Source organism: Myroides sp. TSA_177.3, assembly GCF_052691955.1.
The window spans coordinates 1-200,167 of record NZ_JBQZGD010000006.1; the positions used below are offsets into that span (position 1 = coordinate 1).

Here is a 200,167-nt window from a genome sequence, read left to right on the forward strand (position 1 = left end):
TAAGTCTTTTCTTCTGCTTTTCTATGAACGTCTGCTTGTTTAATGCGGATGCAAAAGTAGCACCTTTTTCACCACTTCCAAACTTTACGCAACCTTTTTTTAAAAGTATTTTCGATAATTGTCGCAACTACCTATTATCATACACGTTACAACTCAAAGTTTTTTTTGACTTTTTCATGGATTAGGATCGTGTGAAGCCGTGATGCTGCTTTTTCGCCTTTTTGTAAGGGGCGTTTTTGAGGAATGCATCAAGCAAAAGAAGGGTTTCTTTTGAAAAAGGTGGTTCGAACATAGGGGCACATTGCCATGTGCCCGTACGGGCGGGGGAAAGATATTTTTGGTTTTGATGCTCTCCTTATATATATAGGTAGGGGCACATGGCCATGTGCACCTCTAAAAAGAAAAGATTCTTCAAAAAATAAAAGCACAAAAAAAGGAGAGCTGTGCTCTCCTTTTTATACAAAAACAAAATAATAATTCTAAAATTCTAAAATCTTAAAATGATGTTGTGATACCAAATGTCAATCCAGCAGCCTCAGTCACGTAACGACATACCCCACCTACGCATAATAGTCCTCCACGTTGTCTACCATAACTTGCTGAAACGCGCGTTGTTCCTTTTGTAAAACTAGCTCCTGCATTATAGTAATGGATACGTGCATCTTTATCGTCATTACCATAATTATACATATCGTTCACAAAAACAGCCCAATTCGCATTGTAAGCAAACTCCAATGTTCCACCTACCCAATTTTTTTTATCTTCTTTTGTCCATAAATGTTGAGCTTCTAAGCGGACTGATTTATCACCCATAAATTGATACGTTGATTCAAACGCCAAAATATTTATCTTATAGCTATCTACTCCTACTTTATCTTCTAAAACTTTAGGACTGTAGTATTGATTTAAAAACATAAAAATAGAAGACCAATCACTAGACCATTTTTTTCGCACTTCAAGACCTAAATCAGAATAACTTTTTTCTCCAAACCCCAGAAACTCACTTTTCGTTCCAGATTTGTCAGATTTTTGAGTATTCTTCACACTAGCCCAATACGCACCATTCACAACAACATTAGTTCCATATTCTCCACCTAACAAACTTCCTTTAGGAAACTCATAATAAAAATCAAATTGTCCACCAATCTCACCTAGCTTACCCTGCATTTCCATATCGAAATTAGGTTGTGCTTGATACACATAAATATTTTGTAAAGAATAGTCATACTGTTTAGTAAGTCCTGGAATATAATTCAAAGTTCCTTTAAAATAATCATTCCCAGCTAAATCTCTTTGAGAATAAAAACTCATATTTTCCATTCTTCTCATATTGACATCAATAGCCATTCCTTTTTTAGCATATCCCGTATTAATCAAGATAGCATTCCCAGCTTGAAGAACTCCAGGTTTAACACGCTGTATCTCTACTAATGCATCTTTATCTTTATAAATATATTCTGCACCAACATAAAAACCTCCTTTTCCAAAATTCATTCTTCCACTAAAACCATTTGTTAACTTATCTAGATCTTTATTGTATAATCTAGTATTTTCAAATCGTCCTAAATAACTAAATCCTGCAGACCACTCAAAATCAGAATTATCTGTCAATCCTGCCAAGTCAACATTAATATCACCTCCTAATATAAACGAATTAGCCAAGTCAAACCCCATTCCAACACGCTGTTTTCCTCCTAACAAAGTTACATCAACATGATCCAAAAAAGAATATTTCGCATTCAATCCCAGAATAGCATTATTAATTCCTAATTGACGATCTTCCCATGAACGAAATAGCAACCCACTTCCAAACTGATCATAAAAATGCCCAGCTGTAATATCCAATCCTAATTCTCTATTATTATATCGTGCATAAAGCGTTCCGATATCAAACCCTTTATAATCTGGAGAATAATTCAATATTGCTTTAGGTTCATAGCCTTCTACTTGAGCTCCAAAGCTCCAATTTTTCCAATCGTAATCAACTTTTAAATAAGAATTCGATCTAAAACGATCTTCCGCCTCTTTTTCGTCGATTTTAATTTTTTTATCATCCACATACCATTGTGAATTATTTTCAAAACCAACACGTACTTGCGCTTTAGCACCTATAAATAGGAATAACCCACAAATTGTAAAAAATATCTTTTTCATTTATTCTATTTAACTAAGGCTTTTACCTCTTTAATCAATTGTTTTTCTACTCCAGGGGTATAACTTGTATGTTTATAAACAATCTTTCCTTTATATACAACGGCTGTAAAAGGTACATTGATTACATTCATTGCTCTTTTTAAATCATGATTTGTATCTAATAGCACAGTATAATCCCATCCTTTTCCATTCACTAATGGTTTTACTCTTTTTACCGATTTTGCATCATCAATAGATACAGCTATTAATTTCACACCCGTTTCTTTTTGCCACTCATCATAAACATCATGTATTGCTGCTAATTCCTTTAAACACGGCCCACACCAAGTTGCCCAAAAACTTACAATAATAGGCTTCTCCTCGCTAGCATAAGAAGAAAAATCAATTTTTTTACCATCCAAATCTGTAAGCGTAACACTAGGTAAATCCTTTTGTTGAGCGCTAACTGCAGAAAAAACAAACAGTAACATAAATGCATAAAACACTTTCATAATTTTTTAGTTTTAGTTGTAAAGTTCAAAAATAAGAAAAAAAACAGATATTTAACTTTTTATTAACCGAAATTTATACATATTTTTACGAAAACAACTTTAACAAATTATTTTATGAAAACAAAAAAAAATTATTTCCTACTTCTAATGCTTACACTAGGAGCAGGTTTATTTACAGCTTCATGTTCTTCAAGTGATGACAATAGTAGTAATGAAGACAATACTCCTCCTCCTCCAGGAAAAAAAGAACTATTTCTTTCTGCGGATGAGACTTCTATTGTTCTAAATACAACTGTTCACTTTATGGCTAAATTTAATGGTGAAGCAATCAAAGACGTTCAGTTTACGGTAAATGAACAAAAGCTAGAAGAAGGTATAAATAGCTATACTTTTACAGAAGTTGGCGATTTTAAAGTGCAAGCTAAGAAATCTACAGGTGAGATCAGTAATACGGTTAACATCTCAGTATTCAAAGATAATGATGAAATTGAAAATGCAACAAAATTCAAACATCGTGTACTTGTTGAAGATTTCACAGGTGCTTGGTGTCAATACTGCCCTCGTGTAGCTTATAAAATTGAACAACTCGAAGCAAATCACCCTGAAGACATTATTGCAATAGCTATTCACAACTCTCAAAGCAGCAATGCAAACAATGGAGGACATGATCCATTCGATTTCTTTAGATCAGAGCGCAATACATTTGAGAGAGAAGTTGGTGTTGGAGGTTATCCATTCGGGATGATTAATAGAAATGACGACTTTGAAGACAACTATGATCAATTTACATCTTATGTTAAAGAATCATCTACAATTGGTATTAAAATAGAGTCAGAAATCTATCAAAATGATGGTATCATTAAAATAGGAATTAAATTTGGTGAACATTATACAAGTGGAGTAAAATATGCTGTATTTATGTTAGAAGATCATCTATTATTTAGACAATCAAATTCAACAAGTTATTATTCACATCTTCAGAGAAATGGTAATTTCTCCTTAGACTTTGAACACAACAATACTTTAGTTGGTATGTTTAATGGATTTAGAGGAACAGAAATTTCATCGTCAATAGCGAAAGAAGGTTCTGAATTTACTAACAACGAAATTTACATGAGACATAAAGCACAAAAAATAGAAAACACAAAAATTGTTGTTATTGTAACAGATATGCAAGGAAAAGTATTAAACGCTGTATCGGCGAAAACAAATACAAAAATGGACTATCAAGTAGTGCGTTAATAAAAACAAAAAAGCCTGACAATTACTTGTCAGGCTTTTTTTGCTCCCCCTCTTGGGCTCGAACCAAGGACCCTCTGATTAACAGTCAGATGCTCTAACCAACTGAGCTAAGGAGGAAGGTATCTTACCTTAAATGCAGTGCAAATATAACATCATTTTTTATTTTTGCAAATACATTCGCTTTATTTTTTATTTACTTGAATATCGCTTTGTAAATATCATTTCCATTTGCAAACAACAGCAACCCTATAAGTATAAAGAAACCAACCATTTGTGCATTTTCCAGGAACTTATCGCTTGGCTTTCTTCCTGTAATCATTTCATATAACAAGAACATTACATGTCCTCCATCTAAAGCTGGAATTGGCAATAAGTTCATTACCCCTAACATGATAGATAAAAGTGCCGTAATATTCCAGAAATACTCCCAACTCCAAACAGAAGGAAAGATATCATAGATTGCTTTGAATCCACCTACTCCTTTATAAGCACCTGTTTCTGGTTTAACAATTTTCTTTAATTGATCAAAGTAACCTCCTACTTTTTCAACCCCTTTTCCTATTCCTACTGTTATAGATTCACCTAATGAATATTTTACCTGACTAATGGTATATAACCCCATTTTTTCAATGGTATCAATAGACAAAACTGGGGCAAAGAAAAGATTTAATTTTCCGTCTTGATCAACTTGTATATCAACCGTCATTTCTTTTCCATCTCTTTCGATTACAGCTGGCACAATCTTGCCTTTATTTTCTGCTAATACAGCTTGTACTTCATCTACAAAAGGTGTATTCACACCGGCAATGCTTTTGATTTGATCTTTCACTTGCAATGCTTTTGCGTTTGTTTGATCTCCTTCTTCATTAAAGGCCACCACTACAAAAGGAACACGTAAAGAAATTAATCCTCCAGCCTTATTTCCTTCACTTATTTGTCCAAGCAAATTAACTGGTAAATCAATATTTTCTTTTACTCCATTGCGTTCAACTTCTACTTGATGTCCCATCATGATAGCGTATCCAACATCATTAAATCGCTCAATTTCCTTTCCATCTACAGCAACAATTTTATCTCCTGTTTTTAATCCTGCTTCTTGTAAGATAGGCGATTGTACCCAAACTCCGTGATCCATATCCTTATTCGAGATATACAAGTCACCATACGCATAAGTCATTCCGATATAGATAATAAAAGCTAAAATGAAATTCACTGTAACTCCACCTAACATAATGATTAAACGTTGCCAAGCGGGTTTTGAACGAAACTCCCAAGGTTGTGGCTCACTTTTCAATTGCTCCGTATCCATACTCTCATCCACCATTCCTGATATTTTCACGTATCCCCCTAAAGGTAACCATCCAATACCATAAACGGTATCACCTATTTTCTTTTTAAACAAAGAAAATTTCACATCAAAGAATAGGTAGAATTTTTCTACGCGAGTTTTAAATAATTTAGCCGGAATAAAATGTCCTAACTCGTGTAAAATAATCAAGAAGGATAAGCTCAATAAGAATTGAGAAAGTTTAATCAATATTTCCATTGTACTAATTTCGTTTCAAATCTGAATAATAAGCAAAAATAAAATTTTAGTTTAACTAACCGCCATTTTTTTATTAAACTATTCTTTTTTAAGCCATCGCTTCTCTTTTTAATCTTCTTTTAGTGGTTTCATCTCACTGTTTATCTCACTTACAGCTTACATTCAGCTGTTACTTATTCTAAATGTTTACTAGGAGATTTACAGCATCTCCTTGTTAAACGTTGTTTTTCTATTCCTTTTAGATCTTTTCATTCTAAGAATTAGGATGAAAAGCAACAAAAAGGCAAATAATAAAAAAGTATTTTCTAACTTTGTTATCTTAAACCATTATTTATAATATGTTACAGATAGCTTTTATTAGAGAGAATCAAGAACAAGTGATTAAAGGCTTGGCGAAAAGAAATCTTGATGTTACGGAAGTGCTAAACGAAGTGCTTGCTTTGGATGAAAAAAGAAGAGCAACACAAGTTGAATTAGACAATGTCTTAGCAGAATCCAACAAGCTATCCAAAAGTATTGGCGAGTTAATGAAGAGTGGAGAAAAAGCTAAAGCAGAACTCATCAAAGAAAAGACATCTAATTTACGTGAGCAAAGTAAGGAATTAACGGAACAGTTAAACCAAGTTTCTACAGCGCTTACGGATCTATTGTATACACTTCCAAATGTACCTACAGCTATTGTTCCTGCAGGAAAAGATGCAGATGACAATATTACGGTTCACCAACATGGAGAAATCCCAACGTTACATGAAGGCGCATTACCTCATTGGGAATTAGCAAAAAAATACGATTTAATTGACTTTGAGTTAGGAAACAAAATCACTGGCGCAGGTTTTCCTGTATATAAAGGTAAAGGGGCTCGTTTACAACGTGCTTTAATCTCTTACTTTTTAGATAAAAATACAGCAGCAGGTTATAAGGAATACCAAGTACCGCATGTAATCAATGAAGCTTCTGGATTTGGAACAGGACAACTACCAGATAAAGAAGGACAGATGTATCATATTGGTGTGGATGATTTATACTTAATTCCAACTGCAGAGGTGCCTATTACGAATATGTTTAGAGATGTGCTTTTACAAGAGAGCGATTTTCCAATCCTTTGTACAGGTTATACACCTTGTTTCCGTAGAGAAGCAGGTTCATATGGTGCACACGTAAGAGGATTAAACCGTTTACATCAATTTGACAAAGTAGAAATCGTACGTATTGAGCATCCTGACAATTCATACCAAGCGTTGGATGGCATGGTAGAACACGTACAAGAATTATTACACGAATTAAAATTACCATACAGAATCTTGAGATTGTGTGGAGGAGACATGGGATTCACTTCTGCATTAACGTATGACTTTGAAGTATTTTCAACGGCACAAGATAGATGGTTGGAGATTAGTTCAGTGTCTAACTTTGAAACGTTTCAAGCAAATCGTTTGAAATTGCGTTTTAAAGATAAGAGCGGAAAAAGCCAATTGGCTCATACATTAAATGGTAGTTCATTAGCATTACCGCGTGTATTAGCTGGTATTTTAGAGAATTATCAAACTCCTGAGGGCATTGTGATACCTGAGGTCTTAAGACCGTACACAGGATTTGATATTATTGATTAATTTTACACGACTCGTATAAGTATATGAAAAGCACCAAATCCTAAAAAGACATTTGGTGCTTTTTTTATCTTTGCATAACTCAAATTCAAACTAGATGATTATTTACAATATCACGATAAACATTCACGAAAGTGTACACGATGAGTGGATGGCATGGACCAAAGAATTTTATATTCCGGGTATCTTAAACACAAAGAAATTTAATAAAGCTCGAATGGTAAAGGTTTTAGTAGACGAGGATATGGGCGGGATTACCTATTCTATTCAATTCGAAACAGCAAGTGCTGATCTATTACAACAATATTACAACGAAGAGCATGATTTATTTGAAATGGAATCGCGCAAGAAGTTTGGCGATATGATGCTTACTTTTAAAACAGAATTAGAGCTTATAAGCGAATACTAAACCGAGAATTAATGGACAAAGTTAGAGCAAAAAAACACCTGGGACAGCACTTTTTAACGGATGAAAATGTTGCGAAGCGAATTGCCGATACGCTTACCTTAGAAGGGTATAACAAGGTATTGGAGATTGGTCCTGGAATGGGTGTATTGACCAAATATATTTTGGAAAAACCCATCGAAACCTTTGTCGTAGAAATCGACACAGAGTCTGTGGATTACTTACACAAGCATTATCCCAAACTTCATGGTCACATTTTTGCACAAGATTTCCTAAAATTCAACATTGTACAAGCTTTCAATCAAGAGCCTTTTACTGTTATCGGAAACTTTCCGTACAACATTTCAAGTCAAATTGTATTTCGCGTTTTAGAACTTCGCGATTTTGTTCCAGAATTTTCAGGAATGTTCCAAAAAGAGGTAGCAGAACGCATCTGCGAAAAGAAAGGGAGTAAAACCTATGGGATCCTCTCTGTGTTGACACAAGCCTTTTATGATACGGAATATTTATTTACCGTATCTGAACATGTGTTCAATCCTCCTCCCAAAGTAAAATCAGGAGTGATGCGCATGCGTAGAAAAGAGAATTACACCCTACCTTGCAATGAAAAACTATTCTTTACTGTAGTAAAGACGGCTTTCAATCAACGTCGAAAAACCTTGAGAAATAGCTTAAAAAGTTTTGGTTTACCAGATGAAATTAGAGAAGAAGCTATTTTCAACATGCGTCCAGAACAATTAGGTGTGGAAGAATTTATTGATCTTACAAAAAAAATAGAAATACATGGAGTTCAAAATCAGTGATGAAACTATTTTACAAATCGAAGACCTTATTGCTACAGGTAGAGAAGCTGAATTACTAGCGTTTCTTAAGGATATCCACGCTGTGGATATAGCAGAAATCATGAATGAACTTCACTCAGAGGAAGCCATTTATATCTTCGATATATTAGATAGTGAAGTTACTGCAGAGATATTACTTAATTTAGATGATGATTTACGAGAAAAGATTTTAAAAAGTCTTTCTCCTAAAGAAATTGCCGAAGAGCTTGATGAACTAGATACCGATGATGCCGCTGATATCATCGCAGAATTATCGGAAAAGAGAAAAGAAGAAGTTCTCTTAGAGCTAGAAGATTTAGAACACGCCAAAGACATTGTCGAATTATTGCGCTATGACGAAGATACGGCAGGAGGATTAATGGCAAAAGAGTTTGTATCGGTCAATGAAAATTGGTCTATATTAACTTGTGTCAAAGAAATGCGCAAACAAGCGGAGCACGTTTCCCGTGTCCATTCAATCTACGTTGTGGATGATGAAGGCCGTTTAAAAGGACGTCTATCACTAAAAGACTTACTAACGTCTTCTACAACGACACACATTAGTGATGTTTATATTCCTAAAGTAGACTATGTCAAAGTAGATACGGAAGATACAGAAGTAGCGCGTATTATGCAGAAATACGATTTAGAAGCTATTCCTGTAGTGGATGAAATGGGGCGATTAGTAGGAAGAATTACAATTGATGATATTGTTGATGTTATTAAAGATGAAGCAGACAAAGATTATCAGTTGGCTGCGGGTATTTCACAAGACGTTGATACCAATGACAGTATCTTAACCTTAACTAAAGCAAGATTACCTTGGTTAATTCTCGCCATGATCGGTGGTTTTGTAGCAGTAAATGTATCGCGAAGCTTTGAAGATGCCATGGAGAGGTTTGGTGTACTTTTCTTTTTCACTCCATTAATTGCCGCTATGGCTGGAAATGTAGGTGTTCAATCTTCTGCCATTATTGTTCAAGGACTTGCAAATAATACAATCTCCGGGTCCATTTGGAAGCGCTTAGGTAAAGAAGTATCCTTAAGTTTATTAAATGGCTTCTTATTGGCTATTTTATTGATGATTGGGAGTCACGTACTACTAGGTGTGGATTATATTATTGGAGTTACAGTATCCATTGCCTTAATCAGCGTAATTATCATTGCTAGTTTGATTGGTACTTTTGTACCCATTCTATTAAATAAGTATGGCGTCGATCCAGCTTTGGCTACGGGTCCTTTTATTACCACAAGTAATGATATTTTCGGTATTTTAATTTATTTTTCCATTGCCAAAGTCATTCTTGGCTTCTAAATTTCACAACATGGAAGCAAAAAAAGTATTACACCTAGATAGTAATCACCCTTTGATGATAGAACAACTCACTCAAATGGGATATACCAATGTAGAAGATTACACATCGAGTAAAGAAACCATAGAAAACACAATACACGAATACGAAGGTATTATTATACGCAGTCGATTTAAAATTGACCAGGCTTTCTTAGAAAAAGCGACACAACTTAAATTTATTGGTCGTGTTGGTGCGGGCTTAGAAAACATTGACTGCGACTTTGCAGTATCGAAAGGAATTGCTTTGATTGCAGCACCAGAAGGCAATCAAACAGCTGTCGGAGAACATGCCTTGGGTATGTTATTGACATTATTCAACAAATTAAACCTTGTTGATCAAGAAGTAAGAGCTGGTATTTGGATTCGCGAAGGCAATAGAGGCCATGAAATTGAAGGAAAAACAGTTGGAATTATTGGATATGGCCATATGGGAAATGCTTTTGCTAAACGTTTACAAGGCTTTAATTGCGAAGTTATTTTTCACGATATCCAGGACAACTTATCCAATCAATATGCCACGCAAGTTTCTTTAGCCACCTTACAACAAAAAGCAGACATCATCAGCTTACATATTCCACAAACACCAGAAACAATTAACCTCATTGATCAATCTTTTATTGAGCAGATGGCTAAACCTTTTTGGTTAATTAATACCGCACGTGGTAAATCTGTACATACTGCTGATTTAGTTGCTGCATTAGAAAATGGAAAAGTACGAGGAGCTGCCTTAGATGTGCTAGAGTATGAAAAATCTTCCTTTGAGCATATGTTTGCTGACGAAACACTACCTCAACCGATGCAATACTTGATTCAATCAGAAAAAGTCTTACTATCCCCTCATATTGCAGGCTGGACCTTTGAGAGTAAAGAGAAACTAGCTCAAGTAATCATCGATAAGATTCGATTAAATTTTAGTTAATCGAAAGTATAACATATAAAAAAAGGTACCTCATGAGGTACCTTTTTTTATATGTTTATTTTTTCTTACCCGCTTGAATCACTACTGTAGCATTTAATGATTCTCCCAAAGCAAATGCTTCTTCAACTATTTCACCATCTAAGGTAACTTTAATCTCCATTTTTGACTCCTTACTACCTCCTAAACCTTGTGCAGTAAAACTTATTTTTTGCTGTTCTGTTTTATGATATATTTTAGACCATGTTGTCTCCTTCAGGTCATCAATGATATCATTTTTTACATTCTTGCCATCATAAACTACTCCCATGATTTTATTAATGGTAGCATCTTCTGTTACCGTAACTGTCACCAAGTATTCTTTTCCTTCTGGAACCACTACTGATGCACTATCATCTGAGCTGCAACTTGAAATTCCAGTACCAAGAACAACAGCCAACAGCATAAATTTTATTTTTCTGAACATATGGTTTATTTTTCATTAAATTTTTTAATGAACTAAAAATTCATTTCTAAATATAAGTCTTTCCCTTTTACTTCTTTCTCTTTCAAGACAATACCATCTTTACCAGTTACTGTAATAGTCAACTTAGAAGATGTACTTGCACCCACACCATTCGCTTCAATACTTACACGTTCAGCAACAGTAAGCGTATACGATCTTTCCCATTGTGTTATTTTCGGCTCTTGCCCTTGTTCCCCTTCTTCATCCTCATCTACTACAGGAGCAGGTTCAATAAATTTTTCTTCCGTTATCTGAACACCATCATAGTAATATGCCGTAATCTGTTCCATTTCAACATCATCGGTAATTTCTATTAACACATTGTATTGTTTCTTATCTAATTTAAGTACAGGATTGCCATCATCTGAACTACATGCAGATAGTCCTAATGCAATAATTGCACAGACTACAATAAACTTAACTTTTCTGAACATCATTTTTACTTTTATTTAACAATTCAAAAATAGGATTTTTTTTGTCTTATTCAAAAGTTTAACTACTCATTTTAAGTACCTGAACGTTAAAGTGTAGGGTAGATAAAATTCCGCAAGTGCCTTTGACAATCAAACCATTCGTTTTTATTTCAACAAAAGTTGAAACTAAATGGCTCCAAGTAAACTTTTACTTAAAAGATAACTTCTCCGTAAAGTGATTTTCCTTTCACTACAAACTCAGCTTCTTTAATAATATTTTGGCTCTTTTTTACACGAATTTGAAGTTTAGATTCTTCATTTTCACTTGAAGCGAATACCATAACAGTAATTTTTTGTTTTACTGTTTTCTTGAAGTCTTTTGTCCATTCTCTTTTACCCTCAAACTTGTCTTTAATGAATGTACTAACTTCTTTTCCTTCAATTGTAGCCACTTCAATACGTTGAAATTCTACATCCCTTGTTCCGGCAACCTCTACCACATACTCCTCATTCGAAACTCGATATCCTGATCCAGATTTTTTAGTGGAGGTGGAACTATCATCAGAACTACAAGCTGAAGCACTTATAGCTATCATTGCGCAAACTAAAAAAAACTTAACTTTTCTGAACATTGTTTTTTACTTTTATTTAACAACTCAAAAGTATACGTTTTTTTGAATTATACAAAAAATACTGAATTTTTTATTTACAAAAACAATTATAATCAACAAAAACAAAAGGATAAGCAATTAAATTATCAAATAAAAACACAAAAAACATATTCCAAAGCAATATGTCTTTTTATTTTCATCAAATCACAAAGTGTTTAGGACGGATTTTCACATTCAAAAGACGAAACTTTAGAGTTAAAAAAAAGGATGTCGTTAAGAGACATCCTTTTTTTTTAAACTTAATTATATTTATTCGCTTCTTCTTGTATTTTTCGTTCAAGTTCTGCTTCAAACTCTTCCATCACAGGCTTTACCGTACTTTCTGGTAAATCGGCAATTTTGATATACATTAATCCATCTATTGCATTATTGAATAAAGGATCCACATTGAATGCAATTACTTTTGCATTTTGCTTGATGTACTTCTTAATCAATACAGGCACTCTCAACTTTGCAGGCTCAACATCTTCGATAATCTTATCAAATTTATTTAAATCTGATTCCGTTTCATTAAAAATCAAATCCTTATCAGCATCTTTTAAGTTTACCTTATATTCCATCTTAGGTGTAACATATTGTGCAATAAAAGGATCAAAATAATGCGAGCGCATGAATTCAATCATCAACGACTTAGAAAAATCAGAAAATTGATTACTGATACTCACCCCTCCGATTAAATACTGATGTTCTGGAAAACGCAAAGTAGTATGCACAATTCCCTTCCAAAGAAGAAACAAAGGCATTGGCTTTTGCTGATATTCTTTGACAATAAACGCGCGTCCCATTTCAATTGATTGAGCCATCATCGGGTAAAGTTCTGATTCAAAACGAAACAATTCGTTCAAATAAAACCCGTTAATCCCATATTTCTTGTAGATCTCTGATCCCAATCCCATGCGATACGCTCCACATATTTGTTCTGCTTCGCTATCCCATAAGAACATGTGATGATAATACTTATCATATTGATCTAAATCTAGCTCATTATTAGTCCCTTCTCCTACTTCGCGAAACGTAACCTCTCGAAGTCGACCAAGCTCTAATAATATTGTTGGAATCAAATCAGATTTACACAAGAACACTTCATAATTTTTGCTTTGCAGCAATCGAAAGTCTTTTTCACGTAAAACTTCTATTTCTTGTTTGATTCTATCTAGGGGTTGTGGAGGGACAATGTCCTTTACCATCTTTGGAAATTTAAAATTAAAAGACGGAACTTTAATCCACTTTTGGGAGTCTTCGTCTTTATAAGCGTTAGATAACAAATACGTTTTAAAACGCAAAAAGTTACCATAATCACTTAAATCATAATGTTCATTTTGTTCCTCAACCGATATTGGACGACCGATGCGAATCTTGATTACGCGATCTTTTTGTGTCAATAGCTCTGAAGGCAACTTCGCTGTACGCAAAGTTGGATTAATCTGCGATAAAAAGTAAAATAATTTACTGTTTTTCGCATGAAAATAAATAGGTACTACAGGTACATTCGCTTTTTTAATCAGCTTAATAGCTCCCTCTTCCCACGGTTTATCAACCACCAATCGATCATCCTTATAAGTAGATACCTCACCCGCAGGGAATATCCCTAGTGGTTTACCATCACTTAAATGTCGTAATGTATCTTTTAACCCCAATACACTTGACTTTACGTCCTTGTTATTCTCAAATGGATTAACAGGCATAATATAAGGTTTCAAAGGCTCAATACGATGCAATAAAAAGTTGGCAATAATCTTAAAATTAGGATCATGCTCCAACATTAATTTTAGAAGTAAAATTCCATCAATTCCACCCAATGGATGATTAGAAATGGTAATATACGGTCCTTTTTTAGGCAATCGTTTTAATTCCTCTGGATCTATTTGAAATTCAATCTGAAACTCTTCTAGAATAGAATTTAAAAACTCTAATTCTTCTAAATGTTTATTTCTATCGTAAATCTTATTTAATGTGGTAACCTTAAGCGTCTTCATAAGCAACCACCCCGTAAAAGTACCCAAGATACCATACTTGTCCACGTTTATCGCCTTCGCTACTTCCTTAGCTGTTACTAACCCCATCAATTTGAAAATTTAAGTAAGACAAATATACTAAAATCTTTAGGTAATCTATTTTATTTTATCATCCTCGACTGCATATCCCTAGCATTGTCAAAGATATTGACCTAAATAACTGATTAAAAAAAAGATATATGCTGTAAAAATTATTTATTCTTCTTTACTATCATCTCATACAAATATTTCATTTTTTATCTTTTTTAACTATAAATACAGTAAAACCCAACCTAAACAATGAACAAGAAGACTGGTTCTATGTTGAACAAGTTTAGAATGCTAATTAAAAATTAAAAACGCAACTCTCCTTTTCTTTTCACGCATCGGAATGTTTATTTTTTCTACTTTTGATTTTCATACAAAAACCAGGCATAATGAAAAAAATTATATCCTATAATGTAAATGGAATTCGTGCAGCAATCAAAAAAGGGCTTTTAGAATGGATGCAAGAAGAGAATGCTGATATCATTTGCTTACAGGAAACCAAAGCGAAAGAAGATCAAGTTCCAACAGATGAAATTACTTTAGCAGGGTATCCTTATCAATACTATTTTTCTGCTCAAAAAGCGGGATATAGTGGTGTAGCTATTTTTTGCAAGGAAAAACCCAACCATATTACGTATGGAACAGGTATTGACTACATGGATTTTGAAGGAAGAAACCTACGTGTAGATTTTGATACATTCTCTGTCATGTCTCTGTACTTACCTTCTGCCTCTAATATTGATCGACTAGATTTCAAATACCAGTACATGGACGATTTCTTTACCTATATTACGGAGCTTAAAAAAGAAATTCCCAACTTAATTATCTGTGGTGATTACAACATCTGTCACAAAGCCATTGATATCCACGATCCAATTCGCAATGCAAAAGTTTCGGGATTCTTACCTGAAGAAAGAGCTTGGGTAGATAAATTTGTTGATCACGGATTTATTGACAGTTTCCGTGTGTTTCATACAGAACCTCATCAATATAGCTGGTGGACGTACCGTGCAAATGCGAGAAACAACAACAAGGGATGGAGAATCGACTACAATATGGTTGCAGAACCGATGAAAGACCGAATTCTAGGGGCTTCTATATTGCAAGAGGTAAAACACTCCGATCATTGCCCTATTGTCGTAGAAATTAAAGCTTAAACTCAACCTAAAATTTATCCTTATGATAAAAAGACTGTCCATCGGTTTATTAACACTAACACTACTATCCTCTTGTGTAACAAGAAGACTCTACAATGAACTTGACCAAGATTATCAAATGACCTTGGATGATAACCAGCGCTTAGCAGACGAGTTAGCTACACTCAATAGTTCCATGAGTGATTTGGAGCAAGCCAAAAAGCAATTGGCCCAACAACTGAAAGACTTACAGCAAGAACGTCAAAATTTAAATGCAGAGATTTCAGCGGCTCAAAACAGATTACAAGACTTACAGCATTCTTATACCAATCTAGAAAAACACAGTGAGGAATCACTACAAGCAGAAGCGGCAAGGCTAGCAAAAGCAAAAGCTGAACTAGATTTAAAATCTAAACGTGTACAAGAGCTTGAAGGTATTTTAGCGGCGAATGACAAACAAATGAAGGCGCTAAAGGATAACTTATCACAAGCCTTAAATGCCTTTGAAGGTAGAGGATTAACCATTGAACAGAAAAATGGTAAAGTATATGTTTCCATGGAAAATAAGCTACTTTTCAAATCGGGTAGTTGGTCTGTCAACGATGAAGGGCGAAATGCAGTAGTAGAATTAGGTAAAGTACTCGCTACAAATCCGGATATTTCTGTCTTGATTGAAGGACATACAGACAATGATAAGGTTTTGGGTAATTTAGGTGATGGAGTTCAAAATAACTGGGATCTATCGACCAAACGCGCATTGGCCATTGTTTCTATTTTAACGGAGAATGCATCAATCGACAAAAAGAATCTTACCGCAGCTGGACGAAGCGAATATGCACCTCTTATGAGCAATAGCACAACCGAAGGCAAAGCTAAAAATAGACGTATTGAGGTCATTCTTACGCCTAACCTAGATAAGATTAATGATATGCTAAACCAATTATAATGGATATTCAAAAAGCTCTATAATTAAATTTATAGAGCTTTTTTTAAAACAACAGCACTTTCTTTTAGTTATTTGCCATAGCCTTAACATAAAAAGCGTTTTTTATTGTTTATCTTGCATAATCACATTCAAACACATCCAAATACAATGTATTTTCTATCCCTTGATCCAAAGGACATCAACGATATTATTAATTTGAGTGATTTAAATATCATTTACAAATGGTTTTTTGATTCCCTCCATTTTTTACAACTAAACGAACAAGAAACTCACGTTGTCACCACAGGTGTACTGCTTTTAGCCTTTTCACTCTGTATGGTTGTGCTCGATTATATCTTAAAAAATATCGTGATTGTCATCGCGAGGAAATATGCTGCAACAAGCAAAACCCAATTAGATGATATCATAATAAACAATAAGGTTCTGCACAATATCACGCATTTGATTCCTGTAACCTTAGCGCGTATTCTATTCCCTATCTTTTTCATCGGGTTTCCCAATGTCATTAGCTTTGTACTCTCACTAACCAATATCTTATTTGTTGTGGTTGTAACTTTGCTTTTGCGTTCTTTGATTCGTTCTAGTAGAGATTATGCCCGAACAAAACCACGATTAGCAGATAAACCCATCGATAGTTATTCTCAGGTATCAAGTATTATTTTATACTTTTTCTCTGCTATCATTATCTTTTCTATTATTACAGGAAAAGACCCCGTTACTTTTCTAGTATCCTTAGGTGCGGCATCTGCTATTCTTATGTTGGTCTTTAAAGATACCATCATGGGGTTTGTGGCGAGTATACAAGTTTCTACCAACGATATGGTTCGCGTAGGAGATTGGATTGAAATGGCCAAATTTGGTGCGGATGGAACGGTATTGGAAATCAACCTAAGTACCGTAAAAGTCCAAAATTTCGATAAGACTATTACGACAATCCCAACCTATTTATTGATTAGTGATTCGTTTAAGAACTATCGCGGCATGCAAAATTCAGGAGGACGCCGAATCAAACGAAGTATTAACATCAAAATGTCGTCGATTCGCTTTTTAGAACCTCATGAAATCAATGAATTAAAAAAGATTCAATTACTTAAACCTTATATAGAGGAAAGACAAAAGGAAATTGATGAATATAATATCAGCACCAATGCTGATCAATCCATGCCTGTGAATGGACGTCGTATGACGAATATTGGTTTATTTAGGGCATACGTATTACGCTATGCACAACAAAATCAAAATATTCACAAAGAATACCATTTAATGGTACGTCATTTACAACCAACAGAACATGGTTTACCTATTGAATTGTATATGTTTACGAATAGTACTGTTTGGGCTTTTTATGAAACTGTCATGGCTGATATCTTTGACCACGTCTTAGCGGCTATCGATTACTTCCATTTAGAGGTATTCGAATTACCTTCTTCTGATGATGTTCGACAGTTCATCGCCAATAGCAATGACCTATCTAAAAACCCACATCAACCATAACAAAGTAGATCCAATAGTTGCAATCACTTTGCTTGCAACTATTGGTCTAACTTATTGATTATTTTCTCTATCTTCTCTTCTGTTGATGTAAGTTTTTTCTTACAAAAAACAATCAACTGAGAAGCGCGTTCTACTTTTTCAGCTAATTCATCTACTGTAACTTCATCGTTTTTTAATGCCGTAAGAATCTGATCTAATTCTGCTGCGGCTTTTTCATATGTAAGTTTTTCCATGCTGTTACTTCTTCTATGCTTGCTAGCGTAATTTTATATTGTTTGTTATATAAGGTCAATTCTAATTCATCTCCTTGCTGTAAGACGGTCTGTTCCGTCACTACCATCCCTTGATGTCGGATTATAGCAAATCCTCTCTTCAATAGATGCTCTATATCATATAAAGACAATAAAGCTGTCGTTTGCGTCAATTGAAGATTCACTCGCGTTAAGGGATGTCGCACTTGAGTCGTTATCATCTCCTGTAAAAGGTGAAGCTGCTGCTGTTCCAAAGCTACTTTTTGTTTCCCCCACAAACTCAATCGTGCAACGTGATCATATAAAACATTGTTTCTCTTCTTTAATAGGGTCGTAGTTTCAACGGCTATGGCTTGTTCCTTCCATCTCAAATCACTCTTAGCTACTTGGGTCAACTGTTTTACCAAATACCCCAAGGCTGTAGATTGTTGCGTTAATTTAGCTTCTTCTTCCATCAAATGAGAAGTACTTAAATTCGTTACTCTTTCCTCTACTTGCTGAAGTGCTGTTTGGTAGTAGGTTACAACTCTTTTTGCATTTTCTCTTATTCCCTGTTCCATCTGCTCTAAGAATACCTGAAACTGAAGTGCTCTTTCAATGATAAAGGCGGCCACGGCACTTGGGGTTTTAAAATAAGTATGGGCAACATAATCAGCCACTGTACTATCTGTTTCATGGCCAATTCCCGTGAAAACGGCTTGAGGCATTTGTGCAATTTGCTCTGCTACACCTATGGCATTAAAGACATCCAAATCAAATTTCGATCCTCCACCTCGAATCAAAACCACAACATCAAATACTCCTTGTGCAACAACCTCCAACTGTTTGATGATATTGGTACTTGCTTCTTCCCCCTGTACCTGTGTATCAAAATATGTCAAGTTAAAAGCAAAATGATAGGGATTCTGTATCAAATGCTGCACAAAATCCTCATATCCCGATGTTCCAATAGAACCTACAACGGCAATATTTTGAAGGACCAACGGATGCGATTGATTCTTATTGAGCTGAAGCAATCCCTTTTGCTGTAATTGCATCAAGGCCATTTGCTTTTTGCGTTCAATCTCTCCTAAACTAAAAGCATAATCTACGTGAATAACATGTAAGGAAAAACCATATACAGGATGGAATATAGCCTCACCATAACATAAGATCTCAGCACCTTCTTTGACAACCTTATCTAATTCTTCCCCTCCATCAATCACGCAGCGTTCCACATTGCGCTGCCAAATCGTAGCTCGACATCGTGCCAAAACCTGATTATCTACCTGCTCCACTAATTCTAAATAGTAGTGTCCGCGACGATCTTTATTCACTTTGAGTACCTCTACTTTAACCCAAAAGTATTTCCCCAGCATAAGTTCATCAAAAACTTGCTGAACGCGATTTAGGATAGCGTGTAGGGTAAATATTTTTCTATTTTCTAACATAAGATACGAAATACGAAAGTACAAAATTAAACGGGTTGATCTTTCTTTTTTGAATTTCATTCACAATGCTCCTTGTACTTGCTCTTTCAAAAAACTACATAGGAAAACTAAACCTCAATTATTTAATTGTCGGAACAAACCTTTATATTTGTCGCTGTATTTTAATATTATTCTGTATGACATCTGTAAAAATTATAAATAAATCTCAGCATGCTTTGCCTCATTATGAAACAACGCAATCTGCTGGAATGGACTTAAGAGCCAATCTTACTGCGCCTATTACATTAAACAGTTTAGAAAGAGCGATTGTACCTACTGGATTATTTATCGAATTACCTGAAGGATATGAAGCGCAAATCAGACCAAGAAGTGGTTTAGCAGCTAAAAAAGGAATTACCTTATTGAATTCACCAGGTACTATTGATGCAGATTATAGAGGAGAGATTGGAATTATTTTAGTCAATCTATCGAAAGAGCCTTTTGTTGTTGAAAATGGAGAGCGCATCGCTCAAATGGTGATTGCAAAATATGAACAAATCCAATGGGAAGATGCAGATGCACTTTCAGAGACCACGCGTGGTGCGGGAGGATTTGGAAGCACAGGAACGAAATAAAAACGAAAAATAAATAAGCTACAAAATGAAAATCATTGTACCTATGGCTGGACGTGGATCGCGTTTACGCCCGCATACCCTTACTACACCCAAACCTTTAATTCCAATTGCAGGAAAGCCAATTGTACATCGATTGGTGGAGGATATTGCCAAGGTTTTAAATGACAAAATTGAAGAAATCGCATTTATTATTCACGAAAGCTTCGGTAAACAAACAGAAAAAGACCTGATTGCTATTGCTGAAAAGTTAGGAGCAAAAGGAACGATTTGTTATCAGAATGAAGCTTTAGGAACGGCACATGCTATTTTGTGTGCGAAAGAAAGTATGTCTGGTCCTATCGTAGTAGCTTATGCTGATACGTTATTCCGTGCAGATTTCAATTTAGACAAAACTGCAGATAGCGTAATCTGGGTGAAACAAGTAGAAGACCCAAGTGCATTTGGTGTGGTTCAACTTAATGACAAAAATGAAATTGTCGATTTTGTGGAAAAACCAGCCACTTTTGTCTCAGACTTAGCGATTATTGGAATCTACTTTTTCAAAAGTGGAGAAACATTGCGCAAAGAATTAGAATTCTTATTGGATAATAACATCATTAAAGGTGGAGAATACCAACTGACAGATGCATTAGAAAATATGAAACAAAAAGGGATGCGTTTTGTTCCAGGACAAGTGGATGAATGGATGGACTGCGGAAACAAAGATGTTACGGTTGATACCAACAATCGCATGTTAACCTTCTTAGAAGCAGAAAACAGCAACTATGTTTCATCATCTGTTCAACTAGAAAACAGTACCATTATCCCTCCTTGTTATATTGGAGATAACGTCGTACTAAAAAATGCAACAATTGGTCCAAATGTATCATTAGGTGATCATTCTAAAGTAGAAAATGCTACGATTAAAAATAGTTTAATTCAAACACACGCTTTTATTGCAAATGCTAATTTGGACAATGCTATGATTGGAAATCACGCCAAATACAACGGAAATCATACCAATATCAGTATTGGTGATTATTCTGTTTTAGACTAAAATACTATTAAATCCGTTTTAAATTTCTTTAAAACGGATTTTTTTTATCTATATTCGATGTACTAAACCATTTAGCTACAAAAACTATGAAAAAGATTGCGTTCCTATGCCTTACAAGTTTATTATTTATCAGCTGTAAAAAAGGAGGAGAAGGGTTTTTATTGCGAGAATCAGATGCAACAAAATCAAAAACGGCATTGGTCATTTTGAATGATCACGCTAAAAATGCACAGAATTTCGAAACCGTTACCCTAAAAGGAACAGCACAGTATAAAACGGAAGAAGAGAACTACAAAATTGGGCTTGAGGTTTTAATTGAAAAAGACAAACAGATCCAACTCAATATCCGCTATTCGGACATCCTCGTTAGTAAAGCATTAATCACACCTGACGGCATCCAATACTATGAAAAATTCCATGAAAATGCTTTTCAAGGTGGATATGATGTTTTAACCAAATTCATAGGTGCTGATGTAAACTTCAACCGCTTTCAAAACCTGTTATTAGGCCAAGTCTTAGACAGTCAAAATAGCGGAGAATATGTGGCTAGTATTGAAGATGGGTTACACAAAGTAAGTTCACCTGAACAAGAAGAACTACAATCTACTTACTTTTTCGAAGATGAAAATACACTTTTGAAAAAAGAAGCGATTACAGAACGCAACTCCAATCGAAAAGTAACTATCTCGTATCCAGGTTATCAAAAAGTAAAAAACTTTATTGTCCCAACAGAAATAAATATTCTAGCGGAAGAAGAAAAAACCATAAATTTGGATATTCGTTACAGAAAAGTTTCGTTTAACGAAGATTTACAAATTAATTATGCAGTTCCTAAGGGGTACAAACTCATTAATTTGTAAAAATTCCGTAATATTGTATGGCTTAAGAAGTACACCGCTATGAAAAAAACCTACTGCTCTATATTGTTCATTTTAATGGCATTGCCTTTGTGTGCTCAACAAAAAGAGACACAAGAACAGTTAGAACGCAGAAAGCAACAGATTGTGATTGAGATCAAGTCTGTACAGCAGTTACTACACAAGGAGCAAACCAAAGAACGCAATATTTTAGCTGAGATTGACGAAATTAACCGTAAAGTCACCCTGAACAGACAGTTAATCAGCAATGTTCGCAAGCAGATTAATATCACCACAAACAATATTGCTAAAAATCAAAAAGAGGCGAATGCTTTAGCTAAAGAATTAGATCAGCTTAAGCAAGATTATGCCAAAACAATTGTAAAAGCGTACAAGAGTAGATCCAATCAGAGCAAAATGATGTTTATTCTCTCTTCTGAAAACTTCTTTCAGGCTTATAAACGCGTACAATATTTAAAGCAATATGCTGATTTCAGAAAACAACAGGGAGAAGAACTGAAAGAAAAAACAATATTGCTTAATGAAGCTTTGGCTAAACTTGAAGTTGAAAAAGAAAAACAACGCAAGCTTTTAGCAGAACAAGAAGCGAACGAAAAGAACTTAAAACAAGATTTAACGGCACAACAAGAACTTGTATCTATTGTGAAGAAGGATCAGAAAAAGTTCAACGAGCAAATCAAGAAAAAACAAGATGAAACCAAAGCAATTGATCGCAAAATACAGCAATTGATTCGCGAGGCCATTGAAGAAGCAAATAGAAAAGCCCGAGAAGCAGCTGCAAAAGCGGGTAAAACCACAACTAAATCAACAGCAACTAGTTCTGCTGCGGCTACTTTTGAACTAACACCAGAAGGAAAATTAGTAGCTGATAATTTCAAAGCCAACCGTGGAAAATTACCATGGCCAGTGGAGAAAGGTTATGTATCTCTACCTTATGGAGATCAGCCACACCCGGTACAAACACACTTAACTGTCCACAACAGTGGAGTGGAGATTACCACAGAATCCAATGCTAAAGCAAGGGCTATTTTTGAAGGAGAAGTATTACAAGTACAAGTTTTATCTGGAGGAAATAAAGCCGTGTTAATTCAGCATGGAGATTATATTACCGTATATCAAAATCTACGTGATGTTACCGTTCAAAAAGGCGATAAAGTAAGTTTAAAGCAAACTATCGGAACAATTAACACAAACAGCGCTGGAAAAACTGTTTTAAAATTCTTACTTTCGCACAACTCCAATATTGATAACCCTCAAAATTGGTTGAGTAGAAGTAACTAAACGCATTTTTATCCTATGAGTAATGCCGTAGCCTTTAATCTTTTACAGTGGGTGAATGAAAATAAAGACCTACTGAAACCACCTGTATCAAATAAGAATCTTTTTGTCGATTCGAAAGATTATATCATTATGGTTGTTGGAGGTCCTAATAATCGCAAAGACTTTCACTACAACGAGAATGAAGAATTTTTCTTTCAATTAGAAGGAACAATCTATATTGATATCCAAGAAGATGGGCAGCGTAAACGTATTACACTTAACCCTGGAGACATCTATCTCCTACCAGCTAAAATGCCTCATGCCCCTATTCGCACAGCTAATTCTGTAGGCTTAGTTGTAGAAACAAAGCGAAAAGAAGCCCATGCAAAAGATGGTTTGATTTGGTATTGTGAAAACTGCAACGAGAAATTACATGAAGTTTATTTCGAATTGACGGACATCGAAACGGATTTCCTTCCTCATTTTAAGCATTTTTACCAATCCGAGGAATTGAGAACCTGCTCGCACTGTAATTGCGTGATGGATGCAGTTCCATAATCTCCCTCAAACAGGCGAAAACACACCGTATTTTTTTGTTTCAAAGCAATCTAAAGCTTCTGACTAACAACCTAATTAGAATTTTACAATTAGCACAAAATAAACGTTGCTTTTATTCCAAATAATTGACAACAACTTAATAATATAGCAAAATGAAGTGTTTTTATTAACACCTCTTAGCTAAAATTATTTTTATATCTTAGCAAAGAACTATCTTATAAACTATAAAAGAAGAATAATGGCAACAACAAATGACCAATTTGGAATTTTGGATGCGATGAAGCATTTAGGACTTGAGGAAGTAAACAATGGTACTTCAACAGGTTTGAACTCATTTTCTAACGGAAGAATTATCGAATCATACTCACCTGTAAATGGTGAATTAATAGGAAAAGTAAAAGCTACAACAGCTGAAGATTACGAAAAAGTAATGCAAACAGCACAAGAGGCTTACGAATCTTGGAAATTAGTTCCTGCACCGAAAAGAGGAGATATCGTTCGTCAAATCGGAGAAGAATTACGCGCCAATAAAGAACACCTTGGAAAACTTGTTTCTTATGAAATGGGTAAAAGTTTACAAGAAGGTTTAGGTGAAGTTCAAGAAATGATTGACATCTGTGATTTCGCAGTAGGATTATCTCGTCAATTATACGGTTTAACTATGCACTCAGAAAGACCAATGCACAGAATGTATGAGCAATGGCATCCAATCGGAATTGTAGGTGTTATTTCTGCTTTCAACTTCCCAGTGGCTGTTTGGAGCTGGAATACAATGATTGCTTGGGTTTGTGGAGACGTTTGTGTATGGAAACCAAGTTCAAAAACACCTTTGTGTGCAGTTGCTTGTCAAAATATTATCGCAAAAGTATTCAAAGCAAACGACATCCAAGAAGGAGTATGTAACTTAGTAGTTGGAAACGAATGTGGAGATTTAATGAACAATGACCACAGAATTCCATTAGTATCTTTCACAGGATCAACTCGTATTGGTCGTCACGTATCAAAAACAGTTGCTGAGCGTTTTGGAAACACTATTTTAGAATTAGGAGGAAACAACGCAATCATCGTTTCTGAGCATGCTGATATCAACATGGTATTAGTTGGAGCAGTATTCGGAGCAGTTGGAACAGCAGGACAACGTTGTACATCAACACGTCGTTTAATTATCCACGAAAGCGTTTATGATAAAACAATCCAAGTACTACAAAGTGCGTATGCACAGTTGAAAATTGGAAACCCATTAGACGCAGCAAATCACGTTGGACCACTAATTGACAAAGGAGCTGTTCAAGATTACTTGAATGCTATTGAAAAAGCAAAACAAGAAGGTGGAAAAATCATCGTTGAAGGTGGTGTTGTAGAAGGAGCAGGATATGAAAGTGGTTGTTATGTAAAACCATGTATCATTGAAGCTAAAAACGAATTTGAAATTGTTCAAGCAGAAACGTTTGCACCAATTTTATACGTAATGAAATACAGCAACATTGAAGAAGCTATTGCAATGCAAAATGGTGTTCCTCAAGGATTATCATCATCAATCTTCACAAACAATATGCGCGAAATGGAATTATTCCTTTCACATGCAGGTTCTGATTGTGGAATTGCTAACGTTAATATCGGTACTTCAGGTGCTGAAATTGGTGGAGCTTTTGGAGGTGAAAAAGAAACAGGTGGAGGACGTGAGTCTGGATCTGATGCTTGGAAAGCTTACATGAGAAGACAAACAAACACAATTAACTACGGAAGTCAACTTCCATTAGCACAAGGTATTAAATTTGATTTTTAATCGAATACAACCATAAAAAAAGACGTCTAATAGACGTCTTTTTTGTTTTTATCTCTTTTTGATTAAAAGCGGTAACCAATCATAACTCCTGCATTGAATTCGATAGCAGAGAAACGATCATTTACTTCACTACTAAAGTTTCGAGCAATATTTGCAAAAGGTTCAATAGCGAAAGAATCTCCCATCGTCCATTTATATCCAACCCCGAGACCTAGAATAAAGCTATTCATATCCGTTTTTACACGCTCTAATCCATCAATTTCTGCATTAAATCTATCTTCTTTAAAGTTACCAAAACGGTACTTGATAAAAGGAGAAACAGAATACCCACTTCCGTTGGCATCATTTTTACCTCCAAAATAGAATTTATAGTTTAAAGCTAAACTCGTTGTATTAAACTTTTGGTCTTTGCTTTTACTTTCGTGATAGTACGAAAAGCGATCCATAAAATGCACATCTAATCCAACAGATTGATTATGGTCAATAAAATGCTCATAACCCAATTCAATTGAAGGCACTGCAATGGCATTAAGAATATTTACCTTAACCTCATTCACAGCTTGTGCTTTGGCGCCTAATATTCCACCGATTAAAAAAGCAGTTGCGATTATTTTTTTCATTTGTTCTAAACTTTGCCTACAAATATATAATTTTTTACCATTATTAATGATTTCTTCCCTCTTCTGTTGGATATAAATCAGCTACAACATCACTTTGCCAGTATTCTTTTGTCTCAATATCCATGGCGCTTATTTTTCCTAAGAAAGCAGCTCCTGTATCTATATTCCAAACATTCGCGAAATTAACTGGTACATCAAAGCCAAAATGTGTTACAGGGGTATGCCCTATATAAATCTCCTCATGAAACTTCAAGCGTTTAGGATATAACGGACTAGATGCATCTAAGTTTGGGTCCATGGCCATCACCATTTCCCATAAGGTACGATCCCAATACAGGTACTCTTCAAAGAACTCTGCTTCTATTCCTCTTGGATTGGTAAATCCAGCATGTACAAACAATCGATTTTTCGCGTCGATATAGTAATTTTGCAAACGCTGAAAAAAAGCTAAATGTCGGGCAAACTGTTCTTCAGGTAGCTGACGATAAGCCAACACAGAAGCATCTCCCCCATTCCTAAACCACTGTGGATTTTCTTGCTTTGTCAGCATCCATTTTACTAAAAGACTCTCGTGGTTTCCTCTTAAAAACACACAAGAATGCGTTTGTTCTAGGGCTAATAAAAATTCAACGACCAAATGGGGCTCACTCCATCCATCTACATAGTCGCCTAAAAAAATCAATTGATCGGTTGGTGTTATTTGGGCTCGTTCAAAAAGTTGTTTCAAACCTTTAAATCCTCCATGTATATCTCCTATAACCAATGTTCTACTCATAACTTTCAGTTTCGTATTTCAGTTTTCGCAAGATACGCATAACTTGCTTAAAGCCTGTAAACAACTGGGGGTCATTGGCGAATTTTAAATAATCTTTAACCTCAATCAGTTCTTCTTTCGCTTGCTCAAAACCATTGAGGTAACACAACATCATATTGTAACACAATTTACTCAGTACGCGTTCTTCCTTATTCGTTAACCGCTCTCCCGTTTTTAATTTTTGAATAACCTTTAAGCTGTTTCTATAAATGTGCTCCAGAATATTCTCATTGTACTTAGGAGGCTCAAAAAGCATCTTACTCTCGAGGGCATAGCTACCGTTGTCGTAAAAATTTAAGCGTACTTCTTCAAAGGGATAATAACTTGTTCCGTCATTTAACCCAAGATTCAAATATTCCGTCAACACAAATGATTCGGTATCATAAAATAAGGTCACCACATCTAAAGAAGAGTAGAACAACTTAATTTGTTCGTTGACAAATTCAATATCCATACGCGAATAGAACGGAATACCGCGAATATTCATCTTCTTTCCGATCCAACAGATCACAAATTGCTCTTTAAATACGCTATAATTAGCGTGAATATCCTTAGAAGATTGCGTCATATAACGCACAACACTCTCCAATACGTGATTTAAATTGTTTTGAGAACTTTTTTCAATGCTCTCTACATGACTTTGATTTCCGTTGTAAACGAGTGCTCCATTGGGTACGGATGTACTCCCAACACGGGAAAAATAAGAGCCGGCTTGAATCTCACCTATAGGCCGTTTGAAAGTGGTCAAATCGGAATTTGGCGCAATGGTTACCAACCCAATCACCTTATCATCAGTAAGATCCGTAAAAGTAACATTGTCATACGTAATACTCGGTGGATTGGCAAAATAGGCATTTACTAGATTTTGAATCTTACTATCATCATAAAAATCTACACCAACTAATTCGTTATTATCGTCGTCTACTCCTACAATGATAAATGAGTTATTTTGAGGATTTGAATTAGATAAGGCACAAATATGTTTTAAAAATTTTGCTTTCCCCGATTTGGTATGTAAATTTAGCTGCCGTTTCTTATCATAGAAACTATTCTCATCATATTGGGCCAATAGATTTTTAATAAGTAATCGCTTATTAATCATAGCAAATTATTTTTTGTTCTTAAATTTATAAAAAGAAACCCATAAATCATGCCCAAATGTTGAACGGCCACTTTAGATTTAACCATCTATTAACAACTTAATAGAGAATATTTTTTGAATTTGCATGAATAATTAAATGAGCGTTATTTTCAGACAAAACTTTTATTATGGAAACACCAGGATCAAATTACGATATTCGAGAATTAAATGAACTTATAGAAAGAGAAAGTGCTTTTATTGATATCTTAACAATGGAAATGAACAAGGCTATTGTTGGACAAAAGCACATGATTGATCGATTGTTAATTGGATTACTAGGACAAGGGCACATCTTACTAGAAGGAGTACCTGGATTAGCAAAAACACTCGCGATTAATACATTATCAAAAGCTGTACACGGTAGCTTCAACAGAATTCAGTTTACGCCAGATTTATTGCCTGCCGACGTAATCGGTACGATGATTTACAACGTAAAAGAAAATGATTTTACGATCCGCAAAGGACCCGTTTTCGCTAACTTTATCTTAGCGGATGAGATTAACCGTGCTCCTGCAAAAGTACAATCTGCTCTTTTAGAGGCGATGCAAGAAAAGCAAGTAACGATTAGTGATACGACTTATCCGTTAGACAAGCCTTTCTTAGTTATGGCAACTCAAAACCCGGTAGAGCAAGAAGGGACTTACCCATTACCGGAAGCGCAAATGGACCGTTTCATGTTGAAAACAGTCATTGACTATCCAAAATTAGAAGAAGAACGCTTAGTTATTCGCCAAAATTTAGCTGGTGAAAAACAAACGATAAATCCAGTAGTAACCTTGGATCAAATCAAACGTGCACAAGAAGCCGTTAAAAAGGTTTACATGGATGAAAAAATTGAAAAGTATATCTTAGATATCATCTTTGCTACGAGATACCCAGAACAATTCAAATTAGAGAAATTAAAACCACTCATTAGTTTTGGAGCATCACCTCGTGGTAGTATCAACTTAGCCACTGCTGCTAAATGTTATGCTTTTATCAAACGAAGAGGATATGTAATTCCAGAAGATGTACGTGCCGTAGTCATCGACGTATTGCGCCACCGTATTGGAGTTACTTATGAAGCAGAAGCAGAAAGTATCACTTCTGTTGATATCATCAATCAAATTGTAAACGAAATAGAAGTGCCATAGTAGTTAAACACTGTGGATTACAACTATTTATTTCACGATTATTCCGCTCATTTAAGGAATAGTTATTTTGAATAATTCTTTTACAATGGAAACCAAAGAGATTTTAAAAAAGGTCAAAAAAATTGAGATCAAAACCAAGCGTTTAAGTGATCATATTTTTTCTGGGGAATACCACACTTCCTTTAAAGGGCGTGGTATGACTTTTTCTGAAGTGCGTCCGTATCAATTTGGCGATGATGTTCGTGCCATTGATTGGAACGTCACTGCACGTTACAATGAGCCTTATATCAAAGTTTTTGAAGAAGAAAGAGAACTTACCTTAATGCTTATGGTAGATATCAGTGCATCTGAAAACTTCGGGTCAACCGATGCATTCAAACAAGATATCATCACAGAAATAGCCGCAACTTTAGCGTTTTCTGCTACGCAAAACAACGATAAGATTGGACTTATTTTATTTTCGGACCAAATTGAATTATTCGTTCCTCCTAAAAAAGGAAAAATGCATGTATTGCGCATTATACGTGAATTGATTGATTTCAAGCCCAAGAGTCAACAAACCGATGTTGCTTTAGCCCTCGCTTACTTATCGAAAGTAATCAAGAAAAAAGCCATTGTTTTTATCCTATCTGACTTTGTTACACCTCCTTATGAAAGCACCTTAAAGATATCAGCTAAAAAGCACGATATCACAGGAATACGTATTTACGATGAGCGAGAAAAAGAACTACCTAATGTAGGGATGATTAATGCTTATGATGCAGAAACAGGACAAGAAATCATAGTCAACACAGGAAGCAAAGAGGTTAGAAATCAATATACCGCCCATTTTTTAAAACAAGAAGATCAGTTCAAGAAGACCTTTCAAAAATGTGGTGCAGGTGTAATCAACATGCGTGTAGATGAGAGTTATGTAAAAAAATTATTAGGGTATTTCAAAGCTAGATAAAATGACACTGAATAGAACAAAATACAATCTTTTAGGCGTACTTATTCTTTTGTTATCATCTCAGTTGATGTTAGCTCAGTTACCTCTTGAAACAAAGGTAGATACCACCAATATTAAAATTGGGGAACCTATAAAATATAGCATTCGCGCTATTACATCTAAAGATAGTAAAGTATTATTTCCCGAATCGGAAACATTAGGACCTTTAGAAATCTTAGATTCCTATCCTGTTGATACGATTAAGAAAGACAACTTCATTGAGTTAATTAAAATCTATGAATTAACGCAATTCGATGAAGGGAATTTTACCATTCCTGAATTACCAGTTATCATTGATGCCAAGTTATTTAAGACAGATTCTATTCGCATCAACGTTCAAAATGTTGCTGTAGATACTTTAAAAACACCTTTATACGATATTAAGTCTATTTCAAAAGCAGGAGCAGCTCCTTCTACGAGCTGGTATTACCTTGCTTTTCTTCTTTTAGCGATCGTAATTGGAGTTGTTATTTACTTTATTATTAAAAAACTACAAGATAAAAATCTTACAGAAGACGATAAGTACAGTACTCCTTTTGAAAAAGCAGTAACCAAGCTTAAGCAATTGGAAGAGAAACAGAATTGGACACGTGGAGATGCAAAACCGTATTATTCTGAGATGACGGATATTGCGCGTGCCTTTATTGAAGATACCTTTGGTATTTCTGCTCGTGAGTTAACCACTTTTGAAACAGTATCTATTTTAAAGAATACGTTACGCGATAAGGATGTCAAAATTGATCCTAAAATTATCAAAGAATTTAAGCGTGTCTTGGATACGGCTGACTTAGTAAAGTTTGCTAAATCACAACCTGCAGATAATGAAATTGTTGCAGATACGTCTAAAACACAGAATATCATTAATGAGATTAACACGGCTTATCCAATCTCTGCTGCTACTCAAACTGAACGCATTCGATTGAGAGAAGAGCGAAAAAGAAAGAGAAAGAGAGTGCGTTTTGGAATTCCAACCGCAATCTCAGCGGTATTAATCTTGTGTATTGGTATTGTTTATGTCATCAATATTACTTCAGAACAGAATCTGAGCTTATTTACGTTCAACTCTTCTAAGCGTCTCCTTCAACAAGAATGGATTAACAGTACATATGGAAGTGGTGTGGGACTAACAGTGAGTACACCAGATGTATTGGTAAGAAAGAATGACCCAACAGTTGGCGATAGTGGAATTGATGGGATAGACAATATACAGCAATTCAAAAGTGGTGAATTAGGTGATCCTATTTACATCACCCTGAGTACAATACAAACAGGTAAAGATTTCAAATACACGGAAGAAGAAATTATCGATCATTCGTTGAAGTTAATCATCAAGAATTACGACGTGGATAATATTGAATTATCTCACGAGAAATTCGAGAATGCTTCGGGCTTAACAGGATTAAAAGCCAAAGGGGATTTCACGTTGAAATTAGACAAAGGAAAAAATCAAAAAATAGCTTTTACCTGTGTATTAACACACGAAAGTAAAACCGTTTTAAATCAAGTATGGGTATTCCACCATACAGAAGATCAATATGCAGATGAGATTACTGAAAAAGTTTTTGATTCGATGCAATACAAACAAGAACAGTAACTATGAGAAACGCAACCTTTTTACATCCTGAATTCTTTTGGTTGTTTCTACTATTACCTCTTGTTATCTTCATTTGGTATAGAAACAGAAAGAGACAAAAGGCAACTATTAAATTCAGTTCGATAGCACCTTTTACAGGACATTCATCGCTTTTAGTTCGCTTATTGCCCCTGTCTATTGTACTAAAAACAGTAGCTCTGAGTGCGCTTATTGTTGCCTTGGCACGACCACAAGTGATTAGTGTAGACCATCAAATACACTCTACACATGGAATTGATATTGTAATGGCGATGGATATTTCCGGGAGTATGTTAGCTCGAGATTTAAAACCCAATCGTTTGGAAGCCTTAAAAGAAGTAGCTGCGGACTTCGTAAGTCAACGTGTAGCGGATCGCATCGGAATTGTGATTTACGCCGCAGAGGCCTATACGAAAACGCCCGTAACTAGTGATAAAACCTTACTTTTAAATTCACTTCGAGATATTAAATACTCGGATGATTTACGAGATGGAACCGCAATTGGTGTGGGATTAACCACCGCTATTAACCGTATAAAAACGAGTCCTGCGAAAAGTAAAATTATCATTTTACTAACGGATGGGGTCAATAATACAGGAACTGTTGATCCTTTAATGGCAACTCAAATTGCCAAAGAGTTCAATATTAAAATTTACACGATTGGAATAGGAACGAACGGATTAGCTGAATCTCCTGTAGGGTATGGTCCTAATGGTGAGTTGCGCTATGAGAAAATTCCTGTTGAACTGGATGAAGAATTGATGAAGACTATTGCCAAAGAAACAGGCGGGCAATATTTTAGAGCAACCAATACACAAAGCCTTAAAAATATATACGACGAAATCAATCAGCTAGAAAAAACAAAAATAGATGAGCAGAAGTATGTCAATACAGAAGAAAAATTCAGATTATTTGCTCTTCTTGCTTTTATCTTATTAGCATTAGATTTTATTCTAAGTAAAACACTTTTTAGAGGATTTATTTAATAGCATTATGTGGGAATTAGATGACAAAAAATATTTTCTTTTATTACTTGCAATAGCAGTTATTGCTTTGCTCGTGCTATGGGAAATACTATGGAAAAAGAAAGTGCAAAAAACGTTTGCAACACCAAAGGCACTGCAAGCGTTAGCTCCAAATAAATCTGCAAATAAATCCATTATCAAAGCGGGGTTATATGTAGCCGCCTTGATTTGTATCATATTTGCACTTGTCAATCCAAAAATTGGGACACGCATTGTTACGGTAAAAAGACAAGGGGTTGATATTGTTTTCACACTTGATGTTTCCAAGAGTATGCTTGCACAAGATATGGCTCCTGATCGTTTGGCGAAGATGAAACAATTGACTTCGCAAATTATCAATAGTCTCGGACCTGATCGTATTGGAATTGTAGGATACGCAGGAAGTGCATTTCCTATGTTGCCAATTACTACCGATCACTATGCAGCCAAGATGTATTTACAATCCATGAATACAGATATGGTTTCTTCTCAAGGAACAGCCTTAGAAGATGCCATCCACGTGGCAAGTAATTACTTTGACAACCCTAGAACAAGTAAGGTGATGATTCTTATTTCAGATGGGGAAGATCACGGAGAGGGTGTAGATTCATCAATCGAAATAGCAAAAGAAAAAAACATCAAGATTATTACTATTGGTGTTGGAACAGAAAAAGGAGGTCCTATTCCTATTAAAACGGCAAAGGGCATTGAATATAAAAGAGATTGGGACAACGAGATTGTTATTACTAAATTGGACCCATCCACGTTGAAACACATTGCAGATGCAACTGGAGGAAAATACTTTTATGGATCAAATACACAAGAAATTGTAGATCTAATCACAAATGAGCTCAACAAAATTGAAAAAACAGATTTCGAATCCCAACAAATAGCTGAATTTCAATCCCAATTTCAGTGGTTTTTAGGATTAGCTTTTTTACTCATTTGTATTGATTTATTCATTCTTGAACGCAAAACGAGTTGGATGAAGAAATTAAATCTCTTCAATGAAAAAGAATAATGCTTATAGTTAGTAGAAAAATGAAACATATATATTTGACCTTTGGATTGGTTCTTTTCGCTTCGCTGTCTGCTTGGGCACAATCAGCAGGTCGCGCTTTAACTGTAGGAAATGAAACCTATGAACACAAGCAATTCACTCAAGCTGAAGCGGCTTATCGTATTGCCTCATCTAAGAGTGACAAAAAGGAAACACCAACCTATAATTTAGGGAATAGTCTTATCCGCCAAAAACAGAATAAAGAGGCGATTTCAGCCTATAACAAAGCGATTAAAGAAGCGACGACTAAAACAGCTAAGCATCAAGCCTATCACAACTTGGGTAATGCTTATATGGCTGAAAAGAACTATAAAGCAGCAGAGCAAGCTTATAAAAATGCCTTGCGCAATAATCCGAAGGATGATGAAACGCGTTATAACTATGCTGTTGCGAAAAAACTAAACGAAGAAAATCCTCAAGACGATCAGAATAAAGACAATCAAGATCAGGACAACCAGGATAATCAACAAAATCAAGACAAAAACCAAGATCAGAACAAAGATCAAAATCAAGATCAGAACCAGGACAAAAATCAGGATGACAACAAGCAGAATGATAAAGGGGACGATCAAAAAGACGACAAGAAAGATCAAGGAGACAATAAAGACGATAAAAACGATAAAGACAACAAGGATAATAAAGATCAAAATAAGGATCAAAAGCCGAATCCACAGCAACAGAAACAGCAGCAAAGCAAAGAGCAGATGGAGCGTATATTAGATGCCGTGAATCGCGATGAACAAGCGGTACAACAACGTTTGATTGACAAGAATAAAAAAGGAGATAAAAAAGGCGAAGCACAAGGGGTATCAACACAACGTAAAAAAGATTGGTAAGCTTTAAATTATGAAAACATTACACCTGTATATTGTATTGGTTTGTGTCCTTTTCACACAATCTTTAGCTGCACAAGCAACTTTTGAGGCGAGTGTAAATAAGGATCAAGTGCCTTTAAATGACGTTATTCAGATTGAATTTACCATGAATAGTGATGGAGATAATTTTCGTTCTCCAAATTTTGAAGGATTTAGTGTTGTTGGTGGACCAAATAGCTCGGTTAGTTATGCTTGGATGAATGGAAAAAAATCGTTTAAAAAATCGTTCTCTTATCTTTTACAACCCAAGAGAAAAGGAAAGATTACCATTGGTAAAGCAAGCATTGTGATGGATGGAGAAACGTATACCACCAATCCCATCACCATTACAGTTACAGATGCTGTTGAACGACAAGATCCTCGTCAACAGATTCATCAAATGCAGCAAGGGTCTTTAGATAAAGTTCACCTAGTTGCTGAAGTTTCAAAGACTAAGCCTTTCATCAATGAGCCCGTTTCCATTGTATACAAATTGTATTTTAATACAACTGTTGGTGGTTACCGCGGTAATCAAATCCCTACATACGATAAATTCTGGACGTATAATATTGAAATGCCACAACGTCCTGAACTAAAACAAGGAAAATACAAAGGGGAAATGTACAATTACGTTGTCTTGAAGCAAGATATTATCATGGCTCAAGAAGTAGGCAAACAAGTTATTAAACCCCTCTCCTTAACCGTTCAAGTTGAAGTACCAACAGGGCGTCGAGATTTCTTTGGCTTTCCGGAATATGGCTTAGTAGAAAAAGAATTCAGTACACAAGCCATTACCATTGATGCCCAAGAGCTACCACAAAAAGACAGACCTGCAAACTTCTCTGGAGGGGTTGGTGATTTCTCCTTCAAAGTAAAACCTTCTACTACGGAGTTAAAAGCGGGTGAGCCTTTATATTTAACTGTTAGTGTTTCTGGAAAGGGAAACCTCAACCTAGTTACGCTTCCTACACCCGTTGCACATTCTGCATTAGAGGTATATGACCCTCAATATTCAGAAAAATTAAACCCTACAGCTGCTGGTTTACAAGGAAACAGAACCAATAAATACACGATAATTCCACAATATAAAGGAGAGTACAACATTGATCCGATGGAATTTTCGTATTTCGATTTGGCATCAAAACAATATAAAACGATTACAACTGATACCCTAAAGATTCATGTTTTAGATGGTCCAATGCTGCCAACAAACAAAGAAGTTACTGGTACAGATCACGCAGATGATCAGGAACTTTTCCAAAAGAACAAAAAGACATTGACCTTTATTGAATCGAAGCAACCAACGTATTGGAATACATCTTTGTTCTATTTCTTATTGCTAGCTCCTCTTGTCATTATGCCATTATTTGTGATTGGAGCTCGATTGAAAGAGGCTAAAGCCAACGATGTTGAAGGAAATAGATTAAAAAGAAACAACCGATTAGCGAAGAAATATTTAGGCGAAGCGAAAAAGAACATGAATAACAAAGCGTTATTTTATGAAGCTTTAGAGCGTTGTTTACACAATTTCTTAAAGGCTAAATTGAATATGGAAACGAGCGAAATGAGCAATGATAATATCACTGAAATTTTGCAAGAGAAATCCATTACGCCAGCCGCTATTGATTCTTTTATGAACCTTAAAAATGCTTGTGAGTGGGCGCGTTATACGCCAACAGATCAAGTAGATATAGTCAAAGATTACGAAACAGCCATTGATGTAATTGATCAATTGGAAAAACAATTTAAATCCTAATGAAAAAACTAACTTTCTATCTTGTTTTTGCCTTGTTGGGGGTATGTAGTTACGCCCAAACTACGGATTGGCAGAAGTCTTTTGACAAAGTGAATGAAACTTTTCAGAAGGAACATTTCAAAGAGGCTATTGAAGGCTATTTGGCTTTGGCAAACATCCATGACAATTCACCGGAATTGTATTTTAATTTGGCTAACGCCTATTTTAAAACCGGAGATTATGTCAATGCGGCTTACTACTATGAAAAGACCTTGAAATTGAATCCCTCCATGCAAGAGGCGAAAACCAATTTGAATTTTACCAAAGAGCATTTAGAAGATGATATTACCATCATTCAGGAATATGAAAAGGCTGATATTGTACATCAATCATTGGGAAAATTATCCATTGATGGATGGGCTATTGTAGCTACACTGTCTAGTATTGCATTACTCTTGTGTTTTATTGTCTATTTTATCAATCACAATAGTACAATCAAGCGTCTCCTATTTGTTGGTATGATTCTTAGTGTTGTTCTTGGTTTAGGAAGTCTATATGCAGCATCTTTTGAAAGCAATTATAAAAGTAATAGTACGGCTGCACTAATATTCGCTGCCAAAACAGACCTCAAAGAAGATGCAAAGACAACCTCAGCAACACTCAAAGAGTTGCACAAAGGAACTAAAGTATTCCTCTTAGAAGAAAAAGGATTATGGATGAAAGTCCGATTAGAAAATCAAGAAATTGGTTGGATTAACAAAGATGTTATTCGCGAAATTTAAATAGATTCAGGCGTAGGTGTTTGCAAAACATCTACGCTTTTTTCAAATAAGTGCTTCACCATTTCAAATAAACTCGGAAAGATATGCTCTGATACAAACAGGTAAATGCTATAACTTTTTGATGAAGCTAACGTTTCTGGGCCGATGATACGGATGCTGTTGTTTATTTGATCCAGTACTGCATACACTAGGCTCATCATCAGAACAACAACTAAAATCTGGAACAAAGCTCCCAACATTCGATTAAAAAAACCTAAAAAAGCCGCTTCAAAGATTTTCGTTGTGATTTGCGCTGCCAATCGCACCGCTAATATGGCCAATACAAATGCAATTACAAAAGACAATACAGGTAAAAAGCTTGATTCCCATCCCCATTTATGTTGAAGAAAATCTTTGACTACATTGGAAAATTTTAAAGCTCCCATCGTACCAATCAACAGGGATAAGAAGGCAACAACGGATACAAAAAAACCGTTTTTAAACCCTTTAAATACACCAAAAGCCAAAGCTAATAAAACCAAAATATCTAGTATCATGCTATCCATAATTTATAATCCCCTAAATTATTATTTTTTCTATAAATCTGCGTCATAAGTAAATTGTATCTTTGTTTCATTCAAACAAACAACAAGATGGCAAGAGATGAACAATTAAAAAAAAGGTGGGACGACGTGGTACAAAAGATATCTACCCGCTTTGGTGACGGGGAAGTCCTCGATCTAGAATCAATCATCTATCTTATTGGTGTTCAAGAACTAGGTAAAATTAAAAAACGATATAAAAAAGACGATAAAGTTAATTTAATGCATATCGCAATATGCCGCCTACTTGAGCCCTACGGATATTATGAATTTGATCATTATGACAATGACGGATGGCCGCATTACAATGTAAAAGAACATTTACCTGCGTTGCGAGCAGGAGAACAAAGTGTTTTAATGAAAGAAGCAATTGTGCATTATTTCTTAGAGCTAAAATATATAGATTAAAACACGGATAAATAAAAATTTAGCATGCTTTAATTTTATGTCTAAATGAAAAGCAGTAAATTTGCCTTTTACTTTACTTAAAATGATAGATAAGATAAAAGAATACATTGGGGAGGCAGAACATTTCCAAACCGATAACAAAGAACAATTAGAAGCTTTTAGAATTAAGTTCCTTTCGAAGAAGGGGATTTTAAATGAATTATTTGCCTACTTTAAAACCGTTCCTAACGATCAGAAAAAGGAATTTGGTCAGGCGATTAATACACTAAAAAGCGCCATTGAAACTAAAGTAAAAACCATTCAAGAGGAAATAGAGTCTAAGAATGTACAAGGATTATATGGCGATTTAACGCGTCCTGGTTATCCTACATCAATCGGATCAAGACACCCTATTTCACTTGTAAAAAATCAAATTGTTGATATTTTTAACAGTATTGGTTTTACTATTTCTGAAGGTCCAGAAATTGAAGACGATTGGCATAACTTCTCTGCCTTGAACTTTCCTGACTATCACCCAGCGCGTGATATGCAAGATTCATTCTTTGTGCAGTCGAATCCACAACATTTATTGCGCACGCATACTTCATCGGTACAAGCGCGCTATATGGAGGATCACAAACCGCCTTTGCGTACAATTTCTCCAGGACGTGTATTCCGAAATGAAGATATTTCGTCTCGTTCTCATTGTATCTTCCATCAAGTAGAAGGATTATACATTGATAAAGACGTGTCTTTTGCTGATTTAAAACAAACTTTACTATACTTTACCAAAGAAATGTTTGGTAAGTCTAAGATTCGCTTACGTCCTTCGTATTTCCCTTTTACTGAGCCAAGTGCTGAAGTAGATATTTACTGGGGATTGAAAACGGAAGTGGATTACAGAATCACAAAAGGAACAGGTTGGTTAGAGATTATGGGATGTGGTATGGTTGATCCAAACGTATTGACCAATTGTAACATTGATGCAAATGAATATAGTGGATTTGCCTTTGGTATGGGAATCGAGCGTATTGCTATGTTATTGTACCAAATCAGCGATATTCGTATGTTCTACGAGAACGATGTTCGCTTCTTAGAGCAATTCAAATCAAACTTCTAATATAGACAAAAGCCCGATACAATTGTATCGGGCTTTTTTTTTGGACTGTCCACGTAATAAACTAAATTCCTTTCCAATCCAAATATCAAACTAACGCTAAAAGTCTTTCTTAAATCCAAACATGAAACCATCCTTAAAGAAATTGCTTCCTTGGTAGGCACGTACATAATCTACACGGAAACCTTTCATGCTTCCAAAACCAATATTAGATAAGCCCACAGTAAATTCTTGATAAGCTTTTGTATCTGATACGATAGCATTGTGATACCCTGCAACAACATTCCATCCTGTCCATTTCAACAGAGGTAGGCGATTCATAATAAATCCTTTGAAATTGTATTCCATATGCATTTCCGCATATGATTTATTGGTACTTAAACTATAGTAAGGCAATAGATTAAACGAACTCATTCGATCATTCTCTATATTTAAATGGGTTTGGTTTCCTGTAAAATGTTTGCGATCCACATACGAAATATCATCTGCATTAAAGAAATGCCCTCCTTTAAGGTTATAAGAAAACGCCCCTTTATTACCCAATGAAATATCTTGAGCAATACCTGCAGTAACCAAATCGTAATTATAACCATTAAGATTCCCATTGAATGCTTTTTCGTACCCCACGTTGATTTTTGGATAACTTGTATTTGGAATATACCAACGATCTTCTGGATAAGAAACATACTTCATACCCAATCGAATCGTAGCACCAAGACGAAATTTATACAAATGATGTAGTTCAATTGGCGCGCTTAGATCATTTAACGGGTTTGTAGGATCATTTGAGGTATACGCTCTACTTCCGGTATAGAAAGAACCATTCGCGTTATTAAACAGCGGTTTTCGTTGCTCATACCCTACTTCTGTAGTCAAAGCCAACGCTTCATCCATAAATTTCCCTTGATATCCTACATAAGCATTTTCATTGTTGTAATACTTGGCAAAGTTTTTTCTGAACAACAACGAGAACAAACTATTGAATTGTTCACTGATGTTATCCTTGTGAAACTGCTCTATTTTTGTACCACCTTTTACATAAAACAAGGATTTATGTACATCATTTAATCGGTGACTTATACTTCCATATGTTCTAAAACGTTCAGAAGCAAAACCATAATTTATATTCAACCCAGCACGTGTATATGATTTTTTATCTTTCCCATAGAAAGTTGCGCCAAAATTGGTTCCCATATAGAATCCTTGAACCGTATTAAATCCAATTTTATCTAGCTCAATTAAACCATTATAATTAAAAGTAAAACGCTCGCTTTTACTTTTATAATTATAACCCGTTAAAGGAGATAAAAATTCAAAGCGATTGTGAGCCATGCGTAGGCTGTCTCTATATTGAGGAGAGTCTTTAATTTCGCGGATGCTATCTTTGAAATGATAATCTTGAACTTCTTCTGTCGTTAATGGATACAAACGGTGATTGACCCAGAAATCATCTTCTTTTTTATTAGCATCTTTCGCAAAAGAAAGCACTTCTTTACCAAAATCAGCTCTCGTAAAATTAGGCGTAAAATTATAGTTATTGAATACACTCAAGAACGTTCCTTGCCCTTTGAATCCAAACAATCCAATCATCATATCCAATGTCTGAGAACGCTTTACCCAAGTTTGGTTGGCTTGATTAAAGAAGAAGTTCTGGCTAATCGTTATTTCATCTATAAAAGGCTGTTGCAAGCTAACACCTGTTACAGTTAAGTCAACTCCATATAGGGCTGCAGAGGTATCCACAATATAGATATCGCCGTAAAATACGGGTTGATTTTTCACTTTAGGCGTAACTTTAATCTTATTGATTACTACCCCATTATCTTTAAAAGTTGCTTCTAGACTATACTTATAAAAAGCAAAGGCTTGCTTCGCAATTGGAGAGACTAATTGAGCATCAAAATCAGCGACTTTCAATTGGTCTTCATAGAAATCATAGAACGATTCATCCGCTGTATTAAAGCTATATCCATTATTGTTTCCACTAATTTTAGAAGCAACAATATGCTCTTTTAACTGGTTGGGTTTTTGGTATTTTAACTCCGATACGGTTTCCGATAAATAAAGAATCCCTTGTCCGAGAGAATCTATTCCAGCGGCCTTATCTCCGTTAATCAACACTTTATCTTGTGCAAATTTGGGAATTTTCAAACTCTTAATCATTCCTTTTGAATAAAAGTCTGCGGCAAAAGTAGCCATCCCTTTTGTATTTTGCGCCTTATTAGCAATAGCTCTGCGAATAATATCATCGGCAGGGTTTTTACCTACTTTGATTACAATATCATCCAGCTGAAATTCTTCTTCTTGTAAGACAATATCCACAGTCAAGGGTTGTCCTTGATACGTTACTTTTTTACGCTCCGTTTTATAGCCTAAAAACTGAAAAACAAGTGTAAAATCTCCCTGATTTTTGGGTTTAATCTCATACACTCCTTTGTCGTTACTTATCGCTCCTTGCTGGGTTTGTTCCAGAATTACTGTAGCATAACTAATTGGTTTTCCTTCTTGATCTACTATCGTTCCCTTTATTTGTGCAAAAGAAACTAGTGATAAAAAGCACAAAAACAAGGTGAATCGTTGTTTCATACTCTATTTTTTTTGGTTGATATAGAATAAGACGCTACTCTACCCTTTCTGTTACATCTTCCCTTCACTTTCTAAATTGATAGTATAAAAAAAACGACTGTTTTACAGTCGTTTAGTATATTAAATCGCATGGTATTTTTGAGGTAATTCGAGGATTTCTTTCTGAAGAAATACTTCTCATCGACTTTATAAGTTTACTAGTTTCTTTTTCTGTTCATTTAGGTCATGCCAAATTCTGGGAACAATAATTGCTTTTAGTATATATACATACAATAGGGTTATTGTAACCAACAAAACGGATAATATCGACATACTCGTTTGGGTTCCAGTACTAGAATCGCGGGGCATAATCAATTGAATTTCAAGAAAAGTAATGATATAATAAGGCCAAACTTCTAAATTAAATAAAACTGAATGCAACAACCATTTCTTCTCTTTTCGTTTTTCTCTTTCTCTTCTAGTCCGATATAATTTCACACATTGAAAAACCATAAATAACAAACCTAAGCCAAGTGAAACATCTTCTACAAGTTGTAAATTTATACCTGATGCATTCCTCGTTGCTACATAAATCAACAAAAACAAAGCAAGAGAAACAATTATTTTAGGCAAGGTAAAAAACTCCTTAAGCAACTTGAAACTTGCTTTATAGTAGACATTACTTAATTTATTAATCTTTTGATCCACGACATCACTAAACCCATAAACACCAAACTTCTTAAATGCAATATGCAACGCTTGCTCAAAAGATAATTGGGTATCCTTGTGCCATTGTGCTTCAATGTCATTCGCTAAATGATCGACCAATTCTAATTCCACATCGTAAAACTCAACATAATGTTGACGTACAAAAATGTGTAATTGTTCGATTTCTTGTAAAGTAATCTTTCTTTCCATACCAATCATTTTATGCAGACTTCCATTTAATTTGATACAATTTTTCTTTTTGGTAATCCAAACGCCAATGTACCATGTAGAATAGCATCACAAATCCGATGAAGAGATAGATATATAAAAACAACTCTCCTATCGATATAAGCTTCATTTGACCGAGCAACGGCATAATAATAAATACACTCTGTACCCATCCGAGTCTTTTAAATTCCACTCTGAGGAAAGTACCCGTTGCGGTGTACAAAGGAATCTCCTTGACTAAACCACGATTGATGATATACAAGATTCCTATCCCTAGATAGAGTGTAAGTAATGCTCCCAATCCCCATAGCATATAAGTATCCAAGTCAGTAAAACGGAAAAAGAAACTAGCGATAATTAAGGTAGTTAATGCTCCAAATAAACAAGCTTTAGCCCCTCGTTTTATTCGTTCTTTGATCCATTGCTGTGCAATAAACTTAGGTATACCTCTAAAGAAGAATTTCGATGGTTTTAATGTAGCATCCCATTTAGCAATGACATGAACGAAGGCTTCTTCATAAGTTTTATCTTGCATTTGTTCTTCTATATCATTGGCCATGTGATCCACTACTTCTGCACGAATATCAATATAATACAAGCGATAGTGTTCCATTAAAAACTGGTCAATATGCTGAATTTGAGATGTTGTTAATCTAGTCATACTTACTACTTCTTTAAATGGACTGAACCTTATGATACTTATTGTGTATTAAAACTTTAGAGACAAAAAAGAGGTTCCAGATTAAAACATTTAACGTCAGTATAAAAATATGATTTGAAGACAAGAAAAAAATTTGTCCAAATCCAGCTCTAAGATTAAACATCGCTAAGGTCAATGTAATAACAGTAACTAGCATCATACCGCCTAGACCGTTCATATAAAAGAGCATTTCATAATTTTTTTGTGTAAAAAATCGCTTTTGAACAACTACCGAAAGTAAAAATCCAATTAGAATAAAGCCGAAACTCAACCATGGACTAACCTGAGACCCTATAGAAGTTTTACTATCCAGATAACAAGTACCGAAAAAGAACAAAATCAAAAAGAAATAACGAGTAGCATCCTTTTTACATAATTGTTTTACAATGAAGGTGGGTACACCTTTATGTCCGATAATTGGTTTCAATTCAAAATGCCATTTTTTTAAGATATGATTCAAAGCGACCTCATACGCAACATCTTCTTGCATTTGTTCTTCTATTTCACAAGCAATATGATCGACTACTTCGTTTCTAAATTCATCATATTTTAAATCATAACGTTGAATTAAGATAGTTTCTATTTCAAGTATTTGGTTGGTTGTTAAGTTTTTCATTTTTCAATTATAGCATTACATAATTTTTATTTTTCTATTTTTTAAATTCTTTAAGCAGTTATACTGGAAATAACAGATGCTAAAAAAATAATAAAGGATAAAAAAGCTTAGTACATGAATCTCGGCAGGGTCATCCCAAAGTAGATCAAAACCAATCCAAAGCACAATACTACTTAGACAAAGCCCAAGCATCATTTGGGTTTGTCTATTAAAAAATTCAATTCGATAATCCTTAATTCCTTTAATTTGGTAATAAACAATTCGATAGCCCACCCAGCTAATAAAAAGCAACAAGAAGTAAAATAGCTCAATTCGAATTTCCCAATATACTAACAAGAGTATAATTGGAATTATACCAAAAAAACTGAGTAACTTTATTTTCCAATCTGTTTGATTAAAATCTTTGGCTAACTGTTGTTGTACAAAATTTGGGATTCCTTTATAAATACCCCAAGTATTCGTTTTCAACTTTGTATCCCATCTAGTGAAAATAGCAGTAAAAGCATTACTATAGCTTTGTCCCTCCTCCATTTCTCTTTCGATATCACAAGCAATATGATCCAATATCTCAGCACGAATTTCTTTATAGCTTATCTGATAAACTTTAATTAATTGATCTTCAATAGCAACTACCTGGGCATCATTTAAACTCATTTTATTTTGGCTATTTTTAATTTTTGATACTTACTATAGGTTCTGAATCGATATAATAAATACGTATTAAGTAAGAAATAATAAATCACTAGTATCTCTAAACTACCTATTCCTATATCCCAAGCAAAATAAAACGCTTGTATTCCAACTAAAGCTGCTCCACTTTGAAGCAACACAACTAGAGATTTACTTTTGAAAAAATCATAGCGATAATCTTGTAATCCTTTTAACTCTTGATAAATTAGAACCACTCCAACAGCATTAATTGCAAACAACGAATACAGAACAAGCTGTAAATCAAAAACTAAATATTTCTCGCTTACGATGAGAATCAAACCGAATAACAAAGCAAAACCCGATAGTTTAATTTCTATTTTTCTATACGTAGCATTTATTTGATCTAAAATAAAGTGAGGAATTCCTTTATAAAACCCCTTTGTATTAGACAGCAACTTTACATTCCACTTTCTAAAAACAAGAATTGTTGCTTCCTCGTAGGGTTCTCCTTGCTCCATTAATTCCTCAATATCACAGGCAATATGATCGAGAAGTTCCAATCTGAATTCCTCGTATGTCAACTCATACTTTTGGCGTAATCTTTCGTCAATAGTTTGAATCTGAAGGGGAGTTAGCTTAATCCTCATTTTTAAATTGTATTAAATAAATGTTAGGTCAACTTTAGATTGACAATATTTTGCATATTTCGAATGAAGTTTTCTAGCTCCTCCATTTTGTTTGTTGTTTCCGTTACCCCACTTTCAGTCAATTTGTAATACTTTCTTACTCTTCCATCTACGCGTTCCATATCTACATCTAAAAAGCCATCTGCTTCTAGCTTATGTAAGGCCGGATAGAGCGCACCTTCTGTTAAATTCATCTCTCCAGCCGTAATTTCTTTTACCTTCTGTGTGATTTCATATCCATACATTCGACCATTTTCAGCCAATAGTTTCATAATAATGGTATTCAAACTTCCTTTATATAATTGTTGCTGCTTCGCCATACATAAGATTATTAGGTATACAAATATAGTGTTTTTTCAATACCTATAACATTTAGGTATAATATTTTTAGTTAAACCGAGAAGTAAAACTTCCTTTTACTCCAAGGGTTTTGTATTTTTGCGAACTTAAACAGAACTAAACGATGTCAAGATTCAACAAATTAACGGTAAAAGAGATTCGTAGAGAAACTCCAAATGCGGTATCTATTGTATTTGATATTCCTGCAGCATTACAATCAGATTATAAGTTTGTTGCTGGGCAATATCTCAACATCAGATATGAACATAATGGCAAAGAAATAAGACGTGCTTATTCGATTTGTTCTACGCCTGAGAGCGGAGAAATTCGCATTGTAGTCAAAAAAGTAGAGCAGGGAGTATTTTCCGTATATGCCAATGATGTGTTGAAAGAAGGAGATCAGTTAGAAGTAGATACCCCTGAAGGGCGTTTCACGTTTACACCAGATGCTGGAGCAACAAATAACTATGCTGCTTTTGCTGCAGGTAGTGGTATTACACCTGTTATGTCAATCTTACAGACTGTTCTAACCGAAGAGCCTAACAGTAAATTTGTGTTAGTTTATGGTAATAAGACAGCGGAGGAGACTATTTTCCATACGCAATTACACCTACTACAAGAAAAATACCCAGAACAGTTGTATGTGCATTTTGTTTATTCGAGAATGAGAGAAAACGACTCTCTTTTTGGACGCATTGACAAAGCCGCTATTAACTTTGTAGTCAATAATAAACATCAAGATAAAACCTTTGCGAGCTATTTCTTATGTGGACCTGAAGCGATGATTGATGTTGTAAGTGAAACCTTACAATCCAAAGGAATAGCAAAAGATCATATTTTATTTGAGATCTTCACGCCAAATACAGATGGAAACAATCCAGTGGAAGTAGGAGGTGGAAGTACAAAAGTAACGGTAATCGTTGATGATGAAGAATCTACTTTTGAAATGCCGAAAAGTCAAGCATTATTAAATGGCGTTTTAGAAGCAGGTATTGACGCTCCATATTCTTGTCAAGGAGGTATTTGTAGCTCTTGTATGTGTAGAGTTACCAAAGGTTCTGCAACGATGAAACGCAATAGTATTCTTACTGATGAAGAAGTTGAAGAAGGCTTAATTTTATCTTGTCAAGCGATTGTTACATCCGATGAAATTCATATTAATTACGATGATATTTAATAAAAAAGGAAGCAATTAGCTTCCTTTTTTATTTTTTAAAATATAAATATACTTTCTCATTAGGATCTTCTCTTTTATAGGTTGACATTCGATCTTCTATACGCAAATATTCTCCCTGAAAACCAATTTCTAGAATTCCTTTAAAAATCCGCTTCTCTAAAATTATAGGTCCCCTATCTTGAATAATTCCATTTCTAATTGTAGTAAATAATTCTCCTTCATTAATTAGGCTAGTTTCGGTAAAAAAACTAGAATTTGTTGTCTCACATCCTAATGCTCCAATTTGATACTTTATATAACCAAAATTTAAATTAGCTAATGTTTTTTCTTCCATGGGACTAAAATATTCCGAAGCACGACAAGATGTTGAACCTGGAATTAACATACTCGTTTTGGCATTTCCAACCTTAATTCCTGCGTAATAAAAAACATTTTTACTAATGTCATCCAAATTCTTTAGTTTAGTATATTCCAAATCAAAAATAGGATCAAACTCATCTTTATTATCGTCCGATTTTGAACAAGAAAAAATTAAAACACTAATTATTAAAACTAAAATTTGTCTATTCTTCTTCATATCTGTTATATTATTATTCATATCTGTTATATTGTTATTCTTAGCAATCAAAACTCCTCCTAATATAATATACACACACTAAATAGAAGAAATTAAAAAACCCTAAATTATGCTTTGACTCAAAATATTCTACAATAAAAATTACACTATTTACTCTTCATTACTCTCCTTATTTTTTAAAATACAAATATACTTTCTCATTAGGATCTTCTCTTTTATAGGTTGACATTCGATCTTCTATACGCAAATATTCTCCCTGAAAACCAATTTCTAGAATTCCTTTGAAACTTCGTTCCTGTAAAACAATTATGATATTAAGCGGATTAGAATCATCGATATACCCATCTCGAATTGTTGTAAATAACTGTCCTTCCTCTACTAAACTCGTTTCAGAAAAAAACGATGAATTTGTTACCTCACACATTATTCCTCCTGTTTTATATTTAATATAGGCAAAATCAAGATTTGGATGCAAAGGATCAAATGCTGGTCCAAAATACTCTGATGCTCGACAAGACATAGAACCAGGAATTACCAAACTCGTTTTTTTATCTCCTACTTTAATCCCTGCATAAAAAAAGGTTTGATTTTTAATTTCTTCAATATCTTTTAATTTAATATATTCTAACTCAAAAACAGGGTCAGAATTATCAGAATTATCATCCCCTTTTGAACAGCTAGTTAACAAGAGGGTACTTAAAACAAGAAAAACATATTTTTTCATTTTATTATTTTATTACGTATTTTGTAAATACTCTTGTTGCACTAACAACATGTTATACAAACTACAATCCTGACTTATATTTATTAGAATATCAAAGAAAGATATCTTAAATTAATCATCATCTGTATGTGTATATCTACTTTTTTATCATTTTAAAATACATATAGACTTTTCCTTCTGGGTCTTTTTTGACATAATTTGAGATTTTATCTTCAATACGCAAATAGCCTCCCTGAAAACCAAATTCAAGTAAGCCTTTAAAAAGCCTTTTCCCATACGGATCTCTTATAGTTGTAAATAAAATTCCTTCTTCATATAATCTATTTTCTTGAAACAAAATGGTCTTATAACGATTACATCCAAACTGGCCTGATTCATGAAAATTATATTCAATTAAACTAAGATTTTCCAAACTATCTTTATGTATATATAAATCATCAAATCTTACACAGGAAGTAGTATTTTCCAATAGCATACTAGCTTTTCGATCTTCAGCTTGAAAACCACGATAAAAATAACTTCCCCTATCAAGTTCGTCAAAACTCTTAATAGGAAAATATTCTAATGAAAAAACATCTGGCTCATCCACTGAATCATCATCACTTTTTGAACAAGAAAATAGCAACAGACACAAAGCAATTAGTAAAGTTTCTTTTATTAACATACAACGCTTGTTTAATTAACATAAATTTAAACAAAAAAACTTAGGAAACAAATCCTAAGTCTTTTTACAATCTATCACAACACTAAACGTACTAGTTTATTCTTCACTTGATCAAACCCAAAGGTTTGATATACGGTATCAAATGCTACCTTTATTTCTTCATTCATCAAATTACCAATGCTTCCCTGATGTGTATGTTCTACTTCCTTCGTAGGTTGATACTGTCCCTCCTCAATGGCTAAGCCAATTGTTTTATACGCTTCTCTAAAAGGTGTTCCATTTAAAACTAACTGGTTTACAACCTCAACACTAAACAAGTAATCATATTTTGAATCAGATAAAATATCTGAATTAATTTCTATGTTTTCTAACATCAATTGAGTCATTTCCAAACATTCCTTCAATGAAGTAAAAGCAGGAAATAGATTCTCTTTCAACAATTGCAAATCCCTGTGATATCCAGCAGGTAGATTTGTTGTCATCAAAGCAATTTCATTGGGTAATGCTTGAATCTTATTACATCTTGAACGAATTAATTCTAAAACATCGGGATTTTTTTTATGTGGCATAATACTCGATCCTGTCGTTAAATGATCCGGAAATCCGATAAACTTATAATTCTGTCCCATGTACAAACAACAATCCATCGCCCATTTCGCCAAAGTAGCAGCAATAGAACTCAATCCTTGAGCCAAAATACGCTCACTTTTTCCTCTTCCCATTTGAGCATAAACCACATTGTAATTCATAGACTGAAATCCCAACAAATCAGTAGTCATTTGTCTATCTAAGGGGAAAGATGACCCATATCCTGCCGCTGAACCTAGTGGATTTTTGTTTACCACTTTCCATGCAGCTAACATGAGTTCCAAATCATCCACTAAACTCTCTGCATAAGCACCAAACCAAAGACCAAAAGAAGAAGGCATGGCGATTTGCAAATGCGTATATCCTGGCATTAATACAGCTTTGTGCTGATTGCTCAAACGTTGAAATGTCTCGAATACGCTTTTTACAAGCTGCACAACCGCTTCAATTTCATGACGAAAGTATAGTTTCAAATCCACCAACACTTGGTCATTTCTCGAACGTCCTGCGTGGATTTTTTTTCCTGCTTCACCAATTCTTCTTGTGAGCAATAACTCGATTTGAGAGTGAATATCCTCTACCTCCTCTTCTATTTGAAATTCACCTTGAATAATTTCTTGGTAAATTACTTTTAATTCATTCTGAATCAGCGCTAACTCTTCCTCTGTTAATAATCCAATATGGTGTAACATTTGGGTATGCGCTAAAGAACCTAGCACATCAAAAGGAGCTAAATTTAGATCTAAGATTCTATCTTGTCCAACCGTAAATGCATCTACTGCTTGATTTACGGTTGTATTTTTTTGCCATAACTTCATTTACTTCACGATTTGGTTTAACATTTCGATATACAGTGAGATTCCTTCTTCGATTTCACTAACATATACAAATTCATCTGCGGTATGCGATCGAGCAGAATCTCCAGGGCCACATTTCAACGAAGGGATAGCTAATAGCGCTTGATCACTTGTCGTTGGCGATCCATAAGTTGTGCGTCCCAATTGAATTCCTGCTTGTACAATTGGATGCTCTTTCGCAATTGAAGAAGGTTTTAAACGAGTAGAACGCGCGTTTACTTCACAATTCACGTGTTCTTTGATAATAGCTAAAACTTCTTCATTTGTATAGGCATCCGTAACGCGAACATCAACAACAAATTCACAAGTTGCTGGTACAACATTGTGTTGTGTTCCCGCCTGAATCAAAGTTACACTCATTTTAATCGGACCAAATTCCTCCGATACTTTCGGAAATTGGTACGTTGTGAACCATTCAACATCGGGCATTGCTTTCAAGATAGCATTGTCTCCCTCATTTCGAGCTGCATGCCCTGAACGTCCATGCGCTACACAATCTACTACCATCAACCCACGTTCTGCTACCGCTAACTGCATTTGCGTAGGCTCTCCAACAATAGCAAAGTCAAGTGCCCCTAATTTTGGAATCACGTACTCTAATCCATCAGTTCCTGATATTTCTTCTTCTGCTGTTGCTGCGATGCAAAAATTATAGTTCAAATGTTCCTGTTCATAGAAATACAAAAAAGTAGCTAGCAACGAAACCAAACATCCACCTGCATCATTGCTTCCAAGTCCATAAAGTTTCCCCTCTATAATTTCAGGTTGAAAAGGATCTCGGGTATAATCTTTATTGGGGCGAACGGTATCATGATGTGAATTCAACAAAATAGTGGGTTTACTCGCATCATAATGCTTATTAAACGCCCAAACATTATGCAAATCACGATGAATAGCGACTTGGTGCTGTAAGAGAAATTGTGCAATGAGTTCTGCTGTTTCCCCTTCTTCTTTACTAAATGATGGCGTTGCAATCAGCTTTTGTAATAATGCTATAGCTTCTATCGTTAGTTCTTTTTTCATTTCTTATTTTGTATTTATTGACTGATGATGGTACCTGCCGTTGGCTTCAAAAGATCTTGAGCCGACTTGATACAAACTTGATGTACCTGTTGCTCAACTGCTGCTAAAGCATTTGCTATTTTAGGTAACATCCCATCCGAAATAACACCTTCATTTTTTAATTGATTAAAATTCGCAGGATGAATTTGAGGAATAACCGAATTCTCATCCTTTCTATCGCGCAATACTCCTTGATGTTCAAAGCAATAAACCAAGTCTACCTGATAGTGTGTTGCTAAGGAAATGGCTAGGTTTGAAGCGATTGTATCTGCATTTGTATTTAACAATTGTCCTTCTTGGTCAGCTGTAATTGCCGAGAATACAGGACAAAGTCCTAATTCGAGGAATTGCCTTAAGCGAGTAATATTGACATCTGGAGGAGTAAAATCGCCCACAAAACCATAATCAATCGGTTCTATGGCGCGTTTATGACTCAGGATGAGTTGTGCATCTGCACCCGATACACCTAAAGCATCACATTGATAATGCTGTAACTGAGCAACAATTTGTTTATTTATAAGTCCTGCATAAACCATAACAGTAACTGGCAACATCGCTTCAGAAGTAATCCTTCTTCCCTCCACCATTTCAGTAGGAATAGCTAATTCACTAGCTAATTTAGTAGCAAGTTTTCCGCCACCATGCACCAAAATTTTAGGCGTATTGATTTGCGCAAAAGCTTGTAAGAAATCGTTCAATGCCTTATCGTCATCTACAATATTTCCGCCAATTTTAATTACTGTTAGTTTTTGCATTCTTATTTATTTTTCAACATTTCTTGTAAAACGGCTTGAGCAGCCCATACTCTATTTCCTGCTTCTTCAATCACAATAGCGTGTTCACTATCCAATACTTCAGCAGCAATAACTAAATCGCGTCTTACGGGTAAACAGTGCATCACTTTGGCTTGATTAGTTTCCTTCAAATGATCTAACGTTAACATCCAAGAAGCATCTGTGCAGGTAATTTGCCCATAGTTCTCATAACTTGACCAATTCTTTACATAGATAAAATCTGCGTCTTGTAAAGCTTCCTTTTGATTCGTCGTTATTGTAGCCCCTTGTGTAAATTCTTCTTTCAAAGCATATCCTTCTGGGTGAGTAATAACAAAATCAAGCAACCCGTCTTTTTCTGCCTGAATCATCCATTCTGCAAATGAATTGGGAACGGCTTGAGGTAGCGCTTTGACATGCGGTGCCCAAGTCAACACCACTTTAGGTTTCTTTTCTTGGGGGATATATTGTTTTTTTACCTCATCATAGTGATAATTTCCTTTTTCAATAATAGTCAAAAGGTCGGTAAAGCTCTGTAACGGATGTCTGGTAGCGCTTTCCAAACTCACCACAGGTTTACCACAATATTGAGCAAACTTTTGAAATAGCTCTTCACTATAATCCTCAGTTGCATCTTGTAAACCTGGAAAAGAGCGCAAGCCTAAAATATCACAGTATTCCCCCATCACAGCAGCTGCCTCTTTGATGTGCTCCGCCGTATTGCCGTCCATGACTACTCCATCTTTTGTTTCTAAAGCCCAGCCATCAGACGTCATATTCATCACCATCACCTGCATGCCCAATTGCATAGCTGCTTTTTGCGTGCTCATTCTCGTTCTCAGACTTGGATTTAAAAACACCAATCCAATTACTTTGTGTTTTCCTAACGCTTCATTTTGAAACGGATTAGCCTTACAAGCTAAAGCGGTCTTCACTGCTTCAGATAAAGAAGGTATATCGTGTACTGAAAAAAATTGTTTCATTGGTTTGTGTTTTTAATACTGTTGTAATCTTTTATTGAACTTCTCTAAAAATAGATCTGCATCTGTTTCGCTCAAGGTCAACGCAGGTAGCAAGCGAATCACATTCGGGCTTGCATTTCCTGTAAAAATGTGATCTTTCAGCAAAAGGTCTTGACGGAAATTTTTTAGTTCAGGTGCAAAATCAATGCCAATCATCAATCCTTTTCCTCTAACTTCTAGTATTTTATCCAGTTTTTTCAATTCTGCCAATAGGTAATCTCCTATTTTTTTAGCGTGAAGTAACAATTGATCTTGCTGCATCACTTCTAAAACGGCTAATGCAGCGGCACAAGCTAAATGATTTCCACCAAATGTTGTTCCCAATTGACCATGCCAAGGTTTGAACACTGAAGCTAAAGCAATAGCTCCAATCGGAAATCCATTCCCCATTCCTTTAGCCATTGTATAGATATCCGCTTGTACTCCTTCATCATTAACTGCATAAAAAGAACCCGTTCTACCATAGCCACACTGGATTTCATCTGCGATAAAAACAGCTCCATATTGTGTCGTTAAGGTTCTAATTTGCTGTAAAAAAGAAGCTGTGGCTACTTGAATTCCTCCAACCCCTTGGATTCCTTCAATAATTACTGCAGCAACTTCATTTCCATAGGTTGCAAATGCACTTGCTAACGCATCCTCATCGTTAAATGGCAAGAAAACAATATTTTCTGTTTCATTCACTGGGGCTACAATCTTTGCATTATCTGTTGCTGCAACGGCCAATGAAGTTCTCCCGTGAAATGCCTTTTCAAAAGCAATAACTTTTTTTCTTCCCGTATGAAAAGAAGCAATTTTCAAGGCATTTTCATTCGCCTCTGCTCCAGAATTACACAAAAACAATTGATAATCTTCTAATCCAGACAACTCTCCTAGCAATGCTGCTACTTGACGTTGTAAGGGAATTTCAATCGAATTGGAGTAAAATCCAATTTGATCTAGCTGCTTTTTTAAACGTTCAACATAATGAGGATGAGTATGTCCGATAGAAATAACGGCATGCCCACCATATAAATCTAAATAAACTTGTCCGTTTTTATCCCAAACATAACTTCCCTGTCCTTTGACAATCTCAATCGGATTCAAAGGATATACATCATATAATTTCATCATAATTTATCTCGTTTAAAAAGCAGATGCTTTAAGGTTTAATCCTGTTTTTTCGTCTAAGCCGAAAAGGAGGTTCATATTTTGAACCGCTTGACCTGAAGCTCCTTTCAGTAGGTTATCCAATGTGCTTGTAATAAGCACATCATTATGGTGTTTTTCAACTGAAATCAGGCATTTATTGGTGTTTATTACTTGTTTAAGATGAATCGCTTCTTCACTAAAATGAGTGAAAGGATGAGATTCATAGTATTGGGTATATATCGTTTGTAATGTTGTTAAGTTCAAGGTGGATTCCAAGATAGCGCTAACAAATATTCCTCTCGCAAAATCACCTCGTTCAGGTATAAACTTGAGGGCCGTCTTCGTCTCAGGTTGCAATTGATGTAGACTTTCTCCTATCTCACCTAAATGTTGATGAGTAAATGCCTTATACACGGATAGATTATTGGCTCTCCAACTAAAATGAGAAGTAGAAGCTAAGCTTTGTCCTGCTCCTGTTGATCCAGTAACTGCCTGTACGTGTACGGTGCTAGGCAAAGCTTGTTGAGCGGCTAAAGGCAATAAAGCCAATTGAATTGCCGTTGCGAAACAACCTGGATTCGCAATATAGCTTGCCTTTTTCAGCTGTTCTCTATTCAATTCAGGCAATCCGTAAACAAAAGGATTATTGTCCTTTTTCAATCTAAAATCCTGACTTAAGTCGATTATTTTAACTGATTTTCCAAATGCATTCTCTTGTAGAAATACGCTAGAATCCCCATGTCCTAAACACAAAAAAACAACATCAATCTCTTGTTGAAGCTCATTGGTAAACATAAGATCCGTATCTCCAAATAGATCCGTATGCACCGCATAAACTGGTTTATTCGCCTGACTAGTAGAATGAATAAAAACCAACTCAACGGCAGGGTGATTCAGCAACAAGCGAAGAAGTTCTCCTCCTGTGTAACCTGCCCCACCAACAATACCTACTTTAATTTTATCCTTATTCATCCTCCTGTTGATTTACTTTATGCCAAATCATTACTTGATTGCCAAATATTTTCGAAAATCCCTTAACGTCTTCTCCCGTCCAAGCATTATTCATCTCTCCATAGCTACCAAATGCATTGGACATGAGGTCATTTTTAGATTCAATTCCCTGTATGATAAAACGGTGGGGATGCAATTCTACCCACACTTTTCCATTCACTGTTTGTTGTGTACTAGACAAAAAAGCTTCTAAATCGCGCATCACAGGGTCATGAAATTGTCCTTCATGAAGGTAATTTCCATAAAATGTACCCAATTGTTCTTTCCAGCTCAATTGCCATTTGGTAAGGGTGTGCTTTTCAAGTGTGTGATGTGCTTTCACTAAAATAATTGGTGCTGCAGCCTCGAAGCCCACTCTCCCTTTAATTCCGATAATGGTATCTCCAACGTGAATATCTCTACCAATACCGAAAGGTTGTGCAAGTTCTTGTAATTGTTGGATGACTTCAGTAGGGGTCATTTGAATACCATTTAAGGCAATCGGTTCTCCGTGCTCAAACACAATTTCAACAACCATTGGGGTTGTTTTGCTCACTGGAGTTGGCCAAGCTTCTTCTGGTAAATATAGATTAGAAGTTAAGGTTTCTTTACCTCCTACTGAAGTTCCCCACAATCCTTTGTTAATAGAATATTTTGCTTTCTCAGCATTTATTTCGACACCATGCTTGGCTAAATAATCAATCTCTTCTTCTCTGCTTAATTTTAAATCGCGAATCGGCGTAATAATGTCTATCGAAGGAATTAAGATATTGAAAATCATATCAAAACGCACCTGATCATTTCCTGCTCCCGTACTACCATGCGCTACAGCAGTAGCCTTGATTTTCTTAGCATAATTCGCAATAGCTGTAGCTTGACAAACACGCTCTGCACTCACAGACAAAGGATAAGTTGCATTTTTTAATACATTTCCAAATATCAAGTATTTTACACAAGCCTGGTAATATGCTTGTGTCTCATCAATTGTTGTATGAGAAGCCACACCCAAACTGTAGGCTTTGGCTTCAATTTCTTTTAACTCCTCGTGGGAAAAACCACCTGTATTTACCACTACTGAGTGTACTTCATATCCCAATTCTTCTTTGAGGTAAATGACACAGAAACTCGTATCTAATCCACCACTAAAAGCTAAAACTATTTTTTTGTTCATCATGTTCCGGTTTAAAAATTTAAAATAGATGTGTTTTCTTTACTGTTTGCTTAATTTTCATTTGCAGTCGCTTCAGTAAAGAGTACTTCTTCTGCATTTCTTTTAATCGTTCTTTGGCTTTTGTTTTTTGGTCTATCTTAGTTCGAAGCTCTTTTTCTTTTTCTACTGGATCCCAAAGCATAGAAGTACACAAACAATTTTTGCGTTCTTTACTCTGCAAAATCGAGAAGTTGATACAACTCTCACAACCTTTCCAAAAAGACTCATCCTGTGTAAGTTCAGAGTAGGGAACGGGTTCATAACCAAGTTCGGAATTGATTTTCATTACAGCTAACCCAGTTGTTAATCCAAAGATTTTTGCTTGAGGATATTGAGTTCTTGAGAGTTCAAAAATTCGCTTTTTAATTGCTTTGGCGAGGCCTTCCTTTCTGAATACGGGATTGACAATCAACCCAGAGTTGGCAACGTATTCACCATGACTCCATGTCTCGATATAACAAAATCCCGCCCAAGTTCCGTCTTGATGTAAAGCAATAACGGCTTTACCTTCCAGCATTTTGTTTGCTACATATTCCGGTTTTCTCCTAGCAATTCCCGTACCACGTGCTTGGGCAGAAAGAGCCATTTCATCGCATATTTGTGCAGCATAACCAACGTGCGTTTCATTCGCTGGTATAACGATAAACTGATTTGAATTCATCTCAAAAACAGATAGTTAGAATTCAACAAAGCCAAAAACAGAACCTGCTAAAACGCATGAATCTCTCTTTCAATCTCGTTGAAATACATTAAAATTTGATAGATTTATTGGTTTGGGAGACCTTGCGATTCCCAAAGAAAAAGAAAGCTTAAAAAATTAAGCCCGTGACCGCGATGACCGCGAAGTAGATAACAAGAAAACAGCAGCAGTAGCAGAAGCTATGCTGTTCATTTTAAAAGTAGTATGTAATACTGTTTTCTTCATTTCTTGTGTATACCCTTATGGGTTGATACAAAGTTTTCTAATAATTAATTTAATATGCAAGCATTTTATAAAAAAATAACATTTAAAAAAACAACCAGCTATAAATCAAATCATTACAAAACAAAAAAAGGCATATCATATCGTAATATAATCAGCCTTTAACAAAGTTATTCTCCTTTTATCCGGATTTTTTTATAGCTAAAAACATAAAAATGCACATAGATAATACCTTTTGTTTCATAACGTATTTCATGATGTGTTTTATCTAGTAATAGCCCAGGATAAGAGTTAGTCGTCTCCCACATTTGATCATTAAACTTGAATGCACTCCATTTATTTTTGGTATTCACCCAAGGACTTAGTACAGCACCATATTCAAAATTCGCATATAACAAATCCATCTTTCTACTTATAGAGAATGATGCATCTTCAAAAAATGAATGATCTGTATTCACTACAACTAAATAATCATACTCATTATAGACTAATTGGAAAGAAACAATCTGGCCTTTTTCTTTATTCTTAATTGTCGATACTAAATTATTCTGAAAATTATACTCATACTCTTGTGTAGTATCTTCTATTAGATCCTGAAATTTAACTAGTAATCCTGTACTATAATTATAATCAAATACACGATGAATAATCATCTTATTTGTGTTTTTTTCATGACCTACAATTTTAATAATATTGCCCTGATGATCATGTTGGTACTGGATATTAATATTGGTTTTATACAGGATTCCTGTAGCTAAATCTTGCTCCATTTTTTTTCTTTCAACAGCTACAACATTCCCTTTATCATTATAATGTAATACATCTTCTGTTTGATATTGAAGACTCATCTTTCCATCATACAGGCGAGGAACAATACCAAAAGAGTGTTCTATTTTATCTATTACAATCCTCTCCTCTCCTTTTGCTTCATTTTGCTCCTCTGAAGAGCAACTTATACATAAGATTGCTAACACACTGCAACTTATACGATAAATAATATTCATACTTCTACATTTTTACAATTACTATGTAGCAAATAACCGTTTATCACCAATAAAAATTACAACAAAAGGTGTTTTTATTCAAGGAGAAAAGAGAAGAGTAACAAAGAAGTATTTTTAAAAAAATGAGGAAAAACAACTAAGATTAAGTTACTTATTTTAAATCTAAGAAGACTTTTTACCTCAGATATTTAAACTATATATTTCTTGCTTTGCATGAAACACCATCCACAATAAAATAAATGTATAAAATTCCCCTTATCTTATCAATAGGTTGGTATTTAAAACCTTGTTTGCGGAGTAAAAGCATTAAAATGATTATTATTTGGCCCTGGTATTTCTTTTTTTTACAAAAAAAAGGACTCTAGTTTTACTATAGTCCTTTTTCTTTTATGCAAAGTTGAATGTTACATCAACCTATTCACTTTTCTTTATATCAAGTGCTGTATTTAGTACGATAATAAACTCTTTACTTCATACCCTTTTAATTTATCACGCCCATGTAAAAAAGATAACTCCATCAAGAAATTGAGTTGTACAATTTCCCCTCCTAAACGCTCTACTAACTTACAAACTGCTTCTGCCGTTCCACCTGTTGCCAGGACATCATCATGAATTAAGACTTTTTCACCTGGTTTTATTGCATCTGCATGCATTTCAAGAATATCTGTTCCATATTCTAGCTGATATTCTTGAGCAATGGTATCAAAGGGTAGTTTTTTAGGTTTTCTAACTGGTACAAAACCAGCACCTAATTCTTTAGCCAACAAAGTAGCAAAGAAAAATCCGCGGCTCTCCATCCCCACTACACGATCTACTTTTTTATCTCCTACTAATGCTAATAATCGCTTAGTTGCTTCTTCCATTGCTTCAGGACTATTTAAAAGCGGTGTAATATCCTTAAAACCTACCCCTTCTTTTGGAAAATCCTGAATGTTTCTAATATAATCTTCAATCTTCATCATGACTAAATTCTTTTATTTCTTTTGTGCTACTTCCAACACTTTCTTACATACATCTGCTGGATCAATTGATCGCATAGCATCTTCATATCCTTCCACCTTTTTATTTCCATACACTGACGTTGGCAATAAAGGATATTGGGTACGATCTGCTGTCATACAATAATCGATAGGTTGATTAAATGGTGCAAAGCCCGCATAAGGATGTGTAGCGCCCCATAAAGTTACGACTTTTACACCTAACATGGCTGCAATATGCGCATTTCCAGAGTCCATCGAAAGCATGACATCTAAGTGCTGTATCAAGTTCATTTCCACCTCCAATTTCACTTTACCTGCCATCACAATCACATTGTCATTGTCGCGTTTTACTTGGTTTAATAAGGCTATTTCCTTTTCTCCTCCTCCAAATAAAAAGATTAAATGATTTTCTTGTTCTGCTAATTCATCTACCACGTTCTGCATCAAATCCAACGGATAAACTTTACTGTCATATTGTGCAAAAGGAGCAATACCAATCCACGTTTTGTGTTGTTCTTTACTGTAAACTTCTAATTCAGGTGCTAACGCCGCCTTTGGCGGAAAATTCGGGTGCTCTAAAGAGACCGAAAATCCTAATTGCTGAAGGGTCGCACAATGGTTTTCAACCATCGTTTGTACGGGTTTAAATATCTTATTTTCAGCACGAGTTAATGCTTTTTTAGTCGCTCTACCTTTGTCTAATGCTGCTGTTGGAACACCTGAAAACTTAAATAATGTACGAACAATTTGTGCGCGTAATACATTGTGGAAATCCGCAAAATAATCAGGTTTTAATCTTTTAATATCTTGATATAAACGAATCAAGCCCAAAAATCCTTTGTGTTTCTTCTTCACATCCACAGGAAAAAAATCCACGCGGTCAATGCCCTTAAAAAAAGGTTTGAAAAAAGGTCGTGAAACTACCGTTACACGTAAAGCAGGGTGTTGTTCGATTAACGCTCGAATTACAGGCACTGTCATCGCTACGTCTCCCATAGCGGATAATCTGAAAATGACGATGTGTTTTAAACCTTTCACTAAAATATGATTTATCTTAAACAAGAAAAGCGTGATTATCCACGCTTTAGCAAACAAAAGTAATTTTTTTTACCGATACAAAAAAATGATATTTTTTTCCGGCTCTTTTTCTATTCTAGTACTAGTTTTCTCCCATTAAAAAAGGCATATCGTATTCACCATATGCCTTTGCTGTTCTTTATTTTTTATTTTGATATAACACCGGGTTTAATTCCTCGTCGTTATACATTTTCATTTGCTTGTATACTTTCATGTATTTATCTCCAGCAGCGATATCTTGTAATAAATCGTCAATTGCCGTAGATAAATCTTGTTTTTGTTCCAACAAAACATCTAATTTTTCTTGACATTTTGCTCTGTGTTCTGCTGTAGCTTCAGGTCTTGTAGCTTCCTCACGCATGTGGTAAATCTTCAACGCTAAGATTGAATAACGGTCAATTGCCCAAGCCGGACTTTCTGAATTAATTTTAGCATTTGGTTTTACTTGTACATCTTTATACTTATTCAAAAAGTAACTATCAATATACTCTACCATATCCGTTCTCTCTTGATTGGATGCGTCAATTCTTCTTTTTAAAGCCAATGCTGCAACAGGATCAATTTGTGGATCACGAATAATATCTTCAAAATGCCACTGAACGGTATCAATCCAATTTTTTAAATACAATAAATGTTTAATATCTTCCTTTGGATAAGGATTGCTAATTGGCTGATCTACATTGTCGTATTTATGATAATCGCGAATACTCTCTTCGAATATCGGAAATGCTAATTCTGAAAACATATGAATAATTTTATTTACAAATATAGTTTTAATACTTTTATGGTACTAATTATACCGTTATGAAAATTCACTATATTTCAGAGGAGAATAGCATTTTAAATCATTTCTTAGCTCAACTTCGCGATGTTACGATTCAGAAAGACAGCATGCGCTTTCGTAAAAACATTGAACGTATTGGAGAAATAATGGCGTACGAATTGAGTAAAACGCTACCATATAAAGCTGTTGCTGTTCAAACGCCTCTAGGAATAAAACACACTACTTGTATTGAGGACAATGTTGTTCTTTGTTCAATCCTCCGTGCAGGATTAGCCTTACACACTGGTTTTATGAACTTCTTTGACGATGCTGAAAATGGATTCGTTTCTGCTTACCGTCGTCATGGAAAACATGGAGAAGCAGGTCAAATTTTGGTTGAATACCAGGCAGCACCTTCTTTTCAGGACAAGATTCTAATTTTAATTGACCCGATGTTAGCTACAGGCCAGTCGTTAGTGGCTGTTATTCAAAAATTAATGACAGAAGAACAACCGAAAGAATTGCATATTGCTGTGGTTATTGCAGCACCAGAAGGTATTGAATACCTAGAACAGCAATTACCTGCAAATGTGCATTTATGGGTAGCAACATTAGATGAGAAGCTAGATGATCACAACTACATCGTTCCCGGTTTAGGAGATGCTGGTGATTTGGCTTATGGTCAAAAACTATAAGATAAACAATTGCATCAGGTAGAAAAATAACCCAATAAAGAAAATACTGTAAACATTGGCTTCTTTTCGCCAACGTTGCGGAATACTTTCAATATAATTAGCGCCTAAAATAGCTAAAGGAAAGAAAGTAAATAGCAGTAACCCATTGGATTTTTCTGCCGAAACAACATAAATAACAGCACCTATAAGAAATGACAAAATGATTTTCTTGTAGGTGTTTTGCATATTATACGGTTTGCTTTTTATGGCTAATGCTTGAGAAACCGCATACAGCAAAGCAATAGAAACAAACACAGCTAAGGCAATATTTTGAAAAACGTTGTCAAAATACATAAAGTCAAAGCTAATTTGCACGCGTTCTGTCCACCAATCGATGAAATGTACTTCTTGGATTAATAAGTAAAGACTTAAGAAAATAGAAGCTCCTAAGAAAGATACGAGTGGAATGATCCAGTTTCTATAGTCCTTTGCTCCAAAAAAAGCAATGGCATAAAATAGAAGGATGAAATATAAAATACTCCAAAAGTGAAATAAACTAGCAAAACAAATCCACAAAGAAGCGTCTAATAACTTTTCCTTAGACTGTTTTAAAGAGTGTAACGAAAAAATACGGCGCAAAGCCAAGAGAATAAAATAACTTGCAACAATAACCCTTACATTCTCAAAAGAGGTAGGAAAAATAAACAAAAAGCTCGTAAAAATAAGCGGTACATAAGCAGAATCGTCTACCAATCTATTTCTCGAAACAATAAATTGAGATATATACATCATCAGCAATAACAGCACTAAAACACCTCCTCTTTTGATGATTTCGAATGTTGTCCATTCAATGCTAAAATCTAAACCAATAAATAAACCATAGCCTGTCACGATTAAAAGCGTAAGCATGATATAGTTAATCGGTCTAGTTTTGCTAAAAATACTTGCTAACATGTATATATTTTATATTTTTGTAGTACTATTTGTTTCTTTGGGTATTTTGTATTCTTACTAAATATTATAAAATGCAAATAATATTATCTAATTTAAAAATAAAGGACAATGACTTCATTTTTTAATGGTTTAGGATTCTTGTTTGAAAAGGTGCTTTTCATCCCAATGGATATCTTTGCAAAACTAGAACTTAAGAACTGGTGGACTGCAAACATCATTACTTGGATTTTCATCCTAATTACTTGCTACTTCTTCGTATTTTGGTTAAAAAAATTACAATTATTTAAATCAAACAACGAAGATACACAAGATACGACAGCCCACTCATTTCTAAAGTAATCAACTATCTTAAAGATCGAATCCGATATCTTTACGATAATAAATCTTATCAAAATTTAGTTTATCTATATTTTGATAAGATTTTTTTAATGCCTCATCGTAGTTATTTCCATAAGAAGTAACAGCAAGTACACGTCCTCCATTGGTCACAATTGCATCCTCTTTTAAGGCTGTTCCTGCATGGAAAACAATAGAATCTTCTACTTGTTCAATACCTGTAATTACTTTTCCTTTTTCATAATCTTCTGGATATCCTCCTGATACAAGCATAACAGTCGTTGCGCTACGTGCATCTAATTCAATAGTCATGGTATCCAATTCCTCTTTTGCGATAGCTTGGAACAAGGCTACTAAATCTGATTTCACTCTTGGCATAACAACCTCTGTTTCAGGATCCCCCATACGAACATTATATTCAATAACAAATGGATCTTCCCCTACTTTGATGATTCCTATAAAAATAAATCCTTTATAATCTAATTGATCTTTTTTGATTCCTTCTACGGTTGGAATAACAATGCGATCTTCTATTTTTTTCAAGAATTCAGCTGTTGCAAATGGCACTGGAGAAACAGCTCCCATACCTCCTGTATTCAATCCCTTATCTCCTTCACCAATACGCTTGTAGTCTTTAGCCGTTGGAAGTAATTGATATGATTTTCCGTCTGTTAATACAAAACAGCTTAATTCAATTCCCGATAAAAATTCTTCGATTACTACTTTTGAACTTGCATCACCGAATTTAGCATCCACTAACATGTTTTCTAACTCCGCTTTAGCCTCATTCAAATCTTCTAAGATTACAACTCCTTTACCAGCCGCTAAACCATCTGCTTTTAAAACATAAGGGGCCTTAAGGGTTTCTAGGAATTGTTTTCCTTCTTCTACTGTATCTTTTGTAAAACTTTGATACGCAGCAGTAGGAATTTGGTGTCGAATTAAAAATTCTTTTGCAAAATCTTTACTTCCTTCTAATTGTGCAGCCTCTTTTGAAGGACCAATTACAGGAATATGTTGAATTGCTTCATCCTGTTTAAAGAAATCTACAATTCCCTTTACTAAAGGATCTTCTGGCCCAACCACTACCATATCGATATGATGCGTTAAAACCACTTGTTTTACCGCTTCGAAATCATTGGGATTGATAGCAATATTCTGAGCAATTTGAGCTGTTCCTGCATTTCCAGGAGCTACAAATACAGCTTCACACTGTGGACTTTGCAACATCTTCCATGTAAGAGCATGTTCACGCCCACCTGAACCTAATAATAAAATTTTCATCACTTGTGTTGTTTGTTATTATGGTTCAAAAATAATTATAAAAAAATGAATAAAGAAAAAGTTCCTAAGAATAAGAAGGACAACTTTATAAAAAGCAATTAGTATGCTTTTTCTTCACCTGCAAAAACATTGTACACAGTTAAGTAAATAATCTTTAAATCCAAGAGGATAGACCAGTTTTCTAAGTAAAATAAGTCGTATTTAAAGCGATTAATAATATCCCTATCATTTTCTATTTCACCACGATAACCATGAGTTTGAGCCATTCCTGTAATCCCAGGTTTAACCAAATGTCTCAACATAAATCGGCTGACGCGCTTTGAATACATCTTGGTGTGGACAACCATATGTGGACGAGGTCCAACAATAGACATATCGCCAAAGAATACATTGATAAACTGTGGAAACTCATCCAAGCTCGATTTGCGCAAAAAAGCACCAATTTTAGTAATGCGTTGATCATTTCGCGTTGCTTGTTGTTTATCGCTATCGTCATTAATACGCATCGATCTAAACTTATAGCACCAAAATTCCTCATCGTTTAATCCTGTGCGCTTTTGTTTGAAAAAAACAGGTCCTTTAGATTCTCTTTTAATCAAGATAGCAACTAAAGGAACCAACCAAGACAAGACAAATACAATTACAAACAAAGAGAAAACGAGATCAAATAAGCGTTTAATCAACTTGTTATATGGTTTATCTAACGGAATGATTCGTCTCGGTACTACGGGGATTAAATCGTAGTATTCAATGGTTAAATTGTTATTTAAGATATCCTTTTGTGTGGGTACATAACGCACCGTTATCATGCTATTATCTGCAAATTCGAGAATCTCCAAAAAATTCTTCTCTTTCGTAAATGAAAACTGTATAAAAAGTTCATCAACTAGGTTGTTTGATAAATATTCCTTTAAATCTTCTAAGCTTTCATCCTCTAAATTATAAAAGTGATTATTAATGCGATACCCTAAGTCTGTTCGCTTTAATAGCACTGATTTTAAGTTGCTAACTTCTCGACCATTCCCCAATAACACAATATTCCTAAAGTTACCACCTAAGAATTTTCTAATGTATTTCAGCAAAAAGAAAATAGTAAACTTGATGGTACAAATAATGACGAAAATAGAAATTCCATAACCGATTAGATCTCTTATTTCTGCAAATCGATCAAAAATCCCATTGTACGAGGCAACTAATATAAACTGAAAGAAAAATTGTTTGAACACTTTCTCGGCTACACGAACCGTCTTCGTATGTCGGAAAACATCGTAATATCCACTTAATCCAGCGGCCACCAACCAACCAATTGACAGTATAATATGAAACAAATAATGCTGCTCAGTAAATGTGGAGAACCACACCTGAGCCATAACATTGATCGTAATTAAATCAATACATGCGGTTAATGGGCGTATTAAATAAGAATACCTACCTGCTTTTTTACTCATTAATAAATGTAGTTTGAAAAATCTTTATGTTCTTCTCGTTCTAAATCAGCGGCTGTAAAAGCCTTAAAATAATCTAATGTATGTTGCATGCCTTCTGCTCTACTAATCTTAGGCGTCCATCCTAAAAGTGTTTTAGCCTTGGTAATATCAGGACAACGTTGTAAAGGGTCATTTATTGGCAATTCTTTATAAATTATTTTTTGTTCACTATTGGTTAAGCGAATAATCTCTTTGGCAAAATCTAAAATCTTAATTTCATCAGGATTACCTATATTCACAGGTAAATGATAGTCTGACAACAACAGACGGTAAATTCCTTCCACTTGATCATCAACATAACAAAAAGAACGCGTTTGACTTCCGTCTCCAAAAACGGTTAAATCTTCTCCTCTTAAAGCTTGTCCTATGAATGCAGGAATTACCCTTCCATCATTGAGTCGCATACGAGGCCCATATGTATTAAAAATACGCACAATGCGAGTCTCTAATCCATGAAAAGTATGATATGCCATCGTTATTGACTCTTGAAAGCGTTTTGCTTCATCATAAACACCTCGTGGACCGATACTATTGACATTGCCATAATATTCTTCTGTTTGTGGATGAACCAAAGGATCCCCATATACTTCAGATGTTGATGCAATTAAAATACGTGCATTTTTTACACGTGCTAATCCCAATAAATTATGAGTTCCTAAAGAACCTACTTTTAGCGTTTGAATTGGAATCTTTAAGTAATCAATAGGGCTTGCTGGCGAAGCGAAATGAAGAATATAGTCTAATTGTCCAGGAACATGAACAAACTTAGTTATATCATGATGGTAGAACTCAAAATGTGCTTCTGCAAATAAGTGTTCAATATTTCTCAAATCACCCGTAATCAAATTATCCATACCAATGACATGAAATCCTTCTGCGAGGAAACGATCACATAAATGAGATCCCAAAAAACCAGCTGCTCCTGTTATTAAAATACGTTTCATTCTATTTTTATTTCCTAACAAAGTTAAAGAACTTTCTCTATTCTCAGAATTGTTAGGTATTGATTTTACAAATCTTGAATAAATAAGCTAAATTTGCTTTTATAAATTTAGATTTCGAATGAAAATTATCCATATTGTAGAATCGTTTGGCGGAGGAGTATATTCATATTTTAAAGATTTGGCTATTTTTTTTAGTCAACACTCTGATATTGAAACCTATATCATCTACAGTAATAAAAGAAAAGAAATTACACAAGATCAAATTGACCAAGATTTTCCTTCTTCTATCCACCTGATACCACTTGAAATGGAAAGGGAATTAAAACCAATACAGGATCTTCGTTCTACTTTTGCCTTAAGAAAAACAATAAAACAGCTAAGGCCTGATATTATTCATCTACATTCATCTAAAGCAGGCGTCATAGGTAGGTGGGCAAGTTCCATGCCAAATTACAAGAGAAAAGTATTTTATACGCCCCATGGTTATTCTTTTTTGCGTCAGGACATCTCACCAGTAAAGCAAAAAATATTTTACACCATTGAGAAATTAACTCAACTGATCTTTGGCGGAACAACCATTGCTTGTGGAGATACAGAATACAAGCTAGCACAGCGAATAGGTACTTCTCTTTTAGTTCGAAATGGAATTGATTTAACGCATTTAAACCAACATTATATAGCGAACAAAAATACTTCTAATCAATTAACGATTGGAACAATTGGGCGAATCTCCTACCAAAAAAATCCTAAACTATTTAATGAAGTTGCTTTACTATTTCCACAACACCAATTCCTATGGATTGGAGATGGAGAACTTCGCGATCAACTCACTGCGCCAAATATCACAATATCAGGATGGTTTACCAATAATACAGCTGTGTTTCCTTATTTAAATCAACTAGACATTTATATGCAAACTTCGCTTTGGGAGGGTCTTCCTATTGCTGTACTGGAGGCAATGGCGTTTAGAAAACCTATTTTAGCGACTGATGTTATTGGCAATAATGATATTGTTGAGACAAATCTCAATGGTTTTTTGTTTACTCAAGCTACTGATTTGTGCCCAATTCTAAAACAGTTGGAAAATCCCGAATATAGGATTGCTTTAGGTGAAAAAGCATTTTCAAATTGCCAAGAGAAATTCAATAAGGACAAAAATTTCAACGAATTACTTGCAATCTATCGATCCTAAGGGAGTGATTCTATTTTCTTATTTTCATTGTAGATAAACAAGATTAGAGTTAATACAAATCCGAATAAATACACCCCTAGTTGTCTATTAAATAAATTCTCTACAAAGCAAAAATTGAACAAAGACAACAACATCGCCATAGGAATAAAATAGCGTTTCACTTTTACGGCTAATACACCAAATAAAAGAAGTAAAAGACTAATACCTCCAATACCTGTTAGTACGTAATATTCAAGAAATTGATTATGTGTATTAAACAATGCCTCTAAAAAATAATCCCGCATGGGATTGTCCTTCGTTTTATCTTCATAACAATCTGCTAATTGACGATCTATTATCTCTACTTTTCCCAATCCATAAAGTGGGTGAAATGACGATTCTTGCGTAAAAGACCAGGCACATTTCCAAATTAAAACACGAGGTTCTTTCTTCTCTAATCGAGAAGCTAAATGGTCTAGAGAGGTAAATGAGTCCATTTCAAAACGCTCTTTCAATGTTGAAGTATAAGTAAACAATACAAAAACAGAAATTCCTACAATTAGTAAACCGAGCATTTTTTTCCATCCATTTGCTTTCATATAAAACACAAAATACAAGAGTGTTAAAAGAAACAAAGAAACAACCTGTATTCTATTGCCAATAAACACTAGATAGGTAAAGAAAAACACAATTAAAAATAAATAACATACCTTATATTTCTTTTGTACTTGAGAAAGATAAAGACTAATGAGTATACCGATATTCAGCATAAACCCTAAATAAGGACGAGCTACCACCAACATAATATCGATATGACCTCCACTATTAATCGTAAAATAATCCGTTGTTAAATAATAGGTTAAGATATTATACCCCCCCTTAAATATCAATAAAACTAGACAAATTAAATAAATATAGAGTATTTTTAGCATGTCTTCAACCCAAAGCAAAATAATAGCCGAACCTAATAAAAGAGGTAAAAGACCAAATCGTTTTTCGTGTAAGTCTTGAAAAAATGCCCCGTGAATAAGCTGAAAACTAATCAATGCTAGCAAAACAACATAGATTTTCTTATTCCCATTCAGATGATAGTAAACTTGTGCTTTATTGTATTTAAAAGTACACAAGAAAAACACTAAAACACCAACCAAAGCTAGGTTTACAATTTTAAAACCAAACACTAGAAAAACGATATAAGCAACTAGGAATATATTCCCTATAACCATTCTTATTTTTTCATTCATGCTCACCTATTTTGAGGTATTACTTCACAAAAACCGTGCCTTATTTCTTTAAATTATATAACGTAGAAAGCAAAAATCTTCGTAAGAATTTTAAATTTGAAAAAGTGCAGAAAAAAATATATTCTGAAAAATTGAGCAATTTTTTATGATACAAATATCTAAAATTAGACAATTCTCCTTTTTGCATTTTATAGATATTCCCTGATAAACCCGAATCTCCAAAATCTCTCTTATTGGAAATACTGCATGATAAATTTTCACTAATACAAACGCCATACCCACCTAGGCTTAGTACATCAAAAAAGAAACGGTAATCTTCTGAGTGTTTTTGATGCACATTAAAACGAACCTCTCCTAACTGTTTTTTTTGAACCATCGAAGAGGAAGTCAAAAAATAGTTTTTAAAACCTAGTTTAATAAAGTTAATCTTCACAACATGGTCAAGTGATAAAACAGGTTCAAACGTTCCCTTTTCTCCGCCAATAACTAAGGCATCAGGATACATATGGAGCACTTCAACTTGTTTCAATAGTTTATCCTTATGCCATACATCATCTGAATCAAGAAAAGCAATCCAATTTCCTGTTGAAAAATTAATCCCTTCATTTCGCGCAACGGAGGGCCCTTGATTGGTTTGTGTTAGTACTGTTATTTTTGTCTGCTCACTCTGATAATAATCTTTTATTTCATATAATCGATTCAAGGTTTGATCACTTGATCCATCATTAATCAAAATTACCTCATAGGCTGGATAGCTTTGAATAAAAACACTTTCAACACACACTTGGATAGTATCATTACAATTATAACAAGGAATTACTACGGATATACTTATCTTACTCATGTTCCAATTTATTTGTTATCAATATTAATAAAAAAGCATAGCTAATCCAGAAGCTGTACAACATATAGTCATCATTTTGTCCCCAATTGACAAGTAACCCAACCAAAGTTATAAGCAACGTTTGAGCAAAGATACGATAGGTACCAACAGTACTTAGCACTAAGGAATAGTTTTCTTTGACACAAGTCCATAAAAACCAAATAAACAACAAAAAACCGATTAGTCCAGTTTCTGCCAATAACTTTGTATATAGATTAAAAGCAGGTGGATACATACGATCTGCTTCATTCAAATACATTTCTGTAAATTCATAGTTATCCCTTATTGCCCATGCTGGATAATACTTCATTTTACTATACGTTTCTTGGCCAAGTCCTACACCATAAATAGGTGAATCACAAAAGACTTCTAGCGAGGCCACTTGCATTCCGATTCTACTCTTATTAGAAATACTAGTCCCTACCAATTGTTCTACACTTGTTTGTTTGATACGATCTATTAATGTATTTCCTTTAATCGCCACAAACAACAAGAGTAAAACCCCTACTACCTGCATAACAAAAACTATATTTTTCTTTACAAAGATACGACAGGGCTTAAAGAGCAATAAAATAACGATTATTTGAGGTAGAATAGAGATTAAAGCAGATCGTGCTCCACTGAAATAAACCAAGAACAACACCATTGCAAAGGGAAGAAAACGCCATTTACTTTGATGAGTTAAGATGTAGCTAAACATCCATCCATGAACAAAAATGAGATAGGTCCCCAAAGCAGGAACCTCATAGGAAACTGAATTCAATCTCATCGAACTATAAAACAAATGTCCACGGACAAAAGGCAAATAATCCAATAGATAAAACAAAGGCTCTAATTGAAATAAGTGAAACCTCAAAATTAACATTTGAAGAATTCCATAGCCAAATACAAAGAGAAATGACCAAAATATTACTTTTCTCGTTACAATAAAAATCCGTTCTGTGTCTATTCCTTTAAAAACATTAAGTACTAAAACTACAAGTCCCACTCCAGCAAACACTAGCAAAAAAATATTAAAAGCAAACATGTACAATCCTGATTTCTGCTTGTAAAAATGTTGTAAAACATCTTCGAGATTCAAGAGCAGTGTCAAAAAACAGAAAGCTAGAAATACAAGAAAAATCTGATAGGATTTTGTTGGGATGGGGAGTGTTATTTTCTTTTTATTAAACAAAAAACCTGCCCCCATAAGAATTAACGTGGGTATCCAGAAATATGTACTTGCCACTGTTTTAAAGATACTCATAAATTCATACCCTTTAATACTATTAAATGGCAGAAAAAACAAACCCAAAAAAAATAATACTATATATACTTTACGCAGATCCATTGCTACTTAATTTAATTTTTTTATTAGCTGAAGGAGCTTCATTTGGTCAGCAATTGCCAAAAGAGTTATCACGCCTTTAACTAGCGTTATTCTATTATGTAGTATACACCAAGCTATGATTTGCTCAAATTTGGAACGCTGTTGTACATAATATTCATCTAAATGCCTCACAGCATACATAACAACAGGGTTATGCATAATTTGCTCTATAAACGCATTTCTTTCATCCGAAGTCATCTTTGCCTTTGATACCCTGAAAAGTAAGAAACAAATGCTGTAAATTAATCGGGAAGACTTAAAACTAAGTATTTGCTCTTCACTAAATTCCAAAGCAAAAGTTTTTTTATACTCCAAATTGAATTTGTAGATGAGTTTATCCAGAGAATTACTACCAATAAAGTCTCTTGTCACGCTTATTTTATTCTCTAAGTAATAATAACCTGCATAAGCAATCTGAATCAAAGCCTGCATCCTAGTATACACCTTCAGATTAAACATCCCATCTTCTTCTAACGCTAGATTTTCATCAAAAAAAATCTCTTTGTCTAATAAAAAACTTCTGCGATAAATCTTGTTTACAACAGAAAGTAAATCCAAATTCTCTACAGTTAAATAACGAGCTAAGACTTCTTTTTTAAAATCATCTTGGCTATAAATTCGATTGAATTCCAAAAGAGAATCCTTCTGTACAAAGTTACCTTCTTTTTCAATAAGTAGCCCACTGAGCACTACATCAACCCCATCAGATACTCGATACATTTGTTCATAGAGGTCCTCTTTTACCTCATCATCTGCATCCACAAAACCAATATATGTTCCTTTTGCGGCTTTAATTCCTATATTCCGAGCAGAACTCACTCCTCCATTTTGCTTTGTTATTACACGCAATCTTGGATTTTCTAGCGCTGTTAGTAATGTTAATGTGTGATCGGTAGACCCATCATCTACAACGATAACTTCTATATCCGTTAAACTTTGTTTAAGAATGGATTTCACCGTTCGTTCAATAGTCGCTGCTCCATTGTAAACAGGTACTATAATACTTATTTTAAATGTCCTCATGATATTCTTAAAAAAGGTTTAGCATAAAACCACATACCTAATGCCAATAACGATTGCGCAATAGCACTCGCAATAGCCGTACCAATAAATCCAAACTTATACGTTAGACCTACACATAATACTACACTTGCAATAGAGGTGTAAAAAAAGACTTTAAAAAAAAGGTTCTCTTTATTATTGGTTAACAAAATGAGTTTTCCAAACAATTGATCTAAAAAAGACAAAAGAGGGAAAACAATCATAATACGGAAAACTAGTACACTTTCCTCCGTTTGAGTACCGAACAGTATCTGGAAAATCCACGGAGAAAGAACAAAGAGAACAAGCACCCCCAACAGGTTCATAGCCACACCATAGCGCGCCAGTTTTTTGATCTGTTGAATGGCTTTATTTTTATTTTCTAACATCAATTTCGAAACATAAGGATAAAATGCATTGATAATTGGAGCTTGTAGGTTTGATATAGCTCGAATCACTTTTTCTGCTGTGGCATAATACCCTACGGCCGTATCATTCAATAAGAATCCAACAATCAATACGTTGGCATTGGCAATCAAAGCAATCTGAAATTCAGATAAAAATAAATACTTCGCTTTGCTTAATTGTTCTTTTACTTGTTTAAACGAACAAAAAGAAAAGCGAATATTGAACTTTGATTTAACCACCCAAAGGGATGCCAAACCACTGAATAAAAAACCTAACGAAGTGAATAATGGCGCATAGAAATAATCACTTTCTTGCTTGACGACCAAAAAAATCAACAGTGTACATGCAGTTTTAAATACAACATTCAAATACGTAATATATTTCATTTGCTGCAAGCCTTGAAAGAGCCAAACAGGAAACAATGCTTGTCCGATTACCATGATATAAGTAAACAAGTAAACCAATAAATCAGCTTTAAACTTGGGAATCAATATAACAACACCCACAAAAACGAGGGTACTAAGGCCAAGTAAAAACAATTTGGTTGTAAAAACCTGATTAAAAATATATTGTACAGTCTTAGAATCCTTAGAGGCAATAGAGACATCTCTTGTTGAAATTGTATTAAATCCATACTCCACAACAAGCTGAAAAAAAGTGACAAAAGCTAAAGCAAAACTAATTAATCCAAATTTTTCAACCCCTACAACTCGAAGCAAATATGGAATTGTTAAAAAGGGCAATACGATATTTAAGACCTGTAATACAGCTAAGGATAAAAAATTACCGACTAGTACTCTAAAATTCTGTTCTTTAAAAAACGATTTAATCCTTTCCATAATAAAAATTCGCTTACCCTAACACACTATATTTTGGTCTTTTAGCCTTAGTTAAATAGTCTTCTGACTTGATTCGATTTACTTTAATTTTAATTCCTTCCTCTTCAAAAATGGCAATGGCAAAATCATACCATGAACCACATTGCTTTCCGCGATAATGATACAGTCCAAACTTTTCCTTTTTGAGGATAAGTTCTAGAATGAAGCACACAACGTCTGTTGCATGTGTAGGGCATCCTATTTGATCATCTACAACGTTTATTTCTATCTTTGTTTTAGCTAAATTCAGCATGGTATTCCGAAAATTATGCCCAAATTCTGAATACACCCAAGAAGTGCGAACAATATAATGTTTAACTAATAAAGCTTGAATATATTGTTCACCTTTTAATTTTGATGCACCATATACGTTAATTGGATTCGGGGTATCTTCAATAGTATAGGGAGTATTTTTCGCTCCATCAAAAACAAAATCCGAAGAGATATGGATCAATGTTCCATCATATTGCAAACATACTTCCGCTAAATTTTTACACCCCTCTGCATTTACAAGAAAAGCTAATGCTTCTTCTTCTTCCGCTCGTTCCACATTGGTATAAGCAGCTAAATTGCAACAATAATCTGGCTTATAAATTTCAAATGCAGCAATGATGTTTTCCTTTTTAGAGATGTCTAGTTCCTTACTTGATAAAAAAATAAAATGAACATCAGTATACTGATGAGCAATTGATTGAAGCGCTTGCCCCATCTGACCTGATGCCCCTGTAACAAGAATCTTTATCATAGTGGTTGTGTTTCTAAAAAAGAAGGTAATAAAAGGTCTTTATCTGAAATAAGGTACTCTTGATTTACATCAGTCCATAAGATATCCAAAGTAGGATCATTATACAAAATCCCCCCTTCAGCTTCCTTGTTATAATAATTATCACATTTATAAGCAAAAATTGCCCTTTCACTAAGTACTAAAAAACCGTGAGCAAAACCTCTAGGAACAAACAACTGTTCTTGTTCAACATCATTTAATATCATCTTAAAATGATGCCCATAAGTTGGCGAATTCTCCCTTAAATCTACAACAACATCGAGAATCTCTCCTTGAATAACGCGAACTAATTTAGCTTGTTGATGAATACCTCGCTGAAAGTGTAACCCGCGCAAAGTTCCTTTTGCCGAAAAAGATTGATTATCTTGAATAAAGTTAATTTTTAATCCACTTTTCTTCTCAAATACCGCTTGATTAAAGCTTTCAAAAAAATACCCTCGACTGTCTGTAAAAACCTGAGGTTTTACAATCAAACATCCAGGTAATTCGGTAGATCTTACCTCCATCTTATTCGTTATTTTTAGTGTACTTTCTATTGATCGTAACAATCCATTGTCCCAAGAAAAACAAAACCAATCCAACGAGGGGAAATTGAATTTTCTTACGAGGTACCACCTCAGAATTATAACGCATATTCTCCTCTAACACATCCATTTTGTTTATTTCATATGCTTCATAGAGCACAGAAGAGGTTTGCAATTGTGTCATTTTTATGGTTACTAATTCCTCTTCTAATGTTTTTTTAGCTTTGATTACTTCAATTAAATCGGTAGCTGATATTCCCTCTTTTTCAAATAGTTTACTTAACTTACTAAGATCTTGATTAATTTCAGTTATACGATTCTCTAAAAACGCTTGATGTAAAGTTTGCATTTTCGAAAAATGATCAATCTTCTCCATCCTCTTGGTTAAATCTTCTGAAAATGATTTAAAATCAAATCCTTCCTTAGCCAAAACAACTAATTGATAGTAGTGAAAATGGGGCAACAAAAAATCCTGTTCTACTTTTTCTCCTCCTGTTTTGGATGTAGTACTAGAAGTACCGGTTTCTGGTTGTGATTCTTCCTTTCTATTAGCAATAGTGGGCAAAAAGTCAGCAATCTCTATATCAAGTAATCCCGCCTTTTTCCACTTTTCATCATGAAGGTAAAAAGCAATCCATTCATCTACTAGCGGCATTGAATTGTAATTAAATGATATTGCAATCTGTCTTTTTGTTGGTCTATCACCATTGCTTTTTACAACAGAAATAGACGGTTCCTCTTCTCCTTGCTTTTTGTCTAAATAATAGCCAACACCTCCTGTAAGAGCGACAATTAATACAATATAAATACTATTCTTTTTTAAATACTTCATTGATTTAAAAATATTGTGTTCCACCAAAAATTTCAAATCCATGAGACCTAATTCACTATCGTGTTTATTATTATTTTTCATCCTACTAGCTTGATTTATTTCATTATAAACTCATCAAACGGACCATATCTATACCAAGGGATAGCCCAATTAAAAAAACACGCTATAGTTATAGCGTGTTTCATCTTTACGCTTGCAATTATTTTATTTTAAAAATCTGCTCTAATATTTTTATTGTAATTAGATACGTTGGTTTTACTCCTGTCGTTCCGAGTCCTCCAGAAGCCAATGTACTTCCTGTTTCTAATGGATTATCCGAAGCATAGTATGCATATCTCACTTTTACCTCTGGATTAATGCTTTTGCGTATTTTAGAAGCCGATTGAATTGCTTTTTGATAATGAGCACCTTCCATCTCTAATCCAATTACTCCCCATGTAGAATCATGGAAAAACTTCAATAGATCTTTATTTTGTAAAGACGTTCCCAATACCGTAACCATGGTTCCTCCAACAACTGGAATTCCATGATTTTCAAACATATCCACGGTCAATTCATTATCAAAAGGATAGTTATCCCCTGTTCCTTCGTTAATATGAGCGAATGGAATCATGATATCCCCTTTTCCTCCTTCTAAAATTCCTGCTTTACCCATAATGGATACAGATTCTACATTGACGCGGATTTGTTTTTTATATGGTTTTAACAATTCGTCAATCGTTTCATACGCTTGTTCTCCAAAAGCATAATCCATCACAATAATAACAGGCGATTCGCCCTCAAAAGAAGCTCCTTTGAAATTCGTTTGTTCAAACTTAATCTTCGCTGTGTCAAAAATTTGAACGTCGATATTTGTACCTGACTCATCCGATAAAAAGACCATTCCTTCTCTCTCTGCACGTTCTCTCACTAGGTTGCGCAAAGCTTTATTTTCGGGCTTACTCAATTCTTCATAAATCTCCACTTCTTCCGAAACTTCAATTTCCCCTTGCATCACATAAGGTGCAAAAATAGAATTCATCACACTGTGCATATTTGCACTGATAATGTGAATCGGACGTTCTAACAATCCTTTTTCTACCAATACCTCCTTGATGCGGTTAGACCAGATTTCACCGTAAATATGGTGCCCTAATCGCTCGCGTAACAAAGGACTGAACGTAATTGTTCGCTTATTGTTATCCACTTCCTCTTCAATAGCCAATTTCCCTAACCAATAAATCACATCTAAGAAGCGATCTGGGTTTTCTGGAATTGCAAACTTCTCATATACCGACAATACCTCAGCAAATGAGCGTCCTAACACATTGGCCAAATGAGATATCGTCACTTCTTTGTGTTCTAACTCGAGCAGTTCTGTTTGTTTTGCAGCTGATTCAATTTTTTTCCAATCACGCGTTACTCTTCCTTCTTCATCAATTAAAACTCTATTTTTAATTTTATGCGATTCGATGAAGATAAACGTCAGGTGCGTTAAAACATCATAGATATCTGAACGTCCTCTGGTAATTTCGATATTCATTTGCTCCTCGTCAATACGGTAGCAGTTTCTTCTTCTTTTTGGAGGCACAATCGCTTGAAAATGAGAAAAAGAATAGCCTTCATCCGACGTTAAATTGATGTATCTACACTCTTCAATCCCAATAGGTAGTCGTTCAATCACATACAACAATCCGTCTAATTCTACCTTTTCCTCCGCAATTGTACCATAAATTTCTGGACGCAATTCAAGTAAAGCCTCTCTCAATGTATCTCCAGATACTCCCATTGGTTTATAAAACCCGCGGTTAAATAAATGGCGCATTGTAATATAAATACGCTCAATCGCAGCTGAAGAAACTTGTGCTCTTGTTCTTGAAATATTTTTAATCTCTCTCATAGTCTTCCATTTTTATTTCCTAATTATTCTATTTTTAATTGATCAGCAATGGTTCTATCATTGCTCAATCGCGGCAATTTATTTTGCCCTCCCAGCTTGCCAATACTTTTCATATACGCTTGGAAGCCGTCTTTTTCTACAGATCGAATAACCAATGTACGCAATACCTTGCCTACAATTAAGTCATCATAGTATACATTTTGTTTGCGCAATACATCATCAATTCGCAACGCAAATGCTTCCATATCCTCTGGTGCTTGACCAAATTCAATAAACCACTCGTGATAAGGCAATCCATCTGTGGGTGTAATTTGAGGGGCTACAGTAAATTCATTCACTTGTACTCCTGTTCCCTCCATCGCTTGTTGCAAAGCTGTTTCTACTTCTTTGCCAATCACATGTTCGCCAAAAGCAGAGATAAAGTGTTTGATACGTCCTGAAACAACAATACGGTGAGGTTTTAAGCTTACAAATTGAACCGTATCACCAATGTTATACCCCCATAATCCGGCATTCGTTGAGATAATCAATACATAGTTAACTCCTAGTTCAACTTCTCCAATGGTATAGCGTCTTGGATTAGCTTCAAAGAATTCTTCCACTTTGATAAACTCATAAAAGATTCCTGCATTCAACAGCAGCAGCAATCCTTTTTCACGTTGAGAATCTTGGTAGGCAAAGAAACCTTCTGAAGCTGGGAATAACTCAATAGAAGGAACTTTCCTTCCAATGAGCTGTTCAAATTTAGCACGATAAGGCTCATAATTAACTCCTCCGTAAATAAATAAATTGAACTTTTTAAAGATTTCACCTACCCCTTTGCCTTCTCTTGCTTTCAAACGCTCAAAATACATTTGTACCCAGCTTGGAATTCCAGAAATCACCGTCATGTTTTCATGAACCGTTTCTTCTACGATGGCATCTACTTTGGTTTCCCAATCCTCAATGCAATTCGTTTCCCAACTTGGCAATCTATTCTTTTGTAAATATGCAGGAACGTAATGGGCAACGATACCCGATAAACGCCCTAAGTTAATTCCGTTCTTCTGTTCTAAAATGGGGCTTCCCTGTAAAAAGATCATTTTGCCATCCACAAAATCAGCAATACCCGTTTCATGAACATACGCCAAAATAGCATTTCGCGCTGCTTCAATATGGTAAGGCATGGATTCTTTAGTCAAGGGAATATACTTCGCTCCCGAAGTAGTGCCTGAAGTTTTCGCGAAGTACAGTGGTTTGCCTTTCCACAATACATCTTCCTCTCCTTTCACTACGCGATCCACATAGGGTTTTAAGCCTTCATAATCGCGCACAGGCACCTGCTGAGCAAACATTTTAGCATCCATAATAGCCGTAAAATTGTGATCCTGACCAAAAGCGGTATGCTTTGCTTGTTCAACTAAATCCGCTAAAACCTTTGCTTGGGTTTCTACTGGATTTTTGAGCCATTTTTGTGTTTTCTTGTGAATAATCGAAGCAAATATCTTCGCTCCAAAAGATTTTATAGACATAATTTTTATTCTAAATCAATAAATAATGTAGGATCTAACGGGTAATTGTCTTTCCACAATTCGAAATGTAGATACGGTTGACTCATTTTCGATTTCACCTCTTCCTGATTATACAATCCCAACACATCCCCTGCTTGTACCGTTTCATAAACACTTTTCGTTAGAGAGGACAAATGCTTGTACACGGAGCTTACTCCTTCTTCATGTAGCACAATAACCGTATATCCATCCTTGATGGTCCAATCAACAAAAATAACCGTTCCCTTAGCAACAGATTTGACCATAGCATTCTTAGCTGCAGTGAAATCAAGACCAAAGTGGGTCGATTTTGGATCGTATTTACGGACAATCGTTCCCTCAATTGGTGCAAAAAGAACCGTACTTACTCTAGCTTCCGCATTGGTAAAGATGTTGTACTTATCCTCTAAGCGCACATATTCACGTAATTCCAAGTCTTTTTCGCTCGGTTGAGTATGTTCAATCGCATGAAGGGGAGTATCTGTTTTCATCAATGAGTCGACACTAGCCGATGTAATTTCAATATCACCTAGTAAAACGCGTTGTACCGCCGCGACATAATGTTCATTTTTCTTTATCTCCGATTCGAGAGAATCTACTTTCAACGCCAAATCCACAGCCTTTTGCTTGAGTTCCGCAGAAGAATATCCTGGGATATATTCTTTTAAAGGCGTTGCAAGCAATAAGATGACATTGGAAACGAGTAATAAAAAAACCATGGTCGTCGTAGCACCAACCACATTCAAGAGATTTAACTTGAACGAACTCACATCTTCAAATGTTCGATCGTTTACTACTACTACCCTATATTTATCTAGAAGTCTTTTCTTCCACTTTTTCCATTGAAGTCCTTTCTTAGACATAAATCATCTGTTTTCTACACAAATATAAACATTAAAAAAGTTGACTTCTTCTCTTTTTTGCTTTTATTCACATATTAAATAGATCATAATGTTAATATTATTGGTCAAAAAGTTAAATAATCGAATCGACCAATAAACAGAACCGGTTTTTCTTCCTATATTTGTTTTTATTAAAATCTTCAAACAAATTAATATGAACTCATTACATATTTTTTTAGGAATGGTTGGGCCATGGCAAATTGTAATTATTGTTGCCTTAATCCTATTGTTATTTGGTGGTAAGAAAATTCCTGAATTGATGAAAGGATTAGGAACAGGAATCAAAGAATTCAAGGATGCTACTAAGGATGAAAATGCTCAACAGACATCTAAGAAAGAAACGACAAAAGAAGACACTTCTAAAACAGAATAATTCATTAGAATCTCGATATTTACATGCGCTATGCCATCGGTATTAGCGCATTTTTTATTTGTACAAACAAAAAAGCACCCGTTAAAAACAATATTTAACGGGCGCCTCACTTATAAAACATAATAAAAACACTACTTAACTTATATCTTCTCTTTTTTATGACTAAAAAGATTTTTCTTTTTCCTATCAAATAGAGTTACAAATACTATGCCAAGTTATGTTTTTCGTTGTATTCTTATAAAATCATGGATAATTGGATGCGTTTTTTCGCTTGATCCACCTCTACGATCTTCACTTGTACGTGTTGGTGCAGTTTTACTACCTCATTGACATCCGACACGAAACCTTCCTTTAGTTGTGAAATATGAACCAGACCACTTTCTTTGATTCCAACGTCTACGAAACAACCAAAGTTGGTAATGTTGTTGACGATACCTGGTAATACCTGTCCTATTTTCAAATCGGACATTTGTTTTACGGAAGGATCAAATTCAAATACTTTTGCCGCTTTACGCGGATCTAGTCCTGGTTTTTCCAATTCTTTGACAATATCTGTTAGCGTCAAAATACCAATATCTGCAGTTTCATATTGCTTAACATCAATTTGTTGAATAGTTGCTGGATTAGAAATCAATTGATCCACTGTTATTTTTAAATCCTTCGCCATTTTCTGTACAATAGGATAAGCTTCTGGGTGTACAGCCGAGTCATCCAAAGGGTTTTCTGCATTTTTAATGCGGATAAACGCCGCTGCTTGTTGGTACGCTTTTTCGCCTAAACGCGGTACTTTTTTCAAGGCTGCACGGGAAGTAAATGCTCCATGTTCTGCTCGATATTGCACAATATTCTCTGCCATTTTCTCTCCAATACCAGACACGTAACTCAACAGGGATTTACTCGCTGTATTGATGTTGATTCCCACCTTATTTACACACTTCATGACCACAGTATCCAGTTCACTTTTTAACAAAGTTTGATCTACGTCGTGTTGATACTGTCCTACACCAATGGATTTAGGGTCAATCTTTACTAATTCAGCCAAAGGATCAGCTAATCGTCGGCCAATAGAAACCGAACCTCTTACGGTAACGTCGTAATTGGGAAATTCTTCTCTCGCTATCTTAGATGCAGAATACACCGATGCCCCTGCTTCATTAACTACAAATACTTGTACGGGTTTATCAAAAGCTATTTTCTTGATAAAAAATTCCGTTTCTCTTGAAGCCGTTCCATTTCCAATGGCAATCGCCTCAATGCGATACGAATTCACCATTGATCGCACTTTTTTCATGGCTATCACACTGTCTTTTTGTGGAGGATGCGGATAAATGGTTTCATTGTATAACAAATTGCCATTTTCATCTAAACAAACAATTTTACACCCTGTTTTATATCCTGGATCAATCGCTAAGATGCGCTTTTCTCCTAATGGTGAAGCTAACAACAATTGAGCTAAATTATCCGAGAATACAGCAATAGAATTGGCATCCGCTTTGGCTTTGGCTTCTCCTAACACTTCATTAGACAAAGCTGGTTCTAATAAACGCTTATAACTATCTGCAACAGCTTTTTGTAGATGTGATGCCGCATCATTCTTCCCTTTAATAATCGTTTGTTCGATGAATTGTATTGCATCTTCCTTGTCAACGGCAATATTCATGCGAATGTAGCCTTCTTTTTCTGCGCGCAACACCGCTAATAGTCGATGTGCAGGCATTTTATATAAAGGTTCTGACCACTCAAAATATTGTTCAAATTTTTGAGCACCTTCTTCTTCCGCTTTTGCTTTGACTACCTTGGTCGTTACAACAGCTTCACGCTGAAACTTTCTTCTCAATGCTTTGCGGATAAACAAATGCTCATTGATCCACTCTGCAATAATATCACAAGCCCCTTGTATGGCTTTTTCTACGTCTTCTACTTCCTTCGTAATATATTTTCTTGCAATAGATTCAATATCTGTTGCATTTTGTGCCATGATTACTTTAGCCAAAGGTTCTAATCCTAAAGCTCTAGCGGTATCCGCCTTAGTTTTACGCGTTTTTTTATACGGTAAGTACAAATCTTCAATTTCAACTAAATCAAAGCTTTGTTCAATTTTATTGCGCAATTCATCTGTCAATTTTCCTTGCTCTTCAATAGAGGCTAAAATAGATTCTTTGCGCTTTACAATTCCCACGTATAAATCGCGGTACTTGGCAATCTTTTCAATAGCAACTTCATCTAAATTTCCAGTTCTATCTTTTCTATAACGAGCAATAAAAGGAATGGTACAGGCTTCATCTAACAAGGCTAAGGTATTTTCAATGCTCTTTGTAGAAGCATCCAAGGCTTGTTGAATAAAATGAATCAACGTCATAATATATTATTTTAAGAATAGCTAAAATACTACCTTTGCGCCAATAAATAAATGAGATGAAGTTTTTATTCTTTTACATTTTTGCGATCAACTATATTACGTACTCTATGTTCAAGATAGACAAGGAGCGGGCGCAAAAGCAGAAGAATAGGATTTCAGAAAAAAACCTACTGACGCTATGCTTCTTAGGCGGCAGTGTAGGAGGGTGGCTTGCAATGCGCCACCTGCGCCATAAAAATGCCAAGCAAAGCTTTAAATTGAAGTTTTATGCGGTATTTATTATACAAGTTGTTTTGTTTTTTGCCTTGTTTAAAAGATAAAAGCAAAAATAGGAGGGAAGACAAAAAAAGGCATTTACTTGCGTAAATACCTTTTCGTTATCTTTTAGATGCTCTACTAAACCTTTCATCAGTAGAAATATGAGCTTGTATTTTCAACAAAAAACCACCTGTTTCTTCTGCGAACTTTTCTGCTCGCATTGCTTGAGAACTATGTGCCCTAGGTTTCATACTATTAGCAATATATGCCCTTTTATTGGGTATCTCAGAAAGAAATTCAAACTGCATAAAATAATCAATCGTGGTTTTTAATTGCTCTGTCGCTTCATTAATCCATTTACGTGCCTCATTATCATTTCTGCTTTTTAATTCAACAAAAGCTACACTATCCTCGTACTTCAATAAGCCATCACATTGTTTTGATGTTCTACCATCAGCCAAATCAGGTATTAAATTACAATGATCAATAGGGAAGAACAAAACTTCTTCCTGGTGTACATTATGGACTGTCGCGATCCAAGCACTCCCGTTTCCTTCAGCTAAATAAGCTACTTCATTATTATTTTCATCATCACACAAACCAAAGATTGCATTTGATGATTCACAACGTATCTCAAAATCGTCAAAACTATTCATTGCGCTCCTTATTTTCAATCTCCAACAAATCCATAAATAGCTCATTAAATTCTTCCAATTCACTATTTAACCAGTTCTCATCAGAGGGCATCCCATTATACGTTTTTAAACGTGAAATGCTTCCATCTTTTTCACTCAATTCATATACCGTCACATCCTCTCCAATTAATAAAGACTTCGCTGGAACTATCTCAAAAACTTTTGGTAATCTATTATCTCCCTCTTTAAATAACTTTGCAACTTGTTGTGCCTTTACAGCCAAGGTTAGATAGTTAATTAAATAAGGGCTATGCGTGGTTATAACTAATTTATTTTTGGGTAAATCATTGGCAAACTCCACTAAACTATTGACTATTTTGCGTTGAGAGGTAGGGTATAGGTTTTGCTCTGGTTCTTCTACTATATTGAAAAAATAAGAATAGATATATTTTTTTAAAATTTTACTTTTTACTTTATCTAGTCGTTCCAGAAAAGACACATCCATGATTTTACGTACTAGAACTTCATTTATATTTACTTCATCATTGTTTTCACTGGAAACAATTTCTTTTTTAATCGCCTCATTTAATTCCTTTTCTAATTTCATTTTCTCATTTAAACTAAAATAATCACTATTTAAAAAGAAATTCAAATCTCTCTCACCTTGTACTTCTTTCACTAACTTAGAAAGATAAGAAGAGACGATATACAATGGCACTAATGCTTGAAAGCCACTAGATGCGCTAGACAATTTTAGCTTATAATTCTCCTCTTTGATATATGATTTTTGTGTAAAACTGTCATACTCAAATGCTACATTATTGATTGGTAGCACACTCTCTCTTTCTACTTTGTCAACCGCTTTAAAAAACTCATCTGCAAAAGTATATAGAGTACGAGGTAATCCTGTTAAGGTTCGGATATTATCTACTGCACTAATGATATTTCTATCAGAAGGTACATACATAATTTTAGGACTATCAAACAATCCTTCATCTTTTAAAGATATTGTAATTTTATTTTCATTCAAATAAAAATGTAATGCCTCCCCTTGATACTCAATCTCCGTATAGATTCCATTTTTATCAATAAGATAATCCGCTATATTTTGATATTCTAAACGCGCTTTAAAATCTGCTATACTATAATCATTTTTTGAGACTTCTCCTTTGACAATAGCCTTTTCCAACCAAGAAAACGTTGAAATTAACTTGGCAATTGTACTTTTTCCAGAACCTTGATTACCAATAAAAACAGTAACCTTTGTTACCTCAATCCATCCATCTCCTTCCGTTAAACCTCCTCGAATGGGACCAAAATTTTTTACTTTTATTCGTGCCATAGCTTTCTAAAATAACGTTCTTGTAACAAATATACTACTTCTCTATTTTATTCTACTATACATTCTGAGGTTAGACCTTCCTTTTAAACTATAAAAAAAGGCATTTACTTGCGTAAATACCTTTTCGTTATCTTGTATACTTATTCTATACTTAAGAACAAGCTATTTTATTCACTCGATTAGCATGACGACCGCCTTCAAATGCGGTATTCAAAAACGTTTCCACCATTGCTACAGCTTGTTCGATAGAAGTAAAACGAGCAGGAATACTAATCACATTAGCATCATTGTGTAAACGCGCTAATTCTGCAATTTCTTTTGTCCAACACAAGGCACAACGTACCCCTTGGTGTTTATTGGCTGACATTGCAATTCCATTTCCACTACCACAAATAACAATACCGAAATCTACGGTTCCATTTTCCACTGCTGTGGCTACTTGATGTCCAAAATCAGGATAGTCCACAGAATCGAAACTATCTGTTCCATAATTCGTTACTTCATATCCTTTGCCTTGTAAAAAGTCAACAATGGCCTTTTTATAAGCTGGCCCTGCGTGATCATTTCCGATTGCTATTTTCATGTTTTCGTTGTGTATGTGTTCATGGACAAAGGTAAAACTTTTGCCTTTTATAATCCTAATTCTTCAACAGCTATTTGACGCATTTCCACCTTTCTAACTTTACCTGAAATGGTCATCGGAAAAGAGGAAACAAACTTCCAATATTTCGGAATGCGGTAATGTGCAATTTTCTGATCACAAAATTCACGCATACTCTCAGCAGTTGCTGTTTTATTTTCTTTCAGAATAACCCAAGCCATTACTTCTTCGCCATATTTCTCGCTAGGTACACCGATTACTTGTACATCAGCTACATCGGGATGTGTGTATAAGAAGTCTTCAATCCACTTCGGAGAAATATTCTCTCCACCGCGAATAATCAAATCTTTGATACGCCCTGTAATTGCAATAAACCCTTCATCATCCATCGTAGCTAAATCTCCCGTATGCATCCATCTATTTTCGTCGAGTACTTCCGCAGTTAGGGTACGGTTATTCCAATATTTCAACATGACAGAATACCCACGTGTACACAATTCACCCGCTTCCCCTCGTGGAACAATACCTCCTGTTTCTGGATCAATAATTTTGATTTCCAAGTGATCTTGAACCGTTCCCACCGTACTTACTTGCTTTTTGATATCAATACCAATGTGGGTTTGCGTCGATACTGGTGATGTTTCTGTCATTCCATAACAAATACTGATCTCATCCATATTCATTTCCGTTTTTACTCGTTTCATCACGTGTTCTGGACATAGTGAACCCGCCATAACACCCGTACGCAAAGTCGAAAGGTTGTATTTTTTAAAATCGGGTAACTGTAATTCAGCAATAAACATAGTAGGTACCCCATACAGTGAGGTACATTTTTCGCGTTCTACTACTTCAAGTGTTTTAGCCGGATCAAAGCTATCGTTGGGAATGACGATGGTTGCGCCATGAGAGGTACAACAGAGGTTGCCAATTACCATCCCAAAACAGTGGTAAAAAGGCACTGGAATACACACGCGGTCTGCCGCCGTATACTTCAATCGAATTCCGATGAAATAACCGTTATTTAAGATGTTGTGATGCGTTAACGTCACACCTTTTGGAAACCCAGTCGTTCCGGAAGTATATTGAATATTCACTGCCTCTCCAAATTGTATAGAAGCTTCAATTTCATTAAAAACGGCTGCATCGACCTCATTTCCTTTGGATACAAATAAGTCCCATTCTTCCCCTAAGAAGACCACTTCTTTCAAAGAAGGGCAATCTTCACGTACCATCGAAATCATTTTTCGATAATCACTCGCTCTATAAGATTCTGCAGAGATAATCGCCTTGATTTCAGATTGATTCACGGCAAATTCTAACTCATGCGCACGATACGCAGGATTTAGATTGACTAATATTACGCCCACACGCGCTGTAGCATATTGCAACAACACCCATTCATAGCAATTTGGTGCCCAAATTCCCACGCGATCGCCTTTCTCAATTTGCAAAGCCAAGAGGGCTTTTGCTACTTGTGCGGTTTGTTGATGAAACTCGCGGTACGTGGCTCTATAATTTTGATGCGCACTAACTAAAGCTTCATTATCGGGATATAATTCCGTTATTTTTCTCAAATTCTCGCCAATTGTTTCCCCTAATAATGGAATACTAGAAGCACCATGTACGTAAGATATTGCTTTCATTGTTTGTTTTAGTTTTTTACTGGTTGGTTTTTCTAAAGTACAAAAAAAAGTAGAGGTTTGCTACTTCGTCCTAATGCTTATACGCTAAAATACTTACTTTGTTTGTGCTGTATCGCTAAACGAAGGCCAATCACTGCTCCGTAGAAAGAAGGAGAATTCTAGGAGATTCATTGGACTATACTTGGAGATTCATTGGAGTATGCTTCGACAAAACACGGTTCTACCCAAGTAAACTCCAAGCATACTCCAAGGAATGTCGAACAAAACCCAATTCAGAACAGTTCGACACACGAACAAGAATGATGTGTGTTTCTAATTTAGGAAAAAGGTGTGATTCATTCCCTTATTTCAAATGCATTTTAAGAGAAAAAAGAAATAAATGCGGGCTAAATGAGAAAAAAGAAATACTTTTGACCTCAGTTTTCCAAGTGAATTACACTTTTTAAGGAATTTGACGAGAAAAAAACCATTGAAAAGACTTAGACCTCAACTGATTTTTCTTGAATCCTTTACCAAAAAATGAAAAACTATATTTTGATATAGTGAAGATTAGCACACTTTTTAGCCCAAGTAATTCACAATAATAACACAAAAAACAGACTTTTGTTCCTTAGAATAAAGAGTATTTCGTACATTTAAACAACTTTCCATAGCCAATAGGCTGGGAAAAAAACTCAAAAAATGGCAAAAAAAATTAAACATAAAAAGAAAAAACAATTTGATTTTTCGAATAAGATTTTAAAATTTTTAGGAAAAAATCCTTCAAAATCTTATAACTATAAACAAGTGGCTGCCCAATTAGAAGTAGTAGATACCCAAGGCAGAAATGAAATTATTAAAGAACTTAAATTCTTACTTTCCAAAACCCTAATTGAAGAAGTTGAACTAGGGAAATATCGCTTTGTACCTAAAGCAAATTACGTGGAAGGTCATATTGATATGACAAGTAAAAAAACTGCGTATTTAGTTAGTGAGGAGTTAGAAGAAGATGTATTCATCCCAACGAACAATCTAAATAAAGCATTGGATGGCGATTTAGTTAAGGCTTATATCTACAACAAGCGAAAAGGAAGAAAACCAGAAGGAGAAGTTGTGGAAGTTTTAGAACGCCACCGCACGCAATTTGTTGGAGTTATTGATATCCAGAAAAACTTTGCTTTTGTTACTACGGCAGATCCAAAAATGTATACGGATATCTTTATCCCAAAAGACAAGTTTTTAGGTGCACAACCAGGAGATGTTGTTTTGGTTGATTTAGAAGATTGGCCGGAAAAAGCAGACAGTCCGTTTGGTAAAGTAGTCAAAGTATTAGGAAAGCAAGGGGAACACAATACAGAAATCCACGCTATTCTAGCAGAATATGGATTACCTAATGAATTTCCGAAAGAAGTAGAAGAGTTTGCCAACAAACTAGACACTTCTATTCAAGAAGAAGAAGTAGCGAAACGCCGTGATATGCGTGAGGTATTAACCTTTACCATTGACCCGAAAGACGCGAAAGACTTTGATGATGCCTTGTCTTTCCAAACGTTAGAAAACGGAAACTATGAAATTGGAGTACACATTGCAGACGTATCACACTACGTACGTGAAGGTACAATCTTAGACGATGAAGCCTTTCACCGTGCTACTTCTGTGTATTTAGTGGATCGTACGGTTCCAATGTTGCCGGAAGTATTATCGAATTTCGCATGTTCACTTCGACCACATGAAGATAAATATACTTTCTCAGCAGTGTTTGAGATGAATGCAAAAGGCGAGCTTGTCAATTCTTGGTTTGGTCGTACGGTAACACATTCTGATCAACGTATGGCCTATGAAGAGGCACAATACATCATCGAAACACAAGATCGCACCGTTCCAGAATCAATTTCAATTACTGGAGAAGTGCAGGAAATCAGTGAAGAAGTGGCACATGCAGTACTAACGCTGAATAAATTGGCGCATATTTTACGTCAAAAAAGAATGAAAGCAGGGGCTATATCGTTCGATAAGGTAGAAGTAAAATTCAACTTAAACAGCGAGAGCGAACCTGTAGGTGTTTTCTTTAAGGAAGCGAAAGACGCCAATCACTTGATTGAAGAATTCATGTTATTAGCTAACCGCAAGGTGTCTGAATTCATAGGTAAACAAAAGAAAACGTTTGTTTATCGTATTCACGATGAACCCGATCAAGATAAATTATTCGGTTTACAAGCGATAATTTCAAGATTTGGGCACTCGTTAAACTTTAAATCTCGAGATACAATTTCTAAATCGTTAAATGAGCTATTGAAAAACGTCCAAGGGAAAAAGGAACAAAACTTGGTTGATACGTTAGCGATTCGAAGTATGAGTAAAGCGAGTTATTCGACTCAAAATATTGGACACTACGGTTTAGCATTCGATTACTATTCACACTTTACATCGCCAATTCGTCGTTATCCAGACGTGATGGCTCATCGTTTATTGGAATTTTACCTACATGGTGGGAATTCAGTAAATGCGGAAGAGTATGAAACGAAATGTAAGCACTGTTCAGCGATGGAGAATCTAGCAGCCAATGCAGAGCGCGATAGCATCAAATACATGCAGGTTAAATACATGCAAGATCAAAAAGACAAAGCGTTCACTGGAGTTATCTCAGGCGTTACCGAATGGGGAATTTACGTGGAAATCATTGAAAATAAATGTGAAGGAATGGTGCGTATACGCGAGATCAAGGAAGATTATTATGTATACGATGAAAAACAATATGCATTAATTGGTCAAGCGACACACAATATTCTCCAATTGGGTGATACTGTTGTTGTTTCGGTTAAAAATGCAGATTTAGTAAAAAAACAATTAGACTTTAATTACATACAAAAACTAAGCTAAGATGAAGAAAATTGCTTTATTATTTGTTGCACTTTGTGGAACTATCGGTTTTGCACAAGAAGTAAAAGAAGTAGGGGAGTTTAAGCGCGTAAATGCTTTTGACAAGATTGAGCTAACCTTAATTCCCGCGAAAGAAACAAAGATGGAGGTTTCTGGAAGTAATACAGAAGAAGTCACTTTTGTAAACAAAAATGGAAATCTGAAAATTAAAATGAATTTTGCTAACAGTTTCCAAGGAGGGAACACCCAGGTGAAATTGTATTATAAAGAGTTGGAGGAAATCATTGCAGAAGAAGGCGCTAGTATTGAGAGTAAAGAGGTCGTAAAAGCGACAAACTTAACGATTCACAGCAAAACGGGTGCTTCTGTAGCCTTAAAAGTGGAAGCTGAAAAATTAACGGTGAGAAGTTATACAGGGGGTACAATTAGCCTAACTGGAAAGACGAATACACAAGATATTTTAGCTAATGCTGGAGCTACGGTCTACAATGAGAAATTAAAAAGTAACCAAACTACTGTAACCGTAAATGCTGGTGGTATTGCCAAAGTAAACGCAACGGATTTCGTAGATGCTAAGACTAGAGCAGGAGGAGAAATTATCATCTTCGGCAAGCCTAAAAAAATAAATGAAAAGGTGGTAATGGGCGGTAGCATTAAGAAAGAGAACTAAAAGTATTTATTTTTTTACTGCGCTAATGTCATAAAAAGCCGTACCTTGCAATAGGTAATTAACATAGGTGCCAATATATCAAGTATATTGGCATTTTTAATTGTGGTAAATGATCGATGATTTAATTACAGGTGTTACCTTAGGTTTCTTCCTAAGTTTCATGATTGGGCCTGTTTTTTTTATTCTTATTGAAACAAGTATAACAAGGGGAATTCGAGCAGCTCTTGCTTTTGACATGGGCGTAATTCTCGCCGATGCTTTGTTCTTCACCATCGCTTTTTTTAGTAGTTTTCGCTTAATCAATTCCATCAAAGATGATCCTGCTTTATTTATTTTTGGCGGATTATTGATGTTGACGTATGGGATTATTTCCTTTGTTAAGCTCAAGAAAGTGCAAGTACACACCATTCAAATTGCACCGCCTAACCTAAAAAGAGAATACCTCAACTTATTTGTTAAAGGGTTCTTGTTGAACTTTATCAACGTAGGGGTTTTAGGCTTTTGGCTGGCAATTATCATCACGTTAGGCCCTCAGATGGATATGGATACCGAACGTATGTTTATCTTCTTTTTATTCGCTATTAGTGCCTATTTTATCACGGATATATTCAAAATATTATTGGCAAAGCAATTGAGAAAGAAACTAACCGCTGAAAACATCCTCAAAGTGAAGAAAATCAGCAGTATTCTACTGATCATTTTTGGCTTTGTTATCATGATTAAAGCCTTTATTCCAACATCAGCTAAAGAATTAAACCTACCTCTCCCAAAAATAGAACGAAAATAATAGAGATAAAAAAAGGAAGCCATTGGCTTCCTTTTTTGTTGTGTACTTATTTAACAATCTATTTTTCAATCAACAAACGAAAGCGATTCCCCAAAATTGATGAAAACAAAAAAGCCCTAACTTTCGTTAGAGCTTTTAGTAAGTCGTCCTGTCGGGACAATTTTCGAACCATTTTCTAGAAGATTTGAGGAAATTGATCTCAGAAGATGATTATTTCAGTTTTTAAAATTTATTTTTTGAACAAAGTATACATCTTCCAATGCTATCTAAAAAAATAGCTGCATTAATTTGCAGCTATATAAAATTTGTCTTTAAAGATGATTCAACATCCAATAGTCTATTTTTTTGAACTCTTGGAAGGCTTCAGACTTGGGGTATTCCCGGGAGTACTTTTGTTATCCCGTTGTCGACGATCCGGCTTTCCTGTTGAATCTGCAATTCTTTTTGGACCTGGTTTTAATGCCATAATTCACCTCCTTTATTTAAGTTATTACATAATACCGAATTTAATAAAATATAAGATTTTAAACAAGCATTGTATTTTATTAAAATACTTATATCAGAGTGAGTTGTCCCATCCATAAAGAATTTATTTCCTATATATTTTCCATTAATAAAGGAAGCTACAGAATATACTCCAATCTCGCTAACAATTTCCGTGGTAATAGCCTATTTAAGTATTTACCAAATTAAATTAGTCACACTATAGCCTTACTTTGGAACTTAAAAGGTAAGGCTATAGTGTGACATATTTTTTTTATCTATTTTTTCATCGATTGACTTTTAATTGAGCTTAAAGCCTTGCTTATCTGCTTCTGTAGCCAGGTCAATAACATTATGAATTAAGAATGCCTCAATCAAAGAAAATGCATAGTCCCGATCAAGGGGCAACATATCTAGTTTTAAAACTTCGTCAATGTATTGATCAGGATTCCATAACTTACGTACCAATTCGGGATGTGTAGGCTCTATTGTTTCCAATATATTCTCAAATTTTTTGTTTGCTATTTCAATAAACTCTTTACGATCTGATTCCGATAACGGTAACGCAGAAATTTGCACAGAAATTTTGTTCTTCTTGGGTTTAATTATATGTTTTTCATTTGAGAGCTTTTTATTTCTAACCAAACGGTAGTCGTAGCCATCACTTTGATGTCCATCTACTTCATCAAAGACTGCTTTGAAAATGTCCAGTTTAGACTCGTCATCAAATAAAAAACCTTTTTCATGTTCTTCGCCCGAGATATAAATATCCCACTCTATAACACTTATCTTGTGCATGTTGTCAAATAATAATTTTGATAATTCTTGAGCCGAGGGAGAAGCTTTCAGCATCTCGGTCCATCTTGTAAATCCCGCCAACTTTGCAATGTAGTGCTGCGCATTCATTAGGCTGAAATTATCCTCATCGATATCATAATCGAGAATTAGCACATCTACGTCGAAAAACTTTGGCGCATATTCATACAAATTGCGACCATAATTAGGATCAAAATAACTTTTTTGGGTTTTAAAATCTTTGTAAAGATTTTTTGCTTGGAGTTTGAAGTACTCAATAGTTTTCATAATACATTCCTTTTGTACCAGCTTTACTATCCTGAATTTTTGCGTTCGTAATCTTGTTTGGATAATAAGCAGGTCGGTTTGCATTATTAAACTATTGGCTGATGAAATCTTTGCACGAACGAGCGAGCTTGCCAACAAGCATATGCAATTTTAGTAATAAAATCTAAAGTTACCAAACTTATTGTAGAAGCTTAGTATTATAAACTGATTAACTATATCTTTATATTCTAATATTAACTTGGTTAAGATGTACATCAACAGTATAAGAATTGAGGGATTTCGGAATTTCAAGGACAGTCAAATTGAATTCAATGAAGGTGTGAATATTATTATTGGACATAATAACGCTGGAAAAACAAATCTCTTAAGAGCATTGTCGCTTATTTTAGACAATAAAACTTCAAGAAAATTAGAGATTGATGATTTTAATAAAAACATCCCCATTTCTGATTTACGCGCCCAACCCCCAAAAGTTACTATAACGCTATCAATTTCAGAAAGTCAGAATGAGGATCTCACAGCGGATGATTTGGTAACGGTGTCACCATGGTTGACAAAATTGGAATCTCCATATAATGCAATGCTAACATACGTTTTCTTTTTACCCGAATCAGAGCACACCGAATATTTGGAAGCTTTAGCGGGTGAAACAGATATGAAGACGGCATGGTTAAAAATCAAGCATGACTTTCTCAGGAAATATGTACATAAGATTTATGGAGGAAATCCCGCACTCCAAAGTCAAGCGGAATCAGAAAATCTACAAAAATTCGATTATCAATTTTTGCATGCAATAAGAGATGTTGAAAGAGATATGTTAACCGGTAGAACTTCCTTGCTACGTGAAGTAATAGATTTCTTTATGGATTTTCAGATAAAAAATGATGTCTCAAAGGATAAAGCTACCAAACACTCCGAAATAATAGCTCATAAGCGCACGTTCTCTACTGATGCATTAAATCTGATAACCCAACTTCAGAACAGGATGAAAGAGGGGCGTGACCATATAATGAAATATGCAGATGAAACTGGAGCGGCATTCGATGGCGCAAAACCTGGCTTTGACGGACAGATATCTGAAATTGAAATGTACTCCGCTTTAAAATTGATAATAACTCATACGACAGGCATCGAGATACCTGCAACCCATAATGGATTAGGCTATAACAATCTGATTTACATGTCCCTTTTGTTAGCCAAAATGCAGGTGGATACCAATGGTGATTATCTTGGAAGCAACGCCAAAGTATTTCCGGTATTGGTAATTGAGGAACCTGAAGCACATCTACATCCATCATTACAATATAAACTGTTGCGATTTCTTCATTCAACAGAAACTCAGAATGCAAGACAGATTTTTATAACCAGCCATTCCACAAACATAACCGCTGCCGTATCGCTTGATCAGATCATTTGTCTAAGTGGTGATGCGGGAGGGAAAGTAAACATAGGTTATCCGGGGAAGGTATTTACGAATGATGTAGCAGGAAATAATTCCAAAGCCTATGTTCAACGTTTTTTAGATGCGACGCGCTCTGATATGCTTTTTGCAAGGAATATTATATTGGTTGAAGGAATTGCCGAACAAATTTTGATACCTACGTTAGGTCGATACATCGGTAAAAATATAGAGGACACACACACCGTCGTAATCAATGTAGGAGGAAGATATTTTGATCATTTTCTTAAATTATTTGATTCGAATAATGCCCATACAATCCATAAAACTGTAGCGTGTATTACTGATCAAGATCCCTCCAGAAAAAAATTAGGCATTAACGAAAAGCATAAAAAATGCTATCCCTTTGAACTTAATCAAGATAATGCAAATTACGAATACAAGATATCCGGAGATCCACCGATTGCGCAATATGCGACCCATCCTAATATTCGTTTTTTCTCTCAGGATGCTGTTTTTGGAAAGACCTTAGAATACGAGCTGATGTTTTCAAATCCTTCATGTGAAATGCTTATAACAGATAGCGTTTCAAATCAGACAGAATTGACAGCAATATCAACACATATTGCCAAAGGTGAGAAGGTTGCTGACGTCGTAACAGCGAGTACCATGCACAAAAGCGATGAAAATACTCGTATTACAGATTCTCTATTAAATTGTAATGCCGCCGGATGGGACGAACCTACTAAAATGAAAGCGCTACTGGCAGCAAGGTATTTGAACAGTTTGTCCAAAGGGGGAAATGCGTTAGAAATTGCCGCTAAATTAGAAGATAACCTGCAAAGCCAAACTCCTATTTCATTTGTTGTTCCAACCTATCTTAAAGATGCAATAATTTGGTCATGTCAGTAGTTATAGATTCAAATAGTATATTACAGAATATTGAAGAGCATTTCAAAGTATTTGCTGGGCCCGGCGCAGGAAAAACACAGTTTCTCGTAAATCATATAAAAAATATTCTGAATAACAGTAACAGATTAAAAATTCAGAGAAAAATTGCTTGTATAACCTATACCAATATTGCCACTGAGACAATTCTTAAAAGAGTCGGCGATCATGGTGGAAGACTGGAAATAAGCACTATACATAGTTTCTTATATACGCATCTTATTAAACCATATATCCACATAATTGCCCATGATTATGATTTAGATGCGACGAACCTAAATGGACACGATGAAATTGTTTTGAGCGGATATCAGACTATACAGGATTGGAAAGTAAAGACTGGTCAACTACGTTTGCGAGATGATGAAAAGATTGTTGAAACATGGCAGAGCCTGAAATGGAAATTTGACACAGCAAATCCAGAGCATTTAATTATAAGACCTCCATATCCTGTACAATACTTCAGTAATGATGGTTATCTGGAATATAAAAAAATGTTGTGGTCTAAGGGACTTCTGCACCATGATGATGTACTTTTTTTTAGCTACGAGCTGGTTAGAAAAAAACCATTCATATTAAAAGTGTTAAGGGCAAAATTTCCATATTTCTTGGTAGATGAATTTCAGGATACCAGTCCAATTCAAATTGCACTTCTGAAATTGATAGGTGTTGACGAAACCATTATTGGTGTTGTCGGTGATGAAATTCAGTCGATATATTCTTTTTTAGGTGCCGTTCCTGGTCAGCTGAATAGTTTTTCATTACCAAACATAGCAGAATATGAGATCTTGGGAAATTGGAGAAGCACCAATCAAATAGTTGGACTACTAAATACGATCAGGCCAAACTTAACTCAACAACCTTTAAGGAATATATCCGGTTCAACTCCAACTATTATTGTCGGCGACAAACTTAGTGCCCTATCTACTATTGCCAATAGATATCCAGATCTTGAGGTATTCTCGTTATGTAGAGAGAATACAACTGCTAATGCTTTACAGAAGGGCCTAGGTATTAACGTTCACAACGATCTTCTACAACAATTAAAATCTGCTGATAGTTCATCTGATAGGCGTCGAATAATTTCCGATTCGATCAAAGCGATCGAATATGCAAGACTTGGATATTTTAAAGATGCTCTTAAGACACTAGGACGATCGTTCAACAGAAATAAAACATTGGACAATCAGAAACAGACTTTAGAGGCTTTAAAAAAGCTGCTTAATAACTACGATAGCTTTGCCAACGATAATTTATCAGGTTTAGTAAATTTTGTTAGGACTAACATTAAAACAGTTTCGGCGCTCAGGTCAGGAGGCGCTTTCAATTTCTACTCATCAACACCTTACACACATGCTGCCATAGCAGTGAAAAACCTATATGAAACGGGTACCTGTAGGACAATTCACAAATCCAAGGGAGATGAATTCGAATGTGTGCTTGTTGTTCTGGAAGCAAGGCGAGGTAGCGCTTTCAATGAGAATACAGTATTATCATTTTTATTAAATCCCAATTTACTTTCAAATGAAGAGCATCGGGTAAATTACGTCGCTCTTAGTAGAGCCCAAAATCATTTATACATATCTACTCCCACTTTGTCTGCAGCAAATGAAACATCTTTAAGAGCTTTAGGTATTGAGGTAGAGCGACTTACATAACTAAAGAATATATTAAAAATTGATTACAAAAAGGAGAGTATTAAATTTCGCCTTCCTTTTGAGAGCCTGCTTTACATCATCCAACTCCCACTCCACCTGCTTTATGGGAGTACTATAGAACACTTAATTTAGCTCTTAACGTTTTTTGGCAATATAGAATAATTAAAAATCTATAAATTAAATTTCTCAAAATCAATCTGCTCATTTGAAATAATAAATCGTTCTATTGCGTTATATACATTTTTAAACTCTTCGATGTTTCTTAATGCAAGTGAATTGCTACAGCATACGTCTGCATCACGAAATCTTAAATTAATTGAATATGGCTTGTTCAATATTCCAATATCTAACATTTTTTTCCCTCTGATGGTCATTATGTCAGCGAGCATATTAGGGAGTTCTGATGTATGAGATTTTATTTCACTATTACCACCTGCATTATCAAATCCATTTATGTTCTCATAATACCATTTAAACTCTAGAAGTTTCATTGCTTTATCCACATCAATCAAAGCATCGTTTGATAAATCTTTAGACAACCAAAAAATACGCGAGGATAAATCAATTGGAAAGATTAAATTATTCAGTTCAGATGTAATTTGATATGTTGGAGGAGGCATGTCAGTACGAATATTATCCAATAATTCGTCTCTATCTTCTTCACGAACGTCTAACATTTGTAAGCCTAATACTTTGAGTTTTGATTCTATATAACTTATACTTTTGTCATCTACATCAGGAGGAATACCCCAGAGCAGCGTATCATCATTGTATTGAATAGCAACCCATTCGTGATTTATTATTCTACGAACCCTCATCATCAAATGACTATCAATCCCCTTTACTGCTTTAAAAGAATACGTTTTATATTTTTCTAACTGTGCCAAATGGACTATTTGCTGTTCATAAACATAATAAGGGTTTATAGGTTGATCAAATAACTGTATTACCTGAATTCCAGCAGTTTTGTCAATAAATATTGAATCTTCATCCTCATCATTTGATTTCAAGTTGAAGTAGGTAGGATGCAGTGAGATGTAATCGATCTCAGAGGTTATTTCATTACTAATTTTTACGAATGTTTCTGCCGCATTTAGAGTTATTTGACGAGTTTCACCCAGATCATGAAGAAAAATAAAACTTTTAGCCTGACTAGCGACTAAGTGCCACCAGCTATTTTCGGCTACCGATTGTAATGTGTCTTGTAATAAAAATCGGACAATAAGCGGTATGATTTCGTTAGGTGAATACTTTGCATTTTGAGATATAATCACCTCTATACTAATACAATATTGTGGGGTATTAATAAATTCACCAGCTTTATTCCTAACAGAATAGTTTATATTAAGTTTTGAGGGAATTAAAAACCATTTTTCTATACAGAATTCAGTCTCATCTTTTAATTTACCAAAGTACTTTCCATCGCTTGATTCATGTATTTTTTTTAAAGCAACTAATTGATCTAGGATAGAATCGAAACAGTTACTGCTATTAGAACTTTCATCTATTGGCATATTTTGAACAGACAGCTCAAATTTAAAATTTCTAAGCCCATGTGTTTGCCCTAAATTTCCAAACCATTTATTAAGAATATCCGAATTGTTTTTGATTTTATCCCATATCTTATTATCATTCCAATATTCAACAACAAGAGGATCCGATGCTTCCGGCCAACCCCTTAGATACTCTTTGTCTGTTACATATTTTTTTGCTTGAGGTGTTAAATCTGTATTTGTTACAAAAATAGCATGCTTACAGTTTTTCCGAAGACAAGCGGAAACAATACGATCAAGTTCATCACCTGAGTAATGAGAATTAATATTTATACTGTGTTTACACTGTATCAAACATCGATGACCATCCGGAGTCATTGTTAAGATGTCCTGCTTCTCATCACCAGGTCCATCTGTAATATCTATGATGGTATGTTTTTCAATTTTGACTAATATATCCTTTATAAATTCAGGAAATTTATCGAAGCCTATTTGACTAAGGAATTCAAATATAGATTCTTTTTTGGGACTAGTAATAATGAAGTCTTTATCGTCAGGAATAGTATGATAAAATTGTTGTGTCATGCCTCCAACAATGCGTGTCTTCTTTGCCATATAAATTGATTTTAAGATTCTTGTTACAGTTTTTGAGTTTCCTGAAAATATGTTTGTAAATGGTCAACGAACGTATTAAAGTCAAGAGCTTCTTTCCAAGCACTTCTATTTACATATACAGAATAATGCTCATCATCTAAAAAGGTTCCTACTTCCCCTGACTTATATTGGTTTATTGCAATTAAACTGTCTTCAATTCCGTTTACCTTATTTTCAACTAGGCATCCTATATTGATCACAAATTTCGCATTATTAATAAAATATTCTTTCGTCACTTCTGTGTCAGATTGCTCTCTTGCTAACACACACAACGCGTAATTTTTCTGATTATCTCTAGCCGTCCGTCCTTGTAATCCAGACATTTTTATACTCTCTTTGAACTGAACGGTGCTCTTAATTTCAAGTAAATAGGGATCGATTTTTTCAAAATGAATTTCGAAATCATATCCTCGGTCAGGATTCTCTATATCGTATACGGAAACATCTTTCATTGCTTCAACAAAGGCTAATTCTGCAGCATCACCAACATTTTTTCGCCATTGAGTATCTTTTGCTTCCCTTTCGATCTCAGCGGCAACATCAATTAATTTAGAAGTTCCACCTGCCATATGGGATGCTTTGATTAATTGCCCTAATTCTTCGGAGTTCATATTAAGATTTACTAAGGCCTCAATCTCTTCAATTGGCTTTTGTAACTTATGAATCGCCATTACCATCTTACTTACTTCCGGGCCAAAAGCCTTTACATATAATATTGGACGATGTCTGCTAAAATGAGGGAACAAACTGCTTGCCTCCTCCTCTTTGGTAGAAAACCAATCATTCAATTTATGAAATAGGCCATTGAATTGTCCATTGGGTTCGACTCTTTTTTCGATATCAGAACTTGAAAACAAATTATCCAATTCATCAGTTACAATTTTTATGGTCTTCCATGGTAATTTTTCATTTTTAATTTCTTTCGCTATCAAAAAAGATTGAGCATCTCCTTTTCCTGTATATTGTGTATATAATTCTTTAAAAAGAGTATCAAAAAACGCTTCTTTATCTTCGCGATAAATACCATTCTCTAATTTTCTAAATACTCCATTTTGCATAGGTATAACCGCATATTTTCGGATAAGCTCTTCATAATCTTGATTTCTGAATAAAACCTCAAAGAAACTATTTAACCATTCATAAGCAGAGGCATCATCTGCCTGAAAATATGTGTCGCAAAAAATTCTGAAGTCCTTAGTTTTTTCAATTGACCAACATATGTATTTTATAGTAGCCAGTTCTGCGGACCCAAAATTAAAGTCTGTCATATCATATACGATCCCTTTATCCGATACCATTTCAGGGAGAAGTTGTCTGGCTAAAAGATGCCACTTGTCTCTTTCCTTAGCAGTACTGTCGTTGAATAAGCATATCAGTTTAAAAACCGCATTGTATTCATTTTGCTTGTCATCAGAAGGAGTTAAATCTCCAATTGTTTTATTGACAATATTGTAAAAGGCTTTGGTATCAAAAGCGTCTATACCATCACGATGGGTTATATCATTTTCTAAAAGTTGTCGTAAAACGGGGATGCCTAATTGGGTACCGACAGATTTTATTTCTGGATTTAAAGGAGGATCGATGCGAATCTCCTGCTTTTTGCTTAAAGTTCCTCCTTGGTTTGGATATAAATTATGGGTTTCTCCTAACCCTGACTTTCCAATCTTAGATAAAAAGCGAATTAAATCATTTAACCAACTTGCAGTATTTTCATTTTCCTCTAACCTCAAAGGTTGCAACCCATTTTCTTTATTTATTTCTTCAACTAAATATTCCGGTGAAGAAATAAGACTATTTCCCCAATGAAAACCTTCCTGAGTGATAATCCGTTGCCAATCCCTAAAATCATCTTTTGTTGGAAATTGATTGTGGAAGTATTTTACCGCTATTTTGTAAAATGATAGGTTTGTTTCTTCATCTTCGTAGAGATTCGGAAACTTAGCATTATTTATGGCGATAGTGTCTCCTGAAGCGGTTTTTAGTAATGGATAACCCAGAAAAAACTCCCGAAGTGGTTTCTGTATCTGTTCAATAAACCATTCAGAGGATGTATATTCTGTTTTTTCGATCGGTAAACCACATTCTGCCAATAGAAACATTTTTTCAATCGAACAAGTCTGTAATAGCTTGAAAAAGTTGATAACTGTATTTTTCAAGCTAACAAACGTTATTCTATTCTGGTCAGCAGTTAAATCGGGTTTGTTTTCATTGTCTTTCAGTGTTCTTACCCCATCTCGCTCTTCGGAAGGAATAAAATCTGAAGATTGGACAAAAAACGGTATATGCCATTGTTCTGTTCCTATCAAAGGAAATTCCCTGTATAATCTCGCTTGTTTATCTATTGGTTCAATTAGCCAGCTTATTTCATCTTTTTTTACAACAGGAATGGCAATGGTAATATTATTTTCAGTATAGTGTAACAGCCCATTTTCATCCTCCTCAATAACAGTTGAGTCTGTTGTTAACTTAGAAAAAAATAAACCGGAAATAATTGGCGTGCTTTCAGTAAGAGAGTAAATCTTATTCTCACCTTTTTGATCGTCGATTACTCGTACTGAATTGATTACTGGGTTTATTAACAAAGTAAAAGGGAGATTTTTTTTCAACTCATCCAGGCTATCTTCAGCAAGTTGATAAGTTTCATCCTCTAATTCGTACTCATATTTTGTTAGGGGTCTGGTTTCAAATTTCTGAGGAGACTTCTCATAAAATGAATTAATTGTAACAAATACATTATCCAATTCCCTTTGTAATCCTTCCAAAGTTTCTGATGTTCTATCCACGCATATAGAAAATTCTCGGTCACCTAATTCATTTCTCAATATTCCTGAAACATTTACTTTTCTGTTGAGCGCATGAGTTGTCACAAAGCCAGTTCCAAATTTTCCTGTATTCCCATTTTCATTATTATATGATTTGGTAGATGTTCGCCTTACTAAGGCCAATAAATCCTTTAATGCGAATGGTGAACCATCGTGCGAAAATGTCAATTTATTATTAGATAAATGGAAAGTAATATTCACTTTTTGGGGATTTTCAATATCACTAATGGACACAGAGTCTTTTGCGTTTTGTATTAATTCCCAAACCCATCTCCTCTTTCTTTCATTTGGTGTGGTGATCAGTCTTTCCAGATCTTGAAGAATTGCTCTCGCTTCACTTTCTTTTCTCTGTTCCTCAAGTGCTATATCAACAGGACTTTTATCTTTATTTAGAGTTTCCATTATTATCTGACTATTTTAATTTTTTATTTCTATTCGCTTGTCATTACAAAGAAGTTATTCCCTGTCTTTTTTAATAGTAAATCAGTTGCTCCAAGTAATTTCAAGTGCTCTGTCTCTTTTTCAATAGCCTTTTTAGAAATACCCGGTTGCACAACATAAATATTGAATTCAAGTTCACAATATCCTGATGTTATCATATTTAATAAGGTGTTCATTTCTTCATCTCCACCAATTTCGTATCTACTTGTTTTTCCCTGGTTAATCCGTGAATTTTGACGTCTAACCATATGTTGCAGAAGTTCATAAGTGGTATGTCTCCAATGAAAGCTTCTTTGTGCTTGACCACAAACCTCATATAGATCCTTTAAGCGACCTCCACTCTGTGATTTTGAAGAAAACTTACAATGGTACAAGTCTATTTTTATTCTGCTGTCGCCACCATCCCAAAATTTTATCGCTATGATATCACTCGCTTCATTGGCATCATCGTCGTCAAATATTATTTTATAATCAGTATTAGATTTTAGCTTTTCAATAATATGGTATTGAATTGAGTCTGTTCTCTTTTCCTGTTTTTGCGATTCTTTCCGAATGTTCGTACCTGTCCATTCTAAAGCAAATATTTTGGAAGTATCGAAAAGGCTGATTTTTCCTTTAAAAGGAAAGAAGATATTATTATACATTTTGGAATTGTCATGGAACCAAGTCACCGGAGGAAAATCATAAAATAATTCAGCTATATCTATTTCGTTTCCTTTATAAGTAATTGTAAAAGGTATACTACTCATCAATTCGTATTTATAACCACGTCCAATCGTAGAATCCAATACTAGTTTATAGTCAATGGCATTCTGATTCGACTCAATCGAGAATTCAACATAATCACGGCCATAAGAGTTCAATTTGACATTAAAATCAACCACGGGAATACCTCTGTGCAAGGTCATAGAGGTATAAGCATATAATTCTTCGTTCCATTTCATGGCTACAGGAACTTTATTTGCAGGGAGTTCTGTAATCAATTCTGGTTTCTGAATGAATTTAAAAATGTCTTGTGTATCGATAGAATCATCTAAGAGCTTGTTGCCAAGACTATCACACCATTGGCAGAAATCGGGAATACTTTTCACCAATTTAGTCCAAACTCTACCTTTGGAGGAGCAACCAATTGTGACCTTATCTCCGTTCTCATAGCCGACTCCGAAAAGATTTGAACTGGATTTAGTATCCTTGTCCAATTCATCCAGACCACTCACTATAGAATTCCCTGCATACATAGTGAAACTGATGGGACCATCTAAAGTAGACTTTAAACCTAAATTAAATAGCTCTAATTGAAATACTCCATCCAGACATTTATAAATATCAGCCTCATTAAACAAACTTTTATTGGGTCCTACAATGGCTTCGGCAAGTTTATCATGTGTTGTTCCATTGTTTGTGCTGTTTATATAGAGTAGTTTCTGTTCTTCGTTCAAGTATATTATATAGAGATCATATTGACAGTTTAGCAAATCTTCTATTTTCCCCCATTTTACAGGATCAACTTTTTTTGCAACAATAACGAGTAGATTTTTTTCTTCATGTTCTACTGATACTGTTTCATATTTTTCATCATTGAAACAAGATGTATAATTCTGTGGCTCGCATTCGATCTCATCATCAAATAACCTGAAGATAACTGTACTCATTGCAGGCGTTATATTTCGCAATGGAATTTTTGCGGGGATCTCAGCATCTGAAAAATTCTGAAAAAAGTCTTGTTCTTCTTTCACTGAGCCTATTATATCCTCATTCGCCATACTAATGATTTTATCCCAGTCTGAATCTTTTTGATATAATGTTTTTAAAGTCCCCTTTAGTTCAGGATCTGCGATATTGGCTACTATAGATGCATTGCCCAATTTTAATATTGATTCGCGCGTAAACCTTCCAAAGAACTGAAATGAGGTTGTGATGTTTTTATGTAAATCGTGTAATGCACAAATTTTTAATTGAGGCAGGTCAAATCCTTCCCCAAGCATATCTACACATACAATTATTTTATGCTTTCCCGCGATAATGTCTTCTAATATTTTCTTGCGGATAGTCTGCTTAATACCGCTATGAATAAATACAGGGTTGTACTTCTGATATGGTTTGTAGATTTTTTCAAACACCTCTTCGGCTTTAGACATTGTATCAACCCTTGCCATTAGGATATGGTCGTATTTTTCTTCTATATCTTTTTCCAAAATAGAAATTGCCTTCTCTGCAATAAGCTGGTCAGATTTCAGTGGGTTAAATTCAAGAATAGGATGAAAAACAATTTGTTTATAGTAATTGTCTCTTTGAGCGAGTGAGAGGGGATAATCGTAAATTACCTTGCCTTGTAAGCGTTTCTTATCATTTCTAAATGGAGTCGCCGTAAATAGTAAAATAGGTTTATTAAAAGTTTCAAATTGTACTTTAATGTTATTCCACTCTTTTGCCTGACTATGGTGTGCTTCATCCATAATTAAAAGATTGCACCAATTAAGGAATGCCCCCTTTATTTTCGTATCACCACTCAGTATCCCTGTAATTATTTGCGGAGTGGAAATAATTACATTTGATTCAAACAAAGTATTTGCATCGTCTATGCTTTTTATACCCGTTTTTAGGAAACCTACAATAGGGTTTTTGGCAGAAGAGGAAACAATCTGAAACCTTTTATCTTTGAGAACACCCAGAGATTTGAATTTATTGAAAATTTGGGTTCTCAATGAGGCCGAAGGAACGATTACCAATAAGCCCTGACACTTTTCTGCTATAGTTAAACATAGCATTGTTTCAGTCTTACCTGTTCCAGTAGGCATTACAACTACAGCAGGTTTGGTTGAAATACTCCAATGTGAGAGGATGGAATGTAATGCGCCGATTTGTGGAGGTCTAAGTCCAAATTGAGTAATATTACCAGTTTCATCTTTGACTTCCTTTTTGTAATTAAATTTCCCTTCCCAAGTCTGAAGGATATTTTTGTAATCAGGAAGTTTTATATACTCTGCTTTCTTTTTACATTTCGAAAGAATTGCAATGGTCAGTTTTTCATACTCTTCAAGCAATGTGAATACAGCATCATAATTTTGTGGGATCTGGCTTTTAATTGTTGAGATAAAATACTTTGAACCATTTTCGGAAAGAAATTCATATCCTGAAAACGTACTTCCATTAAATTTCCTTATAATGCCTTGTTCAACTCCAATATAATATTCTTTTTTATTGCCGTTGATACTTTTTATATATGTACAATTGAAAGTAATTTCAATTTTTTCCTCCGGAAATAGGCTGTTCATCATGACTTAAATTTAACATATTTACAAGTCAGATATCAACTATTATATTTTTCCTATGACCTTATGGGTTTATATTCTTCAATCGATCTAAATATACAGACTTTCAACAACTTGTATTACCTACAAATATATTAAAAAAAGAAATTGAGTAATTACGGAAAACCGTATTTACACAATAATTTCAAGAGTTTAATTGCATAATTAATTTTCCATTAATACGCTCACGTTATTATTAGAAAATTATGTCAACAGCAATTATTTACATCCGTGTCAGCACAGACGAACAAGCACAAAAAGGATACTCTCAGCGTAGCCAAGAAGAAAAATTAAATAAATATTGTAGAGACAATCATATTGAAATTGTCCAGACCGTATTTGAAGACCATTCAGCTAAAAACTTCGAACGGCCGGCTTGGATTACCATGATAAAACAATTTAATATTGACAGGACTGCAAGACCAAACCTTATTCTATTTACACGTTGGGATCGATTTAGCAGGAATACAGCAAATGCATATTATACAATAACCCAACTTCAAAAGCTTGGAATTGAACCCCAAGCTACAGATCAACCTTTGGATATGTCGGTACCTGAAAACAAAGTATTATTAGCAATGTATATCGTCACAGCAGAAGTAGAGAATGACCGAAGATCTTTAAACATTAAGCAAGGCATACACAAAGCCAAAAAGGAAGGAAGATATATGGGGCGAGCACCTATAGGTTATCTCAATATACCGTTACCAGACGGAACAAAAACAATAATTCCCCATGAGCCAGAGGCAACATTGATCAAAAAGGCATTTCGAGACTTCGATGAAAATATATCAGTTCGTTCTTACCACAAAACCGTTCTTAAAAGTGGGTTAAAATGTAGTTTAAATGCATTCTTCAATATACTTCAAAATCCAGTCTACTGTGGTAAAATAAGAGTTCCATCTTTAAATGGAAAAACTATAGTAGAGGTTCAAGGAATCCATAAGCCTTTAATTTCGATAGAACTTTTTGATGAAGTACAATCAAGAATTAAACGACGTAACAAAAAATACATTAAACAAAGTGCGAATAGTGAGCTTATGTTTAGAGGAATACTCAGTTGTCCTCTTTGTTCAAAAAAAATATCAGGAAGTGGTTCAAAGGGAAGGTCTAAAACGTACTTTTATTATCATTGCTCTTCTTCTTGTGGTTATCGAGTAAGGGCAGATCAAGTAAATGAAAACTTATTATCAGCGATTCGTTTGCTAAAACCAAATTTGGAATATACTCCAATTTTCGAAGATCTTATCAGAAAGATTTATAGCAAATTGTATGAACAAAAATCTATTGATAAAACCAATATCAATAGATCATTACATAAAATGATAGAACGAGTTGCTAATGCAAGGGAACTTTTAGTAAAAGGTACAATTGACGAAGAAGATTACCATTCAATAAAATCAGACTGCGAAAATAGAATTGGCATCTTAGGCACACAACTCAATGATGCTTATAAACTTGATGTACAGCAGAAGCAGAGTTTAAAAAAGCTTACGAAATGTTTCTTAAAACCCGCTCTTATTTTTCGTGGTACAGACAATTCCATAGAATTAAAAGTTGCTTCGTTGTTCTTGAATAAAGATTTTGTATATAGCGATGCCGACTTTACAAGTCACTTGAAAGATGAGGTTCGGATCGTTTATGTATCTCAGTACTCTAATACAAAAGAGAATTTTGAAGAAGCAGAGGTCATTAAAAACATTAGCAAAGAACAACAAGAGATAATCTCGAATATTATAGAAATTGAACTGATCAAAGGGAATAAAATATCAACTCAAAATGCCACCAAGGTTTTATCCTTCCTGTTAAAACTTGCAGAAATTTGTATTTCTATCAAAATCAAGATCGGTTGAAAAAAAGAAAATATTTAAAAATGTGGACATGGTTCGAATCCTTTCAACATATTCCCATATTCTTGCCTTTTGACTCAAAATAAGCTCAAAAATATTGATATGGTGATTCTTTAATTAAAGGGAATTTTTACAGGAAGCCTTGCTATAGTAATAAAAAAGAGATTAAAATGAAAAATGGCACCATTTGTCTTCCAATGGCACCATTTATCGTTTTAGTCGGGGTGGCAGGATTCGAACCTGCGACCTCCTGGTCCCAAACCAGGCGCGATGACCGGGCTACGCTACACCCCGCTTTCGGTATCGTGAGTGCAAATATACGGCAAAAATTCAATCTGTCAATAGTTTCAACTACTTTTTTTACATAAAATTTATTTTTTATTGTAAGTCGCTAAGAATTAGACAGAAAAGAAGAACAAGAAAGAAATAGGCTACATAATTACTTGACTTGTTATCTACCAATACATCCTTAAAAAAAAAGTAATCCTTATTCAGAGTCATTCAAACTGTTAATATTAATGTTTTTTATCCATAATTAAATATCTTTGTACAAAATTATTATAAAATAACATGGAAAGAAAATTATTAACTCTTAGCTTCATCATTATTTGTGTTTCGAATATGTTTGCACAAGTAGGAATAAATACCAATTCTCCTACGTCTTCTTTAGACATATCTTATTCAGGAGATAATATTGTTCCCGATGGAATTCAAGTACCTCGTCTAACATTAAAAGACTTAACAAACAAAAATGTTTCGGTTTATACGAATGATCAATTAAGTACTATTATCTATATATCAGATATTACTGAAGGTGACAATTTAGGTTCTAGAGTTAATATTACCAAAGTAGGGTATTATTATTTTGATGGTGTTAATTGGGCTTCTCTAGATAAAGACACCAATATCTTTAATAGTAATGGAACTATTCTAGCTAACCGAGAGATAAAATTAGACGGCAAAGCATTGTCTTTTGTTGCTAATGGAACTAATGGAAATGGAATGAATATAGATGGTGAAACAGGAAACATTGGCATAGGAAAAACACCTTCTGCTACAGAAAGGTTAGTGATAAGTGGAGGACAAAATCCATTAAAACTAGAAGGGGTTAATCAAGGTAATGCTAGTTCAGATAAAATTTTAGCTATTGATGCTGATGGAATTGTGAAAGAAATGGGGACTGGTACAGAGCTACTATCAAAACTATCTGTTCCTACACCTGCTGTATTTAAACTAGCTGATAATCATATTCAAAATTTTCTATCCTCAGCTGTTGCTGGAGTTGGTCAGCTAATTCCCATGAAATTAATAAAAAGTGAAATTAAGGGGCTTGTCTACAATGAAGCGGAAGCAACCATAACAATACCTCCTGGTACCTATCAAATGACAATAACCTATGAAGCAACACACGATGCAACTGATTGTACGATAAGTTCCTATTTTTTTGATTTCCCTGGAGAGAATGGTTTAGTTACGGGAAGCAACCGTGTGCGTATTCACTCAACAGCAAGTCATGTACAGGGGTATCGCTCAAGTCATGGAGGAAGTATTTCTTATATAGGCACTATACATTCTACTGCTAAAATACCAATCAAATTAGGAAGAGGTCAGAGTGGAAATTGTGAGGGACCTGGCATGGAATTATATAAAAATTCAACGCAATTTTTAGTTTACCGTTTAGGAGATTAAGCCCTGAATTCTTGTTTTCAGCTTTTGAAATTATTTTGCCTAGCAGCATAATTTTAAAATACAAAAACAACTGATTATCAATAAAATGTCACATAAATCTATTGTTACACAAAAACGCAATAGCTATATTTCAATTTTGATTCTTTAGCTCTTATTGATAATCTATTATTTTTACGAACAGTTATAATGCTATATAAAAAAGATCAGCTTGGGTTAACCCAAGCTGATCTTTTTTATGTATACTCAATTCTAGAAGTCAAAGCACACATAGAATATCATTCAAGCTATGTATCGAATTGCTGTTCTTTACTCGGGTGGAATTTCCCTCCTTGATACTTTAAGACAGTATTTCTTAAAAGCCCTAAACGAAAAAAGGATAGCGAAAGCTATCCTTTTTCTGAGGCATCGAGCGGATTCGAACCGCTGTAGACGGTTTTGCAGACCGCTTCCTAGCCACTCGGACACGATGCCGTATCCATTAATTGGATGCAAACTTACTACTATTTTTTAAATTTAAAAACCTATTTAGTGAGTTTTTTGCCTCCAATGCAATGAAAACTATCTAACTCCTTGCATTTCAACAGTTACGTATTCTACATCTCCGCCAATTGGTGGGTTAATTTTTGAAACAGCCACGGTTACTTTGTCTACGAGCTTTATTTCTAACAGTACGCGGTCAATAATACGTTGTACAACTGTTTCTAATAGATTCGAACGCTTGTCCATTTCTTCTTTGACAATTTGGTTCAACTGCACATAGTCAACCGCATATACCAACTGATCTGTTGCTGCAGCATCTCTAAAATTCCCTGCAGCGGTTACATCTACACGGTATTCTGATCCGATTTTTGCTTCTTCTGGCATACAGCCGTGGAACGAAAATGTTCTGATATTGTTGAGTCTAATAATCCCCATGATATCTTTCTTTATAGTTTAAAAGCTAAAATTACGACTATTTTTAGTTAGATATCCTCTTTTGTCTGGGTAAAATACGTCAAACTTCTATAGTTTTTTGATACCTTTGTAGTTATAATATTTATATCCATGTCAACAAAAGAGAAATCATTAAATTTTATTGAGCAAATCATTGAAGAAGATTTAAAAAATGGTTTGCCAACAGAAAAACTACATTTCCGTTTTCCGCCTGAGCCTAATGGTTATTTACACGTAGGTCATGCGAGTTCTATTTGTTTAAACTTTGGATTGGGATTAAAGTACAATGCGCCAGTGAACTTGCGTTTTGACGATACGAATCCCTCAAAAGAAGAACAGGAATTTGTTGACGCAATCAAATACGATGTAGAGTGGCTAGGATATCAATGGGCAAATGAAGTTTATGCCTCGGATTATTTCCAGCAATTATACGATTGGGCAGTACGCATGATCCAAGAAGGGAAGGCTTATGTAGATAGTCAGACTTCAGAGGAGATGGCCCAACAGAAAGGAACACCAACAGTACCAGGGGTAAATAGCCCTTATAGAGATAGAAGTGTAGAAGAGAACCTTGATTTATTCGAGCGAATGAAAAAAGGGGAATTTGCAGAAGGAACCCATATTTTACGTGCTAAGATTGATATGGCACATACCAATATGTTAATGCGCGATCCTATTATGTACCGCATCATCAATAAAGCACACCACCGCACACAAAACGATTGGTGTATTTATCCGATGTACGACTGGGCACATGGAGAAAGTGATTACTTAGAAAGCATTTCACATTCCTTCTGTACGCTTGAGTTTTTACCTCACAGAGAATTATATGATTGGTTCTTAGATCAGGTGGTAGAGGAGGAGAATATCCGTCCAAAACAACGTGAATTTGCACGTAGAAACTTATCTCATACAGTTGTAAGTAAACGCAAGTTAGCAAAACTAGTTGCTGAAGGTCATGTAACAGGATGGGATGATCCTAGAATGTCTACGATTTCGGGTTTAAGAAGAAGAGGATATACACCAGCTTCAATCCGCAACTATGCTGATACAATCGGAATTGCAAAACGCGATAACTTAATTGATGTTTCATTGTTGGAATTCTGTGTTCGCGAGGATTTAAACAAAATCGCTCCACGTGTGATGGCGGTTCTAGATCCAGTGAAACTAGTTATTACGAACTATCCTGAAGGGCAAGAAGAGTGGTTAGATGCAGAAAACAACCCAGAAGAAGAAGTAATGACATTCAGAACGGTTCCTTTCTCAAGAGAATTATACATCGAGAGAGAAGACTTTAAAGAAGAAGCAAATAGCAAATTCTTCCGTTTAACGTTAGGAAAAGAAGTACGTCTTAAGAATGCTTATATCATCAAAGGAGAAAGCGTAATCAAGGATGAAGAGGGTAATATCACGGAGATTCACGTAACCTATGATCCAGACAGTAAAAGTGGAAGTGGAACAGAGGCGAGCAAACGAAAAGTAAAAGGAACGATTCACTGGGTTTCTATTCCACATGCAGTAGAAGCAGAGATTCGCATATACGATCGTTTGTTTATCAATGAAAATCCAGATGGCAATAAAGAAGTGGACTTCTTAGAATTCATCAATCCGAATTCGCTATCGGTTATCAAAGGGTATTTAGAACCTAGTTTACAAGAAGCAAAAGAAGGAGATAAATTCCAATTCCAACGCATGGGATACTTCTGTGTAGACAAAGACAGTACAGCAGATCAGCTTGTATTTAACAAAACTGTAGGGCTTAGAGATACTTGGGCTAAATTAGATCAGAACTAATATTTTTTAGTAATAAAACTTAAAAAAGGTGTTTTTAACGTTATATTAACGGGTAAAAGCACCTTTTTTTATTAACTTTATGAGATAACCATAAAATTTAATTATTATGTCAGATCGTTTAGGTAGTACATTAGCAGCTTTAGTAGCTGGAGCAGCAATAGGAGTAGGTATTGGAATACTGTTCGCTCCTGATGAAGGAAAGAAAACGAGAAAAAAAATTAGAAGATCGTTTGATGAGTCGAAAGACGAACTTTCTCACAAAATTGATGATTTAAAAAAACAAGTGCGCAGTGTTGTCGATCGCAAATCAAATAGCATCGAAGATGGTATTGAGGATTTCATCAATTCAGCTGGTAAAAAAAGAGATGAGGTAATTTCTGCTTTAGAGCATAAATTAGCTGAGCTTAAAAAGCAAGGAAAAGAATTGGCAGAAAGCGCAAAAAAATAATCCGTTTATAACAACTGAAGCATGGCATTCCAAGAAATCAAAAACAACATTAACGAAATAAAAGAGCATTCGGAGCAATACCTCAATACGAGTATGGACTATTTCCGTTTGTGGGGACTTAAGATTACGGCAAAAACTGCAATCATTTTCATGACTGTATTTGCGGTAGGTGTCTTTTTTCTACTTTCGCTATTCTTTGTCTCTTTATTTGCAGCAATCGCCATTGGCGAGCAAGTGGAGAGTAAATCGCTTGGTTTCCTCTACGTTGGATTATTTTATTTATTAATTAGCATTGTTGTCTTTACTTTTCGAAAATATATTGTCGATAGACCCCTAATTAAAAAGCTTTCAGAGGCTATTTTTAATGAGTAAGACCGTAAATATTACACTACTATGAGAAAGAGTTATTCCTCCTTTGAGCAAATTAATCAAGATTTACAGATTTTACGTATTGAAAGGGAGATCCATTATCAGAAAATTAATTTGGCTTTTGACGAATTGAAAGAAGATGTGGCGCCACAAAATCTAATTAAAAACACATTGGGTTCGGCTGGATCGTTATTGCGAAACTCTGGTGGTATACAGACCTTACTTGTAACGTCTATTTTGAAGTATTTCATTCGAAAGTTTAGAAAATAAAACAGCTAATCACACTGATAGCATTCAGGTTATCCTATAGAAAAGGTAATAGGAGTAGATTTTTTGTATGATACAGAAAATTCGCTCTTATTACCTTTTTCATTTTTATTTCACTTCAGGGCTACTTGCTTTCTGCTGTCCTAGCATATATTGAATTCTTTCCTCCTCGTTTAAAGGCTTCTTTTGCTGTTTTCCTTGTGCATCATAACAGCTATATGCTATTGTTTCTTCTTGAACCACTTCAATTCGCTCTATCTGTTTCATTTGTTTTGGAACCACTGCACCAAACCAATCTTCATCTGCTTCAGATTCCCAAAGGACGCCATATAAAACCGTTCCTACAGGATACGAAGGATGTTCAGGTGATTGAGAAAAATTAAAAGCAGTCGGATTTCCATAAACAACCAACATGCTTTGGTCCTGTGGATATAGACAACAAGTAAGCACTTGAAGCGACTGTGGGTTTTCTGGTAGATCCCCAAATGGATAAAACACAAGTGGTTCTTTCAACTCTAAGGATGCTTTTGAGGTACAACTCAATGCAACCATCCCGATAATTCCCCCAATAATTATTTTTATGCTTATCTGTTTCATTCGTTTTCTATTTTAAATCAAAAGGTTTGGTAAAGACATAATCTCTTTCTTTTTGCGGTTTATGGCAATTCATGCATTCCACTACAAAAGCCTTGGTTTCACCATACGGTTTTAACTGAGGTCCTTTCCATCTTGCCCAGCCCCAACCTGCAGTATACTTGTATTTGTGAGTATCTTTAAACATAAATTCAACCTGTACAAATTCTCCCATTGCAATACTTCCATCCTCATTTACTTGCTGTTTCCAAGCGGCTTTCGCTAAAATGGTACCCTCTGGCCAAGGATTTATCTTCTGATTGCGGATGGCCTCTACTGCCTTTTCATTACCATAAATAATCCGAATCGTTCCATTATCAAAGCGATCTGACATACTGATTACAGTCCAGTTTCGATAATCAGTGGGATATGCGATTCGATTTACAGTAGATTGAATCTCTCCTACCTTTTGGTTTTCTTCCTCTCTGTTTAGTTCCTCTTCCTGCAACGTCTTCTTTTGATTTGTTTTCGTTGGTACAGGTGTTGTTCTACGAAGTAAATAGTCTTTTAAAAGCTTAATTTCTTGCTCTGTTACTTTTATTTCTGGATGAATCCACTGATAAGAAGATAATGGCATCTCTTTTGCTAGTATCTTATTTACGGAATAAAAAAGCTTTGCATTTTGTTGATTGGTATCCAATTCTTCCCATTTTGAAAAATCCATGGCTTGTTTCCCTTTTATAATGTGCCCATAGACGACATTTTTAAAAGGAAATATTTTGTCATACCATCTCAAGGTCGTTTGAGATGAATGGCAATCAAAGCAAGATTTTTGTAAAATATCTTGAATTTCTTTTGGTACTCCACTCAACGTATCTATTGGTTTATATGGAGGTTCATCTGGCCCCATGATATATAATAATCCCAGTAGAAATACAGCGAAGAAAAGGATTACATAGTTCTCTTTCATCTGATTTTTCGATTTACATTATACAAGCAAAACTAGTATCGGCTCTATAGTTCTGAAACAAAAAATAGCTGAATGAGCATTAATCGTAATTAAAGTGGAATAGTAGGCTTTGAAATAAAGCGCAGAAAAAATAGCAATAAATTAAAAACAAATAAAAAAGTTTCATCTCTTTAAAAAAATGACAAAAAATAAAGCATATACTCTTATTTTTTTGGTACTTACTACCTCAACTATACTAAGCAGTATTGGGTTGTTCTATTATTTTTATACCCACGCTCAAGAAGCGCTTATCGAACAAAAAAATCAATCGGGGCAGCGAGAAATACGTGAAATCGGAATTTTATTGGAGCAGCAGCTACAGCTTGGTCTATCGCCAGCTACAGTACAGCAACATCTACAACAAAGTATTCTCAATACAGATTCGCAGGGGGAGTTTGTTTGCCTATATACTAATGAGGGCATTGAACTATGCCACCCAGATCTTACTAAGGTAGGCACCAAAGTAAACAGAGAAAATTCTATTTTTTTTAAAAACGCAGTACAGCATCATTTTCTATCCATTTTAGAAGAAGGTAAATTAACCCAAGGGATTCGTACCTTTGATCCTCAAAGCCATCGCGATTCTGAAATTTTACATATTTACCCTGTAAAAGGTACAAATTGGTTGTTAGCTAGCCATATTAACATCAAAGTACTTCAAACGGAATTAAATTACTTATTTCAAAAATTATTACTAGCAACTGTTCTTACAGGATTAATGCTGATAGGAAGTTGTTTTTGGTTCATCCTCTTGATTTACAAAAAGAGAGAAACAGCAATTGATGTTCATCTCTCTGATTTGCATGATACCATTTTTCGTTTAAACGTTATGAATCAACTCTTGCAACAAAAGCAATATCAAGTAGGAGACATTAGCAGTGAGGAGGAACCAGGTAAAAAACGGCTGATTGCCTATCAAAAAGATAAAATAATCACTATTGACACGTCCGACATTATTTTTATAACGCTACAGCACGGAATTGTTTCTGTTCGCACCACACACAATAAAACCTATACCTTGAATCAAACCTTAGAAGAATTGATGCAAGGATTAGATCCGAAGCGATTTTATAGAGCCAATCGACAGTATATTTTACCTATTACCTCTATTGAGAATATTTGGATTTATGGTCGGAATCAGTTAAAAATCGAAACGGTGCACAAAAGCATTGATCCCATTATCATCAGCAAAAATAAAGCGGCTGATTTTAAAAGATGGCTAGATCAATAACTACTAATTTTATTTTACTGACTATCCCATAAAAAAACAAGCTTGAGCAATTTATTTGCTCAAGCTTGTCTCGTTGATTCTATGTATTGAATCTATGATCTACAATAAAGCCTTTATAGGCCTTTTCTTTCTCTTTACTACACTTATACTATACTTAGTGCTATTCGTGTGCATTATCTTTCTTAGAAGGCTTAGATGGTGCTACAGCATTCATTTCAGATACTTTTGCGCTCGCAGCAAAAGAAGTCACCATATTTGTCAGCATATCACTCGCTGCAGTAGGTGAATTTGGCAATAGGATTAAGTTTGATCTTGAATCTGCTCCAACTGCTTGTAGTGTATCGTAGTGTTGAGTTACCACAATCAGGGCAGAAGCCTCTTGAGAGTTGATTCCCACTTTATTCAATACATCCACACTTTCTACCAATCCTTGAGCAATCTCGCGGCGTTGATCTGCAATTCCTTGTCCTTGTAAGCGTTTCGATTCAGCTTCAGCCTTTGCTTTCGCTACGATTCGAATTCTACTTGCTTCTGCTTCGTATTCCGCTGCTACTTTTTCACGATCGGCAGCATTGATTCGGTTCATTGCATTTTTCACTTGAATATCTGGATCAATATCTGTAATCAACGTATTGATGATATCGTAGCCATAAGTTGTCATCGCTTCGTTTAATTCGCGTTTAACGGCTATTGCAATATTGTCTTTTCTTTCAAAAACATCGTCTAAGATTAACTTCGGTACTTCTGCACGAACTACGTCAAATACATAAGACGTAATTTGATCATGCGGGTATTCTAATTTATAAAACGCATCGTAAACGCGATCTGCAATAACTTTAAATTGAACAGCTACTTTCAGTTTAACGAAAACGTTGTCTTTTGTTTTTGTTTCGATCATTACATCCAATTGCTGGATACGCAAATTTACTACGCCTGAAATACGATCAACCACTGGTATTTTCAACTGTAACCCCGAATGACGAATACTTTTAAACTTACCAAAACGCTCAACAATTGCAGAAGATTGTTGCTTTACCGTAAAGAAACTCAGGAACAAGATAATCAATACGGGTACAAGAAATATAAAATACATAACAAAATTTATTTATTCGAACGTTAAAATACAAAAAAATCTCCATTGCTGGAGATTTTCATGCTTATTTCTTCAATTCTAATTGTACATCTGTCAAAGCTAACAATGCAGGAGGAATACTACCTGCTAAATCCGGTACTAAAATTGGAATTAGAGCTTCGAATTGATTTCCTTTCGCTTTAATCACCAATTTTGTCGCTGTGTTTTCTACTACATCGACGATCATAGACTGACCGAATAACGTCATGGTCAAGACATTTCCACTAATCGACCAATTCGCTCCCGTTGTCTTTAAATCACAGTTGTCCTCGTGATAGTCAAATTTAACCGTTTGATTACTGTTAAAGATCAAGGTATCATCTTCACAATTTTCCTTTTTAGGGTACGCCATATCTGCTACTGTTGAACCCAAAGCATCTACTTTAACGTGCACCGGAATCCATGTACCTACGATAGGTCTTTCATCTACTGCTTCGGCAACCGTAATTTTCACGCGGTTACTGTCTACAAAACCTTGTTTTTTAGCTATCACGTAATATTCCCCTTCTTGGGTAAATGTATATGGAGAAGTAATTTTAGTATCCTCTATAAACAACTCTGCATCTGTGATTGTTTCCTCTCCTTCTGTTACAGCAAAACTGATATCTTCTCCTGCGGTAATGCTCGTTTTATTTGCTTCTAATTTCAATACTCTAGCAATACCTACTTCAGAAACGATAATCGTAATTTCATTACTCTTGTTATAGCCGTCTTTTTTAGCTACTACTTTATACGTTCCTGCTTTGTCAAAAGTATACGGATTCGCCGCTGCTTTTCCATCAACCTCAATTTTAGCACCTTCTATTACCTCTGTACCCACAGTCACAACGAAAGCTACTTCTTCATTTACAGTTACATCCGTACCATTAACAGAAGCTAAAACTAACGTTTTTAATTGTTGTTGTTCTGAGCTGTTATCATCACTGCTACAAGATACAGTCCCTGTCATTACTAGAGCTAACAATGAAAGGGTTAAAACTATTTTTTTCATAAAATCATTTTTAGTTAACCCTCAAATATACAACTTATTATAATTATAATTTAAAAATAAATTAACGTAAAAATATTATTTATTTAACAAAATTAAAATGAACAAATAAAAGTCCTCTTTCGCTTGCTTCTATATCTTCTAATTCAGGTAAGTAGGGCTTTAAATCTTCCTCTACACTTTGTAGTGGAATAGAGACCTGAAGTTTCCCCTCAGCTTTATCTAGGAGTATACTTTTGAATTCGCGTTTATCTTCTAATATCACACCCAGTTCCTCTAATTTATGGTACCACTTGAAGTTGATGGTCTTGCCTGTACCTTGTGCAAGGAACGTTTTGAACTGTCCTGTATAATCTTGATTTAACGTGAGGATATCTTGAGTACCTGCCGGTTGTAAAAGCTCGTATTTTTTTTCAAGTAGTACTGGCCCCAACAGCGGTTTAACCTCAATCGATTCAGGCTTCCATTCACCAATAAGGTGTTTTTGGATGAATTTCGTCCACTCTTTTTCTGCACGCTCTGCTGTATTATCCTCTTCCTTGGAACACGCAGTACCAAACAAGAGTATCACAGTCAAAATAGCCATCAATTTTTTCATTCCGTATTGATTTATGCCCTTAAAATTACGCATTATTTTTAACAAAAAAAGAGAGCTAACGATGTAGCTCTCTTTCTTTTTATATTGTTGCAATTGCTTGCTTGATTCGCTTTAGCGTTTCTTCTTTTCCGATTAATTCAATGATTTGAAATAAGTCTGGTCCTTTCAATTCTCCAACCACACATACGCGTAGCGGTTGCATTACTTTCCCTATTCCGATACCTTGTTCATTGATCCAATCTTTTACTTCTTTTTCAATCGCTGTTGATTCAAAGCTAGTTATTCCCTCAATTACTTGAGCCACTTGCTGCATCAATCCAGCTGTATCTTCTTTCCAGTTCTTTAAGGCTTTTGGATCATACGCTGCTGGTGCTTGGAAAAAGAAATCGCTCAATTCAAAGAAATCAGAAACAAACGTTGCACGTTCTTTGATTAAAGCTACTACTTGTTCTACATAGGCATCTGTTGCTTCAATTCCCTTTTCTTTTAAGATTACTTGGAACGATTGCGCTAGATCTGCGTCTTTTTGCTGTTTTAAATAGTGCTGGTTGAACCATTTGTTCTTTTCTGGATCAAACTTCGCCCCTGCTTTATGCACGCGTCCTAAGTCAAATTTTGCTACTAACTCTTCTAAAGAGAAAATTTCCTGATCTGTACCATCATTCCACCCCAACAAAGCTAAAAAGTTAAGCACCGTTTCTGGATAGAATCCTTTTTCGCGATACCCTGATGATTTCTCACCAGAAATAGGATCTTGCCAATCCAATGGAAATACAGGGAATCCCAATTTATCTCCATCGCGCTTAGACAATTTTCCGTTTCCTACTGGTTTTAAGATTAATGGCAAGTGTGCAAATTTAGGAGCTTCCCATCCGAATGCTTTGTATAGCAATTCATGTAATGGAAGAGAAGGCAACCATTCTTCTCCGCGAATCACGTGTGACGTTTCCATTAAATGGTCATCCACGATATTCGCTAAGTGATAGGTTGGCATACCATCACTCTTAAATAATACTTTATCGTCTAATAAATTTGTTTCAAACTTAATATCACCGCGAATAAGATCATTCAACAACAAAGTTTCACCTACTGGTGTCTTGAAGCGAATTACATAAGGTACATCTGAAGCAATTAATTGGCCTACTTCTTCTTTTGACAAGTTTAAAGACGTTTTTAATTGTTCTCTGTTGCTGTGATTATAGATAAACGTTTGCCCAGCTTCTTCTGCTTTTTTGCGCAATTCGTCTAATTCTTCTGCTGTATCAAACGCATAATACGCCCATCCTGTTTGAATCAACTGGTCTGCGTATTGCTGGTATAAGGCTTTGCGTTCACTTTGTCTGTAAGGTCCAAACTTTTCGTTTTTTCCCATCGTTTCATCAGGAGAAATACCCAACCATTCCAATGCTTCTAAAATATAGGCTTCTGCTCCAGGAACAAATCTATTTTGATCTGTATCCTCGATTCTCACATAGAAAACACCGTTATTCTGTTTAGCAAATAAATAATTAAATAATGCTGTTCTAACACCACCAATGTGTAAAGGTCCTGTAGGACTAGGTGCAAAACGCACGCGAACTTGATTAGCCATTTTGATTCATTATATTTTTACAAAGATACTACAACTATCGTTTTTTATAAAGTTGTAATGCCTTTAAAATCATTTATAAAATTTAAAACTTTCTTTTTGAGTTTTACTGTACACGCTTATCAATAAACGTGATGGGTTTTCTGCTTAATGCATTAAAAACAATGGGCTGTAAAACTTCCATTTCTTCAAATACTACTTGTGGAGTTACCCTTAATTTAGCGCGAAATGTATCTTTAATCTGCTTCATATATTCGTCTGAAGTATCGGTACTCACCAGTCGAATGACAATTTCATCCGTTCCAATGTCGTTGGTTTTCACCTCTACTAAGTGCATCTGAATGGACTTGAAGGCATTGAGCATATCGTGAATTGCGGGTGGATAAAACGTGGTTCCTTTGTATTTAATCATGTGTTTTTTGCGCCCTTCCACTGGCCCTAAGCGATAGGAATTACGACCACAGGAGCAAGGTGTAGTGTGTTTTCGCACCATATCACCTGTTTTAAACCGCACCAAAGGGATCCCTTCGACCCCCAGTGTTGTAATAACTAACTCACCTAATTCTCCTTCTTGAACAGGAATATTAGCCTCATCTAAAATTTCGGTAATAATCAATTCTGGAATCACATGCCCCCCTTGATGCAAATGACATTCTGTAAAAGCGGCTCCCATCTCTGTTGAGGCATAGGTAGAGAATAGCTCCAACGGCCATTTCTCTAAAATTCGATTAGCTAGAATACTGGGTTGTAAATCTGCTGTACGCAGTGCCTCTCCAATACATATTACGCCTTGTACACTGCTGTTTTTATAATCAATGCCTACTTTTTCTGCATAATCAATGAGTTTCAGTAGGAAAGAAGGGACTCCAATCAAGTATTTCGGTTGGTATTTAAGAATAGAATCCCACTGCAATTGCGGAATTCCAGCTCCAACACGAATAACGCCAGCCCCCAATTTACGCAAACCTAAAAAATAAGCTAATCCTGCCATAAATCGGCGATCAATGGTTGTCATGAGTTGCACCGTATCTCCTTTTTGAACACCTGCAATGGTAAAAGAAGTGGCTTCGTTAAAAGCCAATCGATCTAAATCTTTATCGGTTAGTCCAAAAGTTACAGGATCTCCTAATGTGCCTGATGTCGTGGCATAATCTATAATTTGAGTTTTGTCCACACAAAAGAAATCATCGTTATTTCTCTGCAAATCGTCTTTGGTAATTAACGGTAATAAGGGAAGATCTTCCAAGGTTTGGATGGCTGAAAGATCAACTTGTTGCTCTTGGTACAATTGCTTATAAAAAGGCGAATGTTGGCTGACATAACGCAACACTTCTCTGAGTTTTTGCTCTTGAAAATGTTTTATCTCATCAACTGATTGATTCATTACTGACGAATTTAGTTCCATTTTCTATTTATTTTTTTGAGGTATTTCTTTATTTCTTTTTCGGCATTCACCGTTGTCACTTCTTTGGTCAAGGCTTGTTCAAAAGCTTCTTTGGCCAATTGATATTCTTTTTGGTTGTAGTAATATACACCTGCGCGATAATAAACCAACCAGTACTCAGGATTCAATTGCTGATACGCTTTAAGCGTCGCTGCCTCTATTTTTTCATTATGCTTTATCTGCTGCTCTATCACGCGATTTTCTTTTCTGAATGCTTCATAATCTGCATACGCCTTGGTATGTATAAAAGGATCCTCAGCAATCGTTAGGCTATCAATAGCGTACGAATGCACTTCTTCAAAGGTATTCGAAAAAACAGTATTGAGGTCATAAGCTACGAACTCTCCCAATTGATAAGGATTTGAAGATACCCAAACGAGGCGTTTTTCAGGTTGAAAAATAATACCGTGATGGGCAAGGAGTTGGTTTAGGGCTTTCTCGTTCCCATATCCTAATGCTTTGTTGGCTAATCCTTCCGTATTACGCAGTAAATGTGCCATCTTTAACGGAGACAATTGGTGTTCCTCGTCCACAATTTCCTTTATTTTTTCCCAGCGGTATTGCGAATGACTTTCTTCAATTTGTTTGAGGTTGCGCTTATCTTTGGCAAAAGCTTCGCTTTGGAAGTGATTGGAACAGATTATCGAGGATACATTAGGCATATCATACACGCCAAAATTTTTAGGTGCTATTTCAATAATAACGGCTTTTTGATCGTGGGCACTCCCCACTAAAATCGATTCAGAAACGAAAACTTCTTTCTTTTTAGCAATGGCAATTGCTTCTTCAATTGTTGCGGCATATTGCAGAATTTCACGTGCTACAACAGAAATTGGTGTTTTTGCTTTTAGTGGTATAGCCGATTTCCCAGCATTTAACGTCACGGTTAAACCTTCTTGATTCATACCTGAGACAACCCCTGTCATGCCGCCCCAAGTTACAGACATAAACGCATGTCCTTGATTGGGTTTGACAAAAGCGATAATTTTATTTTCTGCGAATTCATCTCCTGCATAAAAATCAAAATTACGTCCAATAAGCAATCCTCCATCTTCCGAATGCTCTCCCCAAACAGCCAAAGAAGAACAGCCTACAAGAGCTAGATCTTGAAACGCATGTCCAATATCGTGTGCACCGTGCAAATACAGGTTTCGATGATAGGCATCCCCTAGATAAGCAAAGCGATCACTGGCATATTGAGATACGCCGTAAATTTCAGTTTTAAACTCTTCTGGGATATAGCGATACAGATGTCTGTTGTAAAATTTAAGCATTTTAACCAACATCTTTTGTTTGAAAGCAGAAGGTACAAATTCCTCTACTTTAGCAAAAAAAACGGTTTCTTGCTTTTGATATAGTTTTTGTGTCAAGGCACCGGTTTGCAATCCAATTTGATAGGGATCTCCTTGTACATACAGCTCCCATAGTTTTTGTCTATTTTGATAAAGATACGCTTGTGTTGTAATTTTCAATGTATCGGTATCATAAGACAATCGAGGCACAATTGTGTCGTATTTTTCAATAGGCGGAAAGTCTTTGAGTCCTTTTTTAATTCCACAATTCGCAACCAATACAGCCAGTAGAATTAACCCGATTATTCTATGTGTGTATTGCATCATCTCAATATTGATTTAATTTTTGCATTAAAATATCCCTATCAATCATTTCCATACAGGTTACATAGGCACCGATTGTTACCCCCATAATTCCGTGCATTCGCACATTTTGTCCACTGAAGAACAAGTTGCCTATTTTGGAGCGCGGTGAAATAAACGTTTTCATTGGGCTATTCGCATCCTTAATGAATCCATACATATTTCCCTTTTCTGATCCGATAAAATCGCGATAGGTTAGTGGAGTTGAGGTATATATTCCTTGGATAGCCTCACGAATTCCGGGGTATATTTTTTCGAGCTTTTGAATAATCAATTCTGCTTTTTCTGCTTTAAATTGCTCATACGATTCCTCTCGTTGTTTCAACGCTTTGATGGTGGATACATTATGGGTTTGTTCCCAAGGTTCTACTTCGGAAAAATCCATATAAGTCATTGCCGTCATGCTATCAGCGAACCTTTGTTCTGTCTTATTTGCATTCATCAAAGCCACAACTAAATTGGGCCAATTTGCCTTGCATTTTCCATTGGTATCCCAAATATCAGCTGTACTGTTATAATGGTAAATATTGTTGTTATAATAAGGGAATTGGTCTTTTTTAAAAACAATATACAGGGAAAAAACAGATGTTACTTCTTCCAAGCTCATGATGCGCTTGACAAAAGGTTTCGAAAAATGATTAGGCCCCACCATTCTAATGGTTTGTTTCAAATTGATATTGGAGATGAATTGTTCTCCTATAAAAACTTTGCCTTCTTTGGTTTTACAACTCGTAATTCGCTCTCCATCAAATTCAAAATCTACCACTTCTGTATTTTTATAAACCTCACCACCATATTGTTTTAATTCGGCAATGAGTAATTTACTAATTTGACTCCCGCCATTGATACAACGCCATGCACTTTGAATATACGAATTCACAGTCAACGCATGGACATAGAGTGGTGTTTTTTCTTTGTTGGCTACGTAGAGAAAATTAGACCCCACTAGTACCGCTTTTAAGCGTTCATTGGTTGTAATTTCATTTAGGAAATCATCTAATTTATAGGATACAATTTGATCGTTATAGCCAGTTCCTTGCTCTAAATTATACATGGGAAAACTATTGCAAATCGCTTGGATTTTCTCAATGTATTGACGCAAAGCTGGTTCTTCCTCTGGAAAATGAACCAATAATTGCTGTACAAAGTTTTCATATCCTTGTCCGTGAGGATACTGAATCATGTCGTCGCCAAAAGAAATCAAATCATACCCGTTGAGGTCCATTTGCTTCAATTTTAGCTTATCCATGATACCCAAGTAAGAAAAGTACTTGTATAAATTCTGTCCTTTCTCTAATCCTCCAATATAGTGTACGCCCGTATCGAAAATGGATTTCTCTCTTGAAAAAGTCTGTAGATTACCTCCATATTGGTTGTTTTTTTCCAATACGCATACTTTCTTGCCTTCTTTGGCAAGAATAACTGCAGAGGCCAATCCGCCAATTCCACTTCCAATAATGACTACATCATATTTATTTTCCATCGTGTACCTTATTCCAAACGACAACGTAGTTGTCTTCCGTTATTTTTGTAAATCCTTCATATGCTTCTAGCAGCACTCCTGCTTTTTTCAGTACAATGATAGTCTGATAATGCGTAATAAAATCAGTGGTTAACGCGGTGTTTGCACTACTCAGTAAGAGTGTATCACATTTACTTTGTACATCTAAAGTATCCCCGTAGTGGATCTTCCTTTTCTTAACAATATAAAGTGTATTGGCTACCTCGCGGTGTTCTTTATCTGCAATATAGCTGTATATTTTTCGCTTGCTTTGTTGCAAGGTCAGGAGCATATTCAATTGTCCATAATCATCCGCAATATGATGAATACCTCCTTCTGAAGGCAAGTGTTGATTTACTTCAAAGTAGAATTTACGGTATTCTTTATAATCCGCTTTGACTGCTTTCACTACATAAGGAAACTTATATAGATACGCCCAGAATACTTTTTTCTTAAAGTAGTCTACATCTTCTAGTTCTGTTCTTATTTGGGCAAATTCAGCTTTAAAATGCTTACTAATGGCTTTTGTTCGCTGTGCATAGGTAGTACCAAATGAAGCATCATTATGCGAAATTCGCTTGCCAACAGTGGCTATAATATGCCCATCGTAGATGATATAATCCCCTTTGGGTATAGTTTCTGAATTACCGTGAATATAAACCGGTACAACATCTAATTGCAGGGTTTCGGCTAAGAAAAAAGCACCTTTATGGAAGCGTTGCACCGCATTGGAATGCGAACGGGTACCTTCTGGAAAAATCATTAAAGAAAAGCCCATTTCTACTCTTTTCTTTAGGTGATCAATGCTGTTATCTACACCTTCAGAAACGCGATAAAAACCTGCGGACTGAATAGCCTTTCCGAAGATAGGGGATTTATACACCCAATCGTTGACAAGATATACTACATTAGGATAAACCATCCCCATCACTAACGAATCTAAAAAAGAGGTGTGATTGGCAATTATAATTGCTGGTTTTTCAAAGGTTTCCTTATGTGGGTTTCGCACTTTTTTACGCACAAGAGCATTCAAATACAAAACAGAGGTCATATACCAATGCATTCCCTTGCTGAACATACGCAATTTGGTTCGTTCTTTACCAGGGGCTACTAGTAGAAATACTTTAGACAGCATCGAATACAAAAATCCAAATACTCCAAAGTATAGGAAAGACACCATGCTGTGTAACAACAAACGCAACGTAATTGGCGAATTGCCTCTCTGTTGTCTGTTGACAAAACATATTTTAAACAGACGCGGATAAATGACAAAGGCATTGATTGCTGCAACACTCATTCCGATAATGGAAACAAAAGAAATTGATTTCAATGCAGGATGTTTTGCAAATACCAATGTTCCAACGGCTAATAAAGTAGTCAATACGGCTAAAATAATAGAAGCACGATAGGTTGGCATACTTTCTTCTCCTGTGGTATATTCTTTCTGCAGGGCATTGGTAATGAAAATAGTAAAATCAACACCTTGTCCAAAAATAATGGTACACACGATGGTACTAAAAATATTGAATTCAATATGGAATAACCCCATCAATCCCGCTGTGATTAAACCCGTAACGACAATGGGAATCATAGAGACAATAACCAATTCAATTCTTCTAAAGAACAGCCATAAGATAGCAAATACTGCTAAAAAGGAATAATTGACTAAGTCATTAAAATCGTTGACAATATTCCCTAAAAATGTTTCATTCATTTCTTTTCGATCAATCACAATAAAATGATCAGAAGAAGGAAATTGTTCCATGAAAGCTTGTCTGTGTTCTTCTGGTAATTTGACTACCGTGCTGAGGGTATAATGTCCATTTTTCTCGATTAAAAACTCATCTATAATCTGTGGATTTAAGTCGGAATAGTCTTTAATTCCAATGGGTTCAAACTTGTTATTCAACAAGGCAAAAAAGGGCTGATATGCTGTTTCGTTAAAACCGTATTTTGCTCCTTCGTATTTGAATTGTTCAATGAATTGGTTGGCCTTCTTTTTTGACCAGAAATGCTCCCATTGGGCAATTTTGGCACGTTGTTGTTGGGTTGATAATACAAAATCACCCAAAGAACTAAAGTGTAAAATCTCTCCTTTCGCTTTGGCTTGTTCCAATTGCTTCGCCAATGCTACATTTTGCTCCACGACTTGTTCGATATCCTCTCCAAAACACGTTAAATACAGTGATTTTGAGCCACTGTCAACCGTTGATTCTAGTTTTTGTTCCGCTTGTTTTAATTCTTCTGGGAAGTAATTCAACGAAGACAAATCGCTATTAAATTTGACGTTTTTAAACGTAAATAGACTGATAAGTATGATCAATCCACATAGCCCAAGCAATACTTTGCTTTGATCAAAAGGAAAGTGAGCTATTGTATCTAAAAGAGAACTTGACTGATTGAGTCTGTCTTTCGCTGAAGGTTTATATAAGTGCGGAATCAATAAAAGTGAGATGATTCCAGCTCCCATTACCGTAATGGATGCAAAAACACCTAAATCTCTCAATGCTTCAGAGTGTACAAAAACCAAGCATAAGAAGGCAATAGCTGTTGTAGAGGCACTCATCATAATAGGATTTGTAATTTCTTGATATAGCACTTTAATATCATTGCAATGTTTGTAATGCGTCATGATATGCAGGGCATAGTCAATAGTAATTCCAATTAATATCGCACCAATACTCAAGGAAATAGCCGAGATAGCATCTGTCATAAAATACAAAAAGAACAAGGCAACTAGCGCGCTAATAAAAGTGGGAATAAAGAGAATAACAGGAATTGTTATTCGTCTATAAAAAGCAATGAGCAAAAGCATCAAAACAGTGATGGAGATTGCTACAGTTTGCTGAATATCGCTTTTAATTTGCGTTGCATTGGCAACGGCTACAAAAGAAGCACCAAAATAATCTATCGTAACTTGCTCTTGTTTGTAGTTAAATTCTTCTTTTATTCCGTTTAAAAAGGCTATAAAATCGGTATTGTGTGCGGTATCACTCCCACTGTAAACGGGATCAATAAACAACAACAATTTATCCTCTTCTTTGTTGAATAAAAAACCATCGATTAATTGAAACCCATCACCAATATTTAGTTTTTGCAATTTCTTTAAGGCGATAAAACCTATGCCAAAAGGGTCCTTTTGAATGAATTGCTTGGCGACTAAACTCGTTGGTGAAACTAAGGTTTTATAGTTTGCTTCTACGGTTTGAGCAACACTGTCTAGCTGTATTTTTTGTTCTAATTCTTGATAATCCGCTTCATCTAGAAATAAAGGCAAATTTTGGTAGACAAAAGCAATGGTTTCATTGATATTTTCATCCTCTATTTTACCTTGAATATGTTTAATATAGGCTTCTTTTGTTGCTAAAGTGTCAAACAAATGGGATGCTAATTCAACCATATCATCAGTTGTACCTCCTTTTTGTTTTTCAATGATGACGGTAATCTTATCCGAGAAGCGCAATTGTTCCAATACTTTTGCAGTTACATTGGACTTCTCGCTTTTGGGTAATATACGCGTAATATCTTCTTCAAATTTAATATTCCATGCTCCAAAGGCCATACAGCTGATAAACAGCACAACGCTGATGAAAAATAATAGTTTATTTTTCTCCCCCCATTGATATATTTTATAAAACCAATTTGCCATTTTTAATTTTTCTGTTTTTGAGCGATTGAGATTAAAAAGAAACTGATGGATCCCAAACAAAAGCTAGTCATCACAGCGAGTGCAAAGCTACCTAAAATATATTGCCATAAATGCTCTGATATGGCCGCAAAGCTGTATTCGCTTATCAAAATATGCTGACTGCCATGCGGAACCATGTAATAGCCTAATTGCAGCGAGGCATAGACAATAAGGGGAATCATTGGAGGTATACTGACATTGGAGAAAGCAAACGCTAAAACCTTATTCAATCGAAACGTAATCGCTAAAAATATCGCGAGGAAAGAGTGTAATCCCCAAAGTGGAGATAACCCTATAAAGGTCCCCAATCCAATCGACAACGCTTTGACTGAAGCCGTATCATTACTTCCTAGAATATCTTCTGTTATAAAGGCTTTAAAGCTTTTTTTTTTGAAGCTACGGAGAAAGTTTCTAGGGATGATGTACAGCAACGTAATACAAACCAATAGGGTATTTAGAATACTGATTCGAGTAAAATCTTTGAAAGGTCTAAAGTGAGACACTCGTTCACTGCTGTCGTATAAAACTTGTACGGGTACATTTTTTACCTCAACATCATTCCAAGCTGCTCGAACAATTACTTCTATTTCAAATTCAAACTTGCGCGTGTAATACTTTTTCGCCAACTTATTTAAAGGATACAAACGATATCCTGATTGTGTATCTGAAAGAGATATTCCCGTCTCAAACCAAAACCAAAAGTTAGAAAATTTATTGCCGAAACTACTTTTTTTAGGAACACCATCTTGATTCATATTTCTTGAACCAATCAACAATAATTCTTTATTTTTTGATTCTTCTAGCGCATCAACAAAAACAGGAATATCAGAAGGGTAGTGTTGCCCATCAGAATCAATAGTAATCGCATAAGAGTATCCTAAGGCTTGTGCTTGTGCAAATCCTATTCGCAAGGCATTTCCTTTTCCACGGTTTTCAGGGAGGTGAATAAGCGTAATTTGGTGCTGATATGCATCTAAAATAAGAGCTGTTTCAGCTGTAGAACCATCATTGACAACAATAACATCAGTTGTATACGCTAACACGCCATCTAAAACACGTTGTAACGTTTTATGGTTATTATAAGTGGGGATTAAGATGCAAATACCCCATTCTTTTAGCTTAGTCGTATAGGTTGCAAGATTTTGTGTTGTCATCGTTGTGCTTGTTAAAGCAATTTATTCCGGTCATCAGCAGTAAAGGCTTTCGATTGTTCAGCATAGGATTTAATCCACTTTTTCAATGCTGTTGTTTGTTGGCTGTACTGCTTGATAAGCATATTTTTATCACTGTCAATATTCTTGTAATATCCTACAATTTTGGGTGTATTCTCTTGGATAATTAAGCGAACCAATCGAAATTCAACATTTGCAGGTTCTTTTTCGATCGCTGCTTCAATCAGTAAAGCGCCTTCCTTTACCAAATCCTTTTTTACTTTGATTTTCTTTTCAAATTTAGCCAAAGTAACCAAGGCAGCTCCTTTATAAAGTGTAGCTGATTCATCTGTTGTCTTAATCGTCAATGCTTTTTCATAAAAAGCTTGTGCTTGTTCAGCAGACAGACTCGCTTGCTGAAAACTCTTACTTAAATCAGTTGTTGAAACTTGAAAAAAGCTAATAAAACTGACGAACCAAATCAAAGCTACCTTCATATTTTATCTATTTTTGAGTGTATACACTGCTCATTTTGAGCGCTATTGTATCTTGAAAGCTAATACTGCTTTTCACCTTTATCAGGTCTTCTTTTTCTTCTACTGAGAAATTCACTACCAAAGTATGATCTACTTGTGGATTAATCAGCGTCATGAATTTCACATTTGATACTTGTTGCATGAAAAGCGTTTTGCTCGTTATTTCTTCCACCAATTCTTTGATAATCTGTATCATACAGACTCCAGGCATTACTGGATTATCTGGAAAATGTCCTTCAAACACAGCATGATCTTTATTCAACTCAATATTAGCTTGATATCCAGTTTCTACATTTTGAATTGAAAGTACACGATAAAAATCCTTTATCAACATAAAATATCAGATTGCATTTTTAATTTCACAAAACTAATTAAAAAATACATATAGTTATGGAAAAACCGTTCGTATTGATGTAAATGGTTTTAACATTACAATATGCAAACAAAAAACTCTCTATCAATTAAGAAAGAGAGTCCTATTTTTAGCCTTTTGTTTAGAAGGTAAATGTCAATCCAATTTGGAAACTTGAGTTAAAACTGTCGTTATCGTACCAATAGTTGTCCCAGAAGTATTCATCTTTATCTACCACGCGAATAACACCTTGTCTCCATCTTGCTTCTACACCCAGTTGTTCTGTAAGTTGATACCCCACTCCTAAATTCAGCGTTAAATCGCCATAAAAGTCTGTTTTACTTCTTCCTTGTGTCATGATTGCCAATCCTGGACCAACATGAACATTGAATTTATTAAAACGGAATTTATTAATTACGTTGATATCTATGTAAGCCAAGTTTACATCTTCTGATTGTGCATAGTTATTTTCATTATGCCAACTGTTATTCCAACTAGAATTCCTAATGTATTCTAAATTGGCATTTTTAGCCCCTTGCATGGTATAATTCAACTCCGGTTGTAGCGTATAAAACTTCGCTATGTGAATTGGAAATTGTAAACCCACATAAAAACCTGCTTTATAATCAGCATCCGCATTGGAGATAGTTGATAAACTTAATCCACCTCTAATTCCAGGGGTAAATTTTTTTTGTGCATAAGAACTAGCTGTAATCCCAACAGCTAGACAAGAAATGAATAGTAATTTTTTAATCATAATTTATAGGTTATTTCGTTTTATTAATAAGGGAAGGTAATTATATTCCTACCTTTAAAAGGTAAAAGTCGCACCAACTTGAAAAGTTGAGTTTAAAACATCATCTCCTTGTCTTTTATAATAATTATTTTGGTTCCAATATCCATAATCATCTACAATAGAAAGTAACCCTGTTCTCCATCTTGCTTCTATTTCTAATCGCTCTGTAACTTTATACCCAGCTCCAAAATTGAGGGTTAAATCAACATTTGCATCTGTATATTTACTTCCTTCCAATAAAAAGGCTAAACCAGGACCAATATGTAAATTGAATTTTTTAAATCGAAATTTATTGATAACATTCACATCAATATACGACAAATCCACTGTAGTCGTTCCAGCACTCTTCGTATGAGAATTACTCCAAGAAAATGTTTCACCACCATAGAAATTTGCATTTTTTGCTCCTTGCCGTGTGTAGTTTAATTCGGGTTGTAGAGAATAAAACGAAGACAAGTGAATCGGAAGTTGTACTCCAATATAAAAATCCGCTTTATAATCTGATTCAATACTCGTCAACGTGGATAAACTAATCCCACCTCTAACTCCAGGTGTAAACCATTTTCTCTTTTGTGCATAAGAACTAAAAGTAATCCCTACAGCTAGACAAGAAATGAATAGTAATTTTTTAATCATACGTTATATATTAGTTTTCTAATGGTGTTAGCTGAATTTCTAAAGGGAAGTTTTCGTGTTTTATTTCCAATACTTCTCCTTCTTTTGTTGCATAGCTAAATACAATTTTTGGTTTTCTGGCATTTGCCGCAATTACGGTTGTAACATCTTCTTGTTGATTGACTACCACAAAGGTTTTTTTCTTTTTGTATGTTCCGCTATAAACTGTTGTATTGTCTTGTGTTGCTTTAGCCTTCAATGCATAGGTATCTTCCACTAAATAGCTAAAATCTTTAGCTAAAAAATTGAGAATTATCTTTTTATCTAGATCTGGCATTACATAATTAATGGCATAAGGCTTGTCTTTGTAAATCGAGAAATCGAAGAGGGTATTTCCGAAATCAGAAGTCAAAACAACACGGTGTACTTGTTCATCCATGCGCTTGACCACTAATAATCCGCTCACTTCTTTTTTGAAGATTTGAATATGAGCGCGAAAGATGTGTTCTTCACCAATGGTAGCAAAATAGTTATTGACTACTGTATACGTGCCTTTTGTGTAGTCTTCTTTATTTGCAACAGGACCATGGTAGCTCTTACAAGAAGACAACAAAACAACAACTAAACTAGTTAGTAAAAGCCTTTTCATCTAATTTGCTATTTATTTTTTTATTGCTGAATATAATACGGGTATAATCTGCTGATGGTTCAATCAATTTCACCTCTGAAACGGTGTTCTGTCCTTCGTCAAAATACAGAACAATCTCACTGATGTATTGGGCAATTTCCTTACTTAGCGGAACTAATTTAGCAATACGTCTGTTTTTATTCTTAAAATACGTAATGGTAAATTCCTTTTCATCAAACATATTGCCGCTGATACTTCCAACAATCAGGGTGTTGATTTTGGCAAACTTTTTATTGTTTCCAATATCTATTTTATTCTTTTTCCCTTGATCGTTAATGGTTATTTTATTATCTGCAAAGGCAATGCTATAAGCGAAAGGGCTGGTGTATTTCCAAAGTAATTTATTGGGAATACTCAATTGCATTTGTCCTTTCGATTCAATTTCTTTGGACATGAAACTCATGTTTTTGTACTGTACAAAATCGGTCGAAAGGGTTTTTATATCTTTAGTCGTGCTGACAACTTCCTTTTTGAATGTGCTTTTTTCATCACTTGTCATGGCTTTTTCTTGGCTAAACCCTGTAAGAGTTGTTCCCAGTAATAAAGCGGTAAAGATTAATTTTTTCATTGTTTTCCTTCGTTTAAGAACTCTACTAAATTAACTATTTTATACTTCTCTTGCCGCAATTGTTTTAAAAGTCTTGCTAAGGCCTTTACTGATCGCTCACTTGTATCGTGTAGGAGTACAATCGTTTGTTTGTCTATTCGCTTGTAAATGCGGTTATAGATTGCTTTTTCATCCTCAATCACAGTATCTAGTGAACGATTACTCCAACCAATCACCCGATGTTTGGTTTGACAAAGTGCTTTTGCAATATGTGGATTGGTAATTCCAAAAGGTGGTCGATAAAAAGGCGTTTGGATGTGGAGAAACTCCTGCATCACGGCATCGCATTTTTGTATTTCTTCTTTGACTTTTGCTGTGGATAGAAATCCCATGGTATTGGGATGTGAATAGCTGTGATTGCCAATTGTGTGCCCTTCGGCAAGGATTCGTTGTGCAATAGCTGGATGTTGTTCGATTTGTTTACCAATACAAAAAAAAGTGGCTTTCGCTTGATATTGCTGCAACAAATCCAATACTTCCAATGTATGTAGCGTAGGCCCATCATCAAAGGTGAGGGCAATAGTTTTGGGTTGAGGATTTGGGCTTTTAAAGACTACGGGAATAAAGAATCCCAAACGGATATCAAAAACACCCCAACTAAATAACCCGATAAAAAATAGCAGTCCTGGTAGCAACCACACAAGAGATAGGCTATTATTTACTATCAAATAAAGCGCTACAACTATGTATACAACGGTTAGACCAAGGACTATTTTTCTCAACATCTTTTCAGCAATATAAAACTGTAATCTTTGTTCTGAAATTGATTGTAAAGGAGAATATAATGGATTCCCTCTTCTTTTTTCATTCGCTCAGCAGCTAACAATAAGCCAAAAGACGAAGCTGTATGATGGTGCCCTACATATTCTTTATACGTTACAATTTCCTCTTGATTCCATGTGTTATATACCTCATCGAAGTAATGTTGATCTACAGGTAAATCACAACTTCCAACAAAGACAAGATCGATATCTTTAGCAGTCAGGCTATTTTGTTTCAAAAAGTCCGCTAAACTGGTTTCTGTTTTTGTATTGCTGATGTGTATATCAACCAATTCAGCATAACTCGTTGCGGTCTTTTGTTGATCCAATACAACAAAAGTAGCTCCTTCGCCTGTATTAATTCCCTTTTCAAAAACTGTATCAGCCGTATTGACTAATTCAGCCGCTTGCTGATTGAGTATGGTTGTTTTTCCTACTTCATCAATACCGCCTATTAACGCATTGTCTACTTCTTCTGCTTTAATTTGCAAGAATCCATCGAGTAATGCTGATTCAAAGGAACTGTTTTGATGAACATAGGTAAAATTATATCCTTTACACCCTAAATGCAGAGCAATTTGCCCGCCAACAGTATTATGTGTAGATTGAATGAAAGACGTAGGGGTCAAATAACTTTCGTTATTTTCTAATAACAATTCTAAGAATTTCTCTGAATCCACTAAACATCCTAAACCCGTTCCAGTAATAATAGCTTGTGGAACGTCAACCTGGGCTTCTTCTAAAGCAAAATGAGCCGTATAAATTCCCATTTTCACTCCTTTTGCCATTCTTCTTACCATAGCAGGAGCAATCAAATCTTTATACGAAGGTTGATGAGCTTCATTTGCCCCTTGCTCAATTTTTTTGAGTGATTCAACAGTAAAATTACGGGTTTGTTCTTGGATTGAAATAGAGGATACCCCATTGATATATACCTTTTTCATCTGTTATGCTTTAGTAAAAATAATCGTTGAACAATTTCCTCCAAATCCAAAAGAATTAGACATAACTGCCTGAATTGGTTTATGTAATGTTTCTTTTTGTGGTACAAGCGTTAACTCTTCCATGGGTGTGGAATGGTTCAAATTAGCAAAGACCACATTGTGTTGTAGGGATAAAATACTGTAAACCGCTTCAATAGCACCTGCTGCTGCTAATGTATGTCCTGTAAAAGGTTTAGTAGAGCTAAATACAGGAGCTTGAGATCCAAAAATACGCTGAATCGCTCTTCCTTCTGATAAATCATTATTTGGTGTTGCTGTTCCATGTGCATTGATGTAGTCAATATCTTGTTTTTCCAGATTTGCCATTGTCAGTGCTTTTTGCATGGCTAAAAACGCTCCTTCACCATCCTCCGAAGAAGCCGTTTGATGGTAAGCATCGTTGGCATTCCCGTACCCAGCAACCACACCTAAAATCGCTTGATTTCGCGCAAGGGCAATATCTTCTCGTTCTAAAACGAGATAAGCTGCTGCTTCACCTAAATTCAAGCCTTTTCGATGTTGATCAAAAGGTGTATTATCTGTATCAGATAGAATCATTAAGGTATTAAAACCATTTACGGTAAACTTGGATAAAGCATCCGTTCCGCCTACAATCACGCGATCTAATTTTCCAGCTTTAATCATACGACAGCCCATCATCAAGGCATTCGCTGCAGAAGAACAAGCTGTACTGATTGTTGAAACATAGCCTTGTAATCCTAAGTAATCAGCTATTTTCTCTGTTGAATCTCCAGCTTCTTGACTGGATACGTATTTTCGAACTGCAGCATCGGTTTGGAAGGATTGATAATATTGTTCAATAAAATCCATTCCACCCACCGAAGTAGAAGATATTAATCCTGTACGAACAGCATTAATATCTTGTATATCGGCTTGCTCTACCGCTTGTTTTGCTGCGTAAACACCTAACAAAGCCGTTCTCGTATAGTTATTGTCTTCGGGTATATGTAGTCGTTGAATCAATTCTTTTGTAGTGCTTTTGACTTCACCTACTTTGATATTGTCTTTGTGAATGGAATCAAACAACGTTAAAGTCCCTACACCTACTTGATGCGAGAGTAAAGCACGATAATTTTCTTCAACGGTTTGACCAATTGCAGAAATGATTCCCATACCCGTAATGACTATACGATTTTGCATATTTATTTTGTTCTATTTGCTGAAATATACGCTGCCATTGTTTCAATCGATTGAAAAATAGCTCTTCCTTCTTTCGGATCACTTAATTTGATTCCGTAGTCTTTGTCCATCAATACGATTAATTCTAATGCATCAATCGAATCCAATCCTAATCCGTCTCCAAATAGTGGATCTGTATCTTGAATATCGTTGATTTCGATGTCTTCAAGATTTAAAACGTCAATAATTTTCGTTTTTAATTCTGTTTTTAAATTTTCCATTTCAGTTAAAATAAATGCTTAATACTTTCTATTGTATGAGGTACTTGTCCTTGTTTTTCAACAGTGTACAAGACCAATTGATATTCTCCATTTAAATAATCAACCCAACCGCATACTGCTTTTGCTGCGCGCTTCGTTTGCAGGGCATAGGTTGCATAGTTATGCATCATTGCCGTATCGTAGGTTGGTGACATAAAAAAGGCATTTTCCCCTTGTAAGCGGTGTCTAATGCTTATTTCCGCCAAGCAAATATTCGCTAAGGTATAAACGAATACAGCTGGACTAGGGTAACAGGCTTCTGGATCAGCAATGGATGCGCTGTGTTTTAAATCTGTATCCAAGCTCGAAGTTGAATTACTCAAAAAGAGCGCAGTATCATAGGAAGGTTGTTCCATAGCTGCTGATTTCAACACCATTTCTGCACCAATAAAAGCCAATTTACTCAACATATCCATTTTAAAAAACTTAGGATATTCCATTGTTTTTTCTTTGTATATGCGCTTTAAGAATAGGGCTAAATCCGCAGACTCCTCTACTTGTGCCGTAAAAATGACTTCGCCATTTACGACTACTTTTCCCGCCTTAATTGTGCAATAATCTGTGATATAAAAAGTTTCTTCCTTCATCTTCTACCTACTTTTTACTGAGTATTAATGCTGTATTTGATCCTCCAAACCCCGATGCCGTTTTCAAGGCTATTTGCAAAGGTTGACTTTCTTTTTCAGTCGTGATATTCACGGTTCTTGACACGCCTAATTGCTCAAATCCCTTGGATACAATTAATTCATTGTGTCTCATACTTTGCATGAGCATCACCACTTCTAACAACCCAGCAGCGCCTAAAGTATGACCAAAATATCCCTTTTGACTATGGATGGGTTTATGCGCTAATCCCAAACGGTCAAAAGCAATAGCTTCCATTTCATCATTATAGGCCGTAGCCGTACCATGTGCACAAATACAGTCGATTTGATCTACAGTGACTTGTGCTTCATTTAGAGCTTGTTGTATGCTTAAAAATAACCCTTCTCCTGTACGGGAAGGTCCAGAGATGTGATTCGCATCTGCAATAGACGCTTCACCCATGATTTCAAATGATTCGCCTTTTACCGCTGTTGTGCTGAGGTAAACGGCTGCGGTTGCTTCGCCAAGAGTTACTCCTTTTCGATGTGCATCAAAGGGTTTACAAGGTTCCTCACTCATTGCTTGAAAGCTAGTAAAGCCTGAAACAACAAAAGGTGTTAATTCATCTCCTGCCAAAACATAAGCATCATCGAATTGTTCCATCTGAATTAGTCGTTTGGCAACAGCAATGGCTAAAATACCCGAAACACATGCATTACAAACGACAATCGGTTGGGAAGTAAATCCAAAAAAATCAGCAACACGTTGTGTTGCTAGATTGATATCCGCTTCTTCCAATTCTCCTTCTGCTAAAGCAGCAATATTTCCTTTTGTTGTAGAAACAATCAAAGCGGTTTTAGCTGTAATCGCTTCTTGATGTAGGATCGGTTTTAGTGTACTGATTAACAAGCGTTCAAAACGGGTAAATGCCGTTATATCTCCACCAAAGGTTTCTTCTTGTTCGGCAATCCATGCATCGGCAATTTGCCCTGCATAAAAATCAGTCATAACCCCTAATCGGTCAATTTTTCTAATTCCTGATTGCTGTTGTTGTATTGCTTTCCAATTTTGACTTTGACCAAATCCAATTGAACTGAAACACTCTGCTTTATTGATATAAACCTTTCTCATGCCTCTGTCAATCCTAATTTAGCTTTCCATTCTTCATAGAAAGGCGGTATTGCTAACGACAAGTTATTAGCTTGATCTAGGAAAACTTGTGTTGTTTCCCCTGTACAAACCACTTGGTCTTGTTCGTTTAAAATCTTAAATCTAAATATAATTTTTGCAGCAGGACTTGCTACATAGGTGGCTTGAATACGAATAACATCTCCGTATTTCAATGTTAGTTTATGCGCACAAGAAGAGGCTACAATTGGCGTTACATACCCCGCTTGTAACATATCTAAATAGGAAATGCCATATTTTCTGCCAAAGGCTTCTCTTGCATCTTCAAAATACACTAAATAGTTACCATGCCAGACAATTCCAAGAGCATCTGTTTCGTTGAATCGAACTCTAGTTTCTACCTCAACGGTAAGTTCGGAAACTTCTTTATAAAGATCTTTTTTTCTTATCATAAAACAACGCTATTGAGATCATTACTAAAGCAAACAAAAGTAGCAAAATAATCTCATTTCTAATTTCCCATAAACTGCCTTGTCTAAGCAAAAGGGTATAGTACCCTTCCAATCCCCAATTCATCGGTGATATTTTAGCAATATACTGCATGAGGGTAGGCATCGCAAAAGTTGGTACCCAAACGCCACTCACAGCTGCTAGGATAACAACAAAAGTTGCCCCAAAAGGAGAGGATTGTTCTTGTGTTCGAGCGATTGTCCCAAAAACAACCCCCAATGAGATGGCAGATAAACCAATACACAAGGTCAATACACTTAGATTAAACAATTGACTACCAATTGTAAAAGGTAACAAACCTAAGGAAGGAAAAACAAATTTTCCCACCCCTAAAATCAAATAAAATTGCAACAAGCAAATCACGAGATACGTTATAATTTTGCCTGTCCAAAGTATGCCCATACCAGTTGGAACGGTATACAATCTCACTTTAGTTCCTTGATTTTTTTCTTTGACTAAGTTCATAGCAAAAGGCACAATAATGAAGAAAATAGCAAATAAAGACCAAGCGGGTACATTGTGTTGTACTGCATTCGGTTTTACTTCATTATGTAAATCAAGGGGAGATATTTCTTTAAAAGCAAAAAGTGCTTCTTGTTTCAATAATGTACTGTTACTGTCTAAGTCTAATTGGGAAGCAAAGGCTCCATAGATAAACTTATTTTCAGTTTGTGTTACTATCCGATCAATGGCTGCTTTTATGCCTTCTTTATATGCAATTTGCAAAGCTGGATCAAAATATAAGACCACTTCTTTTTGCTTAAATAACGGTTTTTCTTTCGGTTGTTCCACAGCATCACCTAATTGGAGTACTTCTTCTACATTCGCCGTAATATAGCTTTGAATCTCTTGTGTCAACTGTTTTGGAATCACAATGGCTAATTGGTAATCGCCTTTTAAAACAGCATTTGCTGCTCGTTCTTCCGTCAAGGGTTCTCCATGTAAGCTGGTGATTATTTCAAAGCTTCCCAATGCATGAACCTCATCAAAGATTGCTTGAGAAACTTCGTCTTTATCTTGATCAATAACCAATAATTTCAATCGTTGATTGGTTATATTTTCATACGTATTATTTTGAATTAAAGTCACTACAATGACCAAAAACACAGGCATAATGAATAGAACCGCTAAACCACCTAAATCTCTAGCTAACAGTTTCACCTCTTTGCGGATTGTCATGAGTAATTTATACATTGTCCTTCAAATTTATACCGGTTAACTGCAAAAACGCTTCTTCTAAATTTGCCGTTTGCGTTTGTGCCATCAAAGCTTCACTTGTTCCCAACGCAAATACTTTTCCTGTATTGATAATGGCAATAGACGTACACAACTCCTGTACTTCATGCAAATGATGAGAGGTATAGATAATTGTTGTTCCCTTGGCATTGAGTTCTTTCAAAAAGGAAACAATCAACAAGCGAGATTGTAAATCAACCCCAACAGTTGGTTCGTCTAAGAAAAGAATAGCAGGTTCATGTAAAATACCAGCAATGAGATTTACTCGTCTTTTCATTCCACCTGAAAAGGTGTCAATTTTTTTATGTGCAAAAGCTTCTAAACCTAAATAGGCTAAATAGTATTGAACTTTTTGTTTGAGTTCTTTTCCTTTTAACCCATACATACTCCCTAAGAACATTAAATTTTCATGCGCGGAAAGGGTAGGATAGAGGGCATATTCTTGTGGAACAACCCCAATAATACGCTTGATTTCTTTTTCGTTTTGTTGGTAGGTTTTTCCTTCAATTTGCAACAAACCCGAAGTAGGCTTTATCAATCCATACAGCATGGATAATAATGTTGTTTTACCCGCTCCATTTGGGCCTAATACACCAATAAAATCCCCTTTGTGAATTTGCAAGGAAACATCTTCAATAGAAAAGAAATCCGCTCCTTTATATTGTTTGTATAATCGTTGTATGTCAATGACAATGTCTTTCATTACAAGGCTTTTTTGAGCTTTTTAAAGAATTGTTCTTCTCTATCTGCTAAAACTTGAAGTTCTTTCGATAAACTAACGTACACATCATCCCCGTTTTTGCGCTTTTTATACACACGGGCCGCATTTACGGCAAAATCTCTCCATGCATCGCCTATGGATGTCATTTCAGTTGCAAACTCGTTTAAAACGGGCTTATTGATCTTTTTAGCCGCTTCTTGAAGAAAAGCTGCATAGATAAAACGGAACCCACCGCCACCTGTTCCAATTTCCTCTTGCATACGCACCATTTGTGCTAAAAAGTGATTGGCTTTAGGTACACCGTGTTTTTTGGGCCATTTCACAATAGCTTTGGCAACCATACGCATACCGCGTACACCAACAATAGGCACAGGAGCAAGCATATCATTACACGTTTTTTTAATAGCTTTGACAATGGCTTTTTCCCAATCCAATTGTTGAGGAATGGCAATAGGGTAATAAATCTGACCTTTGGGTGCAAAAGCTCCTTGAGCAAATCGCACTTTTTCCAGTTCACTAGGCGTTAATTCTGTGGTTGTAGCCATGACAGGGTCACTCACCAAAAAGTTAGCCTCATTTTTGCCATAAACAACAAGATTATGCGCATTAAAATGAAAGCGATATTCTTCGGGAAAATAGGGTAGGTGATAAACACCTACTTGCAGACCACAAGGAATTCCCTGTGCAATCTTTGCTTCGAGTTCGCGTTGTGCTTTTTGTTTATCGTTGAATTTTATGCGTTTTATTTTTAATCCCAAACGCTTTGCTAAACGATTAAAAATTAATCCAGGCATTGGTCTATAACTAATGGCTGGGGCATGATTTACTTTGATAAAGGGCAAGTAAACAAAAAACAAACCTGACCCAATGCCAAAAGCCATGGGTTCACTGATTTGAATACCTTGGTTACTTAATAAATTTGAAGCTACGCCATTTTCACAATGGGCAGACTGTTTGTGTACAAAATCTATCTTCATCTTATTTGCCGCTAAATGCTTTTAATTCCGCTACGGAAATATCAAAGGCATCAGCATATTTTTGTAGTACTTTCGTACTTAATTTTTTAAAAACATGAGGTTTGAAGTGTCGCTTTACGCGCCATCTCCAAAGCGAAACATAAGCACTTAACGTAGGTAAATCCATGCGATTTACTTCCATAAAGTACACGATAGGACTAACTAAACCATCTGCTACTTGTGCTTTAGCTTCTTGTACGCGGGCATTGATTCCCTCTAACGTTGCTTCTTGCACGATAGTTTTGGTCTCCCAACCTGAGCTAAGCGCCGTGACATATTCTCCTTTTTCGTTTACGGCATAACACAATTCTTGAATGTCATTATTCTGTAAACTACTTTTATCTTGTGGTACTTCAGACTCTTTCATAACTATTGTTTTTGTAAGAAAAGGTTGACCTCTGCTCTCAATAAAGTTTGGGTCTCTATGCGAGTAATCACCTCAATCAAGCAAATTGAAAAATCATCTCCATCCATACGAGAAATTAGCTTGCCTTCGGTAAAAAGAACATCGTTAACTTGGGGTAATCCCAAGATTTCGACTTTTTTCATGGCACTAATAAATCCCAGTACGTTGACATTTAAACGTTCTTGGTGATTCTCATCAAAAAAGAACGTTTGCCCGACAATTGCAGAACAGGTTTGAGCTGCATTTTCCATTAATCCAGCTTCACAAAGTCTCTTATTTTCTACAAAAATATTGTCTTCTGTCACTCTAAATCGGGTAGCAACACTATCGGCATTGATTGCTGTAATTATATCTACCATCAGCATTGGAGCGCGATGTGGCAAATAATTTTGTATTTCAATTACTTTAGTATTGACCATAAGAAATTAAGATTGTGCCAGAACTGTTTTCATTTGTCCTGTTGCTATTACGATATCATTACAAGTTGTAGTCAATTCTACCAGGGTAACCCCCATAAACTCGTGTAAAATTTGAGCTCTTGTGATGAGTTGATCTCCCACTTTAGGCAATTGAGTAATTTCTATCTTTTTTATCGATCCAATATAGCCTGTTGGTGCAGCTTTATCTTTTAAATAATAAGCATAACCTGTATGCAACGCTACCGCCTGTGCCATATGCTCAATAATACCTGGTTCTTGCATGTATTCATTGGCCACACAAAGGTTATCCTTTTGAATAGACAAACCTGCTTCAATAAAATCATCTCCAAATTGATATAACGCATCAACCATAACAATAGGTGCACGTTGAGGAATTAAAGTTCCCACCAATTCTTTTGCTATCAATTCTTTTTTTTGCATAACTAAACTACTTTTAAATAGGCGTACGCATACGAAAATCGCCCACTTTCAGGAACAGACAATAAAATGCGGTCTCCTGATTTTAACTGACCTGAATTCATCAATTCTTCAAACATCAAATAGATGGAAGCAGAACCCACATTTCCTACGTGTTTTAGATTCATAAACCATTTGTCTTTGGTAATTTCAATTCCCGCTTCGGCAAATTTGGTATATAAACCATCCACAAAGTAATGAGAAGATACATGAGGTAAAAAATAATCAATATCATCTACTGTGATCTTGTTTTTTTCCAAGGTAGCTTTCATACTTTCAACCCCTTTATCTAAAATATTTTCGTTTAATATTTTGACGTCTTGTTTCAAAGAGAATACAGATTCCGTTAGCCATTCCTGTGCTGCATAATCACTCCATGGCTTAATACTTCCATCTGCTAATTTATCTCCACCAGCATACATGCAAGCTTCTAATTCAAAAGCATACGAATAATAATCCATCCACAAGATCTCAACAGATCTTTCTCCTCTTGGTTGATTTTCCAATAAGAAAGCTCCACATCCATCGGACAGCATCCAACGTAAAAAGTCCTTTTTAAACGCAATAATAGGAGTTTCCTCTAAGCATTTTAAATTCGCTACTTCCTCTTCAAACTTCTCAGATTTCATCCAAGTTGATACGCGTTCAGAACCCGTACAAACTGCATTTGCTGCTGTATCTGCTTTGATTGATAAAAATCCAAATTTCAAGGCGTTCATTCCTGAACAACACACACCAGAGGAAGAATTCAATTCTAACGACTTCGTTTTCATTAATCCGTGTACCATAGCTGCGTGTGACGGCAATAAACTATCGGGTGTTGAAGTTCCACAGGATAGTACTTCAATTTGGGATAATGCAAAATGAGAATCACATAAAGCTTGAATGGCTTCAAACGTCAATTGCGCATTTGTATGTGTTATTTTTCCTTGTTTTGTCAGCGCGTAATATCGCGTCTGAATTCCGTTATTTCTCAACACAATTCGACGTGCTTTAGACGCTTGTTGATCTATTTTTCCCAATACTTCTTCCATTTCATCATTGGAAACAGGTGAATTGGGTAAAAATTTTGCGGCTCTGGTTATAAAAACTCTTCCCATAACGTTTACTTTATTCCTTGAAAATACACTTTATCGCGTTGGATTTTCTTGTATTTCAAAGGATACAAAAGGATATGAATTAAATGTACAATTGGTGAAATCAACCAAATAGCAATGAATAAATACACATTGAAACACTTTAATAAAAAAGGTCTTCGTTGTGGGCTACTTTTCAAAATCAATGAAGACCAAATCCCAAATAGTCGATTGGCTTTTCGATCCATTGACACCAAAAAATGGCGTACTTCTACTGCATCTTGTTGAATTAACTCTTCTTGTAATCCTTGATAATTAGTACTATATAAATATTTTCTTATTGTATCGCCAAATCGCTTACTTGCCAAAATTTCTTCTGGTGTAATACCTGGCTTTGGTAATATTCCATAAACCTTGCGTTGTTTTCCGGAGAACATCCAGTCAACAATCGTAATTACGCTTACTAAATTAATATTTCTATCCACAAGTGCAATATTGCCAACCAATATACCGGATACGGCTTGAATTTGCTTTTTCAATTTTTCTTGTGCCATGATCCACATGTTTCGACTTCCACTAACTGTTACCACAGGTGTATGGGCTAGCAGTTGTTTTGCATAATCGCTTTTCATGAAAGAATTAATAGGGATAGAAGGCGTTAAATACCATACTTGGTAACCAAGTATAACTAAATCGTATGTAGCAGTTAAAGTAGCCTCAGAAGGCGCTATAAGGGGTTGTTCTATTTGTTTGAACGATTCTGGAAAGGCATCAAAGAAAGCTGCTTTCTTCCAAGGAAAAGCATATGGCTTCTCCATTTCAATATCATACCACGTTACATCAATAGCTTCATCCTGAACGAGAGGACTCACCAATTGATCTAATACCCGCTTTAACTGTCCGGATTGACTATAGTAAATAACTAATACACGCTTCATCGTCTTTTATTTAGTTTGGGATGGTTTTTCCCAAAAGTCGTAATAATTGAACCATTGTAAGGGATATTTTTTTACTATTTGCTCTACGCTAGAACAATACGATTGGAGCAGGTGTTGCGCATCGCGGTGTTTGACTTCTGCCCGTCGAGTATATAAATGATAGTGTAAATTTTGCTCTTTCATTACATATACATAGGCAACAGGCACTTTCATACGCGATGCTATACTGAAGGGACCAGCAGGAAATACAGCTGATTCACCTAAAAATTCTTCCTGTAAGGTTTTACTGCCAGGGAAAAATCGATCCCCAGTAAAACAAATGATTTCATTATTTGACAAACAAGTATTAATCTCAAAAATATGAGACATATCCTCTCTCACAATAATAAAATTCAAATTCGTTTTAATCGAAATTTGATCGAAATACGCTTTGATAAACGTGTGTTCGCGATCCGTTGTGACCAAATTAATTTGGCAATCAAAATCAATATCAGCAAAGAAATATTCAGCAACTTCAAAATTACCTACATGGGCGCTAATTAAAATAGCACCTTTTTTTTCCGCTAGTAATTCTTTTAGAATTTCAATACCGTCAAAATCATAGGTAAATCGATTTCGCAATCCGATAGAAATTGCTGTTTTATCAATTAGTACCTGACCAAATCTAAAATAGCTGGCATACATCATGACTATCGATTTCAATACTGAAAATCGATGTCTACGATGAAGATAATAATAAAGGGCTTTATTAGACTTCCAAGCGGTACTAAAATAGTAAAAAGCTACAAATATCAGAACACTATAAGCCGTTCTAATACCGAGCTTTTTTATACATAAAACGAAAATTTTATACCCGAGTAAATTACCTTTAGATTTTCCTTGCCATTGAGCCATTGGTCATCTTACTTTTGTGTAATCTTGCGTTCAATTAAATCATAGAAATCTTGAAAAGTAACAATAGTTGTAAAATCAGCTTCGACTAATTTAACGCCGAAATTTGATTCAATTAACACCACCAAATCAACATAATCTAAACTATCTAAATTTAAGCTTTCTCTTAAATTATTTTCAGCTTCAATTACCTCTTGATCTACTTCAAACTCCTCAACTAAAATTTGATTAATTTTTTCAAAAATCTCTTTATTATCCATGTATCAACTATATTTTTTTAACTATAAGGGCAGAATTTGTACCCCCAAATCCGAAAGAATTGGACAAATATATATCAAATTTTTTATCTAACGTTTTTTTAACAATATTAAGTCTATTGGAGTCTTCGTCTCCGACTTCAAAGTTTTTATTTGGACTAATAAAATCAGCATTCATCATCAAGGTCGAATAAACCACTTCACTTGCCCCCGCCATCCAGCATTCGTGTCCTGTTAAGGACTTCGTTGAGGTAACTTGTGGCATACTATCCTTGAATACCTCATAAATAGCTTTGGCTTCATTAGCATCCCCTAATGGGGTAGAAGTTGCATGCGCATTGATATAGCCTACTTCATCCACAGCAATACCAGCATTTTCAATAGCTCTACGCATTGCAGTAGCTGGACCAACTACATTTGGTGTTGAAATATGCCCTCCATTAGACGAAAAGCCATATCCAATTACTTCTGCAATAATAGGTGCTCCACGCTCCATGGCAGACTCATAGCTCTCTAAAATCAACGTTGCACCTCCACCACTAGGAACCAGTCCATTTCTATTGGCATCAAAAGGGCGAGAAGCTTGAGCAGGATCTACTCCTTCTTCGGCAAATACACCTAATCCATCAAAACTGGCCATTGCAAAAGGATTGATTTCCTGTGCCCCGCCACATATAACAATATCTTGCATCCCGCTTTTAATCATAGCAAATCCTAAACCTACGGCATGAGATCCACTTGCACAAGCGGCACTAATTGTCATATTAACTCCTCTTAATTTGAAAATGGTCGATAAATTCATCGTTACTGTAGAATTCATCGACTTAAAGATCGCACCAGAACCAATTAAAGCGGTATCTTTTTTATCTCTAAAGATATCCGTTGCTTCAATTACGGCTTTAGAGACGCTATCATTACCATATAAAATTCCGACTTCGCGTTGTTCTAAAAAGTCCATACTGATTTGTGCATTCTTCAAAGCTTCCATCGTAGCCACATAAGCATACTCTGTTTCTTCTCCAACAGAAAGCCTCTGTCTGCGATTTAAATCTGCTTTTAAATCAGGACGGGGTACCATACCAGTAAAAGCAGAACGAAACCCCATTTCATGTCGTTGTTCATCGTATATGATTCCAGATTTTCCTTCATACAATGATGTTTTTACCTCGTCGAGATTCAATCCTAAACAAGAGTAAATGCCCATTCCTGTAATAACAACTCTTCTTTCCATCAAGCGTACTTATGAATAAATTCCACCATTGATATTAATCACTTCACCTGTAATATAGCCTGCTTTATCCGAAGTTAAAAAACCTACTAAATCTGCTACTTCTTCTGTTTTACCAAATCGATTCGCAGGAATTAATTTCACTAATTCTGCTGCATCTAAATTGGCAGTCATATCGGTCTCAATAAACCCAGGTGCAACTGCATTTACTGTAATATTTCGCTTCGCAACTTCTTGTGCTAGTGCTTTTGTCGCACCAACAATGGCAGCCTTTGCTGCTGAATAATTGGTTTGTCCTGGTGTTCCCTTCATTCCTGAAACAGATACCATATTGACAATGCGTCCATATCTATTTCTCAACATCTTTTGAATGAAAAACTGTGTCACATTATAAAAGCCATTTAGACTCGTTTGAATAACTGTATTCCAATCTTCATAAGACATCCACATAAACAATCCATCTCGTGTAACTCCAGCGTTATTTATAACAACTTCTACTATAGCTGTTGGATTATTTTCAACCCACTTCGATAAAACCTCCGTTACCTCTTCATTTTTACTTACATCAAATCGAAGTATCTCTCCAGTTGCTCCTAATTGTTCAACTTCACGCAACGTTTCCAACGCTTTTTCTTCGTTAGATTGATAATTAATCAAAATGTGATAGTTCTTTTCTTGTGCTAAACGCAAGCAAATCGCTTTACCAATTCCTCTAGACCCACCAGTTACAATCGCGGTTTTCATTCGTTCTATTTTAATTATATAATTCTACATTTTTATACCATTTGCCTGTAAATAGATTTCCATTTACATCCAAAAAGCCCCATTTTTTATTGTATTTGACGCGGATTAATCCCTCGTAAAATCCTTTGTTCTTTGCTTGAGGTGCGAATAAATGCGCATTAATTTTATATTGCGCAGGAATTACAATTTTTCCTGTTCTATCAATAAAGCCCCATTCTTGTAATTTTACTCCTGCCAAACCATCTTCAGTAAAAGATAAAGCATTTTCAAAGGTAAATGCTATTTTTTGTGCTCCTTTTTCATCTATATACCCCCAATATCCATTTTGTCGTGCAGCTATCATTCCTTCATTCAATGGACCTAAATTATCGTACTTCAAGGGAAGAACAACTTCTCCTTTATCATTAATGATTCCAAACTTTTTTCCTTGTTTGACAATAATGAAATCTGGGTTTGTACTATTGATAACATCATCAACAAAAGGAATAGCTACTAATGTTCCTTCCTTCCATAAAAATAGCTGACCTTCTTGTTTTACCCACGTTAATCCATTTTCATATTTACCTACGCTTTGATAGATAGGCGCAATGATTTCTTTTCCTTGATAATCGATGATTCCCCATCTTTTATCTAGCGCTACTGACGTATAATCCGTAGTAAATCGTTTGATTACATCGTATTTTGGGGTTAAAACAATCGTTCCTTGACTATCAATCAAGCCTACTTTTTTCTCTACTCTATAGATAGATGCTCCTTTGTAAAAACGATACTGTCTTGCATCAATTGTCGGATCTAAGCTTAATCTTTTTCCTTTTTTATCAATATAGAACCAGTCTTTATCAACTTTCACTAAAGCCAAACCTGAATTAAAATCCTTTGCTTCATCAAAGGTCGGTTTAACCACCCAATTACCTTGGCGGTCAATATATCCCCATAAAGCACCATCACTAACACAAGCTAAATCCTCCGCAAAAGAATTGGCTCCAACATATTTTGGAGCAATGGCATATTCACCCTCCTTATTCAAATAACCAAAGAGTTTATTCTCTCTGACTAAGGCTAATTCTTGAGCTTGTACTAGACCAGTACCCAAAAGCAGCAATAAAACAAGATAAATACGCACCATAATATTAAGATTTTAAGTATTCTTTAATCTGCTGTAAGTACGGATATAAGGCTTGATCATCTGAAAATTCAGGGATAATCTGACGAATGTCCGTATACCATTTTTTGGTTGTTTCAGAAACCTTATCCTTATAAGCTAAAGCATCAATGGCTTGTACTAAAGTTAATATTTCAATAGCCATAACCTCAAAACTATTCTCAATTAACTTATCACACAAGACCGCTGCATTCGTTCCCATACTCACAATATCTTGATTATCATTGTTATTTGGGATACTGTGAATGTACATCGACGTAGCTAATGCTTGACATTCTGCAGTAGTAGAAGTAGCTGTAAATTGCGCTCCTTGCATACCAAAGTTAAATCCTAATTTTCCAAGATTTACAAAAGGCGGCAATAATTCATTAATTTTAGCATTTAGCAAATAATTCAATTGGCGTTCTGCTAACATCGTCAAACGTGTAACCACCAATTTTAATTTATCCATTTCCAACGAAATATAATCGCCATGGAAATTTCCACCGTGATATACCTGCTGACTCTTAACGTCAATGACTGGATTATCATTGGCTGAATTCATTTCATTTTCAAGAACTTTTCCAACTTCTTGAATGGTATCATATATAGGACCTAAAATTTGAGGAATACAACGAATAGAGTAATACTCCTGTACTTTATCTTTGAAGATTTCTTCTTGATTTGTACCATTATATAGGTGTTCCTCTCTTTTTTTAATCAACTGACTATCTTGTAAATTTTGGCGCATCTGCTGGGCAATATGTTGTTGTCCTTTGTGCAATTTAGCCTCATTTAATTCAGCAGATAAGTGATCGTCATAAGCAGCTACTAGTTCATTGATGGCACAAGCTATTTTCACCGACCAATCCAATAAAATATGAGCTTTGTTCCAATTTAAAATACCAATACCCGTCATGACTGAAGTACCATTCATTAGAGAAATTCCCTCGCGGATACTGATGCGCATTGGAGTTACCTTTTCAAGTTCAAATACTTCCTTTGTACTTCTGCGTTCCCCTTTGTAAAAAACTTCTCCTTCTCCTATTAATACCAAAGCTAAATGAGCCAATTGAACCAAATCTCCACTTGCTCCAACTCCACCATGTGCGAAAATTAGAGGCGTAATTTCTTTATTCAATAACGTTCTCATTAACTCAATAACCTCCAAATTAATTCCAGAATAACCTAAAGAAAGCGAATTCAAACGCGCTAAAATTGCAGCTCGAACTTGCTCAACGCTCAATGGATTTCCAATTCCAGAAGAGTGGCTTCGAATTAAATTATATTGTAGTGCAACACATTCTTCATCTTTAATACGATATTGGGCCATAGGACCAAATCCTGTATTTACACCGTAGATTACTTTATTTTTCGCATAATCTTTTAAAAAGTTAAAACTTTCATCTACTCGCTCTTTTAGTGCTGGAGCTAATACTAATTCTTGTTCAGCCTTTAGATATTCTACGAAATTTTCTAAAGATAAGAAACCATTCAACGTGTTCATTAACTTGGTATATTAGTTATATTTGTATCATAATTTTATGCTCATTCATTTTGTGCATAAAACTGAGGCAAATTTAATACTATTAACATAATAAATAGCAAACAATGTCAATTGAAAATGTCGATGTTCTAATAATTGGAGCAGGTCCATCTGGAAGTGTTGCAGGCAGTTACTTACACAAAATGGGGGTAAATGTTAAAATTGTAGAAAAAACAAAGTTTCCTAGAATTGTTGTAGGGGAAAGCTTAATTCCTCGCGTTATGGATCATTTTGAAGCTGCAGATTTGCTACCTGCATTAAATACCTACAATTTTCAACCAAAACCTGGGGCGCGATTTATTCGAGGAAAAGAAATCTGTATTTTTGACTTTAGCGATAAATTTTCTACAGGTTGGGACTGGACTTGGCAAATTCCACGTGCTGATTTTGACAAAGCTATTACAGATGAAATGCAGCGCAAAGGCATCGATATTCAATTTGAAACAGAAGTAACCCAAGTGGAATTTGAAGGGACAGATTCAATAACGACCATTCAAAACATAGACGGAAAAGAATCTCAGATTCGCGCTAAATTTCTAATTGACGCTAGCGGATATGGGCGTGTTTTACCGCGTATGCTTCACTTAGATGCAGCCTCAAAATTAAGTCCACACTCTGCCATTTTCAGTCATATTATAGATGAACGAAGACCTGATGGAGTGGAAGGAACGCAAATTTCTTTTGATATATTAGAAACCAAAGTATGGCTTTGGGTCATTCCTTTTTCAAATGGAAAAACAAGTGTGGGAATTGTAGGACCTACAGATTATATTGAAAAATTAGGCGATACATCAACAGAGGCATTGCAAAATGCCATTAACTTATCTGATTTTTATATCAATCGCTTTGGTGGATTGCCTTTCGATTTCGAGCCTAAAAAGCTATCGAATTACTCTACTAGTGTATCTAAAATGTTTGGTGAAGGTTATGTATTAACTGGAAATAGTACAGAATTTTTAGATCCTGTTTTCTCATCTGGCGTTTGTTTTGCGACTGAATCAGGCATGCTTGCAGCTAAATTAGCGATTCGAACACTACAGGGAGAAGCGGTAGATTGGCAAACTGAATATGCCGATTATATGAATGAAGGAATTGACGTTTTCACCACGTATATTCAAGAATGGTATACTGGAAACTTACAAGAATTATTCTTCCACCAACCTGAAAATGCCGATGTAAAACGCAAAATTTGTTCTGTTTTGGCCGGTTATGTTTGGGATAAATCCAATCCATTTGTCTTAAAACACAACAGTGTTATTCGCAATATGGCCCACTTAATTAAGATGGAAAAAGGCATTTAATTGCCTATTACAATACTATATTATAGCAAAGCCTTATCTGATTGATAAGGCTTTTTTTTATTTTTTCTTCGGTCAAATTAGATCTAATTCATGTCTTTCAATCAACTTGAGGCGTCCGATTATTATGATCTATAAACACTAAATATAGTCTTATACCTTCTCCTATTTTTACCCTTTTCTCCTAAGTATAAAATCAAAATAGTAGTCTAATACAACATGATTTTATAGTATTTTTTCCTCTTTTAAAAGAACTTATTTTCTCAAAAAACAAGCACATTTTTAAAAAAAATACAACCTATACTCCTTCTTTATAAGTACTAAAAATAGCCTTTATTTTTCTGTTTTTTCATTGACAAAAAGCACTTTTTACCCCCTTACTTTTACCCCAATTAATCGAAATAATTGCGCTTAAAATTTCATATTTGATGCCCAAAAAACACGACTATAAGCACCTAATTTTTCTGTTTTTATTTTCTTATTCCAGGTGTTTTTTACTGTTATCAAGCGAAAAAATACCATCCTGTTCCCTAGAGGAGCTAAAATCCTAAAAGTGAAAATATATTAATAAATAGCTGATTTACAATGTACTAACACTTATCAACAGGGTTCTTTTTTAAAGAGGCTAATTCGCTGATTATGAAGGAAAACTAAATGAACAGTTTTTGTTGATAAGTATGGAAAGAATAGAATAAGTATTTTTTGTTTAGTTGAAATAAATTACAATACAGCATGAAATAGGAACTATGCAAATTTATTTTTTAGATTCTATTAGCTAGATATCCATACTCAATTCACCACTTATCAACAGAAATACACACCCTAAGTTATATTAAACAGGCTGTTGATAACGGTTATTAACCGTGTTAATAAGATAGCTATTGAGCTATATTAAAGCGATTTAAGAAATGATAACCTGTTAATAAGTTTTTATAAGTCAAATCTGCAAATTCTGGCTTAAAAGTTATTGTACATATTAACAAACAATATAATAGAGAAGATTTTTTTAAATTTTTAAAAAGATTTTAATTCTATTATTTATAGTGTTGATAACGTTGATAAGTCTGAATTTTTCTTCTTTGTTATTTTTGAGTGTTGAATTGCCTTTTTTGTGGTTTTTGAAGGAGTAATTTTTTTTTGCTCGCCCTGAGCTTTGCGTATAATTTTTTTCCTGTCCTGGAGATTGAAATATGAAAAATAGAAAGAAGATTTTTTTGTGTTTTTATTTTTTCAAATGCGTTGTAGTTTGCTTAAAAATAATTGTCTTTCCTATGGCTGGAAATATTGAAAATGTAGAGGGATTTTTAAATTGATGGAATAGAAAATTTCGTCCTGTATTTTGTGTATACATTTACATCCAATACTTGGAATTAAATACTAAAAATAGAAGCGGTTTATTTTTGGAATGTTTTTCTTTTTTTCGTTTGATTTATTTTTTGGAGGGCTTGTATTTTGATTAGAAATTTTCTTCTGAGTATTTGGTTGAAATACTAAAAGTAAAAGCAGTCGAATTTATTTAGTCATCTTATTTTTTGCTTTTGATTTATTTTTTTGAGGTCTTGTATTTCGCTTATATATTTTCTTTTCGAACTTGGGTTGAAATACTAAAAGTAGAAGCAGTCAAATTTTGTTATCTATCTTCTTGTTCTTTTTTGTTTGTTTTATTGAACGCTTGTATTTCGCTTATTTATTTTTTTCTTGGACTTGGGGTGAAATACTAAAAGTAGAAGCGGTCAAATTTGTTTAGGCCTCTTGTTTTTTGCTTTTGATTTATTTTTTTGATGGTTTGTATTTTGCTTATACTTTTTCTTCTTTATCTTCGGTTGAAATACGCGAATTAGAAAGAGAACATTTTCTAATTCGGATCTACAGCACTTTTTGAATATTTTTTGTAGTTCTTGTATTTTGCTTATTTATTTTTTTCTTTGACTTCATTCCAAATAATGAAAATAGGAGAGGAGCTGTTTTAGAATTTATATTTGTTGTAGCCTTTTGGTTTTTATTGATCTTTTGTAATTGACGTATAAAATTTTTTCTTGAAGGTTGATTGAAATATTGAAAGCATAGCGAGAAGTTTTTTTATTCTACTGCTCTCGTTTTTCGATTTGTTTTTTTTTACCCGCTTGTATTTTGCGTATATTTTTTTTACTGAGACTTGACACAGAATATTAAAATTGTGACTGAAACCTTAGTGAAAATTTGTTCGTAATTTCAAAACCCTTTTTCTTCCTACTGGGGTTTATTGTTGTATCTTTGAAAGATACTTTTTAAAAGAAACGCCTGTATTTTGTGTATATGAAAATCGGAATTACTTTTTTCTTTTTACGCAAACTACAAGACGTTGTTTGTTCTAATTTCTTGGTTTAAGGCTTAGCATTTTAGAACCCAGGAAATCTTTACGGTTTTTTAGCCGTTTAGTAGTGTTTAAGTTCTTATAGAACCAAATAGGGGTAAAGGGATGCTATTTTTTTTAAAATCGCTCTTTCTATTTAGGAATGTTTTTAGATTTCAGTGTATTACTGTTTTGATTTTCATCGTACCTTTGCCTGATATTTAGATTTTTATATGATAACTTTTAATTACGAACTAGATTTTTCACTCCATCAAGAGGAACAATATGAAGCGTGGATTGAGTCCATTATTGCTTCGGAAGGTTTTTTAACGGGGGAAATCAACTATATTTTTTGTACAGATGAATACTTGCATGATATCAATGTTAAGTATTTGGATCACGACACACTTACTGATATAATTAGTTTCGATTACACTGAAAATCAGGTAGTTGGAGGTGATATTTTTATTAGTATTGAGCGTGTAAAAGATAATGCTGCTGATTTTGAGGTAGCATTTGATGTTGAATTGCTTCGCGTTATGGCGCATGGTGTACTTCATTATTGTGGGTATAAAGATAAAGGGGAAGAAGACGAAGCTTTAATGCGTCAAAAAGAAGAAGAAAAGATGAAAATGTTCCACGTGGAACAATAATTGACTAGATTTTTTAAGAATGAGTATTTTTCAAGATATATATGATGTAATTGTTGTTGGTGGTGGACATGCCGGTTCCGAGGCAGCAGCAGCAGCAGCGAATATGGGATCAAAAACCCTTTTGATCACCATGAGCTTGCAGAATATCGCTCAGATGTCTTGTAATCCTGCCATGGGTGGAATTGCTAAAGGACAAATCGTACGTGAAATCGACGCATTGGGTGGATATTCAGGAATCGTGTCTGATCAGACAGCGATTCAATTTAAAATGCTGAATAAATCCAAAGGGCCAGCGATGTGGTCGCCACGTGTGCAATCAGATCGTATGCGTTTTTCTGAAACTTGGCGCTTAATGTTAGAGGGGACTCCGAACTTGGATTTTTACCAAGATATGGTAAAATCGTTGTTGGTGAATAACCATAAAATTGAAGGTGTCGTGACAAGTTTAGGCTTAACCATCAAAGCGAAGACTGTAATTTTGACGAATGGAACTTTCCTAAATGGGTTAATTCATATCGGTGAAAAGCAATTTGGAGGGGGTAGAGCAGGAGAAGGAGCCGCTTTTGGTATTACAGAAGATTTAGTAAAACTTGGTTTTACAGCAGGACGTATGAAGACAGGAACGCCTCCACGTGTGGATGGACGCTCGTTAGATTATTCAAAAATGGAAGTTCAAGGCGGTGATGTGAACCCTTCGAAGTTCTCTTATATGGATGTTACATCGCCTTTAAAACAACAAAGAGACTGTTTTATGACGTATACTTCTGGAGAGGTTCACGATCTACTTCGTGAAGGTTTTGACCGTTCTCCGATGTTTACAGGACGTATAAAAAGTCTTGGCCCACGTTATTGTCCTTCGATTGAAGACAAGATAAATCGCTTTGCTGATAAAGAAAGACATCAGATTTTTGTGGAGCCAGAAGGATGGAATACATGCGAAATTTACGTGAATGGATTCTCTACTTCGCTTCCTGAAGATATCCAATTTAAGGCACTACGTGCAGTAGCAGGTTTTGAAAATGCGAAGATATTTAGACCAGGTTATGCTATCGAATATGACTATTTTCCACCTACACAATTGAAGCATACATTAGAAACAAAATTGGTGGATGGATTGTATTTTGCTGGTCAAATTAACGGTACAACTGGATACGAAGAAGCAGCTTCTCAAGGGTTGATGGCAGGTATAAATGCACACTTAAAAGTGCACGAAAAAGAGCCTTTAATCTTGAGAAGAGATGAAGCTTATATCGGAGTTTTGATTGATGATTTGATTACAAAAGGGACAGAAGAGCCTTATCGTATGTTTACTTCTCGAGCAGAATATCGTACTTTATTGCGTCAAGATAATGCCGATTTCCGATTGACACCGATGTCGTTTTCGATTGGTTTAGCTTCAGAAGAGCGCATGAGAAGAATGGAATATAAGCGTGAAGAGTCGGAAAAATTCGTTGAGTTTTTCAAAGAAACAAGCGTCAAAAAAGAAGAGGCAAACCCAATTTTAGAAGCGAAGGGATCCTCTTTAATGAGTCAACCGGATAAGATGTTTAAGGTATTTTCGCGTCCACAAATTGAATTAGAGGATATCCTTAAATTCAAAAAAGTGGAGGAGTATATTGCTGAAACAGGTATCGATCAGGAGGTAATTGAGCAGGCAGAAATCCAAGTTAAATATTCTGGATACATTGAAAAGGAAAAGAATAATGCGGACAAATTAACCCGTTTAGAGGACGTTAAAATACCAGAGAATTTTGATTATGATAAGATCGTTTCGCTGTCGTTTGAGTCCCGTGAGAAGTTCAAAAAGATTCGTCCAATAACGATCTCTCAAGCCTCACGTATAAGTGGAGTAACCCCGACAGACATATCAATTCTATTGATCCATATGGGGAGATAAGAAATAGAGTAAAGGATTAGATAAGGATTGTTCCACGTGGAACAATCCTTATTTTTTTGTTTAGTAGTATCAAATTAACCCCCATCTTTACAATCAATTACAGCGTTAGTTAAAGTAAAGAATCAAGTGAGAAAGTATTGTTATTCGCCTTCTAGGCTAGAAAAAGCCACATCTGTTATTAGGGTCTATCAAGAGATTTGAAAATTGAAAAATGATCCCGTAAGGGCGAATGGCAATTCGCCTCTTGATCTGAAAAATAAAATTTATTGGATGCAGTTTAGTTGAAGATTTGAAATTGAAAAACGACCCTGTAAGGGCAAAATTGTAATTCGCCCTTGATCTAAAAAATAAAATTTAAGAATGAAATTTAGCAGCAGATTTGAAATTGAAAAATGACCTCGTAAGAGCAAATTTCAATTCGCCTCTTGATCTGAAAAATAAAATTTAGGAATGAAATTTAGTAGCAGATTTAAAATTGAAAAATGACCTCGTAAGAGCAAATTGCAATTCGCCTCTTGATTTGAAAAATAAAATTCAAGGATGAAATTTAGCAGCAGATTTGAAATTGAAAAATGATCTCGTAAGGGCAAATTGTAATTTGCCCCTTGAGTTGAAAAATGAAATTTGTTGATGAATTTTTGCTGTAGATTTAAAATTGAAAAATGATCTCGTAAGGGCAAATTGTAATTCGCCCCTTGAGTTGAAAAATGAAATTTGTTGATGAAATTTTATTACCAATTTAAAATTGAAAAATGATCTCGTAAGGGCAAATTGTAATTTGCCCCTCGATCTGAAAAATGAAATTTGTTGATGAATTTTTGCTGTAGATTTAAAATTGAAAAATGATCCCGTAAGGGCAAATTGTAATTCGCCCCTTGAGTTGAAAAATAAAATTTATTGAAAGAAATTAGATCAAATATTAATTCGAAAAAGAAGGTGCTTGTGTAGTAATAAATTTTAAATTTGAAAAGTCGATGGCCGAGGATTTAAAAAAATTATTGACGCAGATAATCGAAAAATTGGAATTAGTTTGGATGAAATGAAAGACATGAATTTTACAAAAGACGAAAAATTTTTAGCGGTAAAAGATTACACCGTTTCTCAAGAAATATTTTCCTTATACTATAATCGTGCATATGATTTGTTGCTAACAGATCCGATTCCATCAAAAGAGATTTTAGGCAATTATTATCAAAGTGAAAATTATATTTCGCATACCGATGGAAAGCGAAATTTATTTGAACGTTTATATCAAGGAGTAAAAAAAATTGCTTTACGCAAAAAAGTAGATTTATTATTTAAACAAAATAATACAGTTGGATCACTTTTAGATATTGGATGTGGTACAGGAGATTTTTTGGTCGAAGCAAAAAAAAGAGGGTGGACGACAACAGGATTTGAACCCAATGATAAAGCAAGCGAATTAGCTACTAAAAAAGGAATAACAATCGCAAAACAATTGAGTGACCTGCCTGATCATTCTTTCGATGTGATTACCCTTTGGCATGTGTTAGAACATATCCCTAATTTAGAGGAGCAAATTATAGCGTTACGTCGTTTATTGAAACCAGAGGGCAAATTGATTTTAGCTGTTCCCAATTACAAATCATACGATGCGTTGTATTATAAAGAGTACTGGGCTGCTTTTGATGTACCTCGTCATATTTGGCATTTTTCACAAAAATCAATTGCTACTATTTTTTCGCAGTTTGATTTTAAAGTGGATGAATTACAACCCATGCTTTTTGATAGCTTTTATGTTTCCCTTTTATCTGAAGAATATAAAAATGGAAAGAAGAATTGGATCAAAGCATTTTTTGTTGGATTGCGTTCCAATGTAGAAGCAAGAAATTCGATGGAATATTCCTCTTTAATTTATTGTTTGTCAAAAACAGCATAGTTCCTTCACTTTTGGAGAAAAAAGTATAAAAAGGACTGATAAAAACTATTTTAAAGCGTTTTAAGACACTTTTTACCTAAGGGGTAAGTGTATATATAAAGAAAAAAAGATAATGGATGTATTTGAAGCTAAGAAATCCTGTTTTAATAGGTTTTATTTATGTAACTTGATTTGTATATAAGTATTATTTATTGTTAGATATAAATTGAAATAATGTAGTAAACATTAAAAGTTTTTTTAATTTTACATGTTTTTAAAAAAATCAAAAATGAAAAAAGGTATTTTCGTATTAGGATTAGCGGGATTGTTAGTTTCTTGTAACAACAATGCAAACACTGCTGCTACAACAGAATTTAAAACTGCGTATATTGATTCTTCTAAATTAATGACAGAATATCAAGAGGTAAAAGATATTGAATCAAAATACAAAATAAAATCTGAAGAGAAAGGGAAAGCTTTCGAAGGAGAAATTGCACAATTTCAACGTGAGGTTCAAAGCTTCCAAACCAATGCTGCTGAAAAAGGTCAAGCATGGGCTCAACAAAAAGGTGGTGAGTTACAACGTAGAGAGCAACAGTTACAAGTTAAGCAACAAACTATTTTCCAAGAGTTACAAGCTGAAAGTACAAAAGAGATGGATTCTATCGTGAAGAAAGTAAAATCTCACATTGCTGACTATGCAAAGAAAAAGAACTTAGATTATGTATTTAATACAGAAGAGGCTTCTACTGTGATTTACGGTAAAGACGAGTATAATATCACAGAAGATATTATCAAAGAATTAAATGCAAAATACCAAGGTTCAGCAGCAGCTAGTACAGTAGATGGTAAAAAAGAAGCGACTCCTGCAGTAAAAGAAGAAAAATAATTATAGTTAATTACATATAGTATTCAAATAGTCCTAAGTATTCTTGGGACTATTTTTATTTTTAAACCAATTTTAGTTTTATCTTACCTCAAAAAATGGAAAATTTTTCTAGAGAAGCCACGTATGTTTTACAGTTTATCAACGAGACCAAACAGTCCATTTTTTTAACTGGAAAAGCGGGGACAGGTAAAACCACGTTGTTGAAAGAGATTGTCAATAGCACTCATAAAAATACCGTTATTGTTGCACCTACCGGCATTGCAGCGTTGAATGCAGGTGGTGTTACCATCCATTCTTTTTTCCATTTTCCGTTGGCTGCATTTATTCCAGATGCTGTTAATCCGCCAATTTTTAGTGAATATGTCAAGTTTGAAAATCGCGTTTCAATTAAGAAGCATTTTCGAATGAGCAATATGCGTCGATCTCTTTTTCTCAATTTAGAATTGCTTATTGTCGATGAAGTGAGTATGTTACGTGCAGATGTGTTAGATGCGATGGATTTTATGCTGCAGACTATTCGACGAAACAATAAGCCTTTTGGAGGTGTTCAGCTGTTGTTTATTGGAGATTTACTACAATTACCTCCAGTGGTAAAAAACGAAGAATGGGAAGTTTTACGTCGTTATTACGAAGGATCTTACTTTTTTCATTCCAATGTTATTCAAGGTAATCCACCGTTGTATATCGAATTGGATAAAGTATATCGTCAATCCGATGATGCGTTTATTCAAATTTTGAATAACCTGAGAAATAATACCATCACACCAGCTAATTTACAAGTGCTTAATCAATATGTTAATCCAACTTTTGATCAGCAAAAAACAGCAGGATATATTACATTAACAACCCATAATGCTAAAGCAGATACGATTAATTCAGATTCGCTAGAGGCATTAGAAGCAAAACCCTATACTTTTCAAGCCGAAGTTGTAGGTGAATTTCCAACGAATATTTATCCCATTGAAAATCAGTTGCAATTGAAAGTAGGAGCACAAGTTATTTTTATAAAAAATGATTTGTCCTTTGAGAAGAAGTATTACAATGGCAAGATGGGGATTGTTCAAAAATTGAGTCCAAGTGAAATTTACGTCAAGTTTCCGGAGGAGAATCAAGTGATAGAAGTAGAGCGTTATGAATGGCAAAACATTCGCTACAAAGTCAATCCGAATACAAAAGAAATCGAAGAAGAACTTTTGGGAACCTTCACCCATTACCCTTTAAAATTGGCCTGGGCGATTACCGTGCACAAAAGTCAGGGATTAACCTTCGAAAAAGCGATTTTAGACGTTTCTAAGGTGTTTTTGCCAGGGCAGGCTTATGTTGCCTTATCTCGATTGAAATCGCTGCAAGGATTGGTTCTTTTGACACCTATTCAGATGAATGGACTAAAGAACGACTACGATGTCATGCAATACGCCAAAAACAAGGCCGATAAAGAAACATTAGAAGAAGAAATACACAAGCAGACTTTGCTTTTCTTAGAAGAGCGACTGCAAGAAGCTTTTTCTTGGAAGGGATTGAGTCAAAATTGGCGCAATCACTTGTATTCGTATAATGACGAAGCCGAGCGAAGCAAGAAGAGCGAATTTAAGAGTTGGACGTTGAAAATTGTTCAAACCCTTGAAGAATTAGTTGTGCTAGCGGATAAATTTATCATCCAATTAAAGCGCCTTTTTCTGGAACCCACAGTGGATATTAATTTTGTAAAAGAACGAGTAGATAAAGCTTATGCCTATTTTTTCCCAACTTTAGACCACGTGGTGTTTGAATTGTTATTTACCATGGCTCAAGTGAGAGGTAAAAGACAAATGAAAACGTTTTTTACGGAATTAGAAGCTTTAGAAGATCAAACAATTAAAGCTGTTTTAGATGTAAAAAAAGCCAAACAAATTGTTGATTTGGTAATCAAAAAGGAGCGTCTAACCAAAGAGAATTTAAGAAGTTTAGAGGTAGGGGAGTATCGAATTAATCACCTTACCCATATTGCTTCTCTTTTACGTACAAGTCGTTTGGATCTACAGGATGATTATGATTTAATTGAAGACTTAAAGACCAAAGACAAGGAAAAGAAAGAAAAAAAGAAAAGTACTTTTGCTATTACGTATGAGTTGTGGATGGATGGATTACGTGTTGATGCTATTGCACAAGAGCGCAAGTTAACACCAACAACTATTTTTTCGCATTTAGCTAAATTGATTTCGGATGGTAAGATTCAATTGAATGAAGTGCTAGATCAAGACAAAATAGAGCGATTACAGCAAGTATTTACCGCACATGAAGGCAAACCTCTTGCGGAAATAAAAAATGCTTCAAATAACGAATTTACTTGGGAAGAATTAAAATTATACCAACGTACAATACCAGATAGCGAAACAGAGTAGTTTCGCTATTTTTTGTGGATTAAACGCGTTAATTTGATAGATAAGTCAGTGAAAATCATTTTGCTGTTTCCGTTGCGCTCAATGTGGTACATCGCTTGAGATAGCTCTTCAAAAATCTCATCAATATTGGCTCCATTGACAAAAGGAGCAAAATTTTCTAACTTAAATTTATCTACTGACGTTTGATAATATACTAGATTAGGTGACTGATAATTGTATAAAAGCGCTTGCCTAAATAGTTCAATGCAAAATTCTAAAAACTGCTTTTGTTGCTCTCTTCCTAAGGTTGCTAAATCTTCGCTCCACTCAATTAAGTCCTTAATTACCGCGGCGTTGCCTTTTGCTCGAAAAGCAGCACGTACCCAAGTAACGAATTTTTGTTCAAAATCAGCAGAGTCAGCAGCATTGGAAACCAACTGTAAAGCTTTGTTGTAGTTACCTTGTGCTTGACGTGAAAGTAATGCAGCTTGTTGTGCATCACAATGCTGATTAGCTACAAGTGCTTGTTCTATTTCAACGCTGTTTAGGGCGTTAAAACGCAATAATTGACAACGCGATAAAATCGTTTGAAGAATGGACTGCTCATTTTCGGCAATCAAAATAAAAATAGTTTTGGCAGGCGGTTCTTCCAGAATCTTTAAAATCTTATTGGAAGCCTCTGTATTGAGTTTATCAGCCATCCAAATAATCATAATTTTATATCCTCCTTCATAGGATTTTAAAGCTAGTTTTTTCAGAATTTCACCCGCTTCATCTACACCAATTTGCCCTTGTTTATTTTGAATATCAATGTGGTTATACCAATCAAAAAGACTGCCATAAGGGTTTGCTTTTAGAAACGTTCTCCACTGTTCTGCAAATTTATCACTTGTTGGATGTTTGGTTACCTCACTTGTAGTAGCTACAGGATAAACAAAGTGTAAATCAGGGTGCATTAAGGCATTGAATTTGATGTTACAACTTTCGTTTCCACCGGTGTTTTCACCTCCCGTATTTTTACAAAGTAAATACTGTGCATAGGCAATTGCCATAGCTAATGTTCCTGTTCCTTCTTGTCCAATAAACAATTGAGCATGAGGAATTCGACCTGTGCTAGCACTTTGAAGTAAGTGATTCTTGATGTGGTTTTGACCAACGATTTCTGAAAATAACATAATGCAAATATAAACGATTTCTTTGGGTATGAGTAAGTCAAAAAAAAGAAAACTTTACGAGTATTTACTGGGTACTATGCTAACTTGATTTGGATTAGGTTTGAATTAAGTGGGGATGAAGTTAGAGAAAAAGCCCATTTTTTGAGGTTGATTCAAAGAAGAGTGGGAGGTGATTCGAACAAAGTAGTTTCTTTCGGTAGAAAATATTCCATAATTGATGCATAAAAAAAGGAAAGGGTATAGAATAATCAAAAATAAACGTCCATTGGATTTTAAAAAGATTTATATTTGCGTTAATCAGAACATATTTTAGAAAAATACAATTATGAAAACAATTGATAATGTGAATTTTAAAAATAAAAAAGTATTAATTCGCGTTGATTTTAATGTACCTTTAAATGAGGCCTTTGAAGTAACAGATACCAATCGTATCGAAGCTGCAAAACCGACAATTGAAAAGGTAGTAAACGATGGAGGAGTGGCTATATTAGTTTCTCATTTAGGTCGTCCAAAAGGAGAAAAAAATGATGCCTTTTCCCTGCGCCATATTGTTGCAAAAACAGAAGAGGTACTAGGTGCTAAAGTTACATTTGTTGCTGATTGTATTGGTGAAACAGTAAAAACTGCGGTAGAGCATAGTCAACCTGGAGACATTATTTTATTAGAAAACTTGCGTTTTTACGCGGAAGAAGAAAAAGGAGATGAGCAATTTGCAGCTGCATTAGCTTCAATTGCTGATTTCTATATTAATGATGCTTTTGGTACTGCACACCGTGCACATGCTTCTACAACGATTGTAGCTAAATTTTTCCCGAACGATAAGTGTTTTGGCTATTTATTAGCTAAAGAAATTGAAAGTATTGACAAGGTTTTGAATAGTTCTGAAAAACCAGTTACTGCTATTTTAGGTGGTTCAAAAGTTTCTTCTAAAATTACCATTATCGAAAATATCTTAGATAAAGTAGATCATATGATTATTGGAGGAGGAATGGCCTTTACTTTCGTTAAAGCCTTAGGTGGAAGTATTGGAAATTCACTTTGTGAAGATGATAAATTAGAATTGGCAATGCGCATTATGGAACAAGCGAAAGCGAAAAATGTTCAAATTCACTTGCCAATTGACGTAGTAGCTGCGGATGCATTTGCTGCAGATGCAAATACGCAAATCGTGGATGTTAATGCAATTCCAGCTGGATGGCAAGGACTAGATGTAGGTCCTGAGACATTAGCTAGCTTGAAAAAAGTGATTTTAGATTCAAAAATCATTCTTTGGAATGGACCGTTAGGGGTATTTGAGATGGATAAATTTGCCAATGGAACCATTGAACTAGGAAACTTCATTGCTGAAGCTACTAAAAATGGAACATTCTCTTTAGTAGGAGGTGGAGATTCTGTTGCAGCGGTTAAGCAATTTGGTTTAGCTCCAAAAATGAGTTATGTATCGACTGGAGGAGGAGCTATGTTAGAAATGTTAGAAGGACAAATATTGCCTGGTATCAAAGCAATACAAGAATAATATCTTAGGGTATAGCTACGGGATGTGGCTATACCCTATTTTCAAAATATAAAATTATGAATTACAAAGGAGTAGCGTTATCCCTCTTTAGCCTATTATCTTTTACGTTAAGTGCACAAGAACAAACAGAAGGAATTGAATTAAGAAGTAAAGAATTAGATCCACAAGTGTATTTGGATTCGATTAAAGCAAGTTTTGTTAATCATTCTACTAGCGAACGCATCGAGAAGCTTTGGCTAGATGAATTGATCAATCAAGATTTGTTTGATGAGATGAGCGAAGACTTGACAAGCGATGAATTCTTTAATGATGAAGACGGTGAATGGGATGGATTAACAACGGCAGTCTTAAAAGAAAGATTGGCGTTGATGAATGAAAAAACACCCTTTAATGTGGAGTATAATGAATCTTTAGAACGCCTAATTAAATCGTTTTTAAAGAAAAGAAAGAAGTCATTTGAGCGTCTATTAGGACTTTCAGAGTACTATTTCCCCATGTTTGAGGAACAATTAGCTAAGAATAATATTCCATTGGAAGTTAAGTATTTAGCTATTGTAGAATCTGCTTTAAATCCAAAAGCAGTTTCTCATATGGGAGCTACGGGTTTATGGCAATTTATGTATGCTACTGGTAAACAGTATAATTTAGAAGTTTCTTCGTTTAAAGATGATCGCATCGATCCTTTAAAATCTTCAGAAGCAGCAGCTAAATTCTTAGGCGATTTATACAAGATTTTTGGCGATTGGGATTTGGTATTGGCTTCTTATAATGCCGGACCAGGTAACGTATCTAAAGCAATTCGCCGTTCAAATGGTTTGACGAATTACTGGAATATTCGACCAAATTTACCACGTGAAACACAAAATTATCTGCCTGCTTTTTATGCAACCATGTATATTTTTGAATATGCCAAAGAACATGGAATAAAAGCTAATGCTAATATCCCAATGAAATTAGTTCAAACGGATACAGTAGCAGTAAAACGCATGATGAGTTTTGATCAAATTTCAAAGTTATTAGATGTTAGTCAGGAAGAATTAGAGTTCTTGAATCCGACATATAAACTGAAAGTGGTTCCTTATTCTTCTAGTGAATTGCATTTTTTGCGTTTGCCTTTAGATAAAGCTGGAATGTTAGTTTCAAATGAAGAAAAAATTTACGCTTATGTAGATTTTGAGGAGGATCGCAAAGAAAAACCAAATTATGATATTGCCATTGCGCAAACTTCTGGAGTTCGCAATAAATATCACACCATTAGAAAAGGTGAAAGTGTGGGCGTTATCGCTAAAAAATACGGATTATCTATCGTTGAATTAAAGCGTTTAAATAACATGAAAACGAATGTTATTTATCCGGGTAAAAAGTTGGTGGTAGGTAAATCTACGGTTGCACAAGCATCTACTAGTGGCTATTATGTGGTTAAAAAAGGTGATTCACTTTATTCAATCAGTAAAAATTTACCTGGTGTAACTATTTCGAAATTAAAAGCGCTGAATAATATGAGCGATAATTCGATGTTGCAACCTGGTATGAAGTTGAGAATTAATTAAGTCATTTATTGAAACAGATCTTATTTTATATTAGTTGTTTTGTGTTTTGCATGGGCTGTAAAAATCCCATGCAAAAAGAGGACGTGCGAACTCCTTCACAAGGACAAATAAATCAAGTTTTGTTAGTTATGGACGACGATTTGTGGTTGAGTGATGTAGGAGATACGATTCGCAATTATCTAGCGGCAGGAATCGATGGCATTATTCCCGCAGAACCTCGATTTGATTTAGATCAGCAGTCTCCAGGTATTTTCGGCAATACAGCAAAAAATAGAAAGAATATTGTGTACGTTTCTATACGTGAAAAGAAAACTAATTTTGAATTGATTGTGGATCAATATGCACAACCTCAGAGTTACTTTTTAATTGAAGGAACGGATAACAAGAGTATTATTGCTACCTTTTTGAAATATAAAGATTCAATTATCGACCGATTTCACCAACAAGAAATTGTCGATATTCAACAGCGTATCAAAGAAGGATCATTATATGAAACGGTGCTGTTACACGATAGATATCATATCGATATCGACTTACCTGCTTCGTATAAACGAGTTTTAGTCGATGATAATTTTGTCTGGTATAAAAAGGAAATAGCCTCAGGAAATAGCAACATTTTGGTATATAGTTTACCCTTTGAAGTGGTTAAGCCTTATACAAATCAAAGAGAGTTTGTACTAGATATGGATTATTTGAGAGATTCGATTGTAGGAAAGTACATTCACTCTTCAGAACCAGAAACCTTTATGAATATGAGTGTGGACTTTGAGCCCTTTCATAAAATCATTCAACCTAAAGGTTTGGAAGTTACAGAAATAAAAGGGACGTGGGATATGGAGAATAGCTTTATGAGTGGTCCTTATCTCACCTATATCGTCAAAAAAGAAGGGTATTATCTTATAATAGAAGGATTTACGTATAATCCCTCCATGAGTAAGCGCAATGTGATGCTGGAATTGGAAGCTATTATGGGAACATTAAAAATAGTTCAATAAAAAAAGCCGAGATATTTCTCGGCTTTTTTTATATTATATAAATTAAATAGGGCGATTTAAGCCTTTTAAATAATCACAAATCACATTGAGCTGTTTGTAAATAGAAAGTCGATTAAATCGCTTGATTATCACTTTCTGTAGGGGTTGTTTGTTGTTGTTTGATAAACTTTTCAAATAACCCTTTCATCTTGTGCTCTACTTCTTGGTAATTTAAACGATCCTTGGTTTGATAAAAGAGCATCATCGCAAACTTCTTATCCATCTGATCAACGAGAAGGTGTTTGTTTTTGCGGTAGGTTTCTCGAAGTAAACGCTTGTAATAATTGCGGTCAACTGCCTTTTTAAAATAGCGTTTGGATACAGATACGCCCGTTTGAAATTGCGGAACTCCCTCTTCATCCACTTCAATATACACCAAGCGAAGGGGATATTTACTAACAGATTTACCTGTTATAAATAATTCATCTATAAGCCTTTTTGCTTTTAGTTTTTCTTCCCTTGGATAAGTTTCGTTTTGTTTTGTCATAGGTTGTGCAAAGGTAGAAAAGGAAAACGATATGTATAAAAAAAGTCCTAGAATATTTCTAGGACCTTCTTTTGTTTGGTATCAAACAACGCTTTAATTGTTGTGGTACACGTTGTTTTCTTGGTTGACATCAGCCATAAACTGACTAGGATCGATTAAAATAGTTTTAATCGTGCTTTTTGGTTTATTGATGATGAATTTATATTCTGGTTGTGCCCAACCCCAACCTTCTAAAATAGTGCGCTCATATTCTACATACTGATTGGGTTTATTCCAATGCATTGAAGTATATGGCACATAGAATGTTTCCATTGAACCATCTTGGTAGGTTACTAAGATATCCAAAGGCATACCTGCACGTCCAATGCGTTTTAAAGTAACTAAGGATTGATTTTTCTGAATTTCCTCTACAAACAACACTGCATAATCAACAGTATTTGTTGTCATCGTCCAATCTGTCATATACCAATCCAAATTTGCCCCTGTTAAACGCTCTGCTGTGCGCTTGAAGTCATTTGGTGTTGGATGAGTAAACTTATAGTCACGGTAAAACTCTTGAAGGGTTTTCATCATATTATCCCAACCAATGATATAAGCCAATTGAGTCAAGAAAATAGAACCACGACTATACGCTGATATCGAATATGCTCTATTCGTTAAGTAATGATCAGAATGCGTCGTTAAAGGCTCTTGAATATTACGGGCTATCATGTTGTAATAGCTTTTGTACGTTGAAGCAAAAGGATTATCATCTTCTAAATCCTTTTTTGGAAGGATTTGCAACATCGCTAAATCTGAGATAAAGGTAGTAAATCCTTCATCCATCCATTCGTGTTTCGTTTCATTCGTAGCCAAGGTATGTTGAAACCAGCTATGTGCAAGTTCGTGTGCTGTTACCCCCACTAAACTTGGAAAATTGCGTTCTCCAGTAATTAACGTACACATTGAGTATTCCATACCACCGTCACCCCCTTGAATTACGGAATATTGTGAATACGGATATTCTCCTACATTCTTGTTGAAAAAATCCATCAACTGAGCCGTAACAGGTTGTAAATTCTTCCAATTCTCAAGAATTGCTGGATTATTCTTGTATAAGAAATGTAATTTTACACCATTTGGGCCATCGTAAATATCGTGGATGTAATTAGGATCTGCTGCCCAAGTAAAATCCAATACATTCTCAGCTTTAAAATGCCAAGTCAATGTTTTGCCTTTAGTCGTTGGTACAGTTACTCCAGCATCTTGGTATCCATGTCCGATTTCATTGTTATTTTGCAAGATTCCCGTTCCTCCAACTGTATAGTCTTTATCCAGGGTAATTTTTACATCATAATCGCTCCAAACACTGTGAAATTCTCTTCCTAAATACTGTTCCGTATGCCAGCCTTCGAAGTCGTATTCCGCTAATTTAGGGAACCATTGTGCCATAGATAAGGCAACACCTTCTTTGCTATTGCGTCCAGCACGACGAACCATTTGTGGAACTTGACCATCGAAAGTTAAATCTAATACAGTCGTTTGGTGAGGAGGTAAAGGCGTGTTTAACGTCACTTCTAATACCGTTCCAACTACTTTACTTTCAATTGGGGAACCATCTTGCGCTAGTTTTTTTACTTTCACAAAACCAATCTCATTCTCTTTGAGTTTATTGATTCTGCTTTCTGATATTTTTCTACCGCGGATTTCCTTTGTATCCACCATACGGGGATCTGGATCTGGAATACTCATTAACAAAGCATCCATATCGCTATTCGGTTGAAACGCATTGAAGTATAGGTGGTAAAAAATTTTGCGTAACGTATCAGGCGAATTATTGGTATACGCTACCGATTGTGTTCCTGTATACGTGAATTTTTTGACATCCATCTTAACATCCATGCTATAATCAGCATGTTGTTGCCAATACCCCGGATTAGGGTTCTGTTGTGCGTCAGCCTGATGAATAAAAGGCAAACAAAATAAGAAAGCTACAACTAATTTTTTCATATCGCTATTTAAATTAAAACTCCACAACAAAGAATAGCTAAGTTGTGGAGTATAGGATCATTTTTCTTTACAAATAGAAAAGATTATTTTTTTGCCTTAGCTAATTTTTCAGCTAAAAGTAAGGCATTGTATGCATTAACAAATTTTCCTGAAGTAGAAATTGAATTGAAGTTTCTCACTTCTCTTTTCTCTCCAACAATTACATTAATATTTACAGCTACACCTGAATCCATGATAATTTTTTTCACTTCAGCAGCTGTAAATTGTGGGTAGTAAGCTCTTAGTAAAGCAGCAACTCCAGCAACATTTGGCGATGCCATTGACGTTCCTTGTAAGTACTCATATGTATTGTGTGGTGTTGTAGCGTAGATTTTTACTCCAGGAGCAAAAACGTCTACGTCATAGTGTCCGTAGTTTGAGAACGTAGCCACCATATTTTCACCGAATTTTGGATTTAAAGCACCAACAACTAAGAAGTTGCTTGCTACTTCTGGACCCATTTTTACGTTGTCATTTGGATAGCGTTCTACACCACCTTCGATGTTTAAATCCATTGCATCATTTCCTGCTGCAACAACGATTAATACATCTTTAGATTCTGCATATTGAATTGCATCACGTACCCATTGGCTATTTTCTTCAAAGTATTTTCCGAAACTTCCATTGATTACTTTTGCACCATTATCTGCTGCATAGCGAATCGCTAATGCGATGTCTTTATCGTACTCATCTCCATCTGGAACTGCACGTAAAGCCATAATTTCAGCAACTTCTGAAGCAACACCATCTCCTCCTAAATTATTGTTTCTCGTTTGAGCAATAATTCCAGAAACGTGTGTTCCGTGTTTTGCCTCATCGCGATCTGGACCAATTACATCATTGTCTCCATATACGCGATCATTGATATTGCTATGGTCATCACCAACAAGTTCACGACCATTGTAATCTACGTTTAAGTGGTATTTTAATTTGCTATCTCCGTAGTTTTTGTATGTTTCTAACCAAGAAAGCTCACGACCATTGTTTAGAATGTTTGAAATTACTTTTTTAGAGTGCGTGATTTCTTCTGAAGCATCATCTCCAATTGCATTTAAATCTTCAATCGTATAGTCTTTCTTCCCTAAGAATGTAGCTAATCTTTCGTTAGCGCGCATTAACATGTCTGCTCTAACTTGGATTTCTTTCGCCTCTTGGATTTCTTTTGCAAGCTCTTTTACCGCTCTTTTGTATTGTTCTGATCCATCGTCTCCTCTTCGCACTACACGTACCATTTCTACATTTTCGTGTACTGATTTACCTAAGAAGTTCCATCCATGGATATCATCGATGTATCCATTTTTGTCATCGTCAATATTATTTCCAGCGATTTCTTTTGGATTAGTCCAAACTTGATCTTTCAAATCATCGTGATCAATTTCAATTCCAGAGTCAATAACTCCCACAACTACTTTTTTAGGAAGTGGTTTTCCTTTTAAAAGTTCTTCATATGCGCGATCAACTGACATTCCAGGTACAGTATCTCTTAAGATGTCTAAATGACTCCATCTTTTCAATTGTTCTTCTGGTAATGCACTCGTTCTTGTAGGTAATTGATCTACATCTGAAATTGGTTTTTGAATGATCGCTTTTGAGCCTCCACAGCTAGCTAAAGCAAATGCTAAGGCTGCAGAAAGATAAATTGGTTTAATCAAACGCATTGTTTTTGTTTTTTAATTTCGTTTAAGACCGATAAAAATAGTATATAATTGATTGAAAACGTTCGGCTTAACATTAAATTAAGATATCAGAAGCGTGAAGTATTTCATTTAATCGTACTCCTTTTTCGGTATGTTGTACTGTAATTATCTCGTTATGTGCATCATGTTCTAAGAATAACAGCCAATTTTCATCTGCTGCCATTTTTAAAAATTTTTCTTTTTCACTAAGCGTTAACAACGGACGCGTATCATAACCCATGACATATGGCAAGGGAATATGACCAGCTGTTGGTAATAAGTCGGCCGTAAAAGCTAACTTACGTCCTTTGTAATTTAAAATGGGAATCATTTGCTTATCGGTATGTCCATCTGCAAAAAAGATAGAAAAACCTAAATCAGTCTCTAACACTAAATCAGAATCGTTTCTTTCAATAAAATGAAGGGCACCACTTTCTTTAATGGGCAGAATATTTTCAGGTAAAAAAGACGCTTTTTCTCTTGGATTGGGTTGAGTGGCCCAATTCCAATGTTCTTCATTAGACCAATAACGCGCGTTTTTAAAGGCATTGACATAGCCTGTGCGAGTTGCATTCCAATTTACTGCTCCGCCAACGTGATCAAAATGCAAATGGGTTAAAAATACATCCGTAATATCATCAGGATGAAAACCGTGTTTTGCCAATGACTTTTCAAGTGTGTGATCTCCCCAAAGCGAATAATAACCAAAAAATTTATCTGATTGTTTGGTTCCCATTCCGGTGTCAATTAAAATTAATCGCTGGCCGTCTTCAATGAGTAATAAACGGGCACCTAAATCGATTTGATTATTTGAATCTGCAGGATTTGTTTTATTCCAAAGGGCTTTGGGTACTACGCCAAACATAGCTCCACCGTCTAGTTTAAAATTGCCACTTTCAATTTGATATAATTTCATGTCGTTTTCACTTTAACGCTAATAAGTGCAAAGTACTACATTTATGGAAAATATGGGCTGTTTTTGATGAACATCCTATCGATGTCTTTTTTTATTCGGTCTAAAAAATGTGAAAAGCGTATTTTTGCAGGTGAAATAAATGGCGTTTTTATCTGAAATAGGTCTAGTCATGTGCAAGAGAAAAGAAATACAAATAGAGAGAAAATGCGTTTCTTGGATTTGTTCAATCCTTTCTTTTATTTGTGTCTTGTTTATCCAAAATTAGATGCGAAATTTGTAACGAAAGCTTTTTAAATAGAAAAAGAATTTATTTGGACTATTAAACGGATTTTGATTTGGTAGTAAATTAGCTAATCTACTGCTTAATAAGTAATTAAAAATGGTTTACAACAATAGATTTTATTGATTTTAGTATTAAAACTTCTAATCGTTATAAATATGTTAGTTAGTGTTAGAAACCATTTTTTTATAATACCTTTGTCAATCGGTATAGAATTAATCTATTTTAAGTAACAACGTATGATAAAAGTTTCAGATATAGCAAGTAAACGCGTAGCTCTTTTGATGGAAGATGAAGGTTTTGATTCTACAAAAGATTACGTTCGCGTAGGGGTAGAAAGCGGAGGATGTTCCGGCTTATCGTACCAATTGAAATTTGACCACGGAACCACTGAAGACGACAAAGTTTTCGAAGATAATGGGGTTAAAATTGCTGTTGATAAAAAAAGCTTTTTGTATTTAGTAGGAACAACTCTTGAGTATTCAGGAGGGTTAAACGGAAAAGGTTTCTATTTTAACAACCCGAACGCAAGTAGAACTTGCGGATGTGGAGAAAGTTTTTCTTTATAGTACAGAAAGGGAGGATTAAGTTCTTCCCTTTTAACAAAGTAAAGTCTAATGTAGAAGCAGGTAATAATTGCTTTTAAGTACCAATATATGAGCAAGTATACAGAAGAAGATTTAAAAAAAGAATTAGAAGGTAAGGAGTATGAGTATGGATTCTATACAGATATAGAATCTGAAACATTCCCGATTGGATTGAATGAAGACATCATCAGAGCGATTTCTGCAAAGAAAGAAGAACCTGAATGGATGACAAACTGGAGATTAGAGTCTTTCCGTATCTGGAAAGAAATGACGGAACCGGAATGGGCCAACGTACACTATGAAAAACCAGATTTTCAAGCCATATCTTACTATTCAGCACCAAAAAGTAAAGACAAATACACAAGTTTAGATGAAGTGGATCCAGAATTATTGGAGACCTTCAATAAATTAGGTATCTCTATTGATGAGCAAAAACGTTTGTCTGGAGTTGCTATGGATATTGTAATGGATTCCGTTTCAGTCGCTACAACGTTTAAATCAACGTTAGCAGAAAAAGGAATTATATTCTGTTCTATTTCAGAAGCGATTAGAGAATATCCTGAATTAGTAAAACAATATTTAGGAACAGTAGTGCCACAAACAGATAACTTCTATGCGGCATTAAATTCAGCTGTTTTCTCTGATGGGTCATTCTGTTATATTCCAAAAGGCGTTCGTTGTCCGATGGAATTATCAACGTATTTCCGTATTAATCAAGCAGGAACAGGTCAGTTTGAGCGTACATTAGTTATTGCAGATGAAGGAAGTTATGTTTCTTATTTAGAAGGATGTACAGCGCCATCTCGTGATGAAAATCAATTGCACGCTGCTGTTGTTGAGTTAATTGCTTTGGATAATGCTGAAATTAAATATTCTACAGTACAAAACTGGTATCCTGGTGATAAAGAAGGAAAAGGTGGAGTTTTCAACTTCGTAACTAAACGAGGATTGTGCGAAACAAACGCTAAGATTTCTTGGACACAAGTAGAAACAGGATCAGCAGTAACTTGGAAGTATCCTTCTTGTATCTTGAAAGGAGATAATTCAGTTGGAGAGTTTTACTCTGTAGCGGTTACAAATAATTTCCAACAAGCGGATACCGGTACAAAAATGATTCACTTAGGTAAGAATACGAAATCGACGATTATATCGAAAGGTATTTCAGCTGGTAAATCTCAAAATAGTTATAGAGGTTTAGTACAAGTAGGCCCGCGTGCTGAAAATGCTAGAAACTTCTCTCAATGTGATTCGTTGTTAATGGGTAACGAATGTGGAGCTCATACCTTCCCTTACATTGAAGCGAGAAACTCAACGGCTCAAATTGAGCATGAGGCGACAACAAGTAAAATTGGGGAAGACCAAATTTTCTATTGCAACCAACGTGGAATTTCAACAGAGAAAGCTATTGCTTTGATTGTTAATGGTTTCTCTAAAGAGGTGTTGAATAAACTACCAATGGAATTTGCGGTTGAAGCACAAAAATTATTAGAGATTTCATTAGAAGGAAGTGTGGGGTAATCCACATCGCTTTAATGGAGGCATTCGTATCATTACAAATTTAAAATAACAAACAGTTTATGTTACAGATAAAAAACCTACACGCAAGTGTTGAAAATAAAGAAATATTAAAAGGAATTAATTTAGAAGTAAAAGCGGGTGAAGTTCACGCGATTATGGGACCTAATGGTGCTGGTAAAAGTACATTATCTTCTGTGATTGCTGGAAATGAGGCTTTTGAAGTAACGGAAGGTGAAATGTTATTGGATGGTGAAGAGTTAGGGGAATTAGCTCCTGAAGAAAGAGCACACAAAGGGGTGTTTTTATCTTTTCAATATCCGGTGGAAATTCCTGGAGTTTCCGTGACTAATTTCATTAAAACAGCAATTAATGAGGCAAGAAAAGCAAAAGGACAAGAAGAGATGCCTGCCAATGAAATGCTGAAACAAATCAAAGAAAAAGCTGAATTACTAGAAATCGATAGAAAATTCTTATCTCGTTCATTAAATGAAGGTTTCTCAGGTGGTGAGAAAAAGAGAAATGAGATTTTCCAAATGGCTATGTTAGAGCCAAAAATTGCAATCTTAGATGAAACGGATTCAGGATTAGATATCGATGCATTGCGTATCGTTGCTAATGGAGTAAATAAATTAAAAAGCGAGGATAATGCTGTAATCTTAATTACGCACTACCAACGTTTATTAGACTATATCGTTCCTGATTTTGTACACGTTTTACACGATGGTAAAATTGTAAAAACAGGAGGAAAAGAATTAGCCTTAGAATTAGAAGAAAAAGGATACGACTGGATCAAAGAATCGCTATAATCAAAGCGATTTAATAGAACAGGACACAGTCATTTTAATCTAATAGGTAAATAAGGAATATGGAACTTAAAGATAAATTAATAACGTCTTTTGTTGCTTTTGAACAACAATTGAGTGGAGAGCACGATACGCTACACAATATTCGTTTAGAAGGACTCAAGACATTTGAAGATAAGGGATTCCCTACAAAAAAAGAGGAAGCGTGGAAATACACGTCTTTAAATTCAATTTTAAAGCAAGATTTTTGTGTGGTTCCTAAGAAAGAAGTAGCGGTTGATTACAAAGATGTAAAACAATACTTTTTAAGTGATTCGGATACGTATAAATTGGTATTTATCAATGGAGTATTCAGCTCTCACTTATCGTCTACTACACATGATGGATTAGACGTATGTTTAATGTCTTCTGCTTTGAATAAACCAAAGTACAAGATGTTAATTGATACGTATTACAATACAATAACAGACAAGGAAGATAGCTTAAGTGCTTTGAATGCTGCTTATGCAGTAGAAGGAGCTTTTGTCAATATTCCAAAGAGTAAAGTGGTTTCTAAACCAATCGAGATTGTATACTTGTCAACAGCAGGAGAACAAGCCTTATTGGTTCAACCACGTAACTTGATTATCGTTGGTGAAAATGCACACGTTCAAATCTTAGAACGTCATCAAAGTTTAGATGAGTGCAGCATCTTCACAAACTCTGTAACGGAAATTTTTAGTCACAAACGCGCTATCGTTGATTTCTATAAGTTGCAAAACGATTTAGATACAGGTACGTTAATTGACAATACTTTTATCAAACAAAAACAAGAGAGTAGAGTATCTGTTCACACGTTTTCTTTTGGTGGAAAATTAACGCGTAATAACCTGAATTTCTATCAAGACGGAGAGCGTATTGATAGTACAATGAAAGGAATTACGTTAATCGGAGGAAAACAACACGTGGATCACTATACTTTAGTTTCTCACGATAGTCCAAACTGTGAAAGCCACCAAAACTACAAAGGATTGTATGATGACAATTCAGTAGGGGTATTCAACGGTAAGATTTACGTAGATAAAATCGCACAAAAAACTGATGGTTTCCAACAAAGTAACAACATCTTGTTGAGCGATAAAGCACAAGTGTATACGAAACCACAGTTGGAGATTTTTGCTGATGACGTACGTTGTTCACATGGATGTACAATTGGTCAATTAGATGAAGATGCCATGTTTTATATGCGTCAGCGCGGTATTCCTCAAAAAGAAGCAAAAGCGTTGTTGATGTATGCCTTTACAGATGAAGTAATGGAATCAGTAAAAATTCCAGAACTTAAAGGAAAGGTTGCTAAAGTGATTGCCTCAAAATTAGGGGTATCAATGGGATTTGATATTTAATATATTTTATTCGTTATAAATAAAAAGGGTACTTAACCAAGGTGTTAAGTGCCCTTTTTTATTTTTAGGCGTTTTAAGCGCTTATTTTTTTATTATTCGACATAAGTGCGGCTAAGTAGTGAAATGACTTAAAAATAGTCTGATACATCGTTTTTGAGGAGGTTTGCAAGTGAGTCTAATAATGTGAGTAGGACGAATAAGCAAAAAGCCTCAAAAAAATTCTTTTTGAGGCTTTTATATTTATTTTTTGATTAAGATTCACAACTGCTACAGTTCACCAAGTTTGTTACCATTTCTTTCGAAACACTTTGACTTCTTTGGTAGTATAGCGTTTTTACTCCTAATTCCCACGCTTCAATCATCAAGCGGTTTACATCTTTAATTGGCAGAGAAGAAGGAATGTTTAAATTCAAACTTTGTGCTTGATCCACATATTTTTGTCTGATGGCAGCTTGTTGAATAATTTCCAATTGACTGATTTCTTTAAATGTTTTGAAAACAGCTTTCTCTTCTTCTGTTAATCCTTCTAATTGTTGAACACTTCCTCCAGAAAGCATGATGTTTCTCCAAGTCTCTTCATTGTCCATCCCTTTAGACTCTAATAAAGTCGTTAGGTATTTATTTTTACGCATGAAGTTTCCTTTTGATAAACCTGCTTTGTAGTAATTACTACTGAAAGGTTCAATTCCAGGAGATGTTTGTCCTAAAATAGCAGAAGATGATGTTGTTGGCGCAATAGCCATTGTTGTTGTATTTCTTCTTCCGTATCCTTTTAAGATTTCAGGCTCTCCGTAAATACGAGCTAATTCTTGAGAAGCTTTATCTGCTTTTGCACTGATATCTTCAAAAATTTTGTTCGTCAACATTTTAGCTTCTAATCCTTCGAATGGAATCATGTTCTTTTGTAAGTATGAATGCCATCCTAAAACTCCTAAACCTAAAGCTCTGTGTCTTTTTGCAAAGCGGTTTGCTGAAGCTAAGTAGTAGTTTCCTTCTGTTTTTTCGATGAATTCTTGTAATACTGCATCCAAGAAGAAAATCGCTAATTTTACAGCTTCTGTATCTTTCCACTCATCGTATAACTCTAAGTTCATAGAAGATAAACAACAGATGAATGATTCATCATCAGAAGAAGGTAACATAATTTCTGAACAAAGATTACTTGCGTTGATACGCATATTTAAATCTTTGTATACTTGTGGTTTGTTGCTATTTACGTTGTCAGAGAAGAATAAGTAAGGCATTCCTTTTTGCTGTCTGCTTTCAAGTACTTTTGCCCATAATTGTCTTTTTTCTTTATCTCCATCAATCATTTCTTTCATCCAATAGTCAGGAATACTTACGCCATAGAATAAGTTTTGAATTGGATTTCCGATGTTTTTAATGTTTAAGAACTCATCACAATCTGGGTGATCAATATCCAAATAAGCCGCAAATGCACCACGTCTTACTCCCCCTTGTGAAATCGTATCCATAGCTGTGTCAAAAAGCTTCATAAAGCTTACCGCACCACTACTTTTACCATTATCTGTAACTGCGCTCCCTCTTTCGCGTAAGCCTCCGAAATAGCCTGAAGTACCTCCACCAATTTTGGTTTGCATAATAACTTCCCCTAATTTGTGCGTAATCCCTTCAATACTATCCGGAATATTTACGTTGAAACAAGAAATCGGTAAACCGCGTTCTGTTCCCATATTTGCCCAAATCGGTGAACTTAAACTCATCCATCCACGTTCAATCATCTCTTGAAAAGACTCTTTCAATTCTGGTTTAAACAAGCGCTTTGCAGCTGCCGTTGTAATACGGTCAATAGCTCCTTCAACCGTTTCTCCTTTCAACAAATAACCTCTGTTTAGGATCTGCTCACTCTCTGAGTTTTTCCACCACAGTTTTTCTTGTAGGTTATCGTTCTCTTTTACTTCTAGTGGTAATGCGAAATTGTTCATAGTAATTTTGTGCAATTATAAGGGGTTAATTAGAATAAATCTTCAGCGGTTATACTCTTGTCGTGTTTCGTATAATCTACTGGTCTTTTTGCAAAGAAATCGTCTAAACTGTTAGCGAAAACTTCTTCTTCAAACCACGCCATCGGTTTATATTGCTCTTGCGTGATATTGTACACTTTTTTCAATCCGATTTTCAACATACTTTCATCCACTCTAAATTTCATGAAGTTTAGTAAGTCATGTTTATTAACCGTTTCAATCGTACCTGTTTCAAAAATCCAATCTAGGATTTTAGCCTCAATATCAATTGATGTTTTTACAACATCATTCACATGGTTAATTAATTCTTCATCAAAGAAATCTGGGTATTCCTCACGGATAATATTGATGATATAGATTCCTGCATTTGCGTGAATTTGCTCGTCAACAGAAGTCCAAGCAATAATGTTACTTACGTTTTTCATTAATCCTTTGAATCTTGTGAAAGATAGGATAATGGCAAATTGACTAAATAACGATACATTTTCAATTAGTAACGAAAATAAAATTAACGATACTACATATTTCTTGCGATCCGTGCTATTATTTGAATTTTCTAAAACAGAAGATAAATATTCCACACGTTCTTTGATTACTGGAATCGTTAACAACGCCTCAAATTCGTCATTGTAACCCAATACATCCAATAAACGAGAATAAGCTTCTGAGTGTCTAAATTCACATTCTGCGAAAGTAGCACCTAAACCATTAAATTCTGGTTTTGGAAAGTGACCAAATAAATTTCCCCAAAACGTTTTTACTGCTACTTCTATTTGAGCAATAGCTAATAAACTATGTTTGATTGCCAATTGTTCCTCTTTTGTCAAGTGAGAATGGAAATCTTGTGTATCTGCTGTGAAATCTACTTCACTATGCACCCAAAATGATTTGTTGATAGCTTCTGTAAATTGGTAGATACCTGGGTATTCGAATGGTTTATAGTTAACTCTTTTATCAAAAATAGACATAGCAATATATTTTTAAATTAATAACAGACGTAGTTTTTGCAAAGGCAGTAAACACTGGACGCTTCAGTCAAAAATGTTACTTGGTTTTTGCATAACTCACTTGGTTTTATACTCTTACAACTAAGGGTTAAATCAAAAGTGAACAGTGCTAAGTTACTATTTAGATGCTATGATGTCAACTTTATTTTAGATTAAGTTATCAAATATTGTTAATAACTTTTATACCCCTGATTCTGCCTTGGCTTTGGCGTGATTCTACCCGTGTTTGGAAGTTTTGAGTAGATTTATATTCAAATTTTTTGATATAGAAATCAAGTTTTTTTAACGGTAGAAGAGGAAAAAATAACGGTAGAGGGCAAAAAAAAGTGCATCTATTCTTGGTGAATAAATGCACTTGAGTATACTTGTATTTTGGTTTAGTTTAATTGAGCAACAATAGATCTCCAAGTTTCCAATTCTGGAATTCCAGGTTTTCTTTTTCCAAAGAACTGAACGATGATTTCACCCATTTCATTGAATACCTCAACTGCAGTAACAATACCATCTTCTGTTGGTTTGCGTACCACCCAAGTTTGAGCTACTTTATCCATGTCCAAGTGCATGTTAAAGTCTGGATCTAAAACATTGTACCAGTTTTGGTGCCACATCGTTTTATTTACTTCTCCTGTGTGGATTTGGATGTTTCCTCTATTTCCTACAAACACCATAATTGGCGTTTTTTCTGCAGAAGCTTGCTCTAATAATGTGATAATCGCATCTTTAGAGATTTGTTTTGCATAGAATTCACTTGGCGCTAAACGCAACGCTTGAGTTCTTGTAACGTTGTATTTCTTAAGTAAGCTGAAGAAGTTGTGCGTATCTTTTAAGCTTTCCCATTCTTGTCTGAATGCTTCAACATCTACCTCTTCGTCTAAACGCTCATCTAAATTTTGGATGTAAGGCTCTGTTTTATCATTAAACTCCTGAACGTCCGCTTTGTATTTAGCAACTAAAGCATCAAAAGCATCCGCATTGCTGATTGAAGTTAAGTAAATTTTGTGGATAGCTTCTCCATCTTTACCAAAGAACTGTAAGCTTTTACGCACAATATTTCCTGTTTCTTCTACTACAGCGAATACATATTTCCAATGCGATAAGAAGATACGTAAATCGATATCTGGGTTTACGAATAAACCAGCATGAGGATTAGAAAAATCAGGATTACTGTAAATTCCTTTACGCTCGTGTACACATTCGTCATTGCGTGTTAAAGCCATAACTTTACCTAACGATTCGATTTCGCTTAAAATAGCTACTATTTCAGGACGAAGTAAAGTAGCTGTCTCTCCTAAAGTAGTCGCTAGTAATTCCATTTCGCTAGCATTTAATTCTGCAGCGGCATTTCGTATACGCAAACGTGGGTTTTCTTCTTTTAATTGTGCCCAACGTTCTTTTAAAGCTAATATTTCAGTATTCATTTTTAATGTTTTTTATACTCCAAAGATGATTAATGGAGCGTTATTAACTGGGTTTTTTGTTACAATACACGGAAATTTATAAACCTGAGAAATCGTCTCTTGGGTTAATACCTTTTCAGGAGTATCGTAAAGTACCTTTTCTCCTTTGTTGAGTAAAAGGATGCGATCAGCATATTGCGCAGCAATATTTAAATCGTGAATAACAACAATGGCTGTATTTCCTTGTCTCGTAAATTCTTTGATCAGATCAAGAATTTTATGTTGATGTAAAACATCTAAATTATTCAGCGGCTCATCCAAAAACAACAATTTATTTTCTATTGGATTGTTGAGTTGAGATAAGACACGTGCTAAATGTACGCGTTGCTTTTCTCCTCCTGACAAGTGATTGTATTCCCTGTGTTGAAGCGGACATACATCAATACACTCCATGCTGTGCTGGATTGCTTTTTTGTCCTCTTCAGAAGGGGTGTGTTCAAAATAGGGGTATCGCCCCATCATCACTACATCTTCAACTTGTAGGGGAATATCAGTGTTAAATGATTGAGAGAATTTAGCTTTGTGTTTAGGCAATGTCTTTTTGCACCATTTCGGATACTCACATTCTTTCAATAAGATGCGATTACCAGGTTGATGTAACTCATCAGCAAGTAAACTTAAAAAGGTTGATTTACCTGCACCATTAGGTCCCAATACAGCAATAAATTCCCCGTTCTGACAACTAAAATCGATGTTGTTGATCAGAAAGGTATCTTTTGCTTTAAAACTAACTTGAAGTGCTTCAATCATAATTACATTGATTTTTTGAATTTAATTAAAATAGCAATGAAAACAGGAGCTCCCATAATTGCAGTCAAGATTCCAATAGGAACTTCAGTTGGCGGAACTAATGTTCGACTTACTCCATCTGCCAGTAGCAGTAAAATACCTCCTGCTAGGAAAGAAAGAGGAAGAATAAAGTAATAGTTCGACTTGAAGATTAACCGCAAGATGTAGGGTACTACTAAGCCAACAAAACCGATTGTTCCTGTAAAAGCAACAATGGTACCTACCATTAGGGCTGAAAACAGAATAATTCTTTTCTTGATGCGCTCTACTGTTATACCCAGATGATTGGCGTCTTGTTCACCTAACATCATGGCATTTAATGCTTTGCCTAAGTTAAGTAAATAAAATAAAGAAACCCCAATAACAACTGCTAAAATCGCTATTTTCGTCCACGTTGCACCAGCTAAACTACCTAAAGTCCAGAAGGTTAAGTTTCTCAATTCTTCATCATTGGAAACAAAAGTCAACAACCCTGTTATAGAGCCTGAAAGTGCTGTAATAGCAACCCCAGATAATAATAAGATGCTGATGTTGGTTTTGCCATTTACTGTGGACATTTTATAGACAAAACTCATCGTGAGAATAGCTCCAATAAAGCTCATGATACTCAAAAGCGAATAGTGGAGAAATTCAGGGATAAACGGTTTGATAAAGGCGCCTAAAACGATGGTTATGGAAGCAAAAAGTACCGAACCAGAAGTAATTCCTATTAAATCTGGCGATGCCAAGGGATTTTTGAACATCCCTTGTAACGCAGTACCCGATAACGCTAAACCACCACCCGCTAAAACGGCCATAATAATACGAGGCAATCGCACATGTGTAATGACATATTGATCACTTGAATTTACTTTTTCGGGATGAAAAAGCAAATTAATTATGGTGTTTAGGCTACTATCCTCAAAGTTGTAAACTCCTAAAAAAATAGACACGGCTGCCATACCCACTAATACAATACTCAAGGTGCCTAGATAAAAAGAGAGTCTTTTTTGCATGTTATTTCCCTTATTCTGATAACAATTGATTTAATTGTGTAACTGCAGTTCCAACTCTAGGAGTGAATCCCGTTAATAACAAACCATCCATTGCGATTATTTTTTTGTTTTTTCCAGCGTTTGTGCGGTTTAAACTTTCAATTTTTAAAACACCATCAACACCACCCATGCTTTGTAATCCTGTGTCAAACATCAAGATATAGTCTGGGTTGCTGTTTAATAAAGCTTCTGGAGTAAGGGGTTTGAAATCGTCAAATCCTGTTACTGCATTTTGTCCTCCTGCTAATTCAATGATGTTTTGCATCGGCGTTTTATCCCCAGCAACAAATAAGTTACCAGCACCTCTTGCATAAATGAAAAGAACTTTTGGTTTAGTTTCAAAGGTTTTTAACTGCGCTTGATCTTGGTCAATCTTAGCCAATAACCCCTCATAGTCTTTCACGTTTAAAGAAGCTGCAATGTCTTTAATTAACGTTTTTGTTCCTTCAATTGAAAAATCTTGATCAATGATAACTAATTTGATGTTTGCATCTTCTAATTGCTTTTTCAAATTCTCATTTAAATCCTTCTTAGCAACGTAAACAAGGGTTGGTTTTAACGCCATTAAAGCTTCAATATTGATTTTATTTACGTGCTCTAATTGGGTAGCTGTAGTATTCATATCCGCTGGATAGGTACTTGTAACATCAACTCCTACGATATTATTTCGTTGACCTAAATCAACTAAAGTTTCTGTAATTGCTCCATTTAAGGAAACAATACGTTCGTTCGAAGTAGCTACTTCTGTGGTAGTTGTCTCAACAGCTTTCTCTTCTTTGCTGTTTTTACACGCAACAACTGATAATGCGAGTAGGACTAAAAGGGCAGTTCTTTTCATACAGGATTCTTATTTTAATTAAATCTGAATAGAGGCAAAAATAGGACTTTTTCAAATCAAACAAAATATATTAAGATTAATTTTAAATAATAGATAGTGTGAGGGATACAAGGCAATTATGTTAAAAAAAAGGAAACGCAAATAGAAGGAAATAGTTGCGCTTTCCTAGAAACTAAAAAAGAAGAAGATGGGCTTCCTCGCGTTTTGTCAATATCATAATAATGAGAGCGAAAAAGATGTTTTTTTTGCAGTATCTTTGGGGTATAAAAAAAATAACGATGAAAAAGGTTTTATTTACTCTAGCTGTGGCATTTTTAGGAATGGCATCAGCACAAGCTCAATTAGGGAAATTGAGTGGAAAAAAAATTGATGCACTGACAACAGCGGTTTCTGCTTTTACAGTGTCTGATGAAGAAATTCAGCAATCTGCTAGAGAAGCAGTGAAATGGATGGATGAAAACAATCAGGTTTGTGAGTTAAATTCGAAACAAAAAGACATGCGTGAGTACGCGGAGCGTTTGGATCGTATCTTTAAACCATATAAAAATTACGATGGTTTAGATTTAAACTACAAAGTGTACTACGTAACCGATATCAATGCGTTTGCATGTGCAGATGGTAGTGTTCGCGTGTTTTCTTCTTTAATGGATATTATGACAGATGATGAATTATTAGCGATTATCGGTCATGAGATTGGACATGTGAAGTTAGGGCATACGAAAAAAGCGTATGAGCAAATTTTACTCGCAGAAGCAGCAACTAAATATGTAGGTTCTACAAAAGGAACAGCTGCAGATATCATGAATTCTAATTTAGGAGGAATGGCAGAACAATTTATGGGTGCTAGTTTCTCTAGAAAACAAGAATCGGATTCCGATGATTATTCGTACAAATTCTTAGTAGCACATAAAAAAGATCCACAAGCATTAGCAGATGGATTCCAAAAATTTGCTGATATGGAGAAAGAATACGGAACAGATAAATCGATTGTATCTAAAATGTCTTCTAGCCATCCAGATAGTGAAAAACGTGTAAAACGCGTAGAAGAAAAAATTAAAAAAGACGCAAAAAAATAGTCTTTGACGAAATAAAAAAGCAAAGGGGCTGTCTCTCATAAAAAAAGAGTAAGCCCCTTTTTTTATTTTTTGCATTTTGCTTGAAAAGGATTCCTTAGGATGGAGATGTGAAAATAGTATTAAAATGTAAATTCCTTATTTCTACTATTTAAAGTATTTCGCCGTAGAGTTTTTATTAATCTCGATTTAGAAGTAAAGGGTATAGGGTGTTTTGGCAAATAATACGCCTAATTTTTAAAAAATAAGTCATTGTATTGCGAATAGATTGTTTTCTGCAAACCGATGGGATTCACTATCTTTGTCTATATTTTTGATTAAAAAAGACAGGTTATGTTAGATATAAAAGCAGTTAGAGATGATTTTCCGATCCTGAAACAACAGGTAAACGGGAAGCCTTTAGTATATTTTGATAATGCTGCTACAGCTCAAAAACCGAAAGTGGTAGAAGAAGCGATCAAAACGTATTACGAAACTATTAATGCAAATATCCACCGTGGAGTACATACGTTAAGTCAATTGGCTACAGATGCGTATGAAGAATCGAGAAAAAAAGTACAACATCATATCCATGCAAAAGAAGATCATGAGATCATCTTTACACCAGGAACAACCTTCGGAATTAATTTAGTTGCTAATGGTTTTGGTGCATTATTAAAAGCAGGAGATGAAATATTGATTTCGGCTTTAGAACACCATTCTAATATTGTGCCTTGGCAATTTGCATGTGAACGCTCTGGTGCGACATTAAAAGTAATCCCAATGAACCAAAAAGGGGAGTTGATTATGGAGGCCTATGATGCGTTATTATCGCCAAATACCAAAGTGGTTGCTGTCTCTCATATCTCAAATGCTTTAGGAACGATTAATCCCATCAAGGAGATGATTGCGAAAGCACATGCTGTGGGAGCTGCTGTTTTAATTGATGGAGCACAAGCAACACCGCATATTAAACCGGATGTACAGGATTTAGATTGTGATTTCTACGTGTTCTCGGGCCATAAAATATGTGGACCAACAGGAACAGGAGTACTATACGGAAAAGAAGCTTGGTTGAATAAATTACCTCCATACCAAGGAGGAGGGGAGATGATTAAAACCGTGACGTTTGAAAAAACAACCTATGCGTGTTTGCCTCATAAATTTGAAGCTGGAACTCCAAATATTGCTGGAGGAATTGTTTTAGGATATGCATTGGATTATTTAAATCAATTGGGATTTGATAACATACAAGCCTATGAGCATGAACTTTTAACGTATGGAACACAGCGTTTGTTAGAAATTGAAGGATTGCATATTGTAGGAACAGCCGAAAATAAAACATCGGTGATTTCATTTAATATTGAAGGATTACATCCGTATGATGTGGGGGTAATTGTGGATAAGCTTGGAGTTGCAGTTCGTACTGGGCATCACTGTACACAGCCTATCATGGATTTCTTCGGTATTCCAGGAACGATTAGAGCATCATTTAGTTTTTACAATACAAAAGAAGAAATTGACATTTTAGTGGAAGCAGTGCGCAAAGCCCAACAAATGCTTTCCTAATCCAACATAGAAATTAGTAGAATATGACTATAAGAGAAGCACAAGAAGAAATAATGGACGAATTCTCCATGTTTGAGGATTGGATGCAACGCTATGAGTACATCATCGAATTGGGAAAATCACTTCCTATAATTGATGCCAAGTATCAAGTAGAGGAAAATTTAATCAAAGGTTGCCAATCTCAAGTGTGGTTACACGCCGAAAACAGAAACGGAAATGTTGTGTTTACTGCGAATAGCGATGCTATTTTAACCAAGGGAATTATCGCCATTTTAATTCGTGTTTTTTCCAATCAAAAACCAGTGGATATCGTAGAAGCAGATTTGTCTTTTATCGACGAAATTGGTTTGAAAGAACATTTATCGCCAACACGTGCCAACGGATTAGTTTCGATGATTAAGCAAATCCGCATGTATGCTTTGGCTTTTCAAGCCCAATAATTTTAATTCAAAGAAAGAGTTTTAGTATGGAAGAAATAGACGTACAACAATTAGGAGAAAATATCGTAAGAATATTAAAAACAATTTACGATCCAGAAATTCCAGTAGATATTTACGAATTAGGGTTGATTTATGACGTATTTGTCAATGAAACCCATGACGTTAAAATCTTGATGACTTTAACATCACCGAACTGTCCAGTAGCAGAAACGCTACCAATGGAAGTAGAGGAGAAGGTTAAGTCTATAGATAATGTGAACAATGTTGAGATTGAGTTGACTTTTGAGCCAGCTTGGTCTAAAGACTTGATGAGTGAAGAAGCACAATTAGAGTTGGGATTATTATAATATGGAAGGAGAAATTGTAAATAAAGTTGCCAATAGTGCATTGAAAGTCTTTGATTTGGAGGATATGTATCCAACTAACCCAAGGATGGAAGTGGATATTGCTCAGTGGTTATATGAAGGCTTTGTTTTACGAGAGAAAGACTTCAGAGCGGCTCTAAAAGAGATTGATTGGTCAATCTATCAAGATGCTTACGTTGGTTTATATTGCTCAACAGATGCCATATTACCAGGTTGGGCGTATATGCTTTTAACGAGTTATTTACAACCAGTTGCAAAACGCGTTTTCTTGGGAGATAAACACCATTTAGAAAATTCGATTTACCAAGAGTTGTTATTTGCGATAGATTACAGCCAATATCAGGACCTGCCTGTGATTATCAAGGGTTGCTCAAAGAAAGAGATTCCAGAGGAAGCATACGTTCTAGCAACACAATTGATGATGAATACAGCGCGATCAGTCATGTTTGGTGAAGCTTGTTCAGCTGTACCCGTTTACAAACGTTTAGCAAAAAAGTAATTTTTTTTTGTCTTTTCCGCAGTTTATTGTTATTTTCGTGTTAAAATAACAGTATTATGAAAAAATTTTTGCTTAGCATTGCTGCTGTGTTTATGTTGTATTCCGCACAAGCTCAGGAAGCTGAAGGTACTGAAGTGCAAAAAAATTGGACTTCAAAAGGGAATTTTGCTCTTATTGCAAATCAGTCTAGTTTTTCAAATTGGCAAGCAGGTGGGGACAATAACCTTGCTGGAAATGTAAACTTGAATTACGATTTGAATTACAAGAAAGACGATTGGACTTGGGACAACAAGTTTCAAGTTAGTTATGGTCTAACGAAGTTAAAAGGGGAAAAAGAAAAGAAAACGGATGACCGTTTAGAAATTACCTCTTTACTTGGTAAGCAAATGACAAACAAGTGGTATTATTCATTATTCATGAACTTTAAAACACAGATGGATTCTGGTTGGGATAAAGACGGGAATAAGAATACACACTTTATGTCACCAGCTTATTTACAAATAGGACCTGGTTTATTGTGGAAACACGATGACAACCTAAAAGTAAATATTGCGCCAGCAACTTCTCGTTTTATCATGGTTCACAAGCATTTTACTGAATTTGGTGATGCTTTTGGGGTGGAACAAGGTAAAACAATGGAGTACCAACTGGGTATGGCAGTTAATGGATACTACAAATTTAACCCAATGGAAAATGTTTCTATTGAGAACATCTTAAACCTGTATTCTAACTATTTAGAAAAACCAGAAAATGTTGTATTAGATTATCAATTGAATGTTGTTTTGAAAGTGAACAAGTATTTATCTACAAACTTGACTTTCCAAGCAATTTACGATGATAAAGCATACCAAGGTTTCCAGTTAAGAGAAATGATTGGTTTAGGAGTAAACTATACGTTTTAATTGTAGAATGTACAAGAATAATAAAAAAGGGACTGTCTTTTCGAGACAGTCCCTTTTTTATTATTCAAAAAAATTATTGGACATATAAGGTGAATTGTAAGCTTTTATACCACATGTATCAAATAGTGGGGACAAATCTTCATTTGCTTCCAGGAATATTTGTTTTTATTAATTTTATGATAAATAAAATAAAATTTCAAGTGTATTGAAATAAATGTGTTTGTTTTTGTTGTTTTTTGTATAAATTGACGTTTGTTTTTAACTGAAAATAACCAATTATGAAGAAAAATTTATTACTTTTATTTTTGTTGCTCTGCTCTGGTGGAAGTTACGCGCAGATGATTAATGATTTTGAGCAAGGCCCAGCTTCTATTTCGTTGAACGCTGCAGTATACCGAAATCAGAATAGCAGTGTGTTTAATGTCGTTCAATGTAATATCGGTGTTACTTTTGGCAGTATTTTTACTCCACCTAGCCTCTTGAATAATACCGCTGCAAAAGCATCCATTATGACTGCAATTAATGAGCCTATTTTAAACAGTTATGGTATTGCTTATCCTTGTGTAGGTCCAAATGGCGGTAAGTTTTCCCTTCGTTTAAACAATCAAGGCGGAGGACAAGACATCACCTCTTACACCCAAACTTTCAGACCTACATCTAAATACCTCAGTTTTGATTATTTGGCTGTTTTAAATTCGCCTCATATTACACAGGATGATGTACAACCCTTTTTTACGGTCCGTTTATTAGACGTAAATAATAATATTATATCTTCCGTTCCTTTTTGTGCCAAAGCCTCATTAAATGATTTGATTTTGACGAAAGTGAACAATCAACTTTTTTATACGGAAGATTTTTATTGCCAAACGATTGTAATTCCAGAAGAATATGTGAACAGAGAAGATATCAAAGTTCAGTTTGTGATTGCAGATTGTGGATTAGGTGGCGATGTAGGAGTGGTGTATTTAGATAACATCCGAATGGGAGATCCTTGTAAAGAATCTCAATTTGGATTTATTGACTTGAATCCAAATGATAATATTTGCAACCCAGAAAAAGTAGAGATTACAGGAACTTACAATGCCCCACGTGGTACTACCTACACGAGCTCAAACGTAAAGATACTAGATAATAATGGTAATCCCGTTCTTATTAATCCTTCAAACATCGGTTTAAATCATTTTAGCGGAGGAACATTCAGTTATTCGATAACATTTCCTACTCCACTCCCTATAGGTGGATATGAGGTAAAAGTAGAGGCTACCTTTACTAATACCATTGGGTATACCTACCTGTTAGAAGCTGAATCTACAAATGCAGGCGTAGATATTAGTTTTACTCATCCAGGTCGACTAAATTTAGATATTCAGCATGATGAATATACTGGAATTGGAGGTCCTAATGGTTATTTAAAATGGGATGATGTTGGAGGTCCTTATACTATTGAATTTGTTTATGATGGGTACTGTTCTAAAAACACGTATATTAAAGGATTAGTTACTGGACAGATTTATAGTATTCAAGTTAATGAACCTTATATGACAGGCAGAACTTTATTTATAATGACAGAAACCCTTGGTGCTAAGCTTATACGATTGAGAGTAAAAGCACCTTGTACGGAGTGGAGTACTTGGTGTTGCATCTACACTTATAGTTGGGAAGAGGGTCAATATAAACCTTATGATCCTAATGACCCATTTAATCATTGTCTAGATAAAATCGACGTAAATCGTCTTGATCCATCTCAAAACTTCGTAGTGTATCCAAACCCAGTAAGTGGTACTATTTCCATACGAAATACGACGGCTACACAATTTACGGTTTATGATTTAGGCCAACGAGTGGTGAAACAAGTAGAAGTAAAAGCGAAGCAAGACGAAATTAAAATGGACCTGTCTGATTTGAAAAAAGGCATGTATATTTTAAAAACCAATCAAGGAGAAGAAGTGAAAATTGTGAAAGACTAATAAAAAAGGGTTGTCTTCAATAGACAACCCTTTTGCTATTACAATAAGTAAATCTGTTGTTGCGCTGCTTGGGCTCGAACTGCTGTAGGCCATAAACTAACTTGGACTTCGCCAATGTGTTTCTTGCGCAATAAAAACATACAAAGTCGCGATTGACCAATTCCACCACCAATGCTCAAAGGAACTTGATCCTGTATGACCAATTGGTGATACAACAAGTTCATTCTACTACTGGTTTGAGTGAGTGCTAATTGGTGTAGCAAAGTGGCCTGATCCACGCGTATTCCCATCGAGCTCAATTCAACAGCTTGCTCTAAAACGGGATGCCAAACGAGCAAATCACCATTCAATCCTCGGTATCCATCTTCTGTAGCCGTACTCCAATCATCGTAATCAGAAGCTCGACTATCGTGAGCAACCCCATCGGATAATGGATGGCCTACACCCACAATGAAAACAGCTTTGTGTTCTTTGACGATGGCTTGTTCTCTTTCTTTTGGACTTAATGTCGGGTAGAGTTGCAAGAGTTGTTCTGCCTGGATAAAGGAAATCGCTTCGGGAAGTATAGGCTCAATCTGAAGCTCTTGCCAGACCGTAGCTTCAGTTTCCCTTAGCGCTTGGTAAATATGGCGTACAATGGCTTTTAAATAGCTTAAACAACGGTTGTGTGGTGCTATTCTCAATTCCCAATCCCATTGATCTACATAAATAGAGTGAATAGGACTGTAATCTTCATCGGCACGGATGGCACGCATATCCGTTAGAATCCCCTCATAAAGCGGTAATTCAAGCTCTTGCAAGCGAATTCTTTTCCATTTGGCTAAAGAGTGTACAATTACAGCATTAGTAGATAAAAATTTTACAGGAAAAGAAACTGCTTTTTCAACACCATTTAAGTCATCATTTATTCCTGTCCCCTCATTGACAAGCATAGGAGATGAAATGGGATACAAATTTAGTGCTTCGCTTAGTTTTGCAGCAAAGGTTTGTTTAATTAAGGCAATGGATTTCTCGGTCTGTAAAATTTCTTTTTTACGCATAATGGTACCTGTTAAATGTTATAAATAAAAAAAGGCCCCTCGAATGAGGAGCCTTTAAACGTTGAATAAATAATATAAATATTAGCCTATTCTCAATCCATAGAAATTCCCCTTCGAAGTGCAGATGCAATTCAAATTTGAAGAGAAATTAGTATTAGTTAAGATTGATATAAGCATAACGAATTGGCGTTTGATTAAACGGAAGAATAAAAGTACTACATTTTATCTTTGCTGTACTCTAAAATAAAAGTTAAATTTTATCTTCTTCATTTTCAATTAAATGATCGAAATCAGGATACAAGAAATTGTTGTAAGGGAATCGAGTGATGTGAATTTGACGAACGGTCTCATATACTTTTTTTCTAAATTCCTCAAAGTTTTCCTTGTTGGTCGCTGAGATGAAAATGGCATTATCTACACCTACTTTGTTCATCCATGTTTTCTTCCATTCCTCAATTGAATAGTGACGAGAGGTGCGTTCTGTCATTAAATCATCTTCTGCAATCACTTCTGGATGGTAGGCATCAATTTTATTAAATACCATGATGGTTGGTTTATCATCACTTTTGATGTCTTTTAGAATATCATTGACTGAGGCAATGTGATCTTCGAAATCATGGTGAGAGATATCTACTACATGCAGGAGTAAATCCGCTTCTCTAACCTCATCTAACGTACTTTTAAACGACTCAACTAATTGCGTTGGAAGTTTGCGAATAAATCCAACAGTATCAGAAAGAAGGAAAGGCAAATTGCCAATAACAATTTTTCGAACGGTGGTATCTAAAGTCGCAAATAGTTTATTCTCAACGAAAACTTCACTTTTTCCAATGGCATTCATTAACGTCGATTTACCCACGTTGGTGTACCCAACAAGTGCCACGCGAACCATAGCTCCACGATTACTACGTTGAGAAGCCATTTGCTTGTCAATTACTTTTAATTTTTCACGCAACAAGGTAATTCTATCGCGAACAATACGTCTATCTGTCTCAATTTCTGTCTCTCCAGGACCACGCATTCCAATACCTCCACGCTGTCTTTCCAAGTGGGTCCACATTCCTGATAAACGAGGAAGTAAATATTGAAATTGAGCGAGTTCTACTTGTGTTCTCGCATAGGAAGTCTGTGCGCGTTGAGCGAAAATGTCTAAAATTAAGTTGGTTCGGTCTAAGACCTTACAGTCGAGTATTCTAGTAATGTTTTTTTGTTGACCAGGTGAAAGTTCATCATCAAATATTACCGTGTGAATATCGTGTTCGACAATATACGATTTGATCTCCTCCATTTTCCCCGTTCCCAAGAAAGTCTTCGCATTGGGCTGATCTAATTTTTGACTAAAACGCTTGTGTACTTCTCCACCTGCTGTAATAGTTAAAAACTCTAACTCATCCAAGTACTCATTCAACTTCGCTTCATCTTGATCTCTATTGATAATACCTACAATAACAGATCTTTCAAAATTTATTTCGTCTCTTTCAATCATATAACTATTGTCTATGTAGACAAAATTAGTAAAAAAATATGGGTTGATGGTTTTTGTCCGGTAAGAGTTTGTGATTTGAATGCGTGAAAGCTTTTAGAAATACAACGGCAACAAGGATTTTGTAGTTAAACAAAACGACTGGAAAAATTAAGAAATGTTAATAAAACAGAGACTTTCGCTTGAATATTTCGTTTTTGAATATGATGAAAATTATTTTATATTTATAATGAATTGCTATATTCTATTTTTTTTATTTAAAATAAGGTGATAATATGATTTATATTAATTTACGTTTTGTTAATATTAATATAAAAAAAATTATATATTTGACAGTAACTAACCTAAAACGAATACACATGAAAAGAATTACAGTGCTTTTCTTTTTCTTGCTGAGTGTTTATTTCAGCTACGGACAAGAAATAACGATTGGCACAGGTAGCATTGCTCAAGAGTATCCTTTGTCAAATTATTACGGTTATCAACGTTCAGCAGCATTATATACTGCAGCTGAAATTAATCAAACCGGTTTTATTAATAAATTAGCTTGGGATATTGGAAAGCTGGGTGATAGTAGACCTGTGAAAATATATTTAAAAGTAGTAGATACAGCCGCTTTAACTGCTGCTGATTGGGCAACGTTGACAACGGGAGCTACTTTAGTATACAATGGGAATTTTACTCCTAAAGGTTCTACGGGCTATCGTACAATTAATTTGGATCGCAGTTTTAACTACCAAGATAGAACTAAAAATGTCTTGGTGTTAGTAGAAACGAATACAGGAGGTGCTGGAATAGATGAAACAGAAGGATTACTAATCAAGGCATCCGAAAGTACAAATAAACACTTGACACTTAGAGTAGATAATACCAGTGCATCAGGTAATTTGTCTTTTGTTTCAAGTAGACCAAATATTAAAATGATGTTTGGTCCTGAAATAACATGTTATGGTATTCATGCTTCAATTACCAGAGTAGAATCAAATAGCGTTAGTTTTTCTATTATACCACAAACAACAACGACATCTTTCACTTATGAAGTACGAACATCTGGTAATCCAGGTTCAGGTGCAACAGGCTTAGCAAAATCGGAAACGATTACCACTAGAGCAACGGATCCTTTTATTGTAAATGTAACGGGATTAAATGGATTTACAGATTATGTGTTATATATTCGTGCTAATTGTGCAAATAATCAACATTCTTTATATGATGAAGGCATTTCTTTTTCCACAGCTTTTAATGAAGATTTTGAAGGAAATACGAATTTTACTTTTGTTAATGATACAAATAATAAGTGGTATGTTGGTAATGCTGTAAATAATGGTGGAACAAAAGCACTTTATATAAGTGAAGATGGAGGGCAAAACAATACATACAATAATGTTGGTGTTCAAGTTTCACATGCATTTATGAATGTTGCTATCCCTGAAGGTGCAGAAGATTTAGAAGTTAGCTTTGATTGGCGTTGTATTGGGCAACCTGGATTAAAAGATTACTTAAGAGTATGGTTAGTTCCGGCAACTTATACACCAACGGTTCGATCACAAATTACAGCTAACGCAAATAGAAAACAAATTGGAAGAAGTCAGTATTATGACAATGCCGTTTTCTTGAATGAGAGAACCTATGTTCATGTTGCTCCATTTGCAGGGCAAACGATGCGTATTGTTTTTGAATGGAAACAGGATTCTAGCGACGGGGAGAATCCTCCTGCTGCGATTGATAATTTAAAAATTAAGTCTTACTTCTGTAAAAAAGTTGAAAGTAGTACGATTCGAATATCTGATATTACTTCAACAAAAGGAAAAGTTACTTGGGCTGCTTCAGGTGCGGAACTTTATGAAGTAGCTTTAACAGAACAGCCTAGCATTTTTCTAGAAAGATTACCTTCACCTCTTACGGATAATTTAGGAAGATTAAATCCCATATCTACAAGTAGTACAACCTATAGTTTTACTAATTTAAATCCTGGAACACAGTATTTAGTATGGGTACGCGCAAAATGTGGACAAAACAATTGGAGTGCTTGGGAAGGGCCAAAAATATTGGCTACTGATATGAAAGTTACTAATTTACCGTATAGTGAAGATTTTGAAGGGACCACTAATTTTGAATTTAAGAAAAATGATTCAAAAAATAAATGGTTTATCGGATCAGCAGCGAATAACGGTGGTACGAAAGCGTTGTATATTAGTGAAAATTACGGGGGAACAAATACATATGATGTAACAGGAACTCAGGTTTCTCACGTATATAAGGATTTTAATGTTCCAGAAGGAACAAAAGAAATGAATGTTCGATTTGATTGGCGCTGTCTCGGACAAATAATCTCATCTGATTACTTTAGAGTATGGGCGGTACCTCAAAACTTCGTTCCTACAGAAGGAATTCAAATTGATGCACCTGATCCTCTGACAAATAGAATTTTAGTAGGAAAAGCGTATTATAATGGACAAGAAAAATTTATACCAAATGTGTCTGTTTTTAATGCTACTGCATTTGCAGGAGGTGTTGTACGCTTAGTATTTGAATGGCGTCAGGATAGTAGTCTAGGAAACCAACCAGCAGCGGCAATTGATAATTTAGCAGTTGAAGCAAAAGTGTGTGTTGCTCCAGCAAACTTTAGAGTTGTAGAAACATTTGGAACATCAGTTATGCTTACTTGGGATAGAATACCAAGACAAAATAAATTCGAGATTTATTATAGTGAGACGTATGCATATCCTAGTGATGAAATAGAAGAGGGGCAGAGTATTATTACTACTCAAAGACCTTATAAGTTGGAGGAATTAGATCCAATGAAAGACTATTATATTTGGATTAGAACAATTTGTTCAGATGATAGTAAAAGTACTTGGATTCCTTTAAAAGTTAATACAGGTCAATTACCTGCTACGTTTCCTTATAGTGAGAATTTTGAGGGCAAGGATGAATGGGAAAATAATGCTCCTAAGGAAGAGGGCAAAGATACTCCTAAGAAAGGTGTAAATAGATGGATTGTCGGTTCGGCTGTAAACAATGGCGGGGCCAAATCATTGTATATTACTCAAGATGAGGGGGTGACTAATTCATATAATGTTACTGGGTCGTTGGTTACACATGCTTATCGTGATATTAGAATTCCAAGAGGAACGGGCGAAACAGATATTAGTTTTGATTGGCGTTGTATGGGAGATGGTACAAATATTAAACGTGATTATTTTAAAGTTTGGTTAGTTCCTAGAACCTATGTTCCTATACTTGGAATGCCAATTACTACAGAAGTAAATCGCATGCAAGTAGGAGGTTCTTTTAATCAGGAAGGAAACTTTATTACGTTTACTGCTGTAGATATTGATATCAGTAGATTTCAAGAAACCACAATGCGATTAGTCTTTGAATGGATACAAGATAGTAGTGGTGGAACTCAACCTCCAGCTGCAATTGATAACATAAAAATGGTAAAGGGCTCTTGTCCGGGGGTTAGAAATCTTCAATCAGAACCTATCGCAGGGGCAACTCCTCAAAGTTCATTGTTAACTTGGGATGTTTATGGACTTGAAACACAATGGGAGGTATTTATAATTGGTTTAGATGATACAACAGTGCCAGGTGTTGGAACACAAGGTATTATTGTAAATGAACCTAAGTATACTTATATAGATCCAGATCCAACGAATACAGAAGACCGTTTTTATAAATTTTTTGTACGTCCATTATGTGATGTAACGAACAAAAGGCAATGGTCTAAACCAGGTGTTATCTCCTTTATTCCACCTCCAGGGTGTGCGAAAGTAGAGGCAGAGATTGAATTTTCAGAAATTGAAGGCTTGGAAAAAAATGAAGATGGTGATTATGTAATTTGTGAGAAAGGAACGTTTAACTTTGAATTAGGTGCGTCGTATTATAATATTTTACAGACAAGTAAATACAAAGTAGAGTCAATTGATTATCGTCCACCTTTCCCATTCAAAGGAGGAGATGCAATTGAGCTTACAGTAGATGATAGATGGTCGGATGTTATTGATCTTGGTTTTGATTTCTGTTTTTATGGGAATAGCTACGATAAAATATTAATTAATACAAATGGAACGATTAGTTTCAGTATTAAAGACGTTGTGCCAGGTGGTCGTTATACACCAAATGGAGGAGCAGCTACTGGAGGAGCAGCATATAATGCAGTGTCCCCTATTCCGAGTGATCCAGGAAGATCGAATCTGTCACATGGGCCTAACGTGAATGCTATTATGGGAGTATTTCAAGATACAGATCCTGATATTGTGTTTGGTCGATCTCCTCTAAGCCGTTCAATCAATTATCAGATTATTGGTAAAGCCCCTTGTAGAACATTGGTCTTTAATGTATATCAATTAGGAATGTTCAGCTGTGGATATGATCGAAACGATATAGAAGGAAGTACCCAGACTTCTCAGATTGTAATGTACGAAGGAACCAATATCATTGAGGTTTATGTAAAAAATAGGAATGCGGATTGTAATAGTTGGAATGGAAATGCTATTATTGGAATCCAAAATGCTGATGGTACGCAAGGAATAGCGCCTCCAGGGCGTAATACAGGTCGTTGGGCAGCTCAAAGAGAGGCTTGGCGTTTTACTCCAGATGGTTTATCAACGGCAGAATTCTCATGGGAAAAAGATGGAGAGTTCTTCTCTTCAGAACGAAAAGTTAGCATTGATGTAGATAAAACAGTAAAATATACTGCTAAGGCTAGGTATGAAATTTGTGGGGAAGAAACTGTTTTAAGCAAGGATTTTGTATTTCTAAAAGAGGACTTCGTAGTAGGTAAGGTGAAAGACTTGATTGATTGTGCAAGAAAACCAGGAGAGGACAATATTTTTGATTTGACAGATGCTTACCCAGGTATTTTAGGTGATCTTAATATAGAACGATATGATATAAAGTTCTACGAAACTGAGGAAGAGCGGGATGCTGAGATAAACCCAATGAATCATAAGATTAAATACAATGGTTCAAAGAAAACTATTTATGTTAGAATGACGAATAAAATCACAGAATGTGTGGAGTTCGGTTCATTTAATATTGGGGTGGCAAAACCTTTCGAGGTGACAACTTCAGAAGATAAAACGGTTTGTGGGTCTTATCTTTTCCCAGAATTAGCGGAAGGAGAAGCGTATTATACGAAACCATATGGAGAGGGAACCAAGTATGAAGGAGGTGCTACCTTTGATAAGATAGGTACTCATGATATCTTTATTTATAAAGAGAGCGATAAAACGGTTTATAAGAATGTTATTAAGAATACAAAAACTGAAGCTAATGACCCTAAAGAAGTTGAAATAGAAGAAGAAACGTATAGATGTTTTGGTCAATCACAATTTGTATTAGAGATTGTGGCACATCCTGTTGCAGATCAAATAGCAGATATGGTATTGAAATGTGAGGTTTACCCATTACCTGCCTTATCTGAGCATAACAAATATTATACGTTGCCAAATGGAGAAGGTGAAGAATTACCAGCAGGAACAATCATCTATGAACCAAAAACCATTTATATTTTAGCTACATATGAAGGTAAAAAAGGAGCTGTTTGTGTGGATCAAAGTAGTTTTACTGTCGATTTTGAAGAATGTGCAATTCCGAAGGGAATTTCACCAAATGGCGATGGAATAAATGATTCCTTTGATTTGAGTGAACACGGAGTTTCAAAAATCCAGATCTTTAACCGAAATGGAATGGAAGTGTATTCCCAAGGGTTATATCATAGTGAATGGAAAGGACAAGATAAATCGGGTAATAAATTACCATCAGGAACCTATTTTTATATCATTGTTGCCAACGGTGAGATGAAATCAGGTTGGGTACAACTTAATTATTAATATAAATAACAACTGTGTGTGGAAAACACACAGTTGTTCCAAAAAAAATTAAACCGTATATGAAGAAAATATATTTAACATTAGGAGTACTGAGTTTGCTTAGTTGCCTTGAAGTGAAAGCCCAACAGAACCCACAATACACGCAGTATATGTATAACATGAGTGTTGTGAACCCGGCTTATGCAGGATCAAAGGATGCTGTATCTATGGGAGCTTTGTACCGTAAACAATGGGCTGGTTTTGATGGAGCACCCGAAACAGGAACTTTTTTCAT

At 35.1% G+C, this 200,167-nt stretch carries 176 protein-coding genes and 3 tRNA genes; 65 read left to right on the forward strand and 114 right to left on the reverse strand.

Annotation, left to right across the window (positions count from 1 at the left end):
* Window positions 1-495: 495 nt before the first annotated feature.
* Both ACUTSE_RS07595 and ACUTSE_RS07600 read right to left on the reverse strand, forming a co-directional pair.
* The gene (locus tag ACUTSE_RS07595; RefSeq protein ID WP_445639768.1) at window positions 496-2,154 is read right to left on the reverse strand and encodes a DUF6029 family protein; all 1,659 of its coding nucleotides are present in this window, start codon (window positions 2,152-2,154) and stop codon (window positions 496-498) included.
* A gap of 5 nt (window positions 2,155-2,159) precedes the next feature.
* Complete coding sequence (locus ACUTSE_RS07600) at window positions 2,160-2,645, reverse strand: TlpA family protein disulfide reductase (RefSeq protein ID WP_445639769.1); 486 nt, start codon at window positions 2,643-2,645, stop codon at window positions 2,160-2,162.
* A 114-nt stretch (window positions 2,646-2,759) separates the two neighbouring features.
* Between ACUTSE_RS07600 and ACUTSE_RS07605 the strand changes: the two genes are divergently transcribed.
* Window positions 2,760-3,887, forward strand: coding sequence for an Omp28-related outer membrane protein (locus tag ACUTSE_RS07605; protein ID WP_445639770.1), 1,128 nt, complete (start codon window positions 2,760-2,762; stop codon window positions 3,885-3,887).
* A gap of 43 nt (window positions 3,888-3,930) precedes the next feature.
* Here the strand turns inward: ACUTSE_RS07605 and ACUTSE_RS07610 are convergent.
* Both ACUTSE_RS07610 and rseP read right to left on the reverse strand, forming a co-directional pair.
* Window positions 3,931-4,004 (reverse strand) — tRNA-Asn (locus ACUTSE_RS07610).
* Between the two features lie 76 nt (window positions 4,005-4,080).
* Window positions 4,081-5,433 (reverse strand): RIP metalloprotease RseP, encoded by a 1,353-nt coding sequence (gene rseP / locus ACUTSE_RS07615; protein WP_445639771.1) that lies wholly within the window; start codon window positions 5,431-5,433, stop codon window positions 4,081-4,083.
* A 338-nt stretch (window positions 5,434-5,771) separates the two neighbouring features.
* Here rseP and serS point away from each other — a divergent pair, with 338 nt between their 5' ends.
* From serS to ACUTSE_RS07640, 5 genes are all read left to right on the forward strand, one after another.
* Entirely contained in the window at window positions 5,772-7,043 is a 1,272-nt protein-coding gene (serS, locus tag ACUTSE_RS07620; protein WP_445639772.1) for a serine--tRNA ligase, read from the forward strand.
* Between the two features lie 94 nt (window positions 7,044-7,137).
* Window positions 7,138-7,449, forward strand: a complete 312-nt coding sequence (locus ACUTSE_RS07625) for a DUF4286 family protein (protein ID WP_002988281.1) — start codon at window positions 7,138-7,140, stop codon at window positions 7,447-7,449.
* Window positions 7,450-7,460: 11 nt separating this feature from the next.
* Window positions 7,461-8,249 carry a 16S rRNA (adenine(1518)-N(6)/adenine(1519)-N(6))-dimethyltransferase RsmA gene (rsmA, locus tag ACUTSE_RS07630; RefSeq protein WP_445639773.1) on the forward strand — a complete coding sequence of 263 codons (789 nt, stop codon included), beginning with the start codon at window positions 7,461-7,463 and terminating at the stop codon, window positions 8,247-8,249.
* Complete coding sequence (gene mgtE / locus ACUTSE_RS07635) at window positions 8,230-9,582, forward strand: magnesium transporter (RefSeq protein WP_445639774.1); 1,353 nt, start codon at window positions 8,230-8,232, stop codon at window positions 9,580-9,582. The genes rsmA and mgtE overlap by 20 nt, the downstream gene beginning before the upstream one ends.
* Window positions 9,583-9,592: 10 nt before the next feature.
* The gene (locus tag ACUTSE_RS07640) at window positions 9,593-10,540 is read left to right on the forward strand and encodes a 2-hydroxyacid dehydrogenase (RefSeq protein WP_445639775.1); all 948 of its coding nucleotides are present in this window, start codon (window positions 9,593-9,595) and stop codon (window positions 10,538-10,540) included.
* Between the two features lie 55 nt (window positions 10,541-10,595).
* On the opposite strand, the gene ACUTSE_RS07645 is transcribed toward ACUTSE_RS07640, so the two are convergent.
* From ACUTSE_RS07645 to ACUTSE_RS07660, 4 genes are all read right to left on the reverse strand, one after another.
* Window positions 10,596-11,003 (reverse strand): hypothetical protein, encoded by a 408-nt coding sequence (locus ACUTSE_RS07645; protein ID WP_445639776.1) that lies wholly within the window; start codon window positions 11,001-11,003, stop codon window positions 10,596-10,598.
* Between the two features lie 32 nt (window positions 11,004-11,035).
* Window positions 11,036-11,479, reverse strand: a complete 444-nt coding sequence (locus ACUTSE_RS07650) for a hypothetical protein (protein ID WP_445639777.1) — start codon at window positions 11,477-11,479, stop codon at window positions 11,036-11,038.
* Between the two features lie 188 nt (window positions 11,480-11,667).
* Window positions 11,668-12,051, reverse strand: coding sequence for a hypothetical protein (locus tag ACUTSE_RS07655; protein WP_445639778.1), 384 nt, complete (start codon window positions 12,049-12,051; stop codon window positions 11,668-11,670).
* A 314-nt stretch (window positions 12,052-12,365) separates the two neighbouring features.
* Window positions 12,366-14,189 carry a GNAT family N-acyltransferase gene (locus tag ACUTSE_RS07660; protein ID WP_002988300.1) on the reverse strand — a complete coding sequence of 608 codons (1,824 nt, stop codon included), beginning with the start codon at window positions 14,187-14,189 and terminating at the stop codon, window positions 12,366-12,368.
* Between the two features lie 368 nt (window positions 14,190-14,557).
* Here ACUTSE_RS07660 and ACUTSE_RS07665 point away from each other — a divergent pair, with 368 nt between their 5' ends.
* From ACUTSE_RS07665 to ACUTSE_RS07675, 3 genes are all read left to right on the forward strand, one after another.
* A complete protein-coding gene (locus ACUTSE_RS07665; RefSeq protein ID WP_002988301.1) occupies window positions 14,558-15,325 on the forward strand; it encodes an exodeoxyribonuclease III in 768 nt (255 codons plus the stop codon).
* A gap of 22 nt (window positions 15,326-15,347) precedes the next feature.
* Complete coding sequence (locus ACUTSE_RS07670) at window positions 15,348-16,250, forward strand: OmpA family protein (RefSeq protein ID WP_445639779.1); 903 nt, start codon at window positions 15,348-15,350, stop codon at window positions 16,248-16,250.
* Window positions 16,251-16,397: 147 nt separating this feature from the next.
* On the forward strand, window positions 16,398-17,744 hold the full coding sequence (locus ACUTSE_RS07675) for a mechanosensitive ion channel family protein (protein ID WP_445639780.1): 1,347 nt from the start codon (window positions 16,398-16,400) through the stop codon (window positions 17,742-17,744).
* A 38-nt stretch (window positions 17,745-17,782) separates the two neighbouring features.
* Here ACUTSE_RS07675 and xseB read toward each other — a convergent pair whose 3' ends face one another.
* Window positions 17,783-17,977, reverse strand: coding sequence for an exodeoxyribonuclease VII small subunit (gene xseB, locus ACUTSE_RS07680; RefSeq protein WP_002988310.1), 195 nt, complete (start codon window positions 17,975-17,977; stop codon window positions 17,783-17,785).
* Window positions 17,938-19,425 (reverse strand): exodeoxyribonuclease VII large subunit, encoded by a 1,488-nt coding sequence (xseA, locus tag ACUTSE_RS07685; RefSeq protein ID WP_445639781.1) that lies wholly within the window; start codon window positions 19,423-19,425, stop codon window positions 17,938-17,940. Before xseA ends, xseB begins: the two co-directional genes overlap by 40 nt.
* A 176-nt stretch (window positions 19,426-19,601) precedes the next feature.
* Here xseA and dut point away from each other — a divergent pair, with 176 nt between their 5' ends.
* The 6 genes from dut (at window position 19,602) to amaB (ending at window position 25,557) form a co-directional block, all read left to right on the forward strand.
* A complete protein-coding gene (gene dut, locus ACUTSE_RS07690; RefSeq protein ID WP_445639782.1) occupies window positions 19,602-20,039 on the forward strand; it encodes a dUTP diphosphatase in 438 nt (145 codons plus the stop codon).
* 25 nt (window positions 20,040-20,064) lie between these two features.
* Window positions 20,065-21,075: a sugar phosphate nucleotidyltransferase gene (locus ACUTSE_RS07695; RefSeq protein ID WP_002988318.1), complete on the forward strand. Its 1,011-nt coding sequence runs from the start codon at window positions 20,065-20,067 to the stop codon at window positions 21,073-21,075.
* Window positions 21,076-21,161: 86 nt separating this feature from the next.
* A complete protein-coding gene (locus ACUTSE_RS07700; RefSeq protein ID WP_002988321.1) occupies window positions 21,162-21,935 on the forward strand; it encodes a DUF4292 domain-containing protein in 774 nt (257 codons plus the stop codon).
* A gap of 39 nt (window positions 21,936-21,974) precedes the next feature.
* Entirely contained in the window at window positions 21,975-23,234 is a 1,260-nt protein-coding gene (locus ACUTSE_RS07705) for a murein hydrolase activator EnvC family protein (protein WP_002988325.1), read from the forward strand.
* Between the two features lie 15 nt (window positions 23,235-23,249).
* Complete coding sequence (locus ACUTSE_RS07710; protein WP_445639783.1) at window positions 23,250-23,771, forward strand: 3-hydroxyanthranilate 3,4-dioxygenase; 522 nt, start codon at window positions 23,250-23,252, stop codon at window positions 23,769-23,771.
* 238 nt (window positions 23,772-24,009) lie between these two features.
* Window positions 24,010-25,557 carry an L-piperidine-6-carboxylate dehydrogenase gene (gene amaB, locus ACUTSE_RS07715; protein ID WP_445639784.1) on the forward strand — a complete coding sequence of 516 codons (1,548 nt, stop codon included), beginning with the start codon at window positions 24,010-24,012 and terminating at the stop codon, window positions 25,555-25,557.
* Window positions 25,558-25,619: 62 nt separating this feature from the next.
* On the opposite strand, the gene ACUTSE_RS07720 is transcribed toward amaB, so the two are convergent.
* The 3 genes from ACUTSE_RS07720 to ACUTSE_RS07730 are packed head-to-tail and all read right to left on the reverse strand — an operon-like array spanning window position 25,620 to window position 28,093.
* Window positions 25,620-26,177: a DUF3575 domain-containing protein gene (locus tag ACUTSE_RS07720; protein ID WP_445639785.1), complete on the reverse strand. Its 558-nt coding sequence runs from the start codon at window positions 26,175-26,177 to the stop codon at window positions 25,620-25,622.
* 43 nt (window positions 26,178-26,220) lie between these two features.
* Window positions 26,221-26,952: a metallophosphoesterase family protein gene (locus ACUTSE_RS07725; RefSeq protein ID WP_445639786.1), complete on the reverse strand. Its 732-nt coding sequence runs from the start codon at window positions 26,950-26,952 to the stop codon at window positions 26,221-26,223.
* A complete protein-coding gene (locus tag ACUTSE_RS07730) occupies window positions 26,945-28,093 on the reverse strand; it encodes a DUF5929 domain-containing protein (protein WP_445639787.1) in 1,149 nt (382 codons plus the stop codon). Before ACUTSE_RS07730 ends, ACUTSE_RS07725 begins: the two co-directional genes overlap by 8 nt.
* A 167-nt stretch (window positions 28,094-28,260) precedes the next feature.
* Here ACUTSE_RS07730 and ACUTSE_RS07735 point away from each other — a divergent pair, with 167 nt between their 5' ends.
* From ACUTSE_RS07735 to ACUTSE_RS07770, 8 genes are all read left to right on the forward strand, one after another.
* Complete coding sequence (locus ACUTSE_RS07735; RefSeq protein ID WP_002988342.1) at window positions 28,261-29,265, forward strand: AAA family ATPase; 1,005 nt, start codon at window positions 28,261-28,263, stop codon at window positions 29,263-29,265.
* An 85-nt stretch (window positions 29,266-29,350) separates the two neighbouring features.
* On the forward strand, window positions 29,351-30,214 hold the full coding sequence (locus ACUTSE_RS07740; protein WP_002988345.1) for a DUF58 domain-containing protein: 864 nt from the start codon (window positions 29,351-29,353) through the stop codon (window positions 30,212-30,214).
* 1 nt (window position 30,215) lies between these two features.
* Complete coding sequence (locus ACUTSE_RS07745) at window positions 30,216-31,847, forward strand: BatD family protein (RefSeq protein WP_445639788.1); 1,632 nt, start codon at window positions 30,216-30,218, stop codon at window positions 31,845-31,847.
* Between the two features lie 2 nt (window positions 31,848-31,849).
* Complete coding sequence (locus ACUTSE_RS07750; protein ID WP_002988351.1) at window positions 31,850-32,851, forward strand: vWA domain-containing protein; 1,002 nt, start codon at window positions 31,850-31,852, stop codon at window positions 32,849-32,851.
* 7 nt (window positions 32,852-32,858) lie between these two features.
* Entirely contained in the window at window positions 32,859-33,890 is a 1,032-nt protein-coding gene (locus tag ACUTSE_RS07755) for a vWA domain-containing protein (RefSeq protein ID WP_002988353.1), read from the forward strand.
* Between the two features lie 20 nt (window positions 33,891-33,910).
* Window positions 33,911-34,765 (forward strand): tetratricopeptide repeat protein, encoded by an 855-nt coding sequence (locus ACUTSE_RS07760; RefSeq protein ID WP_445639789.1) that lies wholly within the window; start codon window positions 33,911-33,913, stop codon window positions 34,763-34,765.
* Between the two features lie 10 nt (window positions 34,766-34,775).
* The gene (locus ACUTSE_RS07765; RefSeq protein ID WP_445639790.1) at window positions 34,776-36,539 is read left to right on the forward strand and encodes a BatD family protein; all 1,764 of its coding nucleotides are present in this window, start codon (window positions 34,776-34,778) and stop codon (window positions 36,537-36,539) included.
* Window positions 36,539-37,300 (forward strand): tetratricopeptide repeat protein, encoded by a 762-nt coding sequence (locus ACUTSE_RS07770; RefSeq protein WP_445639791.1) that lies wholly within the window; start codon window positions 36,539-36,541, stop codon window positions 37,298-37,300. The genes ACUTSE_RS07765 and ACUTSE_RS07770 overlap by 1 nt, the downstream gene beginning before the upstream one ends.
* On the opposite strand, the gene ACUTSE_RS07775 is transcribed toward ACUTSE_RS07770, so the two are convergent.
* Window positions 37,297-37,836: a CvpA family protein gene (locus ACUTSE_RS07775; protein WP_002988363.1), complete on the reverse strand. Its 540-nt coding sequence runs from the start codon at window positions 37,834-37,836 to the stop codon at window positions 37,297-37,299. The two genes, ACUTSE_RS07770 and ACUTSE_RS07775, sit on opposite strands and share 4 nt — an antisense overlap.
* A gap of 96 nt (window positions 37,837-37,932) precedes the next feature.
* Here ACUTSE_RS07775 and ACUTSE_RS07780 point away from each other — a divergent pair, with 96 nt between their 5' ends.
* Entirely contained in the window at window positions 37,933-38,289 is a 357-nt protein-coding gene (locus ACUTSE_RS07780) for a hypothetical protein (protein ID WP_002988365.1), read from the forward strand.
* An 82-nt stretch (window positions 38,290-38,371) separates the two neighbouring features.
* Window positions 38,372-39,388, forward strand: a complete 1,017-nt coding sequence (gene pheS, locus ACUTSE_RS07785; RefSeq protein WP_036462794.1) for a phenylalanine--tRNA ligase subunit alpha — start codon at window positions 38,372-38,374, stop codon at window positions 39,386-39,388.
* 96 nt (window positions 39,389-39,484) lie between these two features.
* Here pheS and ACUTSE_RS07790 read toward each other — a convergent pair whose 3' ends face one another.
* The 7 genes from ACUTSE_RS07790 to ACUTSE_RS07820 form a co-directional block, all read right to left on the reverse strand.
* Entirely contained in the window at window positions 39,485-41,971 is a 2,487-nt protein-coding gene (locus tag ACUTSE_RS07790) for a DUF5686 and carboxypeptidase regulatory-like domain-containing protein (RefSeq protein WP_445639792.1), read from the reverse strand.
* 186 nt (window positions 41,972-42,157) lie between these two features.
* Complete coding sequence (locus ACUTSE_RS07795) at window positions 42,158-42,868, reverse strand: hypothetical protein (protein ID WP_445639793.1); 711 nt, start codon at window positions 42,866-42,868, stop codon at window positions 42,158-42,160.
* A gap of 10 nt (window positions 42,869-42,878) precedes the next feature.
* On the reverse strand, window positions 42,879-43,547 hold the full coding sequence (locus tag ACUTSE_RS07800; protein WP_445639794.1) for a hypothetical protein: 669 nt from the start codon (window positions 43,545-43,547) through the stop codon (window positions 42,879-42,881).
* 13 nt (window positions 43,548-43,560) lie between these two features.
* On the reverse strand, window positions 43,561-44,202 hold the full coding sequence (locus tag ACUTSE_RS07805; RefSeq protein WP_445639795.1) for a hypothetical protein: 642 nt from the start codon (window positions 44,200-44,202) through the stop codon (window positions 43,561-43,563).
* Window positions 44,203-44,217: 15 nt separating this feature from the next.
* A complete protein-coding gene (locus tag ACUTSE_RS07810; RefSeq protein ID WP_445639796.1) occupies window positions 44,218-44,856 on the reverse strand; it encodes a hypothetical protein in 639 nt (212 codons plus the stop codon).
* On the reverse strand, window positions 44,853-45,500 hold the full coding sequence (locus ACUTSE_RS07815; protein ID WP_445639797.1) for a hypothetical protein: 648 nt from the start codon (window positions 45,498-45,500) through the stop codon (window positions 44,853-44,855). The genes ACUTSE_RS07810 and ACUTSE_RS07815 overlap by 4 nt, the downstream gene beginning before the upstream one ends.
* Window positions 45,501-45,523: 23 nt before the next feature.
* The gene (locus tag ACUTSE_RS07820) at window positions 45,524-45,859 is read right to left on the reverse strand and encodes a PadR family transcriptional regulator (protein ID WP_115092021.1); all 336 of its coding nucleotides are present in this window, start codon (window positions 45,857-45,859) and stop codon (window positions 45,524-45,526) included.
* Window positions 45,860-46,002: 143 nt separating this feature from the next.
* Between ACUTSE_RS07820 and ACUTSE_RS07825 the strand changes: the two genes are divergently transcribed.
* Window positions 46,003-47,055 (forward strand): ferredoxin--NADP reductase, encoded by a 1,053-nt coding sequence (locus ACUTSE_RS07825; protein ID WP_002988383.1) that lies wholly within the window; start codon window positions 46,003-46,005, stop codon window positions 47,053-47,055.
* A gap of 28 nt (window positions 47,056-47,083) precedes the next feature.
* Here the strand turns inward: ACUTSE_RS07825 and ACUTSE_RS07830 are convergent, their stop codons facing one another.
* The 15 genes from ACUTSE_RS07830 to ACUTSE_RS07900 all read right to left on the reverse strand — a co-directional run bounded on the left by ACUTSE_RS07830 (window position 47,084) and on the right by ACUTSE_RS07900 (window position 61,381).
* Window positions 47,084-47,653, reverse strand: coding sequence for a hypothetical protein (locus ACUTSE_RS07830; protein WP_445639798.1), 570 nt, complete (start codon window positions 47,651-47,653; stop codon window positions 47,084-47,086).
* A 148-nt stretch (window positions 47,654-47,801) separates the two neighbouring features.
* Window positions 47,802-48,356, reverse strand: coding sequence for a hypothetical protein (locus tag ACUTSE_RS07835; protein WP_445639799.1), 555 nt, complete (start codon window positions 48,354-48,356; stop codon window positions 47,802-47,804).
* Window positions 48,357-48,492: 136 nt separating this feature from the next.
* The gene (locus tag ACUTSE_RS07840) at window positions 48,493-49,020 is read right to left on the reverse strand and encodes a hypothetical protein (RefSeq protein WP_445639800.1); all 528 of its coding nucleotides are present in this window, start codon (window positions 49,018-49,020) and stop codon (window positions 48,493-48,495) included.
* Window positions 49,021-49,094: 74 nt separating this feature from the next.
* Window positions 49,095-50,426 carry an argininosuccinate lyase gene (argH, locus tag ACUTSE_RS07845; RefSeq protein ID WP_445639801.1) on the reverse strand — a complete coding sequence of 444 codons (1,332 nt, stop codon included), beginning with the start codon at window positions 50,424-50,426 and terminating at the stop codon, window positions 49,095-49,097.
* Complete coding sequence (locus ACUTSE_RS07850) at window positions 50,427-51,488, reverse strand: M20 family metallo-hydrolase (protein ID WP_445639802.1); 1,062 nt, start codon at window positions 51,486-51,488, stop codon at window positions 50,427-50,429.
* 14 nt (window positions 51,489-51,502) lie between these two features.
* Window positions 51,503-52,282, reverse strand: coding sequence for an acetylglutamate kinase (gene argB, locus ACUTSE_RS07855; RefSeq protein ID WP_445639803.1), 780 nt, complete (start codon window positions 52,280-52,282; stop codon window positions 51,503-51,505).
* 2 nt (window positions 52,283-52,284) lie between these two features.
* The gene (locus tag ACUTSE_RS07860; RefSeq protein WP_445639804.1) at window positions 52,285-53,283 is read right to left on the reverse strand and encodes an acetylornithine carbamoyltransferase; all 999 of its coding nucleotides are present in this window, start codon (window positions 53,281-53,283) and stop codon (window positions 52,285-52,287) included.
* Window positions 53,284-53,295: 12 nt separating this feature from the next.
* Complete coding sequence (locus ACUTSE_RS07865) at window positions 53,296-54,435, reverse strand: aspartate aminotransferase family protein (protein ID WP_445639805.1); 1,140 nt, start codon at window positions 54,433-54,435, stop codon at window positions 53,296-53,298.
* Between the two features lie 12 nt (window positions 54,436-54,447).
* Entirely contained in the window at window positions 54,448-55,425 is a 978-nt protein-coding gene (argC, locus tag ACUTSE_RS07870) for an N-acetyl-gamma-glutamyl-phosphate reductase (RefSeq protein WP_445639806.1), read from the reverse strand.
* Complete coding sequence (gene argG / locus ACUTSE_RS07875) at window positions 55,418-56,617, reverse strand: argininosuccinate synthase (protein ID WP_445639807.1); 1,200 nt, start codon at window positions 56,615-56,617, stop codon at window positions 55,418-55,420. The genes argC and argG overlap by 8 nt, the downstream gene beginning before the upstream one ends.
* A 16-nt stretch (window positions 56,618-56,633) precedes the next feature.
* Complete coding sequence (locus ACUTSE_RS07880; RefSeq protein WP_445639808.1) at window positions 56,634-57,314, reverse strand: GNAT family N-acetyltransferase; 681 nt, start codon at window positions 57,312-57,314, stop codon at window positions 56,634-56,636.
* Window positions 57,315-57,745: 431 nt separating this feature from the next.
* Window positions 57,746-58,549 carry a hypothetical protein gene (locus tag ACUTSE_RS07885; protein WP_445639809.1) on the reverse strand — a complete coding sequence of 268 codons (804 nt, stop codon included), beginning with the start codon at window positions 58,547-58,549 and terminating at the stop codon, window positions 57,746-57,748.
* Window positions 58,550-59,025: 476 nt separating this feature from the next.
* Window positions 59,026-59,538 (reverse strand): adenine phosphoribosyltransferase, encoded by a 513-nt coding sequence (locus ACUTSE_RS07890; protein ID WP_259189275.1) that lies wholly within the window; start codon window positions 59,536-59,538, stop codon window positions 59,026-59,028.
* A 15-nt stretch (window positions 59,539-59,553) separates the two neighbouring features.
* The gene (locus ACUTSE_RS07895; protein ID WP_445639810.1) at window positions 59,554-60,597 is read right to left on the reverse strand and encodes a glycosyltransferase family 9 protein; all 1,044 of its coding nucleotides are present in this window, start codon (window positions 60,595-60,597) and stop codon (window positions 59,554-59,556) included.
* A 178-nt stretch (window positions 60,598-60,775) separates the two neighbouring features.
* Entirely contained in the window at window positions 60,776-61,381 is a 606-nt protein-coding gene (locus ACUTSE_RS07900) for a DUF4254 domain-containing protein (RefSeq protein ID WP_259189217.1), read from the reverse strand.
* A 59-nt stretch (window positions 61,382-61,440) separates the two neighbouring features.
* On the opposite strand from ACUTSE_RS07900, the gene upp reads away from it, so the two are divergent.
* Window positions 61,441-62,094, forward strand: coding sequence for a uracil phosphoribosyltransferase (gene upp / locus ACUTSE_RS07905; RefSeq protein WP_002988433.1), 654 nt, complete (start codon window positions 61,441-61,443; stop codon window positions 62,092-62,094).
* On the opposite strand, the gene ACUTSE_RS07910 is transcribed toward upp, so the two are convergent.
* Window positions 62,089-63,027 carry a DUF6427 family protein gene (locus tag ACUTSE_RS07910; protein WP_445639811.1) on the reverse strand — a complete coding sequence of 313 codons (939 nt, stop codon included), beginning with the start codon at window positions 63,025-63,027 and terminating at the stop codon, window positions 62,089-62,091. The two genes, upp and ACUTSE_RS07910, sit on opposite strands and share 6 nt — an antisense overlap.
* Window positions 63,028-63,135: 108 nt before the next feature.
* On the opposite strand from ACUTSE_RS07910, the gene ACUTSE_RS07915 reads away from it, so the two are divergent.
* Entirely contained in the window at window positions 63,136-63,366 is a 231-nt protein-coding gene (locus ACUTSE_RS07915; RefSeq protein WP_060874404.1) for a DUF6341 family protein, read from the forward strand.
* Window positions 63,367-63,375: 9 nt separating this feature from the next.
* Here the strand turns inward: ACUTSE_RS07915 and purD are convergent, their stop codons facing one another.
* From purD to ACUTSE_RS07930, 3 genes are all read right to left on the reverse strand, one after another.
* Window positions 63,376-64,647: a phosphoribosylamine--glycine ligase gene (purD, locus tag ACUTSE_RS07920; RefSeq protein ID WP_445639812.1), complete on the reverse strand. Its 1,272-nt coding sequence runs from the start codon at window positions 64,645-64,647 to the stop codon at window positions 63,376-63,378.
* Between the two features lie 98 nt (window positions 64,648-64,745).
* Complete coding sequence (locus ACUTSE_RS07925) at window positions 64,746-66,095, reverse strand: exopolysaccharide biosynthesis polyprenyl glycosylphosphotransferase (RefSeq protein WP_445639813.1); 1,350 nt, start codon at window positions 66,093-66,095, stop codon at window positions 64,746-64,748.
* A complete protein-coding gene (locus tag ACUTSE_RS07930) occupies window positions 66,095-67,078 on the reverse strand; it encodes a UDP-glucuronic acid decarboxylase family protein (RefSeq protein ID WP_353100035.1) in 984 nt (327 codons plus the stop codon). The genes ACUTSE_RS07925 and ACUTSE_RS07930 overlap by 1 nt, the downstream gene beginning before the upstream one ends.
* 118 nt (window positions 67,079-67,196) lie before the next feature.
* On the opposite strand from ACUTSE_RS07930, the gene ACUTSE_RS07935 reads away from it, so the two are divergent.
* The gene (locus ACUTSE_RS07935; RefSeq protein ID WP_445639814.1) at window positions 67,197-68,270 is read left to right on the forward strand and encodes a glycosyltransferase; all 1,074 of its coding nucleotides are present in this window, start codon (window positions 67,197-67,199) and stop codon (window positions 68,268-68,270) included.
* On the opposite strand, the gene ACUTSE_RS07940 is transcribed toward ACUTSE_RS07935, so the two are convergent.
* From ACUTSE_RS07940 to ACUTSE_RS07990, 11 genes are all read right to left on the reverse strand, one after another.
* Window positions 68,267-69,493, reverse strand: coding sequence for an O-antigen ligase family protein (locus ACUTSE_RS07940; protein ID WP_445639815.1), 1,227 nt, complete (start codon window positions 69,491-69,493; stop codon window positions 68,267-68,269). The genes ACUTSE_RS07935 and ACUTSE_RS07940 overlap by 4 nt on opposite strands.
* Window positions 69,494-69,533: 40 nt before the next feature.
* Window positions 69,534-70,337, reverse strand: a complete 804-nt coding sequence (locus ACUTSE_RS07945; RefSeq protein ID WP_445639816.1) for a glycosyltransferase family 2 protein — start codon at window positions 70,335-70,337, stop codon at window positions 69,534-69,536.
* Entirely contained in the window at window positions 70,330-71,232 is a 903-nt protein-coding gene (locus ACUTSE_RS07950) for an O-antigen ligase family protein (RefSeq protein ID WP_445639817.1), read from the reverse strand. Before ACUTSE_RS07950 ends, ACUTSE_RS07945 begins: the two co-directional genes overlap by 8 nt.
* Before the next feature lie 480 nt (window positions 71,233-71,712).
* Window positions 71,713-72,768, reverse strand: coding sequence for a glycosyltransferase family 2 protein (locus ACUTSE_RS07955; protein WP_445639818.1), 1,056 nt, complete (start codon window positions 72,766-72,768; stop codon window positions 71,713-71,715).
* Window positions 72,765-74,033, reverse strand: coding sequence for a flippase (locus ACUTSE_RS07960; protein ID WP_445639819.1), 1,269 nt, complete (start codon window positions 74,031-74,033; stop codon window positions 72,765-72,767). The genes ACUTSE_RS07955 and ACUTSE_RS07960 overlap by 4 nt, the downstream gene beginning before the upstream one ends.
* 13 nt (window positions 74,034-74,046) lie before the next feature.
* Window positions 74,047-74,817 carry a dTDP-4-dehydrorhamnose reductase gene (gene rfbD, locus ACUTSE_RS07965; protein ID WP_445639820.1) on the reverse strand — a complete coding sequence of 257 codons (771 nt, stop codon included), beginning with the start codon at window positions 74,815-74,817 and terminating at the stop codon, window positions 74,047-74,049.
* Entirely contained in the window at window positions 74,814-75,362 is a 549-nt protein-coding gene (rfbC, locus tag ACUTSE_RS07970; protein ID WP_445639821.1) for a dTDP-4-dehydrorhamnose 3,5-epimerase, read from the reverse strand. Before rfbC ends, rfbD begins: the two co-directional genes overlap by 4 nt.
* 1 nt (window position 75,363) lies before the next feature.
* Complete coding sequence (locus ACUTSE_RS07975; protein ID WP_445639822.1) at window positions 75,364-76,293, reverse strand: hypothetical protein; 930 nt, start codon at window positions 76,291-76,293, stop codon at window positions 75,364-75,366.
* Window positions 76,294-76,411: 118 nt separating this feature from the next.
* Entirely contained in the window at window positions 76,412-78,091 is a 1,680-nt protein-coding gene (locus ACUTSE_RS07980; protein WP_445639823.1) for a DUF6909 family protein, read from the reverse strand.
* A 23-nt stretch (window positions 78,092-78,114) separates the two neighbouring features.
* The gene (locus tag ACUTSE_RS07985; RefSeq protein WP_445639824.1) at window positions 78,115-79,602 is read right to left on the reverse strand and encodes a GH3 auxin-responsive promoter family protein; all 1,488 of its coding nucleotides are present in this window, start codon (window positions 79,600-79,602) and stop codon (window positions 78,115-78,117) included.
* A gap of 5 nt (window positions 79,603-79,607) precedes the next feature.
* Window positions 79,608-80,483: a murein hydrolase activator EnvC family protein gene (locus tag ACUTSE_RS07990; RefSeq protein ID WP_002988480.1), complete on the reverse strand. Its 876-nt coding sequence runs from the start codon at window positions 80,481-80,483 to the stop codon at window positions 79,608-79,610.
* Between the two features lie 193 nt (window positions 80,484-80,676).
* Between ACUTSE_RS07990 and ACUTSE_RS07995 the strand changes: the two genes are divergently transcribed.
* Entirely contained in the window at window positions 80,677-80,895 is a 219-nt protein-coding gene (locus ACUTSE_RS07995; protein WP_002988481.1) for a Sec-independent protein translocase subunit TatA/TatB, read from the forward strand.
* A 235-nt stretch (window positions 80,896-81,130) separates the two neighbouring features.
* Here ACUTSE_RS07995 and ACUTSE_RS08000 read toward each other — a convergent pair whose 3' ends face one another.
* On the reverse strand, window positions 81,131-83,254 hold the full coding sequence (locus ACUTSE_RS08000) for a Tex family protein (protein ID WP_445639825.1): 2,124 nt from the start codon (window positions 83,252-83,254) through the stop codon (window positions 81,131-81,133).
* 56 nt (window positions 83,255-83,310) lie between these two features.
* On the opposite strand from ACUTSE_RS08000, the gene ACUTSE_RS08005 reads away from it, so the two are divergent.
* Complete coding sequence (locus tag ACUTSE_RS08005) at window positions 83,311-83,574, forward strand: DUF1294 domain-containing protein (protein WP_445639826.1); 264 nt, start codon at window positions 83,311-83,313, stop codon at window positions 83,572-83,574.
* Window positions 83,575-83,631: 57 nt separating this feature from the next.
* Here ACUTSE_RS08005 and ACUTSE_RS08010 read toward each other — a convergent pair whose 3' ends face one another.
* The 4 genes from ACUTSE_RS08010 to ACUTSE_RS08025 all read right to left on the reverse strand — a co-directional run bounded on the left by ACUTSE_RS08010 (window position 83,632) and on the right by ACUTSE_RS08025 (window position 87,733).
* On the reverse strand, window positions 83,632-84,168 hold the full coding sequence (locus ACUTSE_RS08010) for a hypothetical protein (protein WP_445639827.1): 537 nt from the start codon (window positions 84,166-84,168) through the stop codon (window positions 83,632-83,634).
* Window positions 84,161-85,489 carry an AAA family ATPase gene (locus ACUTSE_RS08015; protein ID WP_445639828.1) on the reverse strand — a complete coding sequence of 443 codons (1,329 nt, stop codon included), beginning with the start codon at window positions 85,487-85,489 and terminating at the stop codon, window positions 84,161-84,163. Before ACUTSE_RS08015 ends, ACUTSE_RS08010 begins: the two co-directional genes overlap by 8 nt.
* 151 nt (window positions 85,490-85,640) lie before the next feature.
* Window positions 85,641-86,072 carry a ribose 5-phosphate isomerase B gene (rpiB, locus tag ACUTSE_RS08020; protein WP_445639829.1) on the reverse strand — a complete coding sequence of 144 codons (432 nt, stop codon included), beginning with the start codon at window positions 86,070-86,072 and terminating at the stop codon, window positions 85,641-85,643.
* Window positions 86,073-86,119: 47 nt separating this feature from the next.
* On the reverse strand, window positions 86,120-87,733 hold the full coding sequence (locus ACUTSE_RS08025) for an AMP-binding protein (protein ID WP_445639830.1): 1,614 nt from the start codon (window positions 87,731-87,733) through the stop codon (window positions 86,120-86,122).
* A gap of 681 nt (window positions 87,734-88,414) precedes the next feature.
* Here ACUTSE_RS08025 and rnr point away from each other — a divergent pair.
* From rnr to ACUTSE_RS08040, 3 genes are all read left to right on the forward strand, one after another.
* The gene (gene rnr, locus ACUTSE_RS08030) at window positions 88,415-90,592 is read left to right on the forward strand and encodes a ribonuclease R (RefSeq protein WP_445639831.1); all 2,178 of its coding nucleotides are present in this window, start codon (window positions 88,415-88,417) and stop codon (window positions 90,590-90,592) included.
* Between the two features lies 1 nt (window position 90,593).
* Entirely contained in the window at window positions 90,594-91,262 is a 669-nt protein-coding gene (locus tag ACUTSE_RS08035) for a head GIN domain-containing protein (RefSeq protein ID WP_445639832.1), read from the forward strand.
* A 109-nt stretch (window positions 91,263-91,371) separates the two neighbouring features.
* The gene (locus ACUTSE_RS08040; protein WP_115092062.1) at window positions 91,372-92,049 is read left to right on the forward strand and encodes a LysE family translocator; all 678 of its coding nucleotides are present in this window, start codon (window positions 91,372-91,374) and stop codon (window positions 92,047-92,049) included.
* Between the two features lie 783 nt (window positions 92,050-92,832).
* Here ACUTSE_RS08040 and ACUTSE_RS08045 read toward each other — a convergent pair.
* Window positions 92,833-93,615: a hypothetical protein gene (locus ACUTSE_RS08045; protein WP_445639833.1), complete on the reverse strand. Its 783-nt coding sequence runs from the start codon at window positions 93,613-93,615 to the stop codon at window positions 92,833-92,835.
* Window positions 93,616-93,862: 247 nt separating this feature from the next.
* On the opposite strand from ACUTSE_RS08045, the gene ACUTSE_RS08050 reads away from it, so the two are divergent.
* Window positions 93,863-95,926, forward strand: a complete 2,064-nt coding sequence (locus ACUTSE_RS08050) for an ATP-dependent nuclease (RefSeq protein ID WP_445639834.1) — start codon at window positions 93,863-93,865, stop codon at window positions 95,924-95,926.
* Window positions 95,917-97,620, forward strand: a complete 1,704-nt coding sequence (locus tag ACUTSE_RS08055) for a UvrD-helicase domain-containing protein (protein ID WP_445639835.1) — start codon at window positions 95,917-95,919, stop codon at window positions 97,618-97,620. The genes ACUTSE_RS08050 and ACUTSE_RS08055 overlap by 10 nt, the downstream gene beginning before the upstream one ends.
* 170 nt (window positions 97,621-97,790) lie before the next feature.
* On the opposite strand, the gene ACUTSE_RS08060 is transcribed toward ACUTSE_RS08055, so the two are convergent.
* Genes ACUTSE_RS08060 through ACUTSE_RS08070 form a run of 3 tightly spaced genes read right to left on the reverse strand, consistent with a single transcriptional unit; the run spans window position 97,791 to window position 106,308 of the window.
* A complete protein-coding gene (locus tag ACUTSE_RS08060) occupies window positions 97,791-99,728 on the reverse strand; it encodes a restriction endonuclease (RefSeq protein ID WP_445639836.1) in 1,938 nt (645 codons plus the stop codon).
* A 23-nt stretch (window positions 99,729-99,751) separates the two neighbouring features.
* Window positions 99,752-102,991: a sacsin N-terminal ATP-binding-like domain-containing protein gene (locus ACUTSE_RS08065; RefSeq protein ID WP_445639837.1), complete on the reverse strand. Its 3,240-nt coding sequence runs from the start codon at window positions 102,989-102,991 to the stop codon at window positions 99,752-99,754.
* 29 nt (window positions 102,992-103,020) lie between these two features.
* On the reverse strand, window positions 103,021-106,308 hold the full coding sequence (locus ACUTSE_RS08070) for a DEAD/DEAH box helicase (protein ID WP_445639838.1): 3,288 nt from the start codon (window positions 106,306-106,308) through the stop codon (window positions 103,021-103,023).
* A gap of 239 nt (window positions 106,309-106,547) precedes the next feature.
* Here ACUTSE_RS08070 and ACUTSE_RS08075 point away from each other — a divergent pair, with 239 nt between their 5' ends.
* Window positions 106,548-108,194 carry a recombinase family protein gene (locus tag ACUTSE_RS08075; RefSeq protein WP_445639839.1) on the forward strand — a complete coding sequence of 549 codons (1,647 nt, stop codon included), beginning with the start codon at window positions 106,548-106,550 and terminating at the stop codon, window positions 108,192-108,194.
* A 216-nt stretch (window positions 108,195-108,410) separates the two neighbouring features.
* Here ACUTSE_RS08075 and ACUTSE_RS08080 read toward each other — a convergent pair.
* Window positions 108,411-108,485, reverse strand: a tRNA-Pro gene (locus ACUTSE_RS08080).
* Between the two features lie 276 nt (window positions 108,486-108,761).
* On the opposite strand from ACUTSE_RS08080, the gene ACUTSE_RS08085 reads away from it, so the two are divergent.
* Window positions 108,762-109,880, forward strand: coding sequence for a hypothetical protein (locus tag ACUTSE_RS08085; RefSeq protein WP_445639840.1), 1,119 nt, complete (start codon window positions 108,762-108,764; stop codon window positions 109,878-109,880).
* A 400-nt stretch (window positions 109,881-110,280) separates the two neighbouring features.
* On the opposite strand, the gene ACUTSE_RS08090 is transcribed toward ACUTSE_RS08085, so the two are convergent.
* Together ACUTSE_RS08090 and folB are read right to left on the reverse strand one after the other, a co-directional pair.
* A tRNA-Cys gene (locus ACUTSE_RS08090) sits at window positions 110,281-110,351 on the reverse strand.
* An 87-nt stretch (window positions 110,352-110,438) separates the two neighbouring features.
* Entirely contained in the window at window positions 110,439-110,795 is a 357-nt protein-coding gene (gene folB / locus ACUTSE_RS08095) for a dihydroneopterin aldolase (protein ID WP_445639841.1), read from the reverse strand.
* 129 nt (window positions 110,796-110,924) lie between these two features.
* Between folB and ACUTSE_RS08100 the strand changes: the two genes are divergently transcribed.
* The 4 genes from ACUTSE_RS08100 (at window position 110,925) to ACUTSE_RS08115 (ending at window position 113,694) form a co-directional block, all read left to right on the forward strand.
* Complete coding sequence (locus tag ACUTSE_RS08100) at window positions 110,925-112,607, forward strand: glutamine--tRNA ligase/YqeY domain fusion protein (protein ID WP_445639842.1); 1,683 nt, start codon at window positions 110,925-110,927, stop codon at window positions 112,605-112,607.
* 106 nt (window positions 112,608-112,713) lie between these two features.
* Window positions 112,714-113,055 carry a YtxH domain-containing protein gene (locus ACUTSE_RS08105; RefSeq protein WP_002988509.1) on the forward strand — a complete coding sequence of 114 codons (342 nt, stop codon included), beginning with the start codon at window positions 112,714-112,716 and terminating at the stop codon, window positions 113,053-113,055.
* Window positions 113,056-113,076: 21 nt separating this feature from the next.
* Entirely contained in the window at window positions 113,077-113,427 is a 351-nt protein-coding gene (locus tag ACUTSE_RS08110; protein WP_002988511.1) for a hypothetical protein, read from the forward strand.
* 21 nt (window positions 113,428-113,448) lie between these two features.
* A complete protein-coding gene (locus ACUTSE_RS08115; protein ID WP_002988515.1) occupies window positions 113,449-113,694 on the forward strand; it encodes a DUF6327 family protein in 246 nt (81 codons plus the stop codon).
* A 105-nt stretch (window positions 113,695-113,799) separates the two neighbouring features.
* Here ACUTSE_RS08115 and ACUTSE_RS08120 read toward each other — a convergent pair whose 3' ends face one another.
* Window positions 113,800-114,288 (reverse strand): hypothetical protein, encoded by a 489-nt coding sequence (locus tag ACUTSE_RS08120; RefSeq protein ID WP_445639843.1) that lies wholly within the window; start codon window positions 114,286-114,288, stop codon window positions 113,800-113,802.
* Window positions 114,289-114,295: 7 nt separating this feature from the next.
* Window positions 114,296-115,234, reverse strand: coding sequence for a cytochrome P460 family protein (locus ACUTSE_RS08125; protein WP_445639844.1), 939 nt, complete (start codon window positions 115,232-115,234; stop codon window positions 114,296-114,298).
* Between the two features lie 178 nt (window positions 115,235-115,412).
* Between ACUTSE_RS08125 and ACUTSE_RS08130 the strand changes: the two genes are divergently transcribed.
* Window positions 115,413-116,504, forward strand: a complete 1,092-nt coding sequence (locus tag ACUTSE_RS08130; protein ID WP_445639845.1) for a LytTR family transcriptional regulator DNA-binding domain-containing protein — start codon at window positions 115,413-115,415, stop codon at window positions 116,502-116,504.
* Window positions 116,505-116,664: 160 nt separating this feature from the next.
* Here the strand turns inward: ACUTSE_RS08130 and ACUTSE_RS08135 are convergent, their stop codons facing one another.
* The 36 genes from ACUTSE_RS08135 to ACUTSE_RS08310 form a co-directional block, all read right to left on the reverse strand.
* Window positions 116,665-117,597, reverse strand: coding sequence for an SPFH domain-containing protein (locus ACUTSE_RS08135; protein ID WP_445639846.1), 933 nt, complete (start codon window positions 117,595-117,597; stop codon window positions 116,665-116,667).
* Window positions 117,598-117,661: 64 nt separating this feature from the next.
* The gene (locus ACUTSE_RS08140) at window positions 117,662-118,627 is read right to left on the reverse strand and encodes a lipocalin family protein (RefSeq protein WP_445639847.1); all 966 of its coding nucleotides are present in this window, start codon (window positions 118,625-118,627) and stop codon (window positions 117,662-117,664) included.
* 79 nt (window positions 118,628-118,706) lie between these two features.
* Complete coding sequence (locus ACUTSE_RS08145; protein WP_445639848.1) at window positions 118,707-119,255, reverse strand: hypothetical protein; 549 nt, start codon at window positions 119,253-119,255, stop codon at window positions 118,707-118,709.
* A gap of 46 nt (window positions 119,256-119,301) precedes the next feature.
* A complete protein-coding gene (gltX, locus tag ACUTSE_RS08150) occupies window positions 119,302-120,813 on the reverse strand; it encodes a glutamate--tRNA ligase (RefSeq protein ID WP_445639849.1) in 1,512 nt (503 codons plus the stop codon).
* 103 nt (window positions 120,814-120,916) lie between these two features.
* The gene (locus ACUTSE_RS08155; RefSeq protein WP_445639850.1) at window positions 120,917-122,215 is read right to left on the reverse strand and encodes a phenylacetate--CoA ligase family protein; all 1,299 of its coding nucleotides are present in this window, start codon (window positions 122,213-122,215) and stop codon (window positions 120,917-120,919) included.
* A complete protein-coding gene (locus ACUTSE_RS08160; RefSeq protein WP_445639893.1) occupies window positions 122,206-123,870 on the reverse strand; it encodes a C45 family autoproteolytic acyltransferase/hydolase in 1,665 nt (554 codons plus the stop codon). Before ACUTSE_RS08160 ends, ACUTSE_RS08155 begins: the two co-directional genes overlap by 10 nt.
* A gap of 4 nt (window positions 123,871-123,874) precedes the next feature.
* On the reverse strand, window positions 123,875-125,392 hold the full coding sequence (locus ACUTSE_RS08165; RefSeq protein WP_445639851.1) for a phytoene desaturase family protein: 1,518 nt from the start codon (window positions 125,390-125,392) through the stop codon (window positions 123,875-123,877).
* A complete protein-coding gene (locus ACUTSE_RS08170; RefSeq protein ID WP_445639852.1) occupies window positions 125,382-129,059 on the reverse strand; it encodes a 1-acyl-sn-glycerol-3-phosphate acyltransferase in 3,678 nt (1,225 codons plus the stop codon). The genes ACUTSE_RS08165 and ACUTSE_RS08170 overlap by 11 nt, the downstream gene beginning before the upstream one ends.
* Before the next feature lie 2 nt (window positions 129,060-129,061).
* Window positions 129,062-130,252, reverse strand: a complete 1,191-nt coding sequence (locus ACUTSE_RS08175; RefSeq protein ID WP_445639853.1) for a DUF2062 domain-containing protein — start codon at window positions 130,250-130,252, stop codon at window positions 129,062-129,064.
* Between the two features lie 11 nt (window positions 130,253-130,263).
* On the reverse strand, window positions 130,264-130,746 hold the full coding sequence (locus ACUTSE_RS08180; protein ID WP_002988573.1) for a hypothetical protein: 483 nt from the start codon (window positions 130,744-130,746) through the stop codon (window positions 130,264-130,266).
* A 7-nt stretch (window positions 130,747-130,753) separates the two neighbouring features.
* A complete protein-coding gene (locus ACUTSE_RS08185; protein WP_002988575.1) occupies window positions 130,754-131,119 on the reverse strand; it encodes a 3-hydroxyacyl-ACP dehydratase in 366 nt (121 codons plus the stop codon).
* A gap of 160 nt (window positions 131,120-131,279) precedes the next feature.
* Window positions 131,280-131,894, reverse strand: a complete 615-nt coding sequence (locus tag ACUTSE_RS08190) for an outer membrane beta-barrel protein (RefSeq protein WP_445639854.1) — start codon at window positions 131,892-131,894, stop codon at window positions 131,280-131,282.
* Between the two features lie 54 nt (window positions 131,895-131,948).
* Window positions 131,949-132,569: an outer membrane beta-barrel protein gene (locus ACUTSE_RS08195; RefSeq protein ID WP_445639855.1), complete on the reverse strand. Its 621-nt coding sequence runs from the start codon at window positions 132,567-132,569 to the stop codon at window positions 131,949-131,951.
* Between the two features lie 10 nt (window positions 132,570-132,579).
* A complete protein-coding gene (locus ACUTSE_RS08200; RefSeq protein WP_445639856.1) occupies window positions 132,580-133,197 on the reverse strand; it encodes a hypothetical protein in 618 nt (205 codons plus the stop codon).
* Window positions 133,175-133,804 carry an outer membrane lipoprotein carrier protein LolA gene (locus tag ACUTSE_RS08205; protein WP_445639857.1) on the reverse strand — a complete coding sequence of 210 codons (630 nt, stop codon included), beginning with the start codon at window positions 133,802-133,804 and terminating at the stop codon, window positions 133,175-133,177. The genes ACUTSE_RS08200 and ACUTSE_RS08205 overlap by 23 nt, the downstream gene beginning before the upstream one ends.
* Window positions 133,801-134,568: a polysaccharide deacetylase family protein gene (locus ACUTSE_RS08210; protein WP_445639858.1), complete on the reverse strand. Its 768-nt coding sequence runs from the start codon at window positions 134,566-134,568 to the stop codon at window positions 133,801-133,803. Before ACUTSE_RS08210 ends, ACUTSE_RS08205 begins: the two co-directional genes overlap by 4 nt.
* Window positions 134,562-135,548: a beta-ketoacyl synthase N-terminal-like domain-containing protein gene (locus tag ACUTSE_RS08215; protein WP_445639859.1), complete on the reverse strand. Its 987-nt coding sequence runs from the start codon at window positions 135,546-135,548 to the stop codon at window positions 134,562-134,564. Before ACUTSE_RS08215 ends, ACUTSE_RS08210 begins: the two co-directional genes overlap by 7 nt.
* Before the next feature lie 3 nt (window positions 135,549-135,551).
* Entirely contained in the window at window positions 135,552-136,748 is a 1,197-nt protein-coding gene (locus tag ACUTSE_RS08220) for a beta-ketoacyl-[acyl-carrier-protein] synthase family protein (RefSeq protein WP_445639860.1), read from the reverse strand.
* Window positions 136,749-136,750: 2 nt separating this feature from the next.
* On the reverse strand, window positions 136,751-137,008 hold the full coding sequence (locus ACUTSE_RS08225; RefSeq protein ID WP_002988585.1) for a phosphopantetheine-binding protein: 258 nt from the start codon (window positions 137,006-137,008) through the stop codon (window positions 136,751-136,753).
* 5 nt (window positions 137,009-137,013) lie between these two features.
* On the reverse strand, window positions 137,014-137,634 hold the full coding sequence (locus ACUTSE_RS08230) for a 3-oxoacyl-ACP synthase (RefSeq protein ID WP_445639861.1): 621 nt from the start codon (window positions 137,632-137,634) through the stop codon (window positions 137,014-137,016).
* Window positions 137,635-137,641: 7 nt separating this feature from the next.
* Entirely contained in the window at window positions 137,642-138,763 is a 1,122-nt protein-coding gene (locus ACUTSE_RS08235) for a beta-ketoacyl-[acyl-carrier-protein] synthase family protein (protein ID WP_445639862.1), read from the reverse strand.
* On the reverse strand, window positions 138,760-139,212 hold the full coding sequence (locus ACUTSE_RS08240; protein WP_002988595.1) for an acyl-CoA thioesterase: 453 nt from the start codon (window positions 139,210-139,212) through the stop codon (window positions 138,760-138,762). The genes ACUTSE_RS08235 and ACUTSE_RS08240 overlap by 4 nt, the downstream gene beginning before the upstream one ends.
* Window positions 139,187-140,464 (reverse strand): ABC transporter permease, encoded by a 1,278-nt coding sequence (locus ACUTSE_RS08245; RefSeq protein WP_445639863.1) that lies wholly within the window; start codon window positions 140,462-140,464, stop codon window positions 139,187-139,189. The genes ACUTSE_RS08240 and ACUTSE_RS08245 overlap by 26 nt, the downstream gene beginning before the upstream one ends.
* Complete coding sequence (locus ACUTSE_RS08250; RefSeq protein WP_002988598.1) at window positions 140,457-141,209, reverse strand: ABC transporter ATP-binding protein; 753 nt, start codon at window positions 141,207-141,209, stop codon at window positions 140,457-140,459. Before ACUTSE_RS08250 ends, ACUTSE_RS08245 begins: the two co-directional genes overlap by 8 nt.
* Window positions 141,209-142,204: a BtrH N-terminal domain-containing protein gene (locus ACUTSE_RS08255; protein WP_445639864.1), complete on the reverse strand. Its 996-nt coding sequence runs from the start codon at window positions 142,202-142,204 to the stop codon at window positions 141,209-141,211. The genes ACUTSE_RS08250 and ACUTSE_RS08255 overlap by 1 nt, the downstream gene beginning before the upstream one ends.
* Before the next feature lies 1 nt (window position 142,205).
* On the reverse strand, window positions 142,206-142,610 hold the full coding sequence (locus tag ACUTSE_RS08260; RefSeq protein ID WP_445639865.1) for a hypothetical protein: 405 nt from the start codon (window positions 142,608-142,610) through the stop codon (window positions 142,206-142,208).
* A gap of 2 nt (window positions 142,611-142,612) precedes the next feature.
* Window positions 142,613-143,068 (reverse strand): ABC transporter permease, encoded by a 456-nt coding sequence (locus ACUTSE_RS08265; RefSeq protein WP_445639866.1) that lies wholly within the window; start codon window positions 143,066-143,068, stop codon window positions 142,613-142,615.
* A 6-nt stretch (window positions 143,069-143,074) separates the two neighbouring features.
* Window positions 143,075-143,509 (reverse strand): hypothetical protein, encoded by a 435-nt coding sequence (locus ACUTSE_RS08270; protein ID WP_115092090.1) that lies wholly within the window; start codon window positions 143,507-143,509, stop codon window positions 143,075-143,077.
* A 2-nt stretch (window positions 143,510-143,511) separates the two neighbouring features.
* Window positions 143,512-144,645, reverse strand: a complete 1,134-nt coding sequence (locus tag ACUTSE_RS08275) for a beta-ketoacyl-ACP synthase III (protein ID WP_445639867.1) — start codon at window positions 144,643-144,645, stop codon at window positions 143,512-143,514.
* Window positions 144,646-144,650: 5 nt separating this feature from the next.
* Window positions 144,651-145,559 carry a flavodoxin gene (locus ACUTSE_RS08280; RefSeq protein ID WP_445639868.1) on the reverse strand — a complete coding sequence of 303 codons (909 nt, stop codon included), beginning with the start codon at window positions 145,557-145,559 and terminating at the stop codon, window positions 144,651-144,653.
* Between the two features lie 6 nt (window positions 145,560-145,565).
* On the reverse strand, window positions 145,566-146,453 hold the full coding sequence (locus tag ACUTSE_RS08285; protein WP_445639869.1) for an LpxL/LpxP family acyltransferase: 888 nt from the start codon (window positions 146,451-146,453) through the stop codon (window positions 145,566-145,568).
* Between the two features lie 8 nt (window positions 146,454-146,461).
* Window positions 146,462-146,710, reverse strand: a complete 249-nt coding sequence (locus ACUTSE_RS08290; RefSeq protein ID WP_445639870.1) for an acyl carrier protein — start codon at window positions 146,708-146,710, stop codon at window positions 146,462-146,464.
* A gap of 7 nt (window positions 146,711-146,717) precedes the next feature.
* The gene (locus ACUTSE_RS08295; protein ID WP_259189272.1) at window positions 146,718-147,938 is read right to left on the reverse strand and encodes a beta-ketoacyl-[acyl-carrier-protein] synthase family protein; all 1,221 of its coding nucleotides are present in this window, start codon (window positions 147,936-147,938) and stop codon (window positions 146,718-146,720) included.
* A 9-nt stretch (window positions 147,939-147,947) separates the two neighbouring features.
* The gene (gene fabG, locus ACUTSE_RS08300) at window positions 147,948-148,679 is read right to left on the reverse strand and encodes a 3-oxoacyl-ACP reductase FabG (protein WP_002988630.1); all 732 of its coding nucleotides are present in this window, start codon (window positions 148,677-148,679) and stop codon (window positions 147,948-147,950) included.
* Window positions 148,680-148,689: 10 nt separating this feature from the next.
* The gene (locus tag ACUTSE_RS08305; RefSeq protein WP_445639871.1) at window positions 148,690-149,805 is read right to left on the reverse strand and encodes a WG repeat-containing protein; all 1,116 of its coding nucleotides are present in this window, start codon (window positions 149,803-149,805) and stop codon (window positions 148,690-148,692) included.
* Window positions 149,806-149,809: 4 nt separating this feature from the next.
* Window positions 149,810-151,327 carry an HAL/PAL/TAL family ammonia-lyase gene (locus ACUTSE_RS08310; protein ID WP_002988636.1) on the reverse strand — a complete coding sequence of 506 codons (1,518 nt, stop codon included), beginning with the start codon at window positions 151,325-151,327 and terminating at the stop codon, window positions 149,810-149,812.
* A 104-nt stretch (window positions 151,328-151,431) separates the two neighbouring features.
* Here ACUTSE_RS08310 and ACUTSE_RS08315 point away from each other — a divergent pair, with 104 nt between their 5' ends.
* From ACUTSE_RS08315 to ACUTSE_RS08340, 6 genes are all read left to right on the forward strand, one after another.
* The gene (locus ACUTSE_RS08315; RefSeq protein WP_002988637.1) at window positions 151,432-152,667 is read left to right on the forward strand and encodes an NAD(P)/FAD-dependent oxidoreductase; all 1,236 of its coding nucleotides are present in this window, start codon (window positions 151,432-151,434) and stop codon (window positions 152,665-152,667) included.
* Between the two features lie 2,562 nt (window positions 152,668-155,229).
* Window positions 155,230-155,649 carry an rRNA maturation RNase YbeY gene (gene ybeY, locus ACUTSE_RS08320; RefSeq protein WP_445639872.1) on the forward strand — a complete coding sequence of 140 codons (420 nt, stop codon included), beginning with the start codon at window positions 155,230-155,232 and terminating at the stop codon, window positions 155,647-155,649.
* 19 nt (window positions 155,650-155,668) lie between these two features.
* Window positions 155,669-157,546 carry a tRNA uridine-5-carboxymethylaminomethyl(34) synthesis enzyme MnmG gene (mnmG, locus tag ACUTSE_RS08325; RefSeq protein WP_002988643.1) on the forward strand — a complete coding sequence of 626 codons (1,878 nt, stop codon included), beginning with the start codon at window positions 155,669-155,671 and terminating at the stop codon, window positions 157,544-157,546.
* A 1,048-nt stretch (window positions 157,547-158,594) separates the two neighbouring features.
* Window positions 158,595-159,446, forward strand: a complete 852-nt coding sequence (locus ACUTSE_RS08330; protein WP_445639873.1) for a class I SAM-dependent methyltransferase — start codon at window positions 158,595-158,597, stop codon at window positions 159,444-159,446.
* A 268-nt stretch (window positions 159,447-159,714) separates the two neighbouring features.
* A complete protein-coding gene (locus ACUTSE_RS08335; RefSeq protein ID WP_002988652.1) occupies window positions 159,715-160,314 on the forward strand; it encodes an OmpH family outer membrane protein in 600 nt (199 codons plus the stop codon).
* Between the two features lie 95 nt (window positions 160,315-160,409).
* Window positions 160,410-162,695 (forward strand): helix-turn-helix domain-containing protein, encoded by a 2,286-nt coding sequence (locus tag ACUTSE_RS08340; protein WP_445639874.1) that lies wholly within the window; start codon window positions 160,410-160,412, stop codon window positions 162,693-162,695.
* 5 nt (window positions 162,696-162,700) lie between these two features.
* Here the strand turns inward: ACUTSE_RS08340 and ACUTSE_RS08345 are convergent, their stop codons facing one another.
* On the reverse strand, window positions 162,701-163,849 hold the full coding sequence (locus ACUTSE_RS08345; RefSeq protein ID WP_445639875.1) for a DNA polymerase III subunit: 1,149 nt from the start codon (window positions 163,847-163,849) through the stop codon (window positions 162,701-162,703).
* A gap of 325 nt (window positions 163,850-164,174) precedes the next feature.
* Here ACUTSE_RS08345 and ACUTSE_RS08350 point away from each other — a divergent pair, with 325 nt between their 5' ends.
* From ACUTSE_RS08350 to ACUTSE_RS08360, 3 genes are all read left to right on the forward strand, one after another.
* The gene (locus ACUTSE_RS08350; RefSeq protein ID WP_445639876.1) at window positions 164,175-165,365 is read left to right on the forward strand and encodes a phosphoglycerate kinase; all 1,191 of its coding nucleotides are present in this window, start codon (window positions 164,175-164,177) and stop codon (window positions 165,363-165,365) included.
* A gap of 56 nt (window positions 165,366-165,421) precedes the next feature.
* Window positions 165,422-166,915, forward strand: a complete 1,494-nt coding sequence (locus ACUTSE_RS08355) for a transglycosylase SLT domain-containing protein (protein ID WP_445639877.1) — start codon at window positions 165,422-165,424, stop codon at window positions 166,913-166,915.
* Window positions 166,916-166,983: 68 nt separating this feature from the next.
* A complete protein-coding gene (locus ACUTSE_RS08360; RefSeq protein ID WP_445639878.1) occupies window positions 166,984-167,910 on the forward strand; it encodes a DUF4837 family protein in 927 nt (308 codons plus the stop codon).
* Window positions 167,911-168,022: 112 nt separating this feature from the next.
* On the opposite strand, the gene rnpA is transcribed toward ACUTSE_RS08360, so the two are convergent.
* The 4 genes from rnpA to ACUTSE_RS08380 form a co-directional block, all read right to left on the reverse strand.
* On the reverse strand, window positions 168,023-168,436 hold the full coding sequence (gene rnpA / locus ACUTSE_RS08365; protein WP_445639879.1) for a ribonuclease P protein component: 414 nt from the start codon (window positions 168,434-168,436) through the stop codon (window positions 168,023-168,025).
* A 93-nt stretch (window positions 168,437-168,529) separates the two neighbouring features.
* Entirely contained in the window at window positions 168,530-170,425 is a 1,896-nt protein-coding gene (locus ACUTSE_RS08370; RefSeq protein WP_445639880.1) for a M1 family metallopeptidase, read from the reverse strand.
* Window positions 170,426-170,508: 83 nt separating this feature from the next.
* A complete protein-coding gene (locus tag ACUTSE_RS08375) occupies window positions 170,509-172,122 on the reverse strand; it encodes a S8 family peptidase (protein WP_445639881.1) in 1,614 nt (537 codons plus the stop codon).
* Between the two features lie 73 nt (window positions 172,123-172,195).
* Complete coding sequence (locus ACUTSE_RS08380; RefSeq protein WP_445639882.1) at window positions 172,196-173,056, reverse strand: MBL fold metallo-hydrolase; 861 nt, start codon at window positions 173,054-173,056, stop codon at window positions 172,196-172,198.
* 519 nt (window positions 173,057-173,575) lie between these two features.
* Here ACUTSE_RS08380 and ACUTSE_RS08385 point away from each other — a divergent pair.
* The 4 genes from ACUTSE_RS08385 (at window position 173,576) to sufD (ending at window position 177,626) form a co-directional block, all read left to right on the forward strand.
* Window positions 173,576-173,905 (forward strand): HesB/IscA family protein, encoded by a 330-nt coding sequence (locus ACUTSE_RS08385; RefSeq protein ID WP_002988683.1) that lies wholly within the window; start codon window positions 173,576-173,578, stop codon window positions 173,903-173,905.
* 87 nt (window positions 173,906-173,992) lie between these two features.
* Window positions 173,993-175,441 (forward strand): Fe-S cluster assembly protein SufB, encoded by a 1,449-nt coding sequence (gene sufB, locus ACUTSE_RS08390; protein ID WP_002988686.1) that lies wholly within the window; start codon window positions 173,993-173,995, stop codon window positions 175,439-175,441.
* Window positions 175,442-175,500: 59 nt separating this feature from the next.
* Window positions 175,501-176,247: a Fe-S cluster assembly ATPase SufC gene (gene sufC, locus ACUTSE_RS08395; RefSeq protein ID WP_002988689.1), complete on the forward strand. Its 747-nt coding sequence runs from the start codon at window positions 175,501-175,503 to the stop codon at window positions 176,245-176,247.
* A 59-nt stretch (window positions 176,248-176,306) separates the two neighbouring features.
* Complete coding sequence (gene sufD, locus ACUTSE_RS08400) at window positions 176,307-177,626, forward strand: Fe-S cluster assembly protein SufD (RefSeq protein ID WP_445639883.1); 1,320 nt, start codon at window positions 176,307-176,309, stop codon at window positions 177,624-177,626.
* 251 nt (window positions 177,627-177,877) lie between these two features.
* On the opposite strand, the gene ACUTSE_RS08405 is transcribed toward sufD, so the two are convergent.
* From ACUTSE_RS08405 to ACUTSE_RS08430, 6 genes are all read right to left on the reverse strand, one after another.
* Window positions 177,878-179,572, reverse strand: coding sequence for a ribonucleoside-diphosphate reductase subunit alpha (locus ACUTSE_RS08405; RefSeq protein ID WP_060875310.1), 1,695 nt, complete (start codon window positions 179,570-179,572; stop codon window positions 177,878-177,880).
* A 29-nt stretch (window positions 179,573-179,601) separates the two neighbouring features.
* On the reverse strand, window positions 179,602-180,579 hold the full coding sequence (locus ACUTSE_RS08410; protein ID WP_002988760.1) for a ribonucleotide-diphosphate reductase subunit beta: 978 nt from the start codon (window positions 180,577-180,579) through the stop codon (window positions 179,602-179,604).
* 416 nt (window positions 180,580-180,995) lie between these two features.
* Window positions 180,996-182,036 carry a hemin-degrading factor gene (locus tag ACUTSE_RS08415; protein ID WP_445639884.1) on the reverse strand — a complete coding sequence of 347 codons (1,041 nt, stop codon included), beginning with the start codon at window positions 182,034-182,036 and terminating at the stop codon, window positions 180,996-180,998.
* Window positions 182,037-182,048: 12 nt separating this feature from the next.
* Window positions 182,049-182,825 (reverse strand): heme ABC transporter ATP-binding protein, encoded by a 777-nt coding sequence (locus ACUTSE_RS08420; protein ID WP_002988764.1) that lies wholly within the window; start codon window positions 182,823-182,825, stop codon window positions 182,049-182,051.
* Window positions 182,826-182,827: 2 nt separating this feature from the next.
* Window positions 182,828-183,859: a FecCD family ABC transporter permease gene (locus tag ACUTSE_RS08425; RefSeq protein ID WP_002988767.1), complete on the reverse strand. Its 1,032-nt coding sequence runs from the start codon at window positions 183,857-183,859 to the stop codon at window positions 182,828-182,830.
* Window positions 183,860-183,869: 10 nt separating this feature from the next.
* Window positions 183,870-184,736, reverse strand: coding sequence for a heme/hemin ABC transporter substrate-binding protein (locus tag ACUTSE_RS08430; protein ID WP_445639885.1), 867 nt, complete (start codon window positions 184,734-184,736; stop codon window positions 183,870-183,872).
* A 278-nt stretch (window positions 184,737-185,014) separates the two neighbouring features.
* Here ACUTSE_RS08430 and ACUTSE_RS08435 point away from each other — a divergent pair, with 278 nt between their 5' ends.
* From ACUTSE_RS08435 to ACUTSE_RS08465, 7 genes are all read left to right on the forward strand, one after another.
* Window positions 185,015-185,812, forward strand: coding sequence for a M48 family metallopeptidase (locus ACUTSE_RS08435; RefSeq protein WP_445639886.1), 798 nt, complete (start codon window positions 185,015-185,017; stop codon window positions 185,810-185,812).
* A gap of 330 nt (window positions 185,813-186,142) precedes the next feature.
* Window positions 186,143-187,357, forward strand: a complete 1,215-nt coding sequence (locus ACUTSE_RS08440; RefSeq protein ID WP_115092115.1) for an aminotransferase class V-fold PLP-dependent enzyme — start codon at window positions 186,143-186,145, stop codon at window positions 187,355-187,357.
* A 23-nt stretch (window positions 187,358-187,380) separates the two neighbouring features.
* A complete protein-coding gene (locus ACUTSE_RS08445; protein ID WP_002988777.1) occupies window positions 187,381-187,797 on the forward strand; it encodes a SufE family protein in 417 nt (138 codons plus the stop codon).
* Between the two features lie 26 nt (window positions 187,798-187,823).
* Entirely contained in the window at window positions 187,824-188,144 is a 321-nt protein-coding gene (locus tag ACUTSE_RS08450; RefSeq protein ID WP_002988779.1) for an iron-sulfur cluster assembly protein, read from the forward strand.
* 1 nt (window position 188,145) lies between these two features.
* Window positions 188,146-188,661 (forward strand): DUF2480 family protein, encoded by a 516-nt coding sequence (locus ACUTSE_RS08455; protein WP_002988783.1) that lies wholly within the window; start codon window positions 188,146-188,148, stop codon window positions 188,659-188,661.
* Between the two features lie 56 nt (window positions 188,662-188,717).
* A complete protein-coding gene (locus tag ACUTSE_RS08460; protein ID WP_445639887.1) occupies window positions 188,718-189,563 on the forward strand; it encodes a DUF3078 domain-containing protein in 846 nt (281 codons plus the stop codon).
* A 278-nt stretch (window positions 189,564-189,841) separates the two neighbouring features.
* Window positions 189,842-191,530, forward strand: coding sequence for a T9SS type A sorting domain-containing protein (locus ACUTSE_RS08465; protein WP_445639888.1), 1,689 nt, complete (start codon window positions 189,842-189,844; stop codon window positions 191,528-191,530).
* A gap of 38 nt (window positions 191,531-191,568) precedes the next feature.
* On the opposite strand, the gene asnA is transcribed toward ACUTSE_RS08465, so the two are convergent.
* Both asnA and hflX read right to left on the reverse strand, forming a co-directional pair.
* The gene (gene asnA / locus ACUTSE_RS08470; RefSeq protein ID WP_445639889.1) at window positions 191,569-192,570 is read right to left on the reverse strand and encodes an aspartate--ammonia ligase; all 1,002 of its coding nucleotides are present in this window, start codon (window positions 192,568-192,570) and stop codon (window positions 191,569-191,571) included.
* Between the two features lie 250 nt (window positions 192,571-192,820).
* Window positions 192,821-194,056 (reverse strand): GTPase HflX, encoded by a 1,236-nt coding sequence (hflX, locus tag ACUTSE_RS08475; RefSeq protein WP_445639890.1) that lies wholly within the window; start codon window positions 194,054-194,056, stop codon window positions 192,821-192,823.
* Between the two features lie 356 nt (window positions 194,057-194,412).
* Here hflX and ACUTSE_RS08480 point away from each other — a divergent pair, with 356 nt between their 5' ends.
* Window positions 194,413-199,893, forward strand: coding sequence for a T9SS type B sorting domain-containing protein (locus ACUTSE_RS08480; RefSeq protein WP_445639891.1), 5,481 nt, complete (start codon window positions 194,413-194,415; stop codon window positions 199,891-199,893).
* Window positions 199,894-199,952: 59 nt separating this feature from the next.
* A partial coding sequence (locus ACUTSE_RS08485; RefSeq protein ID WP_445639892.1) for a type IX secretion system membrane protein PorP/SprF occupies window positions 199,953-200,167 on the forward strand: 215 nt, incomplete at its 3' end.

Coding starts and splice junctions, on each gene's coding strand:
- ACUTSE_RS07595 (WP_445639768.1), bottom strand. CDS start 2,154: ATGAAAAAGATATTTTTTACAATTTGTGGGTTATTCCTATTTATAGGT.
- ACUTSE_RS07600 (WP_445639769.1), bottom strand. CDS start 2,645: ATGAAAGTGTTTTATGCATTTATGTTACTGTTTGTTTTTTCTGCAGTT.
- ACUTSE_RS07605 (WP_445639770.1), top strand. CDS start 2,760: ATGAAAACAAAAAAAAATTATTTCCTACTTCTAATGCTTACACTAGGA.
- rseP (WP_445639771.1), bottom strand. CDS start 5,433: ATGGAAATATTGATTAAACTTTCTCAATTCTTATTGAGCTTATCCTTC.
- serS (WP_445639772.1), top strand. CDS start 5,772: ATGTTACAGATAGCTTTTATTAGAGAGAATCAAGAACAAGTGATTAAA.
- ACUTSE_RS07625 (WP_002988281.1), top strand. CDS start 7,138: ATGATTATTTACAATATCACGATAAACATTCACGAAAGTGTACACGAT.
- rsmA (WP_445639773.1), top strand. CDS start 7,461: ATGGACAAAGTTAGAGCAAAAAAACACCTGGGACAGCACTTTTTAACG.
- mgtE (WP_445639774.1), top strand. CDS start 8,230: ATGGAGTTCAAAATCAGTGATGAAACTATTTTACAAATCGAAGACCTT.
- ACUTSE_RS07640 (WP_445639775.1), top strand. CDS start 9,593: ATGGAAGCAAAAAAAGTATTACACCTAGATAGTAATCACCCTTTGATG.
- ACUTSE_RS07645 (WP_445639776.1), bottom strand. CDS start 11,003: ATGTTCAGAAAAATAAAATTTATGCTGTTGGCTGTTGTTCTTGGTACT.
- ACUTSE_RS07650 (WP_445639777.1), bottom strand. CDS start 11,479: ATGATGTTCAGAAAAGTTAAGTTTATTGTAGTCTGTGCAATTATTGCA.
- ACUTSE_RS07655 (WP_445639778.1), bottom strand. CDS start 12,051: ATGATAGCTATAAGTGCTTCAGCTTGTAGTTCTGATGATAGTTCCACC.
- ACUTSE_RS07660 (WP_002988300.1), bottom strand. CDS start 14,189: ATGGGGTTAGTAACAGCTAAGGAAGTAGCGAAGGCGATAAACGTGGAC.
- ACUTSE_RS07665 (WP_002988301.1), top strand. CDS start 14,558: ATGAAAAAAATTATATCCTATAATGTAAATGGAATTCGTGCAGCAATC.
- ACUTSE_RS07670 (WP_445639779.1), top strand. CDS start 15,348: ATGATAAAAAGACTGTCCATCGGTTTATTAACACTAACACTACTATCC.
- ACUTSE_RS07675 (WP_445639780.1), top strand. CDS start 16,398: ATGTATTTTCTATCCCTTGATCCAAAGGACATCAACGATATTATTAAT.
- xseB (WP_002988310.1), bottom strand. CDS start 17,977: ATGGAAAAACTTACATATGAAAAAGCCGCAGCAGAATTAGATCAGATT.
- xseA (WP_445639781.1), bottom strand. CDS start 19,425: ATGTTAGAAAATAGAAAAATATTTACCCTACACGCTATCCTAAATCGC.
- dut (WP_445639782.1), top strand. CDS start 19,602: ATGACATCTGTAAAAATTATAAATAAATCTCAGCATGCTTTGCCTCAT.
- ACUTSE_RS07695 (WP_002988318.1), top strand. CDS start 20,065: ATGAAAATCATTGTACCTATGGCTGGACGTGGATCGCGTTTACGCCCG.
- ACUTSE_RS07700 (WP_002988321.1), top strand. CDS start 21,162: ATGAAAAAGATTGCGTTCCTATGCCTTACAAGTTTATTATTTATCAGC.
- ACUTSE_RS07705 (WP_002988325.1), top strand. CDS start 21,975: ATGAAAAAAACCTACTGCTCTATATTGTTCATTTTAATGGCATTGCCT.
- ACUTSE_RS07710 (WP_445639783.1), top strand. CDS start 23,250: ATGAGTAATGCCGTAGCCTTTAATCTTTTACAGTGGGTGAATGAAAAT.
- amaB (WP_445639784.1), top strand. CDS start 24,010: ATGGCAACAACAAATGACCAATTTGGAATTTTGGATGCGATGAAGCAT.
- ACUTSE_RS07720 (WP_445639785.1), bottom strand. CDS start 26,177: ATGAAAAAAATAATCGCAACTGCTTTTTTAATCGGTGGAATATTAGGC.
- ACUTSE_RS07725 (WP_445639786.1), bottom strand. CDS start 26,952: ATGAGTAGAACATTGGTTATAGGAGATATACATGGAGGATTTAAAGGT.
- ACUTSE_RS07730 (WP_445639787.1), bottom strand. CDS start 28,093: ATGATTAATAAGCGATTACTTATTAAAAATCTATTGGCCCAATATGAT.
- ACUTSE_RS07735 (WP_002988342.1), top strand. CDS start 28,261: ATGGAAACACCAGGATCAAATTACGATATTCGAGAATTAAATGAACTT.
- ACUTSE_RS07740 (WP_002988345.1), top strand. CDS start 29,351: ATGGAAACCAAAGAGATTTTAAAAAAGGTCAAAAAAATTGAGATCAAA.
- ACUTSE_RS07745 (WP_445639788.1), top strand. CDS start 30,216: ATGACACTGAATAGAACAAAATACAATCTTTTAGGCGTACTTATTCTT.
- ACUTSE_RS07750 (WP_002988351.1), top strand. CDS start 31,850: ATGAGAAACGCAACCTTTTTACATCCTGAATTCTTTTGGTTGTTTCTA.
- ACUTSE_RS07755 (WP_002988353.1), top strand. CDS start 32,859: ATGTGGGAATTAGATGACAAAAAATATTTTCTTTTATTACTTGCAATA.
- ACUTSE_RS07760 (WP_445639789.1), top strand. CDS start 33,911: ATGAAACATATATATTTGACCTTTGGATTGGTTCTTTTCGCTTCGCTG.
- ACUTSE_RS07765 (WP_445639790.1), top strand. CDS start 34,776: ATGAAAACATTACACCTGTATATTGTATTGGTTTGTGTCCTTTTCACA.
- ACUTSE_RS07770 (WP_445639791.1), top strand. CDS start 36,539: ATGAAAAAACTAACTTTCTATCTTGTTTTTGCCTTGTTGGGGGTATGT.
- ACUTSE_RS07775 (WP_002988363.1), bottom strand. CDS start 37,836: ATGATACTAGATATTTTGGTTTTATTAGCTTTGGCTTTTGGTGTATTT.
- ACUTSE_RS07780 (WP_002988365.1), top strand. CDS start 37,933: ATGGCAAGAGATGAACAATTAAAAAAAAGGTGGGACGACGTGGTACAA.
- pheS (WP_036462794.1), top strand. CDS start 38,372: ATGATAGATAAGATAAAAGAATACATTGGGGAGGCAGAACATTTCCAA.
- ACUTSE_RS07790 (WP_445639792.1), bottom strand. CDS start 41,971: ATGAAACAACGATTCACCTTGTTTTTGTGCTTTTTATCACTAGTTTCT.
- ACUTSE_RS07795 (WP_445639793.1), bottom strand. CDS start 42,868: ATGGAAAGAAAGATTACTTTACAAGAAATCGAACAATTACACATTTTT.
- ACUTSE_RS07800 (WP_445639794.1), bottom strand. CDS start 43,547: ATGACTAGATTAACAACATCTCAAATTCAGCATATTGACCAGTTTTTA.
- ACUTSE_RS07805 (WP_445639795.1), bottom strand. CDS start 44,202: ATGAAAAACTTAACAACCAACCAAATACTTGAAATAGAAACTATCTTA.
- ACUTSE_RS07810 (WP_445639796.1), bottom strand. CDS start 44,856: ATGAGTTTAAATGATGCCCAGGTAGTTGCTATTGAAGATCAATTAATT.
- ACUTSE_RS07815 (WP_445639797.1), bottom strand. CDS start 45,500: ATGAGGATTAAGCTAACTCCCCTTCAGATTCAAACTATTGACGAAAGA.
- ACUTSE_RS07820 (WP_115092021.1), bottom strand. CDS start 45,859: ATGGCGAAGCAGCAACAATTATATAAAGGAAGTTTGAATACCATTATT.
- ACUTSE_RS07825 (WP_002988383.1), top strand. CDS start 46,003: ATGTCAAGATTCAACAAATTAACGGTAAAAGAGATTCGTAGAGAAACT.
- ACUTSE_RS07830 (WP_445639798.1), bottom strand. CDS start 47,653: ATGAATAATAATATAACAGATATGAAGAAGAATAGACAAATTTTAGTT.
- ACUTSE_RS07835 (WP_445639799.1), bottom strand. CDS start 48,356: ATGAAAAAATATGTTTTTCTTGTTTTAAGTACCCTCTTGTTAACTAGC.
- ACUTSE_RS07840 (WP_445639800.1), bottom strand. CDS start 49,020: ATGTTAATAAAAGAAACTTTACTAATTGCTTTGTGTCTGTTGCTATTT.
- argH (WP_445639801.1), bottom strand. CDS start 50,426: ATGAAGTTATGGCAAAAAAATACAACCGTAAATCAAGCAGTAGATGCA.
- ACUTSE_RS07850 (WP_445639802.1), bottom strand. CDS start 51,488: ATGAAAAAAGAACTAACGATAGAAGCTATAGCATTATTACAAAAGCTG.
- argB (WP_445639803.1), bottom strand. CDS start 52,282: ATGCAAAAACTAACAGTAATTAAAATTGGCGGAAATATTGTAGATGAC.
- ACUTSE_RS07860 (WP_445639804.1), bottom strand. CDS start 53,283: ATGAAACAATTTTTTTCAGTACACGATATACCTTCTTTATCTGAAGCA.
- ACUTSE_RS07865 (WP_445639805.1), bottom strand. CDS start 54,435: ATGATGAAATTATATGATGTATATCCTTTGAATCCGATTGAGATTGTC.
- argC (WP_445639806.1), bottom strand. CDS start 55,425: ATGAATAAGGATAAAATTAAAGTAGGTATTGTTGGTGGGGCAGGTTAC.
- argG (WP_445639807.1), bottom strand. CDS start 56,617: ATGATGAACAAAAAAATAGTTTTAGCTTTTAGTGGTGGATTAGATACG.
- ACUTSE_RS07880 (WP_445639808.1), bottom strand. CDS start 57,314: ATGAATTCAAATCAGTTTATCGTTATACCAGCGAATGAAACGCACGTT.
- ACUTSE_RS07890 (WP_259189275.1), bottom strand. CDS start 59,538: ATGAAGATTGAAGATTATATTAGAAACATTCAGGATTTTCCAAAAGAA.
- ACUTSE_RS07900 (WP_259189217.1), bottom strand. CDS start 61,381: ATGTTTTCAGAATTAGCATTTCCGATATTCGAAGAGAGTATTCGCGAT.
- upp (WP_002988433.1), top strand. CDS start 61,441: ATGAAAATTCACTATATTTCAGAGGAGAATAGCATTTTAAATCATTTC.
- ACUTSE_RS07910 (WP_445639811.1), bottom strand. CDS start 63,027: ATGTTAGCAAGTATTTTTAGCAAAACTAGACCGATTAACTATATCATG.
- ACUTSE_RS07915 (WP_060874404.1), top strand. CDS start 63,136: ATGACTTCATTTTTTAATGGTTTAGGATTCTTGTTTGAAAAGGTGCTT.
- purD (WP_445639812.1), bottom strand. CDS start 64,647: ATGAAAATTTTATTATTAGGTTCAGGTGGGCGTGAACATGCTCTTACA.
- ACUTSE_RS07925 (WP_445639813.1), bottom strand. CDS start 66,095: ATGAGTAAAAAAGCAGGTAGGTATTCTTATTTAATACGCCCATTAACC.
- ACUTSE_RS07930 (WP_353100035.1), bottom strand. CDS start 67,078: ATGAAACGTATTTTAATAACAGGAGCAGCTGGTTTTTTGGGATCTCAT.
- ACUTSE_RS07935 (WP_445639814.1), top strand. CDS start 67,197: ATGAAAATTATCCATATTGTAGAATCGTTTGGCGGAGGAGTATATTCA.
- ACUTSE_RS07940 (WP_445639815.1), bottom strand. CDS start 69,493: ATGAATGAAAAAATAAGAATGGTTATAGGGAATATATTCCTAGTTGCT.
- ACUTSE_RS07945 (WP_445639816.1), bottom strand. CDS start 70,337: ATGAGTAAGATAAGTATATCCGTAGTAATTCCTTGTTATAATTGTAAT.
- ACUTSE_RS07955 (WP_445639818.1), bottom strand. CDS start 72,768: ATGAGGACATTTAAAATAAGTATTATAGTACCTGTTTACAATGGAGCA.
- ACUTSE_RS07960 (WP_445639819.1), bottom strand. CDS start 74,033: ATGGAAAGGATTAAATCGTTTTTTAAAGAACAGAATTTTAGAGTACTA.
- rfbD (WP_445639820.1), bottom strand. CDS start 74,817: ATGATAAAGATTCTTGTTACAGGGGCATCAGGTCAGATGGGGCAAGCG.
- rfbC (WP_445639821.1), bottom strand. CDS start 75,362: ATGGAGGTAAGATCTACCGAATTACCTGGATGTTTGATTGTAAAACCT.
- ACUTSE_RS07975 (WP_445639822.1), bottom strand. CDS start 76,293: ATGAAAAATAATAATAAACACGATAGTGAATTAGGTCTCATGGATTTG.
- ACUTSE_RS07980 (WP_445639823.1), bottom strand. CDS start 78,091: ATGAGAGAGATTAAAAATATTTCAAGAACAAGAGCACAAGTTTCTTCA.
- ACUTSE_RS07985 (WP_445639824.1), bottom strand. CDS start 79,602: ATGTCTATAAAATCTTTTGGAGCGAAGATATTTGCTTCGATTATTCAC.
- ACUTSE_RS07990 (WP_002988480.1), bottom strand. CDS start 80,483: ATGTCTAAGAAAGGACTTCAATGGAAAAAGTGGAAGAAAAGACTTCTA.
- ACUTSE_RS07995 (WP_002988481.1), top strand. CDS start 80,677: ATGAACTCATTACATATTTTTTTAGGAATGGTTGGGCCATGGCAAATT.
- ACUTSE_RS08000 (WP_445639825.1), bottom strand. CDS start 83,254: ATGACGTTGATTCATTTTATTCAACAAGCCTTGGATGCTTCTACAAAG.
- ACUTSE_RS08005 (WP_445639826.1), top strand. CDS start 83,311: ATGAAGTTTTTATTCTTTTACATTTTTGCGATCAACTATATTACGTAC.
- ACUTSE_RS08010 (WP_445639827.1), bottom strand. CDS start 84,168: ATGAATAGTTTTGACGATTTTGAGATACGTTGTGAATCATCAAATGCA.
- ACUTSE_RS08015 (WP_445639828.1), bottom strand. CDS start 85,489: ATGGCACGAATAAAAGTAAAAAATTTTGGTCCCATTCGAGGAGGTTTA.
- rpiB (WP_445639829.1), bottom strand. CDS start 86,072: ATGAAAATAGCAATCGGAAATGATCACGCAGGGCCAGCTTATAAAAAG.
- ACUTSE_RS08025 (WP_445639830.1), bottom strand. CDS start 87,733: ATGAAAGCAATATCTTACGTACATGGTGCTTCTAGTATTCCATTATTA.
- rnr (WP_445639831.1), top strand. CDS start 88,415: ATGGCAAAAAAAATTAAACATAAAAAGAAAAAACAATTTGATTTTTCG.
- ACUTSE_RS08035 (WP_445639832.1), top strand. CDS start 90,594: ATGAAGAAAATTGCTTTATTATTTGTTGCACTTTGTGGAACTATCGGT.
- ACUTSE_RS08040 (WP_115092062.1), top strand. CDS start 91,372: ATGATCGATGATTTAATTACAGGTGTTACCTTAGGTTTCTTCCTAAGT.
- ACUTSE_RS08045 (WP_445639833.1), bottom strand. CDS start 93,615: ATGAAAACTATTGAGTACTTCAAACTCCAAGCAAAAAATCTTTACAAA.
- ACUTSE_RS08050 (WP_445639834.1), top strand. CDS start 93,863: ATGTACATCAACAGTATAAGAATTGAGGGATTTCGGAATTTCAAGGAC.
- ACUTSE_RS08055 (WP_445639835.1), top strand. CDS start 95,917: ATGTCAGTAGTTATAGATTCAAATAGTATATTACAGAATATTGAAGAG.
- ACUTSE_RS08060 (WP_445639836.1), bottom strand. CDS start 99,728: ATGGCAAAGAAGACACGCATTGTTGGAGGCATGACACAACAATTTTAT.
- ACUTSE_RS08065 (WP_445639837.1), bottom strand. CDS start 102,991: ATGGAAACTCTAAATAAAGATAAAAGTCCTGTTGATATAGCACTTGAG.
- ACUTSE_RS08070 (WP_445639838.1), bottom strand. CDS start 106,308: ATGATGAACAGCCTATTTCCGGAGGAAAAAATTGAAATTACTTTCAAT.
- ACUTSE_RS08075 (WP_445639839.1), top strand. CDS start 106,548: ATGTCAACAGCAATTATTTACATCCGTGTCAGCACAGACGAACAAGCA.
- ACUTSE_RS08085 (WP_445639840.1), top strand. CDS start 108,762: ATGGAAAGAAAATTATTAACTCTTAGCTTCATCATTATTTGTGTTTCG.
- folB (WP_445639841.1), bottom strand. CDS start 110,795: ATGGGGATTATTAGACTCAACAATATCAGAACATTTTCGTTCCACGGC.
- ACUTSE_RS08100 (WP_445639842.1), top strand. CDS start 110,925: ATGTCAACAAAAGAGAAATCATTAAATTTTATTGAGCAAATCATTGAA.
- ACUTSE_RS08105 (WP_002988509.1), top strand. CDS start 112,714: ATGTCAGATCGTTTAGGTAGTACATTAGCAGCTTTAGTAGCTGGAGCA.
- ACUTSE_RS08110 (WP_002988511.1), top strand. CDS start 113,077: ATGGCATTCCAAGAAATCAAAAACAACATTAACGAAATAAAAGAGCAT.
- ACUTSE_RS08115 (WP_002988515.1), top strand. CDS start 113,449: ATGAGAAAGAGTTATTCCTCCTTTGAGCAAATTAATCAAGATTTACAG.
- ACUTSE_RS08120 (WP_445639843.1), bottom strand. CDS start 114,288: ATGAAACAGATAAGCATAAAAATAATTATTGGGGGAATTATCGGGATG.
- ACUTSE_RS08125 (WP_445639844.1), bottom strand. CDS start 115,234: ATGAAAGAGAACTATGTAATCCTTTTCTTCGCTGTATTTCTACTGGGA.
- ACUTSE_RS08130 (WP_445639845.1), top strand. CDS start 115,413: ATGACAAAAAATAAAGCATATACTCTTATTTTTTTGGTACTTACTACC.
- ACUTSE_RS08135 (WP_445639846.1), bottom strand. CDS start 117,597: ATGTATTTTATATTTCTTGTACCCGTATTGATTATCTTGTTCCTGAGT.
- ACUTSE_RS08140 (WP_445639847.1), bottom strand. CDS start 118,627: ATGAAAAAAATAGTTTTAACCCTTTCATTGTTAGCTCTAGTAATGACA.
- ACUTSE_RS08145 (WP_445639848.1), bottom strand. CDS start 119,255: ATGCGTAATTTTAAGGGCATAAATCAATACGGAATGAAAAAATTGATG.
- gltX (WP_445639849.1), bottom strand. CDS start 120,813: ATGGCTAATCAAGTTCGCGTGCGTTTTGCACCTAGTCCTACAGGACCT.
- ACUTSE_RS08155 (WP_445639850.1), bottom strand. CDS start 122,215: ATGGAACTAAATTCGTCAGTAATGAATCAATCAGTTGATGAGATAAAA.
- ACUTSE_RS08160 (WP_445639893.1), bottom strand. CDS start 123,870: ATGCAATACACACATAGAATAATCGGGTTAATTCTACTGGCTGTATTG.
- ACUTSE_RS08165 (WP_445639851.1), bottom strand. CDS start 125,392: ATGGAAAATAAATATGATGTAGTCATTATTGGAAGTGGAATTGGCGGA.
- ACUTSE_RS08170 (WP_445639852.1), bottom strand. CDS start 129,059: ATGGCAAATTGGTTTTATAAAATATATCAATGGGGGGAGAAAAATAAA.
- ACUTSE_RS08175 (WP_445639853.1), bottom strand. CDS start 130,252: ATGACAACACAAAATCTTGCAACCTATACGACTAAGCTAAAAGAATGG.
- ACUTSE_RS08180 (WP_002988573.1), bottom strand. CDS start 130,746: ATGAAGGTAGCTTTGATTTGGTTCGTCAGTTTTATTAGCTTTTTTCAA.
- ACUTSE_RS08185 (WP_002988575.1), bottom strand. CDS start 131,119: ATGTTGATAAAGGATTTTTATCGTGTACTTTCAATTCAAAATGTAGAA.
- ACUTSE_RS08190 (WP_445639854.1), bottom strand. CDS start 131,894: ATGATTAAAAAATTACTATTCATTTCTTGTCTAGCTGTTGGGATTACA.
- ACUTSE_RS08195 (WP_445639855.1), bottom strand. CDS start 132,569: ATGATTAAAAAATTACTATTCATTTCTTGTCTAGCTGTAGGGATTACT.
- ACUTSE_RS08200 (WP_445639856.1), bottom strand. CDS start 133,197: ATGAAAAGGCTTTTACTAACTAGTTTAGTTGTTGTTTTGTTGTCTTCT.
- ACUTSE_RS08205 (WP_445639857.1), bottom strand. CDS start 133,804: ATGAAAAAATTAATCTTTACCGCTTTATTACTGGGAACAACTCTTACA.
- ACUTSE_RS08210 (WP_445639858.1), bottom strand. CDS start 134,568: ATGTTGAGAAAAATAGTCCTTGGTCTAACCGTTGTATACATAGTTGTA.
- ACUTSE_RS08215 (WP_445639859.1), bottom strand. CDS start 135,548: ATGAAAAAGGTATATATCAATGGGGTATCCTCTATTTCAATCCAAGAA.
- ACUTSE_RS08220 (WP_445639860.1), bottom strand. CDS start 136,748: ATGCAAAATCGTATAGTCATTACGGGTATGGGAATCATTTCTGCAATT.
- ACUTSE_RS08225 (WP_002988585.1), bottom strand. CDS start 137,008: ATGGAAAATTTAAAAACAGAATTAAAAACGAAAATTATTGACGTTTTA.
- ACUTSE_RS08230 (WP_445639861.1), bottom strand. CDS start 137,634: ATGAAGGAAGAAACTTTTTATATCACAGATTATTGCACAATTAAGGCG.
- ACUTSE_RS08235 (WP_445639862.1), bottom strand. CDS start 138,763: ATGAGAAAGGTTTATATCAATAAAGCAGAGTGTTTCAGTTCAATTGGA.
- ACUTSE_RS08240 (WP_002988595.1), bottom strand. CDS start 139,212: ATGATAAGAAAAAAAGATCTTTATAAAGAAGTTTCCGAACTTACCGTT.
- ACUTSE_RS08245 (WP_445639863.1), bottom strand. CDS start 140,464: ATGTATAAATTACTCATGACAATCCGCAAAGAGGTGAAACTGTTAGCT.
- ACUTSE_RS08250 (WP_002988598.1), bottom strand. CDS start 141,209: ATGAAAGACATTGTCATTGACATACAACGATTATACAAACAATATAAA.
- ACUTSE_RS08255 (WP_445639864.1), bottom strand. CDS start 142,204: ATGAAGATAGATTTTGTACACAAACAGTCTGCCCATTGTGAAAATGGC.
- ACUTSE_RS08260 (WP_445639865.1), bottom strand. CDS start 142,610: ATGAAAGAGTCTGAAGTACCACAAGATAAAAGTAGTTTACAGAATAAT.
- ACUTSE_RS08265 (WP_445639866.1), bottom strand. CDS start 143,068: ATGGTCAATACTAAAGTAATTGAAATACAAAATTATTTGCCACATCGC.
- ACUTSE_RS08270 (WP_115092090.1), bottom strand. CDS start 143,509: ATGCAAAAAAAAGAATTGATAGCAAAAGAATTGGTGGGAACTTTAATT.
- ACUTSE_RS08275 (WP_445639867.1), bottom strand. CDS start 144,645: ATGGGAAGAGTTTTTATAACCAGAGCCGCAAAATTTTTACCCAATTCA.
- ACUTSE_RS08280 (WP_445639868.1), bottom strand. CDS start 145,559: ATGAAGCGTGTATTAGTTATTTACTATAGTCAATCCGGACAGTTAAAG.
- ACUTSE_RS08285 (WP_445639869.1), bottom strand. CDS start 146,453: ATGGCTCAATGGCAAGGAAAATCTAAAGGTAATTTACTCGGGTATAAA.
- ACUTSE_RS08290 (WP_445639870.1), bottom strand. CDS start 146,710: ATGGATAATAAAGAGATTTTTGAAAAAATTAATCAAATTTTAGTTGAG.
- ACUTSE_RS08295 (WP_259189272.1), bottom strand. CDS start 147,938: ATGGAAAGAAGAGTTGTTATTACAGGAATGGGCATTTACTCTTGTTTA.
- fabG (WP_002988630.1), bottom strand. CDS start 148,679: ATGAAAACCGCGATTGTAACTGGTGGGTCTAGAGGAATTGGTAAAGCG.
- ACUTSE_RS08305 (WP_445639871.1), bottom strand. CDS start 149,805: ATGGTGCGTATTTATCTTGTTTTATTGCTGCTTTTGGGTACTGGTCTA.
- ACUTSE_RS08310 (WP_002988636.1), bottom strand. CDS start 151,327: ATGAACACGTTGAATGGTTTCTTATCTTTAGAAAATTTCGTAGAATAT.
- ACUTSE_RS08315 (WP_002988637.1), top strand. CDS start 151,432: ATGTCAATTGAAAATGTCGATGTTCTAATAATTGGAGCAGGTCCATCT.
- ybeY (WP_445639872.1), top strand. CDS start 155,230: ATGATAACTTTTAATTACGAACTAGATTTTTCACTCCATCAAGAGGAA.
- mnmG (WP_002988643.1), top strand. CDS start 155,669: ATGAGTATTTTTCAAGATATATATGATGTAATTGTTGTTGGTGGTGGA.
- ACUTSE_RS08330 (WP_445639873.1), top strand. CDS start 158,595: ATGAATTTTACAAAAGACGAAAAATTTTTAGCGGTAAAAGATTACACC.
- ACUTSE_RS08335 (WP_002988652.1), top strand. CDS start 159,715: ATGAAAAAAGGTATTTTCGTATTAGGATTAGCGGGATTGTTAGTTTCT.
- ACUTSE_RS08340 (WP_445639874.1), top strand. CDS start 160,410: ATGGAAAATTTTTCTAGAGAAGCCACGTATGTTTTACAGTTTATCAAC.
- ACUTSE_RS08345 (WP_445639875.1), bottom strand. CDS start 163,849: ATGTTATTTTCAGAAATCGTTGGTCAAAACCACATCAAGAATCACTTA.
- ACUTSE_RS08350 (WP_445639876.1), top strand. CDS start 164,175: ATGAAAACAATTGATAATGTGAATTTTAAAAATAAAAAAGTATTAATT.
- ACUTSE_RS08355 (WP_445639877.1), top strand. CDS start 165,422: ATGAATTACAAAGGAGTAGCGTTATCCCTCTTTAGCCTATTATCTTTT.
- ACUTSE_RS08360 (WP_445639878.1), top strand. CDS start 166,984: ATGCAAAAAGAGGACGTGCGAACTCCTTCACAAGGACAAATAAATCAA.
- rnpA (WP_445639879.1), bottom strand. CDS start 168,436: ATGACAAAACAAAACGAAACTTATCCAAGGGAAGAAAAACTAAAAGCA.
- ACUTSE_RS08370 (WP_445639880.1), bottom strand. CDS start 170,425: ATGAAAAAATTAGTTGTAGCTTTCTTATTTTGTTTGCCTTTTATTCAT.
- ACUTSE_RS08375 (WP_445639881.1), bottom strand. CDS start 172,122: ATGCGTTTGATTAAACCAATTTATCTTTCTGCAGCCTTAGCATTTGCT.
- ACUTSE_RS08380 (WP_445639882.1), bottom strand. CDS start 173,056: ATGAAATTATATCAAATTGAAAGTGGCAATTTTAAACTAGACGGTGGA.
- ACUTSE_RS08385 (WP_002988683.1), top strand. CDS start 173,576: ATGATAAAAGTTTCAGATATAGCAAGTAAACGCGTAGCTCTTTTGATG.
- sufB (WP_002988686.1), top strand. CDS start 173,993: ATGAGCAAGTATACAGAAGAAGATTTAAAAAAAGAATTAGAAGGTAAG.
- sufC (WP_002988689.1), top strand. CDS start 175,501: ATGTTACAGATAAAAAACCTACACGCAAGTGTTGAAAATAAAGAAATA.
- sufD (WP_445639883.1), top strand. CDS start 176,307: ATGGAACTTAAAGATAAATTAATAACGTCTTTTGTTGCTTTTGAACAA.
- ACUTSE_RS08405 (WP_060875310.1), bottom strand. CDS start 179,572: ATGAACAATTTCGCATTACCACTAGAAGTAAAAGAGAACGATAACCTA.
- ACUTSE_RS08410 (WP_002988760.1), bottom strand. CDS start 180,579: ATGTCTATTTTTGATAAAAGAGTTAACTATAAACCATTCGAATACCCA.
- ACUTSE_RS08415 (WP_445639884.1), bottom strand. CDS start 182,036: ATGAATACTGAAATATTAGCTTTAAAAGAACGTTGGGCACAATTAAAA.
- ACUTSE_RS08420 (WP_002988764.1), bottom strand. CDS start 182,825: ATGATTGAAGCACTTCAAGTTAGTTTTAAAGCAAAAGATACCTTTCTG.
- ACUTSE_RS08425 (WP_002988767.1), bottom strand. CDS start 183,859: ATGCAAAAAAGACTCTCTTTTTATCTAGGCACCTTGAGTATTGTATTA.
- ACUTSE_RS08430 (WP_445639885.1), bottom strand. CDS start 184,736: ATGAAAAGAACTGCCCTTTTAGTCCTACTCGCATTATCAGTTGTTGCG.
- ACUTSE_RS08435 (WP_445639886.1), top strand. CDS start 185,015: ATGAAAAAGGTTTTATTTACTCTAGCTGTGGCATTTTTAGGAATGGCA.
- ACUTSE_RS08440 (WP_115092115.1), top strand. CDS start 186,143: ATGTTAGATATAAAAGCAGTTAGAGATGATTTTCCGATCCTGAAACAA.
- ACUTSE_RS08445 (WP_002988777.1), top strand. CDS start 187,381: ATGACTATAAGAGAAGCACAAGAAGAAATAATGGACGAATTCTCCATG.
- ACUTSE_RS08450 (WP_002988779.1), top strand. CDS start 187,824: ATGGAAGAAATAGACGTACAACAATTAGGAGAAAATATCGTAAGAATA.
- ACUTSE_RS08455 (WP_002988783.1), top strand. CDS start 188,146: ATGGAAGGAGAAATTGTAAATAAAGTTGCCAATAGTGCATTGAAAGTC.
- ACUTSE_RS08460 (WP_445639887.1), top strand. CDS start 188,718: ATGAAAAAATTTTTGCTTAGCATTGCTGCTGTGTTTATGTTGTATTCC.
- ACUTSE_RS08465 (WP_445639888.1), top strand. CDS start 189,842: ATGAAGAAAAATTTATTACTTTTATTTTTGTTGCTCTGCTCTGGTGGA.
- asnA (WP_445639889.1), bottom strand. CDS start 192,570: ATGCGTAAAAAAGAAATTTTACAGACCGAGAAATCCATTGCCTTAATT.
- hflX (WP_445639890.1), bottom strand. CDS start 194,056: ATGATTGAAAGAGACGAAATAAATTTTGAAAGATCTGTTATTGTAGGT.
- ACUTSE_RS08480 (WP_445639891.1), top strand. CDS start 194,413: ATGAAAAGAATTACAGTGCTTTTCTTTTTCTTGCTGAGTGTTTATTTC.